This window comes from Streptomyces sp. NPDC100445, assembly GCF_044759735.1.
In the GTDB taxonomy this organism is placed as follows: Bacteria; Actinomycetota; Actinomycetes; order Streptomycetales; family Streptomycetaceae; genus Streptomyces.
This window is the reverse complement of sequence record NZ_JBIVZV010000013.1, coordinates 115,344-311,700: the sequence shown is the minus strand read 5'-3', so window position 1 is coordinate 311,700 and position 196,357 is coordinate 115,344. Positions and strand designations below refer to the sequence as shown.

Annotated in this window: 194 protein-coding genes, 4 tRNA genes, 1 rRNA gene, 1 pseudogene and 1 riboswitch (1 of these 201 running past the window's edge); of the genes and pseudogenes, 150 read left to right on the top strand and 50 right to left on the bottom strand. The window is 71.3% G+C overall.

Features of this window, described 5'->3' with window-relative positions; all coding sequences use genetic code 11:
• The 10 genes from rrf to ACIQVT_RS28785 all read left to right on the top strand — a co-directional run.
• Positions 1 to 88, top strand: a 5S ribosomal RNA gene (gene rrf, locus ACIQVT_RS28830); the annotation flags it as partial.
• 71 nt (positions 89 to 159) lie between these two features.
• A complete protein-coding gene (locus ACIQVT_RS28825; RefSeq protein WP_403760235.1) occupies positions 160 to 804 on the top strand; it encodes an HAD family hydrolase in 645 nt (214 codons plus the stop codon).
• Between the two features lie 93 nt (positions 805 to 897).
• Positions 898 to 1,611, top strand: coding sequence for a VC0807 family protein (locus ACIQVT_RS28820; RefSeq protein ID WP_403760232.1), 714 nt, complete (start codon positions 898 to 900; stop codon positions 1,609 to 1,611).
• A 90-nt stretch (positions 1,612 to 1,701) separates the two neighbouring features.
• Entirely contained in the window at positions 1,702 to 2,931 is a 1,230-nt protein-coding gene (locus tag ACIQVT_RS28815) for an MFS transporter (protein ID WP_403760229.1), read from the top strand.
• Positions 2,882 to 4,054 carry an acetoin utilization protein AcuC gene (locus tag ACIQVT_RS28810; RefSeq protein ID WP_403760226.1) on the top strand — a complete coding sequence of 391 codons (1,173 nt, stop codon included), beginning with the start codon at positions 2,882 to 2,884 and terminating at the stop codon, positions 4,052 to 4,054. Before ACIQVT_RS28815 ends, ACIQVT_RS28810 begins: the two co-directional genes overlap by 50 nt.
• A gap of 115 nt (positions 4,055 to 4,169) precedes the next feature.
• The gene (locus tag ACIQVT_RS28805) at positions 4,170 to 4,985 is read left to right on the top strand and encodes a phosphatase (RefSeq protein ID WP_403760223.1); all 816 of its coding nucleotides are present in this window, start codon (positions 4,170 to 4,172) and stop codon (positions 4,983 to 4,985) included.
• A 128-nt stretch (positions 4,986 to 5,113) separates the two neighbouring features.
• The gene (locus ACIQVT_RS28800) at positions 5,114 to 5,326 is read left to right on the top strand and encodes a helix-turn-helix domain-containing protein (RefSeq protein ID WP_121791081.1); all 213 of its coding nucleotides are present in this window, start codon (positions 5,114 to 5,116) and stop codon (positions 5,324 to 5,326) included.
• Between the two features lie 136 nt (positions 5,327 to 5,462).
• A complete protein-coding gene (locus ACIQVT_RS28795; protein ID WP_003948845.1) occupies positions 5,463 to 5,561 on the top strand; it encodes a 30S ribosomal protein bS22 in 99 nt (32 codons plus the stop codon).
• 183 nt (positions 5,562 to 5,744) lie between these two features.
• Positions 5,745 to 6,806 (top strand): NAD-dependent epimerase/dehydratase family protein, encoded by a 1,062-nt coding sequence (locus ACIQVT_RS28790; RefSeq protein WP_403760219.1) that lies wholly within the window; start codon positions 5,745 to 5,747, stop codon positions 6,804 to 6,806.
• 14 nt (positions 6,807 to 6,820) lie between these two features.
• Complete coding sequence (locus tag ACIQVT_RS28785) at positions 6,821 to 7,897, top strand: lysophospholipid acyltransferase family protein (protein WP_403760216.1); 1,077 nt, start codon at positions 6,821 to 6,823, stop codon at positions 7,895 to 7,897.
• Positions 7,898 to 7,977: 80 nt separating this feature from the next.
• On the opposite strand, the gene ACIQVT_RS28780 is transcribed toward ACIQVT_RS28785, so the two are convergent.
• The 3 genes from ACIQVT_RS28780 to ACIQVT_RS28770 form a co-directional block, all read right to left on the bottom strand.
• A complete protein-coding gene (locus ACIQVT_RS28780; protein WP_403760213.1) occupies positions 7,978 to 9,210 on the bottom strand; it encodes a DUF5667 domain-containing protein in 1,233 nt (410 codons plus the stop codon).
• A 233-nt stretch (positions 9,211 to 9,443) separates the two neighbouring features.
• Positions 9,444 to 10,223, bottom strand: coding sequence for an ECF subfamily RNA polymerase sigma factor, BldN family (locus ACIQVT_RS28775; RefSeq protein WP_403760209.1), 780 nt, complete (start codon positions 10,221 to 10,223; stop codon positions 9,444 to 9,446).
• Positions 10,224 to 10,613: 390 nt separating this feature from the next.
• A complete protein-coding gene (locus tag ACIQVT_RS28770; RefSeq protein WP_403760206.1) occupies positions 10,614 to 11,543 on the bottom strand; it encodes an HAD family hydrolase in 930 nt (309 codons plus the stop codon).
• A gap of 160 nt (positions 11,544 to 11,703) precedes the next feature.
• Between ACIQVT_RS28770 and ACIQVT_RS28765 the strand changes: the two genes are divergently transcribed.
• The 6 genes from ACIQVT_RS28765 to hemB all read left to right on the top strand — a co-directional run bounded on the left by ACIQVT_RS28765 (position 11,704) and on the right by hemB (position 18,594).
• Entirely contained in the window at positions 11,704 to 11,976 is a 273-nt protein-coding gene (locus tag ACIQVT_RS28765; RefSeq protein ID WP_403760202.1) for a glutaredoxin family protein, read from the top strand.
• Between the two features lie 281 nt (positions 11,977 to 12,257).
• Positions 12,258 to 13,022 carry a redox-sensing transcriptional repressor Rex gene (locus tag ACIQVT_RS28760; RefSeq protein WP_403760199.1) on the top strand — a complete coding sequence of 255 codons (765 nt, stop codon included), beginning with the start codon at positions 12,258 to 12,260 and terminating at the stop codon, positions 13,020 to 13,022.
• On the top strand, positions 13,019 to 14,722 hold the full coding sequence (locus tag ACIQVT_RS28755; protein ID WP_403760195.1) for a glutamyl-tRNA reductase: 1,704 nt from the start codon (positions 13,019 to 13,021) through the stop codon (positions 14,720 to 14,722). The genes ACIQVT_RS28760 and ACIQVT_RS28755 overlap by 4 nt, the downstream gene beginning before the upstream one ends.
• Positions 14,719 to 15,723, top strand: coding sequence for a hydroxymethylbilane synthase (hemC, locus tag ACIQVT_RS28750; protein ID WP_403760192.1), 1,005 nt, complete (start codon positions 14,719 to 14,721; stop codon positions 15,721 to 15,723). Before ACIQVT_RS28755 ends, hemC begins: the two co-directional genes overlap by 4 nt.
• Positions 15,720 to 17,429, top strand: coding sequence for a uroporphyrinogen-III synthase (locus tag ACIQVT_RS28745; protein WP_403760188.1), 1,710 nt, complete (start codon positions 15,720 to 15,722; stop codon positions 17,427 to 17,429). The genes hemC and ACIQVT_RS28745 overlap by 4 nt, the downstream gene beginning before the upstream one ends.
• A 172-nt stretch (positions 17,430 to 17,601) precedes the next feature.
• Positions 17,602 to 18,594, top strand: a complete 993-nt coding sequence (gene hemB, locus ACIQVT_RS28740; protein ID WP_403760185.1) for a porphobilinogen synthase — start codon at positions 17,602 to 17,604, stop codon at positions 18,592 to 18,594.
• 6 nt (positions 18,595 to 18,600) lie between these two features.
• Here hemB and ACIQVT_RS28735 read toward each other — a convergent pair whose 3' ends face one another.
• The gene (locus tag ACIQVT_RS28735) at positions 18,601 to 19,425 is read right to left on the bottom strand and encodes a DUF4253 domain-containing protein (protein WP_403760182.1); all 825 of its coding nucleotides are present in this window, start codon (positions 19,423 to 19,425) and stop codon (positions 18,601 to 18,603) included.
• A 47-nt stretch (positions 19,426 to 19,472) separates the two neighbouring features.
• On the bottom strand, positions 19,473 to 19,862 hold the full coding sequence (locus tag ACIQVT_RS28730) for a VOC family protein (RefSeq protein ID WP_403760179.1): 390 nt from the start codon (positions 19,860 to 19,862) through the stop codon (positions 19,473 to 19,475).
• 72 nt (positions 19,863 to 19,934) lie between these two features.
• Between ACIQVT_RS28730 and ACIQVT_RS28725 the strand changes: the two genes are divergently transcribed.
• A complete protein-coding gene (locus ACIQVT_RS28725; RefSeq protein ID WP_403760176.1) occupies positions 19,935 to 20,882 on the top strand; it encodes a helix-turn-helix transcriptional regulator in 948 nt (315 codons plus the stop codon).
• Positions 20,883 to 20,892: 10 nt separating this feature from the next.
• On the opposite strand, the gene argS is transcribed toward ACIQVT_RS28725, so the two are convergent.
• Positions 20,893 to 22,656 (bottom strand): arginine--tRNA ligase, encoded by a 1,764-nt coding sequence (gene argS / locus ACIQVT_RS28720; protein WP_403760173.1) that lies wholly within the window; start codon positions 22,654 to 22,656, stop codon positions 20,893 to 20,895.
• A 126-nt stretch (positions 22,657 to 22,782) separates the two neighbouring features.
• On the opposite strand from argS, the gene lysS reads away from it, so the two are divergent.
• On the top strand, positions 22,783 to 24,546 hold the full coding sequence (gene lysS, locus ACIQVT_RS28715) for a lysine--tRNA ligase (protein WP_403760170.1): 1,764 nt from the start codon (positions 22,783 to 22,785) through the stop codon (positions 24,544 to 24,546).
• A gap of 67 nt (positions 24,547 to 24,613) precedes the next feature.
• On the opposite strand, the gene ACIQVT_RS28710 is transcribed toward lysS, so the two are convergent.
• From ACIQVT_RS28710 to ACIQVT_RS28700, 3 genes are all read right to left on the bottom strand, one after another.
• Positions 24,614 to 25,885 carry a DUF2637 domain-containing protein gene (locus ACIQVT_RS28710; RefSeq protein ID WP_403760167.1) on the bottom strand — a complete coding sequence of 424 codons (1,272 nt, stop codon included), beginning with the start codon at positions 25,883 to 25,885 and terminating at the stop codon, positions 24,614 to 24,616.
• A gap of 93 nt (positions 25,886 to 25,978) precedes the next feature.
• Positions 25,979 to 26,956: a DUF3558 family protein gene (locus ACIQVT_RS28705; RefSeq protein WP_403760163.1), complete on the bottom strand. Its 978-nt coding sequence runs from the start codon at positions 26,954 to 26,956 to the stop codon at positions 25,979 to 25,981.
• A gap of 111 nt (positions 26,957 to 27,067) precedes the next feature.
• Complete coding sequence (locus tag ACIQVT_RS28700) at positions 27,068 to 27,898, bottom strand: DUF3558 domain-containing protein (protein ID WP_403760160.1); 831 nt, start codon at positions 27,896 to 27,898, stop codon at positions 27,068 to 27,070.
• A gap of 222 nt (positions 27,899 to 28,120) precedes the next feature.
• On the opposite strand from ACIQVT_RS28700, the gene ACIQVT_RS28695 reads away from it, so the two are divergent.
• Positions 28,121 to 29,314, top strand: coding sequence for an RtcB family protein (locus ACIQVT_RS28695; protein ID WP_403760157.1), 1,194 nt, complete (start codon positions 28,121 to 28,123; stop codon positions 29,312 to 29,314).
• On the opposite strand, the gene ACIQVT_RS28690 is transcribed toward ACIQVT_RS28695, so the two are convergent.
• On the bottom strand, positions 29,315 to 29,923 hold the full coding sequence (locus ACIQVT_RS28690) for a TetR/AcrR family transcriptional regulator (RefSeq protein ID WP_403760154.1): 609 nt from the start codon (positions 29,921 to 29,923) through the stop codon (positions 29,315 to 29,317).
• Between the two features lie 70 nt (positions 29,924 to 29,993).
• Here ACIQVT_RS28690 and ACIQVT_RS28685 point away from each other — a divergent pair, with 70 nt between their 5' ends.
• The gene (locus ACIQVT_RS28685) at positions 29,994 to 30,836 is read left to right on the top strand and encodes an NAD(P)H-binding protein (protein WP_403760150.1); all 843 of its coding nucleotides are present in this window, start codon (positions 29,994 to 29,996) and stop codon (positions 30,834 to 30,836) included.
• A 13-nt stretch (positions 30,837 to 30,849) separates the two neighbouring features.
• Here the strand turns inward: ACIQVT_RS28685 and ACIQVT_RS28680 are convergent, their stop codons facing one another.
• From ACIQVT_RS28680 to ACIQVT_RS28670, 3 genes are all read right to left on the bottom strand, one after another.
• Positions 30,850 to 31,032 (bottom strand): hypothetical protein, encoded by a 183-nt coding sequence (locus tag ACIQVT_RS28680; RefSeq protein ID WP_403760147.1) that lies wholly within the window; start codon positions 31,030 to 31,032, stop codon positions 30,850 to 30,852.
• A 4-nt stretch (positions 31,033 to 31,036) separates the two neighbouring features.
• Entirely contained in the window at positions 31,037 to 31,810 is a 774-nt protein-coding gene (locus ACIQVT_RS28675; protein WP_403760144.1) for an SDR family NAD(P)-dependent oxidoreductase, read from the bottom strand.
• A 213-nt stretch (positions 31,811 to 32,023) separates the two neighbouring features.
• Complete coding sequence (locus ACIQVT_RS28670) at positions 32,024 to 32,362, bottom strand: YnfA family protein (RefSeq protein WP_403760142.1); 339 nt, start codon at positions 32,360 to 32,362, stop codon at positions 32,024 to 32,026.
• A gap of 120 nt (positions 32,363 to 32,482) precedes the next feature.
• On the opposite strand from ACIQVT_RS28670, the gene ACIQVT_RS28665 reads away from it, so the two are divergent.
• From ACIQVT_RS28665 to ACIQVT_RS28645, 5 genes are all read left to right on the top strand, one after another.
• A complete protein-coding gene (locus ACIQVT_RS28665) occupies positions 32,483 to 32,959 on the top strand; it encodes a hypothetical protein (protein ID WP_403760273.1) in 477 nt (158 codons plus the stop codon).
• Positions 32,960 to 33,116: 157 nt separating this feature from the next.
• Entirely contained in the window at positions 33,117 to 34,202 is a 1,086-nt protein-coding gene (locus ACIQVT_RS28660; protein ID WP_403760139.1) for an LLM class flavin-dependent oxidoreductase, read from the top strand.
• Positions 34,199 to 34,804, top strand: coding sequence for a CE1759 family FMN reductase (locus ACIQVT_RS28655; protein ID WP_403760136.1), 606 nt, complete (start codon positions 34,199 to 34,201; stop codon positions 34,802 to 34,804). The genes ACIQVT_RS28660 and ACIQVT_RS28655 overlap by 4 nt, the downstream gene beginning before the upstream one ends.
• 139 nt (positions 34,805 to 34,943) lie before the next feature.
• Positions 34,944 to 35,702: a response regulator transcription factor gene (locus tag ACIQVT_RS28650; RefSeq protein WP_403760270.1), complete on the top strand. Its 759-nt coding sequence runs from the start codon at positions 34,944 to 34,946 to the stop codon at positions 35,700 to 35,702.
• Positions 35,703 to 37,139, top strand: a complete 1,437-nt coding sequence (locus ACIQVT_RS28645) for an ATP-binding protein (RefSeq protein WP_403760133.1) — start codon at positions 35,703 to 35,705, stop codon at positions 37,137 to 37,139.
• A 43-nt stretch (positions 37,140 to 37,182) separates the two neighbouring features.
• Here the strand turns inward: ACIQVT_RS28645 and ACIQVT_RS28640 are convergent, their stop codons facing one another.
• Both ACIQVT_RS28640 and ACIQVT_RS28635 read right to left on the bottom strand, forming a co-directional pair.
• Entirely contained in the window at positions 37,183 to 37,452 is a 270-nt protein-coding gene (locus ACIQVT_RS28640) for a hypothetical protein (protein WP_403760130.1), read from the bottom strand.
• 357 nt (positions 37,453 to 37,809) lie between these two features.
• Entirely contained in the window at positions 37,810 to 39,222 is a 1,413-nt protein-coding gene (locus ACIQVT_RS28635; protein WP_403760127.1) for an MFS transporter, read from the bottom strand.
• A 231-nt stretch (positions 39,223 to 39,453) separates the two neighbouring features.
• On the opposite strand from ACIQVT_RS28635, the gene ACIQVT_RS28630 reads away from it, so the two are divergent.
• On the top strand, positions 39,454 to 40,359 hold the full coding sequence (locus tag ACIQVT_RS28630; protein ID WP_403760124.1) for a helix-turn-helix transcriptional regulator: 906 nt from the start codon (positions 39,454 to 39,456) through the stop codon (positions 40,357 to 40,359).
• A 92-nt stretch (positions 40,360 to 40,451) separates the two neighbouring features.
• Here ACIQVT_RS28630 and ACIQVT_RS28625 read toward each other — a convergent pair whose 3' ends face one another.
• Positions 40,452 to 40,889, bottom strand: a complete 438-nt coding sequence (locus ACIQVT_RS28625) for a hypothetical protein (protein ID WP_003974483.1) — start codon at positions 40,887 to 40,889, stop codon at positions 40,452 to 40,454.
• 717 nt (positions 40,890 to 41,606) lie between these two features.
• On the opposite strand from ACIQVT_RS28625, the gene hemL reads away from it, so the two are divergent.
• From hemL to ACIQVT_RS28585, 8 genes are all read left to right on the top strand, one after another.
• Complete coding sequence (gene hemL, locus ACIQVT_RS28620) at positions 41,607 to 42,926, top strand: glutamate-1-semialdehyde 2,1-aminomutase (protein WP_403760267.1); 1,320 nt, start codon at positions 41,607 to 41,609, stop codon at positions 42,924 to 42,926.
• Positions 42,923 to 43,618 carry a histidine phosphatase family protein gene (locus ACIQVT_RS28615; RefSeq protein WP_403760122.1) on the top strand — a complete coding sequence of 232 codons (696 nt, stop codon included), beginning with the start codon at positions 42,923 to 42,925 and terminating at the stop codon, positions 43,616 to 43,618. The genes hemL and ACIQVT_RS28615 overlap by 4 nt, the downstream gene beginning before the upstream one ends.
• A 184-nt stretch (positions 43,619 to 43,802) precedes the next feature.
• Positions 43,803 to 45,095 (top strand): hypothetical protein, encoded by a 1,293-nt coding sequence (locus ACIQVT_RS28610; RefSeq protein ID WP_403760119.1) that lies wholly within the window; start codon positions 43,803 to 43,805, stop codon positions 45,093 to 45,095.
• Positions 45,096 to 45,212: 117 nt separating this feature from the next.
• Positions 45,213 to 45,803, top strand: a complete 591-nt coding sequence (locus ACIQVT_RS28605) for a TlpA family protein disulfide reductase (protein WP_403760116.1) — start codon at positions 45,213 to 45,215, stop codon at positions 45,801 to 45,803.
• Between the two features lies 1 nt (position 45,804).
• Positions 45,805 to 46,584 carry a cytochrome c biogenesis CcdA family protein gene (locus ACIQVT_RS28600; protein ID WP_403760113.1) on the top strand — a complete coding sequence of 260 codons (780 nt, stop codon included), beginning with the start codon at positions 45,805 to 45,807 and terminating at the stop codon, positions 46,582 to 46,584.
• Between the two features lie 3 nt (positions 46,585 to 46,587).
• Complete coding sequence (locus ACIQVT_RS28595) at positions 46,588 to 48,288, top strand: cytochrome c biogenesis protein ResB (RefSeq protein ID WP_403760109.1); 1,701 nt, start codon at positions 46,588 to 46,590, stop codon at positions 48,286 to 48,288.
• Positions 48,285 to 49,364, top strand: a complete 1,080-nt coding sequence (ccsB, locus tag ACIQVT_RS28590) for a c-type cytochrome biogenesis protein CcsB (protein ID WP_403760106.1) — start codon at positions 48,285 to 48,287, stop codon at positions 49,362 to 49,364. Before ACIQVT_RS28595 ends, ccsB begins: the two co-directional genes overlap by 4 nt.
• 66 nt (positions 49,365 to 49,430) lie before the next feature.
• Entirely contained in the window at positions 49,431 to 49,847 is a 417-nt protein-coding gene (locus ACIQVT_RS28585) for an SRPBCC domain-containing protein (protein WP_403760103.1), read from the top strand.
• 54 nt (positions 49,848 to 49,901) lie between these two features.
• Here ACIQVT_RS28585 and ACIQVT_RS28580 read toward each other — a convergent pair whose 3' ends face one another.
• The 4 genes from ACIQVT_RS28580 to ACIQVT_RS28565 form a co-directional block, all read right to left on the bottom strand.
• On the bottom strand, positions 49,902 to 51,449 hold the full coding sequence (locus tag ACIQVT_RS28580; RefSeq protein WP_403760100.1) for an ABC transporter substrate-binding protein: 1,548 nt from the start codon (positions 51,447 to 51,449) through the stop codon (positions 49,902 to 49,904).
• The gene (locus tag ACIQVT_RS28575; RefSeq protein WP_403760097.1) at positions 51,449 to 53,635 is read right to left on the bottom strand and encodes a hypothetical protein; all 2,187 of its coding nucleotides are present in this window, start codon (positions 53,633 to 53,635) and stop codon (positions 51,449 to 51,451) included. Before ACIQVT_RS28575 ends, ACIQVT_RS28580 begins: the two co-directional genes overlap by 1 nt.
• Positions 53,636 to 53,706: 71 nt before the next feature.
• Positions 53,707 to 55,122: a condensation domain-containing protein gene (locus tag ACIQVT_RS28570; RefSeq protein ID WP_403760094.1), complete on the bottom strand. Its 1,416-nt coding sequence runs from the start codon at positions 55,120 to 55,122 to the stop codon at positions 53,707 to 53,709.
• Between the two features lie 228 nt (positions 55,123 to 55,350).
• A complete protein-coding gene (locus ACIQVT_RS28565; protein ID WP_403760091.1) occupies positions 55,351 to 55,695 on the bottom strand; it encodes a PLD nuclease N-terminal domain-containing protein in 345 nt (114 codons plus the stop codon).
• A gap of 76 nt (positions 55,696 to 55,771) precedes the next feature.
• On the opposite strand from ACIQVT_RS28565, the gene ACIQVT_RS28560 reads away from it, so the two are divergent.
• From ACIQVT_RS28560 to ACIQVT_RS28520, 9 genes and pseudogenes are all read left to right on the top strand, one after another.
• Positions 55,772 to 57,223, top strand: coding sequence for a menaquinone biosynthesis decarboxylase (locus tag ACIQVT_RS28560; RefSeq protein ID WP_403760089.1), 1,452 nt, complete (start codon positions 55,772 to 55,774; stop codon positions 57,221 to 57,223).
• A complete protein-coding gene (gene mqnP, locus ACIQVT_RS28555; RefSeq protein ID WP_403760086.1) occupies positions 57,220 to 58,122 on the top strand; it encodes a menaquinone biosynthesis prenyltransferase MqnP in 903 nt (300 codons plus the stop codon). The genes ACIQVT_RS28560 and mqnP overlap by 4 nt, the downstream gene beginning before the upstream one ends.
• A gap of 80 nt (positions 58,123 to 58,202) precedes the next feature.
• On the top strand, positions 58,203 to 58,853 hold the full coding sequence (locus ACIQVT_RS28550; RefSeq protein WP_403760083.1) for a UbiX family flavin prenyltransferase: 651 nt from the start codon (positions 58,203 to 58,205) through the stop codon (positions 58,851 to 58,853).
• A 56-nt stretch (positions 58,854 to 58,909) separates the two neighbouring features.
• Positions 58,910 to 59,365, top strand: a complete 456-nt coding sequence (locus tag ACIQVT_RS28545) for an Lrp/AsnC family transcriptional regulator (protein ID WP_171153854.1) — start codon at positions 58,910 to 58,912, stop codon at positions 59,363 to 59,365.
• 38 nt (positions 59,366 to 59,403) lie between these two features.
• Positions 59,404 to 60,567 carry an aminofutalosine synthase MqnE gene (gene mqnE, locus ACIQVT_RS28540; protein ID WP_403760079.1) on the top strand — a complete coding sequence of 388 codons (1,164 nt, stop codon included), beginning with the start codon at positions 59,404 to 59,406 and terminating at the stop codon, positions 60,565 to 60,567.
• A 47-nt stretch (positions 60,568 to 60,614) separates the two neighbouring features.
• Entirely contained in the window at positions 60,615 to 61,274 is a 660-nt protein-coding gene (locus ACIQVT_RS28535) for a UdgX family uracil-DNA binding protein (RefSeq protein ID WP_403760076.1), read from the top strand.
• A 16-nt stretch (positions 61,275 to 61,290) separates the two neighbouring features.
• Positions 61,291 to 61,813, top strand: a pseudogene (locus ACIQVT_RS28530) (GNAT family N-acetyltransferase).
• An 80-nt stretch (positions 61,814 to 61,893) separates the two neighbouring features.
• A complete protein-coding gene (locus ACIQVT_RS28525; RefSeq protein ID WP_403760073.1) occupies positions 61,894 to 62,202 on the top strand; it encodes a DUF4229 domain-containing protein in 309 nt (102 codons plus the stop codon).
• 10 nt (positions 62,203 to 62,212) lie between these two features.
• Positions 62,213 to 62,863: a TetR/AcrR family transcriptional regulator gene (locus ACIQVT_RS28520; protein WP_403760070.1), complete on the top strand. Its 651-nt coding sequence runs from the start codon at positions 62,213 to 62,215 to the stop codon at positions 62,861 to 62,863.
• Positions 62,864 to 63,021: 158 nt separating this feature from the next.
• On the opposite strand, the gene ACIQVT_RS28515 is transcribed toward ACIQVT_RS28520, so the two are convergent.
• Positions 63,022 to 63,873, bottom strand: a complete 852-nt coding sequence (locus ACIQVT_RS28515) for a MaoC family dehydratase (protein ID WP_403760067.1) — start codon at positions 63,871 to 63,873, stop codon at positions 63,022 to 63,024.
• Between the two features lie 332 nt (positions 63,874 to 64,205).
• On the opposite strand from ACIQVT_RS28515, the gene ACIQVT_RS28510 reads away from it, so the two are divergent.
• Positions 64,206 to 66,146, top strand: a complete 1,941-nt coding sequence (locus ACIQVT_RS28510; protein WP_403760064.1) for an AMP-dependent synthetase/ligase — start codon at positions 64,206 to 64,208, stop codon at positions 66,144 to 66,146.
• On the opposite strand, the gene ACIQVT_RS28505 is transcribed toward ACIQVT_RS28510, so the two are convergent.
• Positions 66,067 to 66,561 (bottom strand): ATP-binding protein, encoded by a 495-nt coding sequence (locus tag ACIQVT_RS28505; protein WP_403760061.1) that lies wholly within the window; start codon positions 66,559 to 66,561, stop codon positions 66,067 to 66,069. The genes ACIQVT_RS28510 and ACIQVT_RS28505 overlap by 80 nt on opposite strands.
• A gap of 108 nt (positions 66,562 to 66,669) precedes the next feature.
• On the opposite strand from ACIQVT_RS28505, the gene ACIQVT_RS28500 reads away from it, so the two are divergent.
• A complete protein-coding gene (locus ACIQVT_RS28500) occupies positions 66,670 to 67,527 on the top strand; it encodes a helix-turn-helix domain-containing protein (protein ID WP_403760058.1) in 858 nt (285 codons plus the stop codon).
• Positions 67,527 to 67,781, top strand: a complete 255-nt coding sequence (locus ACIQVT_RS28495) for a DUF397 domain-containing protein (RefSeq protein WP_403760055.1) — start codon at positions 67,527 to 67,529, stop codon at positions 67,779 to 67,781. Before ACIQVT_RS28500 ends, ACIQVT_RS28495 begins: the two co-directional genes overlap by 1 nt.
• On the opposite strand, the gene ACIQVT_RS28490 is transcribed toward ACIQVT_RS28495, so the two are convergent.
• Positions 67,740 to 68,387, bottom strand: a complete 648-nt coding sequence (locus tag ACIQVT_RS28490; RefSeq protein ID WP_403760052.1) for a class I SAM-dependent methyltransferase — start codon at positions 68,385 to 68,387, stop codon at positions 67,740 to 67,742. The genes ACIQVT_RS28495 and ACIQVT_RS28490 overlap by 42 nt on opposite strands.
• Positions 68,388 to 68,429: 42 nt before the next feature.
• The gene (locus tag ACIQVT_RS28485; RefSeq protein WP_403760049.1) at positions 68,430 to 69,032 is read right to left on the bottom strand and encodes a TetR/AcrR family transcriptional regulator; all 603 of its coding nucleotides are present in this window, start codon (positions 69,030 to 69,032) and stop codon (positions 68,430 to 68,432) included.
• Between the two features lie 154 nt (positions 69,033 to 69,186).
• On the opposite strand from ACIQVT_RS28485, the gene ACIQVT_RS28480 reads away from it, so the two are divergent.
• Positions 69,187 to 70,743, top strand: a complete 1,557-nt coding sequence (locus tag ACIQVT_RS28480; RefSeq protein WP_403760046.1) for an MDR family MFS transporter — start codon at positions 69,187 to 69,189, stop codon at positions 70,741 to 70,743.
• 92 nt (positions 70,744 to 70,835) lie between these two features.
• Here the strand turns inward: ACIQVT_RS28480 and ACIQVT_RS28475 are convergent, their stop codons facing one another.
• A complete protein-coding gene (locus ACIQVT_RS28475) occupies positions 70,836 to 71,039 on the bottom strand; it encodes a cold-shock protein (protein ID WP_073499902.1) in 204 nt (67 codons plus the stop codon).
• 286 nt (positions 71,040 to 71,325) lie between these two features.
• Between ACIQVT_RS28475 and ACIQVT_RS28470 the strand changes: the two genes are divergently transcribed.
• The 5 genes from ACIQVT_RS28470 (at position 71,326) to ACIQVT_RS28450 (ending at position 75,728) form a co-directional block, all read left to right on the top strand.
• Positions 71,326 to 72,174 carry a menaquinone biosynthetic enzyme MqnA/MqnD family protein gene (locus tag ACIQVT_RS28470; protein ID WP_403760041.1) on the top strand — a complete coding sequence of 283 codons (849 nt, stop codon included), beginning with the start codon at positions 71,326 to 71,328 and terminating at the stop codon, positions 72,172 to 72,174.
• 83 nt (positions 72,175 to 72,257) lie between these two features.
• Positions 72,258 to 73,037: a prepilin peptidase gene (locus tag ACIQVT_RS28465; RefSeq protein WP_403760038.1), complete on the top strand. Its 780-nt coding sequence runs from the start codon at positions 72,258 to 72,260 to the stop codon at positions 73,035 to 73,037.
• An 80-nt stretch (positions 73,038 to 73,117) separates the two neighbouring features.
• The gene (gene mqnC / locus ACIQVT_RS28460) at positions 73,118 to 74,317 is read left to right on the top strand and encodes a cyclic dehypoxanthinyl futalosine synthase (protein WP_403760035.1); all 1,200 of its coding nucleotides are present in this window, start codon (positions 73,118 to 73,120) and stop codon (positions 74,315 to 74,317) included.
• Positions 74,318 to 74,324: 7 nt separating this feature from the next.
• Positions 74,325 to 74,978 carry an imidazolonepropionase-like domain-containing protein gene (locus tag ACIQVT_RS28455; RefSeq protein ID WP_403760032.1) on the top strand — a complete coding sequence of 218 codons (654 nt, stop codon included), beginning with the start codon at positions 74,325 to 74,327 and terminating at the stop codon, positions 74,976 to 74,978.
• A 54-nt stretch (positions 74,979 to 75,032) separates the two neighbouring features.
• Positions 75,033 to 75,728 (top strand): demethylmenaquinone methyltransferase, encoded by a 696-nt coding sequence (locus ACIQVT_RS28450; RefSeq protein ID WP_403760029.1) that lies wholly within the window; start codon positions 75,033 to 75,035, stop codon positions 75,726 to 75,728.
• A gap of 16 nt (positions 75,729 to 75,744) precedes the next feature.
• Here the strand turns inward: ACIQVT_RS28450 and ACIQVT_RS28445 are convergent, their stop codons facing one another.
• Together ACIQVT_RS28445 and ACIQVT_RS28440 are read right to left on the bottom strand one after the other, a co-directional pair.
• The gene (locus tag ACIQVT_RS28445; protein WP_403760025.1) at positions 75,745 to 76,053 is read right to left on the bottom strand and encodes a PASTA domain-containing protein; all 309 of its coding nucleotides are present in this window, start codon (positions 76,051 to 76,053) and stop codon (positions 75,745 to 75,747) included.
• Between the two features lie 110 nt (positions 76,054 to 76,163).
• Positions 76,164 to 76,682, bottom strand: a complete 519-nt coding sequence (locus ACIQVT_RS28440; RefSeq protein ID WP_403760022.1) for a GNAT family N-acetyltransferase — start codon at positions 76,680 to 76,682, stop codon at positions 76,164 to 76,166.
• Between the two features lie 47 nt (positions 76,683 to 76,729).
• On the opposite strand from ACIQVT_RS28440, the gene ACIQVT_RS28435 reads away from it, so the two are divergent.
• Positions 76,730 to 78,064 carry a geranylgeranyl reductase family protein gene (locus tag ACIQVT_RS28435; protein WP_403760019.1) on the top strand — a complete coding sequence of 445 codons (1,335 nt, stop codon included), beginning with the start codon at positions 76,730 to 76,732 and terminating at the stop codon, positions 78,062 to 78,064.
• Positions 78,065 to 78,143: 79 nt separating this feature from the next.
• Here the strand turns inward: ACIQVT_RS28435 and ACIQVT_RS28430 are convergent, their stop codons facing one another.
• The gene (locus tag ACIQVT_RS28430; RefSeq protein WP_403760016.1) at positions 78,144 to 79,004 is read right to left on the bottom strand and encodes a C40 family peptidase; all 861 of its coding nucleotides are present in this window, start codon (positions 79,002 to 79,004) and stop codon (positions 78,144 to 78,146) included.
• Between the two features lie 744 nt (positions 79,005 to 79,748).
• Between ACIQVT_RS28430 and ACIQVT_RS28425 the strand changes: the two genes are divergently transcribed.
• The 15 genes from ACIQVT_RS28425 to recQ all read left to right on the top strand — a co-directional run bounded on the left by ACIQVT_RS28425 (position 79,749) and on the right by recQ (position 98,110).
• Entirely contained in the window at positions 79,749 to 80,108 is a 360-nt protein-coding gene (locus ACIQVT_RS28425; protein WP_003992243.1) for an NADH-quinone oxidoreductase subunit A, read from the top strand.
• 15 nt (positions 80,109 to 80,123) lie between these two features.
• On the top strand, positions 80,124 to 80,678 hold the full coding sequence (locus tag ACIQVT_RS28420) for a NuoB/complex I 20 kDa subunit family protein (protein WP_403760012.1): 555 nt from the start codon (positions 80,124 to 80,126) through the stop codon (positions 80,676 to 80,678).
• Positions 80,675 to 81,445 (top strand): NADH-quinone oxidoreductase subunit C, encoded by a 771-nt coding sequence (locus ACIQVT_RS28415; protein ID WP_403760009.1) that lies wholly within the window; start codon positions 80,675 to 80,677, stop codon positions 81,443 to 81,445. The genes ACIQVT_RS28420 and ACIQVT_RS28415 overlap by 4 nt, the downstream gene beginning before the upstream one ends.
• Positions 81,442 to 82,764 (top strand): NADH-quinone oxidoreductase subunit D, encoded by a 1,323-nt coding sequence (locus tag ACIQVT_RS28410; RefSeq protein ID WP_403760006.1) that lies wholly within the window; start codon positions 81,442 to 81,444, stop codon positions 82,762 to 82,764. Before ACIQVT_RS28415 ends, ACIQVT_RS28410 begins: the two co-directional genes overlap by 4 nt.
• On the top strand, positions 82,761 to 83,648 hold the full coding sequence (nuoE, locus tag ACIQVT_RS28405; RefSeq protein WP_403760004.1) for an NADH-quinone oxidoreductase subunit NuoE: 888 nt from the start codon (positions 82,761 to 82,763) through the stop codon (positions 83,646 to 83,648). Before ACIQVT_RS28410 ends, nuoE begins: the two co-directional genes overlap by 4 nt.
• Complete coding sequence (nuoF, locus tag ACIQVT_RS28400) at positions 83,648 to 84,994, top strand: NADH-quinone oxidoreductase subunit NuoF (RefSeq protein ID WP_403760001.1); 1,347 nt, start codon at positions 83,648 to 83,650, stop codon at positions 84,992 to 84,994. Before nuoE ends, nuoF begins: the two co-directional genes overlap by 1 nt.
• Positions 84,991 to 87,495 carry an NADH-quinone oxidoreductase subunit G gene (locus tag ACIQVT_RS28395; RefSeq protein WP_403759999.1) on the top strand — a complete coding sequence of 835 codons (2,505 nt, stop codon included), beginning with the start codon at positions 84,991 to 84,993 and terminating at the stop codon, positions 87,493 to 87,495. Before nuoF ends, ACIQVT_RS28395 begins: the two co-directional genes overlap by 4 nt.
• Positions 87,492 to 88,856 (top strand): NADH-quinone oxidoreductase subunit NuoH, encoded by a 1,365-nt coding sequence (gene nuoH, locus ACIQVT_RS28390; protein ID WP_403759996.1) that lies wholly within the window; start codon positions 87,492 to 87,494, stop codon positions 88,854 to 88,856. Before ACIQVT_RS28395 ends, nuoH begins: the two co-directional genes overlap by 4 nt.
• Positions 88,849 to 89,499, top strand: a complete 651-nt coding sequence (nuoI, locus tag ACIQVT_RS28385; protein WP_403759993.1) for an NADH-quinone oxidoreductase subunit NuoI — start codon at positions 88,849 to 88,851, stop codon at positions 89,497 to 89,499. Before nuoH ends, nuoI begins: the two co-directional genes overlap by 8 nt.
• On the top strand, positions 89,496 to 90,341 hold the full coding sequence (locus tag ACIQVT_RS28380) for an NADH-quinone oxidoreductase subunit J (protein ID WP_403759990.1): 846 nt from the start codon (positions 89,496 to 89,498) through the stop codon (positions 90,339 to 90,341). Before nuoI ends, ACIQVT_RS28380 begins: the two co-directional genes overlap by 4 nt.
• Positions 90,338 to 90,637 (top strand): NADH-quinone oxidoreductase subunit NuoK, encoded by a 300-nt coding sequence (gene nuoK, locus ACIQVT_RS28375; protein WP_121787439.1) that lies wholly within the window; start codon positions 90,338 to 90,340, stop codon positions 90,635 to 90,637. The genes ACIQVT_RS28380 and nuoK (ACIQVT_RS28375) overlap by 4 nt, the downstream gene beginning before the upstream one ends.
• A 16-nt stretch (positions 90,638 to 90,653) precedes the next feature.
• Positions 90,654 to 92,600 (top strand): NADH-quinone oxidoreductase subunit L, encoded by a 1,947-nt coding sequence (gene nuoL, locus ACIQVT_RS28370; protein ID WP_403759986.1) that lies wholly within the window; start codon positions 90,654 to 90,656, stop codon positions 92,598 to 92,600.
• A 5-nt stretch (positions 92,601 to 92,605) separates the two neighbouring features.
• Positions 92,606 to 94,177, top strand: coding sequence for an NADH-quinone oxidoreductase subunit M (locus ACIQVT_RS28365; protein ID WP_403759983.1), 1,572 nt, complete (start codon positions 92,606 to 92,608; stop codon positions 94,175 to 94,177).
• On the top strand, positions 94,174 to 95,823 hold the full coding sequence (nuoN, locus tag ACIQVT_RS28360; protein ID WP_403759980.1) for an NADH-quinone oxidoreductase subunit NuoN: 1,650 nt from the start codon (positions 94,174 to 94,176) through the stop codon (positions 95,821 to 95,823). Before ACIQVT_RS28365 ends, nuoN begins: the two co-directional genes overlap by 4 nt.
• Before the next feature lie 187 nt (positions 95,824 to 96,010).
• Positions 96,011 to 98,110, top strand: a complete 2,100-nt coding sequence (recQ, locus tag ACIQVT_RS28355; RefSeq protein ID WP_403759978.1) for a DNA helicase RecQ — start codon at positions 96,011 to 96,013, stop codon at positions 98,108 to 98,110.
• 49 nt (positions 98,111 to 98,159) lie between these two features.
• On the opposite strand, the gene ACIQVT_RS28350 is transcribed toward recQ, so the two are convergent.
• Positions 98,160 to 99,098: a M56 family metallopeptidase gene (locus tag ACIQVT_RS28350; RefSeq protein WP_403759975.1), complete on the bottom strand. Its 939-nt coding sequence runs from the start codon at positions 99,096 to 99,098 to the stop codon at positions 98,160 to 98,162.
• Positions 99,099 to 99,318: 220 nt separating this feature from the next.
• Positions 99,319 to 100,536, bottom strand: a complete 1,218-nt coding sequence (fahA, locus tag ACIQVT_RS28345) for a fumarylacetoacetase (protein ID WP_403760264.1) — start codon at positions 100,534 to 100,536, stop codon at positions 99,319 to 99,321.
• A 230-nt stretch (positions 100,537 to 100,766) separates the two neighbouring features.
• On the opposite strand from fahA, the gene ACIQVT_RS28340 reads away from it, so the two are divergent.
• From ACIQVT_RS28340 to ACIQVT_RS28330, 3 genes are all read left to right on the top strand, one after another.
• Positions 100,767 to 102,062 (top strand): ATP-grasp domain-containing protein, encoded by a 1,296-nt coding sequence (locus ACIQVT_RS28340; protein WP_403759972.1) that lies wholly within the window; start codon positions 100,767 to 100,769, stop codon positions 102,060 to 102,062.
• Positions 102,063 to 102,113: 51 nt separating this feature from the next.
• Entirely contained in the window at positions 102,114 to 103,316 is a 1,203-nt protein-coding gene (locus tag ACIQVT_RS28335; RefSeq protein ID WP_403759969.1) for an FAD-dependent oxidoreductase, read from the top strand.
• 95 nt (positions 103,317 to 103,411) lie between these two features.
• Positions 103,412 to 104,224: an HAD family hydrolase gene (locus tag ACIQVT_RS28330; RefSeq protein ID WP_403759966.1), complete on the top strand. Its 813-nt coding sequence runs from the start codon at positions 103,412 to 103,414 to the stop codon at positions 104,222 to 104,224.
• 60 nt (positions 104,225 to 104,284) lie between these two features.
• On the opposite strand, the gene ACIQVT_RS28325 is transcribed toward ACIQVT_RS28330, so the two are convergent.
• On the bottom strand, positions 104,285 to 104,776 hold the full coding sequence (locus ACIQVT_RS28325) for a transglycosylase SLT domain-containing protein (RefSeq protein ID WP_403759964.1): 492 nt from the start codon (positions 104,774 to 104,776) through the stop codon (positions 104,285 to 104,287).
• Between the two features lie 5 nt (positions 104,777 to 104,781).
• A riboswitch (cyclic di-AMP (ydaO/yuaA leader) is annotated at positions 104,782 to 104,962 on the bottom strand.
• Positions 104,963 to 105,553: 591 nt separating this feature from the next.
• On the opposite strand from ACIQVT_RS28325, the gene ACIQVT_RS28320 reads away from it, so the two are divergent.
• Together ACIQVT_RS28320 and ACIQVT_RS28315 are read left to right on the top strand one after the other, a co-directional pair.
• A complete protein-coding gene (locus ACIQVT_RS28320) occupies positions 105,554 to 106,564 on the top strand; it encodes a polyprenyl synthetase family protein (RefSeq protein WP_403759961.1) in 1,011 nt (336 codons plus the stop codon).
• A gap of 246 nt (positions 106,565 to 106,810) precedes the next feature.
• Positions 106,811 to 108,052, top strand: coding sequence for an outer membrane lipoprotein carrier protein LolA (locus ACIQVT_RS28315; protein ID WP_403759958.1), 1,242 nt, complete (start codon positions 106,811 to 106,813; stop codon positions 108,050 to 108,052).
• A 40-nt stretch (positions 108,053 to 108,092) separates the two neighbouring features.
• Here ACIQVT_RS28315 and ACIQVT_RS28310 read toward each other — a convergent pair whose 3' ends face one another.
• Positions 108,093 to 108,686, bottom strand: a complete 594-nt coding sequence (locus tag ACIQVT_RS28310; RefSeq protein WP_403759955.1) for a flavodoxin family protein — start codon at positions 108,684 to 108,686, stop codon at positions 108,093 to 108,095.
• Positions 108,687 to 108,877: 191 nt separating this feature from the next.
• Between ACIQVT_RS28310 and ACIQVT_RS28305 the strand changes: the two genes are divergently transcribed.
• Positions 108,878 to 109,894, top strand: a complete 1,017-nt coding sequence (locus tag ACIQVT_RS28305) for a hypothetical protein (RefSeq protein WP_403759952.1) — start codon at positions 108,878 to 108,880, stop codon at positions 109,892 to 109,894.
• A gap of 46 nt (positions 109,895 to 109,940) precedes the next feature.
• Here ACIQVT_RS28305 and rarD read toward each other — a convergent pair whose 3' ends face one another.
• Positions 109,941 to 110,933 carry an EamA family transporter RarD gene (gene rarD / locus ACIQVT_RS28300; RefSeq protein ID WP_403759949.1) on the bottom strand — a complete coding sequence of 331 codons (993 nt, stop codon included), beginning with the start codon at positions 110,931 to 110,933 and terminating at the stop codon, positions 109,941 to 109,943.
• Between the two features lie 128 nt (positions 110,934 to 111,061).
• Entirely contained in the window at positions 111,062 to 111,916 is an 855-nt protein-coding gene (locus ACIQVT_RS28295; RefSeq protein WP_403759946.1) for an SDR family oxidoreductase, read from the bottom strand.
• Between the two features lie 117 nt (positions 111,917 to 112,033).
• Between ACIQVT_RS28295 and ACIQVT_RS28290 the strand changes: the two genes are divergently transcribed.
• Entirely contained in the window at positions 112,034 to 112,444 is a 411-nt protein-coding gene (locus tag ACIQVT_RS28290; RefSeq protein ID WP_403759941.1) for a winged helix-turn-helix transcriptional regulator, read from the top strand.
• Positions 112,445 to 112,485: 41 nt separating this feature from the next.
• On the opposite strand, the gene ACIQVT_RS28285 is transcribed toward ACIQVT_RS28290, so the two are convergent.
• The 5 genes from ACIQVT_RS28285 to ACIQVT_RS28265 form a co-directional block, all read right to left on the bottom strand.
• Positions 112,486 to 113,547: a 2-oxoacid:ferredoxin oxidoreductase subunit beta gene (locus tag ACIQVT_RS28285; protein WP_403759938.1), complete on the bottom strand. Its 1,062-nt coding sequence runs from the start codon at positions 113,545 to 113,547 to the stop codon at positions 112,486 to 112,488.
• A complete protein-coding gene (locus ACIQVT_RS28280) occupies positions 113,540 to 115,471 on the bottom strand; it encodes a 2-oxoacid:acceptor oxidoreductase subunit alpha (RefSeq protein WP_403759935.1) in 1,932 nt (643 codons plus the stop codon). The genes ACIQVT_RS28285 and ACIQVT_RS28280 overlap by 8 nt, the downstream gene beginning before the upstream one ends.
• Before the next feature lie 398 nt (positions 115,472 to 115,869).
• Complete coding sequence (locus ACIQVT_RS28275) at positions 115,870 to 116,541, bottom strand: LuxR C-terminal-related transcriptional regulator (RefSeq protein ID WP_403759932.1); 672 nt, start codon at positions 116,539 to 116,541, stop codon at positions 115,870 to 115,872.
• A 152-nt stretch (positions 116,542 to 116,693) separates the two neighbouring features.
• Positions 116,694 to 118,037 carry a sensor histidine kinase gene (locus ACIQVT_RS28270; protein ID WP_403760260.1) on the bottom strand — a complete coding sequence of 448 codons (1,344 nt, stop codon included), beginning with the start codon at positions 118,035 to 118,037 and terminating at the stop codon, positions 116,694 to 116,696.
• 952 nt (positions 118,038 to 118,989) lie between these two features.
• Positions 118,990 to 120,198: a sensor histidine kinase gene (locus ACIQVT_RS28265; RefSeq protein WP_403759929.1), complete on the bottom strand. Its 1,209-nt coding sequence runs from the start codon at positions 120,196 to 120,198 to the stop codon at positions 118,990 to 118,992.
• A 229-nt stretch (positions 120,199 to 120,427) separates the two neighbouring features.
• Between ACIQVT_RS28265 and ACIQVT_RS28260 the strand changes: the two genes are divergently transcribed.
• From ACIQVT_RS28260 to ACIQVT_RS28200, 13 genes are all read left to right on the top strand, one after another.
• On the top strand, positions 120,428 to 120,847 hold the full coding sequence (locus tag ACIQVT_RS28260; RefSeq protein ID WP_403759926.1) for an NADH-quinone oxidoreductase subunit A: 420 nt from the start codon (positions 120,428 to 120,430) through the stop codon (positions 120,845 to 120,847).
• Positions 120,838 to 121,449, top strand: a complete 612-nt coding sequence (locus ACIQVT_RS28255; protein WP_403759923.1) for an NADH-quinone oxidoreductase subunit B — start codon at positions 120,838 to 120,840, stop codon at positions 121,447 to 121,449. The genes ACIQVT_RS28260 and ACIQVT_RS28255 overlap by 10 nt, the downstream gene beginning before the upstream one ends.
• Positions 121,446 to 122,789, top strand: a complete 1,344-nt coding sequence (locus ACIQVT_RS28250) for an NADH-quinone oxidoreductase subunit C (protein ID WP_403759918.1) — start codon at positions 121,446 to 121,448, stop codon at positions 122,787 to 122,789. The genes ACIQVT_RS28255 and ACIQVT_RS28250 overlap by 4 nt, the downstream gene beginning before the upstream one ends.
• Positions 122,786 to 123,754, top strand: coding sequence for an NADH-quinone oxidoreductase subunit H (locus tag ACIQVT_RS28245; RefSeq protein WP_403759915.1), 969 nt, complete (start codon positions 122,786 to 122,788; stop codon positions 123,752 to 123,754). The genes ACIQVT_RS28250 and ACIQVT_RS28245 overlap by 4 nt, the downstream gene beginning before the upstream one ends.
• Positions 123,755 to 123,756: 2 nt before the next feature.
• The gene (locus ACIQVT_RS28240; RefSeq protein WP_403759913.1) at positions 123,757 to 124,317 is read left to right on the top strand and encodes a NuoI/complex I 23 kDa subunit family protein; all 561 of its coding nucleotides are present in this window, start codon (positions 123,757 to 123,759) and stop codon (positions 124,315 to 124,317) included.
• Positions 124,314 to 124,991, top strand: coding sequence for an NADH-quinone oxidoreductase subunit J (locus ACIQVT_RS28235; RefSeq protein ID WP_403759910.1), 678 nt, complete (start codon positions 124,314 to 124,316; stop codon positions 124,989 to 124,991). The genes ACIQVT_RS28240 and ACIQVT_RS28235 overlap by 4 nt, the downstream gene beginning before the upstream one ends.
• The gene (nuoK, locus tag ACIQVT_RS28230) at positions 124,991 to 125,380 is read left to right on the top strand and encodes an NADH-quinone oxidoreductase subunit NuoK (RefSeq protein ID WP_403759907.1); all 390 of its coding nucleotides are present in this window, start codon (positions 124,991 to 124,993) and stop codon (positions 125,378 to 125,380) included. The genes ACIQVT_RS28235 and nuoK (ACIQVT_RS28230) overlap by 1 nt, the downstream gene beginning before the upstream one ends.
• A complete protein-coding gene (locus ACIQVT_RS28225; RefSeq protein ID WP_403759904.1) occupies positions 125,377 to 127,371 on the top strand; it encodes an NADH-quinone oxidoreductase subunit L in 1,995 nt (664 codons plus the stop codon). The genes nuoK (ACIQVT_RS28230) and ACIQVT_RS28225 overlap by 4 nt, the downstream gene beginning before the upstream one ends.
• 6 nt (positions 127,372 to 127,377) lie before the next feature.
• Positions 127,378 to 128,952 (top strand): NuoM family protein, encoded by a 1,575-nt coding sequence (locus ACIQVT_RS28220; protein ID WP_403759901.1) that lies wholly within the window; start codon positions 127,378 to 127,380, stop codon positions 128,950 to 128,952.
• Positions 128,949 to 130,472, top strand: a complete 1,524-nt coding sequence (locus ACIQVT_RS28215; protein ID WP_403759898.1) for an NADH-quinone oxidoreductase subunit N — start codon at positions 128,949 to 128,951, stop codon at positions 130,470 to 130,472. Before ACIQVT_RS28220 ends, ACIQVT_RS28215 begins: the two co-directional genes overlap by 4 nt.
• 192 nt (positions 130,473 to 130,664) lie before the next feature.
• Positions 130,665 to 131,525, top strand: coding sequence for a zinc metalloprotease HtpX (htpX, locus tag ACIQVT_RS28210; protein WP_403759895.1), 861 nt, complete (start codon positions 130,665 to 130,667; stop codon positions 131,523 to 131,525).
• Positions 131,522 to 131,914 (top strand): YccF domain-containing protein, encoded by a 393-nt coding sequence (locus ACIQVT_RS28205; RefSeq protein ID WP_403759892.1) that lies wholly within the window; start codon positions 131,522 to 131,524, stop codon positions 131,912 to 131,914. The genes htpX and ACIQVT_RS28205 overlap by 4 nt, the downstream gene beginning before the upstream one ends.
• A gap of 209 nt (positions 131,915 to 132,123) precedes the next feature.
• On the top strand, positions 132,124 to 132,390 hold the full coding sequence (locus ACIQVT_RS28200) for a GlsB/YeaQ/YmgE family stress response membrane protein (protein WP_403759889.1): 267 nt from the start codon (positions 132,124 to 132,126) through the stop codon (positions 132,388 to 132,390).
• 290 nt (positions 132,391 to 132,680) lie between these two features.
• Here the strand turns inward: ACIQVT_RS28200 and ACIQVT_RS28195 are convergent, their stop codons facing one another.
• On the bottom strand, positions 132,681 to 133,169 hold the full coding sequence (locus ACIQVT_RS28195; RefSeq protein WP_403759886.1) for a YajQ family cyclic di-GMP-binding protein: 489 nt from the start codon (positions 133,167 to 133,169) through the stop codon (positions 132,681 to 132,683).
• A gap of 225 nt (positions 133,170 to 133,394) precedes the next feature.
• Between ACIQVT_RS28195 and ACIQVT_RS28190 the strand changes: the two genes are divergently transcribed.
• Positions 133,395 to 133,476: transfer RNA gene (locus ACIQVT_RS28190), tRNA-Tyr, on the top strand.
• A 248-nt stretch (positions 133,477 to 133,724) separates the two neighbouring features.
• Here ACIQVT_RS28190 and ACIQVT_RS28185 read toward each other — a convergent pair.
• On the bottom strand, positions 133,725 to 134,933 hold the full coding sequence (locus tag ACIQVT_RS28185) for a hypothetical protein (protein WP_403759882.1): 1,209 nt from the start codon (positions 134,931 to 134,933) through the stop codon (positions 133,725 to 133,727).
• A 413-nt stretch (positions 134,934 to 135,346) separates the two neighbouring features.
• On the opposite strand from ACIQVT_RS28185, the gene ACIQVT_RS28180 reads away from it, so the two are divergent.
• From ACIQVT_RS28180 to ACIQVT_RS28170, 3 genes are all read left to right on the top strand, one after another.
• Complete coding sequence (locus ACIQVT_RS28180) at positions 135,347 to 135,700, top strand: DUF6233 domain-containing protein (RefSeq protein ID WP_403759879.1); 354 nt, start codon at positions 135,347 to 135,349, stop codon at positions 135,698 to 135,700.
• Between the two features lie 44 nt (positions 135,701 to 135,744).
• Positions 135,745 to 135,969 (top strand): hypothetical protein, encoded by a 225-nt coding sequence (locus ACIQVT_RS28175; protein ID WP_403759877.1) that lies wholly within the window; start codon positions 135,745 to 135,747, stop codon positions 135,967 to 135,969.
• Between the two features lie 74 nt (positions 135,970 to 136,043).
• The gene (locus ACIQVT_RS28170) at positions 136,044 to 136,256 is read left to right on the top strand and encodes a hypothetical protein (protein ID WP_403759874.1); all 213 of its coding nucleotides are present in this window, start codon (positions 136,044 to 136,046) and stop codon (positions 136,254 to 136,256) included.
• 72 nt (positions 136,257 to 136,328) lie between these two features.
• Here ACIQVT_RS28170 and ACIQVT_RS28165 read toward each other — a convergent pair whose 3' ends face one another.
• Both ACIQVT_RS28165 and ACIQVT_RS28160 read right to left on the bottom strand, forming a co-directional pair.
• Positions 136,329 to 136,985, bottom strand: coding sequence for an NAD(P)H-binding protein (locus ACIQVT_RS28165; RefSeq protein WP_403759871.1), 657 nt, complete (start codon positions 136,983 to 136,985; stop codon positions 136,329 to 136,331).
• An 89-nt stretch (positions 136,986 to 137,074) separates the two neighbouring features.
• Positions 137,075 to 138,340: an amidohydrolase family protein gene (locus tag ACIQVT_RS28160; protein ID WP_403759868.1), complete on the bottom strand. Its 1,266-nt coding sequence runs from the start codon at positions 138,338 to 138,340 to the stop codon at positions 137,075 to 137,077.
• Between the two features lie 337 nt (positions 138,341 to 138,677).
• Between ACIQVT_RS28160 and ACIQVT_RS28155 the strand changes: the two genes are divergently transcribed.
• The 6 genes from ACIQVT_RS28155 (at position 138,678) to ACIQVT_RS28130 (ending at position 141,375) form a co-directional block, all read left to right on the top strand.
• Positions 138,678 to 138,750 (top strand) — tRNA-Thr (locus ACIQVT_RS28155).
• A 46-nt stretch (positions 138,751 to 138,796) separates the two neighbouring features.
• Positions 138,797 to 138,869 (top strand) — tRNA-Met (locus ACIQVT_RS28150).
• 90 nt (positions 138,870 to 138,959) lie between these two features.
• Positions 138,960 to 139,124 (top strand): 50S ribosomal protein L33, encoded by a 165-nt coding sequence (rpmG, locus tag ACIQVT_RS28145; protein WP_018834916.1) that lies wholly within the window; start codon positions 138,960 to 138,962, stop codon positions 139,122 to 139,124.
• 165 nt (positions 139,125 to 139,289) lie between these two features.
• A complete protein-coding gene (locus ACIQVT_RS28140; RefSeq protein ID WP_403759865.1) occupies positions 139,290 to 139,742 on the top strand; it encodes a MaoC family dehydratase N-terminal domain-containing protein in 453 nt (150 codons plus the stop codon).
• A 7-nt stretch (positions 139,743 to 139,749) separates the two neighbouring features.
• Positions 139,750 to 140,178 (top strand): MaoC family dehydratase, encoded by a 429-nt coding sequence (locus ACIQVT_RS28135; protein ID WP_403759862.1) that lies wholly within the window; start codon positions 139,750 to 139,752, stop codon positions 140,176 to 140,178.
• 141 nt (positions 140,179 to 140,319) lie between these two features.
• Positions 140,320 to 141,375, top strand: coding sequence for a UDP-N-acetylmuramate dehydrogenase (locus ACIQVT_RS28130; protein WP_403759859.1), 1,056 nt, complete (start codon positions 140,320 to 140,322; stop codon positions 141,373 to 141,375).
• 84 nt (positions 141,376 to 141,459) lie between these two features.
• Here ACIQVT_RS28130 and ACIQVT_RS28125 read toward each other — a convergent pair whose 3' ends face one another.
• Both ACIQVT_RS28125 and ACIQVT_RS28120 read right to left on the bottom strand, forming a co-directional pair.
• A complete protein-coding gene (locus tag ACIQVT_RS28125) occupies positions 141,460 to 142,500 on the bottom strand; it encodes an adenosine deaminase (protein WP_403759856.1) in 1,041 nt (346 codons plus the stop codon).
• 129 nt (positions 142,501 to 142,629) lie between these two features.
• Complete coding sequence (locus ACIQVT_RS28120) at positions 142,630 to 143,856, bottom strand: pyridoxal phosphate-dependent aminotransferase (protein WP_403759853.1); 1,227 nt, start codon at positions 143,854 to 143,856, stop codon at positions 142,630 to 142,632.
• Positions 143,857 to 144,116: 260 nt separating this feature from the next.
• On the opposite strand from ACIQVT_RS28120, the gene ACIQVT_RS28115 reads away from it, so the two are divergent.
• The 49 genes from ACIQVT_RS28115 to ACIQVT_RS27875 all read left to right on the top strand — a co-directional run bounded on the left by ACIQVT_RS28115 (position 144,117) and on the right by ACIQVT_RS27875 (position 186,839).
• Positions 144,117 to 144,189: transfer RNA gene (locus ACIQVT_RS28115), tRNA-Trp, on the top strand.
• A 106-nt stretch (positions 144,190 to 144,295) separates the two neighbouring features.
• Positions 144,296 to 144,580: a preprotein translocase subunit SecE gene (secE, locus tag ACIQVT_RS28110; RefSeq protein WP_121787390.1), complete on the top strand. Its 285-nt coding sequence runs from the start codon at positions 144,296 to 144,298 to the stop codon at positions 144,578 to 144,580.
• An 80-nt stretch (positions 144,581 to 144,660) separates the two neighbouring features.
• Positions 144,661 to 145,548: a transcription termination/antitermination protein NusG gene (nusG, locus tag ACIQVT_RS28105; RefSeq protein WP_403759848.1), complete on the top strand. Its 888-nt coding sequence runs from the start codon at positions 144,661 to 144,663 to the stop codon at positions 145,546 to 145,548.
• 287 nt (positions 145,549 to 145,835) lie between these two features.
• Complete coding sequence (gene rplK / locus ACIQVT_RS28100) at positions 145,836 to 146,270, top strand: 50S ribosomal protein L11 (protein ID WP_403759845.1); 435 nt, start codon at positions 145,836 to 145,838, stop codon at positions 146,268 to 146,270.
• 99 nt (positions 146,271 to 146,369) lie between these two features.
• A complete protein-coding gene (gene rplA, locus ACIQVT_RS28095; protein WP_403759842.1) occupies positions 146,370 to 147,095 on the top strand; it encodes a 50S ribosomal protein L1 in 726 nt (241 codons plus the stop codon).
• A gap of 164 nt (positions 147,096 to 147,259) precedes the next feature.
• Positions 147,260 to 148,177 (top strand): hypothetical protein, encoded by a 918-nt coding sequence (locus ACIQVT_RS28090; RefSeq protein ID WP_403759839.1) that lies wholly within the window; start codon positions 147,260 to 147,262, stop codon positions 148,175 to 148,177.
• A 1,072-nt stretch (positions 148,178 to 149,249) separates the two neighbouring features.
• Complete coding sequence (gene rplJ / locus ACIQVT_RS28085; protein ID WP_392200533.1) at positions 149,250 to 149,780, top strand: 50S ribosomal protein L10; 531 nt, start codon at positions 149,250 to 149,252, stop codon at positions 149,778 to 149,780.
• Between the two features lie 111 nt (positions 149,781 to 149,891).
• Entirely contained in the window at positions 149,892 to 150,281 is a 390-nt protein-coding gene (gene rplL / locus ACIQVT_RS28080) for a 50S ribosomal protein L7/L12 (RefSeq protein WP_403759835.1), read from the top strand.
• A 593-nt stretch (positions 150,282 to 150,874) separates the two neighbouring features.
• Positions 150,875 to 154,360: a DNA-directed RNA polymerase subunit beta gene (gene rpoB, locus ACIQVT_RS28075; protein WP_403759832.1), complete on the top strand. Its 3,486-nt coding sequence runs from the start codon at positions 150,875 to 150,877 to the stop codon at positions 154,358 to 154,360.
• A gap of 98 nt (positions 154,361 to 154,458) precedes the next feature.
• Positions 154,459 to 158,358, top strand: coding sequence for a DNA-directed RNA polymerase subunit beta' (locus ACIQVT_RS28070; RefSeq protein ID WP_403759829.1), 3,900 nt, complete (start codon positions 154,459 to 154,461; stop codon positions 158,356 to 158,358).
• Between the two features lie 430 nt (positions 158,359 to 158,788).
• Positions 158,789 to 159,160, top strand: coding sequence for a 30S ribosomal protein S12 (gene rpsL, locus ACIQVT_RS28065; RefSeq protein WP_003948652.1), 372 nt, complete (start codon positions 158,789 to 158,791; stop codon positions 159,158 to 159,160).
• Positions 159,161 to 159,162: 2 nt separating this feature from the next.
• Positions 159,163 to 159,633 carry a 30S ribosomal protein S7 gene (gene rpsG, locus ACIQVT_RS28060; protein ID WP_121787381.1) on the top strand — a complete coding sequence of 157 codons (471 nt, stop codon included), beginning with the start codon at positions 159,163 to 159,165 and terminating at the stop codon, positions 159,631 to 159,633.
• Positions 159,634 to 159,672: 39 nt separating this feature from the next.
• The gene (gene fusA, locus ACIQVT_RS28055) at positions 159,673 to 161,799 is read left to right on the top strand and encodes an elongation factor G (RefSeq protein ID WP_403759825.1); all 2,127 of its coding nucleotides are present in this window, start codon (positions 159,673 to 159,675) and stop codon (positions 161,797 to 161,799) included.
• 156 nt (positions 161,800 to 161,955) lie between these two features.
• The gene (gene tuf / locus ACIQVT_RS28050; RefSeq protein WP_403759822.1) at positions 161,956 to 163,149 is read left to right on the top strand and encodes an elongation factor Tu; all 1,194 of its coding nucleotides are present in this window, start codon (positions 161,956 to 161,958) and stop codon (positions 163,147 to 163,149) included.
• A 498-nt stretch (positions 163,150 to 163,647) separates the two neighbouring features.
• Positions 163,648 to 164,340, top strand: coding sequence for a hypothetical protein (locus ACIQVT_RS28045; protein ID WP_403759819.1), 693 nt, complete (start codon positions 163,648 to 163,650; stop codon positions 164,338 to 164,340).
• Positions 164,341 to 164,921: 581 nt separating this feature from the next.
• Complete coding sequence (rpsJ, locus tag ACIQVT_RS28040; RefSeq protein WP_003948644.1) at positions 164,922 to 165,230, top strand: 30S ribosomal protein S10; 309 nt, start codon at positions 164,922 to 164,924, stop codon at positions 165,228 to 165,230.
• An 18-nt stretch (positions 165,231 to 165,248) separates the two neighbouring features.
• The gene (gene rplC, locus ACIQVT_RS28035) at positions 165,249 to 165,893 is read left to right on the top strand and encodes a 50S ribosomal protein L3 (protein ID WP_356818731.1); all 645 of its coding nucleotides are present in this window, start codon (positions 165,249 to 165,251) and stop codon (positions 165,891 to 165,893) included.
• Positions 165,894 to 165,901: 8 nt separating this feature from the next.
• Positions 165,902 to 166,558 (top strand): 50S ribosomal protein L4, encoded by a 657-nt coding sequence (gene rplD, locus ACIQVT_RS28030; RefSeq protein WP_403759814.1) that lies wholly within the window; start codon positions 165,902 to 165,904, stop codon positions 166,556 to 166,558.
• Positions 166,558 to 166,977: a 50S ribosomal protein L23 gene (gene rplW / locus ACIQVT_RS28025; protein ID WP_121787376.1), complete on the top strand. Its 420-nt coding sequence runs from the start codon at positions 166,558 to 166,560 to the stop codon at positions 166,975 to 166,977. Before rplD ends, rplW begins: the two co-directional genes overlap by 1 nt.
• A 40-nt stretch (positions 166,978 to 167,017) precedes the next feature.
• Positions 167,018 to 167,854 (top strand): 50S ribosomal protein L2, encoded by an 837-nt coding sequence (gene rplB / locus ACIQVT_RS28020; protein WP_189268841.1) that lies wholly within the window; start codon positions 167,018 to 167,020, stop codon positions 167,852 to 167,854.
• Between the two features lie 12 nt (positions 167,855 to 167,866).
• On the top strand, positions 167,867 to 168,148 hold the full coding sequence (gene rpsS / locus ACIQVT_RS28015; protein WP_003974263.1) for a 30S ribosomal protein S19: 282 nt from the start codon (positions 167,867 to 167,869) through the stop codon (positions 168,146 to 168,148).
• 43 nt (positions 168,149 to 168,191) lie between these two features.
• On the top strand, positions 168,192 to 168,539 hold the full coding sequence (gene rplV / locus ACIQVT_RS28010) for a 50S ribosomal protein L22 (RefSeq protein WP_026252021.1): 348 nt from the start codon (positions 168,192 to 168,194) through the stop codon (positions 168,537 to 168,539).
• Positions 168,539 to 169,366, top strand: a complete 828-nt coding sequence (rpsC, locus tag ACIQVT_RS28005) for a 30S ribosomal protein S3 (protein WP_116148545.1) — start codon at positions 168,539 to 168,541, stop codon at positions 169,364 to 169,366. Before rplV ends, rpsC begins: the two co-directional genes overlap by 1 nt.
• 5 nt (positions 169,367 to 169,371) lie before the next feature.
• Positions 169,372 to 169,791 carry a 50S ribosomal protein L16 gene (gene rplP, locus ACIQVT_RS28000; protein WP_004927269.1) on the top strand — a complete coding sequence of 140 codons (420 nt, stop codon included), beginning with the start codon at positions 169,372 to 169,374 and terminating at the stop codon, positions 169,789 to 169,791.
• Positions 169,791 to 170,015, top strand: a complete 225-nt coding sequence (rpmC, locus tag ACIQVT_RS27995; RefSeq protein WP_005481220.1) for a 50S ribosomal protein L29 — start codon at positions 169,791 to 169,793, stop codon at positions 170,013 to 170,015. The genes rplP and rpmC overlap by 1 nt, the downstream gene beginning before the upstream one ends.
• Entirely contained in the window at positions 170,015 to 170,302 is a 288-nt protein-coding gene (gene rpsQ, locus ACIQVT_RS27990) for a 30S ribosomal protein S17 (RefSeq protein ID WP_030641193.1), read from the top strand. Before rpmC ends, rpsQ begins: the two co-directional genes overlap by 1 nt.
• Positions 170,303 to 170,400: 98 nt before the next feature.
• The gene (gene rplN, locus ACIQVT_RS27985; protein WP_003998823.1) at positions 170,401 to 170,769 is read left to right on the top strand and encodes a 50S ribosomal protein L14; all 369 of its coding nucleotides are present in this window, start codon (positions 170,401 to 170,403) and stop codon (positions 170,767 to 170,769) included.
• Between the two features lie 2 nt (positions 170,770 to 170,771).
• Complete coding sequence (gene rplX / locus ACIQVT_RS27980) at positions 170,772 to 171,095, top strand: 50S ribosomal protein L24 (RefSeq protein ID WP_310764877.1); 324 nt, start codon at positions 170,772 to 170,774, stop codon at positions 171,093 to 171,095.
• Positions 171,095 to 171,652: a 50S ribosomal protein L5 gene (gene rplE / locus ACIQVT_RS27975; protein ID WP_023547375.1), complete on the top strand. Its 558-nt coding sequence runs from the start codon at positions 171,095 to 171,097 to the stop codon at positions 171,650 to 171,652. Before rplX ends, rplE begins: the two co-directional genes overlap by 1 nt.
• Positions 171,653 to 171,657: 5 nt before the next feature.
• Positions 171,658 to 171,843 carry a type Z 30S ribosomal protein S14 gene (locus ACIQVT_RS27970; RefSeq protein ID WP_003948630.1) on the top strand — a complete coding sequence of 62 codons (186 nt, stop codon included), beginning with the start codon at positions 171,658 to 171,660 and terminating at the stop codon, positions 171,841 to 171,843.
• 208 nt (positions 171,844 to 172,051) lie between these two features.
• Complete coding sequence (rpsH, locus tag ACIQVT_RS27965) at positions 172,052 to 172,450, top strand: 30S ribosomal protein S8 (protein WP_007384075.1); 399 nt, start codon at positions 172,052 to 172,054, stop codon at positions 172,448 to 172,450.
• A 24-nt stretch (positions 172,451 to 172,474) separates the two neighbouring features.
• Entirely contained in the window at positions 172,475 to 173,014 is a 540-nt protein-coding gene (rplF, locus tag ACIQVT_RS27960) for a 50S ribosomal protein L6 (RefSeq protein ID WP_403759797.1), read from the top strand.
• A 3-nt stretch (positions 173,015 to 173,017) separates the two neighbouring features.
• Positions 173,018 to 173,401, top strand: coding sequence for a 50S ribosomal protein L18 (gene rplR / locus ACIQVT_RS27955; protein ID WP_356818725.1), 384 nt, complete (start codon positions 173,018 to 173,020; stop codon positions 173,399 to 173,401).
• Between the two features lie 41 nt (positions 173,402 to 173,442).
• Positions 173,443 to 174,048: a 30S ribosomal protein S5 gene (gene rpsE, locus ACIQVT_RS27950; protein ID WP_016645168.1), complete on the top strand. Its 606-nt coding sequence runs from the start codon at positions 173,443 to 173,445 to the stop codon at positions 174,046 to 174,048.
• A gap of 2 nt (positions 174,049 to 174,050) precedes the next feature.
• Complete coding sequence (rpmD, locus tag ACIQVT_RS27945; RefSeq protein ID WP_039656212.1) at positions 174,051 to 174,233, top strand: 50S ribosomal protein L30; 183 nt, start codon at positions 174,051 to 174,053, stop codon at positions 174,231 to 174,233.
• 2 nt (positions 174,234 to 174,235) lie between these two features.
• Positions 174,236 to 174,691, top strand: coding sequence for a 50S ribosomal protein L15 (gene rplO, locus ACIQVT_RS27940; protein WP_121787371.1), 456 nt, complete (start codon positions 174,236 to 174,238; stop codon positions 174,689 to 174,691).
• Between the two features lie 189 nt (positions 174,692 to 174,880).
• Positions 174,881 to 176,197 (top strand): preprotein translocase subunit SecY, encoded by a 1,317-nt coding sequence (secY, locus tag ACIQVT_RS27935; RefSeq protein ID WP_356818721.1) that lies wholly within the window; start codon positions 174,881 to 174,883, stop codon positions 176,195 to 176,197.
• Positions 176,197 to 176,859, top strand: coding sequence for an adenylate kinase (locus tag ACIQVT_RS27930; protein WP_403759791.1), 663 nt, complete (start codon positions 176,197 to 176,199; stop codon positions 176,857 to 176,859). Before secY ends, ACIQVT_RS27930 begins: the two co-directional genes overlap by 1 nt.
• A 128-nt stretch (positions 176,860 to 176,987) precedes the next feature.
• On the top strand, positions 176,988 to 177,824 hold the full coding sequence (gene map / locus ACIQVT_RS27925; RefSeq protein ID WP_403760257.1) for a type I methionyl aminopeptidase: 837 nt from the start codon (positions 176,988 to 176,990) through the stop codon (positions 177,822 to 177,824).
• Positions 177,825 to 177,986: 162 nt separating this feature from the next.
• Complete coding sequence (gene infA / locus ACIQVT_RS27920) at positions 177,987 to 178,208, top strand: translation initiation factor IF-1 (protein ID WP_003948620.1); 222 nt, start codon at positions 177,987 to 177,989, stop codon at positions 178,206 to 178,208.
• Positions 178,209 to 178,268: 60 nt separating this feature from the next.
• Positions 178,269 to 178,382 (top strand): 50S ribosomal protein L36, encoded by a 114-nt coding sequence (rpmJ, locus tag ACIQVT_RS27915; RefSeq protein ID WP_003998809.1) that lies wholly within the window; start codon positions 178,269 to 178,271, stop codon positions 178,380 to 178,382.
• A gap of 196 nt (positions 178,383 to 178,578) precedes the next feature.
• On the top strand, positions 178,579 to 178,959 hold the full coding sequence (gene rpsM, locus ACIQVT_RS27910; protein ID WP_121787367.1) for a 30S ribosomal protein S13: 381 nt from the start codon (positions 178,579 to 178,581) through the stop codon (positions 178,957 to 178,959).
• A gap of 64 nt (positions 178,960 to 179,023) precedes the next feature.
• Positions 179,024 to 179,428, top strand: coding sequence for a 30S ribosomal protein S11 (gene rpsK, locus ACIQVT_RS27905; RefSeq protein WP_121787366.1), 405 nt, complete (start codon positions 179,024 to 179,026; stop codon positions 179,426 to 179,428).
• Positions 179,429 to 179,582: 154 nt separating this feature from the next.
• Positions 179,583 to 180,605 carry a DNA-directed RNA polymerase subunit alpha gene (locus tag ACIQVT_RS27900; protein ID WP_003966937.1) on the top strand — a complete coding sequence of 341 codons (1,023 nt, stop codon included), beginning with the start codon at positions 179,583 to 179,585 and terminating at the stop codon, positions 180,603 to 180,605.
• 190 nt (positions 180,606 to 180,795) lie between these two features.
• Positions 180,796 to 181,287, top strand: a complete 492-nt coding sequence (gene rplQ, locus ACIQVT_RS27895) for a 50S ribosomal protein L17 (RefSeq protein WP_403759786.1) — start codon at positions 180,796 to 180,798, stop codon at positions 181,285 to 181,287.
• 91 nt (positions 181,288 to 181,378) lie between these two features.
• Positions 181,379 to 182,242, top strand: coding sequence for a tRNA pseudouridine(38-40) synthase TruA (gene truA, locus ACIQVT_RS27890; RefSeq protein WP_403759783.1), 864 nt, complete (start codon positions 181,379 to 181,381; stop codon positions 182,240 to 182,242).
• Positions 182,243 to 182,629: 387 nt separating this feature from the next.
• The gene (locus ACIQVT_RS27885) at positions 182,630 to 184,045 is read left to right on the top strand and encodes a glycosyltransferase family 2 protein (protein ID WP_403760254.1); all 1,416 of its coding nucleotides are present in this window, start codon (positions 182,630 to 182,632) and stop codon (positions 184,043 to 184,045) included.
• Positions 184,045 to 185,073 carry a glycoside hydrolase family 26 protein gene (locus ACIQVT_RS27880; protein WP_403759780.1) on the top strand — a complete coding sequence of 343 codons (1,029 nt, stop codon included), beginning with the start codon at positions 184,045 to 184,047 and terminating at the stop codon, positions 185,071 to 185,073. Before ACIQVT_RS27885 ends, ACIQVT_RS27880 begins: the two co-directional genes overlap by 1 nt.
• On the top strand, positions 185,070 to 186,839 hold the full coding sequence (locus ACIQVT_RS27875; protein ID WP_403759777.1) for an ArnT family glycosyltransferase: 1,770 nt from the start codon (positions 185,070 to 185,072) through the stop codon (positions 186,837 to 186,839). Before ACIQVT_RS27880 ends, ACIQVT_RS27875 begins: the two co-directional genes overlap by 4 nt.
• 145 nt (positions 186,840 to 186,984) lie before the next feature.
• Here the strand turns inward: ACIQVT_RS27875 and ACIQVT_RS27870 are convergent, their stop codons facing one another.
• Positions 186,985 to 187,857 carry a hypothetical protein gene (locus ACIQVT_RS27870; RefSeq protein ID WP_403759774.1) on the bottom strand — a complete coding sequence of 291 codons (873 nt, stop codon included), beginning with the start codon at positions 187,855 to 187,857 and terminating at the stop codon, positions 186,985 to 186,987.
• A gap of 321 nt (positions 187,858 to 188,178) precedes the next feature.
• On the opposite strand from ACIQVT_RS27870, the gene rplM reads away from it, so the two are divergent.
• The 3 genes from rplM to glmM all read left to right on the top strand — a co-directional run bounded on the left by rplM (position 188,179) and on the right by glmM (position 190,753).
• Positions 188,179 to 188,622 (top strand): 50S ribosomal protein L13, encoded by a 444-nt coding sequence (gene rplM, locus ACIQVT_RS27865; protein ID WP_030345455.1) that lies wholly within the window; start codon positions 188,179 to 188,181, stop codon positions 188,620 to 188,622.
• A gap of 41 nt (positions 188,623 to 188,663) precedes the next feature.
• Positions 188,664 to 189,176, top strand: a complete 513-nt coding sequence (gene rpsI, locus ACIQVT_RS27860; protein WP_121787362.1) for a 30S ribosomal protein S9 — start codon at positions 188,664 to 188,666, stop codon at positions 189,174 to 189,176.
• A gap of 218 nt (positions 189,177 to 189,394) precedes the next feature.
• Complete coding sequence (gene glmM / locus ACIQVT_RS27855; protein WP_403759770.1) at positions 189,395 to 190,753, top strand: phosphoglucosamine mutase; 1,359 nt, start codon at positions 189,395 to 189,397, stop codon at positions 190,751 to 190,753.
• Between the two features lie 85 nt (positions 190,754 to 190,838).
• Here glmM and ACIQVT_RS27850 read toward each other — a convergent pair whose 3' ends face one another.
• The 4 genes from ACIQVT_RS27850 to ACIQVT_RS27835 all read right to left on the bottom strand — a co-directional run.
• Entirely contained in the window at positions 190,839 to 191,768 is a 930-nt protein-coding gene (locus ACIQVT_RS27850) for a DUF389 domain-containing protein (protein ID WP_403759766.1), read from the bottom strand.
• A gap of 29 nt (positions 191,769 to 191,797) precedes the next feature.
• Positions 191,798 to 192,766, bottom strand: a complete 969-nt coding sequence (gene coaA / locus ACIQVT_RS27845; protein WP_403760251.1) for a type I pantothenate kinase — start codon at positions 192,764 to 192,766, stop codon at positions 191,798 to 191,800.
• A gap of 216 nt (positions 192,767 to 192,982) precedes the next feature.
• Positions 192,983 to 193,612, bottom strand: a complete 630-nt coding sequence (locus ACIQVT_RS27840; RefSeq protein WP_403759763.1) for a hypothetical protein — start codon at positions 193,610 to 193,612, stop codon at positions 192,983 to 192,985.
• A gap of 8 nt (positions 193,613 to 193,620) precedes the next feature.
• Positions 193,621 to 196,357: the 3' portion of an RICIN domain-containing protein gene (locus tag ACIQVT_RS27835; RefSeq protein WP_403759760.1), read on the bottom strand. The gene runs 2,144 nt beyond the window's last position; 2,737 of the gene's 4,881 nt are visible here — the last part of the coding sequence; its start codon lies off the right edge, out of view — the gene reads right to left on this strand; its stop codon occupies positions 193,621 to 193,623.

Genomic DNA, 196,357 nt, shown 5'->3' with positions numbered 1-196,357 from the left:
CGGTTACATACCGAACCCGGAAGCTAAGCCTCACAGCGCCGATGGTACTGCAGGGGGGACCCTGTGGGAGAGTAGGACACCGCCGAACAATCTTTGGGAAAACCCCCGCATCTTCGATGCGGGGGTTTTCTGCGTTCCGGGTCATTTAATGTCGGTGGCATGCACTACGAACTCGTCATCTTCGACAACGACGGCGTCCTCGTCGACAGCGAGCCGATATCCAACCGGCACCTGGCCGCCTACCTGACCGAGCTGGGCCACCCCACCTCGTACGAGGACTCCGTCCGGGACTACATGGGCTCGGCCATGCACCGCGTCCATGAGCTGGTCCAGGAGCGGACGGGGCAGCGGCTGCCGGACGACTTCGACGACGTCTTCCACGCCCGGGTCTTCACCGCCTTCGAGCGGGAGCTCCGGCCCGTGCCCGGTGTGGCCGGCGTGCTGGAGAAGCTGGCCCGGTCCGGAGTGCCGTACTGCGTGGCCTCCTCCGGGAGCCATGAGCGGATCCGGGTGGGACACCGGGTGACCGGGCTCGACCGGTGGTTCGAGCCGGGCACGGTCTTCAGCTCGCAGGACGTGGGGCGGGGTAAACCGGCGCCGGACCTCTTCCTGCACGCGGCCCGGCGGATGGGTGTGGCCCCCGGGCGGTGCCTGGTCGTGGAGGACTCCCCGCTGGGCGTACAGGCGGCCGTGGCCGCCGGGATGGACGTCTACGGGTTCACCGCCATGACGCCCGCGGAGCGGCTCACAGGCGCCCAGCGGCTCTTCACCGACATGGCGGAACTCGCCGACCTGCTGGTATGACCCCCACCATCGACCGGTACCTGACATCTGTCATGCGGACCACCGGACGAACGGTTCTACTGCCGGACCCCTCCCCCAGGCGAAGCTGAGGGCATGACGAAGAAGACGGGGAACCAGGTCCAGGACCAGAGCGTGCTGGACAACTTCAAGCCGCTGCTGGTCGACGTGGCCGTGCCGCTCGGCTCGTACTACCTCTTCAAGGACGCCTTCGGGATGAGCACGTTCGCGGCGCTCGCCTGGAGCAGTGTGGTGCCGGCGCTGCGTACCGGATGGAGCCTGGTGCGGGACCGCAAGGTCAACGGCCTGGCCGGTCTCATCCTCGTCGTCAACGTCGTCTCGCTGCTGCTGAGCTTCGTCTCGGGCGATCCCCGGCTGATGCTCGCCAAGGACAGCGGAGTCAGCAGCACGGTCGCCATCGGCATCCTGGTCTCCGTCGTGCTCGGCAAGCCCATGATGACGGCCGGCATGAAGCCGTTCCTCGTCAAGGGCGACGCGGCCAAGGAAGCGGCCTGGGAACGGCTGGCGTCGGGCACGGCGGCCGGGTCCGCGGCCTTCCGCCGCAAGGAGAACGTGTTCTCGGTCGTCTGGGGCGTGGTGCTGCTCGCCGAGTGCGTCGCCCGGTTCGTGGGCGCCTACACCATCCCGGTGGACACCATGGTGTGGCTCGGCGGTGTCTTCATGGTCGTCGCTATGGTCATCGGTTTCGTGGTCAGCGGTGGTCTGGCGGCCGAGCCGATGGGACGGATGCTCACCGCCGAGGTCGAGGCCGCACCCGCCGAGCGGGCCGAGGTGGCCGTCGCCGCCTGACCCACCGGCCGGAGAGCCGGAGGGAGTTGAGGGAAACTCACCTTTGGCTGGATCTACCCACCGGTAGCCCGGGGCCCTACGCTCGCCGCCATGACTGATGTGCTGCGGCGCGGTAGGGCCTCACTGGCGTTCGGGTTCTTCGCCCAGGGCGTCGCCTTCGCCCTGCTGGTGACGCGCATCCCGGCCGTCCAGGACCGGTACGGCGTCTCCGACGCGCTGCTGCCGCTGTTCCTGGCGGCCGTGCCGGTGCTCGCCGGGATCGGCAGCGTGACCACCGAGCGCCTGGTGCGGCGGGTGCCGCCCAGCCGGCTGCTGCGCTGGTCCCAGCCGGTGGTGCTGCTGGGGCTGCTCGGTGTCGGCGCGGGGGGCCCGGGGCGGCTGGCGGCGCTGGCGGTGGCGCTCGGCGTCTTCGGCCTGGCGGTCGGGGTGCTGGACGCGTCCATGAACATGCTGGGGGTCAGCCTCCAGCGGTCGTACGGGCGCAGCATCATGCTCAGTTTCCACGCGGCGTACAGCCTGGGCGGGATCATCGGGGCGTCGCTGGCGTGGGCGGGGGCGCACTGGCATCTCGCGCTGTGGGTGTCGTACCTGCCGGTGGTCGCCGTCCTGCTGCCGGCGGTACTGGTGGCGAGCCGCTGGTACGTCGACGCGGACCCCGCCGGTGCCGTGCCCGGTGCGGACGGGGCCGCGGCCGGGGGCGGGACCCTGGTGTTCCGGCTGCTGCTGCCGCTGTGCCTGGTGATGACGTTCGCCTACATCGGGGACTCCACGGTCTCCAACTGGAGCGCGAAGTACCTGAAGGACGTGCTGGGCAGCTCCGAGCAGCTGGCGACGGTGCCGTACAACGTGTACATGGTGACGACGCTGCTCGGGCGGGCCATCGGGGACTTCGGGGTGCGGCGGCTCGGGGCCGTCATGGTCGTGCGGATCGGGGCGGTGGTGGCGGCCGGCGGGTTCGCGGTGGTGGCCTCCGCGTCGGGGGCGTGGGCCGGGATGCTCGGGTTCACTCTGCTGGGGCTGGGCCTGTGTGTCCTCGTGCCGCAGACGTTCGCGGCGGCCGGACGGCTGTTCCCGGGGGCGTCGGACGCGGCGGTCGCACGGCTGAACATCTTCAACTACGTGGGATTCCTGGTCGGTTCGCCGTTGGTGGGCGCCCTCGGGGACGCCTGGAGCTATCGGGGAGCCATGCTCGTGCCGATGGTGTTGGTGCTGGTGACGCTCGGGTACGCCAGGTCGTTCGCGGCTCAACCGGACCGATACGGTGGCGGGCATGAGCGGCCGCGCACAGTTGATGTGGGACGAGGCAGTAACGGGCTATGACTTCGGCCGGGGCCATCCGATGGATCCGGTCCGGCTGTCGCTGACCCGGAAGCTGGTCGGTGCCTTCGGGCTCGACCGGGAGCTGGAGGTCGTCGCGGCCAAGCCGGCCGGCGAGTCGACGCTCCGCCTGGTCCACCGGGAGGACTACATCGACGCCGTGAAGGCCGTGTCCGCGGATCCGGACGCGGCCGACGGCTCGTACGGGCTCGGTACGCCCGACGATCCCGCGTTCGCCGGGATGCACGAGGTGTCCGCGCTCATCGCCGGCCAGTCCGTCGGGGCGGCGGAGGCGGTGTGGCGGGGCGACGCCGACCACGCCGTGAACTTCGCGGGCGGGCTGCACCACGCGATGCCGGGGGGTGCGTCCGGTTTCTGCATCTACAACGACGCGTCACTGGCGATCGCGCGGCTGCTGGAACTGGGCGCCGAGCGGGTCGCCTACGTGGACGTCGACGTGCACCACGGGGACGGGGTGCAGGCCGCGTTCTGGGAGGACCCGCGGGTGCTGACCGTCTCGCTGCACGAGCACCCCCGCACGCTGTTCCCGCAGACCGGGTGGCCGGAGGAGACCGGGGCGGGCGAGGGGGAGGGTACCGCGGTGAACGTGGCGCTGCCGGCGGGGACCGGGGATGCCGGCTGGGTGCGCGCGTTCCACGCCGTGGTGCCGGAGCTGCTGGCCGCGTTCCGGCCGCAGGTGATCGTCTCCCAGCACGGGGCCGACACCCACTTCGAGGACCCGCTGGCCCACCTGGCCGTCTCGCTGGACGCCCAGCGGGCCGTGCAGACGGCCTGTCACGAGCTGGCGCACGCCCACGCGGACGGCAAGTGGGTCGCGCTCGGCGGGGGCGGCTACGCGGTCGTGGACGTCGTACCGCGCTCGTGGACGCACCTGGTGGGGATCGCCGCCGGGAAGCCGGTGGATCCGGAGGCGATGATCCCCGAGGGGTGGCGGCAGGAGGTGTTCGCCCGGACGCGGCAGCCGGGGCCGCGGCGGATGACGGACGGGCTGTGGCCGGTGGCGTACGGCGAGTGGGAGGCGGGCTACGACCCCGCCGACCGGGTCGACCAGGCCGTACTGGCCACCCGCCGGGCCGCCTTCCCCCTGCGGGGTCTGCTGCCCTGACCGTTCGGCCCGGCCGGCTCGCGCTGAGGCGCCGGAGGAGCCGGGTGTGGGCCGACCGTGCGCAGTTCGCCGGTTCCCGTCCCCGCGGCGCCCCCGATGCGTCACCATCGCACCCGTGTCGTCCTCCGCCCGCCTCCGCGCGCATCTGCTGGCCGCCCGGCTGGCCGGGGTGGTGGCCACCTCGCGGGAGAACAGCCTGCGCAGCTACCGGCTGTTCGCCGCCCGGGACCCGCGGGTGCTGCTCGGGATCGTCCCCGAGGGGTCCTGGGGACAGCGGGACGTGCTCGCGCTGATGGCGCGGAGGTGCGGGGTGGGCGCCGACCCCCGGCACACGTCCGGGCCCGACGTGATCGACCCCGAGCGGACGCTGGCCGCGCTGGACGCCTTCGCGGACCGCGTCGGGGAGGCGGCCCGGCGGGGCGTGCCCGTGCTGTTCGGCACCGGGCACCCGCAGCGGCTGCTGGGTTTCTACGCCACCCTCGCGGACGCCCTCTCGGCGGCGGGGTGTGAGGTGCTCACCCCGGCGCAGGGTCGCTGTGTCGACATATTGACCCGGTTCGGCCTACGCACCCATCGGCTCGACTACGTACGAGGGGTTGCCCTGGTGCGGGAACCGGCGGGCGGGCGCCCCGGTCGTGAGCCGGGCGCGCACAGCCATTCCCCCCTCCCGGTTCGGGTCGCGCTGGAGGCCGCCGCGGAGGCCGGCGGGCCGCTGCCGGAACTGGTCGTCGGAGATCACGGATGGGTCTGCGGTGCTGGTCAACTGGGGTTCGAGGCCATCGGGCTGGCCGACACCGACGACCCCGCGCTGTTCGTGGGCGAGGCCGAGGGGCGGGTGTCCGTCGCCGTTCCGGTTGATGACGCCGTACGGTCTGCTCACTACCGGCCGCTGGCCCGCTACGTACTCAATCGGGCCTGTCTGTCACAGTAGCCGCCGATGGGTGCACCTCTTCCCCACTCGCATCACCCGCCCCTAGTCTGGGGAGTGAGCACGCAGCGACGAAGAGTCACCGGAAGGGGAAGCCGGTGACCGTCGAGTGCGGAAGGTGCAGGTGTGTCATGGCCGCAGCTGGCGAGAGGCCTCTCAACGAGGTCCAGTTCCTTACCGTGGCGGAGGTCGCCTCGGTGATGCGAGTGTCGAAGATGACCGTGTACCGTCTGGTGCACAGTGGTCATCTGCCCGCTATCCGGGTGGGGCGGTCCTTCCGCGTCCCCGAGCAAGCGGTACACGAGTACCTCCGCGACAGCTACGTGGGGGTGGAGACGGCCTGACGGCGACCCCCGGGTGTGGCGCCCGGGGACCCTCGATTACGACCTCGGCGCTCGGTTGGGTAGGCTGGCCCCTCGTAGGTCGTGTGGGCCCATGGCGCCCAAACAACCGAGTCATGAGAAGTGAGCGAGGGTAGTCGTGGGCTCTGTTATCAAGAAGCGGCGTAAGCGGATGGCCAAGAAGAAGCACCGCAAGCTGCTCAAGCGCACGCGCGTGCAGCGTCGCAACAAGAAGTAGGCGACGCGCGAGAGCGTGACTCTGTGGCCCCCCATCAGTACTGGTGGGGGGCCACAGGCGTTCGCGGACGGGCGAAAAAACGTCACCTCGGGCAGCGGGGGCCGTCACAGCGCGACCACGACCCGCTAGGTTGGCCGCACAGGGGAACGCGGGATACCGGTACGCGGAAGGAAGGCGCTGATCTTGGGGAAGGTCGTGCTCGTCACCGGAGTCGCCCGGCAGTTGGGCGGCCGGTTCGTACGGCGCGTCCAGCGGGACCCGGAGGTCGACCGGGTGATCGCCGTGGACGCGGTACCGCCGGCACACCACCTGGGCGGGGCCGACTTCATCCAGGCCGACATCCGGCAGCCGACCATCGCCCGCGTGCTCGCCGAGACCGGTGCCGACACGGTCGTCCACCTGGACGTGACCGGCACGGCCCTGGGCGGCGGCAGCCGGGCCACGGTCAAGGAGACCAACGTCATCGGCACCATGCAGCTGCTCGGCGCCTGCCAGAAGTCGCCGGCCGTCAGGCGGCTGGTGGTGAAGTCCAGCACCAACGTCTACGGGTCCGCGCCGCGCGACCCGGCCGTGTCCACCGAGACCACCCCGCCCAAGTCCCTGCCCAGCGGCGGCTTCGCCAAGGACGCCGTCGAGGTCGAGGGGTACGTGCGCGGGTTCGCGCGGCGCCGGCCGGACGTCGCCGTGTGCGTGCTGCGGTTCGCCAACATCCTCGGGCCGGCCGCCGACACCCCGCTCGCCTCGTACTTCGCGCTGCCCGTGCTGCCGACCGTGTTCGGCTACGACCCGCGCCTCCAGTTCGCGCACGAGGACGACGTCATCGAGGTGCTGCGGATCGCCTCGCACGAACCGCGCCGGGGCACCCTCAACAGCGGCACCTTCAACATCGCCGGCGACGGGGTGCTGCTGCTGTCGCAGTGTTCGCGGCGGCTCGGGCGGCCCACCGTGCCGCTGCCGCTGCCCGCGGTCACCTGGGCCGGCACCCTGGTCCGTACGCTGGGCATGACGGACTTCTCGCCGGAGCAGATCCGGCTGCTCACCCACGGGCGGGTGGTCGACACCGTCCAGATGCGCGAGACGCTGGGCTTCACGCCCCGGTACACGACGGCGGCGGCGTTCGCGGACTTCGCGCGCGCCCACGGCCCCGGGCTGCTGCCGCCGGAGACCCTCGCGGGGACCGTCGACCGGATCGCCGCGCTGACCGCGAGGGCGGCCGGCCACCTCCAGACGGACAGCGCCAACTGAGGAGCGCAGCAACGATGGCGGACGCCAAGGTCATTCCGTTCGACGACGACCGGTCCCGCGGAAGCGCCGCGCAGCGCCCGGCGCGGCGCCGGAGCGGGACCGGCCGGCGCGGCCCGCTCGGCGAGGCGGGCGAGGGCGGCGAGGTCCAGTCACTGCCGGGCCGGGCGCGGACACGGGACGACGGGCCCCTGAGTACGGCCGAGGAGCCGCCGCGGGCTCTGGAGGGCGCCGCGGTGGGCGACGGGCGGGACGGCGGCCTGGAGCGGCGTGTGGCGGCCGGACTGGCCTTCCTGCGGCGCCGGCTGACCGGGGACTACGAGGTCGACGACTTCGGCTACGACGAGGAGCTGACCGACCAGGTCCTGATGTCGCTGCTGCGGCCCCTGTACGAGGCGTACTTCCGGGTCGAGGTGAAGGGCGTCGAGAACATCCCGGCCGAGGGCGGGGCGCTGATCGTCGCCAACCACTCCGGGACGCTGCCGCTGGACGGGCTGATGATGCAGGTCGCCGTGCACGACCACCATCCGGCCGGCCGCCATCTGCGGTTGCTCGCCGCCGACCTGGTCTTCGTCCTGCCCGTGGTCAACGAGCTGGCGCGCAAGCTGGGGCACACGCTGGCGTGCGCGGAGGACGCGGAGCGGCTGCTGGCCCAGGGCGAGTTGGTCGGGGTGATGCCGGAGGGGTTCAAGGGCATCGGCAAGCCGTTCGGCGAGCGGTACAAGCTCCAGCGGTTCGGCCGCGGCGGGTTCGTCTCCACCGCCCTGCGCCAGGGCGCGCCGATCATCCCCTGCTCGATCGTCGGGGCCGAGGAGATCTACCCGATGCTCGGCAACGCCCGCACCCTGGCCCGGCTGCTGGGCTTCCCGTACTTCCCGCTGACGCCGACGTTCCCCTGGCTGGGCCCATTGGGCGCGATTCCGCTCCCGACCAAGTGGACGATCCAGTTCGGTGAGCCGATCCCGACGGACGGCTATCCGCCGGAGGCGGCCGAGGACCCGATGCTGATGTTCAACCTCACCGACCAGGTCCGCGAACAGATCCAGCACACCCTGTACAAGCTGCTGGTGCAGCGGCGGTCGGTCTTCTTCTGAGGTGTCCCGGCGTGCGGGTGGCCGGGGCGGTGGGGCGTCCCGCTCGGGAGGGACGCCCCACCACCTCGGCCGGGGCGGCGCTAGTCGGCGTGGTCGCCGTCGATCCCCAGGTCGGGCAGGAGGCCCGGCAGGAGCGGGGGGATGGTGACGTCGGGGGCGCCGGTCGGCGGGGTGAGGCCGGGCGCGGGGGTGCCGCCGGCGCCGGTCCTCGGCGGGTCGAGCAGTCCGCCGGTGTCGCCGCCGATGAGGCCGTCGCCGCTGCTGCTGGCCGAGCCGCTCGGGGTGCCCGTGCGGGCGTGCTTGCCGGTGGACGGGGCGGTCCCGGTGGAGCTGGGCGCCGTCGACCGGTGGCTGCCGGAGGAGCCGGTGGCCGACGGGTCCGAGCCGTGCCGCCGCTTGCCGGTGCCGGGCTGGGCGGGTGGCTGCGGGAGGAGCGACTGGAGCGGGGCGACTTCCTGGTCTATGGCGTCGAAGACCGAGGAGACCTCCTGTTTGACGTCGCCGAGCTGTACGGGCAGCTTGTCGCTGAGCGCGGTCCAGGCCTCGCGGTGGGACCGTGAGAACGCGGACAGCGCCTGGATCGGCCCGAGGGAGCCGGGATCGGCCTCGTACGCCGCGTGGAGCAGGCGGTGGCCCTCGGTGACGTCGTGCCGCATCCCGGACAGGGTGCGGCGGATCTCGCCGATGGACTCGTGGTCGAGGTGGCCGCCCCGGCCGCGCTCCAGCAGCCGTCTCGCTTCGCTGAGCCGCGTGGAGGCCTGGTCGAGGTAGGTCTGGCCGCGCTGGTCGTCACCGTCGGTCAGGTAATTGAGCTTGAAGTCCTCGATGCCGCGTTTCAGGCCGTACAGCGAGTCGCCGGGCAGGGCGTCGGAGCTGGCGGCGGCGACACCGCCGAAGGCCCCGGCGGCCACGCCGACGCTCAGTCCGCCGGCCGCCAGGCCCTTGGTCAGTCTGGTACGCGGGCGGAGCTTGCCCAGGGGGCTCGCCCGGTGCGCGCCCTTGGCCCGGTGGGAGCGCTGTTCCGGTACCGACGCGTCCGCCGCCCCGGTGCCCTCGCGGAGCATGGCTTCCATCGCGGCCACCAGCTGGGCGCGTTGGACGACCTTGACCTCGGGGTCGAGCTGTGGCCTGGGCAGCGCACCGAGGCCCGCCGACAGGGCCAGCAGCCGGCCCTGGTCGGTGTGTTCCCCGGTGTCCGGCGGTGACTCCGCCGGTGCTGCGGACTGCTCGGCCGCCGTGTCCTGGTCGGACTGCTCCTCCAGGGCCTGGGCGAAGGCGTTCGCCCGCCGGTGCGCCGATACGTTCGCGATCACTGGCGGCACCTCCTCTCGTCATGACGGTCGGCTCCCCAGGGGGTCCTGGGGGTGCACGCCCGCGGCCACTCTCACGCCGTCGGGCGTTCAGGTGGGCCAGGACGTGACCACAGGGAGCCTGTATCCCGCACAACGACTGGCGCGGCACTTGGGTTACGGACGGCGGATGATCGGGTCAGAAAGACAACCCGCGCTCACGCGGCGTGAGTTGGCGTCACGCGGCGTGGCACGGCTCAGCGGGCGTCCTCCGGCAGCAGCCGGGCGAGGGTGCGGACGGCACGGTACTGGAGCGTCTTGATCGCGCCCTCGTTCTTGCCCATGACCCGGGCGGTCTCGGCGACCGAGAGGCCCTGGAGGAACCGGAGCGTCACGCACTCCTGCTGCTGCGGGTTGAGCCGCCGTACGGCGTCGAGCAGGGCGGCGTTGGAGAGGGACTCCAGGACGGAATCCTCGGGCGAGCGTTCGACCTCGTTGGCGTCGAGCATCTCGCCGGTGGTGATCTCCAGCCGGAAGCGGCTGGACTTGAAGTGGTCGGCGACGAGGTTCCGCGCGATCGTGACCAGCCAGGCGCCGAAGTCGCGGCCCTGCCAGGTGAACGTGCCGATCCTGCGCAGCGCCCGCAGAAAGGTCTCACTGGTGAGGTCCTCCGCGGTCGCCCGCCCGCCGACGCGGTAGTAGATGTAGCGGTAGACGGTGTCGCTGTACTGGTCGTAGAGCCGTCCGAAGGCCTCGGCCTCTCCGGCCTGGGCGCGTTCGACCAGGTCCATCATCCGGGCGCTGTCGCTGTCGGCGGCAGGCCGGCGGGCGGTGGCCGCGCCGGTGGCACGCCCTCGTCTGCCGACGGCGGCGCCGCCGTCGGCCAGTGCATAGCACGGGCCCAGGGGCGCGGCGGCGGCGAAGGCGGGGACGGCGTACGCGGGGGGGACATGGCCGCGCAGCGTCTCTTTGACCGTCGCGATCGTTGCGCGCAGCGTAGCCAGGCCCGAGGCGTCAACCCCGACGTGTGGGTACACGGGACTCCCAGAGGCAGAGCTTCCATCACGTACAGTGCGGGACCGTTCACCCGTCGTGGCGACGGAGGGGTACCGGTTTGCGTCTGAGGAGAATAACGCTTCGTGCAGGCCCTGCTACACCGAGTTGCTCAAACTGTCGATTGCGTCGCTTCCGTAGTCGTTTGAGGCCCGTTTGGGTGCCACAGAGTGATCGGTTCATGAACGGATCGGGGCGGATTCCGGTGAAGTACCGGACGAGTTGAAATGGCCGCGGCATGATCCCGGGCGCGCGCGGACCCGGGCCCGCGGGATGAGCGGAGAGGGCAGGGGAAGGCAGGGGACCAGGAGGGGCCGGGACGAGCGGTGGTGCCCGGCCGGGCGGGGCCTGGCCGGGTGTCGGCGCGGCGCCGGCTAGCGGCGCCGGCGGCTCAGGGCGATCGCGGCCGCGGTGCCGCCGGCGACCGCGCCGACCCCGGCCGCCGCCGGGATGCCGACCTTGGCCGCCTTGCGGCCGGTGCGGTAGTCGCGCAGCCGCCAGTCCTGCTCGCGGGCGTGCCGGCGGAGCTTGGCGTCCGGGTTGATGGCGTAGGGGTGGCCCACCAGGGACAGCATCGGGATGTCGTTGTGGCTGTCGCTGTAGGCGGCGCAGCGGCCGAGGTCCAGGCCCTCCGCCGAGGCCAGGGCGCGCACCGCCTCCGCCTTGGCCGGGCCGTGCAGCGGCTCGCCGACCAGCCGGCCGGTGTAGACGCCGTCGACCGACTCCGCGACCGTGCCGAGCGCCCCGGTCAGGCCCAGGCGGCGGGCGATGACCTGGGCGATCTCGACGGGGGCGGCGGTGACCAGCCACACCTTCTGGCCGGCGTCCAGGTGGGCCTGGGCGAGGGCGCGGGTGCCGGGCCAGATGCGGTCGGCCATGTACTCGTCGTAGATCTCCTCGCCGATCGTCTCCAGCTCGACGACCCGGTGGCCCTTGACGATGGACAGGGCCGAGTCGCGGGCCTCCTGCATGTGCTCGGGGTCCTCGACGCCGGCCAGCCGGAACCACGCCTGCTGCCAGGCGAACCTGGCCAGGTCCCGGGTCTCGAAGAACTTCCGCTTGTACAGCCCCCGGCCGAAGTGGAACAGGGCGGCGCCCTGCATCACCGTGTTGTCGAGGTCGAAGAAGGCGGCGGCCTTGTCGTCGCCGATGACCGGGAACACCGGTTCCTCCGGCGCGGCCCGCGGGATCCCCTGGGCTTCCTGCGTGGACTTGCGGGCAGCCTCCGCCGAGGCCTCGCCTGCCAACACGCTCCGCGCCGTGGCGGAGCGCCTACGGGAAGTGAGCCATCCGAGAGCGGCCATGACGTGAGCATAGCCACTGTGTTCGGCGGTTCCGGAGCGGAGCGGCCCGGGGCGGGTGAACTCCGCGTGACCGGTCCGTGCGGCGGCCGTCCGGGACGGGTGCGCGGCCCGCGGGCGGTCGGCGATCCCGGGTGGGCGCGGGGCGCGCGAGAATGGCGGTATGAGCGCCCTCTTCCGACGCAAGGCAGAACCCCGTGAGCGGCGGGTGACCCTCGTGCGCAAGCCCGGCTGCCACCTGTGCGACGACGCGCAGCTGGTGGTCGAGAAGGTGTGCGGCGACCTGGGCGTGCCGTGGGAGCCCAGGGACATCACCGGGGACCCGGAACTGCACGACCGGTACTGGGAGCAGATCCCGGTGGTCCTCATCGACGGCGAGCAGCACACCTTCTGGCGCGTGAACGAGGAGCGGCTGCGCCGGGCACTGACCGGCTAGTACAAACCGGCCGGAAAGTTCGCTTAGGATCGACGGCGGTCTGGTCTCGGGGGCGGGATTCGTGAGGAGAGTGTGCGGTTTTGCCCCCAGTAACGAAGGAACGTCGGTGCGTGTGCGCCGGTTCCCGGCGAGGGCGCGAAAGGCGCGTGACCCCGGTCACTTCTGCCGGGCAAATCGGACACCATCTTTGTGCACGCGTTCACAAAGACATAGCCTGCTGTCGACGGGGCGGTCTGGTGACGTATGACCGCCTACAGCCCCGCTCTACCCGCAGGAGCACCGTGGCAACTGGCCGAACACACCGACCGGCGACCCGTAGCCGAGGGATTCCCGAGGCCACCGTCGCCCGGCTTCCGCTGTACCTCCGAGCCCTGACCGCGCTGTCGGAGCGCTCGGTCCCCACGGTCTCCTCCGAGGAGCTGGCCGCGGCGGCGGGGGTCAACTCCGCCAAGCTGCGCAAGGACTTCTCCTACCTGGGCTCCTACGGGACGCGCGGTGTCGGTTACGACGTGGAGTACCTCGTCTACCAGATCTCCCGCGAGCTCGGCCTCACCCAGGACTGGCCGGTCGTCATCGTCGGCATCGGAAACCTCGGCGCCGCCCTGGCCAACTACGGCGGCTTCGCCTCCCGCGGCTTCCGGGTGGCCGCGCTCATCGACGCCGACCCGGCGATGGCCGGAAAGCCGGTGGCGGGCATCCCGGTGCGGCACACCGACGAGCTCGAGAAGATCATCAAGGACAACGGGGTCTCCATCGGCGTCATCGCCACCCCGGCCGGTGCCGCCCAGCAGGTCTGCGACCGGCTCGTGGCCGCCGGCGTCACCTCCATCCTGAACTTCGCGCCGACCGTGCTGTCCGTCCCGGACGGCGTCGACGTGCGCAAGGTCGACCTCTCCATCGAGCTCCAGATCCTCGCCTTCCACGAGCAGCGCAAGGCCGGTGAGGAGACCGCCGCCGGCGACGGCGCGCTGCCCGCCGCCACCACCCGCGGCGCTTCCGCCGACCAGGGGCCCGACGGGGACGTACCCGCCGTGATGCCGGCATGAGTCTGCTCGTCGTCGGGCTGAGCCACCGCAGCGCCCCGGTCAGCGTCCTGGAACGGGCCGCGCTGAGCACGGACGCCCAGGAGAAGCTGCTGCGGGACACGGTGGCCGCCGAGCCGGCCACCGAGGCCGCGGTGCTCGCCACCTGCAACCGCATCGAGCTCTACGCCGACGTGGACAAGTTCCACGCCGGTGTCGCCGAGCTGTCCACGCTGCTCGCCCAGCACAGCGGCGTCGGCCTGGAGGAACTGACCCCCCACCTCTACGTGCACTACGAGGACCGGGCCGTCCACCACCTGTTCTCGGTGGCCTGCGGCCTGGACTCGATGGTCGTCGGCGAGGGACAGATCCTCGGCCAGATCAAGGACTCCCTGGCCCGCGCACAGGACCTGCACACCGCCGGCAAGCTGCTCAACGACCTGTTCCAGCAGGCCCTGCGGGTCGGCAAGCGCGCCCACTCCGAGACCGGCATCGACCGCGCCGGACAGTCCCTGGTCACCTTCGGCCTGGAGCAGCTGGCCGAGGGCGGCGCGGTGCAGGACTGGGCGGCGGGCCGCACGGCACTCGTCATCGGCGCCGGGTCGATGTCCTCGCTGGCCGCCGCCACGCTGGCGCGCGCCGGGGTCGCCGAGATCGTCGTCGCCAACCGCACCCTCGAGCGCGCCGAGCGGCTCGCGCTCCTGCTCGCCGAGCACCACGGGCAGCGCCCCTCCGGTGGCGAGGCGACCGTGACCGCGCGCGCGGTGCCCATGGAGGCCGTGCGGGACGAGCTGACACGTGCCGACGTCGTCGTCTCCTGCACCGGGGCGACGGGTCTGGTGCTCACGGCGGAGACGGTCGCGCAGGCGGTCGAGGGACGCACCGGACGGCCGGCCGTCGCCCACACCGCGCACCCGGCCGCGAAGCCCGGCGCCGCCCGCACCGCCGCGGCCGCCGGCGCCGACGACAACTGCCCGCTCGACCTGGCCGCCGTGCAGCCCGGCTTCTCCGTCATGGGCGAGGCCGCCGTGGCCGGCCTGGACGCGGCCACCCTGGAGCAGCACGCGGCCTGGGTGGACAACGGGGTCGTGGACCGCCGGGAGCGCCGTACGCCCGAGGCGGACGCCGAGCTGATCACCGCGCTCGCCGCGACCGTCGCCACGGGCGCCCGGATCCCCGAGCGGCGCCGGCCCGAGCCGCCCGCCGAGCGGCCGGCCCCCTTCCTCTTCCTCCTCGACCTGGCGATGCCCCGCGACATCGACGCGGCCGTGCACCGGCTGGCCGGGGTCCGCCTGGTGGACATCGAGTCGCTGGCGGAGGCGTCCGCGGACGCCCCGATGGCGGCCGACGTCGACCAGGTGCGGCGTATCGTCTCCGACGAGGTCGCCGCCTTCGGCGCGGCCCAGCGGGCGGCGCACATCACGCCGACCGTGGTGGCGCTGCGCACCATGGCCGCCGATGTCGTCGCCGGTGAGATCGCGCGGCTCGACGGCCGCCTCCCCGACCTGGACGAACGCCAGCGCGGAGAGATCCGGCAGGCCGTGCACCGGGTCGTCGACAAGCTGCTGCACGCGCCGACGGTACGGGTCAAGCAGCTCGCGGCCGAGCCCGGCGGCGCCGGGTACGCGGACGCGCTGCGCACCCTGTTCGACCTCGACCCCGAGACGGTCGCCGCCGTCTCCCGGGCCGGGGACAGTACAGACACGAAGGGCCGACCGGCATGACTGAGAAGGCTTTGCGGCTGGGGACGAGGCGGAGCAAGCTCGCCATGGCCCAGTCCGGGCAGGTGGCTCAGGCCGTCCGCCGGGTGACCGGGCGGCCCGTGGAACTGGTCGAGATCACCACGTACGGCGACACCTCCCGTGAGCACCTGGCGCAGATCGGCGGCACCGGCGTCTTCGTGACGGCGCTGCGCGACGCGCTGCTGCGGGGCGAGGTCGACCTCGCGGTGCACTCGCTGAAGGATCTGCCGACCACGCAGCCCGACGAGCTGGTCCTGGCCGCCGTACCGGTGCGCGAGGACCCCCGGGACGTGATCGTCGCGCGCGACGCGCTGAAGTTCACCGACCTCCCGCGCGGGGCGCGCATCGGCACCGGCTCGCCGCGGCGGATGGCGCAGCTCAACGCGTACGCCCGCGCCCACGGCCTGGACATAGAGACGGTCCCGATCCGCGGCAACGTCGACACCCGGATCGGATACGTCCACGCCGGTGAGCTGGACGCGGTCGTCCTGGCCGCCGCCGGACTGAACCGGATCGGCCGGAGCGACGAGGTGACCGACTTCCTGTCGGTCGACACGGTTCTGCCCGCCCCCGGCCAGGGGGCCCTGGCGATCGAGTGCAGGGCGGGGAACACCACCCACGACGCCGCACTCGTCGCGGCGCTCGGCGAACTCGACGACCCGTACACGCGGGCCGCCGTCACCGCCGAGCGGTCCCTGCTCGCCGCCCTGGAGGCCGGATGCAGCGCCCCTGTGGGCGCGCTGGCCGACCTTCGCCCCCTCTCGGCTCCGCTCGAGCGGGGGGCCCAGGCCGAGAAGCAGATTGTCAAGGAGATGCGCCTGCGTGGTGTGGTCGGCACGACCGACGGCACTCGCATGGTGCAGCTGTCCACCACCGGTCCCGTGCCCCGGACGCACGAGCGTGCGTCGGCACTCGGTCGCGAACTCGCCACCGAGATGCTCGCCCAGGGTGCGGCCGGTCTTATGGGGGAGCGAGCACGATGAGCCCCACCACTCTTCCCGCCGGCCTGGAACACGGTCACGTCACCTTCCTCGGTGCCGGACCCGGGGATCCGGGACTGCTGACCCTGCGCGCCGTGGAGGCGCTGTCGCACGCGGACGTCCTGGTCGCCGAGCACGAGGTGCTCGACGTGATCCGGACCCACGCGCGGCAGGGCGTCTCGGTCGTGGAAACGAACGCGGAACCCTCCTCGGTCTCACCGCCGGGCACGGGCACGCCGCAGCTCACGGTCGTTGACGGCACGTCAACTGCGGCTGCGGTCCCGTCTCCTGCCCGGGATGCCGTCCATCTTGTCATGGAGGCCGCGCGGGGCGGCAGGCGGGTCGTCCGTGCGGTGCCCGGTGATCCGGGACTCGACACGTACGCCGCCGAGGAGATGCTCGCCTGCGCCGCCGCCGGGGTGCCCTTCGAGGTCGTCCCCGGGGTCGCGGCCGTGGTCGGCGTGCCCGCGTACGCGGGTGTGCCGCTGCGGGACGCCGACGGCGCGGACGTCCGGTTCGTCGACGCCCGCACCGCCTCCGACCGCTGCTGGACGGAGGTCGGTGCCTCGGACGGCACGGTGGTGGTCTCCACGACCCTCGACTCCGTCGCCGCGGCGGCCGGCGAGCTGGTCGCCGCGGGCCGCAAGCCGGACACCCCGCTGACGGTGACCGTCGCCGGTACGACGACCCGGCAGCGGACCTGGTCGGCGACGCTCGGCACCATCGCGCAGACGCTGAAGCAGGCGAAGGTGCTGCCGTCACCGGACGGCGGCCGGCCGGTGATAGCCGTGGTCGGCGAACGTTCCGCCGCCGCCCGGCGCGACCAGCTGTCCTGGTTCGAGTCCAAGCCGCTGTTCGGCTGGAAGGTGCTCGTGCCGCGGACGAAGGAGCAGGCGGCGTCGCTCTCCGACCAGCTGCGGTCCTACGGCGCGGTGCCGCACGAGGTCCCGACGATCGCGGTGGAGCCGCCGCGCACGCCCCAGCAGATGGAGCGGGCGGTCAAGGGCCTGGTGACGGGCCGCTACGAGTGGATCGCGTTCACCTCCGTCAACGCGGTGAAGGCGGTCCGGGAGAAGTTCGAGGAGTACGGCCTCGACGCCCGTGCCTTCGCGGGCATCAAGGTGGCCGCGGTGGGCGAGCAGACCGCCAAGGCGCTGGTCGCCTTCGGCGTGAAGCCGGACCTGGTGCCGAGCGGCGAGCAGTCGGCCGCCGGACTGCTGGAGGACTGGCCGCCGTACGACCCGGTCTTCGACCCGATCGACCGCGTGTTCCTGCCCCGTGCCGACATCGCCACGGAGACCCTGGTCGCCGGGCTGATCGAGCTGGGCTGGGAGGTCGACGACGTCACGGCCTACCGGACCGTGCGCGCGTCGCCGCCGCCGGCGGACACCCGGGAGGCGATCAAGGGCGGCGGTTTCGACGCGGTGCTCTTCACGTCCTCGTCCACGGTCCGCAACCTGGTGGGCATCGCCGGCAAGCCGCACAACGTCACGGTGATCGCGTGCATCGGCCCGGCCACGGCCAAGACCGCCGAGGAGCACGGGCTGCGGGTGGACGTGATGGCCCCGGAGCCGTCCGTGCACAAGCTGGCCGAGGCGCTGGCCGAGTTCGGCATGCGCCGCCGCGCGGCGGCCCTGGAGGCCGGCGACCCGGTGACCCGCCCGAGCGAACGCCGCCCGGGAGCCCGCAGACGCCGCACCACGACGTGATCCCCGGCTGACGCCGACCCTCAGGGGTGCCCCGATCGCCCGGGGCACCCCTGAGCCATACCGGTGCGGTGCGGGGACGTCCGCTCCGCGGTATCGAGGGGTTCCTGGTCGTGCCCCCGGGCCGACAGGGCGTCGGCAAAGGTGGTTCTGGGGCGGGCGTAGCGTAGAAGTCATGTCGAAGTACGGATCGTTCCCCGGTACGCGGCCCCGGCGGCTGCGGACCTCGCCCGTCATGCGGCGGATGGTCGCCGAGACCCGGCTGCACCCCGCCGACTTCATCCTCCCCGCGTTCGTCCGGGAGGACGTCGGTGAGCCGGTGCCCATCGCGGCGATGCCCGGTGTCGTGCAGCACACCCGGGACAGCCTGAAGAAGGCGGCACTGGAGGCCGTGGAGGCCGGCATCTCCGGGATCATGCTGTTCGGGGTGCCGGCGGAGGAGAAGAAGGACGCCCTGGGCACGGTCGGGACCGACCCCGACGGCATCCTCCAGCTGGCGCTGCGCGACGTGCGGGCCGAGGTCGGTGACGACCTGCTCGTGATGTCGGACCTGTGCCTGGACGAGTTCACCGACCACGGGCACTGCGGGGTGCTGGACGCCGAGGGGCGGGTCGACAACGACGCCACCCTGGAGCGCTACGCCGAGATGGCGCAGGTGCAGGCCGACGCCGGTGCCCACGTGGTGGGGCCCAGCGGCATGATGGACGGGCAGATCGGCGTCGTCCGTGACGCCCTGGACCAGATCGGCCGCGAGGACGTCGCCGTCCTCGCCTACACCGCCAAGTACTCCTCGGCCTTCTACGGCCCCTTCCGCGAGGCCGTCGGTTCCTCCCTCCAGGGAGACCGCAAGACCTACCAGCAGGACCCGGCCAACTGGCGCGAGTCGCTGCGGGAGGTGGAACTGGACCTGGCCGAGGGCGCCGACATGGTGATGGTGAAGCCGGCCGGCCCCTACCTCGACATCCTCGCCCGGGTCGCGGACGCCGTCGAGGTGCCCGTCGTCGCCTACCAGATCTCCGGCGAGTACTCCATGATCGAGGCCGCCGCCCAGAAGGGCTGGATCGACCGGGACCGGGCCGTGCTGGAGGCCCTGACCGGCATCAAGCGGGCCGGGGCGCGCACCATCCTCACCTACTGGGCCACCGAGGTGGCCCGGAAGCTGCGCTAGCGGCGGTCAGTCCCAGCGGAGCGCCCAGCTCACCGCGGAGGCCAGCGTGTCGGCGTAGGCGCCCAGGTCCGCCGGGCCGTCCGGGGAGAGGATGCCGGGGCACAGGGCGTAGTGCTCGGCGGCCAGCGCCTCCCTCTCCTCGGCCCCGGTGGGCGGCGCGGCGACCGACACGACCAGCGTGTCCCGGCCGAGGGCGACGACCCGGGCGCCGAACCGGTCCTCCCAGGACCGCAGCACCGCGCAGACCCGGGCCACGTCCTCGTCGTAGTCCAGCGGGCCGGTCCAGCCGATGGCCGCCGGTATGTCGGCGGACCGGCGCGCCGGGACGAGCGCGAGATGGGGTTCCCCGATCCACTCGCGCCAGGTGTCCCGGTCGTCGTGCAGGGTGTCCGCCAGCTGGGCGGCACGGGTCTCCGGGGTGGCGGTGAGGACACCGGCGGGCGCGAGCCCCGGCCAGTCCGTCCCGAACGGCTCGGTCCCCTCGGCCGGCCCGTCGTCCGTCTCCTGCGCCCAGTAGTCCGCCAGGACCTCCCCGGCGTCGTGGTCCCCGGGGTAGGACGCCTCCGCCGGCAGCAGTGCCCAGTCCTCGACGCCGGCCCGGCAGCCGGCCAGGTCCACCAGCACCGGCAGCAGCCCCAGCCGGGCCGCCGGCGCGCCCAGCGCCTTCCAGGTGCCGGGCGCCGACCTCTTCTCCGCGTGCCACAGCAGCGGCTCGGGCCAGGGGCCGTCGGCCGTCGCGTGCACGAGTCTGCCGGGCGGGAGCCGCAGCCCCAGGGAACGACCGCTGGGGTCGGTGGCCAGCCTGGGCAGCGGGTTGGGAAGAGTCGCCATGCCGGTGACTGTAGGGGCACCCACTGACAACGGGCCGGGGCGCCCGGTCAGACCAGGGTCGTGATGCAGAACGGGTGCCCGGCGGGGTCGAGCAGCACCCGCCAGCGGTCCGGCTGCGGCTGGGTCTCCGGCTTGGTCGCGCCCCGCGCCAGCAGGTGCGCCTCGGCCGCTTCCAGGTCGTCCACGCCCACCTCGATGTGGGCCTGCTTCTGCTCGGCCGGGTCCGGCCAGGTGGGGCGGCGGTAGTCGGGCACGCGGCTGAAGCCCAGGCCCGGTCCGCCGTCCCCGCCGGCGAGGAGGACGAAGTCGTCCGAGGTGTAGGCGACGGGCAGACCGAACATCCCGGCGTAGAAACCGGAGAGTTCGGCGGGGTCGGCGCAGTCGAAGGTGACGGCGGCGTAGCGGAACGCGGGCGCGGGTGTCTCAGGTGTGGTCATGGCAGCGACCGTAGGACATGACCCGGACAGTTCCGGTCCTGGTCGCGCGGCGGGTGTGCGAGACTTCCGCGCGTGATCAGCGCGTCCGCCCGTCTGCTGCGCCTGCTCGCGCTGCTCGCCGCCCGGCCCTCCTGGACCTGCGCCGAGCTGGCCGACCGCATGGCCGTCACCGACCGCACCGTCCGGCGGGACATCGCCAGGCTGCGGGAACTGGGGTACACCGTCGACTCCGACGCCGGGCCGTGGGGCGGCTACCGGCTGCGGGCCGGGGTGCGGGTGCCGCCGCTGATCCTGGACGACGAGGAGGCGCTGGCCGTGGCGGTGGGACTGCGGGAGGCGGCGCTGAGCGGTGCCCTCGGCGGCGACCAGGCCGCGCTGTCGGCGCTGCTGAAGCTCCGCCAGGTGCTGCCGGCGCGGATCGCCGGGCGGCTGGGGGAGTGGGACGACGCGCTGGTCCGGCTGCCCGGGTCACGGCGGCCGGCGCTGCCGCCGGGCATGCTGCTGGAGCTGGCCGCCGCCTGCCGGCGTGGTGAGCGGGCCCGGCTGTCCTACCGGGACGGGGAGGGCCGGAGCACGGTCCGCGAGGTCGACCCCTACCGGCTGGTCCACACCGGGCGGTGCTGGTACTTCGTCGCCCGGGACGTGGCCCGGGGCTGGCGGACCTTCCGCGCCGACCGCGTCGAGCGGCTGACCCCGACCGGGCGGCCGGTGGAGATCACCGACCCGCCCGATCCGGCGGGGCTGGTCTCCCACAACACGGCGGTCGGCCCGTACCCGCTGTCCGCGACGGTCCGGCTGGCCGTCCCTGCGGAGCAGGCGCTGCGGATCGTCCCGGCGACGGTCGGCACCCACCGTCCCGACGGCCCCGACGCCACCGTCGTGGAGATCGGCGGCCCGGACGCGGACCGCATCGCCGCCTACCTCCTCGGTCTGGCGACGCCCCTGCGGGTGCTGGCCCCGGACGAGGTGCGCGAGGCCCTCGTCCGGCGCACCCGGGAACTGCTCGACGCGCAGGGGTGAGGGGCGCGGGTCAGAGCTTCTCGGGGGTGCGGATACCCAGCAGCGCCATGCCCCGGTGCAGGGTGCGGGCCGTCAGGTCGCACAGGAAGAGGCGGTTGCGCACCTGCTCGGGCGTCTCGGCGCGCAGCACCGGGCACTTGTCGTAGAACGTCGTGTACAGGGACGCCAGCTGGTACAGGTACGCCGCCAGCTTGTGCGGGGCGTACTCGCCGGCCGCCTCCGCCACGGCCTCCGCGAAGGAGTCCAGGTGCAGCCCGAGGGCGCGCTCGGCGTCGGCCAGGGGCAGCTCCGGGCGGGCCTCCGGGCGGACCTCGCCGGCCTTGCGGAGGATGGAGCGGATGCGGGCGTAGGCGTACTGGAGGTAGACGGAGGTGTCGCCGTTGAGCGAGACCATCTGGTCCAGGTCGAACTTGTAGTCGCGGTTGGCCGACGTCGACAGGTCGGCGTACTTCACCGCGCCGATGCCCACCTGGGCACCGCGCTCGGCGATCTCCGCCTCGGAGAGGTCCTGGGCCTTCTCGCGGACCACGGCCGAGGCGCGCTCGATCGCCTCGTCGAGCAGGTCCACCAGGCGGACGGTCTCGCCCTCACGCGTCTTGAACGGCTTGCCGTCCTTGCCGAGGACGGTGCCGAAGGCCAGCTGCACCGCGGTGACGTCGTCGTTGAGCCAGCCGGCCCGGCGGGCGGTCTCGAAGACCATCCTGAAGTGCAGCGCCTGGCGGGCGTCGACGACGTACAGCAGGGTGCTGGCCTTGAGGTTGAACACCCGGTCGCGGATGGCGGAGAGGTCGGTGGCGGCGTAGCCGTAGCCGCCGTCGGACTTCTGCACGATCAGCGGGACCGGGTTGCCGTCCGGGCCCTTGATGTCGTCGAAGAAGACGCACAGGGCGCCCTCGGAGCGGACCGCGACGCCGGACTCCTCCAGCAGGCGGCACGTCTCGGCCAGCATGTCGTTGTAGCCGGACTCGCCGACGATGTCGGCGTCCCGGACCTCCATGTCCAGCTTCTCGAAGACGGAGAAGAAGTAGATCTTCGACTCGTCCACGAACCGCTGCCACACGGCGAGCGTGTGCTGGTCGCCGGCCTGGAGGTCGACCACCCGGCGGCGGGCCCGCGTCTTGAACTCCTCGTCGGAGTCGAAGAGCCGGCGCGCGGCCTTGTAGAGGCGGTCCAGGTTGGACATCGCCTCCTCGCCGGAGACCTCGGCGTCCTTGTGGTCCAGCTCGTGCGGGTGCTCGTCCAGGTACTGGATGAGCATGCCGAACTGGGTGCCCCAGTCGCCGATGTGGTGGCGGCGCACCACGTTCTCGCCGGTGAACTCCAGCAGCTGCACCACCGAGTCGCCGATCACCGCGCTCCGCAGGTGGCCGACGTGCATCTCCTTGGCCACGTTCGGCTGGGCGTAGTCGATGACCGTCGTGCCGGGCTCGGCGGCGTACGGCACGCCGAGGCGGCCGGTGTCGTCCGCGTACCGCTGCGCCAGGGTGGTGGTGATGGCGTTGTCGGTGACGGTGATGTTGAGGAAGCCGGGGCCCGAGACCTCGACGGACTCGATCACGTCGCCGGACTCGACGCGGGCGACGACCTGGGTGGCCAGTTCCCGCGGGTTGGCCTTGGCCTTCTTGGCGAGCGCGAGGATGCCGTTGGCCTGGTAGTCCGCCCGGTCGCTTCGTCGCAGCAGCGGGTCGGCGTCGGCGGCCTCCGGCAGGGTGGCCGTGAGGGCGGACGCGAGGCGCTGCTGGACGGAATCGGTGAGGGACGTGACCGAGGCCATAGGAAGGGGTGCCGTTCTCCTCGTCGGATGGATAGACCCGGCCAGTATCCCACGGGGGGCAAAGGCATTTTCCTGGTCGCGAGCGGGTCTGTGACAATGGGGTGTCACCCGTTCAGAAAGAAGGACGTGCCGATCGTGGCTCAGAGCACCGAGACCACCGACTGGGTCTCCCGTTTCGCGGATGAGGTCATCGAGGAGTCGGAGCGCCGTGCCCCCGGCAAAGTGACGCCGGACGCCGCCGCGGCGCCGATCGTCGTCGCGTCCGGTCTCTCGCCCTCCGGCCCGATCCACCTCGGCAACCTGCGGGAGGTCATGACCCCGCACCTGGTCGCCGACGAGATCCGGCGCCGCGGGTACCGGGTGCGCCACCTCATCTCCTGGGACGACTACGACCGCTACCGCAAGGTGCCGGCCGGCGTCGCGGGCGTCGACGAGTCCTGGGCCGAGCACATCGGCAAGCCGCTGACCTCGGTCCCGGCGCCGAAGGGTTCCGAGCACCCGAACTGGGCGGAGCACTTCAAGGCCGCGATGACCGCGTCGCTGGCCGAGCTGGGCGTCGAGTTCGACGGGATCAGCCAGACCGCGCAGTACACCTCGGGCGCCTACCGCGAGCAGATCCTGCACGCGATGCGGCACCGCGGCGACATCGACGCGATCCTCGACCAGTACCGCACGAAGAAGGCCCCGGCCAAGAAGCAGCAGAAGCCGCTGGACGAGGCCGAGCTGGAGGCGGCGGAGGGCTCCGGCGCCGCCGCCGAGGACGACGGCAGCTCCGGCTCCGCCGGGTACTTCCCGTACAAGCCGTACTGCGGCAACTGCGAGAAGGACCTGACGACGGTCACCTCCTACGACGACGACACCACCGAGCTGGCGTACACCTGCACGGTGTGCGGGTTCGCGGAGACCGTCCGGCTCAGCGAGTTCGACCGCGGCAAGCTGGTGTGGAAGGTCGACTGGCCGATGCGGTGGGCGTACGAGGGCGTCGTCTTCGAGCCCAGCGGTGTCGACCACTCCTCGCCGGGATCGTCCTTCCAGGTCGGCGGGCAGATCGTCGGGATCTTCGGCGGCCGGCAGCCGATCGGGCCGATGTACGCCTTCGTCGGCATCAGCGGCATGGCCAAGATGTCGTCGTCGCGCGGCGGGGTGCCGACCCCGGCGGACGCGCTGAAGATCATGGAGCCGCAGCTGCTGCGCTGGCTGTACGCCCGGCGCCGGCCCAACCAGTCCTTCAAGATCGCCTTCGACCAGGAGATCCAGCGGCTGTACGACGAGTGGGACAAGCTGGCGGCCAAGGTCGCCGACGGCTCCGCCCTGCCCGCGGACGTCGCCGCCCACACGCGGGCCGTCGGCACCGCCGCCGGTGAGCTGCCGAGGACGCCGCGTCCGCTGCCGTACCGCACGCTCGCGTCCGTCGCCGACATCACCGCCGGGCACGAGGACCAGGCGCTGCGGATCCTGTCCGAGCTGGATCCGGAGCAGCCGCTGGCCTCGCTGGACGAGGTCCGCCCGCGCTTCGACCGGGCCGAGGCGTGGATCAACACGCAGGTCCCCGCCGACCAGCGGACCATCGTGCGCGACGAGCCGGACGCCGAGCTGCTGAAGTCCCTCGACGACGCCTCCCGCGAGTCGCTGCGGCTGCTGCTGGACGGGCTGGCAGCGCACTGGTCGCTGGACGGGCTGACGCACCTCGTGTACGGCGTGCCGAAGGTGCAGGCCGGTTTCTCCGCCGACGCCACGCCGAAGGAGCTGCCGGCCGAGATCAAGACGGCCCAGCGGACGTTCTTCGCCCTGCTCTACCACCTGCTGGTCGGCCGGGACACCGGTCCCCGGCTGCCCACGCTGCTGCTCGCCGTGGGCCAGGAGCGGGTGCGGGAGCTGCTCGGGGAGTGACGACATGAAGAAGGGGCCCTTCGTGAGAAGGGCCCCTTCTTCATGTCGTCGTCCGTGCGGCCGTCGCTCAGGCGATGTGGTCGTCCTGGAGTTCCGCCGTGTGCCGGTTGGTGAACCGGTTGACCATGCGGTTGGCCTCCTGCGGCGGCAGCGTGAGGGCGAACGTCGCCTCCACGTCGTCCCGGAACTGGGCGGCCGTGGGGTAGCTGCCGTCGATCGACTTGCGGAAGACCTGGTAGTAGTCCTCCTCGGTCGGCTCCGGCTCCGGGGTGCCGCCGCCCTCGCCGAGTTCGCGGGTGCGGTGCGGGCCCACCGGGATGGGGAAGCTGCCGGTCTCCTCCGGGGAGGGCTGCTGGAACTGCTCCGGGGGCTGCTCGTCGTACCAGTCCTCGTACTGCTCCTCGGGCTCGTACTGGGCCTCGGGGGGCGGCTCGTAGGCGGGGTCGTAGCCGCCGTGGTACTCGATCTCCCGGGGCGCCTGGAACCAGGGGCTCTCCTCGTCCACGGGGGGCTCGGGGTGCTGCTCGCCGGACGGCTCCGCCCGCCGCGCGGCGGGCGCCGGGCCGGTGCCCGGGGCGCCCGCGAGGGCGGCGGGAGCGGCCACCGCCGGCTGCCGGGGCTGCGGCGCCGGCGGCAGGAGCGCCGGGTCGATGCCGGCCGCGGCCAGGCCGGCGGGGGCCGTCTCCGCCAGGGGGACGCCGTAGCGGGCCAGGCGCAGCGGCATCAGCGACTCCACCGGGGCCTTGCGGCGCCAGGCGCGGCCGAACCGGGAGCGCAGACGGGCCTGGTAGACGAGACGTTCCTGCTCCAGCTTGATGACCTGCTCGTAGGAGCGCAGTTCCCACAGCTTCATGCGGCGCCACAGCAGGAACGTGGGGAGCGGGGAGAGGAGCCAGCGGGTGAGGCGGACCCCCTCCATGTGCTTGTCCGCCGTGATGTCGGCGATCCGGCCGACCGCGTGGCGGGCGGCCTCCACGGACACCACGAACAGGACGGGGATCACCGCGTGCATGCCCACGCCCAGCGGGTCCGGCCAGGCGGCGGCGCCGTTGAAGGCGATCGTCGCCGCCGTCAGCAGCCACGCGGTCTGGCGCAGGAGCGGGAAGGGGATGCGGATCCAGGTGAGCAGCAGGTCGAGGGAGAGCAGGACGCAGATGCCCGCGTCGATGCCCACCGGGAACACGTAGGAGAAGTTCCCGAAGCCCTTCTTGACGGCCAGCTCACGGACGGCCGCGTACGAGCCGGCGAAGCCGATCCCGGCGATGATCAGAGCGCCGGTCACGACCACGCCGATCAGTACGCGGTGCATCCGGGTCAGCTGCGGCAGTGGCGCGGCCACTCGTACTCCCCTCCCGTTGCGTGTCGTTGCGCGCAACAGAGTGGCACACGTGTGCGCCGAACGTACTGTCGGTGGGTCGCGAAGGCCCTCCGGTCAGCTCTTGGCGGCGGCCGCCTTGGCCGCGGACGCGCTCGCCGAGGGCGACTTCGACGGTGACGCGGAGGCGGGCCCCGACGCCGTCCCGGACGGCGACTTCGACGCCGGCGCGGACGGCGACGCGGGGGACTTCGTGCCCGAACCCGGCCCGGATCCATCGCCGTTGGCCGCGGAGACGGACGCGACCGCCTCCTTCAGCGCCTTCTCCGCCGCCTTCGTCAGGTCGTCGGCGGACGGGGTCTTCTCGCCCGCGAGTCCGGCGCCGTTGTAGTCCACGGTGACGACGACGTTCTCCACCCGGGCGACGGCTGTCTGCTGCCGGAAGAGGCCTTCCTTCTTCTTCAGGTCGTAGCGCACCGCGGTCGCCTCGGCGCCCGTGCCGCTCAGCGGGACGACCTTGACGCCCTTGGCGCCGTCCACGGCCTTCGCGTCCTCGGCCTGCCGGCCGAAGTACGTGTGGGCCTGGTCGTCGCCGGAACCGCGCGTGGCGTCCGAGTCGAAGCGCAGCAGGGACACGTGCAGCCAGCGGAACTGGGAGCCCTTGACACCGTTGTTGTCCAGGCTGTCCCAGGAGCACGAGGAGCGTGCCGACGGATCGTCCGAGCTGCCGTTCTTGCCCGACTCGGCGGCCTTCGGCACCAGTTCGGTCAGGGTCTTCCTCGACAGCACGCCGCAGGGCTCGGGAAGCTTGTGGTACGCCGCGGCCGGCACGGTCGGGGACGCGCTCGCCGAGGGCGCGGTGCTGCCGGCCGAGGGCTGCCGGGTGCCGTCGTCGCCGGCCTTGGCCCCGGAGTCCGAGGAGCCGGAGGAACAGGCGGCCGTGATCAGCAGCGCGGGGACGGCCGCCGCGCAGGCAAGGGTGCGGCGCAGGCGCCCGGCCCGCCGGCCGCCCTCCCGCTGCCTCACCGGCGTGGAAGGTGCCTCCGGGGCGCGGTCGTCTCGCTGGGCTGCTCGCTGCATGGTTCCTTCACTCATGACGCTCGGTGTTCGTGCGGGTTCCTGCGGGGCCACGGTACGCGGTGAGGGAGCCGTGCGGTCCGCGTCCGACTCCTTTGCGGGCGGCCGGTGGTGGGGCCCCGGCGGCCGTCAGCCGGTGAGGGCGTCGGCCAGTTGGGAGGCCAGATCACCGGCCCTGTCCTGCATTTCCTTGCTGTCGGGGACCGTTCCGGTGGCCGTCGGCTGTTCCTCGTACTCGACGGTGATGACGACGTTGGACGTGCGGAACACCACAGTCACGGTCCGCTGTTCGGCCGTCGAGCCGGAGGTGCTGAGCCGGTCGTCCAGGTACGCCTCGTCACCGAGGTCGCTCAGGACGCGCGGCTGGAGGTCGGCGGGCGGGTCACCGGCGGACGAGCCCGAGGGCGCCGGGGAGGTCCGCGACGCGGACGGGGAGGCGTCGTCGCCCGCGCTGTCCGCCGGGGACGGGGTGACCGTCGGCACGGCGGCCGTCGTCGAGGCGCCGCTCGGCTCGGGGAGGTCGGCGGCGCTCTCCTGCTCCTGGAACAGCTTGCGCGCCTGGTCGTCGTCGCTGACCGCGTTGTCGTACGAGACCACGCGCTCGAAGTCGACCGACAGGCGGTCCGTGGCGCCGGCCGACTCGACCTTCCAGCGGCAGCCGACCTTGCGGTCGGTGTCGTACGTCAGCGTGGCCTCGCCCTGGTAGGCCTTGTCCCGCTGGTCGGGGTCGGTGATCTGCTGGATGCCGGGCAGCAGCGCGGCCAGGTTGTCGTGGCCGACCACGCCGCACGGTTCGGGCAGCGTGCGGTACCTGCCGGGCTGGGCGGCGACCGCGGTGGTGCCGGCGTCGCCCGGGTTGGCGTCGTCCGCCGGGCCGGCGTCCGTCGACCCGCTCGTGCAGCCGGCCAGCAGCGCCGCGAGGAGGGCGGCGGTGCCGGATACGTACGCCTTCCGCTGCACGGTCGGGCTCCTCTCGACGGTCTGTGATCGCTGGTGCTCCAGTGTCCCCGCCGGTTAATCGCTTGCCGCGGCGGGGCGCCCCCTGGAGACAATGTGTATCGCACGCACTGCCGTGGACGCCGGTCCCCTGTCCCGAATCACCGACCTTGGCGCCGCTTTTGCGTATCGCTGCTTATAGCCTTTTCGCCGGCTTACGTCGGCTTTCGGGGGAATGAGGAACACATGTCGTACGTGGAGATACCGGGCGCGAAGACGCCGATCCGGATGTGGGCGGACCCGGCGACCGTCGAGGAGGGGGCCCTGCGCCAGCTCCGGAACGTGGCGACCCTGCCGTGGATCGAGGGCCTGGCCGTGATGCCGGACGTGCACTACGGCAAGGGTGCGACCGTCGGCTCGGTCATCGCGATGCGGGACGCGGTGTGCCCGGCGGCGGTCGGCGTGGACATCGGCTGCGGCATGTCCGCGGTGCGGACGTCGCTGACCGCCGCCGACCTGCCCGGTGACCTGTCGCGGCTGCGGTCGAAGATCGAGCAGGCCATCCCGGTCGGGCGCGGTATGCACGACGACCCGGTCGAGCCGGGCGGCTTCCACGGGCTGGCCACCTCCGGCTGGGAGGACTTCTGGGGGCGGTTCGACGGGGTCGCGGACGCGGTGCGCTTCCGCCGGAGCCGGGCGGTCGCCCAGATGGGCACGCTCGGGTCGGGCAACCACTTCGTCGAGGTCTGCGTGGCCGACGACGACGCGGTCTGGCTCATGCTCCACTCCGGCAGCCGCAACATCGGCAAGGAGCTGGCCGAGCACCACATCGGCGTCGCCCGGCAACTTCCGCACAACCAGGGTCTGGTCGACCGCGACCTCGCCGTATTCGTGGCGGACACCCCGCAGATGGCGGCCTACCGCAACGACCTCTTCTGGGCCCAGGAGTACGCCAAGTACAACCGCACGCTCATGATGGCGCTGCTGAAGGACGTGGTCCGCAAGGAGTTCACGAAGGCCCGGCCGGTCTTCGAGCCGGAGATCTCCTGCCACCACAACTACGTGTCGGAGGAGCGCTACGACGGCATGGACCTGCTCGTGACCCGCAAGGGCGCGATCCGGGCCGGCTCCGGCGACTACGGGATCATCCCGGGCTCGATGGGCACGGGGTCGTACATCGTGCGCGGGCTCGGCAACGAGCTGGCCTTCAACTCCGCCTCCCACGGCGCCGGCCGGCGGATGAGCCGCAGCGCGGCCAAGCGGCGCTTCACGGCGCGGGACCTGGAGGAGCAGACCCGGGGCGTGGAGTGCCGCAAGGACTCCGGCGTGGTGGACGAGATCCCGGCCGCCTACAAGTCGATCGACCAGGTCATCGAGCAGCAGCGGGACCTGGTCGAGGTCGTGGCGAAGCTCAGGCAGGTCGTCTGCGTGAAGGGCTGATCACCCGGTACCGGTGGTGTCCGGCCCGCCGAGGGAGTCCAGCCAGCGCAGCAGCCGGGCGCCCTCGCGGCTCATGACCTCCGGGTCGCGCAGCGCGTTGGCCAGCAGGGACATGCCCTGGTAGCCCGAGACCAGGGTGAGGGCGAGGTCGTCCGGGGCGGGCAGCGCCAGCGCGCGGAACTGCGCGGCGGCCCAGTCCAGCAGGGACCGGATGACCTCGCCGGCCTCCGCGTCCAGGGTGCCGTCGGCGCGCTTGTCCAGCTCGGCGGCCAGGGTGCCGGTGGGGCAGCCGTGGCGGGCGGCGGTCTCGCGCTGGTCGACCCAGGCCCTGACCAGGCCCTTGAGCCGGTCGCGCGGATCCGCCGACTCCTCCAGCGCGGCGGTGAGTTCGTCCAGGTGGGCGCGGTGCTCGCAGAGCGCGGCCCGGACCAGCTCGTCCTTCGTCTTGAAGTAGTAGTAGACGTTCCCGACCGGGACGCCGGCCTCGCGCGCGATGTCGGCGAGGGTGGTGCGCTCGACGCCCTGCTCGTGCAGGACCCGGGCCGCGGCCGCCGTGAGCCGCCGCCGTTTCTGGGACGCTCCTGCCCGCCGGTCCACTGAGTTTGTCACCTGACTGATTGTAGAGTAGCTTCTGAGTTAGTCAGCTGACTAACTAACAATCAGGGCAGCAGGGGGCGTTGTGATCACAGTGACGGGTGCCACGGGGAACATCGGGCGGACGCTGGTGGAGGTGCTGGCCGCGGCCGGCGAGGAGGTCGTCGCCGTGTCCCGGGGGGACCGGCCCGCCGGTCCGGCCGGGGTGCGGTGGGTGCGGGGCGACGCCGGGGACGCCGCCGACCTGCGGGCCGCCGCCGACGGTTCGCGCGCCCTGTTCCTGCTGCTGGGCGGTGAACTGAACAGCCGGGGGGAGGACCCCGGTGTGCTGCTGGACGCGGTCGTGGACGCCGGTGTCGAGCGGATCGTCCTGGTGTCGTCGCTGGCGAGCGCCGCTCGCCCGGAGGTGCCCGGGTTCGCCCGGCTGCGGTCGTTCGAGACGGCGGTACGGGCCTGCGGGCGGGAGTTCACCCTGCTGCGGCCCGGCGGATTCGCCTCCAACGCCTTCGCCTGGGCCGAGTCGGTGCGCACCCGGCGTACCGTCCTCGCGCCCTTCGGCGACGTCGCGCTGCCCGTGGTCGACCCGGCGGACATCGCCGCGGTCGCCGCCGCCGCGTTGCGCGAGGACGGCCACGCGGGCCGTGTGTACGAGCTGACCGGCCCGGAGCCGATCAGTCCGCGCGGTCAGGCCGGGGTGCTCGCCGCGGCCCTCGGCGAGGAGGTGGCCTTCGTGGAGCTGTCCCGCGAGGAGGCGCACGCGAGGATGGCCGGCTTCATGCCGGAGGAGGCCGTCGCCGGCACGCTGGACGTCCTCGGTGAGCCGCTGCCGGCCGAGCGGCGGGTCAGCCCCGACGTGGAGGCCGTCCTGCACCGCCCGGCCGCCCCCTTCGCGGCCTGGGTCCGCCGCAACCTGCCCGCGTTCGCCTGACCGGCCCGGTGCGCTACCCGGCGTGCCGGACCGCGTAGATCATGACGAACGCCACGAGGTGGATGCCGAACAGGAAGTAGGCCAGGAAGTACCAGACCTGGCGCTCGTCCCTGGTCTCCTGGGCCAGGCGGCGCCGCTCGGCGGCGGAGGCGGCGGACGGTGTCGTCGTCCCGGCGGGGTCCTCGGGGGGTGTCACGGCGTCACACCTCCCGGTGCACCTTGGTGTTCGACGCCTGGGCGCGCGGACGCAGGACCAGCAGGTCGACGTTGACGTGGCTGGGGCGGGTCACCGCCCAGGTGATCGTCTCGGCCACGTCGTCCGCGGTGAGCGGCTCGGCGACGCCCTCGTACACCTTGGCCGCCTTCTCCGCGTCCCCGCCGAACCGGGTCAGGGCGAACTCGTCCGTCCGGACCATGCCGGGCGCGATCTCCACCACCCGCACCGGCCGGCCGACGATCTCCAGGCGCAGCGTCTCGGCGAGGACGTGGGCGCCGTGCTTGGCGGCCACGTAACCGCCGCCGCCCTCGTAGGTGCCGTGGCCCGCGGTGGAGGACACGACCACCACCACGCCGTCGCCGCTGGCCTCCAGCGCGGGCAGCAGGGCCTGGGTGAGGTTCAGGGTGCCGAGGACGTTCGTCTCGTACATCGTGCGCCAGTCGGCGGGGTCGCTGGTGGCGACCGGGTCCGCGCCGAGCGCGCCGCCCGCGTTGTTGACGAGGACGCCGATGGTCCGGAACGCCGTGGCGAACTCGTCCACGGCCGCGCGGTCGGTGACGTCCAGCTGGTAGGCCACCGCCGAGTGGCCCGCCGCCGTCAGTTCCTCGGCGAGCGCCTCGATCCGGTCCTTGCGGCGGGCGGTGAGCACGACGCGGTAGCCGGCCGCGGCGAGACGCCGGGCGGTGGCGGCGCCGATACCGCTGCTCGCACCGGTGACGACGGCGATGCGGGAGGCGGCGGACGGGGCGGTGGCCATGGCTGCTCCTGGGACTGCAGTGGGACGGGCGCGTCCAGCCTAGGGCCTCTTGTTCGGATCATGCCGGGCTCGCGGGGTCTGGCACCGCGCCTCGCCGCGTCGTCGTCGGTTGCCATGGCTCCGCCATGACGCCCTCCTCCGCCTTGCGATGCACGGCACCGGACCCCGCTCCCTGATCCGGCCCGATCCGAACGAAAGACCCTGGGTGAGGCCTCAGCCGCCGTTGCGCGGTGCCCACATGATGACCGCGGTCCCGGCGAGGCAGATCAGCGCCCCGGCGACGTCCCAGCGGTCGGGGCGGTAGCCGTCGGCGACCACCCCCCACAGCAGGGAGCCGGCCACGAAGATCCCGCCGTAGGCGGCGAGCACGCGGCCGAAGTGGGCGTCGGGCTGGAAGGCGGCGGTGAAGCCGTACGCCCCGAGGGCGAGGACTCCACCGGTGATCCACAGCCAGCCGCGGTGTTCGCGCAGGCCCTGCCAGACCAGCCAGGCGCCGCCGATCTCGAGCAGCGCGGCGGCGGCGAACAGGGCGGCGGAGCGGAGGACGGGCATGCGGGCAGCTTCCCACGCCGGTCCGTGTCACCTGTTGGAGGGCGCCTGGCCGGTGCCGCGCGTGGCATACATCCGTACGGCGGACCGGGCGCGAGCGGGAAGTGGTGAGGGACCGTGCGGATGCGGACGTGGGTGCTGTCCGGGGTGTGTGCCGGCGCGGTGCTGGCCCCGGGGACGGCGGTGGCCGCGCCGGTACGCGTGGCCGCGCCGGCGCCGGCGGCCGACGTCGCCCTGCACGGGAGCGCGGTGCTGGACGCGGACCGGGTGGAGGTGCGGCTGACCCCGAGCAACGAGGGGCCCGGCGCCGTCACGGACGCCACCGTCCGGCTGCGCTGGTCGGTGGCGCTGGCCGGCCGGCAGGAGCTGCCCGCCGGGTGCCTGCGCGCGGACGAGCGGACCGTGCTGTGCGCGACCGGGGAGCTGGCCGCGGACGCGGCGGGGGAGCAGCGGACCGTGCCGGTGCGGCTCGCGGAGCTGCCGGCGGAGGTGACGCTGGACATCGACCTGGTCTGGGTCGGCAGCGCGGTGGACGCGAACCGGGCGAACGACCGGCTGACGGTGTCGGTGCTGGCCACGGGGGACCCGTACGTCTTCTGAGCCGCCGGGACGGGGGTGCGCGGGGCAGGTCGGCGGGCCGGTGGGCAGGGCAGGCGGCGACCGCCGGTGCCGCTGCCCGGGGGTGCGGAATAACGGGGGGAGGGGCGCCGTTGGCCAGGTATAGTTGAATCGTCAACAACCTGGAGGGTGAGCGACCATGCAGTTCGGGATCTTCACGGTCGGCGATGTCACGCCGGACCCCACCACGGGCCGCACCCCGACCGAGCGCGAGCGGATCAAGGCCATGGTCGCCATCGCGCTGAAGGCCGAGGAGGTCGGGCTCGACGTCTTCGCGACCGGCGAGCACCACAACCCGCCGTTCGTGCCGTCGTCCCCCACCACCATGCTCGGCCACATAGCCGCGCGGACCGAGCGGCTCGTCCTCTCCACCTCCACCACCCTGATCACCACCAACGACCCGGTGAAGATCGCGGAGGACTTCGCGATGCTCCAGCACCTGGCCGACGGGCGCGTCGACCTCATGACGGGCCGCGGCAACACCGGGCCGGTGTACCCGTGGTTCGGCAAGGACATCCGGGACGGCATCGACCTCGCCATCGAGAACTACGCCCTGCTGCGCCGGCTGTGGCACGAGGACGTCGTCGACTGGGAGGGCAAGTTCCGCACCCCGCTCCAGGGCTTCACCTCGACACCCCGCCCGCTGGACGGCGTCGCGCCGTTCGTCTGGCACGGCTCCATCCGCTCCCCGGAGATCGCCGAGCAGGCCGCCTACTACGGCGACGGCTTCTTCCACAACAACATCTTCTGGCCCGCCGACCACACCCGGCGGATGGTCGAGTTCTACCGGACCCGCTACGCCCACTACGGGCACGGCACCCCGGAGCAGGCGATCGTCGGCCTCGGCGGCCAGGTGTTCATGCGCCCCAACTCCCAGGACGCGGTACGGGAGTTCCGGCCCTACTTCGACAACGCGCCGGTGTACGGCCACGGGCCCTCGCTGGAGGACTTCACCGCCCAGACCCCGCTGACCGTCGGCTCGCCGCGGCAGGTGATCGAGAAGACCCTGTCGTTCCGCGAGTACGCCGGCGACTACCAGCGCCAGCTGTTCCTCATGGACCACGCCGGCCTGCCCCTGAAGACCGTGCTGGAACAGCTCGACATCCTCGGCGAGGAGGTCGTGCCGGTGCTGCGCGAGGAGTTCGCCAAGGGGCGCCCGGCGGACGTGCCGGAGGCGCCGACCCACCAGTCCCTGCTCACCGCGAAGGAGGCGGCCACCGTATGAGGCTCGTCGTCGTGTCGGCCGGACTGAGCGTGCCGTCCTCCACCCGGCTGCTGGCCGACCGGCTGGCCGCCGCGGTGGACCGGCACACCCCGGCCGAGACCGAGGTGATCGAGGTCCGGGACCTCGCCGTCGAGATCGCGCACGCCCTCACCAACGGCTTCCCCGGCGAGAAGCTCGCCGCCGCCCAGGACACGGTGGCGGCGGCCGACGGGCTGATCGTCGTGACGCCGGTGTTCAGCGCCTCGTACAGCGGACTGTTCAAGTCCTTCTTCGACGTGCTGGACCGGGACGCGGTGGCCGGCAAGCCCGTGCTGATCGCCGCCACCGGCGGCAGCGCCCGGCACTCGCTGGTGCTGGACCACGCGCTGCGGCCGCTCCTCACCCACCTGCGGGCCGTGGTCGTGCCGACCGGCGTGTACGCGGCGTCGGAGGACTGGGGTGCCGAGGGCCTGCCGGAGCGGATCGAGCGGGCCGCCGGGGAACTGGCGGCGCTGGCGACCGGCCTGTCCGCGCGGCCGGCGCGCCGGGAGGCCGGCCGGACCGGGGCGGCCGGCTTCGAGGTCGTCCCCTTCGCGGACCAGCTCGCCCGGCTCGCCTCGTGACCCGGGCCGGGGGCCGGCGAGCGGCCGCGGCACCGGTCACGGCCGCGACGGTGAGAGGCCGGTAAAAAGCGTGACCGCGGGCCGCCGCCCCCGGCTGAACGGGCGGCGGCCTTGGCAGACTGGGGGCGTGCCCCCGACTGTGCTGCTCGCCGAAGACGACCGCGCCATCCGCCACGCCCTGGAGCGGGCCCTGACCCTGGAGGGGTACGCGGTGACGGCGGTCGCCGACGGCGTGGAAGCACTGGCGCAGGCTCACCGGAACCCGCCGGACGTCCTCCTCCTCGACGTCATGATGCCCGGGATCGACGGCCTCCAGGTCTGCCGCGTCCTGCGCACCGAGGGCAACCGCACCCCGATCCTCATGCTCACCGCCCTGGTCGAGACCGCCGACCGCATCGCCGGCCTGGACGCCGGCGCCGACGACTACGTGGTCAAGCCGTTCGACGTGGAGGAGGTCTTCGCCCGGCTGCGCGCCCTGCTGCGCCGCATCAGCCCGCCGGCCGCCGACGGCACCCCCGAAGGCGCCGTACGCGAGGGCGCCACGCGCGACGGTGCCGTACGGGACGGGTCCGGACGGGAGGCGTCCGTCTCCTCCGGCCGGCAGCTGGAGGCGGCCGGCCTGCGCATGGACCTCCAGGCCCGCCGGGCCTGGCGCGGCCGGCGCGAGCTGGAACTGACCCGCACCGAGTTCGAACTGCTGGAACTGCTGGTGCGCAACGCGGGCATCGTCCTGGACCACTCCACGATCTACGACCGGATCTGGGGGTACGACTTCGGGCCCGGCTCCAAGAACCTCGCCGTGTACGTCGGCTACCTGCGCCGCAAACTGGACGAGCCCGGCGCACCCCAGCTGATCCACACCGTGCGCGGCGTGGGCTACGTGCTCCGGGAGGACTAGGTGGGACGCCGCTGGCGGCTGCCGGCCCGGCCCCGGCCCAAGCTGGTCTCCCTGCGCACCACCTTCGCGGTCTCCTTCGCGGCCGTCACCGCCGCCGTCACGATCCTCGTCGGCATCCTGTCGTACAACTCCGCCGCGCGGCTCGTCCGCGTCGACCAGCAGTCGGTGTTCACACAGGTCGTCCGGGATGTGCGGGACGAGGTGCGGCAGCACGAGATGGTCCCCGGCGACTTCTCCTCCTCCCGCCCCGGACACGACCTGGTCCGCCCCGCCCGCACCGACGTCCAGGTGCTCGGCGCGCGGGGGCAGATCATGGACCACGGCAACCCGGTGCTGCCGGTCACCTCCCGGGACCGGGCCACGGCCCTGGCGCGGACCGCCGGGCGAGTGGTCCAGCACAAGGACGTACGGGTGGACGAGGACCTGTTCCGGATCGCCACCGTCTCGCTCGGCGACGGGCGGGGCGCGGTCCAGGTCGCGCAGGAGTTCAGCGACACCGAGGACCTGCTGCGGGCGTTGCAGCAGCGGACGCTGATCCTGATGGCGGCCGTCGTGGTCGCGGCCGGGCTGTTCGGCTGGTGGCTGGCCCGGCGCATCACCCGGCGCCTGGTGATCCTCACCTCGGCCGCCGAGGACGTGGCCCGCACCCGCCAGCTCGGCATCCAGGTGCCGGTCGCCGGCCTCGACGAGGTGGGACGGCTCGGCCGGGCCTTCGACCGCATGCTGGGCCGGCTCGCGCAGTCCGAGGAGGACCAGCGGCGCCTCGTCCAGGACGCCGGGCACGAACTGCGCACCCCGCTCACTTCGCTGCGCACCAACATCTCGCTGCTGCGGCGGATCGACGAACTGCCGCCCGGCGCCCGCGAGGAACTGGTCGCCGACCTCGGCCAGGAGGCCCGCGAACTCACCGACCTCGTCAACGAACTGGTCGACCTCGCCGCCGGGCAGTCCGACGGGGAGCCGCCCCAGCGGGTGGACCTCGCCGACCTGGCCGAGGACGTGGTCGGGCTGGCCCGGCGCCGCACCGGCCGGGACATCGTGCTGCGCACCAGCGGTGACACGACGACCGAGGGCCGGCCCGGGATGCTCCAGCGGGCCATCTCCAACCTGGTCGAGAACGCGGCCAAGTTCGACCCGGACGGCCGCGCGCCCATCGAGGTCGGCGTCACCGGCCCGGCCCGGCCCGGCACGGTCCGGGTGGAGGTGCGCGACCGGGGACCGGGGATCGCGGAGGGCGACCTCGTCCGGATCTTCGACCGGTTCTACCGCGCCGCCGACGCGCGTTCCCTGCCGGGTTCGGGGCTGGGCCTGTCCATCGTGCGGGAGGTCGCCACGGCCCACGGCGGAGCGCCGTTCGCCTTACGGCGGGAGGGCGGCGGGGCCGTCATCGGCTTCACGGCCGGGGGCGGATTCACCCGCCGCGCGGACGGCGCCTGACCGGCGGGGTTCCGGGCTCCGGCCGGTCAGGCGCCGTCCCGGGTCAGTCGCCGCCGCGCCGGGCCACGGTCAGCAGCCACGCCAGGTTGCCCACCGCCGCCCCGGCGGCCACCGTGGCGACGATCACGCCAGCGGTCGCCAGGCCGTCGCTGAACAGGTGCGGGCGCCGGTCCAGGCTGTGCAGCCCGAAACCGCACAGCTCGTACACACCGACGGCGGCGATGGCCAGGCTGACGACGAGGACGGTCAGCGTCGGGGCGAGACTGCGCGCACAGACCTCCCCGGCGGGTTCCGCTTCCGTGATGTCCTGCATGGATCCCCCGTGAACAGACGTGTGAACAGCCCGGTGGCCGCTGGCGGTTGGGAAACTACATCACGTAGGCCCGGTCGGGACCGACGCCGTGCCGATCCCCCCCGGGCGCGGACCCGCGGGGCGCCACCGGGCCCATCGGCGCCGACGGCGTCCGGCCGGGGCCACGAGCGGGGCCCCTCCATGATGGCCGAGGACGCGAACACCGCCGTACCGGCAGTTCGGGGTGTGGATGCGGGTGGCGACGTCACCGACCAACCAGCCGCCGTACTGCTGACCGGTCAGCAGTACGGTGCGAGACCGCCCTGCCCCGCCCCGTCACCGGCATGTCCCGCGCCGTAGCCGGCCCGACCGGGAGTGTCACCGCGCCGCGCGCCGCAGGACGATACCGCCGGCGAGCGTGCCGACGAGGACGACGGCCGCGTTCACCGCGATCGCGGTCCGCAGCCCGCCGAGGACCGCCGCCGCGCCCGTACCCGACATCGCGGCGGTGGCCACGGCGCTCATCACCGGGGTACCCATCGTGATGCCGATCTGCTGGGTCATCGTCGCCAGGCCGGTCGCCAGTCCCTGCTCGTGGTCGGCGAGCCCGGACGTGGCGGTGACCATGAAACCGACGATGACCAGCATGTTGCCCACCCCGCCCGCGAACGTCGCCCCCAGGAAGAGCCAGAGCGAGGAGTGGCCGGTGCCGAGCCCGAGCAGGACCGCCGTGAACAGGGCCTGCACGAGACCGCCGGCGAGGATCGTCCGGGGCGCGCCGAACCGGCCGATCACCCGGGGGGCGACGGACCCGCCGACGACGGTCCCCGCGCCCAGCACGCCGAACGACAACCCGGCGGCCAGCGGGGAGAAGCCGAGGACCTCCTGGAGGTAGAGGGTCAGCAGGAACACCAGCGACGTCTCGGTCAGGAACGCGACCAGCCCCACGACGTTGCCCCACGCCACCGACCGCTTCCCGAGCACGCCCGACGGCACCAGCGGTGCGGGCACCCGGCGTTCGACGGCCCGGAACGTCAGCAGCAGAGCGGCCCCGGCCGCCAGCGGGACCAGCGTGGCCGGTGCGCCCCAGCCGTGTTCGCCGGCCCGCGTCAGACCGAGGACGACGGCGAGCAGCCCGAACGTGACCGTCACCGCACCCGGCACGTCCAGCTTCGGGCGCTCAGCGGGCCGTGACTCGGCGATGACCGCGGGCGCGACGAGGAGGACCGCCAGCGCGACCGGCACGTTGACGAAGAAGGACCAGCGCCACGACAGCAGGTCCGTCAGCAGGCCCCCGAGGATCGCCCCGGTGGTGAATCCCGCCGACATCAGTGTCCCGTTGAGCCCGAGCGCCCTCTCCCGCAGCGGACCCTCGGGGAACGACGTCGTCAGCAGCGACAGCCCCGCCGGGGTCACCGCGGCGGTGGCCAGGCCCTGGCACACCCGGGCCGCGATCAGCATCCCGGGGCTCTGCGCCAGGCCACCCGCCAACGAGGCCGCGGCGAGAACGACGAGACCGCCCAGGAACAGCCTGCGGGGACCGAAGAGGTCGGCGATCCGGCCGAACAACAGCGTGAACCCGGCAGCGCACAGGGCGAACGACGTGCCGATCCACTGGAGGTGGGCGAGGGAGAAGCCCAGCCCGGCGCCGATCACCGGCAGGGCCACGTTCAGGATGGAGAAGTCCACGGCCAGCATGAACTGGGCCGCGAGCAGCAGCACGAGCACCAGGCGGAGCCGTGGGGTGAGAACCGTGTGCGGACCCACGGACGGTGTGACGGTGACGGACATGACGAGGAGATCCCCTCTGTGTGACGGAGTCGCGCGGTACCCACTCGTCCGTCCCGGCCGGGGCGGAGCCGCGCGGTACGAGGCTCGTCCGCCCCGGCCGCCCCAGCCAGCACCGTCTCCCGACCACCCGCCGCGAGGGTGGTCATCACAGGACCACCCACGGGCATCCCCTGCCCGTGCCCCGGCGGGCAGGATGGACCGACCACGACCGCCCGACACCCGGAGGCACGCATGGGCGCCCTGTCCGAGCTGGGAGACTTCCTCAGGTCCCGCCGTGGCGCGCTGCGGCCGGAAGACGTCGGCATCGCGACCGCGCCGGCCCGCCGCCGGGTCGCCGGACTGCGCCGCGAGGAACTGGCCCTGCTCGCGGGCGTCAGCATCACCCACTACACCCGCCTCGAACAGGGCCGCGCGGCCGGCGTCTCCGACTCCGTGCTGGAGGCGATCGCCCGCACGCTGCGGCTCACCGAGGACGAGACCGCCCACCTCAAGGACCTGGCCCGCCCGGCCACCGGGCACCGCCCCGGCGGATCCCGCGCCGAGCACGCCACCTCGTCGGCCCGGCAGTTGCTCGCCGCCATGACGGACGTACCGGCGCTCATCCTCGACCGGCGCGGCGACGTCCTCGCCTGGAACCCGCTCGGCCACGCGCTGCTCGCCGCCCACCTGCCCCGCGAGGCCCCGCACACCCCGGCGGACCGGCCCAACCTGGTACGGATGCTGTTCCTGGACGAGCGGTACCGGAACCTGTATCCCGATCACAAGGAGGAGGCCCACCTCGCGGTCGCCTCCCTGCGCCTGGTCGCGGGCCGCCACCCCGACGACCGCGCCCTGGCCGAGCTGATCGGCCGGCTCTCCATCCACAGCGACGAGTTCACCGCTCTCTGGGCCCGGCACCCCGTCCGCACCTGCACCTCGGGCGGCAAGTCCCTGCACCACCCCGCGGTCGGCGCGCTGCACCTGAGCTTCGAGAACCTGTGCCTGCCCGGCCCGGCCGGCCAGCGCCTCATCACCTACACGGCCGAACCCGGCACCCCGTCCGACGCGGCCCTGCGCCTGCTGGCCGGCACAGCACGATCAGGACACGCCGATCTCCTTCCGCTCAGCGGCGCGTCCGGTGAGGGAGCGGGAAGATGAACGTCCCGGCTGCGGAACGGCGAAGCAAGGCCCCTCCCCGCACATGACGACGGCGGGGTTCGAGAACCCCGCCCGTCACCCGAGGAACCCGGTCAGGGCCAGACCAGGCAGTAAGGCTGGTGCCCCGCCTCGTGCAGTCGGTGGCTGAAGTCCTGCCACTCGTGGAGGAGCTGGTAGACGTTGAAGGCGTCGCGGGGGCCGCCGCGGTCCGGGACCGTGGACCAGATGAACGCCGCCGCGCCGACCGCTTCCTCGCCGATGCCGCGCAGGGGGTCGACCACCGTCATGGGGAGCTTGACGACCGCGTAGTCGGGGTGCAGGACGACGAGTTCCAGGGGCGGCACCTTGTGCAGGGGGACGCCCTCGATGCCGGTCAGGACCATCGCGGCCATCGTCTCCGGCTTGATCTTGGTGAACATGCCGTTCATGCCCAGCTCGTCGCCGCCGAGTTCCTCGGGACGCATCGAGATGGGTACGCGGGCCGCGGTCGCGCCGTCCGGCGCGCCGAAGTATTTGTACGTCACCCCCACCCGACCACCATTCCTGCTCCCCGCCCGGAGACGGTCGACCCGGTGGTCGAGCCGGCGGTCGGCCGGCCGGTCCGTCCCGCTGTCCGGATCACGCGCCGGCTGCCGGTCGGTCCGCTCGCGGTCGTTCCGTTCCCGGTCGATCCGCCGGTCGTACCGCTCGGGTTCGCCCGGTGCGCCCTGTGTCTGCCGTGCGTCAGCCTGCCATGCGTCGGACGGCCGCGTCTCGACCGGCCGTGTGTCGGACGGTCGCGCCTCGGTCGGTCGCGTGTCGGCCTGCCGTGTCTCCTGTCGTCTCTCGGTCGTTTCCTCCGCGTCGCGCCGGTGCCTTCCCCGCCGGGCACGTCGAGGACCCAGGTCGTCAGTCCCCTCGCCCAGTCCGCCACCGCGATGCATATCTCCACCCGACTGCTTTTCTAGGACGCACGGCCCCCGCCGCGCAACCCGATCATCGTGTCAGTGACCTCCCCCACGGCCGCCCGCCGAAACGTGCGGTGGAACAACAGTCCACGGGATCCGTCCGGCCCCTGATCACCCGGCTTCTGATGATTACGTGCGCAGGAGCTGTGTGTATCAGGTGCCAGTCTCGCAGATGACCGCCGGATGGCGGCGCCCCGATGCGGAGGCCGACCGCGGTCCGGCCGGGGCGCGGCCTACCCTGAGGTGGTCACCCCGCAACCGGAGTCCGAGAGGCCGGAGAAGACGCACGTCATGAGTGCCCTGAGCGAAACGCCCTATCCCTACGACGCGCCCGCCTCACAGGCGCTCTTCGACCGCGCCTCCGTCGTCACCCCGGGCGGGGTGAACTCCCCGGTGCGTGCCTTCCGCGCCGTCGGCGGCACCCCCCGTTTCATGGTGTCGGGCAAGGGCGCCTACCTGACCGACGCCGACGGCCGCGAGTACGTCGACCTGGTGTGCTCCTGGGGTCCGATGATCCTCGGCCACTCCCACCCGGAGGTCATCGCCGCCGTCCAGGAGGCCGCGTCCCGCGGCACGTCCTTCGGCACTCCCGGGGAGGGCGAGGTCGCGCTCGCCGAGGAGATCGTCGCCCGCGTCGAGCCCGTCGAGCAGGTCCGGCTGGTGAGCAGCGGGACCGAGGCCACCATGTCCGCCATCCGGCTCGCCCGCGGATTCACCCGGCGGTCGAAGGTGATCAAGTTCGCCGGCTGCTACCACGGGCACGTCGACTCGCTGCTCGCCGCCGCCGGGTCCGGGGTGGCGACGTTCGCGCTGCCCGACACCCCCGGGGTCACGGGCGCGCAGGCGGGCGACACGATCGTGCTGCCGTACAACGACCTGGAGGCCGTGCAGGAGGCCTTCCACCGGCACCCGGGTGAGATCGCGTGCGTGATCACCGAGGCCTCACCGGGGAACATGGGCGTGGTGCCGCCGCACCCCGGGTTCAACCAGGGGCTCAGGGACGCCTGCCGGGAGAACGGCGCCCTGTACATCTCCGACGAGGTCATGACCGGGTTCCGGACCAGCCGGGCCGGGTGGTTCGGCGTCGACGGGGTCAGGCCGGACCTGATGACCTTCGGCAAGGTCATGGGCGGCGGCTTCCCCGCCGCGGCCTTCGGCGGCCGGGCCGACGTGATGGCCCACCTCGCCCCCGCCGGGCCCGTCTACCAGGCCGGCACCCTCTCGGGGAACCCGGTCGCCACCGCCGCCGGGCTGGCCCAGCTGCGGCTGCTGGACGACGCGGCGTACGAGACCGTGGACGCCGTGTCGGAGCGGATCCGGTCCCTGGTGACGGAGGCGCTCACCAAGGAGGGGGTCGCGCACCGGCTCCAGACGGCCTCCAACATGTTCTCGGTGTTCTTCACGGACCGGCAGGTGCGTGACTACGAGGACGCCAAGCGGCAGGAGTCGTTCCGCTACACCGCGTTCTTCCACTCGCTGCTGGCGAACGGCGTCTACCTGCCGCCGTCGTCCTTCGAGTCCTGGTTCGTGTCCACGGCCCACGACGATCGGGCCATCCAGAAGATCGCCGACGCCCTTCCGGCGGCGGCCCGGGCGGCTGCGGAGGCCACAGCGGCATGAGTGACAGCAAGGACATCACCGTCGTCCACCTCATGCGGCACGGCGAGGTCGAGAACCCGGACGGCATCCTGTACGGGCGGCTGCCCGGGTACCACCTCTCGGAGCTGGGCCGGCGGATGGCCGACCGGGTCGCCGAGCACCTCGCCCCGCGGGACGTGACGCACGTCTGCGCCTCCCCGCTGGAGCGGGCGCAGGAGACGGCCACGCCCATCGCCAAGGCGCACGGACTCGACCTGGACACCGACGAGCGGCTGATCGAGGCCGACAACGTCTTCCAGGGCAAGACGTTCGGCGTCGGGGACGGCGCGCTGCGCAACCCGGACAACTGGAAGCACCTCGTCAACCCGTTCCGCCCGTCCTGGGGCGAGCCGTACGTCGACCAGGTCGTGCGGATGATGGGCGCGCTGAACGCGGCCAAGGACCGGGCGCGCGGCCACGAGGCGGTGCTGGTCAGCCATCAGCTGCCGATCTGGATCGTGCGGTCCTACGTCGAGCGGCGGCGGCTGTGGCACGACCCGCGCAAGCGGCAGTGCACGCTCGCGTCCCTGACGACATTCACATATCAGGGGGACAGGATCGTGTCGGTCGGGTACAGCGAGCCCGCCATCGATCTGGTCCCGGTCCACCTGCGCGCCGGTGCCAAGCCGCAGAAGGGCGCGGGCACGGCCCAGGGCAAGGCCTTCGGCGCCTGACCACCCGGTCCGCGCGGTCCGGTGGCCGTCCCGCGCGGTCCCTTCGGAACACAGAGTCCGATTGGGGTGACTTACCGTATTCCGCCGGGATTCTTGTGAAAAACATAAGAATCAGAGGAACCTCCCCGATCCTCGCGCCCTCTGTCTGGGTGACACCAGCCAGGCGTGACGATCGGGGATCTTTATGCGCACCTTCTCCCGCAGCCTCTCCCGCAGGGGAGCGATCGGCCTCGGCGCGGGCGCGGCGGCCGCCGCCTCGCTGGCCGGGTGCGGTGGCTCCACGTCCTCGGACGGTGCCGGGCACCCGGGCGGTTCCGGCGGGGGGAAGAAGGAGCAGGGGAGCAACGGCGGGGCGCGTCCGGCCCGGCCCATCGGCGACGGCTCGACCTCCTTCACCGGCCGCCAGCCGCACCAGCCGGCCAGGCCCGTGCCGCTGGAGCCGGGGCAGGCCCCGCCGCAGTTCGTGGTCTTCTCCTGGGACGGCGCCGGCGAGGTCGGCAACGGCCTCTTCCCCCGCTTCCTGGACCTGGCCAAGGAGCACGGCGCGAGCATGACCTTCTTCCTCTCCGGGCTCTACCTGCTGCCCGAGGCGAAGAAGCGGCTGTACGAGCCCCCGAACAACCCGCGCGGCGCCTCCGACATCGGCTACCTCGCCGACGCCCACATCAAGGCCACGCTGACCAACGTGCGCCGGGCCTGGCTGGAGGGGCACGAGATCGGCACGCACTTCAACGGGCACTTCTGCGCCGGTCACGGCACGGTCGGCAACTGGACCCCGCAGCAGTGGGCGAGCGAGATCCGGCAGGCCAAGGCGTTCGTGAAGGAGTGGCGGACCAACACCGGCTGGACCGACCTGCCGTCGCTGCCCTTCGACTACGACAAGGAGCTGGCCGGCGGCCGTACGCCCTGCCTGCTCGGGCAGGACAACCTGCTGCCCACCGCCCGCGAGCTGGGCTGGCGCTACGACGCCTCCTCGCCGGGCGGCCGCCAGGTGTGGCCGGTGAAGAAGCTCGGGATCTGGGACCTGCCCCTTCAGCAGATACCTTTCCCCGGTCGTTCGTTCGAGGTGCTGTCCATGGACTACAACATGCTCGCCAACCAGTCCGTGAACTCGACCAAGGCGCCCGCCTACAACTACCCGGCCTGGCGCAAGCAGTCCGCGCAGGCGTACATCCAGGGGTTCCAGCGGGCCTACGAGACGAACCGGGCGCCGTTCTTCGTCGGCAACCACTTCGAGCAGTGGAACGGCGGCATCTACATGGACTCCGTCGAGGAGGCCTTCCGGCACATCGCGCGGGAGAAGGAGAAGGGCGCCGACGTGCGGCTGGTCTCCTTCCGGCAGTTCGTGGACTGGATGGACGTGCAGAAGCCCGAGGTGCTCGCCCGGCTGCGAACGCTGGAGGTCGGACAGCGGCCCGCCGGGGGGTGGAAGCAGTTCCTGCGGGGCGGCAAGGCGGCCTCGTCCGACGCCGCCTGACCGGGCCGGTGGGGGTCGATGTCGGGAATGCCCCTTGTAAAAACGCCCTGAAATGCGGTTTTCCGCCCGACAGGGGGGTGCGCGAGAGCCACGGAACAGGCATGCGAAACTTTTCACATGAGTACCCGTAGCCGCGCCGTCCTGCTCAGCGCTGTGGCCGCCGTCGCGGCCCTGACCGTGTCCGCGTGCGGTAAGGGCGGTATCTCCGGTGGCGGCGGCGACACCAACTTCGTCACCGGCAACAACGGCATCGACAGCGTCCCGGCCGGCCAGCGCGCCGCCGTCCCCGACCTGTCCGGCAAGACCGTCGACGGCAAGTCCCTCGACGTCGCCGACTACCGGGGCAAGGTCGTCGTCATCAACGTGTGGGGCTCCTGGTGCGGACCGTGCCGGGAGGAGGCGAAGTACTTCGCCCAGGTCTCGAAGCGGTACGAGGACAAGGGTGTCCAGTTCGTCGGGATCAACACCCGCGACGCCAGCACCATCCCCGCGCTCGCCTTCGAGAAGGCGCGCGGCATCACCTACCCGAGCCTGTACGACCCGACCGGCCGGCTGATGCTCCGCTTCAAGAAGGGCACCCTGAACCCGCAGCTCGTCCCCTCCACGCTCATCATCGACCGGCACGGCAAGATCGCCGCGCGCGCCCTGGAGCCGCTCGACGACACGACGCTGCTGAAGATGGTCAAGCCGGTCCTCGCGGAGAAGTGACGTGAGCGCACTGCTGACGCTGGCCGCGGAGACGGGCCAGGGCCGCAACGAGACCGTCCTGCACGGCGCCCTGCTGGTCTCCCTGCCGATCGCCCTGCTCGCCGGGCTGGTCTCGTTCTTCTCGCCCTGCGTGCTGCCGCTGGTCCCCGGCTACCTCTCCTACGTGACGGGGGTCGCGGGCACCGACCTGGCCGAGGCCCGGCGGGGGCGGATGGTGGCGGGCGCCTCCCTGTTCGTGCTCGGCTTCAGCGCCGTGTTCGTCTCCAGCGGCGCGCTCTTCGGCTTCTTCGGCGCCAGCCTGATCGACTACCAGGGCACCCTGTCCAAGGTGCTCGGCGCGCTCATGATCGTCATGGGCGTCTTCTTCATGGGGCTGCTGCCCTGGTTCACCATGCGCGAGTTCCGCTTCCACAAGCGGCCGACGGGCAGCCTGCTGGGCGCGCCCCTCCTCGGCGCCCTCTTCGGTGTCGGCTGGACGCCCTGCATGGGCCCGACGCTCTCCGCGGTGAACTCCCTGTCCTTCCAGGAGTCGAGCGCCGCGCGCGGGTCCCTGCTGATGCTGGTGTACTGCGTCGGCCTCGGCGTCCCCTTCGTGCTCACCGCGATCGCCTTCCGCAAGGCGCTCGGCGCCTTCGCCTGGGTCAAGCGCCACTATGTGTGGGTGATGCGCATCGGAGGCTCCATGATGATCCTGACCGGTGTGCTGCTGCTGACCGGCGCCTGGAGCGGTCTCATCCAGCAGATGCAGACCTGGTCCGACGGCTTCGATGTGGGGATCTGACCGATGAGCAAGACCGAGACCGGCACGAGTGCGGACCAGGAGGACCTGGGCGCCGCCGGCTCCCAGCTGTCCACCGCGCCGCGGGAGGAGCAGAGCGCCCCACCCGGCTTCGGGGTGGTCGGCTGGGCGCGCTGGTTCTGGCGGCAGCTGACCTCCATGCGGGTCGCGCTGCTGCTGCTCCTGCTGCTCTCGCTCGGCGCGATCCCCGGCTCGCTGATCCCGCAGACCGGCGCCGACGCGAGCAAGGTCGACGACTTCCGCGCCGCCCACCGCACGCTGGCCCCGGTCTACGACAAGCTGGGCCTGTTCCACGTCTACAGCTCGGTGTGGTTCTCCGCGGTCTACATCCTGCTGTTCGTCTCCCTCGTCGGCTGCATCATCCCGCGCACCTGGCAGTTCGTCGGCCAGCTCCGCGGCCGTCCGCCGGGCGCGCCCCGGCGGCTGGACCGGCTGCCCGCGTACACCACCTGGCGCACCGCCGCGGAGCCCGAGCAGGTCCGCGAGGCCGCGCTCGCCCTGCTCAAGAGGCGCCGCTTCCGCGCCCACGCCGCCGGTGACGCCGTCGCCGCCGAGAAGGGCTATCTGCGCGAGGTCGGCAACCTGGTCTTCCACGTCGCGCTGATCGTGCTGCTGGTCGCCTTCGCCTCGGGCCAGATGTTCAAGTCCGACGGCACCAAGCTGATGGTGGAGGGCGACGGCTTCTCCAACACGCTGCCGCTGTACGACGACTTCAAGTCCGGCAGCCTGTTCCGCAACGACGACCTCGTGCCGTTCAGTTTCGACCTGAAGGACTTCAAGGGCACCTACGAGCTGACCGGCCCCAACCGCGGCACCCCGCGGACCTTCCAGGCGCGGATCAGCTACAGCGAGGGCGTGAGCGGCAAGGCGCGGACGACGACCGTCAAGGTCAACGAGCCGCTGGAGATCGGCGACGCCAAGGTCTACCTGGTCAGCCACGGCTACGCCCCCGTCATCACCGTCCGCGACAGCAAGGGCCGGGTCGTCTACCACAACCCCGTGCCGCTGCTGCCCCTCGACGGGAACGTCACCTCGCAGGGCGTCGTCAAGGTCATGGACGGTTACCGCGACGCCAGGGGCACCAAGGAGCAGCTCGGCATCAAGGCCTTCTTCCTGCCGACCTACGGCGGGGCCGGCATGGAGATCGCCTCGGCGTTCCCCGCACTGCTGAACCCGGTGCTGAACCTGGAGCCGTACCACGGCGACCTCGGTGTCGACTCGGGCATCCCGCAGAGCGTCTACCAGCTCGACAAGACGCACATGAAGGACTACAAGGACGCCAAGGGCGCGCAGCTGCGGATGAACCTGAAGCCCGGCCAGACCATGAAGCTGCCGAACGGCGCCGGGTCGGTCACCTTCGAGAAGGACGTCAAGGAGTGGGCCGGCTTCGAGATCGTCCAGGAGCCGGGCGGCGGCTGGGCGCTCGCGGGTGCCCTCGCCGCGATCTTCGGCCTGGCGGCCTCCCTCTTCATCCAGCGCCGGCGCGTGTGGGTGCGCGCGGTGCGCGGCGCCGACGGCGTCACGGTGGTGGAGATGGCCGGGCTCGGCCGCAGCGAGTCCGCGAAGGTGCCCGAAGAGCTGGGCGCCCTCGCCGGCGTCCTCTACGACCAGGCGCCGGGGGCACCCGACCCCGGCGACGACTCCGCACAATCCCCAGTCGTACCTGCCGAAGGGGCTGAGAAGTGACTCTCGCCGCCGCAACCAACGAACACCTCGCGAGCATCAGCAACACGCTGATCTACTCGTCGATGGCCGTGTACACCCTGGCCTTCTTCGCGTACATCGCGGAGTGGCTGCTGGGCAGCCGCAGCAAGGTGGCCCGGACGGCCGCCGCGCTGACGGCGCCGGCCGGGACCGCCGGGGCCCCGGCGGTCACCGTGCGGCAGGCCGGCGGGACCGCCGTGCTGGAACGGCCGAAGGTCGTCGTCCGCTCGGCGTCCGGCGCGCGGGACGTGCCGGACGGGCCGGGCGCGCACGGCGGGGACGTCCAGGGCGACCTGTACGGCCGGATCGCAGTCTCGCTCACCGTGCTGGCCTTCCTCGTGGAGCTGGTCGGTGTCGTCGCCCGCGCGGCCTCGGTGCAGCGGGCGCCGTGGGGCAACATGTACGAGTTCAACATCACCTTCTCCACGGTGGCCGTCGGCGTGTACCTCGCGCTGCTGGCGCTGCGCAAGAACGTGCGCTGGCTCGGCCTGTTCCTCATCACCACGGTCCTGCTCGACCTGGGTCTCGCGGTCACCGTCCTGTACACGGCCAGCGACCAGCTGGTGCCGGCCCTGCACTCGTACTGGCTGTACATCCACGTCTCCACCGCGATCTTCTGCGGCGCGGTGTTCTACGTCGGCGCGGTCGCCACGATCCTGTACCTGTTCAAGGACTCGTACGAGAACAAGCTCCAGACCGGCGGCCGGCCCGGCCGGTTCGCGACCTCGGTGCTGGAGCGGCTGCCCGCCTCCTCGTCCCTGGACAAGTTCGCCTACCGGGTGAACGCGGCCGTCTTCCCGCTGTGGACGTTCACGATCATCGCGGGCGCGATCTGGGCGGGCGACGCCTGGGGCCGGTACTGGAACTGGGACCCGAAGGAGACCTGGTCCTTCATCACCTGGATCGCCTACGCCAGCTACCTGCACGCGCGGGCCACGGCCGGCTGGAAGGGCCGCAAGGCCGCCTACCTGGCGATGATCGCCTTCGGCTGCTGGCTGTTCAACTACTACGGCGTCAACATCTTCGTCACCGGCAAGCACTCGTACGCGGGCGTCTGACGCGGTCCTCCCGGCGCGCCCGCGCAACCGCGTGCGCATCCCCGGCGCCGGGGGCAGGCTGGTGTCATGAGCGGTTCCATCGCACAGGGCACCAGCCAGACCCACGGGAACACGCACATCCTGCACTTCGTGGTGCGGCTCCCGCGGCGCATGGAGGACGTCTGGGCCGCGCTGGCCACGCCCGAGGGGCTCGGGGCCTGGCTCACCCCGGCCGACGTGCTCGAACCCCGGCTCGGCGGCGCCGTCACCCTGCGCGACCTGGGCAGCGGGGAGATCACCGCGTGGGACGTGGACCGGGTCGCGGAGTACACCGTCGGGGGCGGCGGCCGCATCCGGTTCCACCTGGAGCGGGACGGGGAGGGCGGCACGGCCCTGCGGTTCACCCACGAGTTCCAGGGCGAGGAGGCGTCGGAGCGGGGCTGGCGCGCCCACTTCGAGCGGCTGATCGAGAACCTGGAGCCGTCCCGGCCCCCGCAGCCGTAGCCCCTGCCCTCTTCCGCGGCCGTGGCCGTACCCGCCCCGGGGGAGCCGTACCGCCTAGGACGGCGGCAGGCACTCCTTCCCCGGCGGCTTCCCCTCCGGCCAGGCGATCCGGACGAACCGCGAGCCGCCCGTGGGGGTCAGCTCCACGATCGGCACCGCCTTGTCGTACGGGTTGCCGTGCACGTCCAGGCAGATCCAGCCGCTCGCCCCGTCCACCCGCAGCGAGCCCTTGACCTGCGGCCACTGAAGACCCACGTCCGTGAGCGCGGGAACGTTCCGGCCGGCCGGCACCGCCTCCCGGACACCGTGCACGGCGAGCCGCAGGGCGTCGTAGCCGATGATCAGCTGTCCGTCGTCCAGGGCGACCTGGCCGAGCGGGCCCAGCGGGCCGCGGTCCGCGGCCGACAGCAGCTTGCTCAGTGCCGCGAAGTCGGCCGCCGAGCCGCCCGTGCGCGCCCGGTCCTTCGTCCAGGCGTCCGGGTGGGCGAGCGAGGTGTAGCGCACGGCGAGGCTGCGGCCCAGCACGCCGCGGTCCAGGTCCTTCTCGTGCGTCAGGTAGGACGCCTCGTCGCCGGTCAGCACGGTGAACTTCCGGTCCTGGCAGCCGCGCCCGCCCAGCGCGTTGATGAACTGCCGCAGCTGGGTGTGCCGGCCCGCGAACAGGAGCGTGTCCGTCCTGCGCGGGGTGTCGCACACCAGGTGGGTGATCTGCCGGAAGGTGTTCGCGGTGGTGCCCTCCTGGCTGCGGTCGGCGGGCGGGGTGAACGGCTGCGACTCGAACGGCGAGCCCTTGATCAGCGCCGCGAAGGAGTGCTGGAGGGTCCGCGTGTACGGGTCGCCGGGCCGGTCGTACACCAGCAGCGCCTTGCCCGCGCTGACCTTCGCGAAGGAGGCGAGCGCGCGGGCCTCGTCGGTGTTGGTCGGTGCCACCCGGGCCAGTCCGGGGTAGGGGTCCCCGTTGCCCCGGCCGTTGGCGAGGTCGTCGGCGGTGATGGAGGAGCCGATCACCGGGACGTGGTGCCGGGTCAGCTCCGTGACGGCCCGCTTGTTGGCGTCGGTGCTCTGCCCGATGCCGGCGACCACCCGCAGCCGGTCCGGGCCGGCCGTCATCGCGATCAGCCGGTCGACGGTCTGCCGCCAGTGCGTGCCGGTCGCGCCCGGGTTGGCGAGGACCAGCCGGATCAGCGGGCGTTCGCCGTTGGCGTCGTGGTTGGCCTGGTACTGAGCCAGGTAGGCGCCCTGGAGCTGGTGGCGGATGTCGTTCTGGTTGGTGGGGGACGTCGAGGTGTACGGCAGCATCAGCGCCACCGTCACGTAACTGCCCGGGCGCAGGCGGTCGTTCTCCCGGCCGATGGCCCGGACCACGTCCGCCAGCCGGGGCTGCCCGAAGGCGTACGGCCCGGTCGCCACCCCCACGCACTCGTCGGCGCCCGCCGGCCGGGACACCCCGGGCGCGCAGGACCGGTTCTCGTGCAGCAGGGCCCGCACCGCGAACCCCACGCCGGCCACCAGGGCCACCGTCAGCAGCAGGGCCGTGTAGCGGCGCAGCGGGATCTCCCACACGCCCTCCCGCAGCCATGTGCCCGCACCCCTGCGTGTCATCACGCCTCCCCGCGTCGGTGGTCCGGACCGGCGCCCGCGGTGTCCGCGTCGTCGGGGTCGTCGGGGTCGTCGGGGTCGTCGGGGCGGTGCGGGCCGTGCGTCCCGCCCGTGTCCCGCGGGCCGTCCCCGGCCGCCGCGGGGCCGTCCATCGGGCGTCCGGCCAGCGCCGCCGCCGGCCAGTCCCGGGAGGCCCGCCACAGCAGCGCGTTGGCCGCCGGCCGCAGGTTGGACAGCTGCTCCAGCTCGAAGCGGAGCCGGTCGCACACCTGCGGGTCGGGCAGGACCAGCGGGTCGGCCAGCAGCCACACGGCGTGCAGCAGCCGCCGTATCCGCAGGTGCAGCACGGCGTCCGAGCCCTCCGGCACGGTGTGCCCGGCGTCCGTGCGGCCGAGCGCGACGGCGGCCCGCCGGTCGCCGCGGCCGGTGAAGTCGCGGCCCTCGGCGTCGTGCGCGTGGAAGTACGGCGCGGACGCGACGAAGCGCAGGGTGCGCAGCCAGGCCCGGGGGTCGGCGGTGGCGAAGGTGTCGCACAGGTGGGCGACGGCCGCCCCGGTGTCCCCGAGGGCGAGTTCGTGGTGCAGCCGGTAGCGGGCGTGCTCGGCGTCCGGGTAGTGGGCGACGAGCGTCTCGTGGGCGGTGCGCCAGGACGCGTGGTCGGCGTCGCGCAGGTGCAGCCGGAGCAGGAGCAGGGTGCGCACGAAGGGGTCGCCGACGAAGCGGCCCGGCACGGCGGGCAACCCCTCCTCGACGAGGAGCGTCTGGAGCGCCCGTACCCGCGCCGGCCCGAAGGTGTCCGGCAGCAGCGCCTCGGCCACCGCGCAGGCCGAGCCGTGGTCGTGGGCGGCGACCAGCACGGTCAGCTCCTCCAGGTGCTCGGCCGGCACCAGCCGGTCCAGCAGCGCCTGGTAGGCGGGGACGGCGGGCCGGTCCTCGGCGGGGCGCAGGCCGGCCGTGAGGAGTCCGCCCAGCGAGGTCACGCCGGGCAGGGCCTGCGCGGCGGAGTCGGCGAGCAGCGTGATGCCCAACGGGTTCCCGCCGGTCAGCCGGTGCACGGCCGGAGGGAGCTGCGCCGGGACCGCGGCGTCCGCACGGACCGCGCCGACGATGTGCAGGGTGTCGTCCTGGCTCAGCGGCGCCAGCGCGAGCAGCAGCGCCCGCGAGGAGGGGGACGCGTCCGGCGCCCAGTCGCAGCGCCGGGCCGCCTCCGCCAGCTCCCGCCGCGCCGCGCCCGGCAGTTCGTCGCGGGCCTCGCCGCGCCGGGCCGCGACGAACGCCACCCGGTCCCCGATGCCCTCGGTGCGGTCCCGCAGCACGGCCGCGATCAGGCCGGGGCCCGGCGCCGACTGGGCGTTGTCCAGCAGGACCAGCGGCCGGCCCAGCCGCTGCATCCGCGGCAGCATCCCCGCGTACGCCTCCGTCAGGTCGGCCAGCAGCGCCCGCACCAGGTACCGCTCGGCGTGCTCCCGGGAGCCGCCGCCGTCCCGGAAGTGCGCGGACAGCAGCATCAGGCCGCGCTGGGCGTTGCCGCCCGCGTTCGGGTACGTCCGGTACCAGGTCGACGCCTTCTGCTGCCGGCGGTTGGTGAACCCCTCGGCGACGGATTCCAGGGTCGCCTCGATGGCGCCCGACACCAGGGGCCCGGTGCCGGTGGCCGCGGCGACCACCTTGGCCGCCACCTTCCCGGCCCAGCGCCCGGCCAGCCCGCTGATCCACGTGCCGCTCTCGTTCAGCAGCAGGATCCGCTCGACCTCCCGGCGGATGCGTTCGGAGTCGGCGTCGCCCCAGCCGCCGGCGGCCACCGCGACCAGTCCCGGCATCAGCCGCGGGAAGGTGATCCGGCCGGCGCCCGTCACCGGCGCGGCGAGCTGTTCGGCGATGATCAGCAGGGCCTGCGCGAGCGGCGACCAGGACGCGGCGGGCCGGTCCGCGGGCGGCGCCGCGAACTGGGCCTCCGCGCAGTCGGCCAGCGCGACCGGTGTGTGCCCCCGGTAGGCGTCGCGCAGCTCGGTGAGGACCGCGCTCTTGCCGAGTCCGCGGGCCCCGGTGAGCACCACGAACGGCGGTTCGTCCGGGTGCTCGTACGGATGGCCGCGGTGCTGGTGCGGGCGCAGGCCCACGAGCCGCGGCGCGAGGCCGGCCGGATCCACGTCGAACAGCGCCCCGCGCCCGTGCAACCGTCTGTGCACCGCATCTCCCCCTCAACACCAGTGTAGAAAGGGATAGTTGATCCACACCAGGGTCCGCGGTGACCGTTGGGTCACGAAACCGCCGGGAGGCGCCCGTGGGCCACCGAGGCGATCCGGTCCCGCAGCCGCTCGACGTAGAGCCGCACGTTCTTGGCGGCGACGTCCGTGTCCGGGTAGCGGCTGGCCAGCCACAGCCCCTCGTGCAGCCGGTTGACCCACACGCACACCTGGTCCCCGTACGACACCCGCAGCAGGGCGTGCGCCCGCTGTTCGGGCCACCGCTCGGCGCCCGTGATGCCGCGCGCGTCGAGGTAGGAGACGATCGAGTACAGGTCCGGGGAGGTGGGCCGGAAGTCCGTGCCGAGCAGGGCGAGCACCCGGGCCAGCGGCATCCGGGCCAGCGGCCGGTTCGCCTGGAGTTCGGCCCGCACCGCCCGTACGGTCTCCGGGAAGCCGCGGGTGCGGCTCACGGGCACCTCGATGGGGGCGCCGCCCACGTACCAGCCGACGGAGTCGCTCCACCGGGACTTCACCCGGGTGTGGAAGGGCACCACCGTGCGGTACACCGGCTGCCCGCCCAGCTCGTGGACGATGAGCCCGGTCGCGGCCAGCAGCCCGACCATGCTGCCGCCGTAGGGCCGGCAGTACGCCTCGAACGCCGCCGCCTCCTCGGCGTCCGCCAGCGGCTCGCACAGCATCTGCTGCCGCGGCAGCGGGCCGTCGGGGTCCAGGCCGAGGTCGACGGGGAAGCCCGGCAGCGTCCCGTCGCAGCGGCGGATGAACTCCCGCCAGCGCGTGACGATGTCGTGTCCGCCGTCGAGCCGGTCGGCGTCCGCCCGCTCGATCTCGCAGAAGTCGACGTAGCTGGCGACGGGAGCCGGGGCCTCGGGGGCGGTGCCGGCGGCGCCGGCCGTATACAGCTCGTGGATCTCGGCGGCGATCCGGTGCACGGAGTAGGCGTCGACGTTGCTGTGGTCGAAGGCCATGTACACGCTGGCGCCGTCGTCCCGGACGACCGCCGTGTAGATGAGGTTGGGCCAGCGCAGCGCGTCCGCGACGGTGTCGAAGCGGTCCTGGAGGTGCCGCACGAGCAGGTCGGCGTCGGGGAAGTCGCCGACCACCTCCCGGCGCAGGGTCACGTCGGCCGCGTCGAGGGTGAACCGGCGCAGTTCGTCACCCGCGCCGCCCGCCCAGCGGAAGCCGCTGCGCAGCGTCTCGTGCCGCACGGTCCAGGCGCGCAGCGCCTCCTGGAGCAGGTCCAGGTCGACCGGGCCGGGGAGGTCGAAGGCGGTGCCGAGCCAGGTCGGCACGAACAGCCCGTCGTCCCGTACGCACTTGGCGGTCCTGATGTGCGACTCCTGGATGTAGGCGGGCGGCCGGGAGTCGTCCGGGAGTGCCGTCGCCGCTTCGACGGTCGCCGGGCTCAGCGTCCACTCGACGAGCCGTCCCGGCCGGACCTCGCAGCGCTGGATGTCAGTGATTCGCACGCGTCTCCCATCGCAAAGGGACCCCTGGGTGCGGGCTCCCCTGCAAGGCAATGCCGTGGGACGCGGCCGGGACATGCCCGTCCGGTTCATTTCAACGGAACGGGTGGCAGGCCGAACGCGGAAGTGAATAACCGACGGTGACCGGGGCGGCCGGCCGCCCGCCGCGCTAGGGCCTCTCGTTCGGATCCTGCCGGGCTCGCGGGTCCGGCCCGATCCGAACGAAAGACCCTAGTCGTGCCGAGGGTCGCCGTCCTTGTCCGTCCTGTCCCTCTTGTCCGTCTTCTCGGTGCGGTTCAGGGAGTTCAGGAACTCGGGGTTGTCGTCCGGGGCGACCCAGCGCGCGGCGGTCCCGTCGTGCCCGGCCGGGGCCGGTCCGCCGGCGGCCGCGGGCCGTGCCCGGCCGGTGATCAGCCAGGCGACCGGTCCGACCAGCACCTCGCCGAAGAACAGGACGATGACCAGCCAGGCCGCCTTCGGCAGGTGGCGGACCTCGTCCTCGGGGGTGTTCAGACAGTCCACGAAGGCGTAGATCCACACCGCGAGGACCAGCAGGAACGGCAGATACCTGAGCATGGCCGCGCGTACTCCCCACGCCGTGAGACGACCCTGGTGACCCGGCCAGAGTAGCGGGTGGCCGATACTGGGACACATGGCTTACGACGATCTTCGCTCCCTGCTGCGGGCACTGGAGCGCGAGGGGGACCTCAGGCGCATCAAGGCCGAGGTCGACCCCCATCTGGAAGTCGGGGAGATCGTCGACCGGGTGCAGAAGTCCGGCGGCCCGGCGTTGCTCTTCGAGAACGTGCGCGGCTCGGACATGCCCCTGGCCATGAACGTGTACGGCACCGACCGCCGCCTGCTGAAGGCGCTTGGCCTCACGTCGTACGCCGAGATCTCCGAGCGGATCGGCGGACTGCTGCGGCCCGAGCTGCCGCACGGCTTCGTCGGGGTGCGCGAGGCGTTCGGCAAGCTCGGCGCGATGGCGCACGTGCCGCCGAGGAAGGTGAAGGACGCCCCCGTGCAGGAGGTCGTCCTGCACGGCGACGACGTCGACCTGGAGCGGCTGCCGGCGCTGTTCACCTGGCCCGAGGACGGCGGTTCCTTCTTCAACCTGGGCCTGACCCACACCAAGGACCCGGAGTCGGGCATCCGCAACCTCGGGCTCTACCGCCTCCAGCGCCACGACAAGCGCACCATCGGCATGCACTGGCAGATCCACAAGGACAGCCGCAACCACTACCAGGTGGCCGCCCGCCGGGGCGAGCGCCTGCCGGTGGCCATCGCCTTCGGCTGCCCGCCGGCCGTCACCTACGCCTCCACCGCCCCCCTCCCCGGTGACATCGACGAGTACCTGTTCGCCGGGTTCCTCGCCGGCAAGCGGATCGAGATGGTCGACTGCAAGACGGTGCCGCTCCAGGTGCCCGCGCAGGCCGAGGTGGTGCTGGAGGGCTGGCTGGAGCCCGGCGAGGTGCTCCCCGAGGGTCCGTTCGGCGACCACACCGGTTTCTACACCCCGCAGGAGCCGTTCCCGGCGCTGACCATCGACTGCGTGACCATGCGCAGGCGCCCCCTGCTCCAGTCGATCGTGGTGGGCCGCCCCCCGACGGAGGACGGTCCGCTCGGCCGGGCCACGGAACGCTTCTTCCTGCCGCTGCTGAAGATCATCGTCCCGGACATCGTGGACTACCACCTGCCGGAGGCCGGCGGTTTCCACAACTGCGCGATCGTCTCGATCGACAAGAAGTACCCGAAGCACGCGCAGAAGGTGATGCACGCCGTCTGGGGGGCGCACATGATGTCGCTCACCAAGCTGATCGTGGTCGTGGACGCCGACTGCGACGTCCACGACCTGCACGAGGTCGCCTGGCGGGCGCTCGGCAACACGGACTACGGCCGTGACCTCACGGTCGTCGAAGGCCCCGTCGACCATCTCGACCACGCCTCCTACCAGCAGTTCTGGGGCGGTAAGGCGGGCATCGACGCCACCCGGAAGTGGCCGGAGGAGGGCTACACCCGTGACGGCGGGTGGCCGGAGATGGTCCTGTCGGACCCGGATACGGCGGCCCTGGTGGACCGCCGCTGGAAGGAGTACGGACTGTGACGTCGGTGTCCGCCGCCATGCCGCGGCCGGGACGCACCAAGGCGTTCCTGCGCCTGGTGATGATCGAGCACTCGGTCTTCGCGCTGCCCTTCGCCTACATCGCCACCCTGACCGCGATGTACGCGTGGGACAGGAACATCCACTGGGTGCGCCTGCTCCTGGTCACGGTCTGCATGGTGGGCCTGCGCACCTTCGCGATGGCCGTCAACCGGATCATCGACCGCGAGATCGACGCCCGTAACCCGCGCACCGCCCACCGCGAGCTGGTGACCGGCGCGATGTCGGTGAAGCACGCCTGGACGGGCGCCCTGATCGCCCTGGTGGTCTTCCTCGGCGCGGCGGCCCTGCTGAACCCGCTGTGCCTGGCCCTGGCGCCGGTCGCGGTGGTCCCGATGGTGGTCTACCCCTACGGGAAGCGGTTCACCGACTTCCCGCAGGCCATCCTCGGTCTCGCCCAGGCCATGGGCCCCATCGGTGGCTGGCTCGCCGTCTCCGGCTCCTGGTCCTGGGACGCGGTCGTCCTCGGCCTCGCGGTGGGTATCTGGATCGGCGGCTTCGACCTGATCTACGCCTGCCAGGACGTGGAGACCGACCGTGAGGTCGGTGTCCGGTCGGTGCCGGCCCGGTTCGGGGTGCCGGCCGCGATCTGGGGCGCCCGGGCCTGCCACGCGGTGACGACGGCCCTGTTCGCCTGGTACGGCGTCGCCACCCACGCCGGTGCCTTCTTCTGGCTGGGTCTGCTGATCGTCGCCGCCGCGTTCGTCTACGAGCACCGCATCGTGCGCCCGCACGACCTGTCCCGGCTGAACCGGGCGTTCTTCTCGGTCAACGGCTTCATCGGCATTGCCCTGTTCGTGTGCGCGCTGCTGGATCTGCTGGTGCGCGGGCTCACCGTCTGAGGAGCCGGGGGACCACCGGTCCTGAGCCCCTTCGCGTCCGCCGGTACGCTCAAGGTGTGAACGCAGGAGAAACGCAGCGCGTGCCTTGGATCGTGGGGGTGTCCGGAGCTTCGGGGACGCCGTACGCGGCGGCCGTGCTGCGCGCGCTGCTGGCGGCGGGGGAAGCGGTGGACCTTGTGGTCAGCCGGGCCTCGCGGCTGACGCTGCTGGACGAGACGGGGATCTCGTTCCGCGACGCCCACTGGCAGGACGACCTGCGGGCCTGGCTGGCGCGCGGCGCCGACGGCAAGCCGGGGACCTTCGACGTGGACGTCAGCGGGGTGCGGTACTGGAACGCGGGCGACCTCGCGGCCGGCCCGTCCTCCGGGTCGTACCCGGCGAAGGGGATGCTCATCGTGCCCGCCTCCACCGCCTGTGTGGCCGGAGTGGCGCTCGGCCTGTCCAAGGACCTGCTCCAGCGCGCGGCGAGCGTCACGCTGAAGGAGCGGCGGACGCTGGTCGTGGCCGTGCGGGAGACCCCGCTGAACGGGCAGACCCTGCGGCACCTGGTGGCCCTGGACGACGCCGGCGCCGTGGTCGTCCCGGCCTCGCCCGCCTTCTACGCGGGCGCCACCCACATCCAGGACCTGGTGGACTTCGTCGGCGGCCGGGTGCTGGACGCGGCGGGCGTCGGGCACGGCCTGTACCGGCGCTGGCGGGGTGAGCTGGGCGGCGGCACGGCGGACACGTAGCAGTACGTACGTACCTCTCATCACTTCGGCAACATTCACCGGAAGGCTTCGATCGCATGGACGCGGTGGACAGGCAGCTCATCCAGGCTCTGCGGGAGAACGGCCGGGCCTCCTACGCGGAGCTGGGCCGCCTCGTGGGCCTGTCGGGCCCCAGCGTCACCGACCGCATCAACCGGCTGGAGGCGGCCGGTGTCATCACCGGCTACCGCGCGACGGTGGACTCGGCGTCGCTGGGTCTCGGCGTGACCGCCCTGATCGGCATCTCGCTGTCGGACGCCGCCGACCACGAGGACGTGGCGCAGCGGCTGCGGGACCTGCCGGAGATCGAGGACTGCTGGTTCATCGCCGGTGACGACTCCTTCATGCTCAAGGTGCGTTCGACGGACGTGGACGGCCTGGAGAAGACGATCCGGCGGCTGAGCGGCACCAAGGGCGTGTCCCGGACCCGTACCACCATCGTGTTGTCCACGAAGTGGGAGAACCGGGTCGGCGAGCTGCCGGAAGAGGTCTAGGGATACCGTTGGCCGGGTTGTCGGAGAAAGGTGTGGGCATGGACGTCGGGCTCAAGCGCGAGCTGGAGGAGAAGGTCCGTTCCGGGGAGCGGCTGACCCGCGAGGACGGCATCGCGCTGTACGAGTCGGACGACCTGGCCTGGCTGGGCGGGCTCGCCCACGAGGTGCGCACCCGCAAGAACGGTGACGTGGTGCACTTCAACGTCAACCGGCACCTGAACATGACCAACGTGTGCACGGCCTCGTGCGCGTACTGCTCGTTCCAGCGCAAGCCGGGCGAGAAGGACGCGTACACGATGCGCATCGAGGAGGCCGTGCGGCTGGCCAAGTCGATGGAGTCGGAGAACCTCACCGAGCTGCACATCGTCAACGGCCTGCACCCGAACCTGCCGTGGCGGTACTACCCGCGGTCGCTGCGGGAGCTGAAGGCGGCCCTCCCGCACGTCTCGCTGAAGGCGTTCACGGCCACCGAGATCCACCACTTCGAGACGATCTCCGGGCTGTCGGCGTCGGAGATCCTCGACGAGCTGATCGACGCGGGCCTGGAGTCCCTCACCGGCGGCGGCGCCGAGATCTTCGACTGGGAGGTCCGGCAGCACATCGTGGATCACCGCACCCACTGGGAGGACTGGTCCCGCATCCACCGCCTGGCGCACGAGAAGGGTCTGAAGACCCCGTGCACCATGCTGTACGGGCACATCGAGGAGCCGCGCCACCGCGTCGACCACGTGCTGCGGCTGCGTGAGCTCCAGGACGAGACCGGCGGCTTCCAGGTCTTCATCCCGCTGCGCTACCAGCACGACTTCGTGGACGTGCGGGACGGCAAGGTCAGGAACACCCTCCAGGCCCGCACCCGGATGGCGACGGGCGCGGAGGCGCTGAAGACGTTCGCGGTCTCCCGGCTGCTGTTCGACAACGTCCCGCACGTGAAGGTGTTCTGGGTCATGCACGGGGTGCAGACCGCGCAGCTGGCCCTCCAGCACGGCGCGGACGACATGGACGGCTCGGTCGTCGAGTACAAGATCACGCATGACGCGGACAACTACGGCACGCCGAACAAGCTGACCCGCGACGACCTTCTGGACCTGATCCGGGACGCGGGCTTCCGCCCGGTGGAGCGCAACACCCGCTACGAGATCATCCGCGAGTACGACGGCCCGGACCCGGCGCGCCGCGAGTCCCCCCAGCCGATGCGGGTCTGACCCCTCCGGGCGCGGGTCCGGGTCCCCGTCCTGGGTACCCGGGCCGCATGGCCGACACCCCTGCCCCCGAGGACGCGTACACGGCGGAGCCGTTCGTGCCGGACGGCGGCGGTCTCGCCGCCCTCCGCGAGGCCGCGGCCGGCTGCCGCGGCTGCCCCCTGCACCGGGATGCCACGCAGACGGTGTTCGGGACGGGAGCCGCGTCCGCCCGGCTGATGCTCGTGGGCGAACAGCCCGGTGACCAGGAGGACCGTCAGGGCAAACCGTTCGTGGGGCCCGCCGGCAAGCTCCTGGACCGGGCCCTGGCCGACGCCGGCCTCGACCCGGCGCAGGCGTACGTCACCAACGCGGTCAAGCACTTCAAGTTCACGCGGGCGGAACCGCGCAAGCGCCGCATCCACGAGGCGCCGAACCTGCGCGAGACGACGGCGTGCGGGCCGTGGCTGGCGGCCGAGCTGGCCCTGGTGGAGCCGGAGCTGATCGTGGTGCTGGGCGCCACGGCCGGCAAGGCCCTGCTGGGGTCGTCGTTCCGGGTGACCCAGGTGCGCGGGACCGTGCTGGAGGAGGAGATCCACGGCCGGCCGGAGCGGCTGGTACCGACCGTGCACCCGTCGGCGGTGCTGCGCGCGGACGACCGGGAGCGGGCCTACGGCGGTCTGGTCGCCGACCTGGAGGTGGCCGTGCGCGCCCTGGGCCCCGCCGGGTAAGGGTTACCATTCCCGCATGTCCCTTACCTTCACTCTGGACCCGCCGGTCACCCCCGCGCTCCGCGACGGCATCCTGGGGCTGTGGACGGACGTCACCGACGCGGGCGGGGCCGTCGGCTTCGTCGCCCCGGTGACCCGCGAGGAGGTGCGGCCCGAGCTGGTGCGGTACTTCGCGCAGATGGCCGAGGGGCGCACCCGGCTGCTCGTCGGTCACGACGACACCGGCGAGGTGGCCGCCACCGCCTTCCTCACCCGCAACACCCACCGGCTGATGACCCACTGGATCTGGCTGTACACGGTGATGGTCCCCCCGGCACCAGGGCCGGGGCCACGGCCGGGACCTGCTGGCCGCCGCCGCGGACGCCGCCCGGGGGATGGCGGGCGTCGAGGCGGTACGGCTGACCTGCCGGGGCGGGCTGGACCTGGAGCGGTTCTACGCCTCCTGCGGCTACAAGGAGGTCGGCCGGATACCGGACGCCATCCGGGTCGCGCCCGGCGACGACCGCGACGACATCGTCATGCTGCTGCCGCTCGGCTGACCCCACCCCCCTGCGTCGCCGCCCGCGGCCCGTGCTTCACTGGAAGCTGACCCCTTTTGGAATCGGACGAGTGGATTGAGATGCTCCGCTACACGTTGATGCGCCTCGGTGTCTTCGCGGGCTGCCTCCTGGTCGTCTGGGGCGCCGTCTACTCGGGCATCTTCCCGCGCGGTTTCGGCGACTCCAACCTCCTGTGGGTCCTGCTGCTCGCCCTCGTCGTCTCCGCGCCGGTCAGCTGGGTCGTGCTGCGCAAGGAGCGGGAGCGGGCCTCGGTGCAGATCGTGCACAAGGTCGACCGGATCAAGGCCAACCTGGACGCCAACCGCAGCCAGGAGGACCTGGCCGACGACACGTCCCGGGCACAGGGCGGGGCCGCCGCGCCCAACTAGGCTTGCCCTCATGGGTGGCGTCAAGACCAAACGGATGCCGAGGGCGGTACGCGAGCAGCAGATGCTCGACGCGGCCGTACGGATCTTCGGGCAACGCGGGTACATGGCCGCCTCGATGGACGAGATCGCCGAACTGGCGGGCGTGTCCAAGCCGTTGGTCTATCTGTACTTGACCTCCAAGGAATGCCTCTTCACCGCCTGCATCCGCCGTGAGGCCGCCGCGCTCACCGCGGCCGTCCGCGCGGGCGTCCGCCCGGACCTGCCCGCCGACCTCCAGCTCTGGGAAGGGCTGCGGGCGTTCTTCGCGCACACCGCCGAGCACCCCGACGGGTGGTCCGTGCTGCACCTCCAGGCCCGGACGCACGGTGAGCCCTTCGCGGCCGAGGTCGCCGCGATGCGCGCGGAGATCGTCGCGTTCGTGACCCGGCTGGTGGCGGTCGCCGCCCGCGAGGCGCACCGGGACCCCGACCTGCCCGAGCGGGAGGTGGCCGGGATCGCGGAGGCGCTGGTCGGCGCGGCGGAGTCGCTCGCCGCGTGGGCGAACACGACACCGGGGGTGAGCGCCCGGCAGTCGGCGGCGACCCTGATGAACTTCGCCTGGGCGGGCCTGGCCAACCTGATGACCGGCCACCCCTGGACCCCACCCCCGGCCGACTCCTAGGAACGACCGGTTGTTCTTCGGGTGCGGGTGCGTTGTGGCTCGCCGCGCAGTTCCCCGCGCCCCTTGGGTGGGCTGGGTGCAGCGGGCTTGAGGGGCGCGGGGAACTGCGCGAACGGCCACGACGCTCCCGCACCCGGCGATGGTGGTGCGCCCCGGGATCAGGGCAGGCACTGGACCTCGCCGGTGAGGTGGGTGCGGTCGCCGGGGCCGCGCAGGCCGAACCGCCCGCTGCCGTCGGCGACGTACGCCACCGTGCCCGGCAGCAGCACCGGCGCCCGGAACCGCGCCCGGACGAGGGCCGCGTCGGGCGTCCCGTGGGCGGCCAGGCACCGCGCGGCGCTCCACATGCCGTGGGCGACGGCGCGCGGGAAGCCGAAGAGGCGGGCGGTGAAGGGGTGCAGGTGGATGGGGTTGCGGTCACCGGAGGCGGCGCCGTACCGCCGGCCCACGTCCCCGGCGAGCCGCCACTCGGCGACGACGGGCAGCGCGTCGCTCGCGGGGCGCGCGGCGTGCCGCCCGGCGGGGGCCGGACGGCGCCGGTGCCGCGCGAGGTAGGTGCTGCGGGACTCCCACAGCGGGGCCCCGCCGGACCGCAGCGTGGTCACCACCGTGGCCTCGGTGCCGAGCCGGTGCGGTGCCAGCCCCTCGATCCACACGGCGAGTTCGTACTCCCCGCCGGCCGGCAGCGCCCTGGTACGGACGATCTCGATCGAGGTGTGGACCAGCCCCAGCAACGGCAACGGGAAGTCCCGGCCGCTCATCAGCCGCATGGCCAGCGGGAAGCCGAGGACGTGCGGGTAGGTGACCGGGAGGTCGGGCTCACCGGTGGGGAAGCCGCAGACGCGTTCGTAGGCGGTGAGCGCGACCAGGTCCACGCGCAGGCCGGGCAGCACGAGCCGGGTGCGCGGGAACGCCGCGTCGGGGGCGGGCCGCTTGAAGGGGGAGCGCAGGGCGCCGCGGGCGAGCAGCGGGGCGAGCGCGGGGGCGGTGGTGAGGGTGACGGCGCTCATGGGGTCTCCAGCGGGCTCCGGCCGGGCACCGTACCGGCGGGGTCCGGACGGCGGTCGGCCGTGTGCGACTCCCGCGCGGGTCGGTCCCGAATGCTTACTCAGGAGTAAGGTTACCGGAGGTAATTGGAGGCGGGCCACCCGTGTCCGCGGCCCCGCCCGCGAAGGTGAACGCCTCTCACATAACCCCCGAGGCTGCACATTCCCGGCCCCGGATGCTCTCCGGACCCGCACAACCCCCTCACAGCAGACCCGTACGATCACCTGCCTAACCAGCGGTAACGTCCTGCCGTCCCGGGCCCACCGCAGGTGCACGCCCGCCAGAGGAGCCGCCCGTGTCCACGCCGTACCCGCACACGTCCACCTCCTCCGGCACCCCCGTCCACGCCGTCGACTACGACGGCCGACCGGTCCTCGTCGCACCGGCGGTACGCCGGCTGGACGGCGCCGTGCGCGAGGCGTCCGTCCCCCCGTTCGCACCTCCGGTCACCCACGGCTCCCTCGCCGACCTGCCGTACGACAACGCGGAAGCCGCCCCGGACGCGACCGTCCTCAGCCGCAGACGGCCCGACGGCGGCTGGACGGAGGTGACGGCGGCCCGGTTCGCCGCCGAGGTGCAGGCGGTCGCCCGGGGCCTGATCGCCTCGGGCCTCGTGCCGGGCGACCGGATCGCGGTCATGGCCCGGACCACCTACGAGTGGACCCTGCTGGACTTCGCGGCCTGGGCGGCCGGCCTGGTCACGGTCCCGGTGTACCCGACCTCCTCCGTCTTCCAGACCCGCTGGATCCTGCACGACTCCGGCGCGGTCGCCCTGGTCACGGAGACCGTCGCGCAGGCCGCCGCCCTCGGCCCCGAACGCCCGCACCTGCCCGACCTGCGCCACGTCTGGGTGATGGACCGCGACGACGTGGCCGGGCTCGCCGCCGCGGGGGACCCGGTGCCGGACGGGGAGGTCGCCGTACGCCGGGGCATGCTCGGCCCCGACACCCTCGCCACGCTGATCTACACCTCGGGCACCACCGGCCGCCCCAAGGGCTGCGCCCTGTCGCACGGCAACTTCCTCGCCGAGGTGGACAACGCGATCGAACTCCTCCACCCGGTCTTCAAGTCCCAGGACGAGGAACCCTCGGTCCTGCTCTTCCTGCCCATGTCGCACGTCTTCGGCCGGATGGTGGCCGTCGCCTGCGTCCGCGCCCGCGTCCGCCTCGGCCACGCCCCGAGCCTGGACCCGCGCGAACTCCTGCCGGACCTGGCCGCGTTCCGGCCGACGTGCCTGCTGACCATCCCGTACATGTTGGAGAAGATCTACAACTCGGCGCGCGCCAAGTCGGAGGCCGGCGGCCGGGCGGCGGTGTTCGACCGGGCTGCGGCCGTGGCCGTCCGCTACGGCGAGGCGCTGGAGGCCCACCAGACCGGCACCGGCGGCGCCCCCGGCCGCGCCCTGAAGACGCAGCGCGGCTTCTACGACCCCCTCGTCTACCGCCGCATCCGCGCCGCGATGGGGGGCCGCGTCCGGTACGCCATCTGCGGCGGCTCCCCGCTCGGCCGCCGCCTGGCCGCGTTCTACGCGGGCGCGGGCATCGAGATCTTCGAAGGGTACGGCCTGACGGAGACCACCGGCGCGTCCACGGTGACCCCGCCGCTGAAACCCCGTCTGGGCACCGTCGGCTGGCCGCTGCCCGGCACCCGGGTGCGGATCGCGGCCGACGGGGAGATCCTGCTCGCCGGTGACCACGTGCTGCGCGGCTACTGGGATCCGCAGGCGGGCGGAGTGGTCCCGGCGACCCGGGACGGCTGGCTGCACACGGGCGACCTCGGCGAGCTGGACGACGAGGGCTACCTCACCATCACCGGCCGCAAGAAGGAACTCCTGATCACGGCGGGCGGCAAGTCGGTGGCCCCGGCCCCGCTGGAGAACTGGCTGCGCCAGCACCCCCTGATCTCCCAGGTGATGCTGGTCGGCGACGCCCGCCCGTACGTGGCCGCCCTGATCACCCTCGACCCGGACGGCATCACGCACTGGCGCCAGATGATCGGCAAGCACCCGGTCCCCCCGGAGCTCCTGGTCGGCGACCCCGAGCTGACCGAGGTCCTCCAGCGGGCCGTCGACGAGGCCAACCGTATGGTCTCCCGCCCCGAGTCCATCCGCCGCTTCGCCGTCCTCCCGGTGGACTTCACCGAGGAGGCCGGCCATCTCACCCCGTCGATGAAACTCCGCCGGGACCGCGTCCTGTCCGACTTCGCCACCGAGGTGGAGGGGCTGTACACGCGCTGAGCGCCAGCTCGACCCATACCGTCTTGCCGACCTCGCGGTCCGTGACGCCCCAGAGTGTCGCCAGCACCTGTACGACCACCAGTCCCCGCCCCGCCTCGTCCAGCAGGCCCCCGTCCAGGAAGCGCGGGCTGCGGTCCCCCCGTGTGTCGCTCACCTCGATACGCAGGGTGTCCCTCTCGGCCAGCAGTCTCAGCCGCAGCTCGAAGTCCCGCCCGGGGACACGACCGTGGGTGACGGCGTTGGCGGCCAGCTCGGCCACGACGAGCTGGGCGGTGTGGCTCAGGTCGCCGTCGTACGGGTATCCCCAGGCGGCGAGCTGACTGCCGGTCAGCCGACGCGCGAGCCGGGCCCCTCGCGGGGTCGCGCTGAGCCGTTGCGCGAGTTCGGTCGTGGGGGTGGAGATTTCAGCGTTCACATCACCGAGCGTGTCCGGTTCTCTCTACGCTGACCAGGGGTGACTCGGCGACTGTGCGTAGTCGTACGGGTGCGGCTCGTTGGTGTACGGCTCGTCGGAGGTGGCGTTGTGGAAGAACAGGAGCGGAGGCCGGAGACACCCGCGGAGGAGAACGGGGCGACTGCGGTGTTCGTCGTACTGGGCAAGCAGTTGAGGCTGATGCGGGAGCGCGCTGGCCTTAGTCAGCGGGAGTTCGGCAGCCTGGTGAACTTCGGCCCCGACCAGATCTCCGCGATGGAGCGGGGGGTGCGGACACCTCGGCCGGAGTTCTTGCAGAGGGCGGACGAGATCCTAGGTGCCGGGGGACTGCTGAATGAGGTCATTCCGCAAGTCGAGGAGGCGATGGCCAAGGCGCGTACGCGGCACCCCGAGTGGTACCGAGGGTATGCCGAGCTGGAAGCGCAGGCGGTCTCCCTGCACGACTACAGCACCATGGGTGTGCTGGGCCTTCTCCAGACCGAGGAGTATTCACGCGCGGTCTTCACTCAGCGACACCCGCCTCTGGACGAGGAGACGATCGAGAGGCGGGTAGCGGACCGGCTCTCACGTCAACAAGCCTTCGAGCAATGGCCGCTGACGGAATTCAGCTTCGTCATGGAGCAGGCCGTGCTGGAGCGTCCGATCGGCGGCCCAGAGGTGCACGCCGAGCAGCTCCGCCAGTTACTGCGCATCGGTCGTATGCGTAATGTGCAGCTACAGGTGATGCCAACAAATCGACACGAACACCCTTCTCTTGACAATTCGTTCAGCTTGCTGACGCCGAAGGGTAAGGAGCAGGTGGGTTACATGGAGAGTCACGGCTACCCGCGTTTGATCACCAACAGGGAGGAGGTCCGTGTTCTCGATGCTCGCTATGGGATCATCCGGGCGCAGGCCCTCAACCCGGATGAGTCCCTGGCCCTGATCGAGGAGATGCTGGGAGAGTGATGATCATAGAGAAGTTGAGCTGGTTCAAGAGCAGTTACAGCAGCGGCGAGGGTGGCCAGTGCCTCGAACTCGCCTACACCTGGCGCAAGTCGACTCACAGCGACGGTGAAGGCGGCGATTGCGTGGAGGTCGCCGCCCACCCCACCGCCATCCACGTCCGTGACTCGAAGCGGCCCGCCGCCGCTCACCTCACCGTCACGCCGGCCGCCTGGTCAGCCTTTCTTCTGGGTGAGCAGGAACGCCTGGGGGGCTGACTCGGCCAGAGCCTCCTCGCGTTGGCGCACGGTGCTGGAGCGGAGGTCGAACCCGGCGTCGGTCAGCAGCTCGGCCATCCGGTCGGGGTGGCGCCGGTGGAAGTCGAGTACCACGGGCCGCCCCCAGGGACGGTCGAGCCGCAGTGGGGCCTCGCCCGTCTGGAAGGCGAGCAGGAGCAGGCCGCCGGGAGCCAGCACGCGGTGGAACTCGGCGAACAGCGCGGGGAGTTCGTCCGCCGGTGTGTGGATGCTGGAGTACCAGGAGACGGCTCCGGCGAGCGTGCCGTCGGCCAGGGGGAGGTCCAGCATGGAGCCCTGCTGGAAGCGCAGCCCGGGGAAGTCGCGGCGGGCGACGGCGACCATGGACGCGGAGAGGTCGAGGCCGTGGACGGTCAGGCCCAGGCCGGCGAGGTGCGCGGTGACGGCGCCGGGACCGCAGCCGAGGTCGGCGACCGTGCCGCCGGGGCCGACCTGTTCGGCGTACGCGGCGAGCAGCGCCCGTTCCAGCGGCCGGTCGGCGAGCGGGTCGCGGAAGTGGGCGGCGTAGTCCTCGGCGACGGCGTCGTAGAAGGTGCGGGTGGCGGTGAGGAAGTCGGTACCGGTCATGGGGAGGGACCGTAGCGGGCCCCGCTGACACCGCCCCCGGGGTCAGACGCCCGGACGGGTGGCGTTCCAGCCGTGTTCCAGGAGGTCGAAGGCGCTTTCGACGGCCGTCCGGGGATCGGCGCTCGCGCGGGCGAGTGCGGCGGTCTCAAGGGCGAAATGGGCCAGTGCCGCACAGGTGGGGTCCCCCTGCGGGGCGTCGCTCGCCTCGGTGATGGCCTGTGTGAGCGCGCCCTCGTGCCGCATCCACATGCGGTGGGCGTACTCGCTCAACGCCGGGGTGGAGCGGATGAGTTCGAGGAATCGTTCCATTTCGGCGTCCTGGTAGACGGCCGTCCCGGCCAGCACGTACTCCCGGAGGGCGGCGAGGACCGGCCGGCCCGCGGGGCGCCGGCGGACGGCGTCGAGCAGGCCGGTCTCCCGGTCGGCGTCCAGGTCGAAGACGAGCGCTTCCTTGCTGGGGAAGTGCTTGAAGAGCGTGGCGGTCGAGACATCCGCGGCGTCGGCGATCTCGCGGATGCCCACGTCGTCGTAGCCGCGCTCCAGGAACAGGCGCAGTGCCGCGTCGGCGATGGCCTTGCGGGTCGCCGCCTTCTTGCGCTCACGGCGTCCCGGGCTCTGCGGTTCGCGTGTCTGTGTCGCTCCCATGCCGGTACTCTACGCCGGATGCGAGTCGAATCAAAAAGGAGAGTCGTTGCACTTTTAGAGTCGTTGTGGTTCGGTGAGGTGGTCGCCGCGTGTGCCGCCTCCGGCCGCCGGCTGCACCCAACTCGCCCCCGACTCCCCGACGGAGTGATTGGTCATGTCCGCGTCTCCCGAATCTCCCGCGCCCCCCGCCGCCGTCCCCACGGCCACGGAGGGCCCGCCCGGGAACGTCCGCCCGGTCCTGTTCGGCGTCATGCTCGCGATGCTGCTCGCGATGCTCGACAACATGGTGGTGGGCACCGCGATGCCCACGATCGTCGGCGATCTCGGCGGTCTGGAACACATCTCCTGGGTGGTGACCGCCTACACCCTGGTGACCGCCGTCACCACCCCGGTCTGGGGAAAGTTCGGCGACCTGTTCGGCCGCAAACCCATGTACCTGGCCTCGATCGCCGTGTTCCTCGCCGGCTCCGCGCTGTGCGGCGCCGCCCGGTCCATGCCCGAACTGATCGCCTTCCGCGCGCTCCAGGGCGTCGGCGCGGGCGGCGTCGGCGCGGGTGCCTTCGCCCTCATCGCCACGCTCGTACCGCCGCGCGAACGGGGCAGGTACCAGGGCATGACCGCCTCCGTCATGGCGATCGGCACCATCGGCGGCCCGCTCCTCGGCGGCTTCGTCACCGGGCACTGGGGCTGGCGCTGGGCCTTCTACGTCAACCTGCCGCTCGGCCTGGTGTCCCTGGTGTGGCTGTGGCGGATGCTGCACGTGCCCGCCCGGCGCATCCGGGCGAGGATCGACCGGCTGGGCATCGCCCTGCTGACGGTCACCATCAGCGCGACCGTGCTGGCCGCGACCTGGGCGGGCACCACCTACGCGTGGGGCTCCTGGCAGATCGTCACACTGGGCGCCACCGCCGTGCTCGGGCTGGCCCTGTTCGTCCGCGTGGAGCGCCGGGCCGCGGAACCCGTGCTGCCGCCGGCGATCTTCACCGGACACCGCAACTTCCCGCTGGCCACCGTGCTGCTGCTGGCCGCCGGAGTGGTCATGTTCGGTGCCGGCCTCTATCTGCCGCTGTTCCAGCAGACCGTCCAGGGCGCCTCGGCCGCCGACTCAGGCCTGTTGCTGCTGCCCCTGATGGTCCCCGTCGTGATCGTCTCCACGCTCGCGGGCAAGGTCATGTCCGCCACCGGCAGGTACAAGATCTTCCCGGTCCTGGGCGCCGGCCTCCTCACCGTCGGGCTCGGATCCCTCTCGACGATGGGGACCGACACGTCCCGGTTTCTGACCTGCGCGTACATGGTCGTCGTCGGTACCGGGCTCGGCCTCACCCAGCAGATGGCCGGCACCATCGCCCAGAACAGCGTCGACATGCGGGACATGGGGGCCGCCATGAGCACGGTCACCCTCTTCCGCACCGTGGGCGGCTCCCTCGGCGTCGCGGTCTTCGGTTCCCTGTTCACCCGCGCCGTCCGGCCCGACCTGCCCGGCGCCGGTACCGGGGGTGGGGCGCACGCACCGGCCCACCTGCCCACGGGGGCCCGGGACGCCTACCTGAACGCGGTCGCCGGCGGCACCCACCAGATCTTCCTCACCGGGGCGGTCCTGTGCGCGGCCGCGTTCGTCGCGGCGCTCTGCGTCGTGGAGACCCCGCTCCGCGGGGCGGGCCCGCCGAGCGGCCCCGGGAAGACCGCCGCGCCGAGTACCGCGGTGAAGTGAAGCGGAATTGAACGGGAAAAGGCAGGAGCCCCGTTGCCGGAAGGCGCGGGGCTCCTTGGGTACTGCACTCAGGTTCTGCGATCAGGGAGCGATCAGACGGGGGTGACGTTCTCCGCCTGCGGACCCTTCGGGCCCTGCGTCACGTCGAAGGAGACCGCCTGGTTCTCCTCCAGCGAACGGAAACCCTGCGCGTTGATCGCGGAGTAGTGGACGAAGACGTCGGGGCCGCCGCCCTCCTGGGCGATGAAGCCAAAGCCCTTTTCGGCGTTGAACCACTTCACGGTTCCGGTAGCCATAAGCCCTCCCTGGGCTCAAAAGGGTTGCCCTGCTCCAGAACCTGCACGTGCGTAACGGTGCTGCACAACTGCATTCGTCTGAAAACGACGAGAGCCCGCGGTCACATGCTCCGCAGGCTCTGTACTGCAAGGGAAACCAAACTGCAACTTGCGGCGAGCCTAGCACGCGGCTCGCCGAAAGCAATAGAGGTCAAGATCACGTCACCCGGATGTTTGAACGCCCCGTCGCCCGGTCGACGGCGGGGCCGGTCCGGGCGCCCGACGGGACGGGGTCTAGTCTCGCGATGTGGACAATCCTCGCACCCGGCCGCGCGTCGGCCACATCCAGTTCCTGAACTGCCTCCCCCTGTACTGGGGGCTCGCGAGAACCGGCACGCTCCTCGACTTCGACCTGACGAAGGACACGCCGGAGAAGCTCAGCGAACGGCTCGTGCGCGGCGAACTCGACATCGGTCCCGTCACCCTGGTCGAGTTCCTCAAGCACACCGACCAGTTGGTCGCCTTCCCCGACATCGCCGTCGGCTGCGACGGCCCGGTGATGTCCTGCGTGATCGTCTCCCAGGTCCCGCTGGACCGGCTGGACGGCGCCCGCGTCGCCCTCGGCTCCACCTCGCGCACCTCCGTCCGGCTCGCGCAGCTCCTGCTCGCCGAGCGGTACGGCGTCGAGCCCGAGTACTACACCTGCCCGCCCGACCTGAGCCTGATGATGCAGGAGGCCGAGGCCGCCGTCCTCATCGGCGACGCCGCGCTGCGCGCCAACCTCCTCGACGGCCCCCGCTACGGGCTCGAGGTGCACGACCTCGGCGCGCTGTGGAAGGAGTGGACCGGCCTGCCGTTCGTCTTCGCGGTGTGGGCGGCCCGCCGGGACTACCTGGAGCGCGAGCCGCTCATCACCCGCAGGGTCCACGAGGCCTTCCTCGACTCCCGCAACCTCTCCCTGGAGGAGGTCGACAAGGTCGCCGAACAGGCCGCCCGCTGGGAGGCCTTCGACGAGGCGACCCTCGCCCAGTACTTCACCACCCTCGACTTCAGCTTCGGCGCCCCGCAGTTGGCGGCCGTCACCGAGTTCGCCCGCCGGGTCGGCCCCACCACGGGCTTCCCGGCCGACGTGCACGTCGAACTGCTCCAGCCGTAGGGAGCGGACCGGCCCCGCGAGCGGTGAGTGCCGCCCGAACCGGGTAGGGACCCGGGACGGACGGGGCGACGGGGGTGGAGGACGTGGAGCCGACCACGGGGACGCTGGTGCTCGCCGCCGGGGTGTGGGGCGCCCTGGCGGGCACGCTGCTGCCCCGCGCCGTCCACCGGTTCGCCGTCCCGGCCGGCGAGCCCTGGCGCGCCCACTGCCCCGGCGGCCACCCGGTCCGCGGCTGGCTCGGTCCCGCGCGGTGCGCCCGGTGCCGCGCGGACGGCGGGGCGCGCGCCGAGCCCCGCGCGAACCCCTCGTGCACCTCACCCGGCGTTCCCTCCGCGCCGCTCCTCGCCACCGCCACCGCGCTCGTCTGCGCCGCCCTCGCCGCCGCCACCGGCACCCGGCCCGAACTGGCGGTCTGGCTGCTGCTCGCGCCCGCCGGCGTCCTGCTGGCCGCCGTGGACCTCCGGGTGCGGCGGCTGCCCGACCCGCTGACGCTGCCGCTGGCCGCCGCCGCCCTCGCCCTGCTCGGCCCCGCCGCACTGCTCCCCGAACACGCCGGCCACTGGACCACCGCCCTGCTCGGTGCCCTCGCCCTCGGCGCCGGCTACTGCGTGCTGCACCTGCTCAACCCCGCCGGCATGGGGTTCGGCGACGTGAAACTCGCCCTGGGGGCGGGCGCCGTGCTCGGCTGGTACGGCTGGCCCACCGTGCTGCTCGGCACCTTCACCGGCTTCCTGCTCGGCGCCCTCTACGGCGGCGCGCTCGTCCTGGCCCGGCGCGCGGGCCGCCGGACCGGCGTACCGTTCGGACCGTTCCTGCTGGCCGGCGTCCTCACCGGAGTGCTGATCGGCGCGTACGCGGCCTGAGGTCGGCGCGGGAAACCCGCTGGCGTAGGCTGGTTCGGTCCGTCCACAACCCTGACGAAAACCTTGCGAAAGGGACGCCGGTGACCGAGAAGGCCGACCTCCAGTCCGTCCTCGACCGTGCCGCCGCCGGTGGGCGGATCACCCCCGAAGAGGCGCTGGAGCTGTACCGCGACGCGCCGCTGCACGCCCTCGGCGCCGCCGCCGACGCCGTACGCCGCCGCCTGTACGCCGGCACCGAGCACATCGCCACGTACATCATCGAGCGGAACATCAATTACACGAACGTGTGCGTCACGGCGTGCAAGTTCTGCGCCTTCTACGCGGCCCCCAAGGACACCGCCAAGGGCTGGACCCGCGACCTCGACGACATCCTGCGCCGCTGCGCGGAGACCGTCGAACTCGGCGGCACCCAGATCATGTTCCAGGGCGGCCACCACCCGGACTACGGCGTCGAGTACTACGAGAAGCACTTCAAGGCCATCAAGGACACCTTCCCGCAGCTGGTGATCCACTCGCTGGGCGCGTCCGAGGTCGAGCACATGGCCCGGATCTCCGGTGTCTCCGTCGAGGAGGCCATCACCCGCATCCACGAGGCAGGCCTCGACTCCTTCGCGGGCGCCGGCGCCGAACTCCTGCCCGCTCGGCCGCGCAAGGCCATCGCCCCGCTCAAGGAGAGCGGCGAACGCTGGCTGGAGATCATGGAGACCGCGCACCGGCTGGGCGTGGAGTCCACGTCGACGATGCTCATGGGCACCGGCGAGACCAACGCCGAACGCATCGAGCACCTGCGGATGATCCGCGACGTACAGGACCGCACGGGCGGCTTCCGCGCGTTCATCCCGTACACCTACCAGCCCGAGAACAACCACCTGAAGGGCCGCACCCAGGCGACCCTCTTCGAGTACCTGCGGATGATCGCGATCGCCCGCCTCTTCCTGGACAACGTCCGGCACATCCAGGGCTCCTGGCTCACCACCGGCAAGGAGGTCGGCCAGCTCTCCCTGCACTACGGCGCGGACGACCTCGGTTCGATCATGCTGGAGGAGAACGTGGTCTCCTCGGCCGGCGCCAAGCACCGCTCCAACCGGCTGGAGATCATCGACCTGATCCGCAAGGCCGGGCGGGTGCCGGCCCAGCGGGCCACCACCTACGAGCACCTCGTCGTCCACGACGACCCGGCGAACGACCCCGCCGACGACCGCGTGGCCTCCCACATCTCCTCCACGGCCATCGCGGGCGGCACCGCCCACCCCGAGCTGAAGCTGCTGGCGTCCAACTGACCCCGCCGTGCTGACCCTCCACACCGCGGACCTCCTCCTCACCGGCGACCCGTCGCGCGCCCCGCTGCCCCGGGGCGCGCTCCTCGCCGACGGCCGGACCGTCGCGGCCGTCGGCCCGTACGACGAGCTGGCCGCCGCGCACCCGGCCGCGCGGGTACGCCGCTGGCCGGGCCTCCTCACGCCCGGCCTGCTCAACCCGTACGGGCCCGAACTGCTGGAGCGGACCTACCACCCCGACCCGCGCGAGGCCGACGCGCTCGGCACCGAGCCGCTCACCGGCGAAGCGGCCCTGGCCGCCTTCGGCCCGGCCGACGCGCGGCGGGGCGCCAGCGCCCGGCGCGGGGTGCAGCGGATGCTCGCGCACGGGACCGTGGCCGTGGCCGGGCCGCTGCGGCACCCGGCCGTCGCGGACGCCGTGCGCCGGGCGGGACTGGTCCGCCGGGACCGGGCCGCCGAGCCGCCCGGGGAGCCCTGCCTCGACCCGCTGGCCGGACACCGCCCCCTCACCGAGGCGTTCCTGGCGCCCCTGCTGCCGTACGAGGGCAGGATCGCGACCTTCGCCGTGTTCGACGTGCCGGACGAGACCGCCCTCGCCGGCCGGGGAGCCGCCACCTGCGTGGCCACCGTCATCGAGGGCCGGCTGCTGTACCGCCGCCGCTGACCCGCTCCGCACGCCGGGGCCCGGGCCCCGGCACCGGGCTGCAAGAATGGGCGGGTGACCCGCGCCTCCCTGAACAAGCAGCCGCACGAAGTCGCCTCGATGTTCGACGACGTGGCGGAACGGTACGACCTGACCAACGACGTGCTGTCGCTCGGCCAGGACCGGCGCTGGCGCAGGGAGGTGGCGAAGGCGGTCGACGCGCGCCCCGCGCAGAAGGTCCTGGACCTCGCCGCCGGCACGGCCACCTCCTCGCTGCCGTTCGCGCGCAGCGGCGCCTACGTCGTCCCCTGCGACTTCTCCACCGGCATGCTCCAGGTCGGCAAGCGCCGGCACCGCTGGCTGCCGTTCACCGCGGGCGACGCGACGAGGCTGCCCTTCAAGGACGACACCTTCGACGCCGTGACGATCTCCTTCGGCCTGCGCAACGTCCAGGACACGGACGCCGCCCTGCGCGAGATGCACCGGGTGACCCGGCCCGGCGGACGCGTCGTGATCTGCGAGTTCTCGCACCCGACCTGGGCGCCGTTCCGGACCGTCTACACCGAGTACCTGATGCGGGCGCTGCCGCCGACCGCGCGCGCGGTCTCCTCCAACCCCGACGCCTACGTCTACCTCGCCGAGTCCATCCGGGCCTGGCCCGACCAGCCCGCCCTCGCCGCGCGGCTGCGTGACGCCGGCTGGTCGAAGGTGGCCTGGCGCAACCTCACCGGCGGTGTCGTCGCGCTGCACCGGGGCTTCAAGGCGGCCTGAGCCGCCGCCGCGCCGCTCAGCGCCCGATCATCTCGAACGCGTCGCCCGGCTCGCCCAGTTCGCGGGGCAGCCCGCCCACCGGGGGCCGCGGCACACGGGGTTCGCGCACGCCCCCGCCGCCCTCGCCCTCACCGAAGTCGAACCACACGTGCACCAGCGAGCCGGGCGGCACCTCGGCACCGGGCTGCGGATACTGGCGCACCACGTAGTCGACGACGGCGCGGTGGAAGTCCGGGCGGTCCGGCGCGTCCAGCGACAGCCCGTACGTCCGGGCCGCCTCACGCGCGTCCACGGCCATCAGACCGACCAGACGCGGAACGCGCACATCGGGTGTTCCGGGTGGTATGCGCACAGATGTCACCCCCAGCGGTATCGGCAGGGTAACTCCCGTCCGGGTCGCCCGGGAAGGCTTCGGTGTCATTCCGTGACAATCGACTACACAGTGTCACCGAAAGTGAGGCGGAAGCAGAGCGCGGGCTCGTTGCGCACCGGGTGCGTGTACGTCTCCGCCGCCCGCATGCCCAACCGCCGCGTCACCGCCAACGACCGCTCGTTGCCCGGCCGCACCACCGCCACCACACCGGGCACCCCCGCCGCCCGCACCCGGCGCAGCGTCTCCCGCGCCGCCGCCGTGGCGTACCCCCGGCCCCAGTGCGCCCGCCCCAGCCGCCAGCCGATCTCCGTCTCGCCCACGGGACCCCAGTCCGGCCGCCACGGCTGCGCCCCGGTGAACCCGATCACCTCGCCGGCCGGGTCCAGCAGCGTCCACAGGCAGAAGCCCAGTTCCGCGTCGTGCCGCCGCTGGCGCGCGGTCAGTTCCTCGTAGACCGACAGCGCCGCCGGCCGGCCGCCGTAGAACTCCATGACCTCCGGGTCGGCGAAGACCCGGTGCCAGGCGAGCGCGTCCTCGTGCGTCGGAACGCGCAGCCGTACCGCGGGAACAGGTCGGTTCACAGGGCAGCCCTTCAGCCGGGTGATCAATTCTGCTGAATAGACTGCCCATGTCCAGTGCCGGTCGGCACGAAGATTCCGAACCTTGGGGAGATCCCGCCGTGACCGAGCCCCTCTCCGATCACACCGCCGACGTGATCGTCGTGGGCGCGGGGCCAGCCGGCTCCACGACCGCGTACCACCTCGCCAAGGCCGGCCTCGACGTCCTGCTCCTGGAGAAGACCGCGTTCCCGCGCGAGAAGGTGTGCGGCGACGGCCTCACCCCGCGCGCGGTCAAGCAGCTCGTCGCCATGGGGATCGACATCTCCGAGGAGGCCGGCTGGCTGCGCAACAAGGGCCTGCGCATCATCGGCGGCGGCTCCCGCCTCCAGCTCGACTGGCCGGATCTCGCCTCCTTCCCGGACTACGGACTGGTGCGCAGGCGCGACGACTTCGACGAGCAGCTCGCCCGCAACGCCCAGAAGGCCGGCGCCCGCCTGTACGAGCGCTGCAACGTCGGCGGTCCGGTCCTCGACGACCGCACCGGCCGCATCACCGGCGTCACCGCCAAGCTGGGCGAGGAGAAGCGCGAGGTCACCTTCCACGCGCCGCTCGTCGTCGCCGCCGACGGCAACTCCACCCGCCTGTCCCTCGCGATGGGCCTGCACCGCCGCGAGGACCGCCCCATGGGCGTCGCCGTGCGCACGTACTTCACCTCGCCGCGCCACGACGACGACTACCTGGAGTCCTGGCTGGAACTGTGGGACCGGCGCGGCGCCCAGGACCGCCTGCTGCCCGGCTACGGCTGGGTCTTCGGCATGGGCGACGGCACCTCCAACGTCGGCCTAGGCGTCCTCAACACCTCCGCCTCCTTCAAGGAGCTGGACTGGCGCGAGGTCCTCAAGGCCTGGTGCGCCTCCATGCCGGAGGACTGGGGCTACACCCCCGAGAACATGACCGGCCCGATCCGCGGCGCCGCCCTGCCCATGGCCTTCAACCGCCAGCCGCACTACACCCGCGGGCTGCTGCTCGTCGGCGACGCCGGCGGCCTGGTGAACCCCTTCAACGGCGAGGGCATCGCCTACGCCATGGAGTCCGGCCAGATCGCCGCCGACGTCGTCGTGCAGGCCCACGCGCGGGCCACCCCCGCCCAGCGCGAGATCGCCCTCCGGCGCTACCCGCGGGTCCTCAAGGACACCTACGGCGGCTACTACACGCTCGGCCGCGCCTTCGTGAAGCTCATCGGCAACCCGAAGGTCATGCAGATCGCCGCCCAGCGCGGCCTGACCCACCCGGTGCTGATGAAGTTCACCCTGAAGCTCCTCGCGAACCTCACCGACCCGACGGGCGGTGACGCGATGGACCGCATCATCAACGGCCTCAGCAAGGTGGCCCCGAAGGCGTAGACCGCCCCGGGACGACATGAGGGCCGCAGCCCCTTCGGGGGGCTGCGGCCCTCACGCGCGTGAGAGGGGCGCCAGGCGCTCAGAGCACCCGCACGGCGCCGGTGGGCGGGTCGTAGGACAGCGGGCGCTCCACGACGCCGGTGGAGGGGTTCTGGGCGCCGACGAACATGCCGCCGCCGACGTACACCCCGACGTGGTACGCGCTGCCCGCGCTGCCCCAGTACAGGATGTCGCCCGGCTGGAGGTTGTCCAGCGAGACCTGGGTGCCGGCGGTCGACTGGTCCTGGGAGACGCGCGGCAGGCTGATGCCGACCTGGCGGAAGGCCGTCTGCACCAGGCCGGAGCAGTCGTAGGCGGACGGGCCGGTGGCGCCGGAGACGTACGCCTTGCCGACCTGCGCCCGGACGAAGTCGACGACGGACGCGGCCGAACCGGTGGCCGTGGAGGTGGAGGTGGAGGTCGACGTCGACGTCCCGGTGGACGTGGACGTGGACGTGGACGTGGAGACGGTGCCGGTGTCCGCCGTGGTGGAGAGCGTCGTACGCGCCGCGCTGCGCGAGGCCCGCGCGGCGGCCTCCTTACGGGCGGTCTCCTCGGCCTTCTTCTTGGCCTCGGCCGCCTTCTTCCTGGCGTCGGCGAGGTCCGACTCGGCCTGCTTCGCGGCCTTTGCAGCGGCCGCGTCACGCTCGGCCAGCAGCTGGTAGTTGGCGGCGGCCTGCTGGGTGGCGTCCGCGGACTGGGCGGCCTGGACGGCCAGGTCGGCCGTCAGGGTGGGCAGTTCGAGCGTCTGCGTCACCGGCTCGGCCGCGTTCGCCGAGCCGGACGCCCCGGCGACCGCCAGGGTGCCGAGGACGCCGCCGGCAACTCCGGCCCGCATCGCGAGGGTCGACGCGCTGCGGCGGGGCTTCCGGTGGCTGCGTATGTGAGCGGTGTGGGACATGGGAACAACCGGTACCAGGGGCTCCTTCATATCTTCAAGAAACGTGTGCTGCGCCACAGTTGCTCAATCGAGACACATAATGCCGGGTGTGTCGCTCTTTATTGACGCCCTAACGGACATTGCGGACTGTCGTGATCAAGCCCTTGATCACGGTCTTTGATCATTACGTCCGGATTGCCCCGCGCCTACCATCGGTGCGGGTCGTTGGCCAAGCCCGGTTCTCACGGTCCTCTCATGGATGTGTCGGACGTCACGGAACGGCGGCCGGGATCGCGGCGTCCCGCCCGCGCACGGCTGGTGAACGCGCGCACACGCTCCGGCCCGCGTCCACATCCCGCCCCGCGCCTCCCCCCGAGGTGTGAACGCCGCCCGATACCAGCCGACCGCGTCCAGGGCGAATTTGCATGCACCGGAACCCTCTTGATATTGAGGCGACCCCTCCGGCCTGCGGCGACGAGCCAAAATGTCACGTCAGGTGATCAACTGAACGCTTCGCGTGTGAAGATCACCCATCATCCGACTTCATGATCCTTCGTCAGGTGGTGGAGATCACAAAGCTTGTGGAATACCCCGTGTCGCAGATCACAGAGCGGCAGGCATAAGATGCGAGGCAGTTGGGCTTGTGACCTGCTTCACATGTTCTCGATCTTCGCCCGGGACGAGCGGGGCTCGGAGGACCGGTGCGGCGGAAGCGGGCCCGGCCAACCGCCAGCAGTCAGCGCCGACTGAGAGGAGCGAGGAGCGGTGAACGCGTATGCGCCCATCCTCGTACTGGGAGCCCTCGGGGCAGGCTTTGCGATCTTCTCCGTGGTCATGGCCACGCTGATCGGTCCGAAGCGGTACAACCGCGCCAAGCTCGAAGCCTACGAGTGCGGCATCGAGCCGACCCCCACGCCGGCCGGCGGCGGGCGCTTCCCCATCAAGTACTACCTGACGGCGATGCTCTTCATCGTCTTCGACATCGAGATCGTCTTCCTCTACCCCTGGGCCGTCACCTTCGACGCCCTGGGGATCTTCGGGCTCGTGGAGATGCTGCTCTTCGTGCTCACCGTCTTCGTCGCGTACGCGTACGTATGGCGGCGCGGCGGCCTGGAATGGGACTGAGGGGCCTTTAAAGACATGGGACTCGAAGAAAAGCTGCCGAGCGGATTCCTGCTCACCACCGTCGAGCAGGCCGCGGGCTGGGTGCGCAAGGCGTCCGTCTTCCCGGCCACCTTCGGCCTGGCCTGCTGCGCCATCGAGATGATGACCACCGGCGCCGGCCGCTACGACCTGGCCCGCTTCGGCATGGAGGTCTTCCGCGGCTCACCGCGCCAGGCCGACCTGATGATCGTCGCCGGCCGGGTCAGCCAGAAGATGGCGCCCGTCCTGAGGCAGGTCTACGACCAGATGCCCAACCCCAAGTGGGTGATCTCCATGGGCGTCTGCGCCTCCTCGGGGGGCATGTTCAACAACTACGCGATCGTCCAGGGCGTCGACCACATCGTCCCGGTCGACATCTACCTGCCGGGCTGCCCGCCCCGCCCCGAGATGCTCATGGACGCGATCCTCAAGCTCCACCAGAAGATCGGCTCCACCAAGCTCGGCGTCAACGCCGAGGAGGCGGCCCGCGAGGCGGAGGAGGCGGCGCTCAAGGCCCTGCCCACGATCGAGATGAAGGGGCTGCTGCGGTGAGCGACGCGAACGGCACCCACGGCGCCGGGGTCGGCGGATCCGCCGACGGCGCCAACCCGGAGAACGACCTCTCCGCCGCCAACCTCCCCGGCCGCCGCGGCCGGGGAGGCGAGGAGATCCGCGTCCAGCGCGGCATGTTCGGCGCGAACAACGGCGGCGACACCTCCGGCTACGGCGGCCTGGTCCGCTCGGTCCGGCTCCCGGGACCGACGGCCCGCCCCTACGGCGGCTGGTTCGACGAGGTCGCCGACGAACTGGAGGGCGCCCTGGAGGAACAGGGACTGCTCCCGGAGAACGCCATCGACCGGACGGTCGTCGACCGCGGCGAGCTGACCTTCCACATCGAACGCGAGCACCTGCTCCTGGTCGCCCGCACCCTGCGCGACGACCCGGCGCTGCGCTTCGAACTGTGCACCGGCGTCAGCGGCGTCCACTACCCCGAGGACAAGGGCCGCGAACTGCACGCCGTCTACCACCTGCGCTCGATCACCCACAACCGGCTGATCCGCCTGGAGACCGCCGCCCCCGACAGCGACCCGCGCATCCCGTCCCTGGTCCCCGTCTACCCGACGAACGACTGGCACGAGCGCGAGACCTACGACTTCTTCGGGATCGTCTTCGACGGACACCCGGCCCTCACCCGGATCATGATGCCGGACGACTGGCAGGGCCACCCCCAGCGCAAGGACTACCCCCTCGGCGGCATCGCCGTCGAGTACAAGGGCGCCCAGATCCCGGCTCCGGACCAGCGGAGGTCGTACTCGTGAGCACTTCCCAGGCCTCCCCCCGCGAGACCACCGAGGGCACCGTCTACACGGTCACCGGCGGCGACTGGGACGAGGTCGTCCAGTCCGCGGCCCGCGCCGACGACGAGCGCATCGTCGTCAACATGGGCCCCCAGCACCCGTCCACCCACGGAGTGCTCCGCCTGATCCTGGAGATCGACGGCGAGACGGTCACCGAGGCCCGCTGCGGCATCGGCTACCTGCACACCGGCATCGAGAAGAACCTCGAGTACCGCACGTGGACGCAGGGCACCACCTTCGTCACGCGCATGGACTACCTGACGTCCTTCTTCAACGAGACCGCCTACTGCCTCGCCGTCGAGAAGCTCCTCGGCATCGAGGACCGGATCACCGACCGCGCCACGATCATCCGCGTGCTCCTGATGGAGCTGAACCGGCTCTCCTCCCACCTGGTGTGCATCGCCACCGGCGGCATGGAACTGGGCGCCACCACGATCATGATCTACGGATTCCGTGATCGTGAAATGATTCTCGACCTCTACGAACTGATCACGGGCCTGCGCATGAACCACGCGTACATCCGGCCCGGCGGACTCGCCCAGGACCTCCCGCCCGGCGCGGTGGACCAGATCCGCGAGTTCGTGAAGAAGATGAACAAGAACCTCCCGGAGTACGACAAGCTCGCCACCGGGAACCCCATCTTCAAGGCCCGCATGCGGGACGTCGGCCACCTCGACCTGAGCGGCTGCATGGCCCTCGGCGCCACCGGCCCGATCCTGCGCTCCACCGGCCTGCCCCACGACCTGCGCAAGGCCCAGCCGTACTGCGGCTACGAGACGTACGACTTCGACGTCCCCACCACCGACAGCTGCGACGCCTACGGCCGCTTCCTCATTCGCCTGGAGGAGATGCGCCAGTCCCTGCGGATCATCGAGCAGTGCCTGGACCGGCTCCAGCCCGGCCCCGTCATGGTGGCCGACAAGAAGATCGCCTGGCCCGCCCAGCTCGCCCTCGGACCCGACGGACTCGGCAACTCCCTGGACCACATCAAGAAGATCATGGGCACCTCCATGGAGGCCCTGATCCACCACTTCAAGCTCGTCACCGAGGGGTTCCGGGTCCCGCCGGGACAGGCCTACGCGGCCGTGGAGTCACCCAAGGGCGAACTCGGCGTGCACGCCGTCTCCGACGGCGGCACCCGCCCCTACCGGGTCCACTTCCGCGACCCGTCCTTCACCAACCTTCAGGCCATGGCGGCGATGTGCGAGGGCGGCCAGGTCGCCGACGTCATCGTCGCCGTCGCGTCCATCGACCCCGTGATGGGAGGCGTCGACCGGTGACCACATCTTCCTCGGAGCGGGGCGTCGGCCTGGGCATGCCCGAGCTGCCCGCCCCCGCGTACCCGGACGACGTCCGCACCCGGCTGGAGGCGGACGCGCGCGAGCTCATCGCCCGCTACCCCGACTCCCGCTCCGCCCTGCTGCCGCTGCTCCACCTCGTGCAGTCGGAGGAGGGCCACGTCACCCGCACCGGCATGCGCTTCTGCGCCGACGTGCTCGGCCTGACCACCGCCGAGGTGACCGCCGTCGCCACCTTCTACACCATGTACCGGCGCCGGCCGTCCGGCGACTACCAGGTCGGCGTGTGCACCAACACGCTCTGCGCGGTCATGGGCGGCGACGCCATCTTCGAGAGCCTCCAGGAGCACCTGGGCATCGGCAACGGCGAGACCACCGACGACGGCAAGGTCACCCTGGAGCACATCGAGTGCAACGCGGCCTGCGACTTCGCGCCGGTCGTGATGGTCAACTGGGAGTTCTTCGACAACCAGACGCCCGCCGCTGCCCGGCGCCTGGTCGACGACCTCCGCGCGGGACGGCCCGTGCAGCCCACCCGGGGCGCCCGGCTGTGCACCTTCAAGGAGACCGCCCGCATCCTGGCCGGCTTCCCCGACGAACGGCCCGGCGCCGTCGAGGAGGGCGGCAGCGCGGGACCCCCGTCGCTGGCCGGCCTCCGCCTGGCCAAGGGCGAGGCCGCGCCCGCGCGCGTGGTGCACCCGCGCGACGGCGGCCCGCACGAGACGGGGGCGGGCGGGGAACCGCGCGACCGGGCGGCGCACGAGCCGTCGCCGGCCGAGCACCTCAGTTCCCACGACGCTCCGCAGGACACATCGGCCTCCGACCCCGCCCACCCGGCAGGGCCGACCGCCGAGGAGGGGGAGTGATGACCGCGGTACCCGAGGTGAAGGACACCAGCCCCGAGAAACTGCTCGCGCCCGTGCTGTCGGCGTTCTGGGACGAGGACCGCTCCTGGTCCCTGGACGTCTACCGCCGGCACGAGGGGTACGAGGGGCTCCGCAAGGCGCTCGCCATGACACCGGACGACCTCATCGCGTACGTCAAGGACTCCGGGCTGCGCGGCCGCGGCGGCGCGGGATTCCCGACCGGGATGAAGTGGCAGTTCATCCCCCAGGGCGACGGCAAGCCGCACTACCTGGTCGTCAACGCCGACGAGTCGGAGCCGGGCACCTGCAAGGACATCCCGCTCCTCTTCGCCAACCCGCACAGCCTCATCGAGGGCATCGTCATCGCGTGCTACGCGATCAGGTCCTCGCACGCCTTCATCTACCTGCGCGGCGAGGTCGTCCCCGTGCTGCGGCGGCTGCACGAGGCCGTCCGCGAGGCCCGCGAGGCCGGCTACCTCGGCGAGAACGTCCTGGGCAGCGGACTCGACCTCGAGGTCACCGTGCACGCGGGCGCCGGCGCGTACATCTGCGGCGAGGAGACCGCGCTGCTCGACTCGCTGGAGGGCCGCCGCGGCCAGCCGCGGCTGCGGCCACCCTTCCCCGCCGTGGAGGGCCTCTACGCCTGCCCCACCGTGGTGAACAACGTCGAGTCGATCGCGTCGGTCCCCGCCATCCTGCGCAACGGCAAGGAATGGTTCCGGTCGATGGGCAGCGAGAAGTCCCCCGGCTTCACGCTCTACTCCCTCAGCGGCCACGTCGCCGGCCCCGGCCAGTACGAGGCCCCGCTCGGCATCACCCTGCGCCAGCTCCTCGACATGAGCGGCGGCATGCGCCCCGGACACCGCCTGAAGTTCTGGACGCCGGGCGGCTCCTCGACCCCGATGTTCACCGACGAGCACCTCGACGTCCCGCTCGACTACGAAGGGGTGGGCGCCGCCGGCTCCATGCTCGGCACGAAGGCCTTGCAGTGCTTCGACGAGACGACCTGCGTGGTGCGGGCGGTGACCCGCTGGACCGAGTTCTACGCCCACGAGTCCTGCGGCAAGTGCACCCCCTGCCGCGAAGGCACCTACTGGCTGGTGCAGTTGCTGCGGGACATCGAGGCCGGCAAGGGCGCCATGTCCGACCTGGACAAGCTCGCCGACATCGCCGACAACATCAACGGCAAGTCCTTCTGCGCCCTCGGCGACGGCGCCGCATCCCCGATCTTCTCCTCGCTCAAGTACTTCCGCGAGGAGTACGAGCAGCACATCACGGGCCGGGGCTGCCCCTTCGACCCGGCCGAAGCGACGGCCTGGGCGGACCGCCCGGAGGTGAACGCATGACCGTGACCACCAGCGCCCCCACCCCGGGGGGCGGGCCGGCGGTCCCGCCGGAGGACCTCGTCACCCTGACGATCGACGGCGCCGAGATCAGCGTGCCCAAGGGCACCCTGGTCATCCGGGCCGCCGAGCAGCTCGGCATCGAGATCCCCCGGTTCTGCGACCACCCCCTGCTGGACCCGGCCGGCGCCTGCCGCCAGTGCATCGTCGAGGTCGAGGGCCAGCGCAAGCCGATGGCGTCCTGCACCATCACCTGCACCGACGGCATGGTGGTGAAGACCCACCTCACCTCGCCGGTCGCCGAGAAGGCCCAGCACGGCGTGATGGAGCTGCTGCTCATCAACCACCCGCTGGACTGCCCGGTCTGCGACAAGGGCGGCGAGTGCCCGCTCCAGAACCAGGCGATGTCGCACGGCAACGCCGAGTCCCGCTTCGAGGGCAGGAAGCGGACCTACGACAAGCCCGTCCCCATCTCCACGCAGGTGCTGCTCGACCGCGAGCGGTGCGTGCTGTGCGCCCGCTGCACCCGCTTCTCCAACCAGGTCGCGGGCGACCCGATGATCGAACTGGTCGAGCGGGGCGCGCTCCAGCAGGTCGGCACCGGCGAGGGCGACCCGTTCGAGTCGTACTTCTCCGGCAACACCATCCAGATCTGCCCGGTCGGCGCCCTCACCTCGGCGGCGTACCGCTTCCGCTCGCGCCCCTTCGACCTGATCTCCTCGCCGTCCGTGTGCGAGCACTGCGCCGGCGGCTGCGCCACGCGCACCGACCACCGGCGCGGCAAGGTCATGCGGCGACTGGCCGCCGACGACCCCGAGGTCAACGAGGAGTGGCTCTGCGACAAGGGCCGGTTCGCGTTCCGGTACGCCCAGCAGCGCGACCGGCTCGACACCCCGCTGGTCCGAGGCGCCGACGGCGTCCTGGAGCCCGCGTCCTGGCCCGAGGCGCTGGAAGCCGCCGCGCGCGGGCTGCGCGCCGCCCGGTCCCGGGCCGGCGTCCTCACCGGCGGCCGGCTCACCGTCGAGGACGCCTACGCGTACAGCAAGTTCGCGCGCGTGGCGCTCGACACCAACGACATCGACTTCCGCGCGCGCGTGCACAGCGGCGAGGAGGCCGACTTCCTGGCGGCCCGGGTCGCCGGCCGCGGCCATGACCTGGACGGCACGGGAGTCACGTACACCTCTCTGGAGCACGCGCCCGCCGTCCTGCTCGCCGGCTTCGAGTCGGAGGAGGAGGCCCCCGGCGTCTTCCTGCGGCTGCGCAAGGCCTGGCGCAAGCGCAAGCAGCGGGTGTTCTCACTGGCCACCCACGCCACCCGGGGCCTCGAGAAGGCCGGCGGCACCCTGCTGCCGGCCGCGCCCGGCACCGAGCCCGAGTGGCTGGACGCCCTCGCGAGCGGCACCGGACTGGAGGGGCCCGGCGCCCAGGCCGCCGAGGCGCTGCGCGCGCCGGGCGCGGTCATCGTCGTGGGGGAGCGGCTGGCCGGCGTCGCCGGCGGCCTCACCGCCGCGCTGCGCGCCGCCACCGCGACCGGCGCCGAACTGGTGTGGATCCCGCGCCGGGCCGGCGAGCGCGGCGCCGTCGAGGCCGGCGCGCTGCCGTCGCTGCTGCCCGGGGGCCGTCCCGCGACCGACCCGCGGGCGCGCGAGGAGGTCGCCGCCGTCTGGGGCCTCGCCGACCTCCCGATGCGCTACGGCCGCGACACCCACCAGATCCTGGAGGCCGCCGCCGGCGGCGAACTGTCCGCGCTCCTCGTCGCCGGGGTGGAGGTCGCCGACCTCCCCGACCCGGCACGGGCGCGGGAGGCCCTCGCGAACGTCGGCTTCCTGGTCTCCCTCGAACTGCGGCCCGGTGAGGTCACCGACCACGCCGACGTGGTCCTGCCGGTCGCCGCGGTCCCCGAGAAGGCGGGCACCTTCCTCAACTGGGAGGGCCGGGTGCGCTCGTTCGAGGCCGCGCTCAAGCCCGACCAGATGACCCGCCGCCTCGCGCCGGCCGACACACGCGTGCTGCACATGCTCGCCGACGCCATGGACGTCCACCTGGGCCTGCCCGACCTGCGCACCGCCCGCGCGGAGATCGACCGGCTGGGCCCCTGGAACGGCCCCCGGGCCGCCGCGCCCACGGAGTCCGCGGGCGTACTGCCCCGGCCGGCCGCCGGCGAGGCCGTGCTCGCCGGACACCGGCTCCTGCTCGACCTGGGCGTCCTCCAGCAGGGCGACGAGGCGCTCGCCGGCACCCGGCACGCCGCGCACGCGCGGGTGTCCGCCGCGACGGCCGCCGAGGCCGGCGTCGGCGACGGCGGCCTGCTGGCCGTCACCGGCCCCGCCGGCTCCCTGGCCCTGCCGCTCCAGGTCACCGACATGCCCGACCGGGTGGTCTGGCTGCCGCTGAACTCCGCCGGCCCCGGCGTGGCCGCCGGCACCGGGGCCACGCCCGGCTCCCTCGTCCGCATCGGCCCGGCGGCCCCCGCCGACCAGGCCACCAAGGAGGTGGAGGCATGAGCGGGTACGTCGCCGCCGAGGACCTCTCCATGTTCGGCACCGACCCCTGGTGGCTGGTCGTCGTCAAGGCGGTCTTCTGCTTCGCGTTCCTGATGGTGACCGTGCTGTTCTCCATCGTCTGGGAACGCAAGGTCGTCGCCTGGATGCAGCTGCGCATCGGGCCCAACCGGCACGGCCCCTGGGGCATGCTCCAGTCGCTCGCCGACGGCGTGAAGCTGATGCTCAAGGAAGACCTGATCGTCAAGCGCGCCGACAAGGTCGTCTACGTCCTCGCGCCGATCGTCGCGGCCATCCCGGCCTTCATGGCGATCGCGGTGATCCCCTTCGGCCCGGCCGACGACGAGGTCTCGATCTTCGGCCACCGCACCGCGATGCAGCTGACCGACCTGCCGATCGCGATGCTCTACATCCTCGCGGTCGCCTCCGTCGGCATCTACGGCATCGTCCTGGCGGGCTGGAGCTCCGGCTCCACCTACCCGCTCCTCGGCGGACTGCGCTCCTGCGCGCAGATGATCTCCTACGAGATCGCCATGGGCGCCGCGTTCGCCTCCGTGTTCCTCTACTCCGGCTCGATGTCGACGTCCACCATCGTGGCCCAGCAGCACGACCGCTGGTACATCGCGCTGCTGCCGGTCTCCTTCATCCTCTACATCGTCACGATGGTCGGCGAGACCAACCGCGCCCCCTTCGACATGCCGGAGTCCGAGGGCGACCTGGTCGGCGGGTTCAACACCGAGTACTCGTCCATCAAGTTCGCGATGTTCATGCTCGCCGAGTACGTCAACATGGTGACCGTCTCGGCCGTGTCGACCACCCTGTTCCTCGGCGGCTGGCGGGCGCCCTGGCCGATCACCGGCTTCTGGGCGGGCGCGAACCACGGCTGGTGGCCGCTGCTCTGGTTCGTCATCAAGGTGCAGCTGCTGCTGTTCTTCTTCATCTGGCTGCGCGGCACGCTGCCCCGCGTCCGCTACGACCAGCTGATGAAGCTCGGCTGGAAGGTCCTCATCCCGGTCTCCGTGACCTGGCTGATGCTGGTCGCGACCGTACGGGCCCTGCACAACGAGAACTACGACTTCGCCGACATCGCCCTCTACGTGGGCGGCGGTGTCCTGGCCCTGCTGCTGGTCTCCTTCGTCGCCGACATGTTCCGCGACCGGGCGAAGACCTCCGAAGCGGCCGCCGAGGAGCAGCCGGCCTTCGACCCGATGGCGGGCGGGTTCCCCGTACCGCCGCTGCCCGGGCAGGAGTTGCCGCCGGTGCCCAGGCGCCGGTCGCACCGCGACCGGGAGCTGGTCGTCAGTGGCGGACCGGACAGCGTGAGTGACGGATCTACGCAGGGAAAGGAGGCGTCCGATGGCTGAGGAGCCCCAGGAGGCCGGGCCCGACAAGCCCGGTCTCCAGAACCCCGTCGCCGGCTTCGGCGTGACCTTCAAGGCCATGTTCAAGAAGCGGCTGACCGAGCAGTACCCGGAGCAGAAGAAGACCACGGCTCCGCGGTTCCACGGACGGCACCAGCTCAACCGCCATCCGGACGGCCTGGAGAAGTGCGTCGGCTGCGAGCTGTGCGCCTGGGCCTGTCCCGCCGACGCCATCTACGTGGAGGGCGCCGACAACACCGACGAGGAGCGCTACTCGCCGGGCGAGCGCTACGGCCGCGTCTACCAGATCAACTACGCCCGCTGCATCCTGTGCGGCCTGTGCATCGAGGCGTGCCCCACCCGGGCGCTGACGATGACCAACGAGTTCGAGCTGGCCGACTCCAGCCGCGCCAACCTCATCTACACCAAGGAGCAGCTGCTCGCCGGCCTGGAGGAGGGCATGGTCGACTCCCCCCACTCGATCTTCCCGGGCACGGACGAACAGGACTACTACCGGGGCCTGGTGACCCAGGCCGCGCCCGGCACGGTCCGGCAGACCGCCGTCTCCAGGGGTGAGGTACCCGAGGAGGCCGCGTCCACCTTCGGCGAGGAGGAGCCGGCCTCGGAGAAGGTGATCGGCGGATGAACGCGCAGGATCTCGCCGCCTACACGACCTCCACCGGTGAGGCGTTCCAGTTCTGGGTCCTCGGCACCGTCGCGGTGATCGGCGCCCTGAGCACCGTCCTCATGAGGAAGGCCGTGCACAGCGCGCTCAGCCTCGCCGGCACGATGATCGTGCTGGCGGTCTTCTACCTCGCCAACGGCGCCTACTTCCTCGGCATCGTGCAGATCGTCGTCTACACCGGCGCGATCATGATGCTGTTCCTGTTCGTGGTGATGCTGGTCGGCGTCACGGCCGCGGACTCCCTGAAGGAGACCATCAGGGGCCAGCGCTGGCTGGCCCTGGTGTGCGGGGCCGGCTTCGGCGTCCTGCTGTTCGCCGGCATCGCCAACGCCTCCCTGAAGGACTTCGCCGGGACCGGCGCGGCCAACGCGAACGGCAACGTGGAGGGCCTCGCGGCCCTCATCTTCACCAAGTACGTCTTCGCCTTCGAGATCACCGGCGCCCTGCTGATCACGGCCGCGGTCGGCGCCATGGTGCTCACCCACCGCGAGCGCACCGAGCCCGCCCGGACCCAGCGCGAGCTGGCCGAGCGGCGCATCCGCGAGGGCAGGCACATCCCGCCGCTGCCCGCCCCCGGCGTCTACGCCCGGCACAACGCCGTGGACGTCGCGGGCCTGCTGCCCGACGGCACCCCCTCCGAGCTGACCGTCAGCAAGACGCTGCGCGAGCGCGGCCAGGTCCGTGACGTGTCCGCGGAGGCGCTGAACGACCTGCGGGCGCTGGAACAGCGGGCCGAGGAGCGGCTGGAGCGCAGGGCGGTCGAACCGGCGACGTTCAAGCGGCCCGAGGAGGCGTCCAAGTGAACCCGGTCAACTACCTCTACCTCGCCGCACTGCTGTTCACGATCGGCGCCACCGGCGTCCTGATCCGGCGCAACGCCATCGTGGTCTTCATGTGCGTCGAACTGATGCTGAACGCCTGCAACCTCGCGTTCGTCGTCTTCTCCCGGATGCACGGCAACCTCGACGGCCAGATCATCGCCTTCTTCACGATGGTCGTCGCCGCGGCGGAGGTCGTGGTGGGTCTCGCGATCATCGTGTCGCTGTTCCGCACCCGCCACTCGGCCTCGGTCGACGACGCCAGCCTGATGAAGCTGTAAGGGGTCGGAAAGAATCGTGGAGAACCTGATCGCGCCGCTCATCGCGGCGCCCCTGCTCGGAGCGGCCGTCCTCCTGGTCGGTGGTCGGCGGCTCGACCGCGTCGGCCACTGGATCGGCACGCTCCTGTCGACCGCGTCCTTCGTGATCGGCGTGATCCTCTTCGCCGGCCTGCTCGGCAGGGGCGCGGAACACCGCACGCTGACCCAGCACCTGTGGACGTGGATCCCGGTAGGCGGCTTCCAGGCGGACGTCACCTTCCGCCTCGACCAGCTGTCCATGACGTTCGTCCTGCTCATCACGGGCGTCGGCTCCCTGATCCACCTGTACTCGGTCGGCTACATGGAGCACGACGAACGCCGCCGCCGCTTCTTCGGCTACCTCAACCTGTTCCTCGCGGCGATGCTGCTGCTCGTCCTCGCCGACAACTACCTGCTGCTGTACGTCGGCTGGGAGGGCGTCGGCCTCGCCTCGTACCTGCTGATCGGCTTCTGGCAGCACAAGCCCAGCGCCGCGACCGCCGCGAAGAAGGCCTTCCTGGTCAACCGCGTCGGCGACATGGGCCTGTCGATCGCGATCATGCTGATGTTCATCACCTTCGGCACCTTCGCCTTCGGCCCGGTCCTCGGCCACACCGGCGACGCCTCCGAGGGGAAGCTCACCGCGATCGGCCTGATGCTGCTGCTCGCCGCCTGCGGCAAGTCCGCCCAGGTGCCGCTCCAGTCCTGGCTCGGCGACGCCATGGAGGGCCCCACGCCGGTCTCCGCCCTGATCCACGCGGCGACCATGGTGACCGCGGGCGTCTACCTGATCGTCCGCTCCGGGGCCCTGTTCGACGCGGCCCCCGACGCGCAGCTGGTGGTCACCGTCGTCGGCGCCGTCACGCTGCTGTTCGGTGCGATCGTCGGTTGCGCCAAGGACGACATCAAGAAGGCGCTGGCCGGCTCGACCATGTCGCAGATCGGCTACATGGTCCTCGCGGCGGGCCTCGGCCCCATCGGCTACGTCTTCGCGATCATGCACCTGGTGACGCACGGCTTCTTCAAGGCCGGTCTGTTCCTCGGCGCCGGCTCCGTGATGCACGGCATGAACGACGAGGTCGACATGCGCCGCTACGGCGGCCTGCGGAAGTACATGCCGGTCACGTTCGTCACCTTCGGCCTCGGCTACCTCGCCATCATCGGCTTCCCGGGCCTGTCCGGCTTCTTCTCCAAGGACAAGATCATCGAGGCGGCGTTCGCCAAGGGCGGCACCGAGGGCTGGATCCTCGGCGGCGCGGCCCTGCTCGGCGCGGCCCTCACCGCGTTCTACATGACGCGCGTGATGCTGATGACCTTCTTCGGCGAGGAGCGCTGGCGGGACCGGCCCACCCGTTCCCCCGAGGCGCCGAGCGCCGAGCCCGCCGCCGAGCACCGCGGCGAGCACGCGGAGCCGCACCCGCACGAGTCGCCGAAGGTCATGACGATCCCGATGGTCGTGCTGGCCGTCGGCTCGGTCCTCGCTGGCGGATTCTTCAGCATCGGCGACCGCTTCCTGCACTGGCTGGAACCGGTCACCGGCTACCAGGAGGGCCACTCGCCGGTCGGCGCGGGCGAGGTCACCGGCGCCACCATGGTCTGCCTGGTCATCGGCGTCGCCCTCGCCTGGGCCCAGTACGGCCGCAAGCCCGTCCCGGCCGTCGCCCCGCGCGGCTCCCTGCTCACCCGCGCGGCCCGCCGCGACCTGCTCCAGGACGACTTCAACCACGTGGTCCTGGTGCGGGGCGGCGAGCACCTGACGCGCTCCCTGGTCTACGTCGATCACACCCTGGTCGACGGAGTCGTCAACGGCACGGCGGCCGGGTTCGGCGGCCTGTCCGGTCGGCTGCGCCGGCTCCAGAACGGCTTCGCCCGCTCCTACGCGGTGTCGATGTTCGGCGGCGCGGCACTCCTGGTCGCCGCGACCCTGCTGATGAGGGCGGTCTGATACCGATGTCCTTTCCCCTGCTGACAGCGACGGCGGCGCTCCCGGCCCTCGGGGCCGTCGCCACGGCCGCCGTACCGGCCACCCGGCGCACCGCCGCCAAGTGGCTGGCGCTGGTCGTCTCGCTCGCCACGCTCGCCCTGGCCGTCACCGTCCTGGTCCGCTTCGACCCGGGCGGCGCCCGCTACCAGCTCACCGAGTCCCACGCCTGGATCAGCGACTTCGGGGTCCGCTACGAACTGGGCGTCGACGGCATCGCGGTCGCGCTGCTCGCGCTGACCGCCGTCCTGATGCCGTTCATCATCCTGGCCGGGTGGCACGACGCCGACCCGCTGGAGACCGGCAACCGCCGCTGGCGACCCACCCAGGGCTTCTTCGCGCTGATCCTGGCGGTCGAGGCGATGGTGATCATCTCGTTCGAGGCCACCGACGTCTTCCTCTTCTACATCTTCTTCGAAGCCATGCTCATCCCGATGTACTTCCTCATCGGCGGCTTCGGGGACCGTGCCCACGAGCACGGCGAGGAGACGGCGGCCACCCAGCGGTCGTACGCGGCCGTGAAGTTCCTGCTCTACAACCTGGTCGGCGGGCTGATCATGCTGGCCGCGGTGATCGGGCTGTACGTGGTGGCGGGCAACTTCAGCCTCCAGCAGATCGCCGAGGCCCGCGCGAGCGGCTCCCTGCACATGGCGACCGGCACGGAACGCTGGCTGTTCCTCGGCTTCTTCTTCGCCTTCGCGGTGAAGGCGCCGCTGTGGCCGCTGCACACCTGGCTGCCCAACGCGATGCAGGAGTCCACCGCCCCGGTCGCCGTGCTCATCACCGCGGTCGTGGACAAGGTGGGCACCTTCGCGATGCTTCGCTTCTGCCTCCAGCTGTTCCCGCAGGCCAGCAAGTGGGCGACGCCCGTCATCCTGGTCCTGGCGCTGATCAGCGTCCTCTACGGCGCGCTGCTCGCCGTCGGCCAGCGCGACATCAAGCGCCTGGTGGCGTACGCGTCCATCTCCCACTTCGGCTTCATCATCCTGGGCATCTTCGCGATGACCAGCCAGGGCCAGTCCGGCGCGACCCTGTACATGGTCAACCACGGCATCTCCACGGCCGCGCTGATGCTGGTCGCCGGGTTCCTGATCTCCCGGCGCGGCTCGCGGCTCATCGCCGACTACGGAGGCGTGCAGAAGGTCGCCCCGGTGCTCGCCGGCACGTTCCTGATCGGTGGTCTCGCCACCCTCTCGCTGCCCGGCCTCGCGCCGTTCGTGAGCGAGTTCCTGGTCCTGGTCGGCACGTTCGCCCGCTACCCGGTGATCGGGATCATCGCCACCCTCGGCATCGTCCTGGCCGCGCTCTACACCCTGGTCCTGTACCAGCGGACGATGACGGGCCCGGTGAAACCCTCGGTGGCGGCCATGCCCGACCTGCGCGTGCGCGAACTGGTGGTCGTGGCACCGCTGATCGCGCTGCTGATCGTGCTGGGCGTCTACCCGAAGCCCGTCACGGACATCGTCAACCCGGCGGTCAAGCAGACCATGTCCGACGTCCAGAAGAAGGACCCCAAGCCCGCGGTGGAGGCGGCCAAGTGAGCGCAGCAGCCGTCCACAGCCTGTGGACAAACGCGGCCGACCCGATCTCCAAGATCGACGCGCCGAAGATCGAATACGCGCAATTGTCCCCGACCCTGATCGTCATCGGCGCGGCGCTCCTCGGTGTGCTCGTCGAGGCGTTCGTCCCGCGCAGGTTCCGCTACCACGCCCAGCTGATCCTGTCCGCCGCCGCCCTGTGCGCCGGGTTCGCCGCGGTCGTCGCGCTCGCGGCCGGCGGCTACGGCACCACGAAGGCGCACATCGCGGCGATGGGCGCCATCGCGGTCGACGGCCCCGCCCTGTTCCTCCAGGGCACGATCCTGCTGGCCGGCCTGGTCGGGCTGTTCACCTTCGCCGAGCGGCGGCTGGACCCGGCCGCCCACGGCAACCGCGTCGACTCCTTCGCCGCGCAGGCCGCCGCCGTACCCGGCAGCGACAGCGAGAAGGCGGCGGTCCGGGCCGGCTTCACCACCACCGAGGTCTTCCCGCTCCTGCTCTTCGCGGTCGGCGGCATGCTGGTCTTCCCGTCGGCCAACGACCTGCTGACCCTCTTCGTGGCCCTGGAGGTCCTCTCCCTGCCGCTGTACCTGCTGTGCGCCCTGGCCCGCCGCAAGCGGCTCATGTCACAGGAGGCCGCGGTCAAGTACTTCCTGCTCGGCGCGTTCGCCTCCGCGTTCACCCTGTTCGGCATCGCCCTGCTCTACGGCTACGCCGGCTCGGTGTCGTACGCGCGCATCGCCCAGGTCGTCGACGGCACCGCCGGCAACGTCGACCCGGCGCTCGCCGGCACCACCGGCAACGACGTGCTGCTGCTCATCGGCGCCGCCATGATCGTGATGGGGCTGCTGTTCAAGGTCGGCGCGGTGCCGTTCCACATGTGGACGCCCGACGTCTACCAGGGCGCGCCCACCCCCGTGACCGGCTTCATGGCGGCGGCGACGAAGGTGGCCGCGTTCGGCGCGCTGCTGCGCCTGCTGTACGTCGTCCTGCCCGGGCTGCGCTGGGACTGGCGGCCGGTGATGTGGGCCGTGGCCGTCGTCACCATGCTGGGCGGCGCGATCGTCGCCATCACCCAGACCGACATCAAGCGGCTGCTGGCGTACTCGTCCATCGCGCACGCCGGGTTCATCCTCGCCGGCGTCATCGCCACGTCACGGGACGGGGTGTCCTCCGTCCTCTTCTACCTGGCCGGCTACTCCTTCGTGACGATCGGCGCCTTCGCCGTGGTCACGCTGGTCCGCGACGCCGGCGGCGAGGCGACCCACCTGTCCAAGTGGGCGGGGCTCGGCCGCCGCTCGCCGCTGGTGGCCGCCGTCTTCGCGGTCTTCCTGCTGGCCTTCGCCGGCATCCCGCTGACCTCGGGCTTCGCGGGGAAGTTCGCCGTGTTCAAGGCGGCGGCGGACGGCGGGGCGGCCCCGCTGGTCGTGATCGGTGTGATCTCCTCGGCCATCGCCGCGTTCTTCTACATCCGGGTGATCGTCCTGATGTTCTTCAGCGAGCCGCGGCCCGACGGCCCGACCGTCGCCGTGCCGTCACCGCTGACCATGGTGGCGATCGGCATGGGCGTCGCGGTGACCCTGGTCCTCGGGGTGGCACCGCAGTACTTCCTGGACCTGGCCGGCCAGGCCGGGGTCTTCGTCCGCTGACCCCCATCCGCGCGCGCCGCTGCCCGGCCCCCTCGCCGCGAGGGCGCCGGGCAGCGGCGCGCGCGGATGACCGGCGTCACCATTCCGGGGTCCGGCCTGTGGATAACTCCGGCGCTGTCGGTCCGGGCCCCTATGGTGGAGGCAGCGGTCGAGAGACGACACACGGGGGACCGACGGGGGCAGGACGATGGGCGCGACGGGCGGGATCAGTGAGATGCCACAGGTGACCGAGGGACCGGAGACGGCCGACAGCGGGGCACTGGCCACCGACAGCGAGGCACTGGCCACGCTGCACCGGGTCTTCGGGTACGGCGCCTTCCGGGGCGAGCAGCAGGCCGTCATCGAGCACGTGGTCGCGGGCGGCGACGCCCTCGTCCTCATGCCGACCGGCGGCGGCAAGTCGCTGTGCTACCAGATCCCGGCCCTGGTCCGGCCCGGCACCGGCGTGGTGGTCTCCCCGCTGATCGCCCTCATGCAGGACCAGGTGGACGCCCTGCGCGCCCTCGGTGTCCGCGCCGGCTTCATGAACTCCACCCAGGGCTTCGACGAGCGGCGCACGGTCGAGGCCGAGTTCCTGGCGGGCGAGCTCGACCTGCTGTACCTGGCGCCGGAGCGGCTGCGCCTGGACTCCACGCTGAACCTGCTCTCCCGCGGCAAGATCTCCGTCTTCGCCATCGACGAGGCGCACTGCGTCGCCCAGTGGGGCCACGACTTCCGCCCCGACTACCTGTCGCTGTCCCTGCTCGGCGAGCGCTGGCCGGACGTCCCGCGGATCGCCCTGACCGCCACGGCCACCCGCGCCACCCACCGGGAGATCACCGAGCGGCTGAACCTGCCGACGGCCCGCCACTTCGTCGCCAGCTTCGACCGGCCCAACATCCAGTACCGGATCGTGCCCAAGGCCGACCCCAAGAAGCAGCTGCTGGCCTTCCTCCGGGAGGAGCACGCGGGCGACGCCGGCATCGTGTACTGCCTCTCGCGCAACTCGGTCGAGCGAACGGCGGAGTTCCTGACCGCCAACGGCATCGCGGCGGTGCCCTACCACGCGGGTCTGGACGCGGCCGTCCGCGCCGCCCACCAGTCCCGGTTCCTGCGCGAGGAGGGCCTGGTCGTCGTGGCGACCATCGCCTTCGGCATGGGCATCGACAAGCCGGACGTCCGCTTCGTCGCACACCTGGACCTGCCCAAGTCCATCGAGGGCTACTACCAGGAGACCGGCCGCGCGGGCCGGGACGGGCTGCCGTCCACCGCCTGGATGGCGTACGGCCTCAACGACGTCATACAGCAGCGCAAGCTCATCCAGTCCGGCGAGGGCGACGAGGCGTTCCGCCGCCGTGCCGCCGCCCACCTCGACGCCATGCTCGCCCTGTGCGAGACGGCTCAGTGCCGCCGCGCCCAGCTCCTCGCCTACTTCGGCCAGGATCCCGAGCCGGTGGCCTGCGGCAACTGCGACACCTGCCTGACCCCGCCGGAGACCTGGGACGGCACCGTCGCCGCGCAGAAGGTGCTGTCCACGGTCGTACGGCTCCAGCGCGAGCGCGGGCAGAAGTTCGGCGCGGTCCAGATCATCGACATCCTCCTCGGCAAGCGCAGCGCCAAGGTCATCCAGTTCGACCACGACCAGCTGTCCGTCTTCGGCATCGGCCAGGACCTCACCGAGGGCGAGTGGCGGGGCGTCATCCGGCAACTGCTCGCCCAGGGCCTGCTCGCGGTCGAGGGGGAGTACGGCACCCTGACGCTGACCGAGGCCAGCGGCGCGGTGCTGCGGCGGGAGCGCGAGGTCCCGCTGCGCAAGGAACCCAAGAAGCCGACCGCGGTCCGGTCCCGGTCGGGCGGCGCCTCCGGCGGGGAGCGCAAGGCCAGGGCCGCCGCGGTCGAGCTGCCCGGGGAGCTGCTCCCGGCCTTCGAGGCCCTGCGGGCCTGGCGTGCCGAACAGGCCAGGGAGCAGGGCGTCCCGGCGTACGTCATCTTCCACGACGCCACCCTGCGGGAGATCGTCACCCAGCGGCCCCGTTCCGTGCGCGAACTGGGCACGGTGAACGGCGTCGGCGAGAAGAAGCTGGTGACGTACGGGGAAGGGGTGCTGGAGGTCCTGGCCGCCCTGGACGGACCGGCCCCGGACGCCGCCGCGGACGCCGCCGTCCCGGACGCCGCCGCGGACGCCGCCGTCCCGGACGCCGCCGTCCCGGCCCCCGCGGCCGCTCCCGAGGACACCGCATCCGCCGAGTCCCCCGAGGACCACTGGCCCGAGCCGGAGGACGAGCCGGAGCCCGACGACTGGATGTGACCGAGCCGGGCCCGAGGCGCGGCGCCCGAGGTGCCCCGGGCGCGGCCGGTCAGGACAGGGCCGTCAGACCCGGTGCGAAGGTGATCAGCAGCGGCACCAGCGGGACCAGCGCGGCCACCGTCGTCGTCAGGGCGCGCTGCCGGCGCAGGAGCCGCGGCGGCGGCTCCAGCAGCCGGTCCACGCGTTCGCCGAGCAGACGGCGGCTGGAGTCGCAGGACAGCACACCCCGGTGCTGGTTCAGCTCGATCAGCGCCAGGGCCGTGGTGAGGTGCCCGCAGCGCCGGGACGCCGTGTCGTCGGCGGCCAGCTCGACCAGGCGGTGCGTCTGGTCGCAGAAGTGGGCGAAGAGCGGCACGCGCGGGAAACCCGTGGCCAGCGCCGTGGACAGGTGCAGCAGCCAGTCGTGATGCGCCCGGGCGTGACCGCGCTCGTGGGTGAGCACGGCGTCCAGCTGGTGGTCGGTCAGGCGGTGCAGCGCCCCCGTGGTGACGACGAGTTGCGCGGGGTGGCCGGGCAGCCACCAGGCGTCCGGGTACTCGTCCTCCAGCACCAGCATCGGGCCGCGCGCCGCCGGCAGTCCGGCCGGCAGGTCGGGGGCGCGCTCGCGCAGCTGCGCCCTGGTCTGGCCGCGGCTGCGGCGGGCCTCGAAGAGTTCCCGGCCCAGCATGGCCGTCGTCCAGCCGGCCCCGCAGGCCAGCAGCACGGTCAGGGCGGCGGCCCACACCGGCGCGGCGGACAGGTCGTAGGCGGCGGTGACGGCGGGCGGCGCGGGGGCGAACACCCGGTCGCGGACGGTGTGGAAGACGGCGGCCGTGCCGAGGACCAGCGCGGTCAGGCAGCACAGCAGGACGGTGGCGACCAGGCACTGCCACACCCACAGCGCGACCACGGGGTCCCGCTCGGGCCAGGCGGCGCGGGTCAGCGCGCGCGGTGCCGGCACGGCGGCCGTCAGGGCGACGACGCTCAGCAGGAGCAGGCAGACGGTCATGCCGGGGCTCCGGTTCCTGGTCGGGAAGGGGCGTGCGGGGATCGGTGGTGCCGGGCGCGCGGCGGGGCGGCCGCGCACCGCCGCGTGTGATGCGTGTCCCTGTCAGTATGACGAAGACGGGCCCCCGGAGTCAGGTGCCGGAGCCGATCCGGTGGACCCGCTGCGGGCGAGCGGGGTCGCCCCGGGCCGGACGCCGGGGGGACGGCGCCCGGCGCGGGGGTCAGAAGGCCACGACCCGCCCGGTGACCTCGCCCAGGCCGACCCGGTGTCCGTCGGCGCCGGGGGCCCAGGCCGTGAGGGTCACCACGTCCCCGTCCTCCAGGAACGTCCGCTTGCCGTCGGGTAGTTCGAGGGGATCGCGGCCGTTCCAGGTCAGCTCCAGCAGCGAGCCGCGCTGGTGCTCGGCGGGGCCGCTGACCGTGCCGGAGCCGTACAGGTCGCCGGTGCGCAGCGAGGCGCCGTTGACCGTCATGTGGGCGAGTTGCTGGGCTGCGGTCCAGTACATGGTGGAGAACGGCGGCTCGGAGACCACATGGCCGTTGACCGCGACGGAGATGCGCAGGTCGTAGCCGTCCCGGTCCACGCCGGGCGCGGAGTCGTCCAGGTAGGGCAGCAGGGGGTGGGTGCGCTCCGGGGGTGCCACGCGCGCGTGCTCCAGCGCCGCCAGCGGGGTGATCCACGCCGACACCGAGGTGGCGAACGACTTGGCGAGGAACGGGCCGAGGGGCACGTACTCCCAGGCCTGGATGTCCCGCGCGGACCAGTCGTTCAGCAGGCACAGCCCGAAGACGTGCTCGCGGAACTCGCCGAGCCCGACCGGCCGGCCCTGCTCGGAGGGGGCGCCCACGACGAAGCCGACCTCGGCCTCGATGTCCAGCCGGACCGACGGGCCGAAGACCGGCGCCGGGTCGCCCGGGCCCTTGCGCTGGCCACAGGGGCGTACGACGTCCGTGCCGGAGACCACGACTGTGCCGGCCCGCCCGTGGTAGCCGACCGGCAGGTGCTTCCAGTTGGGCATGAGGGAGTCCGCGGCGTCCGGGCGGAAGATCCGGCCGGCGTTGCGGGCGTGGTGCTCCGAGGCGTAGAAGTCGACGTAGTCCGCGACCTCGAAGGGCAGGTGCAGGGTCACCTCGGACAGGGCGTGGAACAGCGGCTCGACCGTCGCGCGGTGCGCGGGGTCCGTGACCCAGGAGACGAGGTCGCGCCGCACCTCCGACCAGGTGCCGGGACCGGCCGCCAGCAGCGGGTTGAGGGTGGGCCGCCCGAGCAGTGAGCGGTGCGGCGAGCCGAGGGCCGCGGCGGCGGCGCCCGCGTCGAGGACGTGGTCCCCGAGCCGGACCCCGACCCTCGGCCCGGTGCCGTCGGAGGGTGAGAACACGCCGTAGGGAAGGTTGTGCGGGCCGAAGGGGTCGCCCTCGGGGACGTCGAAGGGGGGCATGGGGTGCTGCCTCGCTCTCATCCAGGCCATCCATGGCACTGCGTTCCATGTGGTCGGGCCACACGTTACGGCTGATCCCCGTGGATTGGGCAGTGCCTTCCGGGGTGCCCGGGGGGTTGTCCGCACGATGCCTAAAGGGTTCGCAATGTCCGGATGACCCTTGTCGGAGGCGGTAGTTCCGGCTTAGCGTCGTTTCGGGACGCGGACGGGGCCGATCTCTGGGGGGACACGTGGGGGCACCCGTGGCCGGGGACGCCGTCGGCGCACCGTGGACGGCCGACCGTGACGTGCCGGGCCTGATCGTCAAGTTCGGCCACTACCCGCTGCACCACGGAGGCGTCGGCGCGATCCGCAGCCTGGGTCGCCTGGGCGTGCCCATGTACGCGATCAGCGAGGACCGGTACACACCGGCGGCGTCGTCCCGGTACCTGAGGAAGGCGTTCGTGTGGCCGACGACCGGTGCGGAGGACCCGGACCACCTGGTCGAGGGCCTGCTGCGGATCGGCCGTCGGATCGGCCGCCCCGCCGTCCTGATCCCGACGGACGAGGAGGCCGCCGTCCTGATCGCCGAGCACCAGGAGCACCTGGCCGGCTCCTTCCTCTTCCCGCGCGTGGACCCGGGGCTGCCGCGCCGGCTGGCGAGCAAGGAGGGGCTGCACGACCTGTGCGCGGAGCACGGCGTGGCGAGTCCCGCGGCCGCGTTCCCGCGGTCGTACGGGGACGTCGTCGCCTTCGCGGACCGCACCCGTTTCCCGGTGGTGGCCAAGAACCGGGAGGCGTTCGTGCGGCGCCGGCGGCCCGCGGTGCACGGCACCACCCGGATCGGCACGCGTGAGGGGCTGCTCAGCCTGGCCCGCGACTGGGGCGGGGAGCCCGGAGTGGTCCTCCAGGAGTACCTGCCGCGCGAGGACGCCGAGGACTGGATCGTGCACGCCTGCTTCGACCAGGACTCCAGCCCGCTGGCGCTGTTCACCGGCGTCAAGGTGCGCTCCTGGCCGCCGCACGCCGGCATGACGGCGCACGCGTACGTCGTCGACAACCCGGAACTCGCCGGGCTCGCCGCGCGTTTCGTCAGACGGATCGGCTTCAGCGGCGTCGTCGACCTCGACCTGCGCTTCGACCGGCGCGACGGCCGGTACAAGCTCCTCGACTTCAACCCGCGGGTGGGCGCCCAGTTCCGGCTCTTCGAGAACGCGTCCGGCGTGGACGTCGTACGCGCCCTGCACCTGCACCTGACCGGCCGTGCCGTCCCCCGGGCGGAACAGCGCGCCGGCCACCGCTACATCGTGGAGAACATCGACCTCCCCGCCCTCCTCGCCTACCGCCGCAGCGGATACACCACCCCGCACGCGCCGGTGCGGGCCAGCGGCACGGAGCTGGCCTGGTTCGCGGGGGACGACCCGCTGCCGTTCCTCACGATGCTCGCCCGCTTCGTGCGCCCCGGCGCACGGCACCTGTGCCAGCTGTGGCGAGCGCACCGCCGCGACGGCACCACCGGCAAGCGGGCGGGGCGGGCGGGACCGTGAGGCAGGCAGGGCCATGACCAAGTCGCGCACCGCGTCCAGGGAGGGCACCTCGTGAATCGACCGGTCGCAGTCATCGGGGCGGGACCGTTCGGCCTGTCCACCGCCGCCCACCTGCGGGCCCGCGGCATCCCCGTCCGCGTCTTCGGCGAGCCCATGGTCAGCTGGCGCGACCACATGCCCGAGGGCATGCTCCTGAAGTCGACGCCCGCCGCCTCGAACCTCGACTGCCCGCAGCCCGGCCACACCCTCGCCGACTACTGCGACGCGGCCGGCGTCCGCCGCCTGGTGACCGACGAGGACATCATCCCGGTGGAGACGTTCACCGCCTACGGCGAGTGGTTCCAGCGCGCGCTGGTGCCCGGTCTGGAGCGGGTGCGCGTCGGCTCGGTCGAGCACGACCGGGGCGGTGGTCTCGCCCTCCGGCTGGACTCCGGTGAGTCGTTCACCGCGCGCGCCGTCGTCGTCGCCACCGGTCTGTCGGGCTTCGCCCACCTGCCGCCGGAGCTGACGGGAGCGGCGGCCGGCGGACCCTCCCCGTCCGGCCCGGTCTCGCACAGCTCCCAGCACCACGACCTCGGCCGGTTCGCCGGCCGGGAGGTGATCGTCGTCGGCGCCGGCCAGTCCGCGCTGGAGACGGCGACGCTCGCGGCGGAGGCGGGGGCCCGGGTGCGCGTGGTCGCGCGCGGCCGGGGGCGGGTCGCCTTCGGCAGCCCGCCGTGGCGGCAGCCGGCGTTCCGGCCGCGGTCCCCGTTCGGCCGCGCCTGGTCGCTGTGGGCGCTCAGCCGCCACCCGGATCCGTACCGCTTCCTGCCCGAGGCCACCCGCCACTACCTGGTCCGCCGGGTCCTCGGCCCGCTCGGCGCCTGGTGGCTGCGTGAGCGTTTCGAGCGCGGGGTGCGGGTGCGGGACGTGGAGCGGGTGGTGGGCGCCGAGGCCCCGGACGGCACCCCGGTGCTGACCGTCCGCACCCACGGCGGGCGGACCGAGCGGCTCGCCGCCGACCACGTCATCGCCGCCACCGGCTACCGCGTCGACCTCGCGGCGCTGGACTTCCTCGGCCCCGGGCTGCGCGGCCGGCTCGCGGTGAGCCGCGGTGCGCCGAGGCTCGGCCCCGGCTGCGTCTCCTCCGTGCCGGGCCTGTACTTCACCGGTCTGCCGGCGGCGTCGTCGTACGGCCCGGTGATGCGGTTCGTCTGCGGCACGGAGTTCGCCTCCCCGCGCCTGGCGAGACACCTGGCGGCGGCCCACGGCTGACCCCGCCGCGCCGGTGCCGGCCGGGGCCCGGTCAGCGGGCAAGTGCCTGCGGGAGCAGGTGAGTCGGCGGGCCGGGCGGTCCGTATTCTCTGATCATGGCACCCACCCCCGCGTACGACCTGATCGCCACCGACCTGGACGGGACGCTGCTGCGCGACGACGACACCGTCTCCGACCGGTCTGTGGCCGCGCTCGCGCGGGTGGCGCGGGCCGGCGCCCGGCATCTGGTGGTGACGGGCCGGCCGGCGCCGCGGGTACGGCCGCTCCTGGCGGGCCTCGGCCGCGCGGGCCTCGCGGTGTGCGGGCAGGGCGCGCAGCTCTACGACGCCGGGACCGACCGCCTGCTGTGGTCGGTCCGGCTGGACCGGGAACTGGCGGAGACCGCGCTCGGCAAGATCGAGGCGGAGGTGGGGCAGGTCTTCGCGGCGGTCGACCAGGACGGCGTGGATGGGCTCACGCTCGTCGAGCCCGGCTACCGCATGCCCCGTCCGACGCTGCCCGCGCTGCGGGTCGGCCGGCGGGACGACCTGTGGCGGGCGCCGATCAGCAAGGTGCTGCTGCGGCACCCCGTCCTGTCCGACGACGAGCTGGCGGCCGTGGCCCGCGCGGCGGTGGGCTCGCTGGCGACGGTCACGATGTCGGGGCCGGGGACCGTGGAGCTCCAGCCGAGCGGGGTGACCAAGGCGACGGGGCTCGCGCTGGCCGCCGAGCGGCTGGGGGTCGCCGCCGAACGGGCCGTCGCGTTCGGGGACATGCCCAACGACATCCCGATGTTCCGGTGGGCGGGCCACGGCGTCGCGATGGCCGGTGCCCACCCCGAACTGAGGGCCATCGCGGACGAGGTCACCTCGTCCAACGAGGACGACGGCGTCGCCGTCGTCCTCGAGAGACTGTTCCCGGCCGGCTGACCGGGAGGGTCGGCCGACCGGGTGGGCCGGGAGGCCGGCGGCGTCGGCCGCCGGTGCCGGTCAGTACGCGCCGAAGACGTTGTCGATCGAGCCGTACCGCGCGGCCGCGTAGTTGCACGCGGCGGTGATGTTCGCGACCGGGTCGTAGATGTCGAACGACGTGCCGGCCACGTGGTAGGCCTTGAAGGTGGGGTCGATGACCTGGAGCAGCCCCTTGGAGGGGATGCCGGCGGCCGCGTTGGAGTCCCACAGGTTGATGGCGGCCGGGTTGCCCGACGACTCGCGGATGATGTTGCGGTAGATGCCGTTGTAGGTGCCCGGGATGCCCTTCTGGGCCATGATCGCGAGCGACTCGCGGATCCAGCCGTCGAGGTTGTTCGGGTAGCCGGCCGGGGTGGTGGCGGCGGCCGGGGCGGCGGTGGTGGTGGCCGCGGCGGCGCCGGTGGCGCCGATGAGCGGCAGGGCGAGGACGACGGCGCCGGTGCCCGCGGCGGTGAGGACGCGGACGAGGCGGCTGGTGCGGGTACGGCGGGGCTGAGCGGCGGCAGACATGGGGGTGTTCCTCTCCGTCGCCTGCGAGGTGAGCTGTCGGGTTCGGGCGGGGAGGCGCCCGGCCGTGCCCTGGAGGAGGCACGGCTTCACCCCTAGCCGTCCCGGTGCGGCGTGTGCCGTTCCGGACCGGCGGCTTACCTGGGTCCCCCGCTCCTGCCGTACGAATGGGTTCGTCGATGGGTTATGCGGGCGGCGGCAGGATTAGGCGTCCGCCCGACGGCCGGGAACGTATGCGAGAGCACATGTCGGGAACAAGTGCCGGATTCACACATCGCACCGTTTGACCTTGATCGACGCCGTATGGGGTGCTTGATCCTTTGCGGTCGCCAATCCTCAACTCGCCTACGGCGCAAGGGTTCGGGCGGGCCGTGCCCGGTAGGGCTGCGGAACGGGCGCGTGACCCAATTCACGAAATGGCAAATCATTCCAAAACAGACAAGAGGGAATCGGCGGATTCTCGACCCCGGGGGGTCCGGGCCGGGGAAGGCGGGGTGGGGGTCCGCGTCATTGCCGCCTCTCGGTGGGCGTGGCCGAAAGGTGGCGGGCCGGAGTTCGGAGAGGTCACGAAAGAATAACCGAATTACGGTTAAGTCGATAAATGTCCGTTCTTACCATCCGATCACACTCGCGCCCGTTCTGGTCCGATACCGCCCGGGCTGGACCGGTGGGCGCTAGCGGTGATCGAAAGAGGACCGGATACGCTGAGTTGAGTGAGGGCAGCGACCTATCGACAAACCGTGTGATCGCCAGCAGACAGCAGCAGACAGGAGACCCCTCGTGACCGTCGTCGGGCCGTTCGGGCTGAGCGTGCGGGACCAGGCTCTGGAAGCCGATGTCCAGGCCGGATTGACGGCTGTCGAGGAAGGCTTGCTCGAGGCCACCAAGAGCGAGGTCCCGTTCATCACGGAGGCCGCGCAGCACCTCGTACGGGCCGGCGGGAAGCGGTTCCGGCCGCTGCTCGTCATGCTCGCGGCGCAGTTCGGCGACCCCTACGCGCCCGGTGTCGTACCGTCCGCCGTGGTCGTGGAGCTGACCCACCTGGCCACGCTGTACCACGACGACGTCATGGACGAGGCGACCGTGCGGCGCGGCGTGGCCAGCGCCAACACGCGCTGGGGCAACTCCGTCGCGGTCCTCACCGGCGACTTCCTCTTCGCCCGCGCCTCCCAGATCCTCGCCGACCTCGGCCCCGAGGCGGTCCGGGTGCAGGCCCTCGCGTTCGAACGGCTGGTCACCGGCCAGATCCTGGAGACCGCGGGTCCCTCGGACGGCCGCGACCCGGTCGAGCACTACCTGGACGTGCTCGGCGGCAAGACGGGCTCCCTGGTCGCGGTCGCCTGCCGGTTCGGCGCGATGATGTCCGGCGCCGACGAGCGGGTCGTCGACGTCCTCACCCAGTACGGCGAACGGCTCGGGGTCGCCTTCCAGCTCGCCGACGACGTCCTGGACATCGCCTCCGACTCCCACGAGTCCGGCAAGACCCCGGGCACCGACCTGCGCGAGGGCATCCCCACCCTCCCCGTGCTCCGGCTGCGCGAGCGCGCCGCCCGGCTGGGCCGGTCCGAGGACGTCGCCCTGTGCGCGCTGCTCGACTCCGACCTCAGCGACGACGCCCGGCACGCCGAGGCGCTGACCGCGCTGCGCGCCCACCCCGCGCTGGAGCAGGCCCGCCGGGACACCGTGCGGTACGCGGAGGAGGCGCGGGCCGCGCTGCTGCCGCTGCCGGAGTGCGACGCCAAGGCGGCGCTGCTGGAGCTGTGCGACGCGGTGGTGCACCGCGCCGGCTGAACCGCCGAGGCACCCTCCCGGGCGGCGTCACCCCGCACGACCCCTACGGGTCGGGGGAGATGCCGCCTCCTCATGTCATACCGCAGGCGTACACGGAGTTGGCCCCGAGGGCTGACGCTTCGGCGCGGCCGATTTGGTCAGATGGTCACCACGGACATCACCACTCCTCACCGATCCGGGTGAGAATGGCGGCTCAGGTGTACCAGCGTGAGGACAGCCGCCGCCGACGACGGAGGTAAGGCACACATGGCACCGTACGCATCCGACGACGCAGTGGGCGCCGAGCGCGACGAGGACCCGCGTCCCGGCCGGCGCAAGGCCGCCCGGTACGCCGTCCCGGTCGCGGTGGTGGGGGTGGCGGCGGCCACGATCGGGCTCGTCCCGGCGCTCGCCGACTCCGGCGACCCCGACCTGCCGAGGATCAGCGCGCAGCAGCTCATCGAGAAGATCGCCAGGTCGGACGTGCAGCGGCTGTCCGGCACCGTGAAGATCAGCACCGACCTCGGCCTGCCCGAACTCGGCGGCCTGGAGGACAAGCTGCTCTCCGGGGCGGCCGGTGGCTCCGGCGACGGCTCCTCCGCCGACCCGCGCGCCAGGCTCACCGAGCTGGTCTCCGGCACGCACACCCTGCGCGTCGCCGCCGACGGCCCCGACCGGCAGAAGCTGTCACTGGTGGAGAGCGGCGCCGAGTACAGCCTCATCCACGACGGCAAGGACGTCTGGGGCTACGACAGCAAGAGCAACCAGGTCCACCACTCCACCACGGCCCGCTCCGGCCGGGACCGCGGCGCCGAGCCGCCGGCCACGCCGAAGGACTTCGCCGAGCAGGCCCTGAAGTCGGTCGACGACACCACGTCCGTCACCGTCGACGGCACCGCGCAGGTCGCCGGGCGCGACGCCTACAAGCTGCTGATCCGGCCCCGGCAGTCCGGCACCACCGTCGGCGCGATCAGCATCGCCGTGGACGCGCGGACGGGCCTGCCGCTGAAGTTCACGCTGACCCCGAGCGGCGGCGGCGCCGCCGTCGTCGACGCCGGCTTCACCCGGGTCTCCTTCGCCGAACCGGCCGCCTCCACCTTCGCGTTCACCCCGCCCAAGGGCGCCAAGGTCACCGAGGGCACGGACGGGTCCGCGCGGCCGGAGCACGACCGGGCCGGCGGGACGTCCCGGCACGGTGCTCCCGGGCACGCCCCGCGGCCGGGCGGGGAAGCCGCCCGGGGGCTGTCCGGGGCCGAGGTCCTCGGCAAGGGCTGGACGTCCGTCGCCACCTTCGACACGGGTGCGCACGGCGGCCTGCCCACCGGCGCCAAGGGCGGTGACCTGGGCGGCTTCCTCGGCTCGATCGGTGAACCGGCCTCCGGCGCCTTCGGCAAGGGCACCGTCTTCTCCACCCGACTGGTCAACGCCCTGATCACCGACGACGGCAGGGTCTACGCCGGCGCGGTCACCAAGGACGCCCTGGTGAAGGCGGCCGACGCGGCGAAGTGACCGTCCGGGGACGACGGGCGCCCGAGCGGGGGAGCGACGTTCAGGCGCCCGGCGTCTCGTGGGGGAAGCGCGCGAGCGGAGCCTCGCGCGCGAAGAACGTCTTGGCGCGCGCCAGCGCCTCGGTGTCCCCGAGTACGTCGCCGGGCGCGCTGCCGTTGCCGAGCAGGACCCCGCCGAAGCGCATCCCCAGATAGGCGGCCGAGTTGTTGAGCGTGCCGATGTAGGGGGCGGCGACCGACGGCTGGTCGGCGGCGAGGGCGGCGACGCCCCACAGCGTGCGGCCGGCCATGGTGTCCTTGAAGCCGACGCCGGGGACGCGCAGCCAGGCCGACCAGTGGTCGAGGTAGCGCTTGGTGAGGCTGGACACCGAGTACCAGTACAGCGGTGAGGCGATCACCAGGTCGGTCGCCGCGAGCGTCGCGTCGAGCAGCTCACCGGCGGGGGTGTCGGACGGCGGTCGGACGTAGTCGCTGTCGTGGCGCAGGTCCTCGAAGTCGGGCAGGGGGTGGTCGGCGAGTCGTATCCAGCGCCGTTCGACGTCCTCGGGCAACTGCTCGGCCGCCGCGCGGGCCAGCAGCTCGGTGTTGCCCTCGGCGCGGGCGCTGCCCAGGACGAAGAGGAAGCGGCGGGTCATGGGTCCCCCAGATGGATGCGTTAAGCGAATCAAGTCGTGCGCATCTTATGCACATGCAAGCAAACTTGACCAGAGTCTGGCTGGTGCGAGGCTGTGACGTCGCGGTGACGCGGGAACCCGCCCTACCCGACACACTGGTTGGCGGGACGCGTACGACCGGAGCGCGGCGCCTGGGGAGTGAGGGGCAACCGATGGCTCGAGTCAGCTTCGAGAAGAAGCGGGCGCTTCAGCCCGTGGCGCACCCGGCGGCGGTGTCCGTCCAGGTGTTCGGCACGGGGGAGGCGGCGGTGGACGGGGCCCCGGTCCTGGCGGCCCCGGGCGAGGAGATCCAGCAGGCCGTCCTGAACCACCTCCAGCGCCTGGCCATCAGCGTCGGCGCCCCCATACGCGCCATGATCCGCGACGACCGGGCGGGCTGCGTGGTGCCCCTGGAGGTCGCCACGGACGGGTCCAGCCGGGTGACGGGGGAGCCGGCCCGGGTGCAGGCCCCGGCGGGAACGGGCGCGGGCACACCGGCGCGCACCACCACCGCCGTACGCGCGGAGGCGGCCACCACCACCGCCCCCGCGGCCCCCGCGAGGACCGCGCGAGCCGCCGGCTCCTCCGCCGCCGTGCCTGCGGAGGCGGTCCTCGGGGTGTCGCGGGAGGCCGTCGTCCCCGCCGTCGTCCACACCCCGGCCCGTGGGTTCGACGCCGTCGCCGAGGAGGTGCTCGGCGACGGGCCGCTGACCGAGACCGCCGAGGGCGCGGAGCTGCTCACCGAGCCGATGACCCGCATCAACGAGGCCGTACGGGCGGGCCGGATCGACACCGCCGCGGAACTGGCCGACCGCACGCTCGCCGAGGCCACCGCCGTGCTCGGCGTCCACCACGCCGAGGTGCTGCACCTGCGCGAACTGTCCGCCTACATCGCCTACCTGGCGGGCGACCCGGTCCGTGCCTTCCGGCTGTCCCTGGAACTCGCCCGGCTGCGCCGCCTGGCCGGCGACGGGGAGGCAGCCTACGGCAACGTCCGGAGCGCGGCGACCGCCTGGCGCGCGGTGCGCGACCCCGAGGAGGGCCTCCGGCTGGGCCGCGACCTGATCGACCTGTGGACGGACCTCACCACCGAGCCGGGCCCCGCCGCCGACGAGCCGGGCCCCCTGGAGTCCGCCCGCGCCCGCATGGTCCGGCTGTCCGACCGGGCGGCCCGCGCCGCCCGTCCGTGACCCCGGTGCCGCGCCGCCGGGCGGCCGTCCGGACGGGAGGGACCGCTCAGAGGTCGGCCGGCGCCGACGCCGGGGCCGGGGCGGCGGGCGGGACACCGGACGGGCCGGCGGGCGCGGCACCGGCCGGTGCCGGCACGGCGAACCGGGCCGTCCGCCGCGCGGTGCGCAGCGCGTCACCCGTGAGCAGGACCAGCGCCAGCCAGACCAGCGCGAACCCGGCCCACCGCTCGGCCGGCATGGCCTCGTGGAAGTACAGGATGCCGAGCAGGAACTGGAAGACGGGGGCCAGGTACTGCAACAGGCCCAGCGTCGACAGGGGCACCCGGATCGCCGCCGCGCCGAAGCAGACCAGGGGGAGCGCGGTGACGACGCCGGTCGAGGCGAGCAGCGCGGCGTGACCCGTGCCCCCGGTCACGAAGGTGCATTCGCCGCGCGCGATCAGCCACAGCAGGTAGCCGAGCGCCGGGACGAACAGGACCGCGGTCTCCGCGGCCAGCGACTCGACGCCGCCCAGGCCGACCTTCTTCTTCACCAGCCCGTAGGTGGCGAAGGAGAAGGCGAGGCAGAGGGAGATCCACGGCGGACGGCCGTAGCCGACGGTCAGCACGACGACGGCGGCCAGACCGACCCCCACCGCCGCCCACTGCACGGGCCGCAGCCGTTCCTTGAGGAGGAGCACGCCTATCGCGATGGTGACCAGCGGGTTGATGAAGTAGCCGAGCGAGGCCTCCACGACGTGGCCGGCGTTGACCGCCCAGATGTAGACGCCCCAGTTCACGGTGATGACGGCGGCCGCCACGGTGATGAGGCCGAGCCGGCGGGGGCGGCGCAGCAGCTCGCCGGCCCAGGCCCAGCGGCGGACGAAGAGCAGGGCGACGCCGACGAAGACCAGGGACCACACCATGCGGTGGGCGAGGATCTCCGTGGCCCCGGCCGGTTTGAGCAGGGGCCAGAAGAGGGGCACCAGCCCCCACATCCCGTAGGCGGCGAAGCCGTTCAGCAGGCCTGTGCGGTGCTCACCCTCGGACGTCCCGGCCACGTCCCCTCCTTCCGCCCGCGCACCCGTCGTGCGCGCGCGAGACGAAGGTAGCGCCGCCCACCCCCGGATGTCATGCCCGTATCGCCATACGGTCATGACAGTCCGGGAGGTGGTGGGGACGGCCCCCGTCAGTTCCCGAGGGCGGCGGTGACGGCCGCGGCGAGCGGGGTGGCCGGCCGGCCGATGAGCCGGGACAGGTCGCCGGAGGAGACGACCAGTTCGCCCTTCTCGATCGAGGCGTCCACCCCGGCCAGGACCGCGGCCAGCGGCGCGGGCAGCCCGGCACCGGTCAGGATGCCGGTGAGCGCCTCGACGGTGACCGGGGTGTAGCCGATCTCCCGGCCGGTCTGCCGGCTCAGCTCGGCCGCGTACTCGGCGAAGCTCCACGCCTCGTCGCCGCCCAGCTCGTACGTCGTGTTCTCGTGTCCCTCGCCGGTCAGCACCGCGACCGCGGCGGCGGCGTAGTCGGCGCGGGCGGCCGAGGAGACCCGGCCGTCACCGGCGGCGGCGACGACCGCCCCGTGCTCCAGGACCGGGGCCAGGTGCTCGGTGTAGTTCTCGTGGTACCAGCCGTTGCGCAGCAGGGTGTAGGGCAGGCCGGAGGCGAGCAGCGTCTCCTCGGTGGCCCGGTGGTCGTCGGCCAGCGCGGCCGTCAGGGTGCCCGGGGCGCTGGTGTAGGCGAGCAGCGCGACCCCGGCGGCCCGAGCGGCGTCGATGACCACGCGGTGCTGGCCCGCCCGGCCCTTGTCGAACTCGTTGCCCGAGATCAGCAGCACCTTGTCACCCGGGGCGAACAGGCCGTCGAAGGTCTCGGGCGCGTTGTAGTCGGCGACGACCGGGCGCACGCCCCGGGCCGCGAGGTCGGCGCCCTTCGCCCGGTCGCGCACGACGGCGGTGATCTGTTCGGCGGGCACCTTCTCCAGGAGCTGCTCGATGACGTGACGGCCGAGGTGGCCGGTGGCTCCGGTGACGACGATGCTCATGGTGCGCACTCCTACGGGTCTTCAGGGTCTTTCGGGGTTCTCGTATGCCGCTGTGACACTCACCGTAGGGGCGGCGCTAACGAAAGGAAAGTACACACTTTGAAGTAAGGTACTGGCATGACAGTGAGCAAGCGGGCCGTCGACGCCGAGGCGCTCTGCCCCCACCGGCTCGTCCTGGAACACGTCACCAGCCGCTGGGGCGTCCTCGTCCTCGTCGCCCTGCTCGAGCGGCCGCACCGCTTCAGCGAGCTGCGCCGCAGGCTCGGCCGGGACGGCGGCCGCGAGGTCAGCGAGAAGATGCTCGCCCAGACCCTGCGGACCCTGGAACGCGACGGCGTGGTGCACCGCGACGCGAGGCCGGTCATCCCGCCCCGCGTCGACTACTCGCTCACCGGCCTCGGCCGCGAGGCGGCGGAACAGGTGCGCGCCCTCGCCGGGTGGACGCGGGACCGCATGGACGAGGTGGAACGCGCCCGCCGCGCCTACGACGAACGCCACCGCACGGACGACGAGGCCCGGGGCACGTAGCCCCGGGCCTCGTGAACCGGCGGACCGCCGGGTCCAGCAGGTCAGCCGACGACCGTCCAGGTGTCGCCGCCGGCCAGCAGCGCGGCGAGGTCGCCCTTGCCGTGCTGTTCGACGGCCGTGTCGAGCTGGTCGGCCATCTGGGTGTCGTACACCGGCCGTTCGACCGAGCGGAACACGCCGATCGGAGTGTGGTGCAGGGTGTCCGGGTCGGCCAGCCGGGACAGGGCGAACGCGGTGGTCGGGGAGGCCGCGTGGGCGTCGTGGACGAGGATGTCCGCCTCGTTCTCCGCGGTCACGGCGACCACCCTCAGGTCCCCGGTGGCCCGGTCCCGTACGACACCCTGGGCCCCGTCCGCGCCGAAGCGGATCGGCTGCCCGTGCTCCAGCCGGATCAGCGCGTCCTCGGCCCGCTGCTTGTCCTTCAGGGCGTCGAAGGCGCCGTCGTTGAAGATGTTGCAGTTCTGGTAGATCTCGATCAGCGCGGTGCCCGGATGGGCGGCGGCCTGCCGGAGGACCTCCGTCAGGTGCTTGCGGTCGGAGTCGATCGTGCGGGCCACGAACGACGCCTCGGCGCCGACGGCGAGGGAGACGGGGTTGAAGGGCGCGTCGAGCGAGCCCATCGGCGTCGACTTGGTGACCTTGCCGACCTCGGAGGTCGGCGAGTACTGGCCCTTGGTCAGCCCGTAGATCCGGTTGTTGAACAGCAGGATCTTCAGGTTGACGTTGCGGCGCAGGGCGTGGATCAGGTGGTTGCCGCCGATGGACAGCGCGTCGCCGTCACCGGTGACGACCCACACCGACAGGTCCCGGCGGGAGGCGGCCAAGCCGGTCGCGATGGCGGGGGCGCGGCCGTGGATGGAGTGCATCCCGTAGGTGTTCATGTAGTACGGGAAGCGGGAGGAACAGCCGATGCCGGAGACGAAGACGATGTTCTCGCGCGCCAGGCCCAGCTCCGGCATGAAGCCCTGCACGGCGGCGAGGATCGCGTAGTCACCGCAGCCCGGGCACCAGCGCACCTCCTGGTCCGACTTGAAGTCCTTCATCGACTGCTTGGCCTCGGCCCGGGGGACCAGGTGCAGCAGCCCGTGGGCGGCGTCAGTCATCGATGGCCTCCTTCAGTGCCGCGGCGAGCTGCTCCGCCTTGAACGGCATGCCGTTGACCTGGTTGTAGGAGTGGGCGTCGACCAGGTATCTGGCCCGGACGAGAGTGGCGAGCTGACCGAGGTTCATCTCGGGGATCACCACCTTGTCGTAGCTCTTCAGCACCGTGCCGAGGTTGCGGGGGAAGGGGTTGAGGTGGCGCAGATGGGCCTGCGCGATCGGCTCGCCGGCCGTCCGCAGCCGCCGTACCGCCGCCGTGATCGGCCCGTAGGTGGAACCCCAGCCGAGGACCAGGGTCCGGGCGCCGTGCGGGTCGTCGACCTCCACGTCGGGGACGTCGATGCGGTCGATCTTCGCCTGCCGGGTGCGGACCATGAAGTCGTGGTTGGCGGGGTCGTAGGAGATGTTGCCCGTGCCGTCCTGCTTCTCGATGCCGCCGATCCGGTGCTCCAGGCCCGGAGTTCCCGGCACCGCCCAGGGCCGGGCCAGGGTCCGCGGGTCCCGCTTGTAGGGCCAGAAGACCTCCGTGCCGTCCTCCAGCGTGTGGTTGGGGCCGGAGGCGAACCGCACCCGCAGGTCGGGCAGCTCGTCCACCTCGGGGATGCGCCACGGCTCGGAGCCGTTGGCCAGGTAGCCGTCCGACAGGAGCATCACCGGCGTGCGGTACGTCAGCGCGATCCGGGCCGCCTCCACGGCGGCGTCGAAACAGTCCGCCGGGGTCCTCGGCGCGACCACCGGCACCGGCGCCTCGCCGTTGCGGCCGTACATCGCCTGGAGCAGGTCGGCCTGCTCGGTCTTGGTCGGCAGGCCCGTCGACGGACCACCGCGCTGGATGTCGACGACCAGCAGCGGCAGTTCCAGCGAGACCGCGAGACCGATCGTCTCCGACTTCAGTGCCACACCCGGCCCCGACGTCGTCGTCACCGCCAGTGAACCGCCGAACGCCGCGCCCAGCGCCGCGCCGATGCCCGCGATCTCGTCCTCGGCCTGGAAGGTGCGCACGCCGAAATTCTTGTGCCGGCTCAGCTCGTGCAGGATGTCCGAGGCCGGCGTGATCGGGTACGACCCCAGGAACAGCGGCAGGTCCGCCTGGCGCGAGGCGGTGATCAGCCCGTAGGCCAGGGCCAGGTTCCCGGAGATGTTCCGGTAGGTGCCGACCGGGAAGGCCCGGGAGGCCGGCGCGACCTCGTAGGAGACCGCGAAGTCCTCCGTCGTCTCGCCGAAGTTCCAGCCGGCCCGGAACGCGGCGATGTTGGCGGCGGCGATGTCCGGCTTCTTCGCGAACTTGCTGCGCAGGAACGCCTCGGTGCCCTCGGTGGGCCGGTGGTACATCCAGCTCAGCAGGCCCAGCGCGAACATGTTCTTGCTGCGCTCGGCCTCCTTGCGGGAGAGGTCGAACTCCTTCAGCGCCTCGACCGTGAGCGTGGTCAGCGGCACCGGATGGAGGCTGTAGCCGTCGAGCGAGCCGTCCTCCAGCGGAGAGCCGGCGTACCCGACCTTCTGGAGGGCCCGCTTGGTGAACTCGTCGGTGTTGACGATGATCTCGGCGCCGCGCGGCAGGTCGCCGATGTTGGCTTTCAGCGCGGCCGGGTTCATCGCGACCAGGACGTTCGGCGCGTCACCGGGGGTGAGGATGTCGTGGTCGGCGAAGTGCAGCTGGAAGGACGAGACACCCGGCAGGGTGCCGGCGGGGGCACGGATCTCGGCGGGGAAGTTCGGCAGGGTGGAGAGGTCGTTGCCGAAGGTGGCGGTCTCGGAGGTGAACCGGTCGCCGGTGAGCTGCATGCCGTCACCCGAGTCCCCCGCGAACCGGATGATGACCCGGTCGAGGCGCCGCACGTCCTTGGCGCCGCCCCGTCTGCGCTGTTCTCCCACGACCGATCCGTCGTCGGCCTGCTCCGCTGGGCTGCTGACCTGGCTGGTCACTGAACTGGACCTCCTTCGAGGCGGCTGTCCGGGGCACGGTCGTCCCACGGACCATCCCGGATCAACCCTACGTCGGTTAGGGCAGCCTTCCCGAGGTCTTCCGCGGATCGGACGACATTTCGAGACGGCCTGTCACGCTGGGTCACATCATGTCCCGCACCACCGGACCGCCGGCCGCGGCGCTCCCCGCGCGTCCGCGGTTCTCCGCCGGGCCCCTCGCCCGGCCGCGCGGCTCCCGAACCGGGACGCCGTCCGGCCGCGCGTTCCCGGGCAGCGCGCCGGGCCTCGGTCCGGCCCCTCCCGCCGGACGTCCGCCCCCAACGGAAGCCGGGCGGACTGACGGCACGCTGACGCCGCGCTGACGGCGGACGCCACGGCGACGGGGCCGGGCCCTCGGCTCAGGAGTTCAGATAGGTGAGAACGGCCAGAACCCGACGGTGGTCCCCGACGCTCGGAGCCAGACCGAGCTTCAGGAAGATGTTGCTGACGTGCTTCTCCACGGCCCCATCACTGACCACCAGCTGCCGGGCGATCGCCGAGTTCGTCCGCCCCTCCGCCATCAGCCCGAGCACCTCCCGCTCCCGCGGGGTCAGCCCCACCAGCACGTCCTGCTTGCGGCTGCGGCCCAGCAGCTGCGCGACCACCTCCGGGTCCAGCGCCGTGCCGCCCTCCGCGACCCGCACCACCGCGTCCACGAACTCCCGTACGTCCGCCACCCGGTCCTTCAGCAGATAGCCCACCCCACGGCTGGATCCGGCCAGCAGCTCGGTGGCGTACCGCTCCTCCACGTACTGCGACAGCACCAGCACCCCGAGATCAGGGTGCAGCCGGCGCAGCAGTACCGCCGCCCGCACCCCCTCGTCGGTGTGCGTCGGCGGCATCCGTACGTCGGCCACCACCACGTCCGGCAGCTGCCCCCGCTCGTCCAGCGCGGAGATGGTCTTCACCAGCGCGTCCGCGTCCCCGACACCGGCCACCACCTCGTGCCCGCGGTCGGTCAGCAACCGGGTCAGGCCCTCTCTGAGCAGCACCGAGTCCTCGGCGATGACCACGCGCACCCTGTCCTCCACGATCCTTCGGCCCCCCACACCCCGGTCCGGCGCCCACGCCCGCCGCGGTGATCGGCGGTGACGTGCGTCCGTGACGTCCTAGGAGGTCCAGCATTCCAGCATTCCCGCCGGACCGCCCCCGTCCTCGCCGAACACCGGGGCGGCGCCGGCGGTCACGGCCGCCAGGGCAGTTCCGCGATCACCCGGGTGGGGCCGCCCGCCGGGGAGTCGACGACCAGGACGCCGTCCACCGCGTCCAGGCGCGCCGCCAGCCCCGCCAGTCCCGAACCGCCGGCCGGCCCGGCACCGCCCACGCCGTCGTCCGTCACCTGCACCATCAGCCGGTCCTCCGCCCGCCATACGTCGACGGAGGCGGTCCGCGCCCGGCTGTGCTTGCTGACGTTCTGGAGCAGCTCCGAGACGGTGAAGTAGGCGATGCCCTCGATGGCCGCCGCCGGCCGGGCCGGCAGCTCGACGTCCACCGTCACCGGGACCGTGCAGCGGGAGGCGACCGAGGAGAGGGCCGCGTCCAGACCGCGGTCGGTGAGCACGGCCGGGTGGATGCCCCGGGCCAGGTCCCGCAGCTCCTGGAGCGCCGTCTTCACCTCGCCGTGCGCCTCCTCCACCATCCGCGCCGCCGCCTGCGGGTCCTCCCGCAGCTTCTCCTTCGCCAGCCCCAGGTCCATCGCCAGTCCCACCAGCCGCGCCTGGGCGCCGTCGTGCAGGTCCCGCTCGATGCGCCGCAGGTCCGCCGCCGCCGTGTCGACCACCGTCCCGCGGTCCGACTCCAGCTCCACCACCCGCGCCGACAGCGGCGACGGCCCGAGCAGCCCGCGCACCAGCAGCCCGTCCACCGTCGTCAGCGCCCGGACGAGCCACGGCGTCACCAGCGTGAACACCAGCCCGACCAGCGCGGTCACCGTGATCTCGAACGGGTTGTCGAGGTAGATGCGGTGATGGGCGTCGCCGTACAGCTGGAGACCGCCCTGGCCGGCGTAGGCCGGGAACGCCCAGAACCACAGCGGGTACGTCACCAGCGCCCAGCCGAGCGTCCAGAACGTCACCGCCACCGAGAAGGTGAACACCGCCCACGGCAGCTGCACCAGCGCGTACAGCGCGTTCCGCCAGGAGGTGCCGCTCTTGAGCACAGCCCCCACCCAGGCCGCCACCCCCGGCTTGCGCACCCGCAGCGGCTCCGGGCCGGCCACGTCCAGACCGAGCAGCGCGCGCGCCCGCGTCCGCTCCAGCACGGCGAAGCCCCGGCAGCCCGCGAGCGCCGCCGCCAGCACCGGGATGCCGAGGAAGGTGACCAGCAGGCCCGCGCCGACCGCCACCGTCGTCACCGTCCAGGTGAACAGCATCACGGACACCGGCAGGCTCAGCAGCACATAGCCCAGCTCACGCCAGGTACGCCCCTCGACGGGCGCCCGCAGCGCGGCGGGCAGCCGGTGACCGCCACCGGTCCGGCGCTCCCGCCCGTACCCCTGTCCGTACTCCCGCCCGTACTCCGTGGCCATGAATGCCGTCCCGTTCTCCTCGTCCGAGCGGCACTTCAGCCGCACCACCAGAGTCACCCACCGCACACCCGGCGGACCATGCCGTCAGTCGGCCTCTCGACCGGGGGGTTTTCCCCACCCCCGCCGTCAGCCCACCGACGCCCGTGGTGGTCCCTGCCGCTCCGGCACCTACGGGGTCCACGGGTACCTGGACGTGTGGGGGGCGTCGGGTGGGGCCGGCGCAGGCCGAGGCCGGTCCGAGCTCGCGTGGACGGGGGCGGCCTTCGCCGATGCGCGGAGGCGTACGGGTGGGCCGCGCACGCGCGTCGGCCCCCAGGGGCCGGGGTGTCGCCGGCGGCAGCCGCGGGCGACGCGCGTGGCCTTCGCTGTGGCCCGGCGGGGTCCACGCGTACCTGGACGTGCGGGGGGACATGGGGTGGGCTGGCGCAGGCCGAGGCTGGCGCACGCTCGCTTGCATGGGGGCCGGCCTTCGCCGACGCGGCGGCATCCGGGCCGGCCGCGCAGGCGCGTTGTCCCCACGGGCCGGGGTTCTTCGTCCCCGACGGGCGACGCAGGCGCCGCGCGTGGCCGTCGCCATGGCCCGGCGGGTTCCGCCGCGTGCCGGGCCGTGCGGGGGGCATCGGGTGGGGCCGGCGCAGGCCGAGGCGGCCCCGCGATCGGGTGCATGGGGCCGGCCTTCGCCGATACGTGTAGGCGTACGGCCGGCCGCGCACGGCGCGTCCTCGCCGGGGCGCCGGGACCGGTCAGGCCGTCGCGGACCTTACGCGCGCGTGGCCGTCGCCGTGGCCCGGCGGGTCCCCGGGCGCCTGGACGCGCGAGGAACCGTCGGGCGGGCAGGTGCAGGTCGGGGCCGGTCCGCGCCGCGGGTGGACGTGGGGCGGGGCGGGGTGGTCCCGGGCGGTGGCGCCGGCACGGGCCCGTGTGCGGGGGGAGCCGCCCGGCGCCCGGCCGGTCACTCGTGCCGGTCCCGCCAGGGAAGTTCCGCGGTGATGACCGTCGGGCCGCCGGGCGGGGAGTCGACGACGAACAGGCCGTCCACCGCGCCGAGCCGGTCCGCCAGGCCCCGCATGCCGCTGCCGGCGTCCAGCCGGGCGCCGCCCGCGCCGTCGTCACGGACCTGGACCAGCAGCCGGTCGTCGGCCCGCCACACGTCGACGGAGGCGGTCCGGGCCCGGCTGTGCTTGCTGATGTTCTGGAGCAGCTCCGAGACGGTGAAGTAGGCGATGCCCTCGATGGCGGCCGCGGGACGGCCCACCAGGTCCACCGTCACCTTCACCGGGACCGTGCAGCGGGTGGCGACCGAGGACAGGGCCGCGTCCAGACCGCGGTCGGTGAGCACGGCCGGGTGGATGCCCCGGGCCAGGTCGCGCAGCTCCTGGAGGGCCAGCTTCACCTCGCCGTGCGCCTCCGCCACCATCGAGGCCGCCGTGTCCGGGTCCTCCAGCAGCTTCTCCTTCGCCAGGCCGAGCCCCATGGCCAGGTTGACCAGCCGCGCCTGGGCACCGTCGTGCAGGTCCCGCTCGATGCGCCGCAGGTCGGCCGCCGCCGTGTCGACGACAGTCCCGCGACCGGACTCCAGTTCGGCGATCCGGCGCTCCAACTCGTCCGACGGCGACAGCAGTCCGCGCACCATCACCCGGTCGATGTCGGTGAGGAATCGCGCCAGGTACGGCAGCACCGGCCACAACACGAACAGCGAGACGAGCACGGTGCAGAAGGTGACGATGCCCCAGGGCAGCCGGATCGCGTCGTAGAGCAGCGTCCGCCAGCCCACCGGGTCCTTCAGCGCCAGCCACAGCCGCTGCACCGGCCCCCCGCCCCGGGACAGCGGCAGCGGTGTCGGCTCCTCCACCCGTACCCCGAGCAGTCTCCGGGCCCGGGCCCGCTCCAGCTTGCCCAGTTGCCGGGCGCCGAGCAGGCTCAGTGCCAGCAACGGGAGGCCGATCACGGTGACGGTGAGGGCGCTGCCGGCCACCAGCACCGTGATCGCGTACGCGAACCCGAACACCGCCACCGGCAGGTTCAGCAGGAGGTACGCGATCTCCTTCCAGGTCTGCGCCTCGTAGGCGGGCCGGGGCCGGGGCGGACGGTCGAGGCCGTCGCGCCGGTCACGCGGGTCGGTGCCGTCGGTCCGGCCGACGGCGGGGCTGGGAGCGGTCATGGTGGCCAGCCTGCCGTGCGGGCCGCCGCTCACGCCATGCGGTACGCCGCCCTCCGCCGCCGGGGGAAATCCCCACCCCCACCGCCTCCGGCCGTCCCAGGCCGTGACGGGCTGCTTACCGTGTCTTTATCAGGGCCTAGACTCCCGTGCGTACAGATCCTCGAATCATGTCGCGCCACAGGATTCACTCAGGTCACGAGGTCACGAGGTCAGGGAGCGAGGGACGGACGTGCGGGAGACGTTGGGGGACTCGACGGCCGCCGCGGCGCACGTCGTCGCGGCCGGCTACTTCCGGTCCTACTCGGTGGTCGGACTGCTCGCCCTCGTCGGCGTGCTGTTCGTCGCGGTCGCCTTCGGGGCGGGCCGCCTGCTGCGCCCGGTGGTGCCGACACCGGAGAAACTGCTCACCTACGAGTGCGGCGTCGACCCCGTCGGCGAGGGCTGGGCCCACACCCAGGTCCGCTACTACGTCTACGCCTTCCTCTACGTGATCTTCGCGGTCGACTCGGTCTTCCTGTTCCCCTGGGCGACGGTCTTCGCCGCCCCCGGCTACGGCGCGACGACCCTCGTGGAGATGTTCGTCTTCCTCGGCTTCCTCGCCGTGGGCCTGCTGTACGCATACAAGAAGGGCGTCCTGACATGGACGTGAACCCGACCGTCCCGGAACCCGTGCCGCTGCCCGAGCCGAAGCGGCTCGGCTCGCTCGCCCGGCTCGCCCCCGAACCGATGAAGGTCGTCCTGAACTGGGGCCGCCGCTACTCGCTCTGGGTGTTCAACTTCGGCCTCGCCTGCTGCGCGATCGAGTTCATCGCCGCGTCGATGGCCCGCCACGACTTCATCCGCCTCGGTGTCATCCCCTTCGCGCCGGGCCCCCGCCAGGCCGACCTGATGGTCGTCTCCGGCACGGTCACGGACAAGATGGCCCCCGCCGTCAAGCGCCTGTACGAGCAGATGCCCGAGCCGAAGTACGTCATCTCCTTCGGCGCCTGCTCCAACTGCGGCGGCCCCTACTGGGACTCCTACTCCGTCACCAAGGGCGTCGACCAGATCATCCCCGTGGACGTCTACGTCCCCGGCTGCCCGCCCCGCCCCGAGGCGCTGCTCCAGGGCATCCTCAAGCTCCAGGAGAAGATCGCCCGCGAGTCGCTGGGGGAGCGGTACGGCACCGGGTCCGCCCGGCCGTCGGCCACCGCCCTCCAGAGCGACCTGGTGCGGCCCCCGGCCCCGGCCGCCGAGGGGGACACCGCATGAGCACGTCCGGCTGGCTGCCCGCCCCCGTCACGGAACTCTTCGGCCCGGACGCCACCGCCGAGGAGTCGTACGACCTCCTCACCGTCGACGTGCCGCCCTCCTCCTGGCTCATCGCCCTGGAGACGGCCCGTACGGCGCTGTCGTGCACCTACTTCGACTGGCTCAGCGCGGTCGACGAACCCGGCACCGGCTTCCGCGTCGCCGCCCACGTCGTCGCCCTGGCCCCGGTCCGCCGTCTCCTCGTGCGCACCACGGTCCCGCACGACGCACCCGCCCTCCCCTCCGCGATCGGCGTCTACGCGGGCGCCGCCTGGCACGAGCGCGAGACCCACGAGATGTTCGGGGTCGTCTTCGAGGGCCACCCCGGCCTCGACCACCTGCTGCTCCCCGAGAACTTCGAGGGCCACCCGCTCCGCAAGGACTTCGTGCTCGCCGCCCGCGTCGCCAAGGCCTGGCCCGGCGCGAAGGAACCCGGCGAGTCCGACCACGGCGGTCCCAAACGGCGCCAGATGCTGCCCCCGGGCGTCCCCGACCCGAACGAGTGGGGCCCCCTCAAGGGCCAGCTCCCCCCTGCCCCGGCGCGTCCGGCCCGCGCGGCGGGCCGCCCGGCGGAGCGCCCGGCCCGCGCCGCCGGCGAACGCCCGCCCCGGCGCACCCGTTCGGCGTCGGAGGGATCGGCCAGCCAGGCCGAACAGGTGACGAGGCCCGAAGAGTCGGCGCCGGCGCGGGCGGCACGGGCCGGGGACGCGGCGACGCGCAAGGAGGCCGCTGCCCAGGGCGACGCCACCCGGGCGGCAGCGCGGACCCCGGCGGAAGGACCGGCCGACGAAGCCTCGGTGGCCTACGAGCCCGGCCCGTCACCCTCTCCGTCGCCGTCACCCCCGGCCCCACCGTCGCCGCCGTCCGCACGGCCGCGCCGCGCCCGCAGCGCCTCGGAGGGCTCGGCGACGCAGCGTGCCCAGGCCCCGGGACCAGCACGCCCGGAGCCGACCCCGCCCCCGGCGGAACCGGACCCCGCGGCCCGCCCCGCCGCCGCCCCGCGCAGCGCGGACGCGCCCTGGCACCACGCCCGCCCGGCGTTCGACGAGCCCGCACAGACCACCGAACCCGACCACACCCCGGACCCGCAGCCGCAGCCGGACCCGGAGCGGAAACCGGACCCGCAGCCGCAGCCGACCCCGGAGGAGAAGCCGGACCCGCAGCCGCAGCCGACCCCGGAGCGCAATCCGGAGCCGCCCGCCGACAAGCCCCGAGACCCCGCGGACCCCGAGAGCCCCGCCACCCGCGGCACCCCCGACGACCCGCACACCCCCGACCACCCCACAGGAGGCCCGCAGTGACCGGCGCGTCGGACGTCGCCCTGCGACTTCTGGTCGTCTTCGTCGTCTTCCTCACCTTCCCCCTGATCATCGGCCAGACCGAGCACAAGGTGATGGCCCACATGCAGGGCCGCCTGGGACCCATGTACGCGGGCGGCTTCCACGGCTGGGCCCAGCTGATCGCCGACGGCGTGAAGTTCGCGCAGAAGGAGGACGTGGTCCCGGCGGGTGCCGACCGCCGCGTCTTCCAGCTCGCCCCCGCAGTGGCCCTGCTGCCGTACCTCCTCGTGCTGGTCGCCGTCCCGATCGGTCCGGGCGAGGGCGCCGTCGGCCAGGTCGTGGACGCGGGCGTCTTCTTCGTGCTCGCGGTGATGGGCGTCGGCGTGCTCGGCTCGCTGATGGCGGGCTGGGCCAGCGCGAACAAATTCTCCCTGCTCGGCGGCCTGCGCACCGCCGCCCAGTTGCTCGCCTACGAACTGCCGATGCTGCTGGCGGCGGCCTCGGTCACGATGGCGGCCGGCACCGTCTCGCTGCCGGGCATCCTGGACGCCTTCCACTGGTGGTGGGTGCCCTGGCAGATCGTCGGCGCGGTCGTCTTCTTCGTCGCCGGGCTCGCCGAACTCCAGCGCCCGCCGTTCGACATGCCCGTCGCCGACTCGGAGATCATCTTCGGCGCGTACACCGAGTACACCGGCCTGCGCTTCGCCCTGTTCCTGCTCGCCGAGTACGCCGGCATCGTCGTCCTGTGCGCCCTGACCACCGTCCTCTTCCTGGGCGGCTGGCACGGCCCCTGGGACGCCGACGGCCTCGGCTGGGTCTGGACCCTGCTGAAGACCGCGCTCCTCGCCTTCGTGGTCATCTGGCTCCGCGTCACCTACCCGCGGCTGCGCGAGGACCAGCTCCAGAAGCTCTCCTGGACCCTCCTCGTCCCCCTGTCCCTCGCCCAGATCGCCCTCACCGGCGTCGTCAAGGTGGTGATCGGCTAACCATGGCCCCCATCCCCGGCTCCGGCCTCGCCAAGGGCCTGGCCGTCACCCTGCGCACGATGACCAGGAAGACGGTCACCGAGCAGTACCCGGACGTCCTCCCCGAGCTGCCGCCCCGCACCCGCGGAGTGATCGGACTGTTCGAGGAGAACTGCACGGTCTGCATGCTGTGCGCCCGCGAGTGCCCGGACTGGTGCATCTACATCGACTCCCACAAGGAGACGGTCCCGCCGGCCGCCCCCGGGGGCCGTGAGCGCAGCCGCAACGTCCTCGACCGGTTCGCGATCGACTTCGCCCTGTGCATGTACTGCGGCATCTGCATCGAGGTGTGTCCGTTCGACGCGCTGTTCTGGTCCCCGGAGTTCGAGTACGCCGAGACCGACATCCGCGAGCTCACCCACGAGCGCGACAAGCTCCGCGAGTGGATGTGGACCGTCCCGGCCCCACCCGCCCTGGACCCCGGCGCCGAGGAGCCCAAGGAGATCGCCGCCGCCCGCAAGACCGCAGAGAAGCTGGCCGCCGCGCAGGACGAGCCGCGGGAACCGCGAGGGAGCGCGTCGTGAACCACGCACCTGCCCTCGACCTCGCCGCCGCCCAGCACGGCTTCCTCTCCCCGACCGGTGTCGAGATCGCCTTCCTGCTCGTCGGGCTGGTCACCCTCGGCGCCGCGTTCGTCACCGTCACCACCCGGCAGCTGGTGCACGCCGCCCTGTGGCTGGTGGTCGCGCTCGGTGGCCTCGCCGTGGAGTACCTGCTGCTCACCGCCGAGTTCATCGCCTGGGTGCAGGTCCTCATCTACGTCGGTTCCGTCGTCGTCCTCCTCCTGTTCGGCCTCATGCTCACCAGAGCCCCCATCGGCCCCTCCCCGGACGCCGACTCCGGCAACCGCTGGGCGGCCCTGGCCGTCGCGGTCGCCGCCGCCGTCGCCCTGGTGTGGGTCGTCGTGGACGCCTTCCGCGCCACCTGGATCGACCTGGACGGCCCCGCCGCCGGAACCACCCGGGTCACCGGCACCAGTCTGTTCCGCCACTGGGTGCTGCCCTTCGAGGCCCTGTCCGTGCTGCTCCTCGCGGCCCTGGTCGGCGCGATCGTCCTCTCCCGCAAGGCGGCCCCGCACGACACCGCCGCCCCCGCGATCACCGGTGACGGAACCGCCGCCCCCGCCGCGGCCACCGGTGACGGAACCGCCGTGACCACCGGGACCGGAACCGCCCCCGGGAAGGAAGGCGCCCGCTGATGCACCTCGCCTACCCCGCCGTGCTGTCCGCCCTCCTCTTCTGCACCGGCCTCTACGGCGTCCTCGCCCGCCGCAACGCGATCCTGGTCCTGATGTCGGTCGAGCTGATGCTCAACGCCGTCAACCTCAACCTGGTCGCCTTCGACGTCTGGCTCAGCCGGACCGCGCGGGACACCCTGCACTCCGGCCAGGCGCTGACCCTGTTCACCATCGCCGTCGCCGCCGCGGAGATCGGCATCGGCCTGGCGATCGTGCTGGCCGTGTACCGCAACCGCGGCACCTCCGACATCGACAAGCTCCGCGACACCGCCGAGGGCCCCGGCACGGAAGGCCCCGACAGCGGCGGCCCCGGCGGCCCGGCGGTCGAGAAGGCTGAGGCCACCGCGTGACCACCACCACCCTCGCCGCCCTCGTCCCCCTCCTGCCGTTCCTGGGTGCCGCGGCCGGCCTGCTGCTCGGCCGCGCCGCCCCCGGCTTCGTCCGCCCGCTCGCGGTGCTGCCGCCGCTGGCGTCCCTCGTGCTGGCCGCGCTGGTCGCCGTGCGCCAGGGCGGCGGGCCGGCCGTCGACTCGCACACCGAACTGACGCCCACCGGGTCCGTCCCCATCGAGCTGGGCCTGCACATCGACGGCTTCGCCGCGCTCGTCGCCGTCCTGGTCGCCTTCGTCGCGGCCTGCGTGCAGACGTACTCGACGGGCTACCTGCGCGACGACCCGCGCTACCCCTCGTACGCCGCTCTCGTCTCCCTGTTCACCTCCGCGATGCTCGTGGTCGTCTACTCCGGTGACCTCATCGTGCTGCTGGTCGGCTGGGAGGTCATGGGCATCTGCTCCTACTTCCTGGTGGGCCACTACTGGGAGACCCCCGAGGCCCGCGCCGCCTCCCTGAAGGCCTTCCTGGTCACCAAGCTCGGTGACGTGCCGTTCCTGATCGGCCTGTTCGCGCTGGCCACCGACGCCGGATCGTTCCGCGTCACCCGGGTCCTCACCACCGTCGCGAGCGGCGGCCTCCACCACCCGACGGTGATCGCGCTGCTGCTGCTCGCCGGCGTGGCGGGCAAGTCGGCGCAGTTCCCGCTGCACACCTGGCTCCCGGACGCCATGGCGGGCCCGACACCCGTCTCGGCACTGATCCACGCCGCGACGATGGTCGCCGCCGGCGTCTACTTCGTCGCCCGTCTCCTCCCCGTCTTCGAGGCCTCACGGGCCGCGATGGTCGTCCTCGCCGTCATGGCCGCCGTGACGATGGCCGGCTCCGGTCTCGCCGCGCTCGCCCAGGACGACATCAAGCGCGTCCTCGCCTACTCCACGATGGGCCAGCTCGGCTACATGACCGGTGCCCTCGCCGTCGGCGAGCGCGGTGCCGCCGTCTTCCACCTCCTCGCGCACGGCGCCTTCAAGGCGCTGCTGTTCCTCGCCGCGGGCGTGATCATCCACGCCGCCGGCACCAACTCGCTCGCCGCCATGTCCCGCATGCACGGCCTGCGCGACCGCGTCCCGGACGCCTACTGGACGATGACCGTGGCGCTGCTCGCGCTCGCCGCGATCCCGCCCTTCAGCGGCTTCTTCTCCAAGGAGTCCGTCCTCGGCGCCGCCGAGCACGTGACGAGCGGCCACACCGGGGCCGTCCCGGCCGCCGCGGGCTGGATCGTCCTCGTCGCCGGCCTGCTCACCGCCCTGCTGACCGCGGCCTACGCCACCCGGCTGTGGCTGCTGGCCTTCCGCGGCCGGGGCGCCGAGGCACCCGACCACGGCCGCCAGCCCCTGACGATGACCGTCGTGCTCTGGGTCCTCGCGGTCCCCTCCCTCACCTTCGGCGGGCTCGCCTACCGGGCCCTGCCCGACTGGTTCGACGGCCGCGACCTGACCCCGACGCTCCTCACCTCCGTCCTCGGCACCGGCCTCGCCGTCGTCGGCGGACTGCTCACCTACGGCGCCTGGCAGCGCACCGCCGCGCTCGCCGCCCGCACCCCGATGGGCGCCGTCGCCGCCCACCCCGGGGGCGACGCCGGACAGGTCGAGGCCGAGGCCATCGCCACCCACGAACCGGCCTACGGCGACATCGCCCGGGCCTGCGACCCGGCCGACCCCGGGCGGCTGCTGCTCGGCCCGCTGCACCGGCACGCGGCCGACGGCTTCCACCTGGACGCCGTGTACACGGCGCTGTTCGTCCGACCGGTGCAGGCGGGGGCGCGGCTCGTCCGCTTCCTCGACCGCGAGGTCGTCGACACCTACGTACGCGGCGCCGCCGCCCTGCCCCGGCTGCTCGGCACCGCCGTACGGCGAGCCCAGACGGGCAATGTGCAGACCTATGTGAGCGCGCTGCTCGCCGGCACCGTCGTCCTGACGGTCGCCGTCCTCCTCGTCGCCTCGGGAGCGTGAGCAGGCGTGATCGATATCAGCGAGTCCGTGATGCAGTTCCTTCTGGCGTTCGTCGTCGCCGGCCCGCTCCTCGGCGCCGTCGCCGCCCTCCTCCCCGCCCCGCCCGGACTGAAGGGGAAGTCACCCGAGCAGGCCGTGCTCCGGCACGGCGTGACCGTCACCGGCGTGATCCTCATCGCCGCGGTCGTCCTCGCCCTCGGCTTCGACCACGACCACCCGTCGAAGATGCAGGCCACGACCGACATCAGCTGGATCCCCGCACTCGACGTGCGGATCCACCTCGGCACCGACGGCATCTCCCTCCCCCTCCTGGTCCTGACCGCGCTGCTGACCTTCCTCTGCGCGCTGTACTCCTACGCCAAGCCCCCCTCGGGCCCGTCCCCGAAGGCGTACGTCGCGCTGCTGCTCCTGCTCGAGTCCGGCACCCTGCTGACCTTCGCCGCCCTCGACCTGCTGCTGTTCTTCCTCGCGTTCGAGACGGTGCTCATCCCGATGTACTTCCTCATCGCCCGCTGGGGCGGCGAGGGCCGGACCCGAGCCGCGTGGAAGTTCATCCTGTTCACGCTGCTCGGCTCCGTGGTCATGCTGCTCGGCCTGCTCCTGATCGGCGTCAAGGCGGGCACGTTCGACATGGTGGCACTCGCCACTGACAACGGCCGGTCGCTGACCGCGTCCGTGCAGGTCATCGCCGTTCTGGCGATCGGGATCGGGCTCGCGGTGAAGACGCCGATGTGGCCGCTGCACAGCTGGCTGCCCGACGCCCACACCGCCGCGCCCACCGTCGGCTCCGTCCTGCTGGCCGGCGTCCTGCTGAAGATGGGCACGTACGGTTTCGTCCGGATCCTCCTGCCGGTGGCGCCGCACGGCTTCCACACCTTCGCGCCCTACCTCGCCGCGCTCGCCGTCGTCGGGATCATCTACGGTTCCCTGGCCTGCCTGGCTCTCGCCCGGCGGGGCGCGCGCGGCGACCTCAAGCGCCTCATCGCCTACTCCTCCGTCGGCCACATGGGCTTCGTCCTGCTCGGCATCGCCACCATGACCCCGACCGGGGTGAACGGCGCCCTGTTCGCCAACATCGCCCACGGCCTCATCACCGGCCTGCTGTTCTTCCTGGTCGGCGGCCTGAAGGAGCGGACCGGCACCACCGACCTCGACACCCTCGCCGAGGGCACCGGCGGCGCCCTCTACGGCAGGGCACCGCGCCTGGGCGGCCTGCTGGCCTTCGGCGCGGTCGCCTCCCTCGGCCTGCCCGGCCTCGCCGGGTTCTGGGGCGAGATGCTCGCCCTGTTCGGGTCGTTCCGGCCCGCCGCCGGCCTCAGCCGGCCGGCCTTCCTCACCTTCATGGCGATCGGCGCGTTCGGCACCCTGCTCACCGCCGCCTACATGCTGATCGTGGTCCGCCGCGTCTGCATGGGCGGCGCCGAGCGGGAGGTCCCGCCCCTCGCCGACGTCCACGGGTACGAGTTCGCAGCCTGGACCCCGCTCGTCACCCTCACCGTCGTCGCCGGACTGTGGCCGAGGGCCCTGCTCGGCCTCACCGACCCGGCCGTGCAGCAGCTCCTCGCAGGAGGCACCCGATGAGCGCCCTGGCCCTGCCGCTCGCCCAGTCGGCGGTCCAGTCCGTCGACTGGCTCGCCGTCGCCCCGCCCGTCGTCACCGCGGCCGTCGCCCTCGTCGTCCTCGTCGCCGACCTGTTCCTTCCCGAGCCCCGCAAGGCCGTCCTCGGCTGGCTCTCCGTCGCCGGGCTCGCCGCGGCGGCCCTGCTGCTCCTGCCCCTCCTGGACGGCGACCGCGGCACCTTCTGCACGGACGGCCCGGCGCGCGCGTGCAGTTACACCGCCGACCGCTTCACCCTCGTCATCCAGTTCCTCGTCCTCGGCGGCGCCCTGCTCGCGGCCCTGCTCTCCGTCACCCACCTGGACGACGAACGCCGCCGCGTCCCGCCCGGCGAGTTCTGGTTCCTGCTGCTGTCCTCCGCCGCCGGCGCCGCCCTGCTGCCCGCCTCCCGCGACCTGGCCACCCTGATCGTCGCCCTGGAGGTCGCCTCCCTGCCCGCCTTCGCCCTCGTCGGCATCCGGCACGGCGACAAGCGGTCCTCCGAGGCCGCCCTGAAGTTCTTCCTCTCCTCGGTCACCGCCACCGCGGTCAGCCTGATGGGCGTCAGCTTCGTCTACGCCTCCACCGGCACCCTCTACCTCACCCGGATCGCCCAACGCCTGCCGCACGTCGACGGGCAGCTGCACACCCTCGCCCAGACCGGTGTCGTCCTCACCCTCGTCGGCTTCGCCTTCAAGACGGCCGCCGTGCCCTTCCACTTCTGGGTGCCCGACACCTACGTGGGCGCCCCGCTGCCCGTCGCCGCCTACCTCTCGGTCGTCGGCAAGGCGGTCGGCTTCTCCGGCCTCATCCTCGTCACCGTCGTCGCGTTCCCGTCGTACGCCGACGTCTGGGGACCCGCGCTCGCCGCCCTGGCCGCCCTCACCATGACCGTCGGCAACGTCGCCGCCCTGCGCCAGCGGGCCACGCGCGCGTACAGCGCCGTACGGCTGCTCGCCTGGTCCTCCGTCGGCCAGGCCGGCTACCTCCTGGTGCCGATCGCCGCCGCCGGACACACCCACGACCCCGGGAAGGCCATCGGCTCCACGGTCGCGTACGCCCTGATGTACGCCGCCGTGAACCTCGGCGCCTTCGCCGTGGCCGCCCTGGTGGGCCGCGACCGCGCGCTGAACCGGATCAGCGACTACCGGGGCCTGTACGCCACCAACCCGCTCACCGCGCTGCTCCTGGCGTTCTTCCTGCTGTGCCTGGCCGGGCTGCCACCGGGGATCATCGGCCTGTTCGCCAAGGTGACCGTCTTCTCGGCGGCCGTCGACGCCGGCCTCGGCTGGCTCGCCGTCGTCATGGCAGTCAACGTCGTCATCGCCCTCTTCTACTACCTGAAGTGGACGGCCCTGCTGTTCCGCGCCCCCGACGGCGAGCCCGTCCGGCACCGCGTCCCGGCCCCCCTCACGGCCGCCATCGCCCTCACCGGAGTCCTCGGCGTCGCCCTGTCCGGAGCGCCACAGCTGGTCCTCCGGTTCGCCGCCACCGGGCTGTTCTGAGGAGTCACCACGCGCGCGCGGGGCACTCGTGCCGCCCCGCGCGCGCGTCGGCCGTACCGGTCCGCCACCCGTACGGCCGACGCGCGCCACCGTACGCACCGGGGAACTCGCGACAGCCGCCTGGCGTTGTCACCAGCGGGAGGGTCCACTGGATCAGAGTGTTCCCCAGCTGCACGACTTGGAGGGCGCACCGTGCACCGCCGGCACAACGGGCTCAGGACCGCCGTACTCCTCGGGGGACTGTCCGCACTCATCATCGTCATCGGCAGCTTCTTCGGACGCGCCGGACTGATCGTCGCGGTCGTCGTCGCCCTGGGGACCAACGCGTACGCGTACTGGAACAGCGACAAGCTGGCCCTCCGCGCGATGCGTGCCCGCCCGGTCAGCGAGTTCGAGGCCCCGGCGCTGTACCGCATGGTCCGCGAGCTGTCCACGCAGGCCCGCCAGCCCATGCCCCGGCTGTACATCTCACCGACGGAGGCGCCCAACGCCTTCGCGACCGGCCGCAACCCGCGCAACGCGGCGGTGTGCTGCACCGACGGCATCCTGCGCCTGCTGGACGAGCGCGAACTGCGCGGCGTCATCGGTCACGAGCTGAGCCACGTCTACAACCGCGACATCCTCATCTCCTCGGTCGCCGGCGCCCTCGCCTCGGTGATCATGTTCCTGGTCAACTTCGCCTGGCTGATCCCGGTCGGCCGGTCGGACGACGACGACGGCCCCGGCCTGTTCGGCATGCTGCTGATCATGATCCTCGGCCCACTCGCCGCCACCCTCATCCAGCTGGCCGTCAGCCGCTCCAGGGAGTACGAGGCGGACGCCTCGGGCGCCCAGCTGACCGGTGACCCGCTCGCCCTCGCCGGAGCCCTGCGCAAGCTGGAGACCGGCACCCAGCAGCTTCCGCTGCCCCCCGAGCCCCGGATCGAGACGGCGAGCCACATGATGATCGCCAACCCCTTCCGGCCGGGTCAGGGGCTGTCCAAGATGTTCTCCACGCATCCCCCGATGGCGGAGCGCATCGCCCGCCTCGAGAAGTTGGCAGGCCGCCGGTGAAAACCATCCTGAACGTCATCTGGCTCGTGCTCAGCGGTTTCTGGCTGTTCCTCGGCTACGTGCTCGCCGGTGTCCTGCTGTGCGTCACGGTCATCGGCATCCCCTTCGGCGTCGCCGCGTTCCGCATCGGCGTCTACGCCCTCTGGCCGTTCGGGTACACCACGGTGGAGCGCCGCGACGCGGGCGCCCCCTCCTGCGTCGGCAACGCCCTGTGGCTGGTCCTGGCCGGCTGGTGGCTGGCGCTCGCCCACATCGTCACCGGCATCGCCCTGTGCGTCACCGTCATCGGCATCCCGTTCGGCATCGCCAACTTCAAGCTGATCCCGGTCTCCCTGCTGCCGCTGGGCCGCGACATCGTCCGTACGGACGAGCCGTTCGCGTCCCGCTGACCGCACCGGCTCCGCACCTCCACGGCGCCCCGCGCGCGTCCCACGACGTGTCGCGCGCCGCACCCCCCCCCGCCCACGGCAACCGCCGGGCTCTGCGCGGCGTCCTCTCCACCGACAGGGCAGGAACACGCGCGCGACGCACAGCGGTTCCCAGGGCGTACCGAGGGACCGGACAGCGCGGACACAGCGCGGAAGGGCAGGTTCACGGCATGGGCATCATCAGCTGGATCATCCTCGGACTGCTGGCCGGAGCCATCGCCAAGGTCTTGCTGCCGGGCCGCGACCCCGGCGGCTTCATCGGCACGACCCTCATCGGCGTCGCGGGCGCCTTCATCGGCGGCTGGATCTCCGCGCGCTGGCTCGACCACCCGATCAGCAAGCACTTCTACGACGGCGCGACCTGGGCGGCGGCCATCGGCGGCTCCCTGGTCCTGCTGATCGTCTACCGCGTGCTGTTCGGCAACTCACGGGACTGAGCGGGTACGACGGCACGAGAGCACGGAAGGGGGGGGGCCGCCCGCGCCCCCCCCCCCCGGGCGGGGGCGGGGCCGCACCCCGGCGTGTACGAGAAGGGGCGCGGCGGAGAAGTGGATGGCCAGGGCACGCGCGCTCTACGGGGGGGGGTGGTGTGGGGGGGCCCGTGGGCGGGTTTTGGGGACCCGGGGGGGGGTGCGCAACCCCCGGGGTGGGGGGGGGGGGCCCGCCCCGCGCCCGGGGGGGGGGGGGCCCCGCCGCCCCCCCCCCTTCGCTTCCGGGTCCGTCCGAACTACCGGTAGTTCACGAACTGGAGCGCGAAGTCGAAGTCCTTGCCCTTCAGCAGGGAGATCACGGTCTGGAGGTCGTCGCGGCTCTTGGAGCTGACGCGCAGCTCGTCCCCCTGGACCTGGGCCTTCACGCCCTTCGGACCCTCGTCACGGATGATCTTCGCCACCTTCTTGGCGTTGTCCTGGGAGATGCCCTCCTCGATCGACGCGAAGATCTTGTACTCCTTGCCGGACAGCTGCGGCTCGCCCGCGTCCAGCGACTTCAGGGAGATCCCGCGCTTGACCAGCTTGGACTGGAAGACATCGAGGACGGCCTTCACCCGGTCCTCGGAGTTGGCCTCCATGAGGATCTTGTCGCCGGACCACGAGATCGAGGCGCCCACGCCCTTGAAGTCGTAGCGCTGCGAGATCTCCTTGGCGGCCTGGTTGAGGGCGTTGTCGACCTCCTGCCGCTCGACCTTCGAGACGATGTCGAAACTGGAGTCGGCCATGTCCTGTGGCTCCTTGTATCGGGGTGCGTATCGGATGCGTGCCGGCGTACGCGGCGGCGACCGCCGGGCCCGGCGGGCACCGGGCCGCATCCGCACCAGCCTAGCCACCCGACGGCCCGGGACGCGGCGATCAACCGGGTGGCGAAGCACCCCTGGGCATCGGGTATTGTTTACGTCGTTGCCGGGGAGCACCGCCGAAAGGGGGTGCGAACGGCAGCGATCCCTGGCGGTGTGCCCGAGCGGCCAAAGGGAGCAGACTGTAAATCTGCCGGCTCAGCCTTCCCAGGTTCGAATCCTGGCGCCGCCACACGGAGGAAACCCCCTCCGATCAGGTTGAATCACCTGGTCGGAGGGGGTTTCTCATTGTGCCCCCGGGGACGCCCAAGCTCGCCGCACTCCTGCGGAGCAGCCTCGATCGGCTCATTGGCGCGGTGCTGCACCTCCGGCCCGCACCTGCAAGCGAGCGGTCGAGTCCCTTCAGCCCGTGGCTTGCTGACACACCGCAGGGGGAGGACCTCGTCGACCCTTGCCGCTCCGTAGGGCAACTGAGGGTGGTCAGTGCCGGGCCTTGATCTCATCGAGCGATTCTTCGACCGGGCCCGCCAAGACGTCGATCAAACCGTAGCGGCTCCCTACCGCGCGGGTCGTCTCCGCGGAGAACGTACGGTTTTCCTCACCCACCGGCGCGATGACCGGCGACACGTCTACGCCATGTACACCAAAGCGCCAATAGATGGTAACACGTCGCTTTTTTCTCGTGTATCGATCGATCGCATTGTTTTCTTGCATCTCAGCTGTTTGGATGATGGTGTCGTTGTCTCTCTGGCCTCCCTTCACCCATTGAGGCACAGCAACGCCTTGCCAGGAATACTTAGGGACTCCGAATTGCTGCATGACGAGCCGGTCTTTGCGTGCCAGGCTCAAGTCGGCGTAAAACGTCAGCCTGTCGAAACTCGTGTTGCTGGGGAGCTGAACAATGGTCCGCGTGACTGACTCGTAGTTCGCCTCTACCCAATTCCCGGAAGGAATCCATGGCTGCGCCGCCACCAGCTTGCCCGGCTGGTAGACATCTCTGCGGGTAAGTGGGTGCTTCTCTCGGTATTTAGCCCATTGCTGGGCGTCCTCTCGCCACCTCCCTCGGGCCAGGTCTTTCGGGCTCACCTTCACGACCTCCCCCATGGCATGGAACTCGGCACCCAGCACGTAGAAGCCCATATCGCTGTGATTCATGAGCTTGATGTCGACCGGCACGGAAAACACCTTGCGGTCCGCGCTGAGTACTGCCTTCCCGACGTTCAGCTGCACGAGAGGGGTGGCCTCGCTCCGGTACGGCTGGAAAATGTACTGGTAGCCAAAATTGGCGACCGCTACGAACGTTGAGACGATGAGTGCCGCGGCCACCCGCCTCGGAGTGGGGATCTCATCCAGTCTTCGCCATACCAGGACGACGGCGGACAGCGAACTCACGCTGAGAACAATGGTCAGTACTTTGAAGCTGGCCTTCTCTCCGTCGTTCCATGTCTGTAATGCGAGCAAGACGTTGGTCAACAACGCCACGCCGGTACTGATAAGTGCGGTCACTCCGAAGTTGGAACTGGGCCCGCGGGCCCAACAGTCCACGACCGCGGCGACACCCACGACCATGACGAGAGCCGCCACCATGAGGGCCGCTCCGGTGACGCACCCCGCGAAAGTCAGAGCCTCTTTGAAGTCCTTGAATCCACACCAGCCCACGGGCAGCGCCGTCAGGAGCAGGACCAGCACAACCCATGCCACTTCCGCCCGCGAGCATGGGCATCCCTTCAGGCCTCTTCGCATCATCACGTGCGAGCCGGAGTGGGCCCCTGGGGCGGACCCTGAGGAAGTCGTCACGTGATCACCTCATGGCTACGAACGGAATTCGAGCACGATGCTCCGATGGATCCAGGCGGTGTTCCGAGTGATACACGCGGTCACTACACATATTCCGCCGGAATCACTACACGCATTCCGCCGGTCGGCCCACCCGTCGTGCGCCGAGCTGCCCGTTCCGCGCTATTGGGTTTAGCTCGCTCACCGAGTCAGGGCCCTCCTGGCCGGAGCGCGCGGAGACGGCTCCGTCACGTTGTGCTGTCGGCGCCGGATCCGGGGGTGGGCCCGCTGTCGCGTTCCGCTTCCGCGGGACTAGAATCGAACGTGTGAACGATGACCGTCCGCTGACGCGTCTCGACATGCTGCGCTTCGCCCGCCGTGTCGTCGAACACCAGGCTGCCCGGCAACTCGCGCTCATGGACCGCTGGATCGCGGACGAGGAGCGCCGGGAGGCCGGACGGCGGCGCCGGCCGGCCATCCGGCGGCCCGCCGGGGACTGGGCCGTCGAGCGCGGCCTGAACGGCCGCAGCACGATGTACGTCCACGCCGGCGGCTGCACCGCCGCCGGTGGACGGGCGAAGGCCGTGGACCGCGACCAGGCGGTGCGCGCACTCACCGAGGAAGGGGTACCCGCGTGCCCGCTGTGCCGGCCGGACACCGCGCTGGGAATTCTCGAATGACCGGCCCGGGTGCGGTCCCGGACGGTCCGGATGATGCTGGAGCCATGGCAGGGAAACGTCCGATCATCGTGCACCTGCCGTCCCCGACCGGCGGTCGCCGGGTCCGGGTGGACGGCGAGATCCTCGGCCTCGCGCACAACGTGCGGGACCTGGTGGAGTTCCTGCGCCGGGCGGGGCTGGAGATCGAACCGGAAGAGGTGGCCGACTCACCGCTGATCGACTGGCGTGGAGTGGGGCCCGACCGGTGGGAGGCGGAGAGCCGGACGTGACGGGCGGGGACGGGACGGTGCCGCGGGCCCGCGCGCGTGCGCGCCTGCGGCCCGTTCCGGGCACACTGACGCACATGTCGTCCCGACGCAGAACCTGTCCCGTGTGTCACCGCGAGATCGCCGTCGTCGCGGGCCGTTTCGCGCGGCACGACCCGCCCGGGGCACGGGGGAGCACCGACCTCGTCTCCTGCGCCGGCTCCCGGCAGCCGGCGCAACTCGGAGCGCTTCAGCCGTCGTTGGACGGGTACGTCCTGCCGGACTTCCCCGGCCAGCTGCCGTTGTTCTGACGCCGCGCGCAGCCGAGACGGTACGGCCGACGCCCGTCGGTCCGCCGTCGCCCCGGCGAGGCGCGCCGGGTGTCAGTTCCCGGCGACCGACTTCACCGCGACCGACACCGGCGTCGAACCGCCGACCAGCTCCAGCGTGAGCCCGGTCGTCGCCGGGGTGTCCACCAGCTCCGCCAGGACGGCCGCCACGTCGTCCCGCGGGACCGCGCCGCGACCCGTGTGCGCCTCCAGCCGGACCAGCCCGGTGCCCGCGTCGTCCGTCAGCGCACCCGGGCGCAGGATCGTCCAGTCGAGCGTCTCCTGCCGGGCGACGTACGCGTCGGCCTCGCCCTTGGCCCGCAGATAGACGTCGAAGACCTCGTCGCCCCGGTGCGCGGGGTCCGCACCCATCGAGGACACCACCACGAAGCGGCGTACCCGCGCGCGTACCGCCGCGTCCGCGAACAGCACCGCCGCGCCCCTGTCCACGGTGTCCTTGCGGTTCGTACCGCTGCCCGGGCCGGCACCTGCCGCGAAGACCGCCGCGTCCGCCCCCTGGAGGTGTGCCGCGACCTCCTCCACGGAGGCCGACTCCAGGTCCAGCAGCACCGGTTCGGCACCGGCCGCCCGCAGGTCGTCACCCTGCTCGGCCCTGCGGATGATGCCCGCCACCTGCTCTCCGCGCGCGGAGAGCAGCCGCTCCAGCCGCAACGCGATCTGACCATGACCACCAGCAATGACAATGCGCATGATTCCGACCGTACGCCCGAGGAGACGCATCCGCCGCACGAGTGGACCGGCGGCCGCGGAGCGCGCCGGACGCACGCGCGCGGGAAGGTTCAGGACGGCTCGCCGCGCCCCTGCCGCGGCAGCCCCAGCTCCGCCGTCGCCGCCGAGTCGCAGTACTCGCGCACCGCGCTCGTCCGCGCCACCACCCGGCCCCGGTGCACCACGATCCGGCTGTAGGCCAGGGAGAGGGCGCCGGCCAGGCGGTCCCCGCGGACGGCGAGGAGTTCGGCGGGGAAGCCCGCCTCCACACGGACCTCGGGCAGGCCCAGGGCCGTACGGGCCGAGGCGCACACGGTGTCGTAGGCGTCCTGCGGGCGCAGACCGTGGGCGGAGGCGAGGAGGTAGGCGGCCTCCAAGGGGTCGCCGCGGCCCACGGGGTTGGACTCATCGCGCAGGGCGCCGCTGCCGGCCGCCACCCGCACCCCGGCCGCGCGCAGCAGCCGTACCGGGGCCGTGCCGCGCCGCTCGGCGCTGCCGCAGCCGCCCTGGGGCAGGCACACCACCGTCAGGCCGGCCGCGGCGAGTTGGTCGGCGGCCCGGCGGGCGGCCTCGACGGGCAGCCGGGCGAGTCCGGCACAGGGCCCGATCGCGACGCCGGGGCGCAGCCCGCCCGCCATCGCCGCGAGCCGGGACAGCCGGGCCGGGTCGGTGACGTCGGTGTGCAGGTCCACCGGACAGCCGTGTTCGGAGGCGACCTCCAGGACCGCCTCCACGTAGCCGGTGGGGTCGGGGTCCAGGTCCGGGCAGCCGCCCACGACGGAGGCGCCCATCTTCACGGCGTCCCGCAGCACCGCGAGCCCGTCGGCGCCGGCCACGCCGGTCAGCAACCGGGGCACCGCCACCGCCGTCAGCTCCGCGAGCCCGCGCAGTGAGCGCCGCGCCCGCAGCACCGCGCCCAGGGCGCCGAGCCCCTGGACGTCGCCCACGCGCACGTGCGCGCGCACCGCCGTCGCCCCGTGGCCGAGTTGGAGGAGGGCGGCCTCCGTCACCCGGCGCTGGACGTCCTCGGGGGCGTACGAGACCGGGCCGGGGCGCTCGGCGGTCAGGGCGGTGTCGCCGTGGGCGTGCGGCTCGGCCGGCGCCGGCAGCAGCAGGTAGCCGCTCAGGTCGACGCGCGCGGTGGCCGCACGGGCGGTGCCCAGGGCGAGGCTGCCGGTCGTGCCGACCGCCTCGATGCGCCCGCCGCCCAGCCGTACGTCCACGGTCCGGCCGTCGGTGAGCCGGGCGCCGCTGAGCAGGAGGGTGCCCTGGTCGCAAGGGCCGGAGGAGCCCGGTGAGTTCGACGGCGGGTGCGGCTGCGGCTGGCTGTCGGGCATCGCGCTCCAGGGTGGGGGCCGGGGGCTCGGTCGGACCGGGGGGCGGGGGATCCCGGGCCGGGCACGGCCCAAGATCACGTGGAGTGGGTCGAGCCTAGGGCGGCCAACCGCGCGGGACGCGTAGGAGCGCAATAGTCGTACCGGCGTGGTCCGCCCCGGGTGGTACGGGTGTCGCCCGCCCGGGTGCCCGGCCTCCCGGCCGGTCGCGCCGCGGGCTCCGCGCGGCCTCCACCGGGGGCGGGGGAGGCCGGTGGGAGCCCCGGGAAGCGGGCCGCGGTGGGCGGGCGGAGACGGATTTGGGTGAACGGCGGCGGACCGTGTAATGTCTTCATCGCTCGCCCCAATAGCTCAGTCGGCAGAGCGTCTCCATGGTAAGGAGAAGGTCAACGGTTCGATTCCGTTTTGGGGCTCTGGTGTGAGAGGTTCCCGTCGCGAGGCGGGGGCTGATCTCATCAAAGCGGTGTAGCTCAGTCGGTAGAGCAAGCGGCTCATAATCGCTGTGTCACCGGTTCAAGTCCGGTCACCGCTACTGACAGTAGCCGATTGCGGGGTCGGTCCTTCGATCGGCTACTCTTTCTTGCGTTGAACCAGTCCATCCGTTCGTCTTAGGAGCACTCACGTGGCTGCCACCGACGTCCGCCCGAAGATCACGCTGGCCTGCGTGGAGTGCAAGGAGCGGAACTACATCACCAAGAAGAACCGGCGTAACAACCCGGATCGTATGGAGATGAAGAAGCACTGCCCGCGTTGCAATGCGCACACCGCGCACCGCGAAACGCGATAAAAACAGGCTCGTCCGTGAGGCCGTCCCCTTCCGAGGGGGCGGCCTCACGGCGTTTTCCCACCGGCACGGCAGCCAGCCCCGCCCCCGCCCGGCCCCCTTGCGCGTCGTCCGGCCGGTTTCCGGTTAATTTGGGGCCGGCACAGCAGACATCAGGAGGTGCGGGCCATGGCGCTCGACCAGTCCTTCGTGGGGCGGACGTACCCGCCCACCGAGCCCTACGAGGTGGGCCGGGAGAAGATCCGCGAGTTCGCCGAGGCGGTGGGCGAGACCAACCCGGCGTACACCGACCCCGAGGCCGCCAAGGCGCTCGGGCACCCGGACGTGATCGCCCCGCCGACGTTCGTGTTCTCCATCACGTTCCGGGCCGCCGGGCAGGTCGTCCAGGACCCGCAGCTCGGGCTGGACTACAGCCGCGTGGTGCACGGCGACCAGAAGTTCGCCTACGCCCGCCCGGTGCGCGCCGGCGACCGGCTCACGGTCACCTCCACCATCGAGGCGATCAAGACCATGGCGGGCAACGACATCCTGGACGTCCGTGGCGAGGTGCGCGACGAGACCGGCGAACACGTCGTCACCGCCTGGACCAAGCTCGTGGCCCGCGCGGCCGAGGAGGCGTGAGGACACGATGACGGCGAAGATCGCGTACGACGATGTAGAGGTCGGCACCGAGCTGCCCGCGCAGAGCTTCCCCGTGACCCGCGCCACGCTCGTGCGCTACGCGGGTGCCTCCGGGGACTTCAACCCGATCCACTGGAACGAGCGGTTCGCCAAGGAGGTGGGCCTGCCGGACGTCATCGCGCACGGCATGTTCACCATGGCCGAGGCGATCCGCGTGGTCACCGACTGGACCGGGGACCCCGGCGCGGTCGTGGAGTACGGCGTCCGCTTCACCAAGCCCGTCGTCGTCCCCGACGACGACCGGGGCGCCCTCATCGAGGTGAGCGCCAAGGTCGCGGCCAAGCTGGACGACAACACCGTGCGCGTCGACCTGCTCGCCATGAGCGGTGGCCAGAAGGTGCTGGGCATGTCCCGGGCGGTCGTACGGCTGGCCTGACGGCCACGGTGCGCGCGGGCGAGGGGCGTCCTCCCGCACGGGGCGCCCCTCAGGCGTACCCCGCTGTGTACCCCGCGCGCGGGACGACGCCCGCGGAGGCGTCCGTCACCGGGCCGGCGGGCGTCTCGTAGTCTTGGGCCCGTGCAGGTACTCCACGACGCCCCCCTCGCCCCGCTGACCACCTTCCGGCTGGGCGGTCCCGCGACGCGACTGCTGACCGCCACGACCGACGCCGAGGTGATCGCCGCCGTCCGCGAGGCCGACGAGAGCGGCACCCCGCTGCTGGTGATCGGCGGCGGCTCGAACCTGGTCATCGGCGACAAGGGCTTCGACGGCACCGCCCTGCGCATCGCCACGCGCGGTGTCGAACTGCGCGGCACGACCCTGGAGCTGGCGGCCGGCGAGGTCTGGACCGACGCCGTGGCCCGCACGGTCGAGGCCCAACTCGCCGGGATCGAGTGCCTGGCCGGCATCCCCGGCTCCGCGGGCGCCACGCCCGTACAGAACGTGGGCGCCTACGGCCAGGAGGTCTCCTCGACGATCACCGAGGTGATCGCCTACGACCGCCGCGCCGGCGAGAGCGTCACCCTCGCCAACGAGGAGTGCGCGTTCTCCTACCGCCACAGCCGCTTCAAGGCCGACCCCGAGCGCTACGTCGTGCTCCGGGTCCGCTTCGAGCTGGAGGACGCCGGCGGGCTGTCCGCGCCGGTGAAGTACGCCGAGGCGGCCCGCGCGCTCGGGGTCGAGCCCGGCGACCGGGTGCCGCTGGCCGATGCCCGCGAGACCGTGCTGAAGCTGCGCGCGGGCAAGGGCATGGTGCTGGACGCCGAGGACCACGACACCTGGTCGGCCGGCTCCTTCTTCACCAACCCGATCCTCGACCATGAGCAGTTCGCCGCGTTCCACGCGCGCGTGCGCGAGCGGCTGGGCGACGGCGTCGAGCCGCCCGCCTACCCCGCGGGCGAGGGCCGTACGAAGACGTCCGCGGCCTGGCTGATCGACCGGGCGGGCTTCACCAAGGGCTACGGCACCGGGCCCGCCCGCATCTCCACCAAGCACACCCTCGCGCTCACCAACCGGGGCGACGCCACCACCGAGGACCTGCTGGCCCTCGCCCGCGAGGTGGTCGCCGGTGTCCGTGAGGCGTTCGGCGTCACGCTGGTCAACGAGCCGGTGACGGTCGGCGTCGACCTGTAGCCGCACCCGGCTCCCGGGCCCGCCCCGGCTCCCGGGCCCGCCCCGGCTCCCGGGCCCGCCCCGGCCCCGGTCCCGTCCCGGGCCTCAGTCCGCCGGGCCGGTCAGCCAGTCGTCCACACCGGCCAGCAGTCGCGCCTTGACGTCCGCCGGGGCGGCCGAGCCCCGTACCGACTGCCGGGCCAGCTCCGCGATCTCCGCGTCCGTGAAACCGTGCGCGTGGCGCGCGATCTCGTACTGGGCGGCCAGCCGGGAGCCGAACAACAGCGGGTCGTCGGCGCCCAGCGCCATCGGGACGCCCGCCTCGAAGAGCGTGCGCAGCGGGACGTCCTCCGGCTTCTCGTACACACCGAGCGCCACGTTGGAGGCGGGGCACACCTCGCAGGTCACCCCCCGGTCGGCCAGCCGCTTCAACAGCCGCGGGTCCTCGGCGGCGCGCACGCCGTGCCCGATCCGCTCGGCGTGCAGGTCGTCCAGGCAGTCCCGGACGGAGGCCGGGCCGGTCAGCTCGCCGCCGTGCGGCGCCGACAGCAGGCCGCCCTCGCGCGCGATGTGGAAGGCGCGGTCGAAGTCCCGCGCCAGGCCCCGCCGCTCGTCGTTGGAGAGCCCGAAGCCGACCACGCCCCGGTCCGCGTACCGCACCGCGAGCCGCGCCAGGGTGCGGGCGTCCAGCGGGTGCTTCATGCGGTTGGCGGCGACCAGCACACGGATGCCGATACCGGTGTCGCGGGCGGCGGTGTCCACCGCGTCCAGGATGATCTCCAGGGTCGGGATCAGACCGCCCAGCCGGGTCGCGTACGACGTCGGGTCCACCTGGATCTCCAGCCAGCCCGAGCCGTCCCTCAGATCCTCCTCGGCGGCCTCCCGTACCAGCCGCTGGATGTCCTCGGGCTCGCGCACGCAGGACCGGGCCGCGTCGTACAGCCGCTGGAAACGGAACCAGCCCCGCTCGTCGGTGGCACGCAGCTTCGGTGGTTCCCCGGTGGTGAGGGCGTCCGCCAGCGTCTCGGGCAGACGCACCCCGTATTTGTCGGCCAGTTCCAGAACCGTCCCCGGCCGCATCGAGCCGGTGAAGTGCAGGTGCAGATGGGCCTTCGGCAGCTCAGAGAGATCACGTACACGCTCCATTCCCAGATCCTGCCGTATGTCCCGCCCGTCCCGGTAGCCGTTTCCCCTTTCGTGGTCTTGCCCGCACACGCGAACGGGCCGCCTCCCCGGAGGAAGACGGCCCGCACGCGCGCGCGTGGCGGCCGGGAACTAGTCCCGCGCCTCCGCCAGCAGCTTCTGGATCCGGCTCACGCCCTCGACGAGGTCCTCGTCGCCGAGCGCGTACGACAGCCGCAGGTAACCCGGGGTGCCGAAGGCCTCGCCCGGGACGACCGCGACCTCGGCCTCCTCCAGGATCAGCGCGGCCAGCTCGACCGTGTCCTTCGGGCGCTTGCCGCGGATCTCCTTGCCGAGCAGGCCCTTGACCGACGGGTAGGCGTAGAAGGCGCCCTCGGGCTCCGGGCAGACGACGCCGTCGATCTCGTTGAGCATGCGCACGACGGTCCGGCGGCGCCGGTCGAAGGCCTCGCGCATCTGGGCCACGGCCTCCAGACCGCCGGAGACGGCGGCCAGCGCGGCCACCTGGGCCACGTTGGAGACGTTGGAGGTGGCGTGCGACTGGAGGTTGGTCGCGGCCTTGACCACGTCCTTCGGGCCGATGACCCAGCCCACGCGCCAGCCGGTCATGGCGTACGTCTTCGCCACCCCGTTGACCACGACGCACTTGTCGCGCAGTTCCGGCAGGAGCGCCGGCAGCGACACGGAGACGGCGTCGCCGTAGACCAGGTGCTCGTAGATCTCGTCGGTCAGCACCCACAGGCCGTGCTCGACGGCCCAGCGGCCGATCGCCTCGGTCTCGGCCTCGGAGTACACCGCGCCGGTCGGGTTGGACGGGGAGACGAACAGGACGACCTTCGTCCGCTCCGTGCGCGCCGCCTCCAGCTGCTCGACCGAGACCCGGTAGCCCGTCGTCTCGTCGGCGACGACCTCGACCGGGACACCGCCGGCCAGCCGGATCGACTCCGGGTACGTCGTCCAGTACGGCGCCGGGACGATGACCTCGTCACCCGGGTCGAGGATGGCGGCGAACGCCTCGTAGATGGCCTGCTTGCCGCCGTTGGTGACGAGGATCTGCGAGACGTCGGGCTCCCAGCCGGAGTCGCGCAGCGTCTTCGCGGCGATCGCGGCCTTCAGCTCGGGCAGCCCGCCGGCCGGCGTGTAGCGGTGGTACTTGGGGTTCTTGCACGCCTCGACGGCCGCCTCGACGATGTAGTCGGGAGTCGGGAAGTCGGGCTCGCCGGCGCCGAAGCCGATCACCGGACGTCCGGCGGCCTTCAGGGCCTTGGCCTTGGCGTCCACCGCGAGGGTGGCGGACTCGGAGATCGCGCCGACGCGGGCGGAGACCCGGCGCTCGGTGGGAGGGGTTGCAGCGCTCATGCGGCCCATCGTTCCAGACCGGAAATGTCCCCGGCACACGGGTTTCACAGACTGAACAGCCAGGGGTCGAGTCGTGAACACGGGTCCGAATCCGGTCCCCGGCCAGGACGATCTTCAGCCAGGGGCTCCCGGACGGGTGCTTATCGTTCGACGCCGGGCCCCGGACCACGTACACTCTCACCTCGTTGGCCTTCAGCAGCACGTTCCAGCCGGTGCACACCGAGCACCCGGCCGGATGCGGTACGTTGGTGGGCACACAAAGGGTCGTAGCTCAATTGGTAGAGCACTGGTCTCCAAAACCAGCGGTTGGGGGTTCAAGTCCCTCCGGCCCTGCTACACACACCGCCAGGATGTGTGCGCATGTACGTCAGGCAATGCACCGCCGTGCGGCTCAGAAACCGGGCGCGGCACGGCCACGACCCGGGATCAGGTGAGGATTATGACGGACGCCGTGGGCTCCATCGACACGCCTGATGCCCAGGACGAGGTGCCTGAGTCCAAGAAGGCCCGCAAGGGCGGCAAGCGCGCCAAGAAGGGCCCGCTGAAGCGCCTGGCCACCTTCTACCGCCAGATCGTCGCGGAACTCCGCAAGGTCGTCTGGCCGTCACGCAACCAGCTGACGTCGTACACCACCGTGGTGATCTTCTTCGTCGCCATCATGATCGCGCTGGTGACCGTGATTGACTATGGGCTCAACCACGCGGCCAAGTACGTTTTCGGCTGAGCCAAAAGCGAAGGGCGCCGTGGTACCGGCGCCCGTTTTCGCATGTTCCACCCCTATGTATCCAGGAAGAAGCAGCCATCGTGTCTGACCCGAACCTGAACGACGCCATCGAGCCGGACAAGTCGGTGGATGACGAACTCGACATCGTCGAGGGCGCGGACGAACAGGACGAGTTCGAGGCTGCCGAGGCCGAGTCGGGCGAGCCGGCCGAAGAGGCCGCTCTGCACGTCGAGGACGAAGACGGCGAGGCCGGTGACGACGCCGAAGACGCCGACGAGGCCGAGAACGCGGACGAGGCCGGTGAGGACGACGCCGACGCGGAGGCCGTCGAGGAGGAGCCGGCCGCGCCGGTCGACCCCGTCCAGGCCCTGCGCGAGGAGCTGCGCTCCCTGCCCGGCGAGTGGTACGTGATCCACACCTACGCCGGCTACGAGAACCGCGTGAAGACCAACCTGGAGCAGCGCGCCGTCTCGCTGAACGTCGAGGACTACATCTTCCAGGCCGAGGTGCCGCAGGAAGAGGTCGTCCAGATCAAGAACGGCGACCGCAAGACGATCAAGCAGAACAAGCTGCCTGGTTACGTCCTGGTCCGCATGGACCTCACCAACGAGTCCTGGGGCGTCGTCCGCAACACCCCCGGCGTCACCGGCTTCGTCGGCAACGCCTACGACCCGTACCCGCTGACCCTGGACGAGATCGTCAAGATGCTCGCCCCGGAGGCCGAGGAGAAGGCCGCCCGCGAGGCCGCCGAGGCCGAGGGCAAGCCCGCCCCGCAGCGCAAGGTCGAGGTCCAGGTGCTGGACTTCGAGGTCGGCGACTCGGTCACCGTCACCGACGGTCCGTTCGCCACCCTCCAGGCGACCATCAACGAGATCAACCCCGACTCGAAGAAGGTCAAGGGCCTCGTGGAGATCTTCGGCCGCGAGACGCCGGTCGAGCTGTCCTTCGACCAGATCCAGAAGAACTGAGCATCGCCCCGAGGGCGCCCCACCGGTGACAACCGGGCCGGGGCGCCCTCTCGGCGTGTGCGGCCACGCCGGCCCCGCGGTGACACGACATCGGGTGGTACGCGCCGGAGGCGGGCCGCGCCGCTCGCCCGCCGGACAGCCGCCGCGGGCCGTCTGACCTGGACGATTTCTTGTCCCGAGGGGACAGCGGCTATCGTTGTGCGGTATGCCATCTGCGGGATCGTGCACGGCATTGATCCGGATGACGCGGATGGCAGTCAACCTCTCAGCAAGGACCCGGAGAGAGCATGCCTCCCAAGAAGAAGAAGGTCACGGGGCTTATCAAGCTCCAGATCAACGCCGGTGCGGCGAACCCGGCCCCGCCGGTCGGCCCCGCGCTGGGCCAGCACGGCGTCAACATCATGGAGTTCTGCAAGGCCTACAACGCCGCGACCGAGTCGCAGCGTGGCTGGGTGATCCCGGTGGAGATCACGGTCTACGAGGACCGCACCTTCACCTTCATCACCAAGACTCCGCCGGCCGCGAAGATGATCCTCAAGGCCGCTGGTGTCGAGAAGGGCTCCGGCGAGCCGCACAAGACCAAGGTCGCCAAGATCACCCAGGCGCAGGTCCGCGAGATCGCCGAGACCAAGATGCCCGACCTGAACGCCAACGACCTGGACGCCGCGTCGAAGATCATCGCCGGCACCGCCCGCTCCATGGGCATCACGGTCGAGGGCTGATCCCCACCCCAGCAGTCATGCGGCCGTAGCCGGTCGCACGTGGCAGGGCCTGCTCGGCCCAGGGACCACGACTCCTTTCAGAACACACAGGAGCAAGTTGTGAGCAAGCGCAGCAAGGCTCTCCGCGCTGCGGACGCCAAGATCGACCGGGAGAAGCTGTACGCCCCGCTCGAGGCCGTCCGTCTCGCCAAGGAGACCTCCACGACCAAGTTCGACGGCACCGTCGAGGTCGCCTTCCGTCTGGGTGTCGACCCGCGCAAGGCCGACCAGATGGTCCGTGGCACCGTGAACCTTCCGCACGGCACCGGTAAGACCGCCCGGGTCCTGGTCTTCGCGACCGGTGACCGTGCCGAGGCCGCGCGTGCCGCGGGCGCCGACATCGTCGGCGCCGACGAGCTGATCGACGAGGTGGCGAAGGGCCGTCTGGACTTCGACGCCGTCGTCGCCACCCCGGACCTCATGGGCAAGGTCGGCCGCCTCGGCCGCGTCCTCGGCCCGCGTGGTCTGATGCCGAACCCGAAGACCGGCACCGTGACCCCGGACACCGCCAAGGCCGTGACCGAGATCAAGGGCGGCAAGATCGAGTTCCGCGTCGACAAGCACTCGAACCTGCACTTCATCATCGGCAAGACGTCGTTCGACGACACCAAGCTGGTGGAGAACTACGGCGCCGCGCTGGAGGAGATCCTCCGTCTGAAGCCGTCCGCCGCCAAGGGTCGCTACATCAAGAAGGCCGCGATCAGCAGCACGATCGGCCCCGGCATCCCGGTCGACCCGAACCGCACCCGCAACCTCCTCGTCGAGGAGGACCCGGCCGCCGTCTGAGCCCTCCGCTCAGCCCGGTAGCCGCGTCAGGTACGCGTAAGAAAAGGGCGGACCCTGCAACCTTCCAGGTGCGGGGTCCGTCCTTTCTTCGTACGACCTTTCGCACGACTGTCAGTGGCCTGGGTTACGGTGCAGGCACAGGACTCCAACAGGGGCGGGACCAGATGAACAGCACGACCGTGCGCCGGATGACCCTTTCCATCGCGGTGGTTGCCGCACTGACCGGAGTGGCCGCCTGCGGCTCCTCCTCGGACAAGGGCGGGGGTGACGCGGCCGGCAAGAGCGTGACGCACCTCAGTCCCATAGCCGCCCTGCGCACCGCCGAGAAGTCCACCGACAAGGCCGACTCGGCCAAGGTGCGCTCCACCACCTCCGTCGGCAAGCTCATGGCGATGACCGCGAACGGCGCGCTGACCTGGTCCGGTGGCCTCAAGGGCAACCTCACCATCACCTACACCGGCGGCCAGATGGCCGAGATGATGAAGAAGGCCGGCACCTCCTCGATGGAGGCCCGGTACCTGCCGGACGCGTACTACGCGCACATGAGCGACGCCTACGCCCAGCAGACGGGCGGCAAGCACTGGCTGAAGTACTCGTACGACGACCTCGCCAAGCTCGGCGGCGCCTCGGGTTCGTACATGAAGGACCAGATCCAGAACGCGACGCCCAACCAGTCCGTGAAGATGCTGCTGGCCTCCGGTGACGTGAAGAAGGCCGGCCAGGAGACCGTCGCCGGCGTCCACACCACGCACTACTCGGGCAAGGTGGACGTCGCCGCCCTCGCCGGCAAGAGCAGCGACCTCAGCGCCGACCAGCTGTCGGCCCTGAAGAAGCAGCTCACCCAGGCGGGCGTCACCACCGAGACCGTCGACCTGTGGATCAACGACGACAACCTGCTCGTCAAGAAGACCGAGAAGGCCGACACCGCCAACGGTCCGATGACGAACACCACATACTTCAGCGACTACGGCGTGAAGGTCACCGCCGAGGCGCCTCCGGCGGGCGACACCAAGGACTTCGCCGACCTCCTGAAGTCCGGCACCGCCACGGGAGGCACCGCCACGGGCGGCACCGGCTCCTGACCGACGCCCCGACGGGCGGACCCGGCCCACCCCAGGTCCGCCCGGGCCCTCACGGCCCCACCAGGTCGCGGAAGCCCACTCCCGGGCCCCGGCGACTCCGCGAGCCCCCGCCGGCACCCTGCGGACCGAGCCGCCCCGGAAAACCGCACCGCCGCGCTTCGAGCCCCGGCTCCCGGAAGCCAGAGCCGGCCTCCCGGGACACCCCGGCCCGAAGCGGCGCGCCGCCCGCCGCCCCGGAACCGGCAGTCCGCGCTGCTGACGCCCTCCGGGCGCAGTGCCTCGGCGGCCCGCGGTCACCACGCTTCCGGGACACCCGCGCAGAGATCTCGCGCCGCGCTCGTGTGGCAGGTCGTCCGGGTCCCACCCGGAACCGGCGGGCCGCGCCGTCAGGGCTTCCGGCCCACCTGGCGCCGCGCCCCCCGTAACCACCCCTTTGGTGTCCGTTCTGTCGGGGCAACCCGATGCCGGACCCTGCCCAGTGCCACAGCCGCTGTCGGCCCCCGGCTCCGGGGGTCCGCGCTGCCGTTTCGGGCCGACCGGTCTCGGGAGTGCGCACCGGCGCCCAACGGCTACCCGGGCCCGCGGGTCCAGGCCGTCGACCTCCCCGTCACGCCCGGCTCCAGGCCCCCGTGACGCGATTCCGCCCCCCGCCCCCTACCCGGCCCGGGTGTCCGCGCTGCCGACCCTTCAGGGCCGTGCCGACTCGGGGAAGTCCGGGCACCGCACCCCGGCCCCGCCCGGCAGGGCCCCGTGCCGGCCAAGGCCCCCGGAGGGACGGCGTTGGCGGGGTGAAGGGGGCGATTTGCTCGGGGGCGTGTCGGTCCCGTACTCTCATGGAGAAGCCAAAGACCGCTGGTCGTTGCCGTGCGCTCGAATGAGGGTGCGGTGGCCGAAGGATCCGCTGAAAAGTGGACGACCCGCGCAGGTGACCGTGGAAGAACTCCTGGAGCACGCGCCAACGTGTGTGCCTCTGGTCGAGTCCGCCCCGTGCGCCTGCGCCGGGGCGTTTCGTTTCCCCAGTCCTCCTTCGGGTCCGCGCGGTCAGAATCACCCGGAAGGAGGCCGAGGCTCTATGGCGAGGCCCGACAAGGCTGCCGCAGTGGCCGAGTTGACGGAGCAGTTCCGCAACTCCAACGCTGCCGTGCTTACCGAGTACCGCGGTCTCACCGTGGCGCAGCTCAAGAACCTGCGCCGGTCGCTCGGTGAGAACGCCCAGTACGCCGTGGTGAAGAACACGCTGACCAAGATTGCGGCCAACGAGGCCGGGATCACGACGCTGGACGACCTGTTCAACGGTCCGACGGCTGTCGCCTTCGTCACCGGTGACCCGGTGGAGTCGGCGAAGGGTCTCCGTGACTTCGCCAAGGACAACCCCAATCTCGTCATCAAGGGCGGTGTCCTTGACGGCAAGGCGCTGTCCGCCGACGAGATCAAGAAGCTTGCGGACCTCGAGTCCCGCGAGGTTCTGCTCAGCAAGCTGGCCGGTGCCTTCAAGGCGAAGCAGTCCCAGGCTGCCTCCGTCTTCCAGGCGCTGCCGTCGAAGCTCGTCCGCACCGTGGACGCGCTTCGCGCCAAGCAGGCCGAGCAGGGCGGTGCCGAGTAACTCGGCTCGCTTTCTGACCCGCACCACCGGCGCGGGTCGCAGCGGGCCGACGTACGCCCGCCTTATCCAGTACATCCGGCACCTGCCGATTTGAGTGGAAGGACCGCCACCATGGCGAAGCTCACCCAGGACGAGCTGCTTGCTCAGTTCGAGGAGATGACCCTCATCGAGCTCTCCGAGTTCGTGAAGGCCTTCGAGGACAAGTTCGACGTCACCGCCGCCGCTGCCGCGCCGGTCGTCGTCGCCGGCGGTGCCGCTGGTGGCGCCGCTGCCGAGGCCGAGGAGGAGAAGGACGAGTTCGACGTCATCCTCACCGGCGCCGGCGACAAGAAGATCCAGGTCATCAAGGTCGTGCGTGAGCTGACCTCCCTGGGTCTGAAGGAGGCCAAGGACCTCGTGGACGGCGCCCCGAAGCCCGTCCTCGAGAAGGTCGCCAAGGACGCCGCCGAGAAGGCCGCCGAGTCCCTCAAGGGCGCCGGCGCCTCCGTCGAGGTCAAGTAACACCCTTCGGGTCCACCGGATCCGAACACACGCCGCACGCGGTCTCCCGGGGCGCTGAAACCAGTGGCCCGGAGGCTGTAACGCGAACGTACCGAAGAGCGATCATCCATCCGGGTGGTCGCTCTTCGGCGTATGCGGGGGAGCGGTCCGCGGTTACCTTGAACTCGCTACGGCGGGGGGTATGGTGATCTTCGTCGTGTCTCCGGACGGCCGGCTTCCGGCTGGGGGGCCTTGACGAACCGCACGCAGCGCGCAATTCTCAGGACGCGTCGTCACAAGGATCCGAATCCGAGGCATGGATCGACGGCGAAGAGGGCAGTATCAACGTGCGTTGAGGGCAGGATGCCGAGGGCGCTGACGACGACGAGGGTGACGACAACGAGGGTCTGTGAAAACCCGCATTGGACATCAGTGTGCCAAGTGGCTACACTGACCCTTTGCGCTGCCTGTTAGCTGTCCCCTGCCCGTCACCAGGGGTCTGCCCTCTCTTGAGCACAGTCGACCAGAGCCCCCCGACCTGGGGTTTCCGTCTCTGTGCACGGAGAGGGACCGGTACGCGCGTAGTGAGTCCGAGCCCTCGGAAGGACCCCCTCTTGGCCGCCTCGCGCACTGCCTCGACCGCGAATACGAACAACGGCGCCAGCACCGCCCCGCTGCGCATTTCCTTTGCAAAGATCAAGGAGCCCCTCGAGGTTCCGAACCTTCTCGCGCTGCAAACCGAGAGCTTCGACTGGCTGCTCGGCAACGACGCCTGGAAGGCTCGCGTCGAGGCGGCTCTGGAGTCCGGTCAGGACGTCCCCACCAAGTCCGGCCTCGAGGAGATCTTCGAGGAGATCTCGCCGATCGAGGACTTCTCCGGGTCGATGTCGCTGACGTTCCGCGACCACCGCTTCGAGCCTCCCAAGAACTCCATCGACGAGTGCAAGGAGCGCGACTTCACGTACGCCGCCCCGCTCTTCGTCACGGCCGAGTTCACCAACAACGAGACCGGCGAGATCAAGTCCCAGACGGTCTTCATGGGCGACTTCCCGCTCATGACCAACAAGGGCACCTTCGTCATCAACGGCACCGAGCGTGTCGTGGTGTCCCAGCTGGTCCGTTCCCCCGGTGTCTACTTCGACTCCAGCATCGACAAGACGTCCGACAAGGACATCTTCTCCGCCAAGATCATCCCGTCCCGGGGTGCCTGGCTGGAGATGGAGATCGACAAGCGCGACATGGTCGGTGTCCGCATCGACCGCAAGCGCAAGCAGTCGGTCACCGTGCTGCTCAAGGCGCTCGGCTGGACGACCGAGCAGATCCTCGAGGAGTTCGGCGAGTACGAGTCGATGCGCGCCACCCTGGAGAAGGACCACACCCAGGGCCAGGACGACGCGCTGCTCGACATCTACCGCAAGCTGCGTCCGGGCGAGCCCCCCACGCGTGAGGCCGCGCAGACGCTGCTCGAGAACCTCTACTTCAACCCCAAGCGCTACGACCTCGCCAAGGTCGGCCGCTACAAGGTCAACAAGAAGCTGGGCGCGGACGCCCCGCTCGACGCCGGCATCCTGACCGTCGAGGACATCATCTCGACGATCAAGTACCTGGTGCAGCTGCACGCCGGCGAGACCGAGACCACCGGTGACAACGGTGACTCGATCGTCGTCGAGACCGACGACATCGACCACTTCGGCAACCGTCGTCTGCGCAGCGTCGGCGAGCTCATCCAGAACCAGGTCCGCACGGGCCTGGCGCGGATGGAGCGCGTCGTCCGCGAGCGCATGACGACCCAGGACGTCGAGGCGATCACGCCGCAGACCCTGATCAACATCCGGCCGGTCGTCGCCTCCATCAAGGAGTTCTTCGGCACCAGCCAGCTGTCGCAGTTCATGGACCAGAACAACCCGCTGTCGGGTCTCACCCACAAGCGTCGCCTGTCGGCGCTCGGTCCGGGTGGTCTCTCCCGTGAGCGGGCCGGCTTCGAGGTCCGTGACGTGCACCCCTCGCACTACGGCCGCATGTGCCCGATCGAGACGCCCGAAGGCCCGAACATCGGTCTGATCGGCTCGCTCGCCTCCTACGGCCGGGTCAACGCGTTCGGTTTCGTCGAGACCCCGTACCGCAAGGTCATCGACGGCCAGGTCACCGACGACGTCGACTACCTGACCGCCGACGAGGAGGACCGCTTCGTCATCGCGCAGGCCAACGCCACGCTCGGTGACGACATGCGGTTCGCCGAGGCCCGCGTGCTGGTCCGCCGCCGCGGCGGCGAGGTCGACTACGTCGGCCCCGAGGACGTGGACTACATGGACGTCTCGCCGCGCCAGATGGTGTCGGTCGCGACCGCCATGATCCCCTTCCTGGAGCACGACGACGCCAACCGTGCCCTCATGGGCGCGAACATGATGCGCCAGGCCGTGCCGCTCATCAAGTCCGAGTCCCCGCTCGTCGGCACCGGCATGGAGTACCGCTCCGCCGTCGACGCCGGCGACGTGGTCAAGGCGGAGAAGGCGGGTGTGGTCCAGGAGGTCTCCGCGGACTACATCACCACCGCCAACGACGACGGCACGTACATCACGTACCGCCTGGCCAAGTTCGCCCGCTCCAACCAGGGCACCTCGGTCAACCAGAAGGTCATCGTCAACGAGGGCGACCGGATCGTCGAGGGCCAGGTCCTGGCCGACGGCCCGGCCACCGAGAACGGCGAGATGGCCCTCGGCAAGAACCTGCTCGTGGCGTTCATGCCGTGGGAGGGTCACAACTACGAGGACGCGATCATCCTGTCGCAGCGCCTCGTGCAGGACGACGTCCTCTCCTCGATCCACATCGAGGAGCACGAGGTCGACGCCCGTGACACCAAGCTCGGCCCCGAGGAGATCACCCGGGACATCCCGAACGTCTCGGAGGAGGTCCTCGCCGACCTCGACGAGCGCGGCATCATCCGCATCGGTGCCGAGGTCGTCGCCGGTGACATCCTCGTCGGCAAGGTCACGCCCAAGGGTGAGACCGAGCTGACCCCGGAGGAGCGCCTGCTGCGCGCGATCTTCGGTGAGAAGGCCCGTGAGGTCCGTGACACCTCGCTGAAGGTGCCGCACGGCGAGATCGGCAAGGTCATCGGTGTGCGCCTCTTCGACCGCGAGGAGGGCGACGAGCTGCCGCCGGGCGTGAACCAGCTGGTCCGCGTCTACGTCGCGCAGAAGCGCAAGATCACCGACGGTGACAAGCTCGCCGGCCGGCACGGCAACAAGGGTGTCATCTCCAAGATCCTGCCGATCGAGGACATGCCGTTCCTGGAGGACGGCACCCCGGTCGACATCATCCTGAACCCGCTGGGCGTGCCGTCCCGAATGAACCCGGGACAGGTCCTGGAGATCCACCTCGGCTGGCTCGCCAGCCGCGGCTGGGACGTCTCCGGTCTCGCCGACGAGTGGGCGCAGCGCCTCCAGGTGATCGGCGCCGACCAGGTCGACCCCGGCACCAACGTGGCCACCCCGGTCTTCGACGGTGCCCGCGAGGACGAGCTGGCGGGTCTGCTCCAGCACACCATCCCGAACCGGGACGGCGAGCGCATGGTGCTCCCGACCGGCAAGGCGCGGCTGTTCGACGGCCGCAGCGGTGAGCCGTTCCCGGACCCGATCTCGGTCGGCTACATGTACATCCTGAAGCTGCACCACCTGGTCGACGACAAGCTGCACGCGCGCTCGACCGGTCCGTACTCGATGATCACCCAGCAGCCGCTGGGTGGTAAGGCCCAGTTCGGTGGCCAGCGGTTCGGTGAGATGGAGGTGTGGGCACTCGAGGCCTACGGCGCCGCGTACGCCCTCCAGGAGCTGCTGACCATCAAGTCCGACGACGTCACCGGACGTGTGAAGGTCTACGAGGCCATCGTCAAGGGCGAGAACATCCCGGAACCCGGCATTCCCGAGTCCTTCAAGGTGCTCATCAAGGAAATGCAGTCCCTGTGCCTCAACGTGGAGGTGCTGTCCTCGGACGGCATGTCCATCGAGATGCGCGACACCGACGAGGACGTCTTCCGCGCTGCGGAGGAGCTCGGTATCGACCTGTCCCGGCGCGAGCCGAGCAGCGTCGAAGAGGTCTGACGGGAGTCCGGCGGGGCCCTCACCCACAGGGCCCCGCCGACCCCCAGGCCCCCGTTTCAGACCACAGACTTAACAACCCTGAGAGGGATTGACGCATAGTGCTCGACGTCAACTTCTTCGACGAGCTCCGGATCGGTCTGGCCACCGCTGACGACATCCGTCAGTGGAGCCACGGCGAGGTCAAGAAGCCCGAGACCATCAACTACCGCACCCTCAAGCCCGAGAAGGACGGACTCTTCTGCGAGAAGATCTTCGGTCCGACCCGGGACTGGGAGTGCTACTGCGGCAAGTACAAGCGCGTCCGCTTCAAGGGCATCATCTGTGAGCGCTGCGGCGTCGAGGTCACTCGCGCCAAGGTGCGTCGTGAGCGGATGGGCCACATCGAACTGGCCGCCCCCGTCACGCACATCTGGTACTTCAAGGGCGTTCCCAGCCGGCTGGGCTACCTGCTCGACCTGGCTCCCAAGGACCTCGAGAAGGTCATCTACTTCGCGGCGTACATGATCACGTACGTCGACGAGGAGCGTCGTACCCGCGACCTGCCCTCGCTGGAGGCGCACGTCTCCGTCGAGCGTCAGCAGATCGAGAACCGCCGGGACGCCGACCTGGAGACCCGCGCCAAGAAGCTCGAGACAGACCTGGCCGAGCTCGAGGCCGAGGGTGCCAAGGCCGACGTGCGCCGCAAGGTGCGCGAAGGCGCCGAGCGCGAGATGAAGCAGCTGCGCGACCGCGCGCAGCGCGAGATCGACCGCCTCGACGAGGTGTGGAACCGGTTCAAGAACCTCAAGGTCCAGGACCTCGAGGGCGACGAGCTGCTCTACCGCGAGCTGCGTGACCGCTTCGGCACGTACTTCGACGGCTCGATGGGTGCCGCGGCGCTCCAGAAGCGCCTGGAGTCCTTCGACCTCGACGAGGAGGCCGAGAAGCTCCGCGAGATCATCCGCACGGGCAAGGGCCAGAAGAAGACCCGTGCCCTGAAGCGGCTGAAGGTCGTCTCCGCGTTCCTCCAGACCTCCAACAGCCCCAAGGGCATGGTCCTGGACTGCGTCCCGGTCATCCCGCCGGACCTGCGTCCGATGGTGCAGCTGGACGGTGGCCGCTTCGCGACCTCCGACCTGAACGACCTGTACCGCCGAGTCATCAACCGCAACAACCGCCTGAAGCGGCTTCTCGACCTCGGCGCGCCCGAGATCATCGTGAACAACGAGAAGCGCATGCTCCAGGAGGCCGTCGACGCGCTCTTCGACAACGGCCGCCGCGGCCGCCCGGTCACGGGTCCCGGCAACCGTCCGCTGAAGTCGCTGTCCGACATGCTCAAGGGCAAGCAGGGCCGCTTCCGCCAGAACCTGCTCGGCAAGCGAGTCGACTACTCGGCGCGTTCCGTCATCGTCGTCGGCCCGCAGCTGAAGCTGCACCAGTGCGGTCTGCCCAAGGCGATGGCGCTGGAGCTCTTCAAGCCGTTCGTGATGAAGCGCCTGGTCGACCTGAACCACGCGCAGAACATCAAGAGCGCCAAGCGCATGGTGGAGCGCGGCCGCACCGTCGTGTACGACGTCCTCGAAGAGGTCATCGCCGAGCACCCGGTGCTGCTGAACCGTGCCCCCACCCTGCACCGCCTCGGCATCCAGGCCTTCGAGCCGCAGCTGGTCGAGGGCAAGGCCATCCAGATCCACCCGCTCGTCTGCACCGCGTTCAACGCGGACTTCGACGGTGACCAGATGGCCGTGCACCTGCCGCTGTCCGCGGAGGCGCAGGCCGAGGCCCGCATCCTGATGCTGTCCTCGAACAACATCCTCAAGCCGGCCGACGGCCGCCCGGTGACGATGCCGACCCAGGACATGGTCCTCGGTCTGTTCTTCCTCACCACCGACGGCGAGCTGCGTGACACCAAGGGCGAGGGCCGTGCGTTCGGCTCCTCGGCCGAGGCGATCATGGCGTTCGACGCCGGCGAGCTGGCGCTCCAGTCGCAGATCGACATCCGCTTCCCGGTGGGCACCATCCCGCCGCGCGGCTGGACCCCGCCGGCCCGCGAGGAGGGCGAGCCCGAGTGGCAGCAGGGTGACTCGTTCCGGCTGCGCACGACCCTGGGCCGCGCGCTCTTCAACGAGCTGCTGCCCGAGGACTACCCGTTCGTCGACTACTCGGTGGGCAAGAAGCAGCTCTCCGAGATCGTCAACGACCTGGCCGAGCGCTACCCCAAGGTCATCGTGGCGGCGACGCTCGACAACCTGAAGGCGGCCGGCTTCTACTGGGCGACCCGTTCCGGTGTCACCGTGGCCATCTCCGACGTCGTCGTTCCCGAGGCGAAGAAGGAGATCGTCAAGGGCTACGAGGCGCAGGACGAGAAGGTCCAGAAGCAGTACGAGCGCGGTCTGATCACCAAGGAAGAGCGCACGCAGGAGCTCATCGCGATCTGGACCAAGGCGACCAACGAGGTCGCCGAGGCGATGAACGAGAACTTCCCCAAGACCAACCCCATCTTCATGATGGTCGACTCGGGTGCCCGAGGAAACATGATGCAGATGCGGCAGATCGCGGGTATGCGTGGTCTGGTGTCGAACGCGAAGAACGAGACCATCCCGCGTCCGATCAAGGCCTCGTTCCGTGAGGGCCTGTCCGTGCTGGAGTACTTCATCTCCACCCACGGTGCCCGTAAGGGTCTGGCGGACACCGCCCTGCGTACCGCCGACTCGGGTTACCTCACCCGTCGTCTGGTCGACGTCTCGCAGGACGTCATCATCCGCGAGGAGGACTGCGGCACCGAGCGCGGTCTCAAGCTCGTCATCGCGGAGCGCGGCGCGGACGGCGTGCTGCGCAAGGCGGAGGACGTCGAGACGTCCGTGTACGCGCGCTGCCTCGCCGAGGACATCGTCGTCGACGGCAAGGTGCTGGCCCCGGCCGGCACCGACCTGGGCGACGTGCTCATCGACGAGCTGGTCCGGCACGGCGTCGAGGAGGTCAAGACCCGCTCGGTCCTGACCTGCGAGTCCGCCGTCGGCACCTGCGCGATGTGCTACGGCCGTTCGCTGGCCACCGGCAAGCTGGTCGACATCGGTGAGGCGGTCGGCATCATCGCCGCCCAGTCCATCGGTGAGCCCGGCACCCAGCTGACGATGCGTACCTTCCACACCGGTGGTGTGGCCGGTGACGACATCACGCAGGGTCTGCCGCGTGTCGTCGAGCTGTTCGAGGCCCGTACGCCGAAGGGTGTCGCCCCGATCTCCGAGGCCTCCGGCCGCGTCCGGATCGAGGAGACCGAGAAGACGAAGAAGCTCGTCGTGACCCCGGACGACGGCAGCGACGAGACGGCGTACCCGATCTCCAAGCGCGCCAAGGTCCTGGTCCGCGAGGGCGACCACGTCGAGGTCGGCCAGCAGCTCACCGTGGGTGCCACCAACCCGCACGACGTGCTGCGCATCCTGGGTCAGCGTGCCGTCCAGGTCCACCTGGTCGGCGAGGTCCAGAAGGTCTACAACTCGCAGGGCGTGTCGATCCACGACAAGCACATCGAGATCATCATCCGGCAGATGCTGCGCCGTGTGACGATCATCGAGTCCGGCGACGCCGAGCTGCTGCCCGGCGAGCTGGTCGAGCGCTCCCGCTTCGAGCAGGAGAACCGTCGTGTGGTCCAGGAGGGCGGTCACCCGGCCTCCGGTCGTCCGCAGCTGATGGGTATCACCAAGGCCTCGCTGGCGACGGAGTCCTGGCTGTCGGCCGCCTCCTTCCAGGAGACGACCCGAGTGCTGACGGACGCGGCGATCAACGCCAAGTCCGACAGCCTCATCGGCCTCAAGGAGAACGTCATCATCGGTAAGCTCATCCCGGCCGGTACGGGTCTGTCCCGCTACCGCAACATCCGGGTGGAGCCCACCGAGGAGGCCAAGGCCGCGATGTACTCGGCCGTCGGTTACGACGACATCGACTACTCGCCGTTCGGCACCGGCTCCGGCCAGGCCGTCCCGCTGGAGGACTACGACTACGGTCCGTACAACCAGTAAGCGAGCATGAGCCGGAGGGCGGTCATCCCGTGGACGGGGTGGCCGCCCTCCGGCATGGGCGGGGGGCGTCGGGGGCCGGACGCCGGCCGCGGGCGGGTCGGAGACCCGGCGGCGCCCGGAAGGCCGCGGTGCACCGTCCTGACGTGCAGCGGGACCCGCGCGGGCGTACTGTCAAGGTCCGGCGTGTCGGTGTGGACCCCATTTGTTTTGACCGCAGCCGATGAGGTAGGTACGCTCATACCTTGTGCCTGGGGTGTGCCCTGGCTCCTGTGCGTGCCTGTGAACCGCATGGCGAGCCGTGAGCGGCCACCGCGATCTGCGCCCTTTCCGCCTCGCGGCGGGGATCCGGCGGATCCGACACACCCGACCGCGTGGGTCGGTGACGTTCCAGGTTAGCTTCACCATTCGGCACACAGAAACCGGAGAAGTAGTGCCTACGATCCAGCAGCTGGTCCGGAAGGGCCGGCAGGACAAGGTCGAGAAGAACAAGACGCCCGCTCTCGAGGGTTCTCCTCAGCGTCGTGGCGTCTGCACGCGTGTGTTCACGACCACCCCGAAGAAGCCGAACTCGGCCCTGCGTAAGGTCGCGCGTGTGCGTCTGACCAGCGGGATCGAGGTCACCGCCTACATTCCGGGTGAGGGACACAACCTGCAGGAGCACTCCATCGTGCTCGTGCGCGGCGGCCGTGTGAAGGACCTGCCCGGTGTTCGCTACAAGATCATCCGCGGTTCGCTCGACACCCAGGGTGTCAAGAACCGCAAGCAGGCCCGCAGCCGCTACGGCGCCAAGAAGGAGAAGTAAGAATGCCTCGTAAGGGCCCCGCCCCGAAGCGCCCGGTCATCATCGACCCGGTCTACGGTTCTCCTCTTGTCACGTCGCTGATCAACAAGGTGCTGCTGAACGGCAAGCGCTCCACCGCCGAGCGCATCGTCTACGGTGCCATGGAGGGTCTGCGCGAGAAGACCAGCAACGACCCGGTCATCACGCTCAAGCGCGCGCTCGAGAACATCAAGCCGACCATCGAGGTCAAGTCCCGCCGTGTCGGTGGCGCGACCTACCAGGTGCCGGTCGAGGTCAAGCCGGGCCGTGCCAACACCCTGGCGCTGCGCTGGCTCGTCGGTTACTCCCGCGCCCGTCGCGAGAAGACCATGACCGAGCGTCTGCTGAACGAGCTCCTCGACGCGTCCAACGGCCTCGGCGCCGCTGTGAAGAAGCGTGAGGACACCCACAAGATGGCCGAGTCCAACAAGGCCTTCGCGCACTACCGCTGGTAGTCGCTACCCACATCGAGACCGAGAGAAGACTGAAGCCTTATGGCTACCACTTCACTTGACCTGGCCAAGGTCCGCAACATCGGGATCATGGCCCACATCGACGCGGGCAAGACGACCACCACCGAGCGGATCCTGTTCTACACCGGTGTGTCGTACAAGATCGGTGAGGTCCACGACGGCGCCGCGACCATGGACTGGATGGAGCAGGAGCAGGAGCGTGGCATCACGATCACCTCTGCTGCCACCACCTGTCACTGGCCGCTGGAGGACGTCGACCACACGATCAACATCATCGACACCCCGGGCCACGTCGACTTCACCGTAGAGGTGGAGCGCTCGCTGCGCGTGCTCGACGGTGCCGTGACGGTGTTCGACGGCGTCGCCGGCGTGGAGCCGCAGTCCGAGACCGTGTGGCGTCAGGCCGACCGCTACGGCGTCCCGCGCATCTGCTTCGTCAACAAGCTCGACCGGACCGGTGCCGAGTTCCACCGCTGCGTCGACATGATCACTGACCGCCTCGGCGCTCAGCCGATCGTCATGCAGCTCCCGATCGGTGCCGAGGCCGACTTCAAGGGCGTCGTCGACCTCGTGACGATGAAGGCCCTCGTCTGGTCCGCCGAGGCGACCAAGGGCGAGATGTACGACACCGTCGACATCCCGGCCACGCACACCGAGGCCGCCGAGGAGTGGCGCGGCAAGCTGCTCGAGGCCGTCGCGGAGAACGACGAAGAGATCATGGAGCTGTACCTGGAGGGCGAGGAGCCTTCCGTGGAGCAGCTGTACGCCGCGGTCCGTCGTATCACCATCGCCTCCGGCAAGGGCACCGGCACCACGGTGACCCCGGTGTTCTGCGGCACCGCGTTCAAGAACAAGGGCGTCCAGCCCCTGCTCGACGCGGTCGTGCGCTACCTGCCGTCCCCGGTCGACATCGAGGCCATCGAGGGCCACGACGTCAAGGACCCGGAGACGGTCGTCAAGCGCAGGCCGTCCGACGACGAGCCGCTGTCGGCGCTGGCGTTCAAGATCATGAGCGACCCGCACCTCGGCAAGCTCACCTTCGTCCGCGTGTACTCCGGTCGCCTGGAGTCCGGCACCTCGGTGCTGAACTCCGTCAAGGGCAAGAAGGAGCGCATCGGCAAGATCTACCGCATGCACGCGAACAAGCGTGAGGAGATCGACGCGGTGGGCGCCGGCGACATCGTCGCGGTCATGGGTCTGAAGCAGACCACGACCGGTGAGACGCTGTGCGACGACAAGCAGCCGGTGATCCTGGAGTCCATGGACTTCCCGGCGCCGGTCATTCAGGTCGCCATCGAGCCGAAGTCCAAGGGCGACCAGGAGAAGCTGGGCGTCGCGATCCAGCGCCTGGCCGAGGAAGACCCGTCCTTCCAGGTCCACTCGGACGAGGAGACCGGCCAGACCATCATCGGTGGCATGGGCGAGCTGCACCTCGAGGTGCTGGTCGACCGCATGCGCCGTGAGTTCCGGGTCGAGGCCAACGTCGGCAAGCCGCAGGTGGCCTACCGTGAGACGATCCGCAAGGCCGTCGAGCGCGTCGACTACACCCACAAGAAGCAGACCGGTGGTACCGGTCAGTTCGCGAAGGTGCAGATCGGCATCGAGCCGCTCGAGGGTGGCGACACCTCGTACGAGTTCGTGAACAAGGTGACCGGTGGCCGCATCCCGAAGGAGTACATCCCTTCGGTGGACGCCGGTGCGCAGGAGGCCATGCAGTTCGGCATCCTCGCCGGCTACGAGATGACCGGCGTGCGCGTCATCCTCCACGACGGCGCCTACCACGAGGTCGACTCCTCCGAGCTCGCCTTCAAGATCGCCGGTTCGCAGGCCTTCAAGGAGGCCGCGCGCAAGGCCAGCCCCGTGCTGCTCGAGCCGATGATGGCCGTCGAGGTCACCACGCCCGAGGACTACATGGGTGAGGTCATCGGCGACATCAACTCCCGCCGTGGTCAGATTCAGGCCATGGAGGAGCGGGCTGGTGCCCGCGTCGTGAAGGGCCTCGTGCCCCTGTCGGAGATGTTCGGCTACGTCGGCGACCTCCGCAGCAAGACGTCGGGTCGCGCAAGCTACTCGATGCAGTTCGACTCCTACGCCGAGGTTCCGCGGAACGTCGCCGAGGAGATCATCGCGAAGGCCAAGGGCGAGTAACGCACCGCGTTAACACGCCGTAGGCTTGACTCCGGAGCCTCAAGGGGCAAACAGCCGCAAACGCGGATGTTCGCCCCGGGTTCCGGGCCTTTACAGCAAAGATCACCTGGCGCCGATGAAGTAAGGCGTACAGAACCACTCCACAGGAGGACCCCAGTGGCGAAGGCGAAGTTCGAGCGGACTAAGCCGCACGTCAACATCGGCACCATCGGTCACATCGACCACGGTAAGACGACCCTCACGGCCGCCATTACCAAGGTGCTGCACGACGCGTACCCGGACCTGAACGAGGCCACCCCGTTCGACAACATCGACAAGGCGCCCGAGGAGCGCCAGCGCGGTATCACCATCTCCATCGCGCACGTCGAGTACCAGACCGAAGCGCGTCACTACGCCCACGTCGACTGCCCGGGTCACGCGGACTACATCAAGAACATGATCACGGGTGCGGCCCAGATGGACGGCGCCATCCTCGTGGTCGCCGCCACCGACGGCCCGATGCCGCAGACCAAGGAGCACGTGCTCCTGGCCCGCCAGGTCGGCGTCCCCTACATCGTCGTCGCCCTGAACAAGGCCGACATGGTGGACGACGAGGAGATCCTGGAGCTCGTCGAGCTCGAGGTCCGTGAGCTCCTCTCCGAGTACGAGTTCCCCGGCGACGACCTCCCGGTCGTCAAGGTGTCCGCTCTGAAGGCCCTCGAGGGCGAGAAGGAGTGGGTGGACTCGGTCCTCAACCTGATGAACGCGGTGGACGAGTCGATCCCGCAGCCGGAGCGCGAGGTCGACAAGCCGTTCCTCATGCCGATCGAGGACGTCTTCACGATCACCGGTCGCGGTACGGTCGTCACCGGCCGTATCGAGCGTGGTGTCCTGAAGGTCAACGAGACCGTCGACATCATCGGCATCAAGACCGAGAAGACCACCACCACGGTCACCGGTATCGAGATGTTCCGCAAGCTGCTCGACGAGGGTCAGGCCGGTGAGAACGTCGGTCTGCTCCTCCGTGGCATCAAGCGCGAGGACGTCGAGCGCGGCCAGGTCATCATCAAGCCGGGTTCGGTCACGCCGCACACCGACTTCGAGGCCCAGGCCTACATCCTCTCCAAGGACGAGGGTGGCCGCCACACGCCGTTCTTCAACAACTACCGTCCGCAGTTCTACTTCCGGACGACGGACGTGACCGGCGTGGTGACCCTCCCCGAGGGCACCGAGATGGTCATGCCGGGTGACAACACCGAGATGAAGGTGGAGCTCATCCAGCCCGTCGCCATGGAAGAGGGCCTGAAGTTCGCCATCCGTGAGGGTGGTCGCACGGTGGGCGCCGGCCAGGTCACCAAGATCGTCAAGTAAGCTCCGCTTGCTTCCGGTCACCAGTTGACCTAGGGGAGGCCCGTACGACTCCGGTCGTACGGGCCTCCTCTGTTTGCCCCCCACGCCTACCCGACGCGCGAAGGCACGGGGGCGCAGCCCTGCCATCGCTTGGACCGCCTGCATGGCCGCGCCGGGCCAAGCTGCGGCCCAGATGTCACGTGGCCCGGACGCGGGCCTCACAGGCCGCGTGGAGGCCGTCCGGACCGTGACCGTGACCGGGCCCGTACATCGGTGCCGGCGCGCATCAGACGCATGGGCCGGTGACCGCGGCCCGCCGCATCCCCGATGGCTCCTCACGCGCCTGAAGTGCGACGGCCTGGACCGGCCGGCGCCGCCGAGGTTCCGGAGGTGGTGCTCATGAGGCTGTCCCGGGCGGCGTCGGTCGTCGCCGTGACGGTCGCGTCCGTGGCCCTGGCGGCGTGTGGGGCGGGGCGGACGGGAAGCAGTGGCGGGAGCACACCCAGGGAGCGGGGCACCATGGACGAACGGCAGGACCCCGAGCGCGCCGAGGAGATCACCCGTCAGGCCGTCGAGGCCATGTCTCCCGAGCCGACCCTCAAGCGCGCCCCGCTGACGCCGCTCGGCGCGTGCCTCGCCGACGACCACGGCTCCGTCGGGCGGTCGCAGGTCCGTCCGACGTACGACCTGACCGGAGTGCCCACCGGCCAGGCCAAGAGCCTCGTCCGACAGCCCGGGGACGCCTGGGTGAAGCAGGGCTACAAGTTCCGGTCGTCGGACGCCGATTGGTCCGGCCCCTTCCCCACGGTGGGCATGCGCACCGAACCCGACGACTTCTGGATGGATGCCATCACCGGTGTCCTGGACAAGGCGAAGAAGGAAGGCGCCGCGTCCCTCAGCGTCACCTCGCCGTGTTTCACGCCCGGCGACACCGCCACCACGGCCGACCCCGCCTCGCTCCGCCGGACCACCGCTGACGAACAGGCCGAGCGCCGTGCTCTCGAGCACTCCAGCCGCCTCTACGACGCGCTCCGGCTGCCGCACACCCGCGCCCGGGAGGGCGACGGACTGGCCACCTACCAGGAGGACGACGTGGTCTATGCCCACCACGCCTGGTCGACGCGGCCACTGTCGGAGGACGTCCTCGCTCGATGGAACGGGCGTACGCCCACCTCACGAGCACCGGATGGACGGTGCGGCGCGCTCCCATGACGACGGGCGTCCTCGCACTCATGGCTCGTCACGCCACCGACGGAGCCATGGCGCAGGTGGCTCCCTCCACCGACGGCTCCCTCAGGATCGCGGTGACGACGCCGGCCGTCCGGCCCGCGGCGACGTCGGCGTGACCGCACTCGCGGTCCGACGTGCGCCCGTCTCGGGTTTGACCTACGTCACTCTCGGGGTAATCTCTTCCGCTCGATTGGCGGAGCGGCTGTCCTGTATGGCAGACTGTCCGAGTTGCTCGGTCGAGTGTTGATGCTGCGCGCCTCCCGCCGGGAGGACCGGAAGCGAGTCCCACAGTACTCGTCGTCCTAACTGCCACCACGGCAGCGCTGGGACGGACGTACGGGAATCTTTCGGGAAGTGCGGTGCGGCACCGGCCAGGCACCCGGTGGGCCTTCCGCCTCCGGTCTGCGGTTCCGGAAGGGCCGTGTGCATTCCCCGCAGGGATGTTCGAACAAGGGGCATCCGTGTCAGCGGGAGCGCGACACGCCCGACCGCGTGGGTCGGATGGAAGGGTACGGAACCACCGGGTTCCAGAGCGTGAGAAGAGACAGGACTACTGAGTAGCCATGGCGGGACAGAAGATCCGCATTCGGCTCAAGGCCTACGACCACGAGGTCATCGACTCTTCGGCGAAGAAGATCGTCGAGACGGTGACGCGCACGGGCGCGTCGGTCGCGGGCCCGGTGCCGCTGCCCACTGAGAAGAACGTGTACTGCGTCATCAAGTCGCCGCACAAGTACAAGGACTCGCGCGAGCACTTCGAGATGCGCACGCACAAGCGCCTGATCGACATCCTCGACCCGACTCCCAAGACCGTTGACTCTCTGATGCGACTCGACCTCCCGGCCGGTGTCGACATCGAGATCAAGCTCTGAGGCCGGGTGATCTGAGAGATGACTAAGCAGATCAAGGGCATCCTGGGCGAGAAGCTCGGCATGACGCAGGTGTGGGACGAGAACAACCGTGTTGTTCCGGTCACCGTCGTCAAGGCCGGCCCCAACGTCGTCACCCAGGTCCGTACGAACGATGTCGACGGCTACGAGTCCGTCCAGATCGCTTTCGGCGAGATCGACCCGCGCAAGGTGAACAAGCCCCTCAAGGGCCACTTCGCCAAGGCCGACGTCACTCCCCGCCGCCACCTCGTCGAGATCCGTACCGCTGACGCCAGCGAGTACACCCTCGGCCAGGAGATCACCGCTGAGGTGTTCGAGGCCGGCATCAAGGTCGACGTGACCGGCAAGAGCAAGGGCAAGGGCTTCGCCGGTGTCATGAAGCGTCACAACTTCAAGGGCCTCGGCGCCGGACACGGCACCCAGCGCAAGCACCGCTCGCCCGGCTCCATCGGTGGCTGTGCCACCCCGGGCCGCGTGTTCAAGGGCCTCCGCATGGCGGGTCGCATGGGCAACGAGCGGGTCACCACCCAGAACCTGACCGTCCACGCCGTTGACGCGGAGAAGGGTCTGCTGCTCATCAAGGGCGCGGTTCCCGGTCCGAACGGCGGCCTCGTCCTGGTCCGCACCGCGGCCAAGGGGGCCTGAGGTAACCGATGAGCACTGTTGACATCCTTTCGCCGGCGGGCGACAAGGCCGGTTCCGTCGAGCTCCCCGCGGAGATCTTCGACGTGGAAAAGATCAGCATTCCGCTGATCCACCAGGTCGTCGTCGCGCAGCTGGCCGCTGCCCGCCAGGGCACCCACAAGACCAAGACGCGTGGCGAGGTCCGCGGCGGCGGCAAGAAGCCGTACCGCCAGAAGGGCACCGGCCGCGCCCGTCAGGGTTCGACCCGCGCCCCGCAGTTCGCCGGCGGTGGCGTCGTCCACGGCCCGCAGCCGCGTGACTACTCGCAGCGGACCCCGAAGAAGATGAAGGCCGCGGCCCTGCGCCACGCCCTCACCGACCGGGCCCGCCACAACCGCATCCACGTCGTCTCCGGCGTCGTCGAGGGTGAGAACCCGTCGACGAAGGCCGCCCGGACGCTGTTCGGCAAGATCTCGGAGCGCAAGAACCTGCTCCTGGTCGTCGACCGCGCCGACGAGGCCGCGTGGCTGTCCGCCCGCAACCTGCCCCAGGTCCACATCCTGGAGCCGGGCCAGCTGAACACGTACGACGTTCTCGTCTCGGACGACGTGGTCTTCACCCAGGCCGCTTTCGAGTCCTTCGTGTCCGGCCCGAAGGCCACTGACACCGAAGGGAGCGAGGTCTGATGGCCATCCGTCACCCCGCTATCGCCTCGAAGGCCGCCAAGGCCGCCAAGGCCGCGCGCGTCGCCAAGGCGCGTCGTCACGCCGCCGAGGGCAAGAACACGGTCGAGACCCCGCTGAGCAAGTCGTTCACGGACCCCCGTGACGTGCTGCTCAAGCCGGTCGTCTCCGAGAAGAGCTACGCGCTCCTCGACGAGAACAAGTACACGTTCATCGTCGCCCCGGGCGCCAACAAGACCCAGATCAAGCAGGCCGTCCAGGCGGTCTTCGACGTCAAGGTCACCGGGGTCAACACGATCAACCGCCAGGGCAAGCGCAAGCGCACGAAGACCGGTTTCGGTCAGCGGGCCGGCAGCAAGCGCGCGATCGTGACCCTCGCCGAGGGCGACCGTATCGACATCTTCGGCGGTCCGACCGCCTGAGGGCGGTCCGGATCGTCCGATATCGGACGAGGACTGAGAAATGGGAATCCGCAAGTACAAGCCGACTACGCCGGGCCGTCGTGGCGCCAGCGTCGCCGACTTCGTCGAGGTCACGCGGTCCACGCCGGAGAAGTCGCTGGTCCGTCCCCTGCACAGCAAGGGCGGCCGTAACAACGCCGGTCGTGTGACCGTTCGCCACCAGGGTGGCGGACACAAGCGCGCCTTCCGAGTGATCGACTTCCGTCGTCACGACAAGGACGGCGTGCCGGCGAAGGTCGCGCACATCGAGTACGACCCCAACCGCACCGCGCGCATCGCGCTGCTGCACTACGCGGACGGCGAGAAGCGCTACATCCTCGCCCCGCGCAACCTCCAGCAGGGCGACACCGTGGAGAACGGTCCCGGGGCCGACATCAAGCCGGGCAACAACCTGGCCCTCCGCAACATCCCGGTCGGTACCACGATCCACGCGATCGAGCTCCGTCCCGGTGGCGGTGCCAAGTTCGCCCGCTCCGCCGGCGCCTCGGTGCAGCTCCTCGCGCGTGAGGGCGCCATGGCGACCCTCCGTATGCCGTCCGGCGAGATCCGCATGGTGGACGCGCGCTGCCGCGCCACCGTCGGTGAGGTCGGCAACGCCGAGCAGAGCAACATCAACTGGGGCAAGGCGGGCCGCAAGCGGTGGCTGGGCGTTCGCCCGACCGTCCGTGGTGTGGTCATGAACCCGGTCGACCACCCGCACGGTGGTGGTGAGGGCCGGACCTCCGGTGGTCGCCACCCCGTGTCCCCGTGGGGCAAGAAGGAAGGCCGTACTCGTTCGCCCAAGAAGGCGTCGAACAAGTACATCGTCCGCCGCCGCAAGACGAACAAGAAGCGCTAAGGACGGGTTGAGATGCCTCGTAGCTTGAAGAAGGGGCCCTTCGTCGACGACCACCTGATCAAGAAGGTGGACACGCAGAACGAAGCCGGCACCAAGAACGTCATCAAGACCTGGTCCCGTCGCTCGATGATCGTCCCGGCGATGCTCGGTCACACGATCGCGGTGCACAACGGCAAGACCCACATCCCGGTGTTCGTCACCGAGTCGATGGTCGGCCACAAGCTCGGCGAGTTCTCGCCGACGCGCACCTTCCGGGGCCACGTCAAGGATGACCGGAAGTCGAAGCGCCGCTAGTAGCGGATCGCATTCAGACACGTAAGTAACTGAAGGGACAACCATGGAAGCCAGGGCCCAGGCGCGGTACATCCGCGTCACGCCCATGAAGGCCCGCCGCGTGGTGGACCTCATCCGTGGCATGGACGCCACGGAGGCCCAGGCCGTCCTGCGATTCGCTCCGCAGGCCGCCTCCGTGCCGGTCGGCAAGGTGCTCGACAGCGCCATCGCCAACGCCGCGCACAACTACGACCACACCGACGTCGACAGCCTCGTCATTTCCGAGGCATACGTCGACGAGGGCCCGACCCTGAAGCGGTTCCGTCCGCGTGCCCAGGGCCGTGCCTACCGGATCCGCAAGCGGACCAGCCACATCACCGTGGTCGTCAGCAGCAAGGAAGGAACCCGGTAATGGGCCAGAAGGTAAACCCGCACGGGTTCCGGCTCGGTGTCACGACCGACTTCAAGTCGCGTTGGTACGCCGACAAGCTGTACAAGGACTACGTCAAGGAAGACGTCGCCATCCGTCGGATGATGACGTCCGGCATGGAGCGCGCCGGCATCTCCAAGGTGGAGATCGAGCGCACCCGTGACCGCGTGCGTGTGGACATCCACACCGCTCGTCCGGGCATCGTCATCGGCCGCCGTGGCGCCGAGGCCGACCGCATCCGCGGTGACCTCGAGAAGCTCACGGGCAAGCAGGTCCAGCTGAACATCCTCGAGGTCAAGAACCCCGAGACCGATGCCCAGCTGGTCGCGCAGGCCGTCGCCGAGCAGCTCTCCTCCCGTGTCTCCTTCCGTCGGGCCATGCGCAAGAGCATGCAGTCCGCCATGAAGGCCGGCGCCAAGGGCATCAAGATCCAGTGCGGTGGCCGCCTCGGCGGCGCCGAGATGTCCCGCTCGGAGTTCTACCGCGAGGGCCGCGTGCCCCTGCACACGCTCCGCGCGAACGTGGACTACGGCTTCTTCGAGGCCAAGACGACCTTCGGCCGCATCGGTGTGAAGGTCTGGATCTACAAGGGCGACGTCAAGAACATCGCCGAGGTCCGCGCCGAGAACGCTGCTGCCCGCGCCGGCAACCGCCCGGCCCGTGGTGGCGCTGACCGCCCGGCCCGTGGTGGCCGCGGTGGCGAGCGTGGCGGGCGCGGTCGCAAGCCGCAGCAGGCTGCCGGTGCCGAGGCCCCCAAGGCCGAGGCCCCCGCGTCCGCTCCGGCTGAGAGCACCGGAACGGAGGCCTGACCGACATGCTGATCCCCCGTAGGGTCAAGCACCGCAAGCAGCACCACCCGAAGCGCCGCGGTCAGGCCAAGGGTGGTACGACGGTCGCGTTCGGCGAGTACGGCATTCAGGCCCTCACGCCGGCTTACGTGACGAACCGCCAGATCGAAGCGGCTCGTATCGCGATGACCCGCCACATCAAGCGTGGCGGCAAGGTCTGGATCAACATCTACCCGGACCGCCCGCTCACGAAGAAGCCTGCCGAGACCCGCATGGGTTCCGGTAAGGGTTCGCCGGAGTGGTGGATCGCGAACGTGCACCCGGGCCGGGTCATGTTCGAGCTGTCCTACCCCAACGAGAAGATCGCCCGTGAGGCCCTGACTCGCGCAGCCCACAAGCTGCCGATGAAGTGCCGGATCGTCAAGCGCGAGGCAGGTGAAGCGTGATGTCGGCCGGTACCAAGGCGTCCGAGCTGCGCGAACTGGGTGACGAGGAGCTGCTGAACAAGCTCCGCGAAGCCAAGGAAGAGCTGTTCAACCTCCGCTTCCAGGCGGCGACGGGTCAGCTCGAGAACCACGGTCGGCTCAAGGCCGTCCGTAAGGACATCGCGCGGATCTACACCCTGATGCGTGAGCGCGAGCTGGGCATCGAGACGGTGGAGAGCGCCTGATGAGCGAGAGCAACGTGACTGAGCAGAACACCGAAGCGCGCGGTTTCCGCAAGACCCGTGAGGGTCTGGTCGTCAGCGACAAGATGGACAAGACCGTCGTCGTCGCCGTCGAGGACCGTGTCAAGCACGCGCTGTACGGCAAGGTCATCCGCCGTACGAACAAGCTCAAGGCCCACGACGAGCAGAACGCCGCGGGTGTCGGCGACCGCGTCCTCCTCATGGAGACCCGGCCGCTGTCCGCGACGAAGCGCTGGCGCGTCGTCGAGATCCTCGAGAAGGCCAAGTAATTCCTGCGGGCAAACCCGCAGGTCAGTTCCGCCAGGCTCGGCAGGGGTCCTCGATCTGAGGCCCCTGCCGGGAACCGGCAGACGATCAGGAGATAGACGTGATCCAGCAGGAGTCGCGACTGCGCGTCGCCGACAACACTGGTGCGAAGGAAATCCTTTGCATCCGTGTGCTCGGTGGCTCCGGTCGCCGCTACGCGGGCATCGGTGACGTCATCGTCGCCACCGTCAAGGACGCGATCCCCGGCGGCAACGTGAAGAAGGGTGACGTCGTCAAGGCGGTCATCGTTCGCACCGTCAAGGAGCGCCGCCGTCCGGACGGCTCGTACATCCGCTTCGACGAGAACGCCGCCGTCATTCTGAAGAACGACGGTGACCCTCGCGGCACCCGCATCTTCGGCCCGGTCGGGCGCGAGCTGCGCGAGAAGAAGTTCATGAAGATCATCTCGCTGGCTCCGGAGGTGCTGTAAGCATGAAGATCAAGAAGGGCGACCTGGTCCAGGTCATCACCGGCAAGGACAAGGGCAAGCAGGGCAAGGTCATTGCCGCTTACCCGCGCGAGGACCGCGTCCTGGTCGAGGGTGTCAACCGGGTCAAGAAGCACACCAAGGCCGGCCCCACCGCCAGCGGTTCCCAGGCCGGCGGCATCGTGACCACCGAGGCCCCGATCCACGTGTCCAACGTTCAGCTGGTCGTGGAGAAGGACGGCAACAAGGTCGTCACGCGCGTCGGTTACCGCTTCGACGACGAGGGCAACAAGATCCGCGTTGCCAAGCGGACGGGTGAGGACATCTGATGGCTACCACCACGACTCCGCGTCTGAAGCAGAAGTACCGCGAGGAGATCGCGGGCAAGCTGCGTGACGAGTTCAAGTACGAGAACGTCATGCAGATCCCCGGTCTCGTCAAGATCGTGGTCAACATGGGTGTGGGCGACGCCGCCCGCGACTCCAAGCTGATCGAGGGCGCCATCCGCGACCTCACCACGATCACCGGTCAGAAGCCGGCCGTCACCAAGGCCCGCAAGTCCATCGCGCAGTTCAAGCTGCGTGAGGGTCAGCCGATCGGTGCCCACGTCACGCTCCGTGGCGACCGCATGTGGGAGTTCCTGGACCGCACCCTGTCGCTCGCGCTGCCGCGCATCCGCGACTTCCGTGGTCTGTCCCCCAAGCAGTTCGACGGCCGCGGCAACTACACGTTCGGTCTCACGGAGCAGGTCATGTTCCACGAGATCGACCAGGACAAGATCGACCGTACCCGGGGCATGGACATCACCGTGGTGACCACGGCGACCAACGACGCTGAGGGCCGCGCGCTCCTTCGTCACCTCGGCTTCCCGTTCAAGGAGGCGTGAGCGAGATGGCGAAGAAGGCTCTGATTGCCAAGGCTGCTCGCAAGCCCAAGTTCGGTGTGCGTGGCTACACCCGCTGCCAGCGCTGCGGCCGCCCGCACTCCGTGTACCGCAAGTTCGGCCTGTGCCGCGTGTGCCTTCGTGAGATGGCTCACCGTGGCGAGCTGCCGGGCGTGACCAAGAGCTCCTGGTAATCCCCTTACAGGGATTCCGGAGACTCTCGGTAAGCAACTGGGTCGGCAGAGGCCCGTCTCCGCATGCCGTAGGCTAGCGGGGTTGGGCGTCTGCCGCCCGTACGACTTACTACGCCGTAGGTCCACCGCGCCGCACCCGTCCCGTCTCGGATCGGGGAGAGGGATGGCGCACCAGGAAACCCCGGCGAGAGAGGCCGAAGGCCAATTCATGACCATGACTGATCCGATCGCAGACATGCTTACGCGTCTGCGGAACGCGAACTCGGCATACCACGACTCCGTGACGATGCCGGCATCGAAGATCAAGTCTCACATCGCGGAGATCCTCCAGCAGGAGGGCTTCATCACGGGCTGGAAGGTCGAGGACGCCGAGGTCGGCAAGAACCTCGTCCTGGAGCTGAAGTTCGGCCCCAACCGTGAGCGCTCCATCGCGGGGATCAAGCGCATCTCCAAGCCCGGTCTCCGGGTGTACGCGAAGTCCACCAACCTGCCGAAGGTGCTGGGCGGCCTCGGCGTGGCGATCATCTCCACGTCGCACGGTCTCCTCACCGACAAGCAGGCCGGCAAGAAGGGCGTGGGTGGGGAAGTCCTCGCCTACGTCTGGTAGCGGAAGGGAACGGAGGAAACAGCTATGTCGCGCATCGGCAAGCTCCCCATCGCGGTTCCCGCCGGCGTGGACGTCACCATCGACGGCCGTACGGTCAAGGTCAAGGGTCCCAAGGGCGAACTGACCCACACCGTCGTGGCACCGATCGAGATCGTCAAGGGTGAGGACGGCGTCCTGAACGTCACCCGCCCCAACGACGAGCGTCAGAACAAGGCCCTCCACGGCCTGTCCCGCACGCTGGTGGCGAACATGATCACCGGCGTGACCACGGGTTACGTGAAGAAGCTCGAGATCAGTGGTGTCGGTTACCGTGTGACCGCCAAGGGTGCGAACCTCGAGTTCGCGCTCGGCTACAGCCACCCGATCACGGTCGAGGCCCCTGAGGGCATCACCTTCAAGGTCGAGGCGCCCACGCGTTTCTCGGTCGAGGGCATCGACAAGCAGAAGGTCGGCGAGGTTGCGGCCAACATCCGCAAGCTGCGCAAGCCCGACCCGTACAAGGCCAAGGGCGTCAAGTACGAGGGCGAAGTCATCCGCCGCAAGGTCGGAAAGGCGGGTAAGTAAGCCATGGCATACGGACAGAAGATCCTCAAGGGCGACGCTTACAAGCGCGCCGCGATCAAGCGTCGCCACATCCGGATCCGCAAGCACATCTCGGGTACGGCTGAGCGTCCGCGTCTCGTCGTGACGCGCTCCAACCGCCACATCGTGGCCCAGGTCATCGACGACATCAAGGGTCACACCCTGGCGTCGGCGTCGACCTTGGACACCACGATCCGCGGTGGCGAGGGCGACAAGTCCGCGCAGGCCAAGCAGGTCGGCGCCCTGGTCGCCGAGCGTGCCAAGGCCGCCGGTGTCGAGGCTGTCGTATTCGACCGTGGTGGCAACCAGTACGCCGGGCGCATCGCCGCTCTGGCGGACGCCGCCCGCGAAGCCGGCCTGAAGTTCTGAGCCGGTTCCGTAGCTAGCGGAAACAGAGAGAGGTAATTCCAATGGCTGGACCCCAGCGCCGCGGTGGCGGTGCCGGTGGCGGCGAGCGGCGGGACCGGAAGGGCCGTGACGGCGGCGCAGCTGCCGCCGAGAAGACCGCGTACGTTGAGCGCGTAGTCGCGATCAACCGCGTCGCCAAGGTTGTGAAGGGTGGTCGTCGCTTCAGCTTCACCGCGCTGGTCGTGGTGGGCGACGGTGACGGCACCGTGGGTGTCGGTTACGGCAAGGCCAAGGAGGTGCCGGCCGCCATCGCCAAGGGTGTGGAGGAGGCCAAGAAGCACTTCTTCAAGGTCCCCCGTATCCAGGGCACCATCCCCCACCCGATCCAGGGTGAGAAGGCTGCCGGCGTCGTGCTGCTCAAGCCCGCGTCCCCGGGTACCGGCGTCATCGCCGGTGGTCCGGTGCGCGCCGTGCTCGAGTGCGCCGGCGTTCACGACATCCTGTCGAAGTCCCTGGGCTCCGACAACGCCATCAACATCGTGCACGCCACCGTGGCGGCCCTGAAGGGTCTCCAGCGTCCCGAGGAGATCGCGGCCCGCCGCGGTCTGCCCCTCGAGGACGTGGCCCCCGCGGCCCTGCTGCGTGCGCGTGCCGGGGCGGGTGCGTAATCATGGCGCAGCTCAAGATCACGCAGGTCAAGTCCTACATCGGCAGCAAGCAGAACCACCGTGACACTCTGCGGTCGCTTGGTCTCAAGGGGATCAACACCGTGGTCGTCAAGGAGGACCGCCCCGAGTTCCGCGGCATGGTGCACACCGTCCGCCACCTCGTGTCGGTCGAGGAGGTCGACTGATCATGGCGGAGAACAACCCGCTGAAGATCCACAACCTCCGTCCCGCCCCGGGCGCCAAGACCGCGAAGACCCGTGTGGGTCGCGGTGAGGCGTCGAAGGGTAAGACGGCCGGTCGTGGTACCAAGGGCACCAAGGCCCGTTACCAGGTTCCGGAGCGCTTCGAGGGTGGCCAGATGCCCCTCCACATGCGTCTCCCGAAGCTGAAGGGCTTCAAGAACCCGTTCAAGACCGAGTACCAGGTCGTGAACCTCGACAAGCTGGCCTCTCTCTACCCCGAGGGTGGTGAGGTCACCGTCGAGTCGCTGATCGCGAAGGGTGCCGTTCGCAAGAACAGCCTCGTCAAGGTCCTCGGCCAGGGCGAGATCTCCGTGGCGCTCCAGGTGACGGTCGACGCCGTCTCCGGCTCCGCCAAGGAGAAGATCACCGCCGCCGGCGGTACGGTCACCGAGCTCGTCTGAGTCGCTCAGGCGACGCCTCGATGACGTAGACGAACCCGACCGGGGATACCTCACAATGAGGTATCCCCGGTTGGTCGTTCCTAGGGAGGCAGTGTCGCCGGTATGGTGGCCTGCACTGTTCTTTTTCGTATTCGTCGAACCTCAGACCGTCACCCTTGACGCAGTTGCGCGGGGGTCGCAGGAGGCACCGTGCTCACCGCGTTCGCCCGGGCGTTCAGGACGCCCGACCTGCGCAAGAAGCTGCTCTTCACGCTGGGCATCATCGTGGTCTACCGGGTCGGTACCCACATCCCGATCCCCGGCGTCAACTACCAGGCCGTCCAGAAGTGTGTGAACGAGGCGTCGGGCAACCAGGGCCTCTTCGGCCTCGTGAACATGTTCAGCGGTGGCGCGCTGCTCCAGATCACGGTCTTCGCGCTCGGCATCATGCCGTACATCACCGCCAGCATCATCCTTCAGCTGCTGACCGTGGTCATCCCGCGCCTGGAGGCCCTGAAGAAGGAGGGCCAGGCCGGCACGGCGAAGATCACGCAGTACACCCGCTACCTGACCGTGGCGCTCGCCATCCTCCAGGGCACCGGCCTGGTCGCCACCGCCCGCAGCGGCGCGCTCTTCAACGGCTGCTCGGTCGCCTCGAGCATCGTGCCCGACCAGGCGATCTTCACGACGATCACCATGGTCATCTGCATGACCGCGGGTACGGCCGTCGTGATGTGGCTCGGTGAACTGGTCACCGACCGCGGTATCGGCAACGGCATGTCGATCCTGATGTTCATCTCGATCGCCGCGACGTTCCCGTCCGCGCTGTGGGCCATCAAGAAGCAGGGCACGCTGGCCGGCGGCTGGATCGAGTTCGGCACGGTCATCGCCGTGGGCCTGGTCATGGTCGCGCTCGTCGTCTTCGTCGAGCAGGCCCAGCGCCGCGTCCCGGTGCAGTACGCCAAGCGGATGATCGGCCGCCGGTCCTACGGCGGTACGTCGACCTACATCCCGCTGAAGGTCAACCAGGCGGGTGTGATCCCCGTCATCTTCGCCTCGTCGCTGCTGTACATCCCGGCGCTGGTGGCCCAGTTCGCGGGGAACGACAAGTCGGGCTGGAAGACCTGGGTGGAGCAGAACCTCACCAAGGGCGACCACCCGATCTACATCACGACGTACTTCCTGCTGATCGTTTTCTTCGCGTTCTTCTACGTGGCGATCTCCTTCAACCCCGAGGAAGTCGCCGACAACATGAAGAAGTATGGTGGCTTCATCCCGGGCATCCGGGCTGGCCGACCGACCGCTGAGTACCTCAGCTACGTGCTCAACCGGATCACCTGGCCGGGTTCGCTGTATCTGGGTCTGATCGCTCTCGTACCGACAATGGCGTTGGTGGGCTTCGGGGCAAGCCAGAACTTCCCCTTCGGCGGGACCAGCATCCTCATCATCGTGGGTGTCGGCCTGGAAACCGTGAAGCAGATCGAGAGCCAGCTCCAGCAGCGCAATTACGAAGGGTTCCTCCGCTGATGCGTATCGTCCTCGTCGGGCCGCCGGGTGCCGGTAAGGGAACGCAAGCCGTACGGCTCGCCGAGAAGCTGGCCATCCCGCACATCTCCACGGGCGACCTGTTCCGGGCCAACATCAGCCAGCAGACCGAGCTGGGCAAGCTCGCGAAGTCCTACATGGACGCCGGCAATCTGGTACCCGACGAGGTCACCATCGCGATGGCCAAGGACCGCATGGAGCAGCCCGACGCCGAGGGCGGTTTCCTGCTGGACGGGTTCCCGCGCAACGTCTCGCAGGCCCAGGCGCTGGACGTGCTGCTGGAGAGCGAGGGCATCACGCTGGACGCGGTCCTCGACCTGGAGGTCCCCGAGGAGGAGGTCGTCAAGCGGATCGCCGGCCGGCGCATCTGCCGCAACGACTCCTCGCACGTCTTCCACGTGACGTACAGCCCCGCGAAGCAGGAGGGCGTGTGCGACGTCTGCGGCGGTGAGCTGTACCAGCGCGACGACGACTCCGAGGACACCGTCCGCAAGCGGCTCGAGGTCTACCACACCCAGACCGAGCCGATCATCGACTACTACAAGTCGCAGGGCCTGGTCCGTACGATCTCCGCCCTGGGCCCGGTGGACGAGATCACGCAGCGGGCGCTGGAGGCCCTCAAGCGCGAGAAGGCCGAGCAGTAGCTCGCGGGCCTCGCCGGCCGCGGTGCCCCCGTCCTCCCGGATGTCGTCCGGGAGACCCCCGGGCGCCGCGGCCGTACTGTTGTACAGGTAACCCAGTCGACGTGAGTGACGGAGAGCGCAGGCCCCCCATGGTGCAGATCAAGACCCCCGAGCAGATCGCCAGGATGCGGGCGGCGGGCCTGGTCGTCGCCGCCATCCACGCGGCCACGCGCGAGGCCGCGGTGCCGGGTGCCAGCACCAAGGACCTGGACGAGGTGGCCCGCAAGGTCCTGGCCGAGCACGGCGCCCGGTCGAACTTCCTCGGCTACGGCGGCTTCCCGGCGACCATCTGCACCTCGGTCAACGACGTCGTCGTGCACGGCATCCCCTCCGACGAGGTCGTCCTGAAGGACGGCGACATCATCTCCGTGGACTGCGGCGCGATCGTCGACGGCTGGCACGGCGACGCGGCGTACACGGCGTTCGTCGGCTCCGGCCACGCGCCGGAGCTGGTCGAGCTGTCGCGGGTGACGGAGGAGTCGATGTGGGCCGGCATCGCGGCCATGAAGGCGGGCAACCGCCTGGTCGACATCTCCCGGGCGATCGAGACGTACATCCGCCGCCAGCCCAAGCCCGGTGGCGGCAAGTACGGGATCATCGAGGACTACGGCGGCCACGGTATCGGCACCGAGATGCACATGGACCCGCACCTGCTGAACTACGTCGACCGCCGGCGCGGCAAGGGCCCGAAGCTGGTGCCCGGTTTCTGCCTGGCGATCGAGCCCATGGTCTCTCTCGGCACCCCGCGCACCGAGGTGCTCGAGGACGACTGGACCGTCATCACCACGGACGGCACCTGGTCCTCCCACTGGGAGCACTCTGTCGCCCTCACCGAGCAGGGGCCGCTGGTCCTGACCGCGCCGGACGGCGGCCGGGCCAAGCTCGCGGAGTACGGCGTCACCACCGCTCCGGACCCGCTCGCATAAGGGTCACCCGCATGGGGCAGACTTCCTCGATTCGCCTTTCCGGGTGTGCCGACGTAGACTGACTCGTCGGCTCTCGTGCACCCGCATGTCCGCATGCTCCCGCAAGGGAATCTCAGGGAACGCCCGAGGGTCGATCAAGGTAGTCGATTCGAAGGGCGAAGCGTGGCCAAGAAGCAAGGTGCCATCGAGATCGAGGGCACTGTCGTCGAGTCTCTTCCGAACGCCATGTTCAAGGTCGAGCTCCAGAACGGCCACCAGGTCCTGGCACACATCAGCGGCAAGATGCGTATGCACTACATCCGTATCCTCCCTGACGACCGGGTCGTGGTGGAGCTTTCTCCGTACGACCTCACGCGCGGCCGGATCGTCTACCGGTACAAGTAGATCTTGCCCGAGCTTCGGGCCCGCCCGGAGCGATGGCACTGACCCGGAGAACCTCACCCCATGAAGGTCAAGCCGAGCGTCAAGAAGATCTGCGACAAGTGCAGGGTGATCCGCCGTCACGGCCGGGTCATGGTCATCTGCGAGAACCCGCGCCACAAGCAGCGCCAGGGCTGACGCAGGAACACCACCCTCTGCACCGCTATCGCAGAGATTCGCGCGACGCGAGCTGAATATGTTCATACGCAGGGCCCAAGTCGTCGCGAGCGGCTTGACACCCCCGGTCGGAGGCCGGGGACCCGGTTCGTACCTGGTACGGCGGCCGGGAACCGGTCCTGTGGAAGACCTCCGAAGGATCACCAGGAGCCATTGAATGGCACGCGTTTCCGGTGTCGACATCCCGCGCGACAAGCGCGTGGAGATCGCGCTCACCTACGTGTTCGGCATCGGCCGGACCCTCTCGAAGGAGACGCTGGCTGCGACCGGCGTCGACCCGAACGCCCGCGTCCGTGACCTGTCCGAAGAGCAGCTGGTCGCGATCCGCGAGTACGTCGACAACAACATCAAGACCGAGGGTGACCTCCGTCGCGAGATCCAGGCCGACATCCGCCGCAAGGTCGAGATCGGTACCTACCAGGGTCTCCGTCACCGTCGCGGTCTGCCCGTCCGCGGTCAGCGCACCAGCACCAACGCTCGTACCCGCAAGGGTCCGCGTCGCGCCATCGCCGGCAAGAAGAAGCCGGGCAAGAAGTAGTCCGCAGCGGACATCTGTCCACGGTCTTCGCTGTAGGACCGACCACCTCCCTAGGAGTAAGTAGATGCCCCCCAAGGGACGTCAGGGCGCCGTCAAGAAGGTGCGCCGCAAGGAAAAGAAGAACGTCGCTCATGGCAACGCCTACATCAAGAGCACGTTCAACAACACGATCGTCTCCATCACGGACCCGTCCGGCAACGTGATCTCCTGGGCCTCCGCCGGCCACGTCGGCTTCAAGGGCTCCCGGAAGTCCACGCCGTTCGCCGCGCAGATGGCCGCCGAGTCGGCTGCCCGCCGCGCGCAGGAGCACGGCATGCGCCGCGTCGACGTGTTCGTCAAGGGTCCGGGTGCCGGTCGTGAGACCGCGATCCGCTCCCTCCAGGCCACGGGTCTCGAGGTCGGCTCCATCCAGGACGTCACCCCGACCCCGCACAACGGCTGCCGCCCGCCGAAGCGTCGTCGCGTCTGACGCGTCGACCGGTGTCGGTCTGAGGTCTCCGGGCGGTACGGCTCCGTGAAAGGGCCGTATCGCCCGTACCCTTGCTGTACCCGTGTCGTGCGAACGCACGGTTGTGTCGGACGTCAAATAGCGGGCGTCCACGAAAGAAGGATCTGATCCACTCATGCTGATCGCTCAGCGTCCCTCGTTGACCGAAGAGGTCGTCGACGAGTTCCGCTCCCGGTTCGTGATCGAGCCGCTGGAGCCGGGCTTCGGTTACACCCTCGGCAACTCCCTGCGCCGTACCCTCCTCTCCTCGATCCCGGGTGCCGCCGTCACCTCCATCCGGATCGACGGCGTGCTGCACGAGTTCACCACCGTGCCGGGCGTCAAGGAGGACGTCACCGACCTGATCCTCAACATCAAGCAGCTGGTCGTCTCCTCGGAGCACGACGAGCCGGTCGTGATGTACCTGCGCAAGCAGGGCCCGGGTCTGGTCACCGCCGCCGACATCGCGCCCCCGGCCGGTGTCGAGGTGCACAACCCCGACCTGGTCCTCGCCACGCTCAACGGCAAGGGCAAGCTGGAGATGGAGCTGACCGTCGAGCGCGGTCGCGGTTACGTCTCCGCCGTGCAGAACAAGCAGGTGGGCCAGGAGATCGGCCGTATCCCGGTCGACTCCATCTACTCGCCGGTGCTGAAGGTCACGTACAAGGTCGAGGCCACGCGTGTCGAGCAGCGCACCGACTTCGACAAGCTGATCGTCGACGTCGAGACCAAGCAGGCGATGCGTCCCCGTGACGCCATGGCCTCCGCGGGCAAGACGCTGGTCGAGCTGTTCGGTCTCGCCCGCGAGCTGAACATCGACGCCGAGGGCATCGACATGGGTCCGTCCCCGACGGACGCCGCCCTGGCCGCCGACCTCGCGCTGCCGATCGAGGAGCTGGAGCTGACGGTCCGCTCCTACAACTGCCTCAAGCGTGAGGGCATCCACTCCGTGGGTGAGCTGGTCGCGCGCTCCGAGGCCGACCTGCTGGACATCCGTAACTTCGGTGCGAAGTCCATCGACGAGGTCAAGGCGAAGCTGGCCGGCATGGGCCTGGCCCTGAAGGACAGCCCGCCCGGATTCGACCCGACCGCCGCCGCCGACGCCTTCGGCGCCGACGACGACGCGGACGCCGGATTCGTCGAGACCGAGCAGTACTGAGCCCTCCGCGAGGAGGCCGGTGCTGCGGCCGCGGTCCCGCCGTGGCCGGTCACGCGGTTCCCCGCGCCCCTTCGGGGGTGCGGACCCTCCGGGCCCCCGAGCGGGGCCCGGATCTTCGACAGGCAACCGCCTGCTCGGATACTGACCCCGGTACCTGATACGGCCGGGGCAGACACACAGGAGAAGAACCATGCCGAAGCCCACCAAGGGTGCCCGTCTGGGCGGCAGCGCCGCGCACGAGAAGATGCTCCTCGCGAACCTCGCGAAGGCGCTCTTCGAGCACGGCCGTATCACCACCACCGAGGCGAAGGCGCGCAAGCTGCGTCCGTACGCCGAGCGTCTGGTCACCAAGGCGAAGAAGGGCGACCTTCACAACCGCCGCCAGGTGCTCCAGGTCATCACGGACAAGAGCATCGTGCACACGCTCTTCACCGAGATCGGCCCGCGGTACGAGAACCGTCCGGGTGGCTACACCCGCATCACCAAGATCGGTAACCGCCGTGGCGACAACGCGCCCATGGCCGTCATCGAGCTGGTCGAGGCGCTGACGGTGCAGCAGAACGCCGTGGGTGAGGCCGAGGCCGCCACCAAGCGCGCGGTCAAGGAGTCCGAGGAGGCCAAGGCCGAGGACACCAAGGCCGAGGAGACCGAGGCTCCGGCCGAGGAGTCCAAGGACGCCTGAGGCTCCGCCTGACGCTGTGAGCGGGTCCGCCCTTCGGGGCGGGCCCGCTCTCGCGTTCCCCGCCCGCGCCCCGCCCTGAGAGGATCCCCACGTGAGTGACGAAGTACAGCCCGGACACGTACGCATCCGCCTCGACCTGTCCTACGACGGCGGCGGTTTCCACGGCTGGGCCAAGCAGGCCGGCGGCAGGCGGACCGTGCAGGGTGAGATCGAGGACGCCCTGCGGACGGTGACGCGGTCGAAGGAGACGTACGACCTGACGGTGGCCGGGCGGACCGACGCCGGGGTGCACGCGCGCGGGCAGGTGGCCCACGTCGACCTGCCGGAAGGGCTGTGGGCGGAGCACCGGGAGAAACTGCTCAAGCGGCTCGCCGGGCGGCTGCCGAAGGACGTCCGGGTGTGGCGGCTGGCCGAGGCGCCGGCCGGGTTCGACGCCCGGTTCTCGGCCGTCTGGCGGCGGTACGCGTACCGGGTAACCGACCATCCGGGCGGGGTGGATCCGCTGCTACGCCACCACGTGCTGTGGCACGACTGGCCGCTCGACGTGGACGCCATGAACGAGGCGGCCCGGACGCTGCTGGGGGAGCACGACTTCGCCGCCTACTGCAAACGGCGGGAGGGGGCGACCACGATCCGCACGCTCCAGGAGCTGAGCCTGGTGCGCGGGGCAGACGGGATCATCACCGCCACCGTGCGCGCGGACGCCTTCTGCCACAACATGGTGCGCTCGCTGATCGGGGCGCTGCTGTTCGTCGGTGACGGGCACCGGGGTCCGGAGTGGCCGGGGAAGGTGCTGGCCGCCGGCGTGCGGGACTCGGCCGTGCACGTCGTACGGCCGCACGGGCTGACGCTGGAGGAGGTCGGCTACCCGGCCGACGAGCTGCTGGCGGCCCGGAACAAGGAGGCGCGGAACAAGCGCTCGCTTCCCGGTGCGACCGGTTGCGAAACCTGTTAGTTACGTTGCATTGCGCTGAGCATAGGTCCCATGTCCGCATTTACCGGGCGTAGGTCTCCTTAACGACCCTTACGCGGTTCATACCTCTCGTATAGAGTTTCGCCTCCCGGCCAGGAGATCGATGGGGCCGGCCGGGGTTGGCTGGGGGGTCGACGGGTCGTCAGGGCCCGGGGTTGGAACAACGCAATGACATCAGTGGGTCCCGTGCGGGCCGGGGGGCACCGCGCGGCGCGCCGGAGTGGCGGCGGTCGGCGGCGGGCCGGGCGGGGCGGGGACGCCTCGCTGGGGCTGCTGCCCCTGCCGCCGACGGAGAAGGAGAAGTACTCCTACGCGCGCCGCAACCTGTGGATCCTGACGATCAGCTCGCTCGTCAGCTTCTGCTGCCTGGTGGTGAGCCAGTTCAAGCTCGCGGCGTCCACCCCGGCGCTGTGGATCTACACGCCGCTGCTGGTCTTCACGGTCTTCTACTACCTGGTGTCGTTGCGGGTGAACGGCTTCACCCGGGACTTCGACATCGCCCACCACCGGCGGCTGGTGCACGACTGGCGGCCCGAGGTGTACCCGACCGTCGACGTGTTCCTTCCGGTGTGCGGGGAGCCCATCGAGGTGCTGCACAACACCTGGCGGCACGTGCGGGCGATGGCCGACCGCTACCCCGGGGTGTGCGTGCCGTTCGTGCTCGACGACGGTGCCGACCCGGGGCTGGCCGCCATGGCGCGGGACTTCGGCTTCCGCTACGGCACCCGGGAGAACCGCGGCTGGTTCAAGAAGGCCGGCAACCTGCACTTCGGCTTCGGACAGTCCGACGGCGAGTTCATCCTCATCCTGGACGCCGACTTCACCCCGCGGGCCGACGTGCTGGAGGAGCTGCTGCCGTACATGGACGACGATCCGCGGATCGGCATCGTCCAGTCTCCGCAGTACTTCCGCGTGCTCGACTCGCAGAACTGGGTCGAGCGCGGGGCGGGCGCGGTGCAGGAGCTGTTCTACCGGTCCGTGCAGGTGTCGCGGCAGGGGAGCGACGGCGCGATCTGCGTCGGGTCCTGCGCGATCTACCGGCGGGCGGCCCTGGAGACCAACGGCGGCACGACGCTGATCGAGCACTCCGAGGACGTGCACACCGGTTTCGACCTGCGCGGGCTCGGCTGGGACCTCAGGTACGTGCCGGTCGCGGTCTCCACCGGCGTCTGCCCGGACACCGCGGGCGCCTTCTTCAACCAGCAGTACCGCTGGTGCTCGGGTTCGATGAGCCTGCTGGGCAGCCGGAAATTCTGGCAGCGCAGGATCCGGCTGTCGAGCCGCCTGTGCTACATGTCCGGGTTCTTCTACTACATCCACACCGCGCTGTTCACCTTCGCGGCGCCGGTCATCCCGATCGTGCTGCTGCTGATGATGCCGGACAAGCTCAAGGTCGAGCACCTGCTCCTGGTGCTGCCCAGCATCGTCTACACCACCGTCGTCTTCCCGGTCTGGCACCGGGCGCCCTACCGCCTGGAGGCCTGGGCGGCGCGCATGATGTACGGCTGGGCGCACGTCTTCGCCATCTGGGACATCCTGCGCAAGAACCGCATGGGCTGGCAGCCGACCGGCTCCTCCGGCGCCAAGAAGAACAAGACGCGGCGCTTCTGGATCGGCATGTGGGCGTGGAGCGGCGGCACCGCGCTGGTCTGGGTGCTGGCCGCGGTGTACCGGACGTTCACCATGAACGCCCCGGACTTCGCCCTGGTCCTGTCCTCCGGGCTCTTCTACGCGCTGGTCGTCGGCCGGGTCCTGGTCCAGCCCCGCTCGGGAGCGAACGCCTGATGCGACTGAAGGAACGATTCCGGTCGCTGCGCCTGACCCTGGCCGGCTGCCTGGCCGGCGCCCTCGTCCTCAGCGGCTGCTCGCTGCTCGGCGACGACTCCGGTGACACGCCGGCTCCCGGCGGCGGCACGGCCGGCCCGCGCCCCGCGGTGAGCGCCGCCAAGGACGTCCCCTACGACGTCACACCGCTGCTGAGACCGGCGAAGAAGTACTACGGCGCCGCCGTGCCCGGCGCCCCGAACGTCATGAAGAACATCGACGCGTACACGCGGATGACCGGCAAGCAGCCCAACCTCGTCGAGTACTACGCCGGCTGGGGCGACGGCTTCGACGCCACCGGCGTGCGCAACGCCTGGCACGAGGGCGCGCTGACACTGATGTCCTGGGAGCCGTTCGACACCCCGGTCGCCGACATCGCGGCCGGCCGGTCCGACGCCTACATCAGGAAGTACGCGGCCGCGGTCCGGAAGCTGAACCTGCCCGTGGTGATCGACTTCGCGGACGAGTTCAACGGCCACTGGGAGAAGTGGGGCACCGACCACGTGACCCCCGCTCGGTACGTGGCCGCCTGGCGCCACATCCACCAGCTCTTCGTCGACTCCGGCGCCACCAACGTCATCTGGTCCTGGTCGCCCAACATCGTCAACCCGGTTCCCGACGTGCAGCTCGAGCCGTACTACCCGGGCGACGCCTACGTCGACTGGATCGGTCTGATCGGCTACTTCACCGCCGGCGAGGACAACAGCTTCGACAGCGTCTTCGGCCGGACCCGCGACCGGATCCGCATCTTCACCAAGAAGCCCATGCTGCTGCTGGAGACCGCCGCCGTGCCCGGCGAGCGGCGCCGCGACGACATCCGCAACCTGTTCCAGGGCGTCGAGGCGGACGACGGCATGCTCGGCTTCGTCTGGTTCAACCACCGCAAGCGCGCCGACTGGCGGCTGGAGGCGAGCCCGCTGGCGCTGAAGGAGTTCAAGCGCTTGGCCGCCGACGACCGTTTCGGCTTCGACGTACGGAAGCCGTCATGACCTCTTCGCCCGAGTACTACACGCCCCAGCCGTACGACCCGTACGCCGAGGACGACGGCCAGGGCGGCTGGTTCAACTCCGACGGGTACATCCCGCGCCAGCCCCAGGCCCACGACGTCGACGCCGGGTACGACTACGACTCGCGCACCTACCCCTACCAGCAGCGGGACGACCAGCCGACGTACGCCCTGCGCACGGTGACGGAACCGGCCCCGGCGCCCGAGCCCGGATACCACGTCCCGCAGAGCCCCGAGGTCGGCTGGGACATGGCCGCCAGCCCGCGGCGCGCCTGGGTCAGCCGGGCCGTGCTGCTGTGCGTCCTCCTCGTGCAGGCGGTGCTCTCCCTGCGCCTGTCCAACACCGCGTTCCAGGACGAGGCCCTGTACCTGGCCGCCGGGCACGCCGAGCTGGCGCACCTGCTGCACGGCACCCCGCTGCCCGTCGACTACGCCGCCTACTTCTCCGGCTCCCCCCAGCTGTACCCGGTGCTCGCCGCCGTCGTGGACGGCCGCTTCGGGCTGACCGGGGCGCGCCTGCTCAGCCTCGCCTTCATGCTCGGCACCACCGCCCTGCTGTACTCCTTCACCCGGCGGCTGTTCAACGAGCGGGCCGCGCTGGCCGGCGCGTCGCTGTTCGCGGTGGTGCAGTCCACGGTGGTCATGGGCTACTTCGCCACCTACGACGCCCCCGCCGTGTTCCTGCTGGCCCTCGCCACCTGGATCGTCGTACGCACCGACCGGGCGCCCGCCGCCGCCGTGCTGCTCGCCGCACCGGTCGCCGTCCTCGCCGTCGGGGTGAAGTACGCCTCCGGCCTGTACCTGCCGACCATCGTCGTGCTGGCGCTGCTCACCGGCTGGCCGCACAAAGGCGCCAGGGCGTTCTGGCGGATGCTGCTGCTCGCCCTCGGCATCGGTGCCCTGCTCGCCGCCGGCCTGTGCACCACCGACCTGCTCGCCGGCGTGCGGCAGACCACGACCGACCGGTCCCACGGCACCGACAGCGCCGCCTTCCTGCTCCAGCGCTCGACGCAGTGGGGCGGGCTGATGTTCCTCACCGCCGTCGGCGGCGCCCTGTCCTACGTGCGGCGCGGCCGCATGAACGAGTCACCGCTCGCCCTGCGGCTCACCGGCCCCGGCCGGCGCCGGCGCGCGCTGCTCGGCTTGGTGCTCTGCGGCACCGCCCTGCTGGCCCCCGCTTACCAGATGCACCTGGGGACCGTGGTCTCGCTGTTCAAGCACGTCGGTTTCGGCCTGCTGTTCGCCGCGCCGATGGCTGGTGTGGGCGTGACCCGGCTGATCGGCGCCCACTTCCGCTACCCCCAGCTCGGCATCATGCTGTGGACGGCGACGCTCTGCCTCGGCATCTCCCAGGCGGACTGGCGCTACGGCGTCTGGCCCGACTCCACGAAGATGATCAAGGTCGTCGCCCCCCACGTGGACCGCAAGGGCCACTACCTCGCCTCCACCCCCGAGGTGCCCGTCTACTACCTGCGCGACCGCACCAGCCACCGGCAGTGGCAGGGCGTCTTCGCCATGGAGTACACGGACCGCCGGGGCCGGCACCGCACCGGTGACGCGGCCTACCGCTCGGCGGTGCGCGACGGAGAGTTCGACCTGATCGTGCTGGACGGCCTGACCAACCCCCGGGTGGACGCGGTCGTCGCCGGGGCGGTCCGGGGCAACCCGCACTACCGGCTCCTCGCGGACCTGCCGTTCCGGAACTCCAGCGGCACGGGCCACTACCGCATCTGGACCAAGGCCTCCTGACCGTTCCCCGACCCGCCCCCCGACTTCCGAGGGGTGGGCAGCGCCGCACCGCACGGCGGAGGAGGGGACGGGCCGGGTCGGGCGGGCGCACGCGGCCGGCAGGTCCGCCGCGCCCGGCGGGGGCGCGGCCCGAGGCGCCCGGCGCCTACCGTGCCGCGGCGGCCGACGCCTGGGCCTGCCCGCGGCGGTGGATCTGGTTGACGGTGAACTGGGCCAGGTCGTTGCCGGTGCGGAACACCGCGCTGTCCTTGTTGGTGACGTCCTTGCCGCTGGTGAAGCCGGAGATCGTGAAGTAGGCGTAGCGGCCGTAGGCGTTGCGGGTAGAGCGGCAGAACGCCCCGTCGCAGAACGGCTTGACCCCCTTGCCGAACAGCGACCGCACGATACTCCGGTCGTCGGTCTGGGAACGGGCCTTGGTGGCCTGGGCGGCGGTGTCGAAGACGGCGACGCCGACGGTGACCCCGATGCCGCCGTGGACGTAGGTGACCCGCATCAGCCGGGTGCAGCCGTTGGCGGTGAGGATCTTGGGCAGGCTGGCGCCGGCGGCCGTGGCACAGCTCGTGGTGTCCGCCGTCAGGACCTTCTTGTACTCCGCGCCGCCGAGGGTCAGCCGCGTGCCCGGCAACAGGGTGTCCGGGCCGAGCGGGGCGGTGTCCTTCCCCACACTGGAGATGAACTCCTTGGGGTCGAGCGGCGGCGGGGCGCTGGTGGGCGCGAACGACGGCGTCGCGCTGCCGGTGCCGGGCAGCGAGGAGCCGCTGGGCAGGCCACCGGCGGCCCGGTCGTCACCGCCGTTCGCGGAGACGACCGCCATGGCGACCGCGGTGCCTATCGCCACGGTGGCGAGCGCGCCGCCCACCGTGAACAGCAGCTTGCGGCGCCTGTTCCGCGTCTCCGAGGCCTCGGCGAGCGCGGCCCAGTCCGGCGAGCCGTCGTCGGCTGCGCCGTTCCACGGCTGCTGGGAATGCGGTTTCCAGGGATCCCACTGAGACTGGGGTCCCCCCTGCCCGTAACTCATGGGGCGCATCTTAGACGGGGCGTGGGGGGTGCCGGAGGGCGTCGGGCGGCATGCCGCGTTTGTCCGCCGCCCGGGTTCCGGGCGGTTTCGACCCGGGTGTCGGACGGACTCGTTTTGACCCGTCCGGGGGCCGCCCGGTAACCTACTTCTTCGTTGTGTATTGGCTTGCTCATTCTCACGGGACGGGCCCTTACACCGGTCCACCGGGCCGATGACCAGCGACCAGCACGCGGTTTGCGTCACCGCTGTGCGGTCAGGGCTGTCGTGATCGTTTCGGTGACCTTGTTTAGGACCATTCACTCGAAGCGAAGGCTACGAACCGTGCGTACGTACAGCCCCAAGCCCGGCGATGTGACGCGCCAGTGGCACGTCATCGACGCTCAGGACGTCGTCCTGGGCCGTCTCGCCACGACCGCCGCCACCCTCCTCCGGGGCAAGCACAAGCCGATCTACGCGCCGCACGTCGACGCTGGTGACTTCGTCATCATCATCAACGCCGACAAGGTGCACCTGTCCGGCAACAAGCGGACCCAGAAGATGGCGTACCGCCACTCCGGCTACCCGGGTGGTCTGCGCTCCGTCCGCTACGACGAGCTGCTCGACAAGAACCCCGAGAAGGCCATCGAGAAGGCCGTCAAGGGCATGCTCCCCAAGAACACGCTGGGCCGTCAGATGCTCTCGAAGCTGAAGGTCTACAAGGGTGACCAGCACCCGCACGCTGCCCAGCAGCCGGTGCCGTTCGAGATCACCCAGGTCGCGCAGTAAGTCCGGCCACCCCCAAGACCGAAGAGAATCTGAGGAGAATCGTGGCCGAGACCACTGCCGAGCAGCCGCTCGAAGAGCTTGACATCGACAGCTACACCACCGAGTCCGAGGTCCCCGTCGAGGGTGAGTACACCTCGGAGTCCATGGCCTCCCGCTTCGGCGAGCCCCAGCCGGCCGCCGGCCTGGGTCGCCGCAAGAACGCCATCGCCCGCGTCCGGATCGTCCCGGGCACCGGCAAGTGGAAGATCAACGGCCGCACCCTCGAGGACTACTTCCCGAACAAGGTGCACCAGCAGGAAGTCAACGAGCCCTTCAAGGTGCTCGAGCTGGAAGGTCGTTACGACGTCGTCGCCCGCATCGCGGGTGGCGGTGTCTCCGGTCAGGCCGGTGCGCTCCGTCTCGGTGTCGCCCGCGCGCTGAACGAGGCCGACGTCGACAACAACCGCGGCCCGCTGAAGAAGGCCGGCTTCCTGACGCGTGACGACCGTGCGGTCGAGCGCAAGAAGGCCGGTCTGAAGAAGGCCCGCAAGGCTCCGCAGTACAGCAAGCGCTAAGCTTCGCTGCCTGCTCGTACGTGGTACGGGCTTCGGCTCCGCGTACTCCGAACGCCCCGGCGGCACGCCATATGTGCCCCCGGGGCGTTCGTTTATCCCGGCCAAGGGCGTATAACGACACAAGACGCTCAGAGGCTTGTGTGATCGGATGCCGAGGCGTCTGCCCCCCACGCGGCACCCCTTTCGCTTCCGACAATGACGTTTCCTCAGGAGGACAAGTGGGACGACTCTTCGGCACGGACGGCGTGCGCGGTGTCGCCAACGCGGATCTGACGGCCGAGATGGCGCTCGCCCTCTCGGTCGCCGCGGCGCACGTACTGGCCGAGGCGGGCACCTTCGAGGGCCACAAGCCGACGGCTGTGGTCGGACGGGACCCGCGCGCGTCCGGGGAGTTCCTGGAGGCGGCGGTGGTGGCCGGACTGGCCAGCGCCGGCGTGGACGTCCTGCGGGTCGGGGTCCTGCCGACCCCCGCGGTGGCGCACCTCACCGGCGCGCTCGGCGCCGACCTCGGCGTGATGCTCTCCGCCAGCCACAACGCCATGCCGGACAACGGCATCAAGTTCTTCGCCCGCGGCGGCCACAAACTCGCCGACGAGCTGGAGGACCGGATCGAGTCGGTCTACGAGTCGCACCGGCACGGGGAGCCCTGGCAGCGGCCGACCGGCGCCGGGGTGGGCCGCGTGCGGTCCTACGAGGAGGGTGCCGAGCAGTACATCGCCCACCTGCTGTCGGTCCTGCCCAACCGGCTCGACGGACTGAAGATCGTCCTGGACGAAGCGCACGGCGCGGCCTCGGGGGTCTCGCCGGAAGCGTTCGCCCGGGCCGGTGCCGAGGTCGTCACCCTCGGCGCCGAGCCGGACGGCCTCAACATCAACGACGGCTGCGGCTCCACCCACCTGGACCAGCTCAAGGCCGCGGTCGTCGAGCACGGCGCGCACCTCGGCATCGCGCACGACGGCGACGCCGACCGCTGCCTGGCCGTGGACCACACCGGCGCCGAGGTCGACGGCGACCAGATTCTCGCCGTCCTGGCGCTGGCGATGCGGGAGCACTCCGCGCTGCGCGCCGACACCGTCGTCGCCACCGTGATGTCCAACCTCGGCTTCAAGCTGGCCATGGAGCGGGCGGGCATCCGCCTCGTGCAGACCGGCGTCGGCGACCGGTACGTGCTCGAGGAGCTCAAGCAGCACGGGTACGCACTCGGCGGCGAGCAGTCCGGACACGTGATCATCCTCGACCACGCCACCACCGGCGACGGCACCCTGACCGGCCTGCTGCTGGCGGCGCGGGTCGCGGAGAGCGGCCGCACGCTGCGCGAGCTGGCGTCCGTGATGGAACGCCTGCCGCAGGTACTGGTCAACGTGCCCGACGTGGACCGGTCGCGGGTGGGCACGTCCGCGGACCTCGCCGCGGCCGTCGCCGAGGCCGAGCGGGAGCTGGGGGAGACCGGGCGGGTCCTGCTGCGTCCCTCCGGCACCGAACCGCTGGTCCGGGTGATGGTCGAGGCCGCGGACATCGACCAGGCCCGGGCGGTCGCCGGGCGGCTCGCCGACGCGGTGAAGTCGGCGCTGGGCTGACACCGGGCGGGGTCGCCGGGGACCGTCCGGCGGCCGCCCGCGCGCTGATCGCGGCCGGCCGCGGGCGGTTCCCTCGGGGCGTCCCTCAGGCCGGCTGGCCCCGCCGGCGCCAGAAGAACTTCTGGGCGAGCAGGGTGAGCGTCCCGGCGAGGACGATGCCGATCAGGTTCAGCGCCAGTTGCTCCGAGGAACGAACCGCCTGGTGGGTGTCGGTGTAGACCAGCGCGACGGCCGCGTTCGCGGCGGCGGGCACGGTCGTCACCGAGATGGCGACCCCCACCAGGGCGCCCGACTTCGCGGACGTCAGCGACAGCGTGCCGGCGATCCCGGCGAGCACCGCCACGACGAACGAGAACCAGTCCGGGGCGTAGATGAAGCCGGTGTTGGGCCGGCCGGCCTCCAGCTGGGACTTGTGGAACAGGCCCACCGCGTCCATGAACAGGCTGAACGCGCTCGTCAGCGTCATGGCCGCCGCGAACCCGACCACCAGCGCGATCACCGACCGCCACGCCAGCCGCGGGCGCCGCCGGACCAGGGCCGTGCAGATCCCCGCCAGCGGCCCGAACTCCGGCCCCACCGCCATCGCGCCCACGATCAGGATGGCGTTGTCCAGCACCACACCGCAGGCCGCGATCATCGTGGCCAGTGTGATGAACGCGACATAGGTGAACGACAGCGTCGACTCCTCGTGGGTCGCCTCGGTCAGGCCCTCCCACAGCACCGCGTCCGCGCCCTCGCCCGGCGCCGCCTCCTCGGCCTCGTCGGCCCGGCGGGACAGGGAGAGGTCGATGTTCCCCACGGCGATCGAACCGGTGTCGTCCAGGCCCAGCCGGCGCAGCCCGGCGATCAGCCCGTCGCCCGCCTCACGGGCCACGTCGCACAGGACGACGTCCCCGGCGGGGTCGCGGGCGGCGCCCGGCAGCACCACCAGGTGGGCGGTGCCGACGGTTCCCTCGATCAGACGGACCACCTCGTCGGTGCGTTCCGTGGGGGTGATCAGACGCAGATGCAGCATGCGCCCCATCTAACAGCCAACGGGCCCGCTCACAGCTTGCGCAGGCGCAGGCGCTGCACCGTGTGGTCCGGGCCCTTGCGCAGGATGAGGCCGGCCCGGCCGCGGGTCGGGGCGATGTTCTCCACCAGGTTCGGCTTGTTGATGGTCCGCCACAGTGTGCGGGCGTAGTCCACGGCCTCCTCCTCGGAGACCTGCGTGTACTTGCGGAAGTACGACGAGGGGTCCTGGAAGGCCGTGCGGCGCAGCTTGCGGAAGCGGTTCAGGTACCAGCGCTCGATGTCCTCGGCGCTCGCGTCGACGTACACGCTGAAGTCGAAGTAGTCGGCGAGACCGACCCGGGTACGGCCGTCCTTGCCGGGCAGCGCCGGCTGGAGGACGTTGAGGCCCTCCACGATCAGGATGTCGGGCCGGCGGACGGTGAGCCGCTCGTCCGGCACGATGTCGTAGATGAGGTGGGAGTACACCGGCGCGGACACCTCGGCCTTGCCGGCCTTGATGTCGGCGACGAAGCGGGTGAGGGCCCGGCGGTCGTAGGACTCGGGGAACCCCTTGCGCGACATCAGGCCGCGCGCCTCCAGCTCCCGGGTCGGCAGCAGGAAACCGTCGGTCGTCACCAGCTCCACGCGCGGATGCTCGGGCCAGCGGGAGAGCAGGGCCTGGAGCAGCCGGGCGACGGTGGACTTGCCGACGGCCACCGAGCCGGCCACGCCTATCACGAACGGCGTCCCGGACTGGGAGCCCTTCTCCCCGAGGAACGTGTTCAACGCCCCCCGCAGGCCGTCCGTGGCGCCGACGTACAGGTTGAGGAGCCGGGAGAGGGGGAGGTAGATGTCCCGCACCTCGTCCAGGTCGATGACGTCCCCCAGACCGCGCAGCTTCTCCACCTCCTCGGCGGTGAGCGGCAGCGGCGTCTTGTCGCGCAGCGCGCTCCACTCGGCGCGGGTGAGGTCGACGTAGGGAGTCGCCTCCGGCCTGTGCCGGTGGGCGCTCCGGGGCATCGGGGAGACCGGTGAGATCACAGTCCATTGTTAACGGAGTACGAACGGGGCGGCGGGGTGGGGTATGTCACGTGCCGACGGCGTTCCTCCCCGGGACGGTCCGGGGATGAACGCCGTCCGCGCCGCGCGCCCAGGCGCTGGACACGGTCCACGACGAACTCGCCGTGGTGGAGAGCCGGTCCGACGGCCCGCGGTCTCATGTACCGCTCGATGTGCCTAGTCCGATGTCACCAGGTGCTCCACCTCCGGTACGAGGAACTCTCCGTAGTGCATCACCGATCCCAGTCCTCGTAGGCGCGCGTACTGCTCGGCGGAGAGCCTCACCCCGGATCCGTGTCCGGCCTCACAGATCGCTCTCAGCAGGAGTCGCAGCGCCAGGTCGGGCGTGCAGCCGGTGGCGCACCGGACGAGTGCGTCCCGGACGCCCGCCGGCAGGACGCGGGCCCGATCGATCTCGGCCAGGACCGCGTCCAGGCTGTCCGCACCGTCCTCGGTGTCGGCGCCGCTGAGCGCAGGGGCGGCGGGTCCTCCGGCCAACCAGGCGTCACACACGCGGACGATGTCCGCCATCCACGCGACTCCCGAGGTGAAACCCCTGCGCGGGTCGCGGAACGTTCCCTCGGGAGCCGTCGCGGCCTGCCACAACGTCTCGATCGTCGCCGTGTCGAGATTGTCGAGCAGGCATTGCGCGTCTCGGCGCACGGCCAGGACCGCTGCCGGCGGGAGATCCGGGTCCAGGTGGTACCGAACGGCTTCGGCGCCGGTGGCCCCGTTGTGCGTCCAGTCCGCGTGGAACATGGCGGTCAGCCAGGTCAGACCGAAGTCGGCGTCGTCGAAGCGTTTCATCCGGACTCCTACGTCGGGAAGGCAGTGAACACGTAGAAGCCTGCCTTGTGGCCCTTGGCGCGCTTGAGCACGACCCGGTAGGTGTTCTTCGCGGGGGTGACGCTCCTGTCGCTGTGCGCCACGTATCCGAGGGAACTCTTCTCGGTGTAGACCCCGGTCAGTGGTTTCTCGCGCTGGCTGCCGCGCAACCACCTCTGGATCTCCGCCGCCTTGGTGGCGAGGCAGTGGTCCACGACCGCCTGTGCGGTCGCGAGGTCGGTGAAGACACCATTCACACCTTTGTCCGCGGCGAGATCCTTGGCTCTTGCCTCGGTGACGAAGCCGGCTCCCTCACCGGCCGTGTGCTCGTCTAGGGTGTGAGCCAGGCCGCGGAACGACTCGGCGTCGGCCACCAGGTTGTTGCAGTTGTGCACGAGGACCGGGGTGTCGCCGGCCACCGCGTAAAAGGTGTGCAGACCGGACACCGTCAGGTCGTACACCGTCCGGGGCGCCGAGCCGTCCCGGACGCGGATGCCGGCAACCGTGCGCCGGGTGCCCTCCGGGGTACGCAGGGCATCACCGAGTCGCAGGTCTGAGGCCAGGGTCCAGTCGCGGCCGGTGACGAAGAAGCGGTGCCCCGTTGTGCTGGTCAGGCGTCCGCCGTCATCCAATGTGATGTCGATCAGTCCGACGGCGGTGTGGTGGAAGGTGCGGGTGACCGGTTCGCCCTGGGAGCGCCAGGTTTCCGGGTCGGCGGCCAGCAGCCGGTCACCGGTGCGGACGTCGCGTATCGGCTTACGGCTGCCGTCGGCCATGACCACCGCGGTGGTGCCGGGAAAGCTGTTGACCGGGCACGCCGTGCGCAGCTCCTCGTAGACGTCCACCGTGTGCTCGATGTCCGCCAGCGCCTCGGCGTCCACGTCCAGTGCCTTCAGCGCCTTGAGGGCGTCGGCGATCCCCTCACCGGACCGCAAGGCGGCGTCCACGCCTCGCATGGCCTCGGCGACCTTCCCCAGTGGCCCACCGAGCGGCAGCCACGTCGCGGCCCACGCGCAATCGCCCAGGGTGCCGCCGCCGTCACCGCTGACCTTGTGGTAACAGCCGGTGAAGTCGCCCTTGATCGAGTTGAAGATGCCCTTCCAGACATCCACGGTCACGTCCCACGCGGAGACCTTGACCTTCTTCGTCAGGTTCGGGACCGTCAGCGTCTTCAGGAAGACCGTGTCCTCGGCCGGGCAGCCTGCCTCGGTGGCGGGTACGTCCGGGTTCAAGCACAGGTAGTAGCTGACCACCGCGTCGAAGTGCGCGATGAACACCAGGGTGTTGCAGTCGAGGCCGTGGCACTCGTTGGGCAGCTGCTCCGGATCACCGTGCTGCTTGATGTCGTCGATGACGGAGAACACCCCGCCGACACCCGTAGCCGCGCCCGTCTGCACCTGCTCGTTCGCCTTGGCCCGTTCCGCCTTGTCGGCGGCGTCCTGGGCTTCCTTGGCGTACTTGTCGGCGTCCTTGGCGGCTTGTTCGGCCTCGGTGGCGGCGGTGTCGGCGCGGTCGGCCGCGGCGCGGGCGTCCTTGGCGTCCTGTTCGGCCTGGGCGGCCGCGCTGCGGGCTGCTTCGGCGTCGAGTTCGGCGGCGTCGGCGGAGTCGCGGGCGTCCTTGGCGTAGCTCTCGGCGTTGCCGGCGGCCTTGTCGGCCGCTGCCGCGTCGTCGGTGGCCTGCCGGTCGTAGTCGATCGTGCGGGCCAGTGAGGCCTGCGCGGCCGCGGCTGCCTTGGCGGCGTCGGCGGCGTAGCCGAGGGCGTCCTTGGAGTAGGTGCGGGCGTCGGCGGCGTACTTGGCGGCGTTGGCCGCGTGGGTGTAGGCCTCCTTGGCGTCGCCCTTGGCCTGGTCGGCGAGGTTCTGCGCCGCGTTCGCCTCGGCGGCGGCGTTCTTGGCGTGCGCGTCGGCGACGGCCCGCTGCTGTTCGGCGATCGTCTTCGACGCCTGTCCGGTCAGTACGACCAGTCCGGCGGCGGAGTCGGTGTCGACGTAGGGCGAACCGAGCTGGATCGCGTCGTTGGCGGGGGCGGCGACCTTCTTGGCCGCTTCACCGGCGTCGACGGCGGCCTGCGCGGTGACGTGGGCGAACCCGGCGGCCTTCGCCGCGGCGGCCACGGCCTTGCCGGCCTCCGCGTTGGCGGCGTCGGCCTGGGTCTTGGCGTCCTTGGCGTGCTGCTCGGCCTCGTCGGCGAGTTTCACCGCCGCCTGCGCCTCGCTCGCGGCGTCCTTCGCCGCCTGGATGGCGTCGGCCGCCGCGCTGGTGGCGGTCTTCACCGCGGCGTCGGCCTTCTCCTTGTCGGCCTGGGCGGCGTCCGCGTCGGAGCGGGCCCGCTTGGCGGCCGCCTCGGCGCGGGTGGCCGCGGCGTCGGCGTCGGCCGCCGCCTTGGTCGCGGCGTCGGCCTCCGAACGGGCTCTGCCCGCCGCGGTCTCGGCGTCGTCGGCCGCCGTGTCCGCCTGGTTCGCGGCGGCGCGTGCGGCGTCGGCCGCGTCCCCGGCGTCGAGGGAGTCGGCGTAGGCCTCCTTGGCGTCGGCCTTGGCGCGGGAGGCCGCCGCCTTCTGCTCGGCGTCCCAGGCGTCGTCGCGCATGGCCTTGGCGTGGTCCTTGGCCCTGACCGCGTCGTCGCGCCGGTCGTCGGCCGTCTTCTCGGCGGCCTCGGCCTTGTCCTTGGCGTCCTTCGCCTTCGTCGCCTCGGACTCGGCGTTCTTCTTGTGCTCGGCGGCCTCGGCC

Excerpts from the sequence above, each read along its gene's own strand:
- ACIQVT_RS28825 (WP_403760235.1), top strand. The coding sequence starts at position 160 with ATGCACTACGAACTCGTCATCTTCGACAACGACGGCGTCCTCGTCGAC.
- ACIQVT_RS28820 (WP_403760232.1), top strand. The coding sequence starts at position 898 with ATGACGAAGAAGACGGGGAACCAGGTCCAGGACCAGAGCGTGCTGGAC.
- ACIQVT_RS28815 (WP_403760229.1), top strand. The coding sequence starts at position 1,702 with ATGACTGATGTGCTGCGGCGCGGTAGGGCCTCACTGGCGTTCGGGTTC.
- ACIQVT_RS28810 (WP_403760226.1), top strand. The coding sequence starts at position 2,882 with ATGAGCGGCCGCGCACAGTTGATGTGGGACGAGGCAGTAACGGGCTAT.
- ACIQVT_RS28800 (WP_121791081.1), top strand. The coding sequence starts at position 5,114 with ATGGCCGCAGCTGGCGAGAGGCCTCTCAACGAGGTCCAGTTCCTTACC.
- ACIQVT_RS28785 (WP_403760216.1), top strand. The coding sequence starts at position 6,821 with ATGGCGGACGCCAAGGTCATTCCGTTCGACGACGACCGGTCCCGCGGA.
- ACIQVT_RS28770 (WP_403760206.1), bottom strand. The coding sequence starts at position 11,543 with ATGGCCGCTCTCGGATGGCTCACTTCCCGTAGGCGCTCCGCCACGGCG.
- ACIQVT_RS28765 (WP_403760202.1), top strand. The coding sequence starts at position 11,704 with ATGAGCGCCCTCTTCCGACGCAAGGCAGAACCCCGTGAGCGGCGGGTG.
- ACIQVT_RS28755 (WP_403760195.1), top strand. The coding sequence starts at position 13,019 with ATGAGTCTGCTCGTCGTCGGGCTGAGCCACCGCAGCGCCCCGGTCAGC.
- hemC (WP_403760192.1), top strand. The coding sequence starts at position 14,719 with ATGACTGAGAAGGCTTTGCGGCTGGGGACGAGGCGGAGCAAGCTCGCC.
- ACIQVT_RS28745 (WP_403760188.1), top strand. The coding sequence starts at position 15,720 with ATGAGCCCCACCACTCTTCCCGCCGGCCTGGAACACGGTCACGTCACC.
- hemB (WP_403760185.1), top strand. The coding sequence starts at position 17,602 with ATGTCGAAGTACGGATCGTTCCCCGGTACGCGGCCCCGGCGGCTGCGG.
- ACIQVT_RS28735 (WP_403760182.1), bottom strand. The coding sequence starts at position 19,425 with ATGGCGACTCTTCCCAACCCGCTGCCCAGGCTGGCCACCGACCCCAGC.
- ACIQVT_RS28730 (WP_403760179.1), bottom strand. The coding sequence starts at position 19,862 with ATGACCACACCTGAGACACCCGCGCCCGCGTTCCGCTACGCCGCCGTC.
- argS (WP_403760173.1), bottom strand. The coding sequence starts at position 22,656 with ATGGCCTCGGTCACGTCCCTCACCGATTCCGTCCAGCAGCGCCTCGCG.
- ACIQVT_RS28705 (WP_403760163.1), bottom strand. The coding sequence starts at position 26,956 with ATGAGTGAAGGAACCATGCAGCGAGCAGCCCAGCGAGACGACCGCGCC.
- ACIQVT_RS28695 (WP_403760157.1), top strand. The coding sequence starts at position 28,121 with ATGTCGTACGTGGAGATACCGGGCGCGAAGACGCCGATCCGGATGTGG.
- ACIQVT_RS28675 (WP_403760144.1), bottom strand. The coding sequence starts at position 31,810 with ATGGCCACCGCCCCGTCCGCCGCCTCCCGCATCGCCGTCGTCACCGGT.
- ACIQVT_RS28670 (WP_403760142.1), bottom strand. The coding sequence starts at position 32,362 with ATGCCCGTCCTCCGCTCCGCCGCCCTGTTCGCCGCCGCCGCGCTGCTC.
- ACIQVT_RS28665 (WP_403760273.1), top strand. The coding sequence starts at position 32,483 with ATGCGGACGTGGGTGCTGTCCGGGGTGTGTGCCGGCGCGGTGCTGGCC.
- ACIQVT_RS28660 (WP_403760139.1), top strand. The coding sequence starts at position 33,117 with ATGCAGTTCGGGATCTTCACGGTCGGCGATGTCACGCCGGACCCCACC.
- ACIQVT_RS28655 (WP_403760136.1), top strand. The coding sequence starts at position 34,199 with ATGAGGCTCGTCGTCGTGTCGGCCGGACTGAGCGTGCCGTCCTCCACC.
- ACIQVT_RS28640 (WP_403760130.1), bottom strand. The coding sequence starts at position 37,452 with ATGCAGGACATCACGGAAGCGGAACCCGCCGGGGAGGTCTGTGCGCGC.
- ACIQVT_RS28635 (WP_403760127.1), bottom strand. The coding sequence starts at position 39,222 with ATGTCCGTCACCGTCACACCGTCCGTGGGTCCGCACACGGTTCTCACC.
- ACIQVT_RS28630 (WP_403760124.1), top strand. The coding sequence starts at position 39,454 with ATGGGCGCCCTGTCCGAGCTGGGAGACTTCCTCAGGTCCCGCCGTGGC.
- ACIQVT_RS28615 (WP_403760122.1), top strand. The coding sequence starts at position 42,923 with ATGAGTGACAGCAAGGACATCACCGTCGTCCACCTCATGCGGCACGGC.
- ACIQVT_RS28610 (WP_403760119.1), top strand. The coding sequence starts at position 43,803 with ATGCGCACCTTCTCCCGCAGCCTCTCCCGCAGGGGAGCGATCGGCCTC.
- ACIQVT_RS28605 (WP_403760116.1), top strand. The coding sequence starts at position 45,213 with ATGAGTACCCGTAGCCGCGCCGTCCTGCTCAGCGCTGTGGCCGCCGTC.
- ACIQVT_RS28595 (WP_403760109.1), top strand. The coding sequence starts at position 46,588 with ATGAGCAAGACCGAGACCGGCACGAGTGCGGACCAGGAGGACCTGGGC.
- ACIQVT_RS28585 (WP_403760103.1), top strand. The coding sequence starts at position 49,431 with ATGAGCGGTTCCATCGCACAGGGCACCAGCCAGACCCACGGGAACACG.
- ACIQVT_RS28580 (WP_403760100.1), bottom strand. The coding sequence starts at position 51,449 with ATGACACGCAGGGGTGCGGGCACATGGCTGCGGGAGGGCGTGTGGGAG.
- ACIQVT_RS28565 (WP_403760091.1), bottom strand. The coding sequence starts at position 55,695 with ATGCTCAGGTATCTGCCGTTCCTGCTGGTCCTCGCGGTGTGGATCTAC.
- ACIQVT_RS28560 (WP_403760089.1), top strand. The coding sequence starts at position 55,772 with ATGGCTTACGACGATCTTCGCTCCCTGCTGCGGGCACTGGAGCGCGAG.
- ACIQVT_RS28545 (WP_171153854.1), top strand. The coding sequence starts at position 58,910 with ATGGACGCGGTGGACAGGCAGCTCATCCAGGCTCTGCGGGAGAACGGC.
- mqnE (WP_403760079.1), top strand. The coding sequence starts at position 59,404 with ATGGACGTCGGGCTCAAGCGCGAGCTGGAGGAGAAGGTCCGTTCCGGG.
- ACIQVT_RS28535 (WP_403760076.1), top strand. The coding sequence starts at position 60,615 with ATGGCCGACACCCCTGCCCCCGAGGACGCGTACACGGCGGAGCCGTTC.
- ACIQVT_RS28525 (WP_403760073.1), top strand. The coding sequence starts at position 61,894 with ATGCTCCGCTACACGTTGATGCGCCTCGGTGTCTTCGCGGGCTGCCTC.
- ACIQVT_RS28520 (WP_403760070.1), top strand. The coding sequence starts at position 62,213 with ATGGGTGGCGTCAAGACCAAACGGATGCCGAGGGCGGTACGCGAGCAG.
- ACIQVT_RS28515 (WP_403760067.1), bottom strand. The coding sequence starts at position 63,873 with ATGAGCGCCGTCACCCTCACCACCGCCCCCGCGCTCGCCCCGCTGCTC.
- ACIQVT_RS28495 (WP_403760055.1), top strand. The coding sequence starts at position 67,527 with ATGATCATAGAGAAGTTGAGCTGGTTCAAGAGCAGTTACAGCAGCGGC.
- ACIQVT_RS28490 (WP_403760052.1), bottom strand. The coding sequence starts at position 68,387 with ATGACCGGTACCGACTTCCTCACCGCCACCCGCACCTTCTACGACGCC.
- ACIQVT_RS28485 (WP_403760049.1), bottom strand. The coding sequence starts at position 69,032 with ATGGGAGCGACACAGACACGCGAACCGCAGAGCCCGGGACGCCGTGAG.
- ACIQVT_RS28480 (WP_403760046.1), top strand. The coding sequence starts at position 69,187 with ATGTCCGCGTCTCCCGAATCTCCCGCGCCCCCCGCCGCCGTCCCCACG.
- ACIQVT_RS28475 (WP_073499902.1), bottom strand. The coding sequence starts at position 71,039 with ATGGCTACCGGAACCGTGAAGTGGTTCAACGCCGAAAAGGGCTTTGGC.
- ACIQVT_RS28435 (WP_403760019.1), top strand. The coding sequence starts at position 76,730 with ATGTCCAGTGCCGGTCGGCACGAAGATTCCGAACCTTGGGGAGATCCC.
- ACIQVT_RS28430 (WP_403760016.1), bottom strand. The coding sequence starts at position 79,004 with ATGTCCCACACCGCTCACATACGCAGCCACCGGAAGCCCCGCCGCAGC.
- ACIQVT_RS28420 (WP_403760012.1), top strand. The coding sequence starts at position 80,124 with ATGGGACTCGAAGAAAAGCTGCCGAGCGGATTCCTGCTCACCACCGTC.
- nuoF (WP_403760001.1), top strand. The coding sequence starts at position 83,648 with ATGACCGCGGTACCCGAGGTGAAGGACACCAGCCCCGAGAAACTGCTC.
- ACIQVT_RS28395 (WP_403759999.1), top strand. The coding sequence starts at position 84,991 with ATGACCGTGACCACCAGCGCCCCCACCCCGGGGGGCGGGCCGGCGGTC.
- nuoH (WP_403759996.1), top strand. The coding sequence starts at position 87,492 with ATGAGCGGGTACGTCGCCGCCGAGGACCTCTCCATGTTCGGCACCGAC.
- nuoI (WP_403759993.1), top strand. The coding sequence starts at position 88,849 with ATGGCTGAGGAGCCCCAGGAGGCCGGGCCCGACAAGCCCGGTCTCCAG.
- ACIQVT_RS28380 (WP_403759990.1), top strand. The coding sequence starts at position 89,496 with ATGAACGCGCAGGATCTCGCCGCCTACACGACCTCCACCGGTGAGGCG.
- ACIQVT_RS28365 (WP_403759983.1), top strand. The coding sequence starts at position 92,606 with ATGTCCTTTCCCCTGCTGACAGCGACGGCGGCGCTCCCGGCCCTCGGG.
- recQ (WP_403759978.1), top strand. The coding sequence starts at position 96,011 with ATGGGCGCGACGGGCGGGATCAGTGAGATGCCACAGGTGACCGAGGGA.
- ACIQVT_RS28350 (WP_403759975.1), bottom strand. The coding sequence starts at position 99,098 with ATGACCGTCTGCCTGCTCCTGCTGAGCGTCGTCGCCCTGACGGCCGCC.
- fahA (WP_403760264.1), bottom strand. The coding sequence starts at position 100,536 with ATGCCCCCCTTCGACGTCCCCGAGGGCGACCCCTTCGGCCCGCACAAC.
- ACIQVT_RS28330 (WP_403759966.1), top strand. The coding sequence starts at position 103,412 with ATGGCACCCACCCCCGCGTACGACCTGATCGCCACCGACCTGGACGGG.
- ACIQVT_RS28325 (WP_403759964.1), bottom strand. The coding sequence starts at position 104,776 with ATGTCTGCCGCCGCTCAGCCCCGCCGTACCCGCACCAGCCGCCTCGTC.
- ACIQVT_RS28315 (WP_403759958.1), top strand. The coding sequence starts at position 106,811 with ATGGCACCGTACGCATCCGACGACGCAGTGGGCGCCGAGCGCGACGAG.
- ACIQVT_RS28310 (WP_403759955.1), bottom strand. The coding sequence starts at position 108,686 with ATGACCCGCCGCTTCCTCTTCGTCCTGGGCAGCGCCCGCGCCGAGGGC.
- ACIQVT_RS28305 (WP_403759952.1), top strand. The coding sequence starts at position 108,878 with ATGGCTCGAGTCAGCTTCGAGAAGAAGCGGGCGCTTCAGCCCGTGGCG.
- ACIQVT_RS28295 (WP_403759946.1), bottom strand. The coding sequence starts at position 111,916 with ATGAGCATCGTCGTCACCGGAGCCACCGGCCACCTCGGCCGTCACGTC.
- ACIQVT_RS28290 (WP_403759941.1), top strand. The coding sequence starts at position 112,034 with ATGACAGTGAGCAAGCGGGCCGTCGACGCCGAGGCGCTCTGCCCCCAC.
- ACIQVT_RS28285 (WP_403759938.1), bottom strand. The coding sequence starts at position 113,547 with ATGACTGACGCCGCCCACGGGCTGCTGCACCTGGTCCCCCGGGCCGAG.
- ACIQVT_RS28270 (WP_403760260.1), bottom strand. The coding sequence starts at position 118,037 with ATGGCCACGGAGTACGGGCGGGAGTACGGACAGGGGTACGGGCGGGAG.
- ACIQVT_RS28265 (WP_403759929.1), bottom strand. The coding sequence starts at position 120,198 with ATGACCGCTCCCAGCCCCGCCGTCGGCCGGACCGACGGCACCGACCCG.
- ACIQVT_RS28255 (WP_403759923.1), top strand. The coding sequence starts at position 120,838 with ATGGACGTGAACCCGACCGTCCCGGAACCCGTGCCGCTGCCCGAGCCG.
- ACIQVT_RS28250 (WP_403759918.1), top strand. The coding sequence starts at position 121,446 with ATGAGCACGTCCGGCTGGCTGCCCGCCCCCGTCACGGAACTCTTCGGC.
- ACIQVT_RS28240 (WP_403759913.1), top strand. The coding sequence starts at position 123,757 with ATGGCCCCCATCCCCGGCTCCGGCCTCGCCAAGGGCCTGGCCGTCACC.
- nuoK (WP_403759907.1), top strand. The coding sequence starts at position 124,991 with ATGCACCTCGCCTACCCCGCCGTGCTGTCCGCCCTCCTCTTCTGCACC.
- ACIQVT_RS28215 (WP_403759898.1), top strand. The coding sequence starts at position 128,949 with ATGAGCGCCCTGGCCCTGCCGCTCGCCCAGTCGGCGGTCCAGTCCGTC.
- ACIQVT_RS28200 (WP_403759889.1), top strand. The coding sequence starts at position 132,124 with ATGGGCATCATCAGCTGGATCATCCTCGGACTGCTGGCCGGAGCCATC.
- ACIQVT_RS28195 (WP_403759886.1), bottom strand. The coding sequence starts at position 133,169 with ATGGCCGACTCCAGTTTCGACATCGTCTCGAAGGTCGAGCGGCAGGAG.
- ACIQVT_RS28175 (WP_403759877.1), top strand. The coding sequence starts at position 135,745 with ATGGCAGGGAAACGTCCGATCATCGTGCACCTGCCGTCCCCGACCGGC.
- ACIQVT_RS28170 (WP_403759874.1), top strand. The coding sequence starts at position 136,044 with ATGTCGTCCCGACGCAGAACCTGTCCCGTGTGTCACCGCGAGATCGCC.
- ACIQVT_RS28165 (WP_403759871.1), bottom strand. The coding sequence starts at position 136,985 with ATGCGCATTGTCATTGCTGGTGGTCATGGTCAGATCGCGTTGCGGCTG.
- ACIQVT_RS28160 (WP_403759868.1), bottom strand. The coding sequence starts at position 138,340 with ATGCCCGACAGCCAGCCGCAGCCGCACCCGCCGTCGAACTCACCGGGC.
- ACIQVT_RS28140 (WP_403759865.1), top strand. The coding sequence starts at position 139,290 with ATGGCGCTCGACCAGTCCTTCGTGGGGCGGACGTACCCGCCCACCGAG.
- ACIQVT_RS28135 (WP_403759862.1), top strand. The coding sequence starts at position 139,750 with ATGACGGCGAAGATCGCGTACGACGATGTAGAGGTCGGCACCGAGCTG.
- ACIQVT_RS28125 (WP_403759856.1), bottom strand. The coding sequence starts at position 142,500 with ATGGAGCGTGTACGTGATCTCTCTGAGCTGCCGAAGGCCCATCTGCAC.
- ACIQVT_RS28120 (WP_403759853.1), bottom strand. The coding sequence starts at position 143,856 with ATGAGCGCTGCAACCCCTCCCACCGAGCGCCGGGTCTCCGCCCGCGTC.
- secE (WP_121787390.1), top strand. The coding sequence starts at position 144,296 with ATGACGGACGCCGTGGGCTCCATCGACACGCCTGATGCCCAGGACGAG.
- rplK (WP_403759845.1), top strand. The coding sequence starts at position 145,836 with ATGCCTCCCAAGAAGAAGAAGGTCACGGGGCTTATCAAGCTCCAGATC.
- ACIQVT_RS28090 (WP_403759839.1), top strand. The coding sequence starts at position 147,260 with ATGAACAGCACGACCGTGCGCCGGATGACCCTTTCCATCGCGGTGGTT.
- rplJ (WP_392200533.1), top strand. The coding sequence starts at position 149,250 with ATGGCGAGGCCCGACAAGGCTGCCGCAGTGGCCGAGTTGACGGAGCAG.
- rplL (WP_403759835.1), top strand. The coding sequence starts at position 149,892 with ATGGCGAAGCTCACCCAGGACGAGCTGCTTGCTCAGTTCGAGGAGATG.
- rpsG (WP_121787381.1), top strand. The coding sequence starts at position 159,163 with ATGCCTCGTAAGGGCCCCGCCCCGAAGCGCCCGGTCATCATCGACCCG.
- fusA (WP_403759825.1), top strand. The coding sequence starts at position 159,673 with ATGGCTACCACTTCACTTGACCTGGCCAAGGTCCGCAACATCGGGATC.
- ACIQVT_RS28045 (WP_403759819.1), top strand. The coding sequence starts at position 163,648 with ATGGACGAACGGCAGGACCCCGAGCGCGCCGAGGAGATCACCCGTCAG.
- rpsJ (WP_003948644.1), top strand. The coding sequence starts at position 164,922 with ATGGCGGGACAGAAGATCCGCATTCGGCTCAAGGCCTACGACCACGAG.
- rplC (WP_356818731.1), top strand. The coding sequence starts at position 165,249 with ATGACTAAGCAGATCAAGGGCATCCTGGGCGAGAAGCTCGGCATGACG.
- rplD (WP_403759814.1), top strand. The coding sequence starts at position 165,902 with ATGAGCACTGTTGACATCCTTTCGCCGGCGGGCGACAAGGCCGGTTCC.
- rplW (WP_121787376.1), top strand. The coding sequence starts at position 166,558 with ATGGCCATCCGTCACCCCGCTATCGCCTCGAAGGCCGCCAAGGCCGCC.
- rplB (WP_189268841.1), top strand. The coding sequence starts at position 167,018 with ATGGGAATCCGCAAGTACAAGCCGACTACGCCGGGCCGTCGTGGCGCC.
- rpsS (WP_003974263.1), top strand. The coding sequence starts at position 167,867 with ATGCCTCGTAGCTTGAAGAAGGGGCCCTTCGTCGACGACCACCTGATC.
- rplV (WP_026252021.1), top strand. The coding sequence starts at position 168,192 with ATGGAAGCCAGGGCCCAGGCGCGGTACATCCGCGTCACGCCCATGAAG.
- rpsC (WP_116148545.1), top strand. The coding sequence starts at position 168,539 with ATGGGCCAGAAGGTAAACCCGCACGGGTTCCGGCTCGGTGTCACGACC.
- rplP (WP_004927269.1), top strand. The coding sequence starts at position 169,372 with ATGCTGATCCCCCGTAGGGTCAAGCACCGCAAGCAGCACCACCCGAAG.
- rpmC (WP_005481220.1), top strand. The coding sequence starts at position 169,791 with ATGTCGGCCGGTACCAAGGCGTCCGAGCTGCGCGAACTGGGTGACGAG.
- rpsQ (WP_030641193.1), top strand. The coding sequence starts at position 170,015 with ATGAGCGAGAGCAACGTGACTGAGCAGAACACCGAAGCGCGCGGTTTC.
- rplX (WP_310764877.1), top strand. The coding sequence starts at position 170,772 with ATGAAGATCAAGAAGGGCGACCTGGTCCAGGTCATCACCGGCAAGGAC.
- rplE (WP_023547375.1), top strand. The coding sequence starts at position 171,095 with ATGGCTACCACCACGACTCCGCGTCTGAAGCAGAAGTACCGCGAGGAG.
- ACIQVT_RS27970 (WP_003948630.1), top strand. The coding sequence starts at position 171,658 with ATGGCGAAGAAGGCTCTGATTGCCAAGGCTGCTCGCAAGCCCAAGTTC.
- rpsH (WP_007384075.1), top strand. The coding sequence starts at position 172,052 with ATGACCATGACTGATCCGATCGCAGACATGCTTACGCGTCTGCGGAAC.
- rplF (WP_403759797.1), top strand. The coding sequence starts at position 172,475 with ATGTCGCGCATCGGCAAGCTCCCCATCGCGGTTCCCGCCGGCGTGGAC.
- rplR (WP_356818725.1), top strand. The coding sequence starts at position 173,018 with ATGGCATACGGACAGAAGATCCTCAAGGGCGACGCTTACAAGCGCGCC.
- rpsE (WP_016645168.1), top strand. The coding sequence starts at position 173,443 with ATGGCTGGACCCCAGCGCCGCGGTGGCGGTGCCGGTGGCGGCGAGCGG.
- rpmD (WP_039656212.1), top strand. The coding sequence starts at position 174,051 with ATGGCGCAGCTCAAGATCACGCAGGTCAAGTCCTACATCGGCAGCAAG.
- rplO (WP_121787371.1), top strand. The coding sequence starts at position 174,236 with ATGGCGGAGAACAACCCGCTGAAGATCCACAACCTCCGTCCCGCCCCG.
- ACIQVT_RS27930 (WP_403759791.1), top strand. The coding sequence starts at position 176,197 with ATGCGTATCGTCCTCGTCGGGCCGCCGGGTGCCGGTAAGGGAACGCAA.
- map (WP_403760257.1), top strand. The coding sequence starts at position 176,988 with ATGGTGCAGATCAAGACCCCCGAGCAGATCGCCAGGATGCGGGCGGCG.
- rpmJ (WP_003998809.1), top strand. The coding sequence starts at position 178,269 with ATGAAGGTCAAGCCGAGCGTCAAGAAGATCTGCGACAAGTGCAGGGTG.
- rpsM (WP_121787367.1), top strand. The coding sequence starts at position 178,579 with ATGGCACGCGTTTCCGGTGTCGACATCCCGCGCGACAAGCGCGTGGAG.
- rpsK (WP_121787366.1), top strand. The coding sequence starts at position 179,024 with ATGCCCCCCAAGGGACGTCAGGGCGCCGTCAAGAAGGTGCGCCGCAAG.
- ACIQVT_RS27900 (WP_003966937.1), top strand. The coding sequence starts at position 179,583 with ATGCTGATCGCTCAGCGTCCCTCGTTGACCGAAGAGGTCGTCGACGAG.
- rplQ (WP_403759786.1), top strand. The coding sequence starts at position 180,796 with ATGCCGAAGCCCACCAAGGGTGCCCGTCTGGGCGGCAGCGCCGCGCAC.
- ACIQVT_RS27880 (WP_403759780.1), top strand. The coding sequence starts at position 184,045 with ATGCGACTGAAGGAACGATTCCGGTCGCTGCGCCTGACCCTGGCCGGC.
- ACIQVT_RS27875 (WP_403759777.1), top strand. The coding sequence starts at position 185,070 with ATGACCTCTTCGCCCGAGTACTACACGCCCCAGCCGTACGACCCGTAC.
- ACIQVT_RS27870 (WP_403759774.1), bottom strand. The coding sequence starts at position 187,857 with ATGAGTTACGGGCAGGGGGGACCCCAGTCTCAGTGGGATCCCTGGAAA.
- ACIQVT_RS27850 (WP_403759766.1), bottom strand. The coding sequence starts at position 191,768 with ATGCTGCATCTGCGTCTGATCACCCCCACGGAACGCACCGACGAGGTG.
- coaA (WP_403760251.1), bottom strand. The coding sequence starts at position 192,766 with ATGCCCCGGAGCGCCCACCGGCACAGGCCGGAGGCGACTCCCTACGTC.
- ACIQVT_RS27840 (WP_403759763.1), bottom strand. The coding sequence starts at position 193,612 with ATGAAACGCTTCGACGACGCCGACTTCGGTCTGACCTGGCTGACCGCC.